214 protein-coding genes and 1 other RNA gene (1 of these 215 cut by a window edge) are annotated in these 230,686 nt (G+C 54.5%); 82 read left to right on the top strand and 133 right to left on the bottom strand.

All coding sequences use genetic code 11. From position 1 onward, the window contains the following. The first annotated feature begins 70 nt into the window (after window positions 1-70). The 4 genes from gshB to J0A66_RS02905 all read left to right on the top strand — a co-directional run bounded on the left by gshB (window position 71) and on the right by J0A66_RS02905 (window position 2,909). The gene (gene gshB, locus J0A66_RS02920) at window positions 71-1,027 is read left to right on the top strand and encodes a glutathione synthase (protein WP_206572257.1); all 957 of its coding nucleotides are present in this window, start codon (window positions 71-73) and stop codon (window positions 1,025-1,027) included. Window positions 1,028-1,057: 30 nt separating this feature from the next. After that, entirely contained in the window at window positions 1,058-1,615 is a 558-nt protein-coding gene (locus J0A66_RS02915) for a YqgE/AlgH family protein (RefSeq protein ID WP_206572256.1), read from the top strand. Window positions 1,616-1,696: 81 nt separating this feature from the next. Beyond that, entirely contained in the window at window positions 1,697-2,122 is a 426-nt protein-coding gene (gene ruvX / locus J0A66_RS02910) for a Holliday junction resolvase RuvX (RefSeq protein ID WP_206572255.1), read from the top strand. Between the two features lie 76 nt (window positions 2,123-2,198). Then, window positions 2,199-2,909: a transporter substrate-binding domain-containing protein gene (locus tag J0A66_RS02905; RefSeq protein ID WP_206572254.1), complete on the top strand. Its 711-nt coding sequence runs from the start codon at window positions 2,199-2,201 to the stop codon at window positions 2,907-2,909. A gap of 60 nt (window positions 2,910-2,969) precedes the next feature. Here the strand turns inward: J0A66_RS02905 and J0A66_RS02900 are convergent, their stop codons facing one another. The 4 genes from J0A66_RS02900 to J0A66_RS02885 all read right to left on the bottom strand — a co-directional run bounded on the left by J0A66_RS02900 (window position 2,970) and on the right by J0A66_RS02885 (window position 6,006). Continuing rightward, window positions 2,970-3,449 (bottom strand): aminoacyl-tRNA deacylase, encoded by a 480-nt coding sequence (locus J0A66_RS02900; protein ID WP_241263954.1) that lies wholly within the window; start codon window positions 3,447-3,449, stop codon window positions 2,970-2,972. A 74-nt stretch (window positions 3,450-3,523) separates the two neighbouring features. Next, a complete protein-coding gene (locus J0A66_RS02895; RefSeq protein WP_241263953.1) occupies window positions 3,524-3,838 on the bottom strand; it encodes a putative signal transducing protein in 315 nt (104 codons plus the stop codon). A gap of 5 nt (window positions 3,839-3,843) precedes the next feature. Beyond that, window positions 3,844-4,959, bottom strand: coding sequence for a PilT/PilU family type 4a pilus ATPase (locus J0A66_RS02890; RefSeq protein WP_206572253.1), 1,116 nt, complete (start codon window positions 4,957-4,959; stop codon window positions 3,844-3,846). A gap of 9 nt (window positions 4,960-4,968) precedes the next feature. Continuing rightward, complete coding sequence (locus tag J0A66_RS02885; protein WP_206572252.1) at window positions 4,969-6,006, bottom strand: PilT/PilU family type 4a pilus ATPase; 1,038 nt, start codon at window positions 6,004-6,006, stop codon at window positions 4,969-4,971. A gap of 116 nt (window positions 6,007-6,122) precedes the next feature. On the opposite strand from J0A66_RS02885, the gene J0A66_RS02880 reads away from it, so the two are divergent. From J0A66_RS02880 to J0A66_RS02860, 5 genes are all read left to right on the top strand, one after another. Next, window positions 6,123-6,827: a YggS family pyridoxal phosphate-dependent enzyme gene (locus J0A66_RS02880; protein ID WP_206572251.1), complete on the top strand. Its 705-nt coding sequence runs from the start codon at window positions 6,123-6,125 to the stop codon at window positions 6,825-6,827. A 150-nt stretch (window positions 6,828-6,977) separates the two neighbouring features. After that, a complete protein-coding gene (gene proC, locus J0A66_RS02875) occupies window positions 6,978-7,796 on the top strand; it encodes a pyrroline-5-carboxylate reductase (protein WP_206572250.1) in 819 nt (272 codons plus the stop codon). A gap of 30 nt (window positions 7,797-7,826) precedes the next feature. Then, window positions 7,827-8,369: a YggT family protein gene (locus J0A66_RS02870; RefSeq protein ID WP_206572249.1), complete on the top strand. Its 543-nt coding sequence runs from the start codon at window positions 7,827-7,829 to the stop codon at window positions 8,367-8,369. Window positions 8,370-8,485: 116 nt separating this feature from the next. Next, entirely contained in the window at window positions 8,486-8,911 is a 426-nt protein-coding gene (locus J0A66_RS02865) for a DUF4426 domain-containing protein (RefSeq protein ID WP_206572248.1), read from the top strand. Window positions 8,912-8,947: 36 nt separating this feature from the next. After that, window positions 8,948-11,635, top strand: a complete 2,688-nt coding sequence (locus J0A66_RS02860) for an ATP-binding protein (protein WP_206572247.1) — start codon at window positions 8,948-8,950, stop codon at window positions 11,633-11,635. Here J0A66_RS02860 and J0A66_RS02855 read toward each other — a convergent pair. The 4 genes from J0A66_RS02855 to J0A66_RS02840 all read right to left on the bottom strand — a co-directional run bounded on the left by J0A66_RS02855 (window position 11,623) and on the right by J0A66_RS02840 (window position 15,767). Continuing rightward, the gene (locus J0A66_RS02855) at window positions 11,623-12,360 is read right to left on the bottom strand and encodes a MipA/OmpV family protein (protein ID WP_206572246.1); all 738 of its coding nucleotides are present in this window, start codon (window positions 12,358-12,360) and stop codon (window positions 11,623-11,625) included. The genes J0A66_RS02860 and J0A66_RS02855 overlap by 13 nt on opposite strands. A 144-nt stretch (window positions 12,361-12,504) precedes the next feature. Further along, window positions 12,505-14,295, bottom strand: a complete 1,791-nt coding sequence (locus J0A66_RS02850; RefSeq protein WP_206572245.1) for a tetratricopeptide repeat-containing sulfotransferase family protein — start codon at window positions 14,293-14,295, stop codon at window positions 12,505-12,507. Window positions 14,296-14,303: 8 nt separating this feature from the next. Beyond that, on the bottom strand, window positions 14,304-15,080 hold the full coding sequence (gene yaaA, locus J0A66_RS02845; RefSeq protein WP_206572244.1) for a peroxide stress protein YaaA: 777 nt from the start codon (window positions 15,078-15,080) through the stop codon (window positions 14,304-14,306). Between the two features lie 168 nt (window positions 15,081-15,248). Continuing rightward, a complete protein-coding gene (locus J0A66_RS02840; RefSeq protein WP_206572243.1) occupies window positions 15,249-15,767 on the bottom strand; it encodes an O-acetyl-ADP-ribose deacetylase in 519 nt (172 codons plus the stop codon). A 215-nt stretch (window positions 15,768-15,982) separates the two neighbouring features. Between J0A66_RS02840 and tal the strand changes: the two genes are divergently transcribed. Beyond that, window positions 15,983-16,936, top strand: coding sequence for a transaldolase (gene tal / locus J0A66_RS02835; protein WP_206572242.1), 954 nt, complete (start codon window positions 15,983-15,985; stop codon window positions 16,934-16,936). 91 nt (window positions 16,937-17,027) lie between these two features. Then, on the top strand, window positions 17,028-18,677 hold the full coding sequence (gene pgi / locus J0A66_RS02830) for a glucose-6-phosphate isomerase (RefSeq protein WP_206572241.1): 1,650 nt from the start codon (window positions 17,028-17,030) through the stop codon (window positions 18,675-18,677). A 36-nt stretch (window positions 18,678-18,713) separates the two neighbouring features. On the opposite strand, the gene J0A66_RS02825 is transcribed toward pgi, so the two are convergent. Continuing rightward, the gene (locus tag J0A66_RS02825) at window positions 18,714-20,099 is read right to left on the bottom strand and encodes a sensor histidine kinase (protein ID WP_206572240.1); all 1,386 of its coding nucleotides are present in this window, start codon (window positions 20,097-20,099) and stop codon (window positions 18,714-18,716) included. A gap of 339 nt (window positions 20,100-20,438) precedes the next feature. Here J0A66_RS02825 and J0A66_RS02820 point away from each other — a divergent pair, with 339 nt between their 5' ends. Next, entirely contained in the window at window positions 20,439-20,615 is a 177-nt protein-coding gene (locus tag J0A66_RS02820) for a DUF3545 family protein (RefSeq protein WP_206572239.1), read from the top strand. A 150-nt stretch (window positions 20,616-20,765) separates the two neighbouring features. Here the strand turns inward: J0A66_RS02820 and ung are convergent, their stop codons facing one another. The 5 genes from ung to J0A66_RS02795 form a co-directional block, all read right to left on the bottom strand. Then, window positions 20,766-21,425: a uracil-DNA glycosylase gene (gene ung, locus J0A66_RS02815; RefSeq protein WP_206572238.1), complete on the bottom strand. Its 660-nt coding sequence runs from the start codon at window positions 21,423-21,425 to the stop codon at window positions 20,766-20,768. Then, window positions 21,422-22,702 (bottom strand): threonine synthase, encoded by a 1,281-nt coding sequence (gene thrC, locus J0A66_RS02810; protein ID WP_206572237.1) that lies wholly within the window; start codon window positions 22,700-22,702, stop codon window positions 21,422-21,424. Before thrC ends, ung begins: the two co-directional genes overlap by 4 nt. Window positions 22,703-22,705: 3 nt before the next feature. Continuing rightward, window positions 22,706-23,662, bottom strand: a complete 957-nt coding sequence (gene thrB / locus J0A66_RS02805) for a homoserine kinase (RefSeq protein ID WP_206572236.1) — start codon at window positions 23,660-23,662, stop codon at window positions 22,706-22,708. A gap of 6 nt (window positions 23,663-23,668) precedes the next feature. Next, window positions 23,669-26,128 (bottom strand): bifunctional aspartate kinase/homoserine dehydrogenase I, encoded by a 2,460-nt coding sequence (thrA, locus tag J0A66_RS02800; protein ID WP_206572235.1) that lies wholly within the window; start codon window positions 26,126-26,128, stop codon window positions 23,669-23,671. Between the two features lie 238 nt (window positions 26,129-26,366). Beyond that, on the bottom strand, window positions 26,367-26,753 hold the full coding sequence (locus J0A66_RS02795) for a response regulator (protein WP_338143855.1): 387 nt from the start codon (window positions 26,751-26,753) through the stop codon (window positions 26,367-26,369). 120 nt (window positions 26,754-26,873) lie between these two features. Between J0A66_RS02795 and aceK the strand changes: the two genes are divergently transcribed. Next, entirely contained in the window at window positions 26,874-28,580 is a 1,707-nt protein-coding gene (aceK, locus tag J0A66_RS02790; protein ID WP_206572340.1) for a bifunctional isocitrate dehydrogenase kinase/phosphatase, read from the top strand. Here aceK and J0A66_RS02785 read toward each other — a convergent pair. Further along, a complete protein-coding gene (locus tag J0A66_RS02785) occupies window positions 28,546-28,959 on the bottom strand; it encodes an MAPEG family protein (protein WP_206572234.1) in 414 nt (137 codons plus the stop codon). The genes aceK and J0A66_RS02785 overlap by 35 nt on opposite strands. A gap of 33 nt (window positions 28,960-28,992) precedes the next feature. On the opposite strand from J0A66_RS02785, the gene J0A66_RS02780 reads away from it, so the two are divergent. Both J0A66_RS02780 and J0A66_RS02775 read left to right on the top strand, forming a co-directional pair. Then, complete coding sequence (locus J0A66_RS02780) at window positions 28,993-29,916, top strand: 1-aminocyclopropane-1-carboxylate deaminase/D-cysteine desulfhydrase (protein ID WP_338143854.1); 924 nt, start codon at window positions 28,993-28,995, stop codon at window positions 29,914-29,916. An 83-nt stretch (window positions 29,917-29,999) separates the two neighbouring features. Further along, window positions 30,000-30,773 carry a DUF748 domain-containing protein gene (locus J0A66_RS02775; RefSeq protein WP_206572233.1) on the top strand — a complete coding sequence of 258 codons (774 nt, stop codon included), beginning with the start codon at window positions 30,000-30,002 and terminating at the stop codon, window positions 30,771-30,773. A gap of 262 nt (window positions 30,774-31,035) precedes the next feature. Here the strand turns inward: J0A66_RS02775 and J0A66_RS02770 are convergent, their stop codons facing one another. The 16 genes from J0A66_RS02770 to J0A66_RS02695 all read right to left on the bottom strand — a co-directional run bounded on the left by J0A66_RS02770 (window position 31,036) and on the right by J0A66_RS02695 (window position 50,515). After that, window positions 31,036-31,416, bottom strand: coding sequence for a hypothetical protein (locus J0A66_RS02770; RefSeq protein ID WP_206572232.1), 381 nt, complete (start codon window positions 31,414-31,416; stop codon window positions 31,036-31,038). A gap of 87 nt (window positions 31,417-31,503) precedes the next feature. Next, window positions 31,504-31,917, bottom strand: coding sequence for a DUF192 domain-containing protein (locus J0A66_RS02765; RefSeq protein ID WP_206572231.1), 414 nt, complete (start codon window positions 31,915-31,917; stop codon window positions 31,504-31,506). Window positions 31,918-32,001: 84 nt separating this feature from the next. Beyond that, window positions 32,002-33,171 carry a hydroxymethylglutaryl-CoA reductase gene (locus J0A66_RS02760; RefSeq protein ID WP_206572230.1) on the bottom strand — a complete coding sequence of 390 codons (1,170 nt, stop codon included), beginning with the start codon at window positions 33,169-33,171 and terminating at the stop codon, window positions 32,002-32,004. 232 nt (window positions 33,172-33,403) lie between these two features. Further along, window positions 33,404-34,114 (bottom strand): purine-nucleoside phosphorylase, encoded by a 711-nt coding sequence (gene deoD / locus J0A66_RS02755; RefSeq protein WP_206572229.1) that lies wholly within the window; start codon window positions 34,112-34,114, stop codon window positions 33,404-33,406. Next, a complete protein-coding gene (locus J0A66_RS02750) occupies window positions 34,111-35,352 on the bottom strand; it encodes a phosphopentomutase (protein ID WP_206572228.1) in 1,242 nt (413 codons plus the stop codon). Before J0A66_RS02750 ends, deoD begins: the two co-directional genes overlap by 4 nt. Then, complete coding sequence (locus tag J0A66_RS02745) at window positions 35,331-36,668, bottom strand: thymidine phosphorylase (RefSeq protein WP_206572227.1); 1,338 nt, start codon at window positions 36,666-36,668, stop codon at window positions 35,331-35,333. The genes J0A66_RS02750 and J0A66_RS02745 overlap by 22 nt, the downstream gene beginning before the upstream one ends. 2 nt (window positions 36,669-36,670) lie before the next feature. After that, window positions 36,671-37,444: a deoxyribose-phosphate aldolase gene (gene deoC, locus J0A66_RS02740; protein WP_206572226.1), complete on the bottom strand. Its 774-nt coding sequence runs from the start codon at window positions 37,442-37,444 to the stop codon at window positions 36,671-36,673. A gap of 205 nt (window positions 37,445-37,649) precedes the next feature. Then, window positions 37,650-40,262 (bottom strand): bifunctional aconitate hydratase 2/2-methylisocitrate dehydratase, encoded by a 2,613-nt coding sequence (gene acnB, locus J0A66_RS02735; RefSeq protein WP_206572225.1) that lies wholly within the window; start codon window positions 40,260-40,262, stop codon window positions 37,650-37,652. Between the two features lie 197 nt (window positions 40,263-40,459). Further along, on the bottom strand, window positions 40,460-41,668 hold the full coding sequence (locus tag J0A66_RS02730) for a tetratricopeptide repeat protein (protein WP_206572224.1): 1,209 nt from the start codon (window positions 41,666-41,668) through the stop codon (window positions 40,460-40,462). Between the two features lie 168 nt (window positions 41,669-41,836). Then, the gene (locus tag J0A66_RS02725; RefSeq protein ID WP_206572223.1) at window positions 41,837-42,670 is read right to left on the bottom strand and encodes an HDOD domain-containing protein; all 834 of its coding nucleotides are present in this window, start codon (window positions 42,668-42,670) and stop codon (window positions 41,837-41,839) included. A gap of 28 nt (window positions 42,671-42,698) precedes the next feature. Then, window positions 42,699-42,947, bottom strand: coding sequence for a DUF1289 domain-containing protein (locus J0A66_RS02720; RefSeq protein WP_206572222.1), 249 nt, complete (start codon window positions 42,945-42,947; stop codon window positions 42,699-42,701). A gap of 7 nt (window positions 42,948-42,954) precedes the next feature. Next, window positions 42,955-46,071, bottom strand: a complete 3,117-nt coding sequence (locus J0A66_RS02715; RefSeq protein ID WP_206572221.1) for an efflux RND transporter permease subunit — start codon at window positions 46,069-46,071, stop codon at window positions 42,955-42,957. Between the two features lie 13 nt (window positions 46,072-46,084). Next, the gene (locus J0A66_RS02710) at window positions 46,085-47,314 is read right to left on the bottom strand and encodes an efflux RND transporter periplasmic adaptor subunit (protein ID WP_206572220.1); all 1,230 of its coding nucleotides are present in this window, start codon (window positions 47,312-47,314) and stop codon (window positions 46,085-46,087) included. Window positions 47,315-47,355: 41 nt separating this feature from the next. Beyond that, window positions 47,356-47,676: a hypothetical protein gene (locus J0A66_RS02705; protein WP_206572219.1), complete on the bottom strand. Its 321-nt coding sequence runs from the start codon at window positions 47,674-47,676 to the stop codon at window positions 47,356-47,358. Further along, the gene (locus J0A66_RS02700) at window positions 47,673-48,374 is read right to left on the bottom strand and encodes a PepSY domain-containing protein (protein WP_206572218.1); all 702 of its coding nucleotides are present in this window, start codon (window positions 48,372-48,374) and stop codon (window positions 47,673-47,675) included. Before J0A66_RS02700 ends, J0A66_RS02705 begins: the two co-directional genes overlap by 4 nt. Before the next feature lie 71 nt (window positions 48,375-48,445). Next, window positions 48,446-50,515 carry a M13 family metallopeptidase gene (locus J0A66_RS02695; protein ID WP_206572217.1) on the bottom strand — a complete coding sequence of 690 codons (2,070 nt, stop codon included), beginning with the start codon at window positions 50,513-50,515 and terminating at the stop codon, window positions 48,446-48,448. A gap of 349 nt (window positions 50,516-50,864) precedes the next feature. On the opposite strand from J0A66_RS02695, the gene J0A66_RS02690 reads away from it, so the two are divergent. Continuing rightward, window positions 50,865-51,266: an ExbD/TolR family protein gene (locus J0A66_RS02690; RefSeq protein ID WP_206572216.1), complete on the top strand. Its 402-nt coding sequence runs from the start codon at window positions 50,865-50,867 to the stop codon at window positions 51,264-51,266. Between the two features lie 103 nt (window positions 51,267-51,369). Here the strand turns inward: J0A66_RS02690 and lpdA are convergent, their stop codons facing one another. The 6 genes from lpdA to ampD all read right to left on the bottom strand — a co-directional run bounded on the left by lpdA (window position 51,370) and on the right by ampD (window position 60,240). Beyond that, entirely contained in the window at window positions 51,370-52,791 is a 1,422-nt protein-coding gene (lpdA, locus tag J0A66_RS02685) for a dihydrolipoyl dehydrogenase (protein WP_206572215.1), read from the bottom strand. A gap of 164 nt (window positions 52,792-52,955) precedes the next feature. Then, the gene (gene aceF / locus J0A66_RS02680) at window positions 52,956-55,079 is read right to left on the bottom strand and encodes a dihydrolipoyllysine-residue acetyltransferase (protein WP_206572214.1); all 2,124 of its coding nucleotides are present in this window, start codon (window positions 55,077-55,079) and stop codon (window positions 52,956-52,958) included. A gap of 16 nt (window positions 55,080-55,095) precedes the next feature. Then, window positions 55,096-57,768, bottom strand: a complete 2,673-nt coding sequence (gene aceE, locus J0A66_RS02675) for a pyruvate dehydrogenase (acetyl-transferring), homodimeric type (protein WP_206572213.1) — start codon at window positions 57,766-57,768, stop codon at window positions 55,096-55,098. Between the two features lie 85 nt (window positions 57,769-57,853). After that, window positions 57,854-58,615, bottom strand: coding sequence for a GntR family transcriptional regulator (locus J0A66_RS02670; RefSeq protein WP_206572212.1), 762 nt, complete (start codon window positions 58,613-58,615; stop codon window positions 57,854-57,856). A gap of 252 nt (window positions 58,616-58,867) precedes the next feature. After that, complete coding sequence (gene ampE / locus J0A66_RS02665) at window positions 58,868-59,692, bottom strand: beta-lactamase regulator AmpE (protein ID WP_206572211.1); 825 nt, start codon at window positions 59,690-59,692, stop codon at window positions 58,868-58,870. Further along, window positions 59,689-60,240 carry a 1,6-anhydro-N-acetylmuramyl-L-alanine amidase AmpD gene (ampD, locus tag J0A66_RS02660; RefSeq protein WP_206572210.1) on the bottom strand — a complete coding sequence of 184 codons (552 nt, stop codon included), beginning with the start codon at window positions 60,238-60,240 and terminating at the stop codon, window positions 59,689-59,691. Before ampD ends, ampE begins: the two co-directional genes overlap by 4 nt. Window positions 60,241-60,346: 106 nt before the next feature. Between ampD and J0A66_RS02655 the strand changes: the two genes are divergently transcribed. The 8 genes from J0A66_RS02655 to yacG all read left to right on the top strand — a co-directional run bounded on the left by J0A66_RS02655 (window position 60,347) and on the right by yacG (window position 66,557). Next, entirely contained in the window at window positions 60,347-60,826 is a 480-nt protein-coding gene (locus J0A66_RS02655) for a retropepsin-like aspartic protease family protein (RefSeq protein WP_206572338.1), read from the top strand. A gap of 22 nt (window positions 60,827-60,848) precedes the next feature. Further along, window positions 60,849-61,709, top strand: coding sequence for a carboxylating nicotinate-nucleotide diphosphorylase (gene nadC / locus J0A66_RS02650; RefSeq protein ID WP_206572209.1), 861 nt, complete (start codon window positions 60,849-60,851; stop codon window positions 61,707-61,709). A 182-nt stretch (window positions 61,710-61,891) separates the two neighbouring features. Continuing rightward, a complete protein-coding gene (locus J0A66_RS02645) occupies window positions 61,892-62,320 on the top strand; it encodes a pilin (RefSeq protein WP_206572208.1) in 429 nt (142 codons plus the stop codon). Window positions 62,321-62,395: 75 nt separating this feature from the next. Further along, window positions 62,396-63,613 (top strand): type II secretion system F family protein, encoded by a 1,218-nt coding sequence (locus J0A66_RS02640; protein WP_206572207.1) that lies wholly within the window; start codon window positions 62,396-62,398, stop codon window positions 63,611-63,613. Between the two features lie 141 nt (window positions 63,614-63,754). After that, entirely contained in the window at window positions 63,755-64,636 is an 882-nt protein-coding gene (locus J0A66_RS02635) for a prepilin peptidase (RefSeq protein WP_206572206.1), read from the top strand. Beyond that, on the top strand, window positions 64,633-65,244 hold the full coding sequence (gene coaE / locus J0A66_RS02630; RefSeq protein WP_206572205.1) for a dephospho-CoA kinase: 612 nt from the start codon (window positions 64,633-64,635) through the stop codon (window positions 65,242-65,244). Before J0A66_RS02635 ends, coaE begins: the two co-directional genes overlap by 4 nt. Window positions 65,245-65,345: 101 nt before the next feature. Then, on the top strand, window positions 65,346-66,098 hold the full coding sequence (zapD, locus tag J0A66_RS02625) for a cell division protein ZapD (RefSeq protein WP_206572204.1): 753 nt from the start codon (window positions 65,346-65,348) through the stop codon (window positions 66,096-66,098). 228 nt (window positions 66,099-66,326) lie between these two features. Next, a complete protein-coding gene (gene yacG / locus J0A66_RS02620) occupies window positions 66,327-66,557 on the top strand; it encodes a DNA gyrase inhibitor YacG (RefSeq protein WP_206572203.1) in 231 nt (76 codons plus the stop codon). 29 nt (window positions 66,558-66,586) lie between these two features. Here the strand turns inward: yacG and J0A66_RS02615 are convergent, their stop codons facing one another. From J0A66_RS02615 to J0A66_RS02510, 22 genes are all read right to left on the bottom strand, one after another. After that, on the bottom strand, window positions 66,587-66,934 hold the full coding sequence (locus J0A66_RS02615) for a hypothetical protein (RefSeq protein ID WP_206572202.1): 348 nt from the start codon (window positions 66,932-66,934) through the stop codon (window positions 66,587-66,589). A 1-nt stretch (window position 66,935) separates the two neighbouring features. Continuing rightward, window positions 66,936-71,486, bottom strand: a complete 4,551-nt coding sequence (locus J0A66_RS02610) for an RHS repeat-associated core domain-containing protein (protein ID WP_206572201.1) — start codon at window positions 71,484-71,486, stop codon at window positions 66,936-66,938. 220 nt (window positions 71,487-71,706) lie between these two features. After that, on the bottom strand, window positions 71,707-72,096 hold the full coding sequence (gene mutT, locus J0A66_RS02605) for an 8-oxo-dGTP diphosphatase MutT (RefSeq protein ID WP_206572200.1): 390 nt from the start codon (window positions 72,094-72,096) through the stop codon (window positions 71,707-71,709). A 73-nt stretch (window positions 72,097-72,169) separates the two neighbouring features. Further along, window positions 72,170-74,869 carry a preprotein translocase subunit SecA gene (secA, locus tag J0A66_RS02600; protein WP_206572199.1) on the bottom strand — a complete coding sequence of 900 codons (2,700 nt, stop codon included), beginning with the start codon at window positions 74,867-74,869 and terminating at the stop codon, window positions 72,170-72,172. A gap of 219 nt (window positions 74,870-75,088) precedes the next feature. Then, complete coding sequence (locus J0A66_RS02595; RefSeq protein ID WP_206572198.1) at window positions 75,089-76,003, bottom strand: M23 family metallopeptidase; 915 nt, start codon at window positions 76,001-76,003, stop codon at window positions 75,089-75,091. 286 nt (window positions 76,004-76,289) lie between these two features. Further along, a complete protein-coding gene (gene lpxC / locus J0A66_RS02590) occupies window positions 76,290-77,204 on the bottom strand; it encodes a UDP-3-O-acyl-N-acetylglucosamine deacetylase (protein ID WP_206572197.1) in 915 nt (304 codons plus the stop codon). A gap of 148 nt (window positions 77,205-77,352) precedes the next feature. Continuing rightward, window positions 77,353-78,525, bottom strand: coding sequence for a cell division protein FtsZ (gene ftsZ / locus J0A66_RS02585; protein ID WP_206572196.1), 1,173 nt, complete (start codon window positions 78,523-78,525; stop codon window positions 77,353-77,355). Between the two features lie 81 nt (window positions 78,526-78,606). Beyond that, a complete protein-coding gene (ftsA, locus tag J0A66_RS02580; RefSeq protein WP_206572337.1) occupies window positions 78,607-79,836 on the bottom strand; it encodes a cell division protein FtsA in 1,230 nt (409 codons plus the stop codon). Window positions 79,837-80,135: 299 nt separating this feature from the next. Beyond that, entirely contained in the window at window positions 80,136-80,882 is a 747-nt protein-coding gene (locus J0A66_RS02575) for a cell division protein FtsQ/DivIB (protein WP_206572195.1), read from the bottom strand. Beyond that, complete coding sequence (locus tag J0A66_RS02570) at window positions 80,879-81,808, bottom strand: D-alanine--D-alanine ligase (RefSeq protein ID WP_206572194.1); 930 nt, start codon at window positions 81,806-81,808, stop codon at window positions 80,879-80,881. Before J0A66_RS02570 ends, J0A66_RS02575 begins: the two co-directional genes overlap by 4 nt. Continuing rightward, a complete protein-coding gene (gene murC, locus J0A66_RS02565) occupies window positions 81,808-83,253 on the bottom strand; it encodes a UDP-N-acetylmuramate--L-alanine ligase (RefSeq protein ID WP_206572193.1) in 1,446 nt (481 codons plus the stop codon). The genes J0A66_RS02570 and murC overlap by 1 nt, the downstream gene beginning before the upstream one ends. After that, window positions 83,250-84,329: an undecaprenyldiphospho-muramoylpentapeptide beta-N-acetylglucosaminyltransferase gene (murG, locus tag J0A66_RS02560; RefSeq protein WP_206572192.1), complete on the bottom strand. Its 1,080-nt coding sequence runs from the start codon at window positions 84,327-84,329 to the stop codon at window positions 83,250-83,252. Before murG ends, murC begins: the two co-directional genes overlap by 4 nt. After that, entirely contained in the window at window positions 84,322-85,512 is a 1,191-nt protein-coding gene (ftsW, locus tag J0A66_RS02555) for a cell division protein FtsW (RefSeq protein WP_241263992.1), read from the bottom strand. The genes murG and ftsW overlap by 8 nt, the downstream gene beginning before the upstream one ends. Before the next feature lie 17 nt (window positions 85,513-85,529). Further along, window positions 85,530-86,837, bottom strand: coding sequence for a UDP-N-acetylmuramoyl-L-alanine--D-glutamate ligase (gene murD / locus J0A66_RS02550; protein WP_206572190.1), 1,308 nt, complete (start codon window positions 86,835-86,837; stop codon window positions 85,530-85,532). 3 nt (window positions 86,838-86,840) lie between these two features. Beyond that, window positions 86,841-87,923 (bottom strand): phospho-N-acetylmuramoyl-pentapeptide-transferase, encoded by a 1,083-nt coding sequence (gene mraY / locus J0A66_RS02545; protein ID WP_206572189.1) that lies wholly within the window; start codon window positions 87,921-87,923, stop codon window positions 86,841-86,843. Continuing rightward, a complete protein-coding gene (murF, locus tag J0A66_RS02540; RefSeq protein WP_206572188.1) occupies window positions 87,917-89,311 on the bottom strand; it encodes a UDP-N-acetylmuramoyl-tripeptide--D-alanyl-D-alanine ligase in 1,395 nt (464 codons plus the stop codon). Before murF ends, mraY begins: the two co-directional genes overlap by 7 nt. Further along, the gene (gene murE, locus J0A66_RS02535; RefSeq protein ID WP_206572187.1) at window positions 89,308-90,810 is read right to left on the bottom strand and encodes a UDP-N-acetylmuramoyl-L-alanyl-D-glutamate--2,6-diaminopimelate ligase; all 1,503 of its coding nucleotides are present in this window, start codon (window positions 90,808-90,810) and stop codon (window positions 89,308-89,310) included. Before murE ends, murF begins: the two co-directional genes overlap by 4 nt. After that, complete coding sequence (locus J0A66_RS02530) at window positions 90,800-92,542, bottom strand: peptidoglycan D,D-transpeptidase FtsI family protein (RefSeq protein WP_206572186.1); 1,743 nt, start codon at window positions 92,540-92,542, stop codon at window positions 90,800-90,802. The genes murE and J0A66_RS02530 overlap by 11 nt, the downstream gene beginning before the upstream one ends. After that, on the bottom strand, window positions 92,539-92,859 hold the full coding sequence (gene ftsL / locus J0A66_RS02525; protein ID WP_206572185.1) for a cell division protein FtsL: 321 nt from the start codon (window positions 92,857-92,859) through the stop codon (window positions 92,539-92,541). The genes J0A66_RS02530 and ftsL overlap by 4 nt, the downstream gene beginning before the upstream one ends. Beyond that, the gene (gene rsmH / locus J0A66_RS02520; RefSeq protein WP_206572184.1) at window positions 92,856-93,791 is read right to left on the bottom strand and encodes a 16S rRNA (cytosine(1402)-N(4))-methyltransferase RsmH; all 936 of its coding nucleotides are present in this window, start codon (window positions 93,789-93,791) and stop codon (window positions 92,856-92,858) included. Before rsmH ends, ftsL begins: the two co-directional genes overlap by 4 nt. Then, complete coding sequence (gene mraZ / locus J0A66_RS02515; protein WP_206572183.1) at window positions 93,791-94,249, bottom strand: division/cell wall cluster transcriptional repressor MraZ; 459 nt, start codon at window positions 94,247-94,249, stop codon at window positions 93,791-93,793. Before mraZ ends, rsmH begins: the two co-directional genes overlap by 1 nt. A gap of 287 nt (window positions 94,250-94,536) precedes the next feature. Beyond that, a complete protein-coding gene (locus J0A66_RS02510) occupies window positions 94,537-95,316 on the bottom strand; it encodes a SapC family protein (protein ID WP_206572182.1) in 780 nt (259 codons plus the stop codon). Between the two features lie 241 nt (window positions 95,317-95,557). Between J0A66_RS02510 and J0A66_RS23535 the strand changes: the two genes are divergently transcribed. From J0A66_RS23535 to msrQ, 4 genes are all read left to right on the top strand, one after another. After that, a complete protein-coding gene (locus J0A66_RS23535) occupies window positions 95,558-95,689 on the top strand; it encodes a hypothetical protein (protein WP_277603504.1) in 132 nt (43 codons plus the stop codon). 77 nt (window positions 95,690-95,766) lie between these two features. Beyond that, window positions 95,767-96,813: a PLP-dependent cysteine synthase family protein gene (locus J0A66_RS02505; RefSeq protein ID WP_206572181.1), complete on the top strand. Its 1,047-nt coding sequence runs from the start codon at window positions 95,767-95,769 to the stop codon at window positions 96,811-96,813. Window positions 96,814-96,916: 103 nt separating this feature from the next. After that, window positions 96,917-97,912, top strand: a complete 996-nt coding sequence (msrP, locus tag J0A66_RS02500) for a protein-methionine-sulfoxide reductase catalytic subunit MsrP (RefSeq protein ID WP_206572180.1) — start codon at window positions 96,917-96,919, stop codon at window positions 97,910-97,912. Beyond that, on the top strand, window positions 97,912-98,550 hold the full coding sequence (msrQ, locus tag J0A66_RS02495) for a protein-methionine-sulfoxide reductase heme-binding subunit MsrQ (protein WP_241263950.1): 639 nt from the start codon (window positions 97,912-97,914) through the stop codon (window positions 98,548-98,550). The genes msrP and msrQ overlap by 1 nt, the downstream gene beginning before the upstream one ends. Before the next feature lie 45 nt (window positions 98,551-98,595). Here the strand turns inward: msrQ and J0A66_RS02490 are convergent, their stop codons facing one another. The 3 genes from J0A66_RS02490 to rnpB all read right to left on the bottom strand — a co-directional run bounded on the left by J0A66_RS02490 (window position 98,596) and on the right by rnpB (window position 102,317). Beyond that, window positions 98,596-101,076, bottom strand: coding sequence for a putative Ig domain-containing protein (locus J0A66_RS02490; RefSeq protein ID WP_206572179.1), 2,481 nt, complete (start codon window positions 101,074-101,076; stop codon window positions 98,596-98,598). Window positions 101,077-101,376: 300 nt separating this feature from the next. Then, window positions 101,377-101,772: a DUF3718 domain-containing protein gene (locus J0A66_RS02485; protein ID WP_206572178.1), complete on the bottom strand. Its 396-nt coding sequence runs from the start codon at window positions 101,770-101,772 to the stop codon at window positions 101,377-101,379. 186 nt (window positions 101,773-101,958) lie between these two features. Then, an RNA gene (gene rnpB / locus J0A66_RS02480) (RNase P RNA component class A) lies at window positions 101,959-102,317 on the bottom strand. 151 nt (window positions 102,318-102,468) lie between these two features. Here rnpB and J0A66_RS02475 point away from each other — a divergent pair. After that, window positions 102,469-103,923 carry a hypothetical protein gene (locus tag J0A66_RS02475; protein WP_206572177.1) on the top strand — a complete coding sequence of 485 codons (1,455 nt, stop codon included), beginning with the start codon at window positions 102,469-102,471 and terminating at the stop codon, window positions 103,921-103,923. An 8-nt stretch (window positions 103,924-103,931) separates the two neighbouring features. Here the strand turns inward: J0A66_RS02475 and rsmI are convergent, their stop codons facing one another. Further along, window positions 103,932-104,795, bottom strand: a complete 864-nt coding sequence (gene rsmI, locus J0A66_RS02470; protein ID WP_439098857.1) for a 16S rRNA (cytidine(1402)-2'-O)-methyltransferase — start codon at window positions 104,793-104,795, stop codon at window positions 103,932-103,934. 71 nt (window positions 104,796-104,866) lie between these two features. On the opposite strand from rsmI, the gene J0A66_RS02465 reads away from it, so the two are divergent. From J0A66_RS02465 to J0A66_RS02450, 4 genes are read left to right on the top strand one after another with little or no spacing between them, the layout of a single operon-like run. After that, window positions 104,867-106,663 carry a penicillin-binding protein activator gene (locus tag J0A66_RS02465; protein WP_206572175.1) on the top strand — a complete coding sequence of 599 codons (1,797 nt, stop codon included), beginning with the start codon at window positions 104,867-104,869 and terminating at the stop codon, window positions 106,661-106,663. Beyond that, window positions 106,650-107,009: a YraN family protein gene (locus J0A66_RS02460; protein WP_206572174.1), complete on the top strand. Its 360-nt coding sequence runs from the start codon at window positions 106,650-106,652 to the stop codon at window positions 107,007-107,009. Before J0A66_RS02465 ends, J0A66_RS02460 begins: the two co-directional genes overlap by 14 nt. Beyond that, entirely contained in the window at window positions 107,006-107,602 is a 597-nt protein-coding gene (locus J0A66_RS02455; RefSeq protein ID WP_206572335.1) for a phosphoheptose isomerase, read from the top strand. Before J0A66_RS02460 ends, J0A66_RS02455 begins: the two co-directional genes overlap by 4 nt. Before the next feature lies 1 nt (window position 107,603). Beyond that, a complete protein-coding gene (locus tag J0A66_RS02450) occupies window positions 107,604-108,188 on the top strand; it encodes a BON domain-containing protein (RefSeq protein WP_206572173.1) in 585 nt (194 codons plus the stop codon). A gap of 44 nt (window positions 108,189-108,232) precedes the next feature. On the opposite strand, the gene J0A66_RS02445 is transcribed toward J0A66_RS02450, so the two are convergent. From J0A66_RS02445 to zapE, 8 genes are all read right to left on the bottom strand, one after another. Continuing rightward, on the bottom strand, window positions 108,233-108,625 hold the full coding sequence (locus J0A66_RS02445) for a ClpXP protease specificity-enhancing factor (protein WP_206572172.1): 393 nt from the start codon (window positions 108,623-108,625) through the stop codon (window positions 108,233-108,235). Between the two features lie 8 nt (window positions 108,626-108,633). After that, window positions 108,634-109,266 (bottom strand): stringent starvation protein SspA, encoded by a 633-nt coding sequence (gene sspA / locus J0A66_RS02440; RefSeq protein ID WP_206572171.1) that lies wholly within the window; start codon window positions 109,264-109,266, stop codon window positions 108,634-108,636. 152 nt (window positions 109,267-109,418) lie between these two features. Continuing rightward, window positions 109,419-110,156 (bottom strand): cytochrome c1, encoded by a 738-nt coding sequence (locus J0A66_RS02435; RefSeq protein ID WP_206572170.1) that lies wholly within the window; start codon window positions 110,154-110,156, stop codon window positions 109,419-109,421. Further along, window positions 110,156-111,421: a cytochrome b gene (locus J0A66_RS02430; RefSeq protein WP_206572169.1), complete on the bottom strand. Its 1,266-nt coding sequence runs from the start codon at window positions 111,419-111,421 to the stop codon at window positions 110,156-110,158. Before J0A66_RS02430 ends, J0A66_RS02435 begins: the two co-directional genes overlap by 1 nt. A 1-nt stretch (window position 111,422) precedes the next feature. After that, on the bottom strand, window positions 111,423-112,016 hold the full coding sequence (gene petA / locus J0A66_RS02425; RefSeq protein WP_206572168.1) for a ubiquinol-cytochrome c reductase iron-sulfur subunit: 594 nt from the start codon (window positions 112,014-112,016) through the stop codon (window positions 111,423-111,425). A gap of 279 nt (window positions 112,017-112,295) precedes the next feature. Further along, on the bottom strand, window positions 112,296-112,688 hold the full coding sequence (rpsI, locus tag J0A66_RS02420; RefSeq protein ID WP_206572167.1) for a 30S ribosomal protein S9: 393 nt from the start codon (window positions 112,686-112,688) through the stop codon (window positions 112,296-112,298). A 13-nt stretch (window positions 112,689-112,701) separates the two neighbouring features. Continuing rightward, on the bottom strand, window positions 112,702-113,130 hold the full coding sequence (rplM, locus tag J0A66_RS02415; RefSeq protein WP_088330007.1) for a 50S ribosomal protein L13: 429 nt from the start codon (window positions 113,128-113,130) through the stop codon (window positions 112,702-112,704). Between the two features lie 290 nt (window positions 113,131-113,420). Then, entirely contained in the window at window positions 113,421-114,515 is a 1,095-nt protein-coding gene (zapE, locus tag J0A66_RS02410) for a cell division protein ZapE (protein ID WP_277603514.1), read from the bottom strand. Window positions 114,516-114,684: 169 nt separating this feature from the next. On the opposite strand from zapE, the gene J0A66_RS02405 reads away from it, so the two are divergent. The 3 genes from J0A66_RS02405 (at window position 114,685) to J0A66_RS02395 (ending at window position 117,836) form a co-directional block, all read left to right on the top strand. Continuing rightward, window positions 114,685-115,122: a ZapG family protein gene (locus tag J0A66_RS02405; protein ID WP_206572166.1), complete on the top strand. Its 438-nt coding sequence runs from the start codon at window positions 114,685-114,687 to the stop codon at window positions 115,120-115,122. A 100-nt stretch (window positions 115,123-115,222) separates the two neighbouring features. Further along, window positions 115,223-116,593, top strand: a complete 1,371-nt coding sequence (locus tag J0A66_RS02400) for a Do family serine endopeptidase (RefSeq protein WP_206572165.1) — start codon at window positions 115,223-115,225, stop codon at window positions 116,591-116,593. A 157-nt stretch (window positions 116,594-116,750) separates the two neighbouring features. Next, entirely contained in the window at window positions 116,751-117,836 is a 1,086-nt protein-coding gene (locus J0A66_RS02395) for a trypsin-like peptidase domain-containing protein (protein ID WP_206572164.1), read from the top strand. 46 nt (window positions 117,837-117,882) lie between these two features. On the opposite strand, the gene murA is transcribed toward J0A66_RS02395, so the two are convergent. Genes murA through mlaF form a run of 7 tightly spaced genes read right to left on the bottom strand, consistent with a single transcriptional unit; the run spans window position 117,883 to window position 122,469 of the window. Further along, the gene (gene murA, locus J0A66_RS02390; protein ID WP_206572163.1) at window positions 117,883-119,139 is read right to left on the bottom strand and encodes a UDP-N-acetylglucosamine 1-carboxyvinyltransferase; all 1,257 of its coding nucleotides are present in this window, start codon (window positions 119,137-119,139) and stop codon (window positions 117,883-117,885) included. A 3-nt stretch (window positions 119,140-119,142) separates the two neighbouring features. Then, on the bottom strand, window positions 119,143-119,400 hold the full coding sequence (locus J0A66_RS02385) for a BolA family protein (protein ID WP_206572162.1): 258 nt from the start codon (window positions 119,398-119,400) through the stop codon (window positions 119,143-119,145). Between the two features lie 31 nt (window positions 119,401-119,431). After that, entirely contained in the window at window positions 119,432-119,725 is a 294-nt protein-coding gene (locus J0A66_RS02380; RefSeq protein ID WP_206572161.1) for an STAS domain-containing protein, read from the bottom strand. Further along, the gene (locus J0A66_RS02375) at window positions 119,722-120,375 is read right to left on the bottom strand and encodes an MlaC/ttg2D family ABC transporter substrate-binding protein (RefSeq protein WP_206572160.1); all 654 of its coding nucleotides are present in this window, start codon (window positions 120,373-120,375) and stop codon (window positions 119,722-119,724) included. The genes J0A66_RS02380 and J0A66_RS02375 overlap by 4 nt, the downstream gene beginning before the upstream one ends. Window positions 120,376-120,415: 40 nt before the next feature. Beyond that, window positions 120,416-120,883: an outer membrane lipid asymmetry maintenance protein MlaD gene (mlaD, locus tag J0A66_RS02370; protein WP_206572159.1), complete on the bottom strand. Its 468-nt coding sequence runs from the start codon at window positions 120,881-120,883 to the stop codon at window positions 120,416-120,418. 9 nt (window positions 120,884-120,892) lie between these two features. Next, entirely contained in the window at window positions 120,893-121,672 is a 780-nt protein-coding gene (gene mlaE / locus J0A66_RS02365; RefSeq protein WP_206572158.1) for a lipid asymmetry maintenance ABC transporter permease subunit MlaE, read from the bottom strand. Beyond that, complete coding sequence (gene mlaF / locus J0A66_RS02360) at window positions 121,672-122,469, bottom strand: phospholipid ABC transporter ATP-binding protein MlaF (RefSeq protein WP_206572157.1); 798 nt, start codon at window positions 122,467-122,469, stop codon at window positions 121,672-121,674. Before mlaF ends, mlaE begins: the two co-directional genes overlap by 1 nt. Before the next feature lie 382 nt (window positions 122,470-122,851). Between mlaF and J0A66_RS02355 the strand changes: the two genes are divergently transcribed. The 10 genes from J0A66_RS02355 (at window position 122,852) to J0A66_RS02310 (ending at window position 129,794) form a co-directional block, all read left to right on the top strand. Further along, entirely contained in the window at window positions 122,852-123,817 is a 966-nt protein-coding gene (locus J0A66_RS02355; RefSeq protein WP_206572156.1) for a calcium/sodium antiporter, read from the top strand. Between the two features lie 20 nt (window positions 123,818-123,837). After that, complete coding sequence (kdsC, locus tag J0A66_RS02350) at window positions 123,838-124,392, top strand: 3-deoxy-manno-octulosonate-8-phosphatase KdsC (protein ID WP_206572155.1); 555 nt, start codon at window positions 123,838-123,840, stop codon at window positions 124,390-124,392. Continuing rightward, window positions 124,389-124,952, top strand: a complete 564-nt coding sequence (gene lptC / locus J0A66_RS02345) for an LPS export ABC transporter periplasmic protein LptC (RefSeq protein WP_206572154.1) — start codon at window positions 124,389-124,391, stop codon at window positions 124,950-124,952. Before kdsC ends, lptC begins: the two co-directional genes overlap by 4 nt. Continuing rightward, a complete protein-coding gene (lptA, locus tag J0A66_RS02340; protein ID WP_241263949.1) occupies window positions 124,936-125,472 on the top strand; it encodes a lipopolysaccharide transport periplasmic protein LptA in 537 nt (178 codons plus the stop codon). Before lptC ends, lptA begins: the two co-directional genes overlap by 17 nt. After that, a complete protein-coding gene (gene lptB, locus J0A66_RS02335; RefSeq protein ID WP_206572152.1) occupies window positions 125,472-126,197 on the top strand; it encodes an LPS export ABC transporter ATP-binding protein in 726 nt (241 codons plus the stop codon). The genes lptA and lptB overlap by 1 nt, the downstream gene beginning before the upstream one ends. Before the next feature lie 90 nt (window positions 126,198-126,287). After that, window positions 126,288-127,760 carry an RNA polymerase factor sigma-54 gene (locus tag J0A66_RS02330; protein ID WP_206572151.1) on the top strand — a complete coding sequence of 491 codons (1,473 nt, stop codon included), beginning with the start codon at window positions 126,288-126,290 and terminating at the stop codon, window positions 127,758-127,760. Between the two features lie 26 nt (window positions 127,761-127,786). After that, entirely contained in the window at window positions 127,787-128,074 is a 288-nt protein-coding gene (gene hpf / locus J0A66_RS02325) for a ribosome hibernation promoting factor (RefSeq protein WP_206572150.1), read from the top strand. Window positions 128,075-128,236: 162 nt separating this feature from the next. Further along, window positions 128,237-128,680 carry a PTS IIA-like nitrogen regulatory protein PtsN gene (gene ptsN / locus J0A66_RS02320; protein ID WP_206572149.1) on the top strand — a complete coding sequence of 148 codons (444 nt, stop codon included), beginning with the start codon at window positions 128,237-128,239 and terminating at the stop codon, window positions 128,678-128,680. Then, complete coding sequence (gene rapZ / locus J0A66_RS02315) at window positions 128,677-129,525, top strand: RNase adapter RapZ (RefSeq protein ID WP_206572148.1); 849 nt, start codon at window positions 128,677-128,679, stop codon at window positions 129,523-129,525. The genes ptsN and rapZ overlap by 4 nt, the downstream gene beginning before the upstream one ends. Beyond that, complete coding sequence (locus tag J0A66_RS02310; protein ID WP_206572147.1) at window positions 129,522-129,794, top strand: HPr family phosphocarrier protein; 273 nt, start codon at window positions 129,522-129,524, stop codon at window positions 129,792-129,794. Before rapZ ends, J0A66_RS02310 begins: the two co-directional genes overlap by 4 nt. Before the next feature lie 551 nt (window positions 129,795-130,345). On the opposite strand, the gene rluF is transcribed toward J0A66_RS02310, so the two are convergent. Then, window positions 130,346-131,083 (bottom strand): 23S rRNA pseudouridine(2604) synthase RluF, encoded by a 738-nt coding sequence (gene rluF / locus J0A66_RS02305; RefSeq protein ID WP_241263948.1) that lies wholly within the window; start codon window positions 131,081-131,083, stop codon window positions 130,346-130,348. Between the two features lie 202 nt (window positions 131,084-131,285). On the opposite strand from rluF, the gene J0A66_RS02300 reads away from it, so the two are divergent. Beyond that, window positions 131,286-132,053, top strand: a complete 768-nt coding sequence (locus J0A66_RS02300; protein WP_206572145.1) for a DNA/RNA non-specific endonuclease — start codon at window positions 131,286-131,288, stop codon at window positions 132,051-132,053. Window positions 132,054-132,067: 14 nt separating this feature from the next. Here J0A66_RS02300 and J0A66_RS02295 read toward each other — a convergent pair whose 3' ends face one another. The 5 genes from J0A66_RS02295 to J0A66_RS02275 form a co-directional block, all read right to left on the bottom strand. After that, window positions 132,068-132,376, bottom strand: a complete 309-nt coding sequence (locus tag J0A66_RS02295) for a DUF1272 domain-containing protein (RefSeq protein WP_206572144.1) — start codon at window positions 132,374-132,376, stop codon at window positions 132,068-132,070. Then, window positions 132,376-132,687, bottom strand: a complete 312-nt coding sequence (locus tag J0A66_RS02290) for a cupin domain-containing protein (protein ID WP_206572143.1) — start codon at window positions 132,685-132,687, stop codon at window positions 132,376-132,378. Before J0A66_RS02290 ends, J0A66_RS02295 begins: the two co-directional genes overlap by 1 nt. A gap of 12 nt (window positions 132,688-132,699) precedes the next feature. Continuing rightward, on the bottom strand, window positions 132,700-133,164 hold the full coding sequence (locus J0A66_RS02285; RefSeq protein ID WP_206572142.1) for a GNAT family N-acetyltransferase: 465 nt from the start codon (window positions 133,162-133,164) through the stop codon (window positions 132,700-132,702). Between the two features lies 1 nt (window position 133,165). Next, a complete protein-coding gene (locus J0A66_RS02280) occupies window positions 133,166-134,077 on the bottom strand; it encodes an AEC family transporter (protein WP_206572141.1) in 912 nt (303 codons plus the stop codon). A 183-nt stretch (window positions 134,078-134,260) separates the two neighbouring features. Beyond that, complete coding sequence (locus J0A66_RS02275) at window positions 134,261-134,779, bottom strand: PEP-CTERM sorting domain-containing protein (protein ID WP_206572140.1); 519 nt, start codon at window positions 134,777-134,779, stop codon at window positions 134,261-134,263. Between the two features lie 357 nt (window positions 134,780-135,136). On the opposite strand from J0A66_RS02275, the gene J0A66_RS02270 reads away from it, so the two are divergent. Further along, window positions 135,137-136,006, top strand: coding sequence for a carboxylate/amino acid/amine transporter (locus J0A66_RS02270; RefSeq protein ID WP_206572139.1), 870 nt, complete (start codon window positions 135,137-135,139; stop codon window positions 136,004-136,006). A gap of 111 nt (window positions 136,007-136,117) precedes the next feature. Next, window positions 136,118-137,479 (top strand): magnesium transporter, encoded by a 1,362-nt coding sequence (gene mgtE / locus J0A66_RS02265; RefSeq protein WP_206572138.1) that lies wholly within the window; start codon window positions 136,118-136,120, stop codon window positions 137,477-137,479. Window positions 137,480-137,833: 354 nt separating this feature from the next. On the opposite strand, the gene J0A66_RS02260 is transcribed toward mgtE, so the two are convergent. Continuing rightward, window positions 137,834-139,075, bottom strand: coding sequence for an MFS transporter (locus tag J0A66_RS02260; RefSeq protein WP_206572137.1), 1,242 nt, complete (start codon window positions 139,073-139,075; stop codon window positions 137,834-137,836). Between the two features lie 157 nt (window positions 139,076-139,232). Here J0A66_RS02260 and J0A66_RS02255 point away from each other — a divergent pair, with 157 nt between their 5' ends. From J0A66_RS02255 to J0A66_RS02245, 3 genes are all read left to right on the top strand, one after another. Then, window positions 139,233-141,572: a glycoside hydrolase family 65 protein gene (locus J0A66_RS02255; RefSeq protein WP_206572136.1), complete on the top strand. Its 2,340-nt coding sequence runs from the start codon at window positions 139,233-139,235 to the stop codon at window positions 141,570-141,572. Continuing rightward, window positions 141,569-142,231 (top strand): beta-phosphoglucomutase, encoded by a 663-nt coding sequence (gene pgmB / locus J0A66_RS02250; protein ID WP_206572135.1) that lies wholly within the window; start codon window positions 141,569-141,571, stop codon window positions 142,229-142,231. Before J0A66_RS02255 ends, pgmB begins: the two co-directional genes overlap by 4 nt. Before the next feature lie 123 nt (window positions 142,232-142,354). Beyond that, entirely contained in the window at window positions 142,355-143,215 is an 861-nt protein-coding gene (locus J0A66_RS02245) for a hypothetical protein (protein ID WP_206572134.1), read from the top strand. Window positions 143,216-143,248: 33 nt separating this feature from the next. Here J0A66_RS02245 and J0A66_RS02240 read toward each other — a convergent pair whose 3' ends face one another. From J0A66_RS02240 to arcB, 4 genes are all read right to left on the bottom strand, one after another. Further along, window positions 143,249-144,274: a LacI family DNA-binding transcriptional regulator gene (locus J0A66_RS02240; protein ID WP_206572133.1), complete on the bottom strand. Its 1,026-nt coding sequence runs from the start codon at window positions 144,272-144,274 to the stop codon at window positions 143,249-143,251. Window positions 144,275-144,404: 130 nt separating this feature from the next. Beyond that, window positions 144,405-146,666, bottom strand: a complete 2,262-nt coding sequence (locus tag J0A66_RS02235; protein WP_206572132.1) for a TonB-dependent receptor — start codon at window positions 146,664-146,666, stop codon at window positions 144,405-144,407. Between the two features lie 357 nt (window positions 146,667-147,023). Then, a complete protein-coding gene (locus J0A66_RS02230; protein WP_206572131.1) occupies window positions 147,024-149,051 on the bottom strand; it encodes a hypothetical protein in 2,028 nt (675 codons plus the stop codon). A 107-nt stretch (window positions 149,052-149,158) separates the two neighbouring features. Continuing rightward, entirely contained in the window at window positions 149,159-151,504 is a 2,346-nt protein-coding gene (gene arcB, locus J0A66_RS02225; RefSeq protein WP_206572130.1) for an aerobic respiration two-component sensor histidine kinase ArcB, read from the bottom strand. A 716-nt stretch (window positions 151,505-152,220) separates the two neighbouring features. Between arcB and gltB the strand changes: the two genes are divergently transcribed. Both gltB and J0A66_RS02215 read left to right on the top strand, forming a co-directional pair. Continuing rightward, window positions 152,221-156,687 (top strand): glutamate synthase large subunit, encoded by a 4,467-nt coding sequence (gene gltB, locus J0A66_RS02220; RefSeq protein ID WP_206572129.1) that lies wholly within the window; start codon window positions 152,221-152,223, stop codon window positions 156,685-156,687. A 14-nt stretch (window positions 156,688-156,701) separates the two neighbouring features. Continuing rightward, window positions 156,702-158,117, top strand: coding sequence for an FAD-dependent oxidoreductase (locus tag J0A66_RS02215; protein ID WP_206572128.1), 1,416 nt, complete (start codon window positions 156,702-156,704; stop codon window positions 158,115-158,117). Window positions 158,118-158,272: 155 nt separating this feature from the next. Here the strand turns inward: J0A66_RS02215 and J0A66_RS02210 are convergent, their stop codons facing one another. Beyond that, a complete protein-coding gene (locus J0A66_RS02210; protein ID WP_206572127.1) occupies window positions 158,273-158,710 on the bottom strand; it encodes a CBS domain-containing protein in 438 nt (145 codons plus the stop codon). Between the two features lie 94 nt (window positions 158,711-158,804). Between J0A66_RS02210 and J0A66_RS02205 the strand changes: the two genes are divergently transcribed. From J0A66_RS02205 to ahcY, 6 genes are all read left to right on the top strand, one after another. Further along, window positions 158,805-159,140, top strand: a complete 336-nt coding sequence (locus J0A66_RS02205; RefSeq protein WP_206572126.1) for a hypothetical protein — start codon at window positions 158,805-158,807, stop codon at window positions 159,138-159,140. A gap of 109 nt (window positions 159,141-159,249) precedes the next feature. Further along, window positions 159,250-159,819, top strand: coding sequence for a DUF2726 domain-containing protein (locus J0A66_RS02200; RefSeq protein ID WP_206572125.1), 570 nt, complete (start codon window positions 159,250-159,252; stop codon window positions 159,817-159,819). A gap of 156 nt (window positions 159,820-159,975) precedes the next feature. Continuing rightward, window positions 159,976-160,677 carry a 5'-methylthioadenosine/adenosylhomocysteine nucleosidase gene (locus tag J0A66_RS02195; protein ID WP_206572124.1) on the top strand — a complete coding sequence of 234 codons (702 nt, stop codon included), beginning with the start codon at window positions 159,976-159,978 and terminating at the stop codon, window positions 160,675-160,677. Between the two features lie 3 nt (window positions 160,678-160,680). Continuing rightward, complete coding sequence (locus tag J0A66_RS02190; RefSeq protein WP_206572123.1) at window positions 160,681-161,640, top strand: cobalamin biosynthesis protein CobD/CbiB; 960 nt, start codon at window positions 160,681-160,683, stop codon at window positions 161,638-161,640. Beyond that, on the top strand, window positions 161,637-162,446 hold the full coding sequence (locus J0A66_RS02185) for a cobalamin-binding protein (protein ID WP_206572122.1): 810 nt from the start codon (window positions 161,637-161,639) through the stop codon (window positions 162,444-162,446). The genes J0A66_RS02190 and J0A66_RS02185 overlap by 4 nt, the downstream gene beginning before the upstream one ends. 179 nt (window positions 162,447-162,625) lie before the next feature. Beyond that, the gene (gene ahcY, locus J0A66_RS02180; RefSeq protein WP_206572121.1) at window positions 162,626-164,017 is read left to right on the top strand and encodes an adenosylhomocysteinase; all 1,392 of its coding nucleotides are present in this window, start codon (window positions 162,626-162,628) and stop codon (window positions 164,015-164,017) included. A 65-nt stretch (window positions 164,018-164,082) separates the two neighbouring features. Here ahcY and J0A66_RS02175 read toward each other — a convergent pair whose 3' ends face one another. After that, the gene (locus J0A66_RS02175; RefSeq protein ID WP_206572120.1) at window positions 164,083-164,634 is read right to left on the bottom strand and encodes a YkvA family protein; all 552 of its coding nucleotides are present in this window, start codon (window positions 164,632-164,634) and stop codon (window positions 164,083-164,085) included. 179 nt (window positions 164,635-164,813) lie between these two features. On the opposite strand from J0A66_RS02175, the gene J0A66_RS02170 reads away from it, so the two are divergent. From J0A66_RS02170 to J0A66_RS02150, 5 genes are read left to right on the top strand one after another with little or no spacing between them, the layout of a single operon-like run. Then, the gene (locus J0A66_RS02170) at window positions 164,814-165,185 is read left to right on the top strand and encodes a rhodanese-like domain-containing protein (protein WP_206572119.1); all 372 of its coding nucleotides are present in this window, start codon (window positions 164,814-164,816) and stop codon (window positions 165,183-165,185) included. Beyond that, on the top strand, window positions 165,182-165,604 hold the full coding sequence (locus J0A66_RS02165; RefSeq protein WP_206572118.1) for a hypothetical protein: 423 nt from the start codon (window positions 165,182-165,184) through the stop codon (window positions 165,602-165,604). The genes J0A66_RS02170 and J0A66_RS02165 overlap by 4 nt, the downstream gene beginning before the upstream one ends. A 9-nt stretch (window positions 165,605-165,613) precedes the next feature. Beyond that, window positions 165,614-166,006 (top strand): DUF2721 domain-containing protein, encoded by a 393-nt coding sequence (locus J0A66_RS02160; protein WP_206572117.1) that lies wholly within the window; start codon window positions 165,614-165,616, stop codon window positions 166,004-166,006. After that, window positions 166,003-166,581 (top strand): GNAT family N-acetyltransferase, encoded by a 579-nt coding sequence (locus J0A66_RS02155; RefSeq protein WP_206572116.1) that lies wholly within the window; start codon window positions 166,003-166,005, stop codon window positions 166,579-166,581. The genes J0A66_RS02160 and J0A66_RS02155 overlap by 4 nt, the downstream gene beginning before the upstream one ends. Continuing rightward, window positions 166,574-167,926, top strand: a complete 1,353-nt coding sequence (locus J0A66_RS02150; protein WP_241263947.1) for an NAD(P)/FAD-dependent oxidoreductase — start codon at window positions 166,574-166,576, stop codon at window positions 167,924-167,926. Before J0A66_RS02155 ends, J0A66_RS02150 begins: the two co-directional genes overlap by 8 nt. 134 nt (window positions 167,927-168,060) lie before the next feature. Here J0A66_RS02150 and tyrS read toward each other — a convergent pair whose 3' ends face one another. After that, entirely contained in the window at window positions 168,061-169,260 is a 1,200-nt protein-coding gene (gene tyrS, locus J0A66_RS02145) for a tyrosine--tRNA ligase (protein WP_206572115.1), read from the bottom strand. A gap of 218 nt (window positions 169,261-169,478) precedes the next feature. Here tyrS and J0A66_RS02140 point away from each other — a divergent pair, with 218 nt between their 5' ends. Both J0A66_RS02140 and J0A66_RS02135 read left to right on the top strand, forming a co-directional pair. Continuing rightward, a complete protein-coding gene (locus J0A66_RS02140; protein ID WP_206572114.1) occupies window positions 169,479-170,768 on the top strand; it encodes a peptidoglycan DD-metalloendopeptidase family protein in 1,290 nt (429 codons plus the stop codon). Window positions 170,769-170,788: 20 nt separating this feature from the next. Continuing rightward, entirely contained in the window at window positions 170,789-171,250 is a 462-nt protein-coding gene (locus J0A66_RS02135) for an Lrp/AsnC family transcriptional regulator (RefSeq protein ID WP_206572113.1), read from the top strand. 98 nt (window positions 171,251-171,348) lie between these two features. Here J0A66_RS02135 and J0A66_RS02130 read toward each other — a convergent pair whose 3' ends face one another. Next, the gene (locus J0A66_RS02130; protein ID WP_206572112.1) at window positions 171,349-171,768 is read right to left on the bottom strand and encodes an SRPBCC family protein; all 420 of its coding nucleotides are present in this window, start codon (window positions 171,766-171,768) and stop codon (window positions 171,349-171,351) included. Window positions 171,769-171,826: 58 nt separating this feature from the next. Beyond that, window positions 171,827-173,617: a trans-sulfuration enzyme family protein gene (locus J0A66_RS02125; protein WP_206572111.1), complete on the bottom strand. Its 1,791-nt coding sequence runs from the start codon at window positions 173,615-173,617 to the stop codon at window positions 171,827-171,829. 107 nt (window positions 173,618-173,724) lie between these two features. On the opposite strand from J0A66_RS02125, the gene J0A66_RS02120 reads away from it, so the two are divergent. Next, complete coding sequence (locus J0A66_RS02120) at window positions 173,725-174,681, top strand: D-2-hydroxyacid dehydrogenase (protein WP_206572110.1); 957 nt, start codon at window positions 173,725-173,727, stop codon at window positions 174,679-174,681. 65 nt (window positions 174,682-174,746) lie between these two features. Here J0A66_RS02120 and J0A66_RS02115 read toward each other — a convergent pair whose 3' ends face one another. From J0A66_RS02115 to J0A66_RS02090, 6 genes are all read right to left on the bottom strand, one after another. After that, complete coding sequence (locus J0A66_RS02115; RefSeq protein WP_338143852.1) at window positions 174,747-176,603, bottom strand: S8 family serine peptidase; 1,857 nt, start codon at window positions 176,601-176,603, stop codon at window positions 174,747-174,749. A gap of 254 nt (window positions 176,604-176,857) precedes the next feature. After that, window positions 176,858-178,033 (bottom strand): aspartyl/asparaginyl beta-hydroxylase domain-containing protein, encoded by a 1,176-nt coding sequence (locus J0A66_RS02110; RefSeq protein WP_206572109.1) that lies wholly within the window; start codon window positions 178,031-178,033, stop codon window positions 176,858-176,860. A gap of 36 nt (window positions 178,034-178,069) precedes the next feature. Further along, window positions 178,070-178,645 (bottom strand): glutathione S-transferase family protein, encoded by a 576-nt coding sequence (locus J0A66_RS02105; RefSeq protein WP_206572108.1) that lies wholly within the window; start codon window positions 178,643-178,645, stop codon window positions 178,070-178,072. Between the two features lie 14 nt (window positions 178,646-178,659). Further along, window positions 178,660-180,051 carry a type 2 periplasmic-binding domain-containing protein gene (locus J0A66_RS02100; RefSeq protein WP_206572107.1) on the bottom strand — a complete coding sequence of 464 codons (1,392 nt, stop codon included), beginning with the start codon at window positions 180,049-180,051 and terminating at the stop codon, window positions 178,660-178,662. Between the two features lie 82 nt (window positions 180,052-180,133). Next, the gene (gene erpA, locus J0A66_RS02095) at window positions 180,134-180,478 is read right to left on the bottom strand and encodes an iron-sulfur cluster insertion protein ErpA (RefSeq protein ID WP_206572106.1); all 345 of its coding nucleotides are present in this window, start codon (window positions 180,476-180,478) and stop codon (window positions 180,134-180,136) included. Between the two features lie 60 nt (window positions 180,479-180,538). After that, a complete protein-coding gene (locus J0A66_RS02090) occupies window positions 180,539-181,258 on the bottom strand; it encodes a DUF6776 family protein (protein ID WP_206572105.1) in 720 nt (239 codons plus the stop codon). A 103-nt stretch (window positions 181,259-181,361) separates the two neighbouring features. Here J0A66_RS02090 and J0A66_RS02085 point away from each other — a divergent pair, with 103 nt between their 5' ends. Further along, complete coding sequence (locus J0A66_RS02085; protein ID WP_206572104.1) at window positions 181,362-183,044, top strand: chloride channel protein; 1,683 nt, start codon at window positions 181,362-181,364, stop codon at window positions 183,042-183,044. After that, window positions 183,041-183,472, top strand: a complete 432-nt coding sequence (locus J0A66_RS02080; RefSeq protein WP_206572331.1) for a CopD family protein — start codon at window positions 183,041-183,043, stop codon at window positions 183,470-183,472. The genes J0A66_RS02085 and J0A66_RS02080 overlap by 4 nt, the downstream gene beginning before the upstream one ends. Window positions 183,473-183,525: 53 nt before the next feature. Here the strand turns inward: J0A66_RS02080 and J0A66_RS02075 are convergent, their stop codons facing one another. The 3 genes from J0A66_RS02075 to J0A66_RS02065 all read right to left on the bottom strand — a co-directional run bounded on the left by J0A66_RS02075 (window position 183,526) and on the right by J0A66_RS02065 (window position 184,995). Continuing rightward, window positions 183,526-183,774 (bottom strand): hypothetical protein, encoded by a 249-nt coding sequence (locus tag J0A66_RS02075; protein ID WP_206572103.1) that lies wholly within the window; start codon window positions 183,772-183,774, stop codon window positions 183,526-183,528. Between the two features lie 248 nt (window positions 183,775-184,022). Further along, the gene (locus J0A66_RS02070) at window positions 184,023-184,337 is read right to left on the bottom strand and encodes a replication protein RepA (RefSeq protein ID WP_206572102.1); all 315 of its coding nucleotides are present in this window, start codon (window positions 184,335-184,337) and stop codon (window positions 184,023-184,025) included. Continuing rightward, window positions 184,291-184,995: an AAA family ATPase gene (locus J0A66_RS02065; protein ID WP_206572101.1), complete on the bottom strand. Its 705-nt coding sequence runs from the start codon at window positions 184,993-184,995 to the stop codon at window positions 184,291-184,293. Before J0A66_RS02065 ends, J0A66_RS02070 begins: the two co-directional genes overlap by 47 nt. 236 nt (window positions 184,996-185,231) lie before the next feature. Here J0A66_RS02065 and J0A66_RS02060 point away from each other — a divergent pair, with 236 nt between their 5' ends. The 3 genes from J0A66_RS02060 to J0A66_RS02050 all read left to right on the top strand — a co-directional run bounded on the left by J0A66_RS02060 (window position 185,232) and on the right by J0A66_RS02050 (window position 188,724). Beyond that, complete coding sequence (locus tag J0A66_RS02060; RefSeq protein ID WP_206572100.1) at window positions 185,232-186,248, top strand: aspartate carbamoyltransferase; 1,017 nt, start codon at window positions 185,232-185,234, stop codon at window positions 186,246-186,248. Between the two features lie 11 nt (window positions 186,249-186,259). Next, a complete protein-coding gene (gene hemL, locus J0A66_RS02055) occupies window positions 186,260-187,540 on the top strand; it encodes a glutamate-1-semialdehyde 2,1-aminomutase (protein ID WP_206572099.1) in 1,281 nt (426 codons plus the stop codon). A gap of 62 nt (window positions 187,541-187,602) precedes the next feature. Then, window positions 187,603-188,724 (top strand): adenylate/guanylate cyclase domain-containing protein, encoded by a 1,122-nt coding sequence (locus tag J0A66_RS02050; RefSeq protein ID WP_206572098.1) that lies wholly within the window; start codon window positions 187,603-187,605, stop codon window positions 188,722-188,724. Here J0A66_RS02050 and J0A66_RS02045 read toward each other — a convergent pair. Continuing rightward, window positions 188,711-189,631 carry a sensor domain-containing diguanylate cyclase gene (locus tag J0A66_RS02045; RefSeq protein ID WP_206572097.1) on the bottom strand — a complete coding sequence of 307 codons (921 nt, stop codon included), beginning with the start codon at window positions 189,629-189,631 and terminating at the stop codon, window positions 188,711-188,713. The genes J0A66_RS02050 and J0A66_RS02045 overlap by 14 nt on opposite strands. Window positions 189,632-189,818: 187 nt before the next feature. Between J0A66_RS02045 and J0A66_RS02040 the strand changes: the two genes are divergently transcribed. Beyond that, window positions 189,819-190,484 (top strand): rhamnogalacturonan acetylesterase, encoded by a 666-nt coding sequence (locus tag J0A66_RS02040; RefSeq protein ID WP_338143860.1) that lies wholly within the window; start codon window positions 189,819-189,821, stop codon window positions 190,482-190,484. Here the strand turns inward: J0A66_RS02040 and mrcB are convergent. Together mrcB and hrpB are read right to left on the bottom strand one after the other, a co-directional pair. Beyond that, a complete protein-coding gene (mrcB, locus tag J0A66_RS02035) occupies window positions 190,481-192,805 on the bottom strand; it encodes a penicillin-binding protein 1B (RefSeq protein ID WP_206572095.1) in 2,325 nt (774 codons plus the stop codon). The two genes, J0A66_RS02040 and mrcB, sit on opposite strands and share 4 nt — an antisense overlap. Further along, window positions 192,802-195,252: an ATP-dependent helicase HrpB gene (gene hrpB, locus J0A66_RS02030; RefSeq protein WP_206572094.1), complete on the bottom strand. Its 2,451-nt coding sequence runs from the start codon at window positions 195,250-195,252 to the stop codon at window positions 192,802-192,804. The genes mrcB and hrpB overlap by 4 nt, the downstream gene beginning before the upstream one ends. A 96-nt stretch (window positions 195,253-195,348) precedes the next feature. On the opposite strand from hrpB, the gene thpR reads away from it, so the two are divergent. From thpR to J0A66_RS02015, 3 genes are all read left to right on the top strand, one after another. Further along, window positions 195,349-195,903, top strand: coding sequence for an RNA 2',3'-cyclic phosphodiesterase (gene thpR, locus J0A66_RS02025; protein WP_206572093.1), 555 nt, complete (start codon window positions 195,349-195,351; stop codon window positions 195,901-195,903). A gap of 106 nt (window positions 195,904-196,009) precedes the next feature. Further along, window positions 196,010-196,864 carry a formyltetrahydrofolate deformylase gene (purU, locus tag J0A66_RS02020; protein WP_206572092.1) on the top strand — a complete coding sequence of 285 codons (855 nt, stop codon included), beginning with the start codon at window positions 196,010-196,012 and terminating at the stop codon, window positions 196,862-196,864. Window positions 196,865-197,001: 137 nt separating this feature from the next. Continuing rightward, the gene (locus tag J0A66_RS02015; RefSeq protein WP_206572091.1) at window positions 197,002-199,383 is read left to right on the top strand and encodes a TonB-dependent receptor; all 2,382 of its coding nucleotides are present in this window, start codon (window positions 197,002-197,004) and stop codon (window positions 199,381-199,383) included. Between the two features lie 351 nt (window positions 199,384-199,734). Here the strand turns inward: J0A66_RS02015 and J0A66_RS02010 are convergent, their stop codons facing one another. The 17 genes from J0A66_RS02010 to rpsJ form a co-directional block, all read right to left on the bottom strand. Next, a complete protein-coding gene (locus J0A66_RS02010; RefSeq protein ID WP_206572090.1) occupies window positions 199,735-200,049 on the bottom strand; it encodes a type II toxin-antitoxin system mRNA interferase toxin, RelE/StbE family in 315 nt (104 codons plus the stop codon). After that, complete coding sequence (locus J0A66_RS02005) at window positions 200,034-200,222, bottom strand: hypothetical protein (protein WP_206572089.1); 189 nt, start codon at window positions 200,220-200,222, stop codon at window positions 200,034-200,036. Before J0A66_RS02005 ends, J0A66_RS02010 begins: the two co-directional genes overlap by 16 nt. A gap of 314 nt (window positions 200,223-200,536) precedes the next feature. Beyond that, on the bottom strand, window positions 200,537-201,910 hold the full coding sequence (gene pntB, locus J0A66_RS02000) for a Re/Si-specific NAD(P)(+) transhydrogenase subunit beta (protein ID WP_206572088.1): 1,374 nt from the start codon (window positions 201,908-201,910) through the stop codon (window positions 200,537-200,539). Further along, a complete protein-coding gene (locus J0A66_RS01995) occupies window positions 201,910-203,463 on the bottom strand; it encodes a Re/Si-specific NAD(P)(+) transhydrogenase subunit alpha (protein WP_206572087.1) in 1,554 nt (517 codons plus the stop codon). The genes pntB and J0A66_RS01995 overlap by 1 nt, the downstream gene beginning before the upstream one ends. Window positions 203,464-203,618: 155 nt before the next feature. Then, the gene (locus tag J0A66_RS01990) at window positions 203,619-204,359 is read right to left on the bottom strand and encodes a hypothetical protein (RefSeq protein ID WP_206572086.1); all 741 of its coding nucleotides are present in this window, start codon (window positions 204,357-204,359) and stop codon (window positions 203,619-203,621) included. 122 nt (window positions 204,360-204,481) lie between these two features. Then, a complete protein-coding gene (locus J0A66_RS01985; RefSeq protein ID WP_206572085.1) occupies window positions 204,482-205,039 on the bottom strand; it encodes a hypothetical protein in 558 nt (185 codons plus the stop codon). 526 nt (window positions 205,040-205,565) lie between these two features. After that, entirely contained in the window at window positions 205,566-205,826 is a 261-nt protein-coding gene (rpsQ, locus tag J0A66_RS01980; protein ID WP_206572084.1) for a 30S ribosomal protein S17, read from the bottom strand. Further along, window positions 205,826-206,017, bottom strand: coding sequence for a 50S ribosomal protein L29 (gene rpmC / locus J0A66_RS01975; RefSeq protein WP_206572083.1), 192 nt, complete (start codon window positions 206,015-206,017; stop codon window positions 205,826-205,828). Before rpmC ends, rpsQ begins: the two co-directional genes overlap by 1 nt. Further along, a complete protein-coding gene (gene rplP, locus J0A66_RS01970) occupies window positions 206,017-206,430 on the bottom strand; it encodes a 50S ribosomal protein L16 (RefSeq protein ID WP_206572082.1) in 414 nt (137 codons plus the stop codon). Before rplP ends, rpmC begins: the two co-directional genes overlap by 1 nt. Window positions 206,431-206,433: 3 nt before the next feature. Next, complete coding sequence (rpsC, locus tag J0A66_RS01965) at window positions 206,434-207,144, bottom strand: 30S ribosomal protein S3 (protein WP_206572081.1); 711 nt, start codon at window positions 207,142-207,144, stop codon at window positions 206,434-206,436. A gap of 9 nt (window positions 207,145-207,153) precedes the next feature. After that, window positions 207,154-207,486, bottom strand: a complete 333-nt coding sequence (rplV, locus tag J0A66_RS01960; protein ID WP_206572080.1) for a 50S ribosomal protein L22 — start codon at window positions 207,484-207,486, stop codon at window positions 207,154-207,156. A gap of 11 nt (window positions 207,487-207,497) precedes the next feature. Then, window positions 207,498-207,773, bottom strand: a complete 276-nt coding sequence (gene rpsS / locus J0A66_RS01955; RefSeq protein ID WP_206572079.1) for a 30S ribosomal protein S19 — start codon at window positions 207,771-207,773, stop codon at window positions 207,498-207,500. A gap of 15 nt (window positions 207,774-207,788) precedes the next feature. Then, complete coding sequence (rplB, locus tag J0A66_RS01950) at window positions 207,789-208,613, bottom strand: 50S ribosomal protein L2 (protein ID WP_206572078.1); 825 nt, start codon at window positions 208,611-208,613, stop codon at window positions 207,789-207,791. 15 nt (window positions 208,614-208,628) lie between these two features. After that, window positions 208,629-208,931: a 50S ribosomal protein L23 gene (rplW, locus tag J0A66_RS01945; RefSeq protein WP_206572077.1), complete on the bottom strand. Its 303-nt coding sequence runs from the start codon at window positions 208,929-208,931 to the stop codon at window positions 208,629-208,631. Next, window positions 208,928-209,533 carry a 50S ribosomal protein L4 gene (rplD, locus tag J0A66_RS01940; RefSeq protein ID WP_206572076.1) on the bottom strand — a complete coding sequence of 202 codons (606 nt, stop codon included), beginning with the start codon at window positions 209,531-209,533 and terminating at the stop codon, window positions 208,928-208,930. Before rplD ends, rplW begins: the two co-directional genes overlap by 4 nt. Window positions 209,534-209,550: 17 nt before the next feature. Next, entirely contained in the window at window positions 209,551-210,189 is a 639-nt protein-coding gene (gene rplC, locus J0A66_RS01935) for a 50S ribosomal protein L3 (protein ID WP_206572075.1), read from the bottom strand. Between the two features lie 17 nt (window positions 210,190-210,206). Further along, window positions 210,207-210,518, bottom strand: coding sequence for a 30S ribosomal protein S10 (rpsJ, locus tag J0A66_RS01930; RefSeq protein ID WP_010179497.1), 312 nt, complete (start codon window positions 210,516-210,518; stop codon window positions 210,207-210,209). 376 nt (window positions 210,519-210,894) lie between these two features. Here rpsJ and J0A66_RS01925 point away from each other — a divergent pair, with 376 nt between their 5' ends. Both J0A66_RS01925 and J0A66_RS01920 read left to right on the top strand, forming a co-directional pair. Beyond that, a complete protein-coding gene (locus J0A66_RS01925; protein ID WP_206572074.1) occupies window positions 210,895-213,117 on the top strand; it encodes a GspE/PulE family protein in 2,223 nt (740 codons plus the stop codon). A gap of 14 nt (window positions 213,118-213,131) precedes the next feature. Then, window positions 213,132-215,117: a winged helix-turn-helix domain-containing protein gene (locus tag J0A66_RS01920; protein ID WP_206572073.1), complete on the top strand. Its 1,986-nt coding sequence runs from the start codon at window positions 213,132-213,134 to the stop codon at window positions 215,115-215,117. Window positions 215,118-215,149: 32 nt separating this feature from the next. Here J0A66_RS01920 and J0A66_RS01915 read toward each other — a convergent pair whose 3' ends face one another. Then, window positions 215,150-217,360 (bottom strand): DUF5916 domain-containing protein, encoded by a 2,211-nt coding sequence (locus J0A66_RS01915; RefSeq protein WP_206572072.1) that lies wholly within the window; start codon window positions 217,358-217,360, stop codon window positions 215,150-215,152. A 178-nt stretch (window positions 217,361-217,538) separates the two neighbouring features. Between J0A66_RS01915 and J0A66_RS01910 the strand changes: the two genes are divergently transcribed. The 3 genes from J0A66_RS01910 (at window position 217,539) to J0A66_RS01900 (ending at window position 221,871) form a co-directional block, all read left to right on the top strand. After that, on the top strand, window positions 217,539-218,555 hold the full coding sequence (locus J0A66_RS01910) for a GGDEF domain-containing protein (protein ID WP_206572071.1): 1,017 nt from the start codon (window positions 217,539-217,541) through the stop codon (window positions 218,553-218,555). Window positions 218,556-218,849: 294 nt separating this feature from the next. Then, complete coding sequence (gene fusA, locus J0A66_RS01905; protein WP_206572070.1) at window positions 218,850-220,943, top strand: elongation factor G; 2,094 nt, start codon at window positions 218,850-218,852, stop codon at window positions 220,941-220,943. A gap of 130 nt (window positions 220,944-221,073) precedes the next feature. Further along, a complete protein-coding gene (locus tag J0A66_RS01900; protein ID WP_206572069.1) occupies window positions 221,074-221,871 on the top strand; it encodes a hypothetical protein in 798 nt (265 codons plus the stop codon). On the opposite strand, the gene J0A66_RS01895 is transcribed toward J0A66_RS01900, so the two are convergent. From J0A66_RS01895 to nuoG, 9 genes are all read right to left on the bottom strand, one after another. Further along, complete coding sequence (locus J0A66_RS01895) at window positions 221,872-222,924, bottom strand: aldo/keto reductase (RefSeq protein WP_206572068.1); 1,053 nt, start codon at window positions 222,922-222,924, stop codon at window positions 221,872-221,874. It lies immediately after the preceding gene. 129 nt (window positions 222,925-223,053) lie between these two features. Further along, on the bottom strand, window positions 223,054-224,487 hold the full coding sequence (locus tag J0A66_RS01890) for an NADH-quinone oxidoreductase subunit N (protein ID WP_206572067.1): 1,434 nt from the start codon (window positions 224,485-224,487) through the stop codon (window positions 223,054-223,056). Next, window positions 224,484-225,941 (bottom strand): complex I subunit 4 family protein, encoded by a 1,458-nt coding sequence (locus tag J0A66_RS01885; RefSeq protein WP_206572066.1) that lies wholly within the window; start codon window positions 225,939-225,941, stop codon window positions 224,484-224,486. Before J0A66_RS01885 ends, J0A66_RS01890 begins: the two co-directional genes overlap by 4 nt. Then, window positions 225,929-227,743 carry an NADH-quinone oxidoreductase subunit L gene (gene nuoL, locus J0A66_RS01880; RefSeq protein WP_241263946.1) on the bottom strand — a complete coding sequence of 605 codons (1,815 nt, stop codon included), beginning with the start codon at window positions 227,741-227,743 and terminating at the stop codon, window positions 225,929-225,931. The genes J0A66_RS01885 and nuoL overlap by 13 nt, the downstream gene beginning before the upstream one ends. Window positions 227,744-227,746: 3 nt before the next feature. Continuing rightward, window positions 227,747-228,052, bottom strand: a complete 306-nt coding sequence (gene nuoK, locus J0A66_RS01875; RefSeq protein ID WP_206572065.1) for an NADH-quinone oxidoreductase subunit NuoK — start codon at window positions 228,050-228,052, stop codon at window positions 227,747-227,749. Further along, on the bottom strand, window positions 228,049-228,561 hold the full coding sequence (gene nuoJ, locus J0A66_RS01870; protein ID WP_206572064.1) for an NADH-quinone oxidoreductase subunit J: 513 nt from the start codon (window positions 228,559-228,561) through the stop codon (window positions 228,049-228,051). The genes nuoK and nuoJ overlap by 4 nt, the downstream gene beginning before the upstream one ends. After that, window positions 228,558-229,073, bottom strand: coding sequence for an NADH-quinone oxidoreductase subunit NuoI (gene nuoI, locus J0A66_RS01865; protein ID WP_206572063.1), 516 nt, complete (start codon window positions 229,071-229,073; stop codon window positions 228,558-228,560). Before nuoI ends, nuoJ begins: the two co-directional genes overlap by 4 nt. A 4-nt stretch (window positions 229,074-229,077) precedes the next feature. After that, window positions 229,078-230,031, bottom strand: coding sequence for an NADH-quinone oxidoreductase subunit NuoH (nuoH, locus tag J0A66_RS01860; RefSeq protein ID WP_206572062.1), 954 nt, complete (start codon window positions 230,029-230,031; stop codon window positions 229,078-229,080). Further along, on the bottom strand, window positions 230,031-230,686 hold the 3' end of the coding sequence (nuoG, locus tag J0A66_RS01855) for an NADH-quinone oxidoreductase subunit NuoG (protein ID WP_206572061.1). 2,107 nt of this gene lie beyond the right edge of the window; only the last 656 of its 2,763 coding nucleotides appear in the window; its start codon lies off the right edge, out of view; it ends in the stop codon at window positions 230,031-230,033. Before nuoG ends, nuoH begins: the two co-directional genes overlap by 1 nt.

The raw sequence follows: 230,686 nt of genomic DNA, 5'->3' as shown, positions 1-230,686 counted from the left end.
AAGGACCTATTGAAATGCGCCCACAGAATGACTATTAAGGGAGCTGCAACCCGATCAGCAAGGAACCACAGTGAGTCTGAAACTCGGCATCGTCATGGATCCCATTGGCTCCATCAAGATAAAAAAAGATACCAGCTTTGCCATGTTGCTGGAAGCCCAGCGGCGTGGCTATGAAATCTACTATATGGAGATGGCTGATCTGTATCTGGATAACGGCCAACCCATGGCCAGTATGCGCAGGCTGAGTGTTGAAGAAAACGAACAGGACTGGTTCAGTCTTGGGGCAACACAGAGGCAATCCCTGGATAGCCTGGATGTCCTGCTGATGCGCAAGGATCCGCCCTTTGACAGTGAATACCTGTATGCCACCCAATTGTTCGAACTGGCCGAGCAACAGGGTCTGCTGGTGGTCAATAAGCCCCAAAGCCTGCGCGATTGTAACGAAAAACTCTTTGCCGCCTGGTTTGCCGAGCACTGCCCGGCTACCCTGGTCACCCGCCAGTCGGTGCTGGTCAGGGAGTTTCATGCCAAGCATAAGGACATTATCTGCAAGCCCCTGGACGGAATGGGCGGCGCATCCATTTTCCGCATTAAAGAAGACGGTAACAACCTTGGGGTGGTCATTGAAACCCTGACCAACCACGGCAAGCGCCTGTGCATGGTACAGGAATACCTGCCGGCCATTGCCGAAGGCGACAAGCGGGTGCTGGTGGTGGACGGCGAAGTCGTCCCCTACTGCCTGGCCCGCCTGCCAAGCCAGGGTGAAACACGGGGCAACCTGGCAGCGGGCGGTAGCGGCCGGCCTCAGCCCCTGTCAGATTCGGACCGCGCCATCGCCGAGGCTATCGCCCCCAGCTTGGTGGAAAAAGGCCTGCTGTTTGTGGGACTGGATATCATCGGTGACAAGCTGACCGAGATAAACGTGACCAGCCCCACCTGCGTAAGGGAAATCGAAGCAGCCTATCCTGTCAATATCGCCGGACAATTATTCGATGCCATTGAAAAACGACGAAATAGTGCCATATAAGGGGTATCGAAACCGGATTGGATCACTAGCATGCAAAGCTTTGAAAATCATTTTCTGATAGCCATGCCCAGCCTGGAGGATCCCTATTTTTCCAGATCACTGACGTATATCTGTGAACACAATGAACATGGGGCCATGGGCATCATCATCAATCAGCCAACCGGCCTGCATCTGAAAGAAATGCTGATGCAGGTGGATGAGACCATTGAGGTCAACGAAGACAAGGCCGAGCAGATCGTCCTGGCCGGCGGACCGGTGAGCCCGGATCGCGGCTTTATCCTTCATACCAGCCAGCCCGGCTGGAGCTCCAGTATGAGCCTCACCTCCGAGATTATGGTCACCACCTCCAAGGACATCCTGAACGTGCTGGGTAACGACAAAGGACCGGATAAAACGTTGGTAGCCCTGGGCTATGCCGGCTGGAGCGCCGGTCAACTGGAAGAAGAGATCCAGAAGAATTCCTGGCTGTTGATAGAAGCCGATACCGAACTGTTGTTCGATGTGCCCGTGCACAGAAAATGGCAGGCCGCAGTACAGAAACTCGGCGTGGATATCTGGCAACTGGCTCCGGGCGCCGGTCATGCGTGATGGTCTGTGAAAAAACAACAGAGGGTTTAGGGGTGAAGCCTCTGTCCTTAGTTATTATTCCTTAACTCCTAACGATTAATCATGACCAACAAAAATCGTACCCTGCTGGGTTTCGACTTCGGAACCAAGAGTATCGGCGTGGCTGCCGGCCAGGAAGTGACCGGCACAGCTGCTCCGCTGGCCGCCCTCAGGGCTGTCGACGGCATCCCTGACTGGGATCAGGTCACGGCGTTGTTTGCACAATGGCAACCGCAGCAGGTAGTAGTGGGATTGCCTTTGAACATGGATGGCACTGAACAGCAGGTGACTCACGGGGCGCGCAAATTCGCCAACCGCCTGCATGCCCGCTTTAAGGTGCCGGTGGCCACCTGTGATGAACGTCTGACCACAGCTGACGCCCGGGCCCGTCTGTTTGAGCTGGGCGGCTTCAAAAAGCTGGACAAGCAAAAGGTAGACAGTGTGGCTGCCTGCCTGATCCTGGAAAGCTGGATGAGCAACCAGATCTGATAGCTGGCGGAATCACCGCCCCTCACCAATAATGGATATCTGACCACTGCACCGATCCTATCGCATGATGTTAAGAGTGCTGTTGATAGCCTTCTTCTGCCCTTTTGTTCTGGCAGTAGAGCCGCTGCGACTGGCTATTTACCTCCCCAGCTTTCCCCCCTACATGTTTTTTACCCCTGAGCGCGCAGAACCCCAGGGCATTGTGGTAGACCTGCTTACGCTGTTCAGCGCCGAAGAGTCCCTGCAACTGGAGTTTGTGGCAGATAATCGCAAAGGGGGAGAACAACGTCTGTACAACGGGGAAGTCAGCGCCATGATTCTCAGTCCTGACTGGGTCAGCCATCCGGATCGGCTGATCTTTTCCCAGCCCATCCTGCCATATAATGACTATCTGTTCAGACTGCAGCGTCCTGACAACACAGAGATCATGCAAGGAAGCACCATCTGCACACGGGAGTATTATGTGTACCCGAATCTCACCGACCTGTTCGACAGCCAATATCTGCTCAGAGTCGATGCCACTGGCGAAGCCAGCCTGCTGAAGATGTTGGAGAACGGCCGCTGCGATTATGCTTACATTCACGACCAGACGGCATACTGGCTGATTGGGCGCGAATTTCCTCAGCTCAAACTGCAGAAGCTGTCCAGCTACATGGCAGAAGATGCCATCCGGCTCGCCTTTCACCCCAGATGGCAACCGGTACTGCAACGGCTGGACAGTTTTATAGACAGGCTAAGGGAAGGGGGTGAGCTGGAAACGCTCAGGAAAAACTACGTTCAGGAATGACGCCAATTCAAGCACATCAGGACATTCAAATAACAAGTGGGGGCAAGCCCCCCACTTGGGTCAGTGGTATATCCGCCGGCTGATGCGGGCATGTCTGGTTTCTTCCATCAGGCGGTTGAACGCCTCCTGGGACAGGTGCACCAGATTGCGATGATCCCCTCCCTCGAAATAGACATCCGCCTGTTCCACCAGCGCGTCATCAACAATACAGTCCATATTGTAGGCGCTGGCCAACGGGGGCACGGCCCCATGTTCACAATCATCGAAACAATCGTACACCTGCCGCTCCTTCATCAGATGATAGCGACCACCCAAAGTGTCGTTGATCACACTCAGATCCAGCTTACTGTCAGCCGGGATCACGGCCATTAATCTGTGTCCCTGTTCGTTTTCCAGCATCACCGCCTTGGCCAGTTTACGGGTGGGCACCTGGGCAGCGATAGCCGAGCCCAGCGAACTGTGCGACGGATGATGGGGCAGGGTTTCATAGGAGACACCACGTTCATCCAGATAGGATGCGATACGACGAGACAGACTCATTACCTTTACCTTTGTTGGGAAAACCCAAGGACAAGTATAGAAGAGCCGGCCGTATCAGGCCCAATCAGCGTGCATTAATTATTTTCCCGTTCCTGAGCGCAATGCCAGCATAGGTCGAAGCTACCGGCGTTTTCTTCCCCACAACCGGGGCAATACCAGTCCTGTCCCACCCCGAGCTCTTTCTGCCAGCGGTGAATAATCTCCTTGGCCCTGGGCAGCCAGCCATCATCTGTAATCCAGACTTCCGGCCAGCAGTCAAAGGGGCTGAGATCCCCGGCCCCGCCAATGGCAAACTCATTCTTGATAAAGCAGGGAATGTTTCTGTCCTCCAGCAGTTGCCTGACCTGCCAGACCAGGAAGCGATCTTCGCTGGCAAATACTTTGATCAACTTAGCTAATCGTCCATATCGATGGACACATTGGACAGGGAGCCCAGGCCTGGCCCTTCGTCCTTGTCCAGTTTGATCATCAGACGCAGGTCATTGGGCGAGTCCGCATGGTGCAACGCCTGATCCAGGCTGACCTTGCCGGCCTTGTACATATCGAACAGCGCCATATCGAAGGTCTGCATACCCATCTCGCGGCCTTTTTGCATGGCCTCCTTCAATCCACCAATCTCATTGCGCTGAATAAGATCGCGCACAAAGGGAGAGTTGAGCAATACCTCGATAGCCGCCATCCTGCCCTTGCCGTCAATGGTGGGCACCAGTTGCTGGGCGACGATAGCGCGGATATTCAGGCTCAGATCGAAACGCAGCTTTTCATGCTGATCCGGCGGTGCCAGATGCATAATACGCTCGATGGCCTGGTTGGCATTGTTGGCGTGCAATGTGGCCACACATAAATGACCTGTATCGGCAAAAGACATGGCATATTCCATGGTTTCCATGGAACGGATCTCACCGATGAGGATCACATCCGGCGCCTGTCGCAGCGAGCTTTTCAGTGCATCGTCAAAAGATTTGGTATCGATACCCACTTCCCGCTGGGTGACCACACAGTTGGCGTGTTCATGGACGAATTCGATGGGATCTTCAATGGTCAGGATATGTCCGTGGGAATTCTGGTTGCGATGGCCAATAAGGGCCGCCAGGGAGGTGGACTTACCGGTGCCGGTGGCACCGACAAACAGCACCAGCCCACGTTTAGCCATGATGATGTCCTTGAGAACCGGCGGCAAACCCAGCTCATCCACCTTGGGGATCTGGGTGACAATGCGACGAATAACCATGCCGGCCAGATCCCGCTGCCAGAACGCGCTGACCCGGAAACGACCCACTCCGTCCATGGCTACGGCAAAATTACATTCTTTGGTTTCGTCGAATTCCCGCTTCTGCTTGTCACTCATCAGGCTCTGTACCAGTGTCAGTGAATCGTCTGCCGACAGCAAGTGCTCGTCAAGTGGGCTCATCCGGCCGTTGATCTTGACGCTGACCGGAAAACCCACGGTCACAAACAGGTCGGATGCGCCGGCATCGACCATCATCTCCAGATAAGGATGCATCTGCATGGGGCGCTCCTAGTATTTAGGTTGCTTGTCGATTGAACGTGCCGCCGCATCCTGTGCGCTGATCTGACCCAACGCCACCAGACGTTGCAGACACTGATCCATGGTCTGCATGCCATGGGCCTGTCCGGTCTGAATCACAGAGTACATCTGCGGTACCTTGTCTTCGCGGATCAGGTTACGTATAGCCGGGATACCAATCATGATCTCATGGGCGGCAATTCGTCCACCACCGACTTTTTTCAGCAGGTTCTGGGAGATAACCGCGCGCAGTGATTCTGACAGCATGGAGCGGACCATGGCTTTTTCCTCCGCGGGAAACACATCGATGATACGGTCGATGGTCTTGGGCGCCGAGTTAGTGTGCAGGGTACCGAAGACCAGATGACCGGTTTCCGCCGCCGATATGGCCAGGCGAATGGTTTCCAGGTCCCGCAGTTCCCCTACCAGAATCACATCGGGATCCTCACGCAGGGCGCTGCGCAGGGCATTGTTAAAACTGTGGGTGTCACGGTGCACTTCCCGCTGGTTTATGAGGCTCATCTTGTTTTCATGCACGAACTCTATGGGATCCTCAATGGTCAGGATGTGCTCGCGCTTGTTGCTGTTGATGTGGTCAATCATGGCGGCCAGGGTGGTACTCTTACCCGAACCCGTGGCCCCCGTTACCAGCACAATACCGGTTGGCTGGTTAATGATGTCTTTGAATATCTGTGGTGCGCCCAGATCATCCAGGGTCAGAACCTTACTGGGAATGGTCCGCAGTACCGCCGCTGCACCACGGTTCTGGATAAAGGCATTGACACGAAACCGCGACAGGCCTTTCACTTCGAAGGAGAAGTCCGTTTCCAGGTTTTCCTCGTATTCTTTACGCTGGTTGTCATTCATGATCTCATAGACCAGCGCGTGGACCTGCTTGTGATCCATGGCGGGAATGTTCAGGCGACGCATCTCACCGTCGACCCGGATGATAGGGGGAAGCCCTGCGGACAAATGCAAGTCCGAGGCATTGTTCTTGACACTAAAGGCTAAAAGTTCGGTGATATCCACAGCCTGCTCCGTCGGTTAACAAGTTGAAAACCTTACTGGTATACCATAGATTGTCGGCAAGTTGAGTATGCTGATACATAACTCATCAACACCTAGATGCATCGCCAGAGCCTTGAATGAATAACATAGCAGAACGCCTACAAAGCGCCCGACAACGCATACAGAACCTGTGTAAGCAGGCCGGCAAATCCGCCGGGCCGGTGAAATTGCTGGCAGTGAGCAAAACCAAGCCCGTCGACGATATCCGCGCCGCCTACCAGGCCGGCCAGCGCTTGTTTGGTGAAAATTATGTGCAGGAGGGAGTGGAGAAGATTCAGCAGTTGTCTGATCTTACCGATCTGGAGTGGCACTTTATCGGTCCCCTGCAATCCAACAAGACCCGCCAGGTTGCCGAACATTTTGCCTGGGTGCAGTCAGTGGACAGGCTGAAGATTGCCCGGCGCCTGAGTGAACAGCGTCCCGCCACAATGCCCCCTCTGAACCTGTTGCTGCAGATCAATATCAGTGCCGAACAGTCCAAGGCGGGGGTGGCCGACGAAACGGAGTTGATGGCCCTGGCCGCAGAGGTTAACGCTCTGCCTCACCTGACACTCAGAGGACTGATGGCGATACCGGCTGCCGACCTGGATCCAGCAGACCAAATCCGGGTTTTTGAGCAGATGCAGCGTCTTTTCGTCAAACTGAAACAGCAATACGTTCAGATAGATACCCTGTCCATGGGTATGTCGGGTGACATGCAGGCGGCCATTCAAGCCGGCTCGACTATGGTAAGATTGGGTACAGCCATCTTTGGCGAGCGGCACAAAGCCGCAGACGATTGATATTGGACCACCCATTCCCAAGGACAAACAGAAACCTGAGTGACCAGAGCCGCCAGCAGGCAGGTTATCTCCCCGGCATATTCTGTCGCATCTGCAGTTTCTCTATGCGGTGTCCTGGGAGTTTCAGGAGTGGCAAAAACAGGAAAGCAAATGCAACATAGAAAAATCGCCTTTATCGGTGCGGGCAACATGAGCCGCAGCATTATCAGTGGCATGGTTAAAAGTGGTTATCCGGCGACGCTGGTTACCGCCAGCAATCCCTCCCGGCCCAAATTGGAAGCCCTGCACACCGATTTCGGTATCCAGATTACCCAGGACAACCACCAGGCGGTCAATCAGTCCGAAGTCGTGGTACTGGCCGTGAAACCCCAACTGATGGAGGAAGTCTGCCAGGATCTGCAACAGGCTGAATTGTCCGGCAGGCTGTTTGTTTCCATTGCCGCCGGTATCCAGTCGGCCAGATTGCAGCAGATGCTGGGCGGTGACTATCCGGTGGTGCGCACTATGCCCAATACGCCAAGTGCACTGGGCAAAGGCATGACCGGCCTGTATGCGGACAGTCAGGTGAAGGAGGATGATCGCCGCTTTGCTGCCGCTCTGCTGGAGCAGGTGGGTGAAGTGGCCTGGGTAGAGAAAGAGTCCATGATCGATGGCGTTATAGCTGCCGCCGGCAGCAGTCCGGCTTATTTCTTCCTGTTTCTGGAAGCCATGCAGGAGGAAGCCATGCGTCTGGGCTTCGATCGCCAGACTTCCCGTTTGCTCGTTCAGCAGGCCATGCTGGGGGCGGCAGAAATGGTTTGTCACAATCCCAACCTTGAATTGGCTGAGCTGCGTGCCCAGGTTACTTCCAAAGGGGGGACCACCTATGCCGCAGTCAACCACTTTGAACAGAACGGACTGCGAGAACTGGTCTCCGGAGCCATGCAGGCGGCGGTGCAAAGAGCGGCCCAGATGAGTAATGAGTTTTAACAGCGTTTACGGCGAAGGAGCCACAAAGGTATGAATTCAGTGAATTTTCTGGTCAGCGTTCTGTTCGACCTTTATCTGATGGTAGTGATTCTCCGGCTCTGGCTGCAACTGGCCAGAGCCGATTTCTACAATCCGTTCAGCCAGTTTGTGGTCAAAGCCACCCATCCGCTGGTCGGTCCTATGCGGCGCCTGCTGCCGTCGGTGGGCAGATTGGATACTGCCACCCTGGTGCTGGCATTGCTGGTAGCCATGGCCAAGGTGTTTGTTTTGACCATGATGACCGGCACGGTAGGCCTGAATCCGCTTAACCTGTTGATAACTGCCAGCCTGATTGTGATCAAGGAGACCTTTTCCCTCATGTTCTGGGTCCTGATCATTCGAGCCATTCTGAGCTGGGTGAGCCAGGGCAGAAATCCCATTGAACTGGTGCTCCACCAGTTGACCGAGCCCATGCTGGCGCCCATCCGCCGTATCATCCCTCCGCTGGGGGGCCTGGATCTGTCCGTTTTGGTGGCCATCATCGCACTGCAGTTCCTGCAAATTCTGTTTCAGGATATGCTCGGCTATCTCTAGGGCGGGCCGAAGTGCCTGCCCGATTGCCAGCGGCTGCCTGCCAGTTAATATCCGCTCTCCTTCTTTTCCGCTCAGGCGCTATACTTGTCTGACCCGGTCTAGTTTTAGGAAACCTTATGAAATTACTGAAATTTTTACCCTTGCTGGCTTGGCTGTGGATGCCCTCGGTGGCACAGGCTGAACAGATGGTCAAACTGGGTGACTGGGACGTCCACTATATGGCGCTGACCAGCAGTTTTCTGACACCGGAGGTGGCCAGAACCTACGGTATCCAGCGCAGCAAGTACAATGCCCTGATCAACATTTCCGTGCTGGATGCCCAGAGCAAAAAGCCGCAGAATCTGGTTGTGGAGGGAGTCGCAAAAAATCTGCTTGGCACTACCAAGAAGTTGAATTTCAAGGAAATCATTGAAGGTGAGGCAATCTACTACATTGCCGTCCTACCTTTTCGTGATCAGGAACAATATAACTTCATTATCGAGCTGAGCGACGGCAACCAGCAAGAGGTGCTGAGCTTCAGGCAAAAATTCTACGCCGATTAACGCCCAATACTAACCAATGGCTGATATGGGTATGACGTGCTGAAGACCATTCGTTCACAGTTTATGCTGGCTCTTGGCCTGCTCATCACCCTGTTCCTGGCCAAGAGTCTTTTGTCTTTCAATATCCAGAGCTCCTTTATCGACACGCTCGACAATGCCAAGCAGTCCGTAACCGATTTAAGTCTGGTCCGTGAGCTGCAGCGGGATATTCTGGATCTTCAGCGGAATCTGTTGATCTTTAAGGAGAAACCTACTGATGCCAATGCGTTCCGCTTCGAGGCGGTGCTGGCCCGCCTGAAAGAAAATCTGCAAAAGCTGGCCTTGATGGACCTGCCGGAAGACTACCGGCAGTATCCACTCCGGCTGGAAGAATATCTGCTGCAATATGCAAAGAGTTTCGCCGAAGTCAGGCGGGACAGACACCAGCGTGATGATCTGTTGGAAAAACAGCTCAAAGAGGAATTTGTCACCGTCAGGGAGCTGCTGGTTGAGTTGCAAACCCGGCTGGATGGACCTCAACAGGTAATTCTCAGGCGCGCCAAAGAACAGACAGACAAGGCCGAGATGGCCTATCTGAATTATCTGCTCACTCCTGACTTCACCGATGTATCAGGCTTCAACAACGGATTGCTCAAGGGTATCCAGGGACTTCGGACCCTGCCGGAGTCCGAGCCCCGCGACAAACTGCTGGTGTTGCTGAACAGCCTGCTGGCGCAGTTTGAACACCTGACCCGACTCACCCGTAACTATGATTTCCTGGTCAATGTGACCATGGCCGGCTCGGCCAATGAATTCCTGTACCTGGTCAGGGATCTGAACAACATGCTGACCACCAGGCTGACCAGTATGGGCGACGAGGTACTGGCCGAGGTCAGACATAATCAATGGCAGAGCGACCTGTTTTCACTCGGCGGCATACTGATCGCCGTCCTGACCGCTTTATATTTTTCCAGACGCATTACCCATCCGGTCAACCACCTGACCCGTGTATTCAGGGCGCTGGCCCGGGACGAAGCAGTGGATCATATTCCACAACTCAGGCGCAAGGATGAAATCGGCATGCTGGCCCGGGCGGCCGATGTCTTCCGGGCCAGGAATGAGCAGACCAAACATCTGCTCGCACAGGCGCAGCAATTGATTGAACAACAGGAAAAACTCAACCAGGAGTTGGCAGACGAGAAACAGCGCGCCGAAGCGGCGACCTTATCCAAGAGTGTTTTTCTGGCCAATATGAGCCATGAGATCCGCACCCCCATGAACGGCATCATCGGGCTGGTGGAATTATGCCTGCAGACCCGCGTTACCAACAAACAACGGGAATACCTGCAAAAGGTCGCCCAGTCTTCCACTATCCTGATGAGCCTGATCAATGACATCCTGGATTTTTCCAAGATTGAAGCCGGCAAACTGAAGATTGAACAGATTGCTTTTCCCACCGAGTCCCTGCTCGAAAACGTGCTGTCCAATGCCGGTATGCGTGCGAGGGAAAAGAATCTGAATATTTTTTGTTATGCTTCGCCAGATTTGCCCGACACCCTGATCGGCGATCCATTGCGGTTAACCCAGATAATGCTCAATCTGACCAGCAATGCGATCAAGTTCACCGAGACCGGTCAGGTCAACCTGCGTCTGATGCATGAACCGACGGAGGAGAATGGGCTGAACCTGATACTGGAAGTTCAGGACACAGGCATTGGTATCAGCGAAAGCCAGCGAGGTGAAATTTTTACTGCCTTTACCCAGGCAGATGGGTCCACCAGTCGGCGCTTTGGCGGTACCGGCCTTGGATTGTCTATTGTCAGGCACTTGTGCGAGATGATGGAGGGCGACATCCAGGTGCAGTCCGAGCTGGGACAGGGGAGCTGTTTCCGTGTGCGATTACCACTGCAAGCAGGCGGGGCCCCCGGACCGCTGATCCCCTCCTATCCCCTGCCTGGCAGGCTGGCCTATCTCAACAAGGGGCAGACCGGTTATGTGGACTACCGCTACCTGCAGGCGCTGGCCGGAGACTACCAGCATTTTCCCTATGCGGATCTGGACAGCCTGAGACTGCTGATGGAAAGACAGGACTGTCTGTTGGTGGATATCGGCAGTAAAGAGCAGTTCAGTATCCTCGCTCCCCATCTGGAAACATTGGCCGACAAGGGAGTCAGGATAGGGATAGTGACGGCGACCCAACCACACCCCCTGCCGGATTTCATCCGGGAGACGTCCGGTTTTTCCTGCCTCTCCCATCCTTTTACCCCAAGCCAGTTTGGAAGGTTTATCACAGGGCTTCTCAACAAAGACAAGCGCAAAGGCCCCGTTAAAAACGCTTCCGGCCTGCCAAAGTTAAGCGGGCACTTGCTGTTGGTGGAGGATAATCCCATCAATCAACTGGTAGTGGGGGAAATGTTGAAGAGCATGGGGCTGACTTACGATTTGGCAGAAGATGGCCGGCAGGCGGTCAACAAAATAAACAACAGTCCTCATTATGATCTGGTGTTGATGGACATCCAGATGCCTGAGCTGGATGGCTACCGGGCCACACGGGAACTCAGGGAACAGGGCTTTGACAAACTGACCATCTGTGGCCTGTCTGCCAACGCCCTGCCCCAGGACAGGGAAAAGGCTGAACAGGCGGGTATGAATGATTATCTGACCAAACCTATCCGCCGGGACGAGCTGTTTGACTGCCTGGAAAAATACCTGTCTCCGTCCACAGCCGCCGATCAGAACTCATAACTGACGGCCGCCACCCATTGCAGATCGCGATCTGCATCGACGATGGGCGAGTCAGTAATCGTATTGTCATATTCGGACCATTTCAGCGAAGTAAATGCCTGCCAGCGTTTATCTATCTGATACATGAGGGTCACCGAAGCATAGGGATTCAGGGCACTGTCGGCCTGATAAGGCGCAAACTGGCTGCTCTCGCCGCTATCCACGCCGTAGTAGTAATCCACTGTATCGCTGTCAGCGAAAGTGACCCCCAGCTCAGGGCTGATAAATAGCTGCGGGCTGAGCTGATAGCGGCGTTGTAACGCCAACTCCAGTTGCCAGCCCCTGGCATTGCCGGTAATGTCATGACCGGCGGACAGCACTGCGGTGGCAAAATCCAGGTCGGCCTTTATTTCAAGGCCAAGTAAGGCACTGAACTTTCTGTCGTTCAAGGTACGCATGGCCGGGGTGTCTGCGTCATCGGCATCGAAAAAGTCGAAGCCCGGGCGCAGAAAAGTGCTCAGTTGGATGCTGTCAGTTTCATACAGATCATAGTTGAAAGAGACCCCGGTGAAGCGAAAGTCTTCGGACTCATAACTGATCAGGGGGAGCAGCAGAAAATCATCCGCTTCTCCCAGGTAAGGGGACTTGGCGCTGATCATCCCCAATCCAAGGCCCCAGGTACCTTCAGCGGTCGCCTGACCACTCATCGTCAGCGCCAGAACCGTTGCCAACAAGCTGCGTTTCATTTCTCTCTCCATTAGTTTGTTCGACCAACGCTATGCTAATGGGGACCAAAACGGTCCACTGTTAAACTTTGTGGAACAATTGTGTGGAGAGATTACTGAATGTGTCGCCCTTTTAGATCATTACCTTGAAGCTGACCAACAGGATTAACCCCCAAACCATCGTTTGAACCAGCTTTTCCCTGGCTCAGCGGACCTGGCTTTGGGGGCAAGTTTTAACAGAGGAGCGAGCTCAGTTTCCAGACCCTGGTAAGGTTTCAGGGAATCCTGGTAGATATCCTGGCGCACTTGCTCAAGACTGGAGGTGGTCACAGTGCGGTCTGATCCGGCCAGGTCAAGCAGATCCTCCTGCCAGGGCAGTCCGATACGCGCCAGGATGCGCTGTATCTGCGCGGCACTGTCCCTGACCAGATCCTCGTACCTCACTTCCAATATTCTGTCTTCACCCAGTTCCTGTTGCCAGAACGTCATCAAGTCCAGGTAGCCCTGATAATAACCGGCCAGGGTTTCCAGGCTGTTGCCATAGCGGTGGAAAGGACTGAAATTCTGTTCGAAGATGGACAGGCAGTTGGCTATGGGATCCCTGACACAATGGATGATGGTGGCCTCAGGGAATGCCTTGGTCAGTACACCAAGATGCATGAAATTGTGTGGCATCTTATCGGTAATATGCCTGTCCCCGGGGGCATAATCGCTCAGATACTGCAGGTAGTCCTGGCTGAATTGCTGCAGTTGCTGTTTGTTCAGCCCGCCGGGACGGTTGAGGTAATCGATCCGCAGAAAATGGGGATGCAAATCATCGGGCAGACCTGGATTAATCTCTGCCAGCAGACTCTGGACCAGGGTGGTTTCACCGGCTGCGAAGACCTGTTGATGATTACCCAGGATTGACTCAACCAGCGTCGTCCCGGAGCGGGGCATCCCCACAATAAAGATGGGCTTGTCGCTGGGCTGATCAATCGCTACTCCGGCATACTGTGGGTAAGACTGCCTGATGGTCTCAAAGGCTTTTAATTCTTTGCCGATTTGGACCTGTTCAGGCGGGCACTGCAGCCTGTTGGCCTGTTTAAGCAATACCAGCCAACGATGCTTGTCACGCTTTTTATAATGGCCAGCCAGTATGTAGGTAAAAGTGGCCTGCACTTGGGAGGACAGCGATTCCAGTCTGGGGTCCCGGGTCAGCGCCGCCAATTCTTCGTCGGACAGGTCAGTCTTCATTACCCGCGCAAGCATCTGCTGTTCCAGATTTCCCCCAGCAAAGCTTTCCACCACTTTCTGTTCGTTTTGCCTGTCCCCCAGAAAACGATAGATGTTGTGCAGGCGCTGTTGTTGCTGCGGATTAAATGGCGCCCCGGTTTGTGCGACGGCCAGGCAGTCCCTGGCCAGCTCCGGGCGATTGGTCTCAACGTAGATGGCGGCTTGTTCAACCAGGCGCTGCGGCACATCGACAATACGGTCGCACAGGGCCAGGGCTTCCCTGAAACGGCTCGCCTGCTTGAGGGTGTCTACCTGGCGCACCAGCATCATATCGCTGAGCAGACCAGAATCAATGGCCTGTTGGTACTGTTCCGCCGCACGGTTGAATAGACCCAGTTCGTAATAACAGGTGCCCAGATTCCTGTGCCACTCCGGGTTCTTGCCGGTGGCCAACGCCCGCTGGAAGTAGTCGGCCGCTTCCCGGTGTTGGTTCTGAAACAGGTAACAACTGCCCAGATTATTCAGGCAGTTGCCATCTTCGGGTTCAAGACTCAGGGCATGGCTGAATCGTTTAGCCGCATCAGAGAACTGGCCACGCTGGAACAGACAGATGCCGAGCATCTTGTTCAGCAAAGGTTGATCGGGCTCTGTCTGCAGCCCCTGTAAAGCCATTTTCTCCACCTCAATCAGATTGCCCTGGGAAAACGCCTGTTTGATCTGTTCCAGTGCCTGGGATTCCATCACCTTTCCTATTGTTGTTCTTCGCGTAAGAATACCGGCTGGGCTGCCGTGGACTGCTCCTGGCTATAGACGTAGCCCGCCGCGCTGAAAGACTGCAGGTCCCGCACTTCGCTGAGCCGGTTTTCGATAATGTATCTGGCCATCATACCGCGCGCCTTTTTGGCAAAGAAACTGATTACCTTGTACTGACCTTTCTTGCAGTCCTTGAATACAGGGGTGATGATGGTCCCATCCAGTTTGTCAGGTTTTACCGATTTGAAGTATTCATTGGACGCCAGATTGATCAATATGTTGTCACCCTGCTCCGCCATCGCCTGATTCAATTTGTCTGTAATCAGCTCACCCCAGAATTCATACAGATCCCTGCCTTGCGGATTAACCAGTTTGGTGCCCATTTCCAATCTGTAGGGCTGCACCAGGTCCAGGGGTCGGAGCAAACCATACAGGCCGGACAGGATCCTCAGATGAGACTGGGCATAGTGCAGATCCTGGCTGGACAGGCTGCTCGCCTGCAATCCCGCATAAACGTCTCCATTAAAGGCCAACACCGCCTGTTTGGCGTTCTCCCGGTTAAAGGGTTGCGACCAATTGTGATATCGCTCCACATTCAGATGTGCCAGTTTGTCACTGATATGCATCAGGCTGCCGACCTGGGCAGGTGACAGATCCCGGCACACCTTAATCAGTTGTTGGGCTTGGTCCAACAGGTCGGGCTGAGTGAACTCAGAAAGAGGCGGAGGGTTGTCATAATCCAGATTCTTGGCGGGCGAAAGCACGATCAGCATAAAACCTCCTGGCTGATAAAAGCCGCTACTATAGCCACTGCACCGGGCAGGCTCAAATGACTTAGACCAATGCTGTTCACCGGACTAGTGACAACGGTCCATCGCCAAGGCAAGAAGCCCCGCCGTGACAGCGGTCCGTAGTTACAGATTCCATGGTTTTTTATTCCCTTAATGCAGGGGATTATCCAGGGCATCCAGCAATGCCTGCTGGGTTTTATCGTCGAATGCACAGAAAATCACCTTGCGGATATCAGGATATTTACCGATTTCTGTGGTGACCGTCTGTACGGCTATTTGGCAAGCCTCCTGCAGAGGGTAGCCATAGGCACCACAACTGATGGCCGGAAAGGCAATGGATTTAAGATCATGCGCAGCCGCCAGAGCCAGGCTGTGGCGGTAGCAGTCGGCCAGCAAATCGGCTTCCTTGTGGCTGCCGCCCTGCCAGACAGGGCCCACAGTATGGATGACATGGGCCGAGGGCAGATTGAAGCCCGGTGTAAGCTTAGCCTGACCTATGTCGCATCCGCCCAGCTTGCGGCAATATGCCAGCAGTTTTGGACCGGCGGCCCGATGGATGGCTCCATCCACCCCGCCGCCGCCCTGCAGGCTCTGATTGGCGGCATTGACAATAGCGTCCACCGCCAACTCGGTGATATCGCCTTTTAATACGGTTATTTTGGCGTTCATCTGGGCCTGACTCCTGCTTCGGGTTAAACTTCTGCTACGGATATCATATCAATTCCATCCGACAATGGATTGCACAACACCAACGGCCGTGAGTGAACAACCCATGGCCAGCTTTTGTCTTACAACAAAACACAATATGCCAGAGACAATTCGTCATAGAGGACAGCGGCTTTTTGTTGTAAATTTACGTAATCAAATTACATAAAGAGGATGCCATGGCTAATCAACTGGAGTCTTTAAAGAAAATTACTACTGTGGTCGCCGACACGGGCGATATCGAAGCGATCCGGAAATACCATCCCGTTGATGCCACCACCAACCCTTCCCTGCTGCTCAAAGCCGCCCAGTTGCCCCAGTATCAGGCTCTGATCGAAAAATCCGTGGCCTGGGCCAAGAGTCAGTCCAATGATGAGCAGCAGCAGATTATCGATGCCGGCGACATGCTGGCGGTCAATATAGGTTGCGAAATTCTCAACCTGATTCCCGGTCGCATCTCCACCGAAGTGGATGCACGACTGTCATTTGATACACAGGGCAGTATTGAAAAAGCCCGCAAGCTGGTTGGCCTGTATAAACAGGCCGGTATAGGCAAAGAACGTATCCTGATTAAGCTGGCTTCCACCTGGGAAGGTATTCGTGCCGCGGAGAAACTGGAGCAGGAAGGTATCAACTGTAACCTTACCCTTTTATTCAGCTTTGTCCAGGCCAGGGCCTGCGCCGAAGCCGGCGTGTTTCTGATTTCCCCGTTTGTCGGCCGCATCCTGGACTGGTACAAAGCCAATACGGACAAGAAGGACTATGCGCCTGCAGAGGATCCGGGCGTACAGTCTGTGACGCAGATTTATCAGTATTATAAGGACCATGGCTACAAAACGGTGGTGATGGGCGCCAGCTTCCGCAACGTTGGTGAAATCACTGAACTGGCAGGCTGTGACCGACTGACGATCAGCCCGGACCTGCTTGAGCAACTGGCACAGACCGACACACCGCTGGAGACCAGGCTCAAAGACCAGGGCAAGACCAAACAGCCGGGTGAGCGCATCGATGAGCAGAACTTCCGCTGGCAGATGAATGAAGACGCCATGGCCACCGAGAAACTGGCCCAGGGCATTCGCAACTTTGCCGCCGACCAGGTCAAACTGGAAACCATGCTCAAGGGCTTTTTCTGATTCCTGTGCCCTTTGAATCGAGCCCGCTGTGCGGGCTTGTTATTTTAAGCATTCTGGCCGGTGCTAGCGGCCACCCTGACGTGGAGAGAATATGACGAGCCTGACCCAATTGCCTGCCTGGCAACAGCTGCAATCCCTGAGCAGAAACCTGGCCGGCGAGCATATGCGTGACTGGTTTAATCAGGATCCGGGGAGAGCAGACCGTTACAGCCTGGAAGCCTGCGGCATCCGACTGGATTACTCAAAGAATCTGATTAATGACCAAATCCTCGCAGGCTTGTTTGACCTGGCCAACGAGCGGCAGGTGGGCAATAAGCGTGACGCCATGTTTGCCGGCGAGATAGTCAACCATACTGAGGGTCGGGCCGTTTTACATACGGCTCTGCGTAATTTTTCCGGTAAACCGGTAATGGTGAACGGTGAAGATGTCATGCCAGAAGTGCTGGCCACCCAGGACAAGATCAGAAACTTTGTCGAGCGCATTCATTCAGGACAACACAAAGGCTATACGGGCAAGCCTATAAAACAGGTGGTCAGCATAGGCATTGGTGGCTCTTTTCTGGGCCCCAAGATTATGTTCGAAGCCCTTAAACCCTATTGGCACCAGGCCATCACATTACATTTCGTGGCTAACGTGGACGGCTGCCATATTCAGGACGTGCTGTCTGGCCTCGACCATGAAGAAACCCTGCTGGTCATGTCCTCCAAATCCTTTACCACACAGGAAACCCTGCAGAATACCCTGACGGCCAGAGACTGGTTCCTGAAATCCGGCGGTGGCCGGCAGGATATCGCCAGGCACTTTATCTGCGTGTCCTCCAATATCCAGGCGGCTACCGAATTTGGCATCGACGAGGAGAATATTTTTCCCATGTGGGACTGGGTCGGCGGACGCTACTCCCTCTGGTCGGCCATCGGCCTGCCCATTGCACTGGGGCTTGGCTATAAACATTATCGCGAGCTGCTCGAAGGCGCCTATGCCATGGATCGCCACTTTGCCGAAGCTCCCATGCAGCAGAACCTGCCGGTTCTGATGGCGCTGCTGGGAATCTGGTATGTGAATTTCTTCGGAGCCCAGAGCCATGTGCTGTTGCCCTATTATCACTACCTGCGTGGTTTCCCCGCTTATGTTCAGCAGCTTGACATGGAAAGCAACGGCAAGTCCGTCGCCGGCAATGCAGAACAGGTTGATTACTCTACCGGACCGGTTATCTGGGGCAGTGAAGGCACCAACGGGCAACACTCATTTCATCAGTTGATTCATCAGGGACAAGTGCTGATCCCGGCGGATTTCATGCTGCCGCTGAATGTCCACAACCAGAACGAGGCTCACCATGCCATGCTGGCGTCCAACTGCTTTGGCCAGAGCCAGGCGCTGATGCAGGGCAAGAGCTATGATGAAGCCTATGCGGAACTGGCTGGAAAAGGGCTCAGCGAAGATAAACGCGTTTCCCTGGCCACCCATAAGACCATGCCGGGGAACAAGCCGAGCAACACGTTACTGTTCGGACAGCTGGATGCCAGGACGCTGGGGGCACTCGTGGCGCTGTATGAGCATAAAGTCTTTGTGCAGGGTGCTATCTGGGGGGTGAATTCCTTCGATCAGTGGGGGGTGGAGCTGGGTAAAGTGCTGGGTAACAATATCCTCGCCAAACTGCAGAAGGCCGATGCCGATCTGGACTTCGACGCCTCCACCAATGCCCTGATCAGTCATTTCAGACAAGCCAACCCGGGGGCTTAAGTTGCCCGGCAAGACGTCCCGGTGACTGTCACTGTGTCACTTGCCGGCCTCAGCATCGACCCGGGTCGGCAGGGTGAGTCTGAAGCAGCTCCCCTGCCCCGGGTGTGACTCGGCCTTGATGCTGCCCTTAAGTTTGGCGGTGGCCAGGTTATAACAGATGGACAATCCCAGGCCCGAGCCGCCCTGACCTCTTTTAGTGGTAAAAAACGGTAGGAATATCTGTTTCAGGACGCCCTCTTCCATACCCTTGCCATTGTCCACGAACAGGATTTCCACCTGTTGGCCATTATGTGGCCTGATGCGGACCTGAATCTGGTTGTCCTGACCATTATCAAAGGCGTGGGTACAGGCATTGTTGGCCAGATTGGTCAGGATCTGTGCCAGAGCTCCCGGATAGCTATGCATGGCGAAAGACCCGGGGGCCTGCAAATCCAGTTTCACCTGACGGGTCTTGAGCAGCGGCATCAGGCTGGACATCACTATGTGAACATAGTCGCTCAGCTCAAAATCTGTCAGGGCCAGATTATGCTGATCCACAGCGGTTTTCTTAAAGTTCTGGATCAGCTCTGCCGCCCGCTGCAGATTGTCATTCACCAGTTTGAGACTCTGACCCATATTGCTTAGCTTGGACTGCATGGCCTTTTTCGAGAGGGTATTGCTCAGCACAGCTTCGTTCAGGGTGGTGAGCAGATACTGGCAGTGGCTGGCGCCGGTGACCGCGATACCCAGAGGAGTATTGACCTCATGGGCTACTCCGGAGACCAGACTGCCCAGGCTGGCCATCTTTTCATTCTCAATCAGCTGTTGCTGGGCCATTTTCAGGGTTTCCAGAGTCTGTTCCAGGCTGGCCGTTCGTTTATTTACCAGTTGTTCCAATGACTGATTGGTCTGTTCCAGTTGTCTGGCGTAGTCGTCGCGCTCTTTGGCGCTGATGGCCCGGCCTACCAGATCGGCCAGGGCAGCGGAGAAAGTCAGTTCATCTTCGGTCCATACTCTGGGCTTACCTATATGCTCGCAGCAGACTATGCCGACCATGTTACCGCGGTGACGAATGGGCAAATCCAGCAGGGAAGTAATTCCCAGAGGCTCAAGATAACCTTCGGTGAATTCACGGGTTGCCGAGTGGCTGCGGGCATCGTGGGCGGCAATAGCCCGTTCGCTGTCCAGTGCCTGGAAGTACCTGGGATATTGGTCCCGGGTCAGGACCATGTCTTCCCCATGAGTCTGGTGATGCAAATCGATCTGCAAGGAGCAGCGAATGCTGCTGGATGCTTCATCCAGCATCCAGATTCCGGCCCGTTTGATGGAGAGTCCCTTGAGCAGACTGTGCAGAATGAGTTCTTCCGCCTCATTCATATCTCCTTTATCGATCAGAGACGACTTGGAGACTTCGAGCAGCAGGTTTTCCAGAGTGGGCAACATAGCAATCCTTCTGTCGACCTCTGGGGCCGTTTACCGGAATGATACCAACCGGATTAATCCCCGTTCTTACACATCAAGGTAATCCTAGCGCAGATCCATACAAAGGGCTTACGGCTGACCTGCACAACCGGACAGAGGGAAACCCACTCCTTCGCTTTTTGGTATAAGACTTGCGTAGGTCTGCTTGATCATTACAGGGAATTTGCTCCTCAGGATCAATAACCTGCCCTGATGTCACAAAAGCGTCACGATTTGTTAATAAAAAGTAAAAAAAGCTGTTCTACTTTAGTTTCAGCTGTGGTACACAATAGATGCGGTAAACAAACAAGGAGATCTCACGTGGATCAGTCAGATTTGATGTCTATGCTCGACTTAGAGTCCCGTCCCGCCAAGAACAAAAGCAAAAAACGTAAGTGGAGAGAGATCGAAGCCATACACGACCAGTACCGGCTTCGCCGCGAACTGGCCGATATGGACATGCTACTGGATTACGAACTGAGCGAATCCGAAATGTAACCCGAAAAAGCCCTGCCCTGCAGGGCTTTTTGCATTTCAGTTCAGGTAACCCTGGAGCACCGAATGATTAGATTATGATCAGCAGCGGAGGCTGAAATCCGCTCATCCGGCGTTACGGCTGCTTGAAAGATTGACGGGTGCTCAATCAGGCTAAATCTGCCAGTCGATGGGGTATTTTCCCTGTTCTTGCAGATAGACGTTGGTGCGGGAAAAGTGTTTGCAGCCGAAAAAACCCCTGTGCGCAGACAACGGGCTGGGGTGCGGAGCAGTCATGACACAATGGCGGCTCCTGTCCACTATGCTGCCCTTTTTCTGGGCATGGCTGCCCCATAACAGGAAGACCAGCCCTTCACAGTGCTGATTCAGTTGCTCAATTACTTTGTCTGTAAATTCCTCCCAACCTATCTTGGCATGGGAGTGAGCCTGGCCCTGCTGTACCGTCAGCACTGTATTAAGCAGTAACACACCCTGTTCTGCCCAATGGGTCAGACAACCATGGTCCGGATAGTGAAAGCCGGCAATGTCCTGCTGTAATTCCTTGAATATGTTCACCAGTGAAGGGGGCGGGGCGACACCTGGCTGCACGGAAAAACACAGGCCATGAGCCTGATTGGGACCATGGTAGGGATCCTGCCCCAGGATAACTACCCTGACTTTCTCCAGCGGCGTCATCTTGAATGCGTTGAAGACATCCTCCCTGGGGGGGTAGATGACCTTATTGGCCTCACGCTCCTCCTGCACGAATTGCATGATTTTCCTGAAATAGGGCTTTTCCTTCTCAGCGCCCAGAATATCCTGCCAGCTCGTCACTCGCCCACCAGTTCAAACAGGGTCTTCTTCAAGGCCGGATAATCGGCTCCCTGGCAAAGAGACAGTCCTTCCTTACCCGCCACTTCCGCCAGGGCAGGCGGCAGACTGATGGGTTGCCCCAGCACGTTCTCCACTGTGTCACGGAACTTGGCCGGATGGGCGGTGCCCAGGAATATTCCTGTCTGGCCTTGCTCAAGGGCACGGGTAAGTGCCTTATAGGCCACCGCCGCATGAGGCTCACTGATATAACCCAGGGCAGCCAGCTGACGCATGGATAATTGGGTATATTCCTCGTCGATGGCGTCGGTTCTCAACAGGGCTTTGTCCAGATAACCTTGCTCAAACAGGGCTTCGATCCTCGGCCAATTGTTGGGCTGACTGACATCCATAGCATTGGACAAGGTTGCCTTCGTGGCCCTGGGTTGCCACTGGCCACTGCGCCAGTAGCGTGGCACCGTGTCGTTCAGGTTGGTCGACGCCACAAAGCGCTGAACGGGCAGGCCCAGTACGCGGGCGAACATGCCGGCGGTCAGGTTGCCAAAGTTGCCTGACGGTACCGATATCAGCAGGTTGTCTCGCTGTTCCAGTTGGGCCACGGCTTCAAAGTAGTAACAGATTTGCGCCAGCAGGCGACTGATATTAATGGAATTGGCCGAATTGAGGTGCAGGCCCTGACGGGTTTCTTCGTCATCGAAACTGCTTTTTACCAGTTGCTGGCACTGGTCGAAATCCCCTTCGATGGCAATGGTGTGAATATTGTCACCCAGGGTTGTGAAAAGCTTTTCCTGCAACAGGCTGATCTTGTCCTTAGGATAGAGGATCACCACCTGGATATTGTCCAGACCGTGAAAGGCATGGGCAACCGCGGCTCCAGTATCTCCCGAGGTTGCAGTCAGAATGGTAATCTTCTCACCTTTGGCCAGCTCGGCCAGGCACTGGGCCATAAACCTGGCGCCAAAATCCTTGAAGGCCAGGGTGGGCCCGTGGAACAGCTCCAGGCAATAAACATTGTCTTCTACTTTGGCCAGGGGCGCCGGGAAATTGAACGCCGTGGCAACCATGTCGTCCAGCCTGTTCCTCGGTATTTCACTGCCGATAAGACGCGACAATATCTCGCTGCTCCTTTCTGCCAACGGCAGTTTCAGCAAGGCGTCTATGTCTTCAAAACGGGGCAGGTGGGCGGGAAAGAACAGCCCCTGTTTGCTGCCCAGGCCTTGCTTGACGGCCTGGGCAAAGCTGACCCGCTCGCCGGGTTCCTTTAAGTTAAACAGTTCCAATCTCTATACCTTTTTTACGCTGGACCCATGCAGGTCCAATTGACAAACATGGCTGAAGCCATCGGCATTTTGCACATAATGCTGTGCCAGCCAGTCGCGGATACGATTGGCCCGGTCCAACTGCTCACTGACAGCAAACACTGTGGGCCCTGAGCCGGAGATACCGAAAGCCAGCGCGCCCTGCCCCGTGGCATAATCACGGGCGGCATCGAAACCGGGTAACAGCCGTTTGCGATGGGGCTCGGCGATGACATCCTGCATGACCGACGCTGCCAGCTTGCGATTTCCGCTATGCAGGGCATGCACAAAGACGCCCAACTGGCGACCGAAAGTCAGGGTATCGGTCATAGTAATCATTTTGGGCAAAATCGCCCGGGCCTCGGCAGTGGACACCTTGATGCCCGAGTAACAGATCACCCAGTACCAGTCGTCAAACACCGGCAGGGACAGGGCGATATTGCCGACCTGCCCCGCCATCAACACCAACCCACCCAAATAACAGGGAGCCACATTATCGTAGTGGACGCTGCCGCTGATTTGCCCTTCCAGTTCTCCCATCATCAGCAGCATTTCATCGGCATTGAAGGGCTCACCGTAATAGGCGTTCAGGCCATGCAAAGCCGCCACCACCGAACTGGCGCTTGAGCCAAGGCCGCTGCCAATAGGCAGATTTTTATACAATACCATGGCACAGGGAGCAACCTTACCACCCCGTTCAGCCAGCCGGTTGATAAAGTGATGGTAACAATGGGTCAGAATGTTCTCGTCGGGATTGTCGGGCAGCTTGTGGGCAAAGGGCCCCTGGATTTGCAGTGAATAACTGTCTGCCGGCAACACTTCGACTTCATCGCCCAGTGGACTGCCGTCAACCGGACGCAACGCAGCACCCAGTAAATCAAAGCCCAGACTGACATTTCCTATGGAGGCGGGCGCATAGGCCCGATACCGCTCATACGCCATGTTGGCTTACTCCTGCTTCCAGGGCATAGTGCGCAATACATCGGCAAAGACGCCGGCCGCGGTCACTGCCGCACCAGCCCCATAACCGCGGATCACAAAGGGAATGGGCTGATAATAATGACTGTGGATAGCCAGGGCATTTTCCCCATCCTTGACTACGTACAGGGGATGTTTGCTGTCCACTGCCTGGATGCCCACTTTGCACTGGCCTTGTTCGATGGTTCCTACATAGCGCAATACCTTACCCTCTTGTTGCGCCCTTTGCAGCAATTCCTGATAGACAGGATCCAGGGTGACCAGATTGTCGAGAAACGTCTGAACTGAACCTGAGTCATCAAAATCGTCGGGCAGAATGGATTCGATCTCGATATCTTGAAGCTCCCGCTGCAGACCCGATTCGCGGGCCATGATCAGCAGTTTTCGGGCTACATCCATGCCACTCAGATCGTCCCTGGGATCCGGCTCGGTATAACCTTTTTCACGGGCGATGCGGGTCGCTTCGGACAGGCTCAACCCCTCTTCGAGCTTACCGAAAATAAAGGACAGGGAGCCTGACAGTATGCCCTCAAAACGCACCAGTTCATCCCCCGCATAGATCAGTTTCTGCAGGTTGTCGATGACAGGCAGGCCGGCACCTACTGTGGTTTCATACAGAAACTGGCGGCGGGTCTTCTGGGCCGTTTCACGCAGGGCAGCATAAAAATCCATTCCCTTGGTATTGGCCTTTTTGTTGGGCGTGACCACATGAAAGCCCGCCTGCATCATGTCCAGATACTGATCGGCCACCTGGGTACTGGTGGTGCAATCGATAATCACCGGATTGACCAAGCTGTTTTCCTGCACGAACTCTTCGAGTACCGGTAATGACAGGGTTTGTTTGCTCTGACCGAGCTGGTCACGCCAGCCGTTTTCCAGCTCGATGCCGCCGGGCCGCAGCAACAGGGCCCGGCTGTTGGCTATGCCATATACTTTAAGGCTGATATTGCGGTTCAGCAGTTGTTTCTGCTGGCGACTTATCTGACTGAGCAATTCACTGCCCACCGTGCCGCAACCGACCAGAAAGGCATCGATTGTGTGGAGATTGGAGAAGAAATTCTGGTGCACGACCTTCACGGCCTCCCTGGCTTTGTGAGATTCGATAACGGCGGAAATGGATCGCTCAGAGGACCCCTGGGCAATGGCGACGATATTTACCCGCGCCTGGGCCAGGGAACTGAAGAACTTGGCCGCCAGCCCCTTGACCTTGCGCATGCCGTCCCCCACCAGGGTGACAATGGCCAGTTCCTGGCGCATTTCAATAGGCTCCAACAACTGATTGGCCAATTCCAGCTTGAATGCCTCCTCCAGCAGGGCCAGGGCACGATTGGCGTCCTTACTGTGGATACAGAAGCTGATGCTGTATTCGCTGGAGGACTGGGTAATCAGGCTGATAGAGATATTCCCATTGGAAATCACCTCAAACACCCGGCTGGCCATGCCCACCATGCCCTTCATGCCGGGACCGGCCACGTTGAACATGGTGATGTCAGACAAGTGAGAAATGCCCTTGACGCTGGTCCAGACTTCGCTGGGTTCATTGCTGATCAGGGTACCCGGAGCGCTGGGATTAAGGGTATTGCGGATCAGACAGGGGATATGATGCTGGGCAATGGGGCCGATGGTTTTGGGGTGCAGCACCTTGGCGCCGAAATACGACAGCTCCATGGCTTCCTGGTAGGTCAGCTTATCCAGCAGCACCGCTCCTTCCACCTGATTGGGGTCGGCATTGTAAACCCCGTCCACATCGGTCCAGATTTCACAGCAGTCAGAGTCGATACAGGCGGCCAGGATGGCAGCGGAATAGTCTGAACCATTGCGGCCCAGCGTGACTTTTTCACCCTTATCGTTAGCCGCCACGAAGCCGGGCATGATCAGCATGGTCCCCTTGCCTGTGGGCACATCGTCAAATCTGGCTTTGCTGACCGCCACATCGGCAATACTGTCAAGATAATCGCCCTCGGCCAGCACATATCGGACCGGGTCGATAATCAGGTTGTCATGGCCCAGGGCGCTGATAACGCCGCTGAAAATATTGACGCTGACATATTCACCCAGGCTGAGAATCTTGGCTGTAACCGCATCGGGGCTGCAATGAATCAGCCTGATACCCTCGAGGTTATGGTGAAGTTCAGTCAGCAGCTCGTCGATATACGCCAGCAAACGTTGATCGTCGAAACCGGGGAGTTTAATGGCCAGCTCATTGACGATGCCGTTAAGGGTCATGGAAAGTTTTTCGAACAATTCCTGGTAATCTTTCCCGGCAATGGCCAGATCCACCAGCAGCGAGAGGGCATTCGTGACGCCCTTGGGTGCGGACAATACCACCGCAGCGCCGGTTTGCAGATGGGTTTGCAGGGTAATGTCCTTGACCATCAAGTATCGTTCGGCATCGGCCAGGGAAGACCCCCCAAATTTCATTACCTTCATCTGCTGCTCCTGTTGTTTAACTCAAATCTTCCGGGTGTTGCTTTTCCCCGGCCCGGAAATTAAAAAAGCCCGCTTCCTTTTGGGTCGCGGGCTTGTTGGTATTTCTTTTGCGCACTAGCCAGCGACCACATCCCTTGGGGTGGTAATCGTCATCATGCTGGTGGTGTGGCGGATGGTTTTCATGCGTTTCAATTTGCCATATAGACGTCTATACGTCAACAATCCATTTGGCTATAAGTTATTCGACCAGACTGGCCTGAAAGAGTCCGTACATTTCCAGTATGGCCCCCAAGCGTTCTGCTTTAACCGGTTTGTTGATGAAATCCAGGGCCCCGAGACTCATGACCCTGTCCTTCATTTGCGGCTGGATATCACCCGAGATCACGATCACAAAAGTTTCCCATTTATGCTCGCGTATGGCTTCCAGTATCTGCACCCCGTCCATCTCCGGCATGGTCAGGTCCAGCAGCACCAGACCAAAATGTTGGTTCTGCAGCGCCTGGACGGCTTCCCGGCCATTGGCCGCATAGGTGACATCCACCAGCCAGTCCCTGGGCAGGGCTTTTCTGGCCGACTTTCTGGCCAGCATAGAGTCGTCACAAATCAAGATGGGAAATCCGTTCACTGGTATTGCCTTCTCTTTTATCGTTATTATGTCGGTTAGTCCGGCCGCCACGGTGGCAGCCCTTACTCCATACCGTCCCTGTCCGGAGGTGGTTTGCTGCAAACTTCTAACCCACAGGCTATGGCCTATCAAATCCTCAAGGGTTTTGAACAAAGCTTTCGCTGGTACAGCCGCATCACCGGTGCCGCGCAGCAACGCTTTGAACAGGCCAGGTGGGCCGATGCCCAGGCCGCCTCCAGGGAACGTATTGCCATTTATGACCAGAGTCTGGCGGCCGTTGTCAGCGACATTTACCAGAGCCTCCATCCCCACCTGCAGGATAAGACCTTCTGGCTGGACCTGAAGCACCAATACCTTAAACAATTGGCCGATCACCCGCAATTCGAATTGGCCGAGACCTTTTACAATTCGGTCATCGGACGGCTCTTCAAACACCGGCGTATCGACGACGACATCATGTTTGTGCTGCCCAGTCGCTGCTATCTGGCCGGACAGGTGCGACAATCCCTGGTTAACCAATTTGATGCCAGCGGCACTATCAACCAGACCCTGCTTGCCATAATGGGCAGATATCGTTTCAAGCTTGAGTTTGAAGATATGCCCCGGGACTTGGGGTATGTGGAACGCTATTTACGTGACACCTTCAGCACCCGGGAGCTTGCACGGATTCGGTCGGTGGAAATTCTCCAGCCGGTGTTCTTCCGCAATAAGGCGGCCTATCTGATTGGCCGCATGTGGGCAGATGACCGGCAGATCCCCTTTATTCTGCCCATCCTCCACAACCGCCAGGGCCAGCTCTTTATCGACACCCTGCTGACCGCCAAACGGGATCTAAGCGTGCTGTTCGGCTTTGCCCGTTCCTATTTTATGGTGGATACCCAACATCCGGCCGAAGTGGTGGCTTTTCTGCAGGAACTGTTACCCAACAAGAAGCATTTTGAACTCTATATATCCCTCGGTTACTACAAACATGGCAAAACGGTCTTTTACCGCAATTTTCTCCAGCATCTGCAACAAAGTCAGGATCTGTTCGAAGCGGCGCCGGGGATCCGCGGCCTGGTGATGGCGGTCTTTCACCTGCCCTCCTATGGGGTGGTGTTCAAGGTGATCAAGGACGAATTTGCCGAGAGCAAGAAAATCACCCGGCAGCATGTCAAAGACTGCTACCGGCTGGTCAAGATGCATGACAGGGTCGGACGCATGGCCGACACCCATGAATATGTGAACTTCCGTCTGCCCAGACACAGGATCAGCCAGGCCCTGCTCGACGAGCTTCTCGATGTGGCCCGCAGTAGTATTGAACTGACTGACACTGAAATCATCATCACCCATTTGTATATTGAGCGTAAAATGACGCCGCTGAATATCTTTCTGGAGCAGGAAACGGACGAGCAGAAAATTCATCATGCCATCGACGATCTGGGTCTTTGCATCAAGCAGATTGCCGCTGCCAACATTTTCCCCGGTGACATGCTGCATAAAAACTTCGGCATTACCCGCCACGGCCGGGTTATCTTCTATGACTATGATGAGATCTGTTATATGGCCGAGCGAAATTTCCGGGAACTGCCCAGATCAGACGATCCCTATGCGCTGGATACCCTGTCTGTGGCACCGGATGATGTGTTCCCTGAGCAATTCGAACACTTTATTGTCGGAAAACGCCATCTCAAGGCGCTGTTGAAACAGCTACACCCGGAACTGATGGATCCCCGCTGGTGGCGACAGGTCCAACAGGAAGTGGCCAGGGGCAAACTGAAAGATGTGCTGCCTTACCCGGAATCGCAACGTTTTATCCGCCGCTATCCGGCAGGGCCACCAGGCTGACCGCTTCCCACATCAACAGCAACGAGCAGATAAAGCCTGTCGCCCAGACCAGGCTGCGTAGCTTGTCCCAGTCCAGCAGATAACAGATATGATAAGCCACCCTGGCCAGCACAAAGCCCACCGCCAGGGTCTCGGTAAACATACTGACGGCGTCGGTGGCAATCACCCCAAGGGCTCCGGGGGTGAACAGTACCAGGGCTTCGAAGGCGTTTTCGTGACCAGCCTTGGCCCTGGCGCCAAATCCGGTCAGTCGGGCCTGCTGGGAGCGGGGATGATGATTGTCGTAACCACCATCGCGCACCTGGGCCAAAGCCAGAGGTGCCTTGGCCAGAATCGGCAGCAGGGTGGCGATAAACAGACAAAGCAGAATCATGTACATTAGTCGTTCTCCAGTTCAGGACATATCAGCATAGTGCCAACCGACCCGCAAGCTGAAGCAAAATTAATCTCCCGCCTGGGCATCAGTCTGCCCTCGCCAGTACAGAAGCTCGATCCGGGCTGGCCGGGCTGCGAATCACTGCAACTCTGGATTAAGCGGGACGATCTAATCCATCCGGTTATCTCAGGCAACAAATGGCGGAAGCTTAAATATGCCCTGCTTGATGGTCTGTGCGCTCAGGTGGGAGAAATAGTCAGCTTTGGCGGCGGTCACTCCAACCACCTGCATGCTCTGGGTTATTGTTGCTGGAAACTGGGCATTCAGTTGACGGCCCTGATCAGGGGCGACTATCGGCATCAACCCACCCCCATGCTGCAGGATCTGAAAGCCTGGGGCGCGCAGGTCCGCTATCTGGATAAACAACACTATCGCCGGCGAACTGAGCCGGATTTCCTGCAACAACTGCAACATGTTCATCCTCACGCCTTGATTATTCCAGAAGGCGGAAGCCAACCCCAGGCACTGCCGGGCGTAGGGGAGCTGTTAAATGAGCTGGAACAGGATGTTACCCATATCCTTCTTCCTGTGGGCAGTGGCGGTACCCTGGCCGGACTGATCAGGGCACGTTGCCGCGCCCAATTGATAGGCATTGCCGTACTCAGGGGGCGGGGCTATCTGGAACAGGAGGTGATGGATCTGGTCAGCGATCCCGGCGCCTGTGACTGGCAGATATGCCATGACTTTCATTTTGGCGGTTATGCCAAAGCTCCCGCCCCCTTGCGGGATTTCTGCCGGCATTTCAGCCTGCAGACAGGTCTGCCCGTAGAGCCTGTCTACAGCGGAAAGCTGTTTTTTGCCCTTAAATCCCTGTGCCAAAGCGGCTTTTTCCCTGCTGGCAGCAAGGTGCTGGCCCTCCATACCGGAGGCCTGCAGGGTAAGCGCATCGGGAGTGAATGATTTGGTAACCCGGTGAGTTTGCTCTAGGATAAGGACCAGCAATTGATTCAATTTGCCTGACAACCACCGCAAAGGAAGCCCCGATGAAAAAACTCCTGTTAATCCTGCTTGTTCTCTTGCTCGCTCTTGCCGGAGCCTTTATTTATCTGGCCTCCGGCGCCGATGAACTGATCCGTACCCAGTTGGAAAAGCAGGGCAGCAAGGTGCTGGGTACACCGGTGACGGTCAGCAGCGTTGAGCTGGTCTGGACCGAGACACGTCTGACCATATCCGGCCTGGATATCGACAATCCCAAAGGTTACTCGGATAACCAGGCTTTTCATCTTGGCCAGGTGCGCTTGGATCTGGGTACGGCCACCAGCGAACCCTACCAGGTTGAGGAAGTGTTGATCGAGGCCCCCGAGGTTCTTTACGAAGTAAATGCACAGGGGCAGGCCAACCTGATGATACTGAAAGACAACCTGCAAAGCGCGCTACCAGCTAACCGGGACCAGGCGAAAGATCCTGCGCAGGGACCAGCTCCTTTACTGGCGGTGCAGCAAGTCACCGTCAGCAATGCGCGCCTGAGGCTGGATATCAGCGCACTGGAAACAGGCGACTTGCAGCTTGAACAGAAGGTCTTCGATATCACCTTGCCCACCTTTTCGGCCGACCCGGTTGGGGTGCCGGATGGCTTGCCTGCCGACCAGGTGGGAAGCGCCATTATGAACAGCATGCTGGCCAATCTGATTGATCAGGCCAAAGACCAAATCCGTGAAAAAGTGAAGGACAAAGCCAGGGAAAAACTGGATGAGAAAAAGGATGAACTGATGGACAAAGCCAAAGATAAATTGAAAGGCCTGCTGGACAAAAAATAGGATACCAGTCGGAGTAATCTTTAGTGCAATCAGAGCTGCCCACAAAGGATTAGTCCAAGGGGCGGCTTCGAAGGCATAGTGGTGCGATGTCGAGAAGCTGGAACGCAGAAATAATCCTTTCTGGGCGCTCTCGACAACTGCTCCTGCGTTGTTCTACTTCACGCCATCCATGGCGCTCCTTGCGGGCGAAGACAAAATGCCCGCTACCTGTGTTGCACGCATTCGATTTAGCGCCACCAGACCTTCATGCGACCCCTTGGTATCAGAAAGAAGCGCTGAGCAACTGGCTGACAAAGTCCCGCAGTTGCTCCTCATCCTGTGAGAAACACACCGGCATCTCGATGCTGTCGTCCAGTCTGGCACTGATGATACTGTCAAACGGCGCGCCCACCTCGCAGGCCACCCCCAGGCACCCCTTAAACTGGGCTTGCCGGTAGGTATCGATGAGTTCTGTCAGGGCATCGTTAGTGACCGCCGCAATATTTCTGGGGTGTTCAAACAAAACCCATCCTGAAAGACCTGCAACTTCATCCAGCACGGCCTGACGATATTTCACCAGACCTGGCTGGTTGAAACTGCCTTCGGGGAAAGTGTGCAGTACCCTGCCTTCCACTTTGAGCTTGAAAGCGCCGTGTTCAAACAATGCCTGACATTCCGCCTGTACGATAAAGGAAATAGTATAGAAGAATTGTATTAGGGACTGTCACTTTCGACATTGCTTTCCCTTTGACTAATGGCCTATCTGCACCCTGTCGCCCGGCTTGATTCCCTGGGTAGCAAACCAGCCCTGATTCATCTCCCAGGCATAACTGGCCGGTTGGTCCGAGCTGACAGGTGTCAAATCATGAGGCTGCATGGATTTGATGGACAGGACTCTCCCCTCCCCGTCCAGGTACGCCACATCCAGCGGAATCAGGGTGTTTTTCATCCACATGCTGATTTCCCTGGGCTGTGCATACTCGAACAGCATGCCGCAATCCTCACACAGAGTTTCTCTGTGCATCAGTCCCATGGCTCGCTGCTCATAGCTCTTGGCCAGCTCCAGGGTGAGGGAGCGGTCATTGAAAGCGACCTTCACAGAGCCAAAGCCGACGGCCGACACCGTTACAGACACAACGATCAGAAGCAAGCTCAACAGGCGCATGGAAAGTCCTCGTGGGGTCGTTATCAACGCCCTACAAGGTATCCCTGCCGACAACTTTTTTCAATCAAACCGCAAGGGTAATTATCAGGGGCGGTTACGCCCCAGCCTGTCATGGCTGCTGACCCAGTGTCCTGCGATGACCGCGCAGGCCAGGGAAATGTCGCCCGCCAGGACGGTGGCGGCGACGATTTCAGCCAGCTTGTTGGCCTTGCCTTTGCCGTAACACCCCAGCAGATTAAGACATTCTTTTTGCGTGGGCAGGCCGGTGCCGCCGCCATAGGTGGCCACAATCAAGGACGGCAGGGTCACCGACAGATAGAGATCGTCATTGTCCAGTAACTCGTGGGACATATGACCGGCATGGGATTCCACCACATTGGCCTCATCCTGGCCCGTAGCAATAAACAATGAGGCGATACCGTTGGCCGAATGGGGGCCATTGTAGGCAGCGCCGGCTATCCTGGCGCCAATATTGGACATGACTGCCGCCTTAGCCATCATCCGGGTATCGGTGTGCAGCATACGGCGCACCACGTCCTTTTTCAGAACTATCTCGGCTATGACCCTTCTGCCCCGGCTGTGGATCATATTCAACTGGGAGTGTTTCTTGTCCGTATCCATATTACCGGACAGCAGGTAGTCACAGGGAATGGGTGAATTGGCCTTGATCCACTCACTGGCCGCCAGCGTGGCTTTACTGACCATGTTTTGCCCCGCCGCATCGCCGGTGGTGTAGTTAAAGCGCAAGTAACGACTGCGGGCCACCGACCATTGCTCGATATGTTGCAGCTTGGCGATACTGCTGGTGCTCTGAGCCACTTCAGCTATCTCTCCGAAGTGCTCATTGACCCACTGGCCAAAATCCCTGGCCTGGCGGGCGTTTTCAAATAAAAAGGCCGGTGCCCGCTGCATGAATTGCTCTACTACGGTGGTCATTACCCCGCCACATTCATTGATCACCCGCATACCGCGGCTGTAACTGGCTACAAGTGTGCCTTCGGTGGTGGCAAGGGGCACATAAAACAATCCGTTGGCATGTTCGCCATTAACCTGTACCGGACCGGCAATCCCCACCGGCATTTGCACTATGCCGATAAAATTTTCGATATTGCCCGGCAAGACGGCAGGATCGATACTGTACTGGCCGGTGAGCTCCAGGCTTTCGCCTGTCTTATCAGATAGAAATTCCCGGCGCTGGCTGGCCATTTCCTGGGTGTAATCATTTTTTCTGTCTCTGGGCAGACGATCTGTCATTTCATGTCCTTTTGTCATCAGTGAGCCACAGGCGTTGGAGACTGATATCGCTTTGTTAATTCAACACGCCGTACAAAGGTAGCAATCCCAAGCATTATTCACACCAGCATATAGCATGTTTGCTGCAGCTGATATGACAACCCGGTTTAGTGACAATGAAATGAAGCCAAAGGGAACAGCTTGGCTAAAAAGGCCCAGAGTTGCACCAGAAAGGCGCAGCTCTGCCCCTCTTTCACAGCAATAGCGCAGTCTGCAGACCCACTTCAATCATATTATCCAAGCCCGTCTGGCGCTGCTTCGGCGATAAGGCCTGACCGCTACGCAGATGATCCGATACGGTGGCCATGCACAAAGCTTTGCCGCCGAACCTGTGAGCCACCCCATACAAGCCGGCGGCTTCCATTTCCACGCCCAGCACCCCCATCTTTTCCATCAATTCCAGGATGTCCGAACCTTCCCCATAAAAGAGATCTGTGGAAAAAATATTCCCCACCTTGACGGGAACCCCCCTGGTCTGGGCCGCCTGTACGGCGCTCTGCAATAGCTGGTAGTCGGCAATGGCAGCAAAGTCATGACCGCCGAAGCGCTGGCGGTTAATGGACGAATCCGTGCAAGCCCCCATGGCGAGCAAGACATCCCCCAGCTCGACCTTATCGCTGACGGCTCCACAACTACCAACCCGGATCAGGTGCTTCACGGAGAAGTTGCGCAGCAGCTCTGTGGCATAAAGTACGCAGGAGGGTATCCCCATCCCCGATCCCATCACAGACACCTGTCTGTCACGGAAGTAGCCTGTATAGCCGAGCATATTGCGCACATCGGTCACCAATCTGCTCCGGTGTAAGAAACGTTCGGCAATATACCTGGCTCGCAGGGGATCCCCGGGCAACAAAACGGTCTCGGCAAAGTCTCCCGGCTGAGCATTGATATGTAAAGTACTCACAGATTGACTCCTGATCCTGTTGGTTCCAAAAAGGAACACCCGTATGCCAGGGGCGGGAGTCCGAAGTAGCTGGCCAGAGACTGACCAATATCGGCAAAGCTAGATCGCCGTCCGACAGAGCGCCTTCCAACCGACCGCCCTAGCGCCAGTACAGGTACATTCTCCCGGGTATGATCGCTGCCCGGCCAACTGGGATCGCACCCATGGTCAGCGGTGATCACCAGCAAGTCATCTGGCCGCAGACGAGCCAGCAGCTGTGGCAGACGTTGGTCGAAATATTCCAGCGCCCTGGCATAACCCGCCAGATCGCGTCTGTGTCCGTATTCAGTGTCAAAATCGACAAAATTGGTAAATACCAGCCCCGACTCCTGCAAGGTGTCCCAGGCTTCAAGGGTTTTATCAAACAGTTGCGCCAGCCCGCTGGCTTTAAGGCTGGTGCCGATTCCACGGTGGCAATAGATATCGGCTATTTTTCCCACACCGGACACTTGATGTCCGGCTTCGGTCAGTTTGTCCAGTAAGGTGGCAGACGGCGGCGCCATGCTGTAATCCCGACGATTGCGGGTGCGCTGGAAGGCTCCAGCTGCATGGCCGCTGAAAGGCCGGGCAATGACCCGGGCTATCCGGTATGCATCCAGCTCCTGACGGGCAATTTCACACAGCTTGTACAAGGCCTCCAGGCCGAAATATTCTTCATGGCATGCCACCTGAAACACCGAATCACCGGAGGTATAAAAAATGGGTAAGCCACAGCGAATATGCTGCTCGCCCAGCTGTTGTATGATCTGGGTGCCGGAAGCGTGACAGTGCCCAAGACTGCCCGACAGCCCGCATCTAATCAGGATTTTTTCCAGCAGCGTTGCTGGAAAGCAATCAGCCTTATCGGGAAAATAGCCCCATTTGGATAACACCGGCACCCCTGCCATTTCCCAGTGTCCGCTGGTGGTGTCCTTGCCGGTACTGATGGATGCTGCATAGCCGTATGCGGCCACGACCGGTGTCAGCATGGATAAACCCGCCGGCCAACTGCCGGTACTGAGGTATGCCGCATGGGCCAGACCCAGACGCACCAAATTGGGGATATGCAAAGGACCCTGACGGCCTTGATCGGCCTCGCCCCTGGCGCAGGCTTGGGCAATATGACCCAGGGTATCGGCACCTGCATCACCAAACACCTCAGCATCATGACTGGCGCCTATGCCAAAGGAGTCGAGCATCAGAATGATGGCCCGTGGCATTGTCCCACCTCCCCGAGAATAATGGGGTGGGGTGCAGGCTTCTGGGGTCCTGTCTTGATGGCTTCAAGCAGCAGGGCCCGGCATTTCTCCGCCTGATGATGATGGCGGGCGTGAATCACTGCAAGAGGGCGTCCGCTGTCTACAAATGTCCCCACTTGGCACAGCTCACTCAGACCGACGCTATGATCTATGCAATCGGTTGCCTGGACTCGGCCTCCACCCAGACCAATCAGGCTTATACCGAGTTTCCTGCAGTCCATCTGCTGCACATAGCCGCTATCGCCGGCATAAACCGGCAGCTGTATCGGTGCCTGCGGCAAATAAGTTGCCGCCCGTTCAACAAAGTCCGCCGGGCCGCCGGCGGCATGGATCATGGCGGCAAAGCGCTCAAGAGCTTTCTGGCTGTCAAGAGCCTTCATCAGAGCCACCCTGGCCTGTTCAGGAGTTGGCTGCAAGCCGGACAAGCACAGGAGTCTTTCCCCCAGTGCCAGGCAAAGCTCCAGTAACCTTGACGCTCGTCGCTGGCCTGTCAGAGAATCCAGGGCTTCCTGCACTTCCAGGCTATGACCCACGCTGGCAGAAAACACCTGATTCATATCAGTCACCAGCGCCGCACAAGACAGCCCCAGTTGCTGCGCGATCTGGGTGATGAGTGAGGCCAGTTGTGCTGCGTTATCGGTATCTGGCATAAAAGCGCCGTTGCCTTGCTTGACATCCAGCAACAGATACTGGATACCGGCGGCCAGCTTCTTGCTCAGAATTGATGCCTGTATAAGGGCAGCCGACTCGACACAGGCGGCATTATCCCGAATGGCGTACAGGCGCTTGTCAGCTGGGGCCAGTTGGGAGCTTTGTTCGACAATCGCCAGGCCGGTCTGTTTCACCTGGGTTTTGAATTCCCCGGTACTGCGACAAGTACGGAAACCGGGGATCGCCTCCAGCTTGTCCAGTGTGCCACCCGTATGGCCCAGACCCCGGCCTGAAATCATCGGTACATAGGCGCCACAGGCTGCCAGCATGGGAGCCAGCACCAAACTGGTCAAATCGCCCACTCCGCCGGTGCTGTGTTTGTCCAGCAAAGGGCCGTCCAGGTGCATATCCCGCCAGTCCAGTACGCTGCCTGAATCACGCATGGCCCGCGTCAACGCGACTTGTTCAGCGACAGCCATGCCTTGACAGCAAACAGCCATGGCAAAGGCGGCCACTTGCGCATCGCTAAGCTGACCCTGGGTAATCCCCTTGACCAGAAACTCAATTTCCTGGGCGCTAAGAAGCTGGCCACGACGCTTTTTGTCGATCAGCTCTTTCATCCACATACTCAGTAGCCCTGATCTTGGGTAGCTGTGCTGTTGGTACCTGACAGCTCAGCCATCAGGCTGTCCAGCAGTCCTGAAGCGCCAAAGCGAAAATGCGAAGGCGATATCCAGCATGCTCCCATCAGCTCGTCGGCCAGGGACAAATACCCGGCGGCCTGTTCCAGCGTACGTATCCCGCCTGCCGCCTTAAAACCTACCGCCGGATTAAGCCGGTGGATCTGTTCCAGCATCAGCCTGGCCGCATCCAGCGTGGCATTAACCGGCGCCTTGCCGGTGGAGGTTTTGATAAAATCCGCGCCACAGTCAATGGCCAGGGCAGCGGCCTGGCTAATCAGCCCGCTGTGCTCCAGCTCGCCGGTTTCAAGAATCACTTTCAGGACCGCTTTGTGGCACCAGCGCCTGCAGCTTTTCAGCAACCTTGCGACTGACCCAACCTCGCCCCCCTGCAGTTGCCGGTAGGGCATGACCAGATCTATCTCATCGGCGCCCGCCGCCAATGACTGGCCGATCTGTATCTCAATCTGATGGAGCGAAAGATCACCGTGCGGAAAATTAACCACAGTGGCCAGTCGCACTTGGTTGCCCGGCACGGCGTCCAGCCGGGTCCGGGCGTGCTTAAGCCACAGGGGATAGATGCAGATTGCCGCTACCGGTCCCCAGGGGGTCTGGGCCTTGTCACATAAAGCGGAAATGGTCTGCTGGGAGTCTGTTTCATTCAAACAGGTCAGATCCACCAGCGGCAGGGTGCGTCTGGCGACCGAGTGCAGGTTATTCATCGAAGTTCCACCCAAGTTCTGTTAATTAGTGCTAACCACGACTTGGTTCCATGAAGAGCCCGCACAAGGTGCGGGACAAAAAATCCGTTTTAACGTACCGGTTAGTTCTAACGCCTGGCGGCGCTGTATACAAGGGGGGCAAAAGAGGTACCCCAAAAGGGCAAAAAGCCGGGACAAGCCCGGCTTTCAGAGGATTGAACTGACCTTAGGCCACGTTCAGGGTAGGGATGATATTGGCTTTGGCCTTCTCTTCCGCTTTTGTGAACACATCCATACGATCGAAGTTCAGGTAGCGATACACATCGGCCGCCATGGAATCGATCTTACTGGCATACTGCAGGTACTCTTCGGTGGTGGGAATCCGTCCCAGGATAGCACCCACTGCCGCCAGCTCGGCCGATGTCAGGTACACATTGGCGCCATCCCCCAGACGGTTGGGGAAGTTACGGGTGGACGTGGACAGAACCGTGCTGCCGGCCTTGACCCGCGCCTGGTTACCCATACACAAGGAACATCCGGGCATTTCCGTGCGTACCCCGGCACGTCCGTAGATGTTGTAATAGCCCTCTTCCATCAACTGGGCCTGGTCCATCTTGGTTGGCGGCGACATCCACAGACGGGTGTTCAGGGCGTCTTTGTTCTGCTCCAGCAGCTTACCGGCGGCGCGGAAGTGACCGATATTGGTCATACAGGAACCGATAAAGACTTCGTCCACCTTGTCACCGGCCACGTCAGACAGGGTCTTGGCATCATCCGGATCATTGGGACAGCAGACGATGGGCTCTTTGATATCGGCCAGATCGATTTCGATCACTTCAGCGTATTCGGCATCCTTGTCGGCGCGCATCAGGGACGGATTGGCCAGCCACTCTTCCATCTTACGGGCACGACGCTCCAGGGTACGGGGATCGCCGTAGCCTTCATTGATCATCCAGCGCAGCATGGTGATATTGGAGCGCAGGTACTCGGCCACGGACTCTTCAGACAGGTTGATGGTGCAACCGGCAGCAGAACGCTCGGCAGAGGCGTCGGACAGTTCGAAAGCCTGTTCGACGGTCAGGTGTTCCAGACCTTCGATTTCCAGGATACGACCGGAGAAAGCGTTAATCTTGCCTTTCTTGGCCACCGTCAGCAGGCCCTGCTTGATACCATAAAGCGGAATCGCATGGACCAGGTCGCGCAGTGTGATCCCTGGCTGCATCTTGCCTTTGAAACGCACCAATACTGACTCTGGCATGTCCAGCGGCATGACACCGGTGGCGGCGGCGAAAGCCACCAGGCCGGAACCTGCCGGGAAGGAAATACCCAGCGGGAAACGGGTATGGGAGTCGCCACCTGTGCCCACAGTGTCGGGCAGCAGCATACGGTTCAGCCAGCTGTGGATGATACCGTCGCCGGGACGCAGTGATACACCGCCACGGTTCATAATGAAATCCGGCAGCGTATGCTGGGTATCGATATCCACCGGCTTGGGATAGGCGGCCGTGTGACAGAAAGACTGCATGGTCAGATCGGCAGAAAAGCCCAGACAGGCCAGGTCTTTAAGCTCATCACGGGTCATGGGACCAGTGGTGTCCTGGGAGCCGACTGTGGTCATCTTAGGTTCGCAGTATGTACCGGGGCGGATACCGTCCACGCCGCAGGCGCGGCCGACCATTTTCTGCGCCAGGGTAAAGCCTTTATCGGATTCGGCTGGCTGCTCCGGGGTACGGAAAAAGTCCGCTGGTGGCAGGCCCAGAGACTCGCGGGCTTTCTCAGTCAGGCCGCGGCCGATAATCATATTGATACGACCACCGACTCTTACTTCATCCAGGATCACCTTGGAGTTGTAATTGTACTCGGCCAGCAGCTCGCCGGTTTCGTGGTTGGTGATCTTGCCCTCAAAGGGATAGATGTCAATGACATCGCCCATTTCCATCTTGTCCACATCGGCTTCAAAAACAAGAGCGCCGGCATCTTCCATGGTGTTGAAGAAGATGGGTGCCACTTTGGAGCCAAAGCAGATCCCCCCGCTGCGCTTGTTAGGCACGCCCGGCATATCCTCACCAAAGTACCAGAGCACCGAGTTGGTGGCGGATTTGCGTGAAGAACCGGTACCGACCACATCGCCGATAAAGGCAACAGGGTGGCCTTTGGCCTTTATCTCTTCGATTTGTTTAAGTGGTCCCACTTCACCTGGCTGGTCGGGCGTAATACCTTCACGGGCCATCTTGTACATGGCGCGGGCATGCAGCGGGATATCTGGACGGGACCAGGCATCAGGCGCCGGCGACAGGTCGTCAGTATTGGTTTCTCCTGTGACCTTGAAAACAGTAACGGTGATTTTCTCTTCCAGCTCGGGGCGACTGGTAAACCACTCGGCATCGGCCCAGGACTGCAGAACTTCCTTAGCGAATGCATTGCCCGCTCTGGCTTTTTCTTCCACATCATGGAAGGCGTCAAACATCAGCAGGGTATGCTTGAGCTCTTCAGCGGCCAATTCGGCCAACTCTTTATCGTCCAGCAGCTCCAACAGGGTTTCGATGTTGTAGCCGCCGTGCATATTGCCAAGCAATTGCACTGCTGCATCCTTGGAGATCAAAGGACTATTGGCTTCACCTTTAACGATGGCTGACAGAAAACCAGCCTTGACATAAGCGGCTTCATCCACGCCTGGAGGGACCCGCTCGGAGAGCAGTTCCACCAGAAACGCTTCTTCCCCGGCCGGCGGGTTTTTCAACAGTTCAACCAGTTCGGCTACCTGCTCGGCGCTCAGAGGTTTGGGGGGGACACCTTCGGCGGCACGCTCGGCCACGTGTTGACGATATGCTTCTAACACAAGTTTTGTCCTCTTGGATGATTAGTTGCCCGCAACATCGGCTGGCGATGCGTGGCAAGGGTATTGAAACCCGACAAGTATAAGGCTTTACAGGGAAAATTTAAATTTGCCGGACCTTTGTTTCACTTATAGCCAATATAAATGCCAGTGATGTTGTACAAAATTTAATAAACCTTATGAATAGATAGGAATCGTTCTCAATTGTCCCCGCTGCCATTTTCAATGGCCTGCAAAGTCTGCAATTTGGCAAAGTATAATTGCCGGGTTTCCTGCTGATAACTTTTGGCCATGGCCTGTTCCAAAGCCCTGGCCGAGCGAATCGTATCGCCCCTCTGATAATAGGTTTTGGCCAGGCCGAAGTAGCCCTGATCCAGATAGGGTGCCAACTCTATGGCCTGATTGTAGAACTGGATGGCATGACCAAAGTGACCTTGCCGGTATGCCTCATTGGCCATCTTCATCCAACTGTACGGATTGGTATCCTCAGAGTTGGTCAACTGGTTGGCCAGCGCTTCTGCCTCGTCAACTCTGCCTTGCCGCAGCAGCAGGTGGCGATAGTTGTCTAACACATTCAAGGATTTTCCGGACTCTTCGAGGGCATAGCGATAAACCCGTTCAGCCCTGTCATCCTGACCTGCCTGTCGATAAATGACCGCCAGAGTATTAAGGCTCTCACTGTTCTTCGGTGAATATATGAGCGCCTCCCTGATGAGCCAGTACGCTTTGGGCAGGTCGCCTTCCACCATCGCCCTGGCCGCCATATTCTGATAATACATGGCAAAAAAGTCGGCTTCTGACACCCGCTCGCCAAGATGATTCCCAGAGTTGGGGAAGTAGTCCACTATGATGCCGGGGCGACGTAAAACCAGCATATCTTCGCCCGGCAGATAACCTGGGTCATATAAGTAGGTACGCACGTGACGCGATAACAACAACAGTTTGTCTTCCATCTGATAGATTGGGATGGAGTTGACCATCTGATAGTCCAGTTCAAGGTCCACCAGCCTGGCCAATGCTGTGGTGAGTATCGCCAGCGACATGCAGTTGCCGGCATTTTGGGTCAAGGCCTCGCTGGCCGTCAGGGTATCGCCACGAAAATTAAACCCCCACAATACGGTCTCCAGATAGCGATAGAGTCTTCGGTGGGGTGCCAGTGGTTGCTGTTCAGGGGCATGAAAGTAATTCAGGAAGTGTGCACTTTGCTCCCTGCTCAGGGAAAATAATTCCTCGGTTGACTGGATATGGCCAGGATGCGGAAATCCGTCCGATTCCAGCGGCAGAGCCAGTGATGCCTGAGTCCTGCTCGGTTGGTCAGGGGTGGAGAGGCAAGCCGTCAGGCAGAACAAAAAACCAAGGGCCAACAATACCCGCCATGTTTGTAATCCCTCTTTGCTGACGATTGTCATACTGCTCCCTGCCTGATACTTAATGACCTGCTTAATCCTATCAGGGGGGCGGCGGACAACCAACTATTCGTCCCCCTGGAAAGCTTACGCATGACGCTTTCCTGATATGTGAACCCAGGGTAGAAAAAGTAGGAAAAAGGTGGGAATTGTTATTGCCAGGCAGCAATATCAAAACAACTCAGGGTTCATCAAAGCCAACAGCTTGTGGGCGTCCATACGGGTGAACTTCATCAAGTCCTGGATATCGTCGGCTTCCAGTTTGAGCTTTTTCAGTCCTGCTGGCGACAGCAGGGCGCTCAGGCTGTATCGGCTGTCCACCATATGCAAAGCCAGGCGGACAGCAAAATGACCGATGAGAATATCCTTACCCGTGCGGGCATTGATGTCCTGATGCACATTGGCAATCACATGGGCGAATTGTTCTGGCAACTGCCATTTTTTCAAGATCAACGCGGAGCATTCGGCATAGGTAAACCCGAGTTCTTCTCGCTGAGTCTGCCAGGGTAAAGCATCCTCGTGATAAGCCTCACATTTACTGGCCAGTTCCGGCGCCCTGGTGGCCACCACCAGTTCGCTGAACTGATGCAGCAGGCCGGTAACAAAGTATTCATCACTGCCACGCACCTTGACAATTTTGCTCATATGCTTGGCGAGCAGGCCTCCGAATACGCTTTGCTGCCAGAAGCGTTTAAGGTTGATGGCTTCATTGGAAAAGTGTTTAAAGGCAGTGGTGGCCGTTTCTGCCAACGCCAGGTTATACAGGGCTTCCCCACCGATGACATTAACCGCCTTGCTGATGGAGTTGATTTGAGCAGGAAAGCGAAACAGGGCGCTGTTGGCCAGGCGCAGCAATTTGGAGCTAAGTGAGGGATCCAGGGCGATGACCTCGGCAATATCGGCCGAATCGGCGGCAGGATCATCCAGCAACGCTCGGATACGCGAACAGGTGTCCGGCAAAGCGAAGGACTGGCTGGCAAATTTGGCCACTTCACTGGCTTTCATCAAGGTTTCTCCACTGGGTCAACATGCCCTATATTTCAAGTTCCCGCTGCTCTGGCTCAGGGCCCTTGTCCCCCTCCTTTTGTCGGGCGAGTTCGGCTCGCCGCTTGCGTAACTGGCAGGCCCTGACAATCTTGCGCTTCACGTCCGGCTCCAGTTGCAGCCAGTACAATCGTTCATCCCGGGACCGGTAGCAGCCCAGACAATATCCCCTGGGCCCTGTCTGGCAAACGCCGATACAGGGGCTGGGGATATCGAAAAACTCTAGCTGCTGTGCCATCTGCGCCCTAAGTGACCCGTCTCTTTTCCAGCATATAGAAAAATACCGGTATCACAAACAGAGACACCAACGGGGCCAGTATCATACCACCCAGCATGGGGGCTGCAATACGCTGCATCACCTCATGCCCCGTCCCCTGTGTCAACATGATCGGCAGGAGACTTGCCAGGATGGTAATAACGGTCATGGCCTTGGGACGAATACGCTGCACCGCCCCTTCCATGGTCGCCTGCAGCAACCCTGATCTGTCCTTTTGCCCAGACTCCTGCCAGGCATGGTTCAGATACAGGTACATGACCACGCCAAACTCAGCTGCGACTCCGGCCAGGGCAATCATACCAACGACAACGGCAATGGACAGGTTGAAACCCAGCAGCCAGAGTAACCAGAGACTCCCTGTTAACGCGATGGGCAGGCTCCCCATGACAACCAGGCTTTGTGACCAGCTTTTCAGGGTCAGGAACAGCAGGATCAGGCATATCACCAGGGTCATTGGGATAAGCTGCCACAACTTTTCCTCCACCCGTTTGAGGGACTCATACTGACCAGACCATTGCACCGAATATCTGGCTGGCAGACTCAACTCTTTGTCCAGCAATACCCTGGCTTGTTGCAGATACTCGCCAATGGATAGTCCCTGGATATCGATAAAGGTCCAGCCCACCTGACGGGCATTCTCACTCTTGATCATTCCAGGCCCCTCCAGGATGCTTAACTCGGCCAGTGCCGACAAAGGTACAAATACCCCTGCCGAGGTGCTGATGGGCAGGTTATTCAGTGCGTCAAGATCCTCGCGGAATCTTGCTTCAAACCTGACATTAATGGGATAGCGTTCGTTGCCTGATACTATCTGGTCGATGGGGGCCCCGCCGATGGCATAACGGACCAGTTCCTGAAGCTGCATCAGACTGATACCGTATTCCCCCAAAGCCTGCAGATTGGGCTGAATATCCAGGTAACGCCCCCCGGCTACCCGCTCAGAGTAAACAGAAAGGGTTGACGGTAACTGGCTGAGAATGCTTTCCACTTGCTGACCGATACGTTGGATCTCGTTCAGATCGGGCCCCGATATTTTCAGCCCCAACGGTGTTTTGATGCCGGTAGAGAGCATATCGATGCGGGTCTTGATAGGCTGTACCCAGGCGTTGGTGACGCCGGGGATTTGCACTTTTTGATTGAGCTCATCGATTAGCTTCTCCATCGTCATACCGTCTCGCCAGGCTTCTCTGGGATACAATTGTATGGTGGTCTCCAGCATCGTCAGCGGGGCTGGATCGGTGGCAGTTTCGGCCCGGCCTATTTTACCGAAGACCCGTTTGACCTCAGGAATCTGCTTAATCAATCGGTCTGTTTGTTGCAGCAACTGTGCCGCCTTGCCCGCACTGATGCCCGGCAACGTGGTAGGCATATAGAGCAAGTCCCCTTCCTCTATTTGTGGCATAAACTCCTTGCCCAGATGCAGCAGGGGATAGGCCCCGGAGGCCAGCACTATGGCTGCCAGCAACAGGCTGATCTTGGGAAAAGCCAGGGTTGCCCTCAGTAATGGTCGGTATATGGCGATCAGTCCTCGGGACAACAGGTTCTTCTGCTCCGGCAGGATATTGCCCCGCACCCAATAACCCATCAGCACCGGCACCAGCGTCACGGCCAGCAATGCCGCACCTGCCATGGCAAAGGACTTGGTCAGGGCCAGAGGGGCAAACAGGCGCCCTTCCTGACCTTCGAGCACAAAGACCGGAAAGAAGCTGGCGGTAATGATCAAAAGGGTCAGGAACAGGGCCGGGCCCACCTGCTGGGAAGCCTGGATCACTAACTGCCAGTGTTCCTCTTTACCGGGTCGCCTGCCATGACGATGCTGGAACTGCTCCAGGATCTTATGCTGATTCTCAATCATCACAATGGCCGCATCCACCAAAGCACCGATGGCAATGGCAATACCGCCCAGGCTCATGATATTGGCACTAATGTCTAATGTGCGCATCAGCAGGAAGGAAAACAGCAAGGCCAGGGGTAACACGATGATGGCCACCAGGGTCGAGCCCAGATGCCAGAGAAATACCAGCAGGACCAGCGAGACAATCGCCATTTCCAGCAGCAGCTTTTCGGTAAGGTTATCCACTGATCGATCGATAAAATCGGATCTGTCATAAGTGGGAACCACCTCGACCCCTTGCGGCAGACTGGCTTTTAGTTCATCTAGCCTGTTCTTGACCCCCTGGATTACCTCCCGGGCATTCTCGCCGCTGCGCATCACCACGATGCCGCCCACTACCTCACCCTGACCATTCAGTTCAGCAATCCCCCTTCTGAGCTCGGGGCCCAACTGAACTCGCGCCACCTCCCCCAGGGTCAGGGGAATATTGGTCGCACTGCGGACTCCGACGGGTATGGCAGAAAAATCATCCAAGCTCTGCAGATAACCTTTAACCCTCAGCATATACTCGGCTTCCCCCATCTCGACACTGGCGCCGCCAGTTTCTCCATTATGGGTGCGGATAGCCTCAATAATCTGCGCTGCGCTCAACTGGTAACGAGCCAACGTAAGCGGATTCAGAACCACCTGATAGGTACGGGTCATACCTCCTACTGTAGCGACCTCGGCCACGCCCGGCACGGACTGCAGTTCCTGCTTTAAGAACCAGTCCTGCAGACTCTTCAGATCGGCCAGATTCCAGTTTCCGCTGGTATCTTTAAGGGCATACTGATAAACCCAGCCAACCCCAGAAGCATCAGGTCCCAACTCAGGCTGAGCCTGGGGTGGAAGCTGACTTCTGGCCTGGTTCAGGTATTCGAGCACCCGGGAACGGGCCCAGTAAATGTCGGTGCCGTCCTCAAACAGCACGTAGAGGTAGGAATCCCCATAGAAGGAAAAGCCGCGCACCACCCTGGCCCCGGGCACCGCCATCATGATGTTGGCCAGGGGATAGGTCACCTGCTGCTCGACCAACTGCGGACTTTGTCCGGCAAAGGGGGTCTTGATGATGACCTGGACGTCTGACAGGTCCGGGATGGCATCCACATTCAGCTCACGCATGGCCTGCCAACCAAAACCGGCAAGCAACATCACCAATAACAACACCAGGCCCCGCTGACGCACTGACAGGGCAATTAGCTTGTGCAACATATTGCCTCCGTTTTTAATGGGCGTGGGACTGGCTGTCCAGCCTCTGCAGACCGGCCGCCAGATTGGCCTCGGAATCGAGCAGGAACTGGCCAGAGGTGACGACCTGCTCTCCTTCTGTCAATCCGGCCAGAATCTCCACCTTACCCTGGGCCTGCATGCCAGTCTGCACGGGTCGTACTGTAAATTCTGTCGGCGAGGAGCGAATCACTACTCTAGCCTCTTCACCAGTGCGAATCAGCGCCTGTTTGTTAACCACCAGCACATCTCGCAAGGGCCCGCCGTAGATGATCACATCGGCGGTCATGCCCGGCTTGACCCGCTCCAGGGTATTGTCCAGGCTAAGGCGCACCTTGAGACTGCGGGTAACAGGATCCAGTTGCGGATAAATGTAGTCGATTCTCGCCTCAACCCGATGCACACCGATGCTGTCCAGATGAATTTCGGCCGGTTTGCCCAGTTTCAGCCAGTCAAACTGGTTTTCAAATACATCGGCAATCACCCAGAGCCTTTTCAGATCGGCAATGGCCAGCATTTCCATTTCCGGCTCCACATACATACCGTGGCGGACATTCAGCGCCGTCACCACACCGGATTGCTGAGCGTAAAAGGGTACCGTATACAGAGACTGGCGGGTCTGCTCCAGTTGCTGGATGACCTTCTCGTCTATGCCCAGTAGCGTCAGGCGCAATCTGGCCTGCTTCAGCAATCTGTCCCTGGAAGGTCCACCGGCATTGTCAAGCACCTGAAGAAAATCGTCCTGGGCGACTATCAGTTGCGGTGAGTACAGGGTGAACAACAACTGTCCCTTTTCAACCCTTTCCCCGACCGCGTGCACTGTCAATGACTCCAGCCAGCCGTTGACCCGGGAGTGGATATGGCTGATATCCGATTCATTGAAAGTCACCGTACCCAGGGTTTCGATATATTTCCATAAATCGTCCCGGCGCACCGGTTCGGTCACAATGGACATGGCCTGTTGGATATCGCCGTCCACCTCCACCCTGACTTGTTGGTCGCTACCTGTGGCCTGAATCCTGACCGGTTCCAGATCCATGCCGCAGATGGGGCAGGTCCCCGGATGATCGCGGACGATATGACTGTGCATGGGACAAACGTAACGGATTTCGCCGGTAATCGGATCCTGCGCCGCGCCAGTCGTTGCGTGCTGATGAGACTGCTGGGCCAACGAGGAATAGGGCTGAAGCAGCGAGATTGCGGCCAGTAAAACAAATAAAAATTTCATTTCGGACTCCTGAATAAGTTAATTGTGAAACACAGACTTATTCAGGCTCTAGGGGGACGAAAGAGATCCGCAGGTAAATTGGCTAGTGGATGGAATGCTCCAGAGAGATAGCTTCCCTGTCCGGAGGTGGCGGGGGGACGGTCTGATGCACCAGTCAATGCCACCGACGAAATGCTGAAGGAACAATGAAACTGGTCACAGCCCTCACAGCAGGCCTCTTCCATTGACTCTGGCTCATCACAGCAGCCATGATCCATCTGCATCATTTGAGCATCCTGCTCCACAGACGGCATGGTCTGACCGACAGGTTGCATCCCCGTCAGCAGTATCAACATCATCAGTATGTGGACCAGGATTCTCAAGACTTTGCCGCTCTTTGGTATTGCCACTTTCGCCATTTTGGCTTGACCAGGCTGTGATACAACATCACAAACCCGCTTAGAGTAAACAACCAGGCAACAAATGCCAAGCTGATCAGTAACGGGTTGTTAAAATCCTCCCGCGCTTCGAAGTCCAGGATATGCAACATCCAGAAAAAATCAAAGAGTCGCCACAGATCCGAGCGGACGGAGAGTATCTGTCCGGATACGGGATGCAGATAAAAACTGGTGTGAATCCAGTCGTCAAAATCCACACGGTAAACCGGGGCGGACAGGTTTCTTACTTCACCTGGCATGCTGTTGAGCAGGCTGACCTGCCGGGCTTGTCCCTTGCCAAGATATTGACTGGCCGCATACTCCGCCGCCTGTCGTTCAGTTAACTGATTCAGCGGGCTTGCAGTAGCAGGGTCCAGCCAGGTGCGTTCTCCGTCCAGCTTCGTCGCCTCAACAGCCACGCCCTGCGGATGGGGTACCCATCTCAGGGACAAATACTGACTGACAGGCAAGTTCAGCTGTTCAGGGACAAATTCTTTGTCCAACTGATGTTTATCTAAAAGATGGGCACCACGGACCATATCAATGGGGATAGAGGTCATTACCACACCGCCGCTGATCCAAAACAACAATTGGATGCCCAGCAACAACCCCAGCCATTTGTGCCAGTTACGCCAGAATTTCATGTTCTTCTCCAAAGAAGAAAAACGAAAGGTGAGGCGTTGTGCCACCTCTCCCTTCGTCCCTTAGGGAAGCCTTACCAGATGCTGACCCTGTCTTCAGGTTTCAGGTACATGGCATCCCCTTCTTTGACATCAAAGGCCTGATAGAAGGCATCCACGTTAGGTACGATACCATTGACGCGGAATTCGCCCGGCGAGTGGGGGTCGCTGAGCAGCCGTGCACGCAGGGCATCGTCTCGCATCTTGGAGCGCCAGACCTGGGCATAGCCCATAAAGAAGCGCTGTTGGCCGGTCAGACCGTCGATCACCGGCGCTTCCTGACCTTCAAGAGACATCATGTAAGCCTTGTAGCCTATGGTCACCCCAGCCAGATCCCCGATGTTTTCACCCAGGGTCAGTTCACCGTTCACATGCTGGCCTTCGATGGGCTCAAAGGCGTTGAACTGGGCGACCAGCTTTTTACCCAGGGCATCGAATGCCGCCCGGTCGGCTTCAGTCCACCAGCTACGCAGATTACCGTCACCGTCATACTTGGAACCCTGGTCATCGAAACCATGGCCGATTTCATGGCCAATCACCGCCCCGATGGCCCCGTAGTTGACGGCATCGTCCGCTTCCATATTGAAGAACGGCGGCTGCAGGATGCCCGCGGGGAAGACGATCTCGTTACGGGTCGGGCTGTAATAAGCGTTGATGGTCTGAGGGGTCATTCCCCAGTCCGTCGGATCCACGGCCTGACCGATGCGTTTCACGTAATAGTCCTGCTCAAAGGCGTTGTAACGCTTGTAGTTGCCGACCAAATCTGCGGGATCGATCTGCAGGCTGGCGTAATCCCGCCATTTATCCGGGTAGCCTATCTTGGGGTTGAATTTGGACAGTTTTTCCAGTGCAGCCTGTTTAGTCTCGTCGGTCATCCAGTCCAGTCCCTTGATGCTCTCGCCATAGGCCCTGATCAGGTTCTTCACCAGTTCATCCATCTTAGCCTTGGCCTGTGGGGTGAAATGACGTTCCACATACTGCTGACCCAGTACCTCCCCCAGCACGTTGCTGGTGGCATTAACCGCCCGTTTCCAGCGTGGCTGCTGCTCAGGGATGCCGTTCAGGGTCCTGGAATGGAAATCGAAATGCAGGTCGACCATTTGCTGATCGAGCTGCGGTGCATAACTGTCCACCAGATGGTAGGTCAGATAGTCTTTCCAGGTTTGTACGTCCGTGCTGCTGAATATCTCCCCCATGGCTTCGAAGTATGGCAACTGACGCACAATCATCTTGTCGACATTCTCCAGGCCCCCTGCACTGGCATAGGCCTGCCAGTCAAATCCGTCTAGCAGGCTCTGCACTTCTTCAGTCTGGCGCAGGTTGTAATTCTTCTCGGCATCGCGGCTTTCCACCCTGGACAGGTGTTTCTCAGCAATACGGGTTTCCAGAGCCAGAATACGCGCGGCAGCCGCCTCTGCATCCTCATGGCCGACTTTGCCCAGCACATCGGCAATATATTGCTTAAGGGATGCGCGGAAGTTCTGGAATTTTTCCTCTTCCTTGAAGTAGTAATCGCGGTCCGGCAGACTCAGTCCGCTCTGGTACAGCCACATACCGTAGGTATTGGGGTCTTTGGCATCGGGGTATACATAAAAACCAAAGGGGGATTGCACACCCTGGGCAAACAGCTCACCCATCTTACCTGCCACTTCGGAATGGCTGCTGACGGCGGCAATGGACTGGAGGTCAGGCTGCAGGGGGCTCAGGCCCAGCTCATTGATGCGTTCCATGTCCGTGAAGCTGTTGTACATGTCGCCCAGTTTCTGGTTATTGCTGTCTTCAGAGGCTGTCTGCCCGGCGGCTTCCTGGATCAGCGTCTTGAGCTGTTCCTGGGTGTTATCATGGAGAATATTGAAAACACCGTACCGGGACTTGTCACCCGGTATTTCGGTAGTGGACAACCACTGGCCATTCACGTGGCGGAACAAATCATCCTGGGGACGCGTCTGCATATGGATGGCCGAGACATCGATACCGGATACTTTGTGTTCCGAGAGTTGTGCGGTCTTTTGTTCTGTTTGTGTGTCTGTCGTCGGGGCAGGTTTGCAGGCCACCAGGCCCAGTGCGGCGGCGACGCCAAGGGCTATGAGGTTAGACTTCATCATTATAATAGTTTTCCTGTTAATGGGATTACAGCGGGTATCCTGGCGCAAAAAAGCACTCCATCCGAGCAAACACATGCAGGTATTTGATGGGATGGACTGCCTGTCAAACAACCCGGCAGCGACGCCGAAGGTTGCGGATACCAAAGCGCAACCAGTCTACTGCCAGAGTGTCAAAACGGCAAAAGGCGGATAGAGGAAATTGTCACACTTTGTAAACTTTTATGTTTTCGGATCTGATTGTGCGTTTTTTACCCAGACCCGGCAATTCTTTGTCTATACTGACTTTTATTCCTTCTCAGGAATAAATTACCTATCTGGAGCAGTGATATGACGTTCAGGAACCCCTGTCATGAAGAAAAAACATAAGTTTGAAACCCAAGATGCCGATATCGATATGACGCCCATGTTGGACATTGTCTTTATCATGCTGATTTTCTTTATTGTGACGACCTCTTTCGTAAAGGAAAAAGGCCTGATCGTCAACCGACCGGATGATGCACAGAAAAGCAATAAACCCAGTAAGAATGTGTCTATCAGGATAGATGCCAACGGCATGATCTTTATGAACGGCCGGCAGATAGATCTGCAACGGGTCGAGGCGAATATTCAAAGTTTCCTGGCCGAAAACAACACAGATTCTGCAGTGATTCAGGCTGATGAGGAGACGAAGCACGGGATAGTGGTCGCGGTACTCGACCAGGCAACCAAGGCCGGCCTACCGAAACTGTCGGTACTGGTGGAAAAGAAATAACCCTGTACAGGACAGAGGCGATATGTTCCCGGCCACGCCTGCATACCGTCCATCCCTGGACATAAAAGGCGCCATCAGGCGCCTTTTTTATCAATAGGCATCGTTATTTCTTCTTTGCCTTGGGGTTGGGCAAATCGGTAATGCTGCCTTCAAAAATTTCTGACGCCAGCCCGATGGACTCGTTCAGCGTCGGGTGGGCATGGATAGTCAGTGCCACATCTTCGGCGTCAGCGCCCATTTCGATGGCCAGTCCGATCTCACCCAGCATTTCACCGGCATTGATACCCACGATAGCACCGCCGACAACACGACCACTGTCTTTATCAAAGATCATCTTGGTCATACCTTCGGTACGGGCAGAGGCAATGGCACGTCCTGAAGCCGCCCAGGGGAAGGTAGCTGTCTCAACATTGACCCCTTTCTCCTTGGCTTCCTTCTCAGTCAGGCCGACCCAGGCGATTTCCGGATCCGTGTAAGCCACGGACGGGATGCAGCGGGGGTCGAAATAATGCTTCTTGCCGGCGATCACTTCGGCCGCAACATGACCCTCATGCACCGCTTTGTGGGCCAGCATGGGCTGGCCAACCAGATCGCCGATGGCGTAGATGTGATCCACATTGGTCTTCATCTGTTTGTCGACGCTGATAAAACCCTTGTCATCGACCTTGACGCCGGCCTTGTCGGCATCCACACGTCCACCATTGGGGCGACGGCCGACGGCGACCAGTACCTTGTCATAACGAACCGGGTCGGACGGCGCCTGTTTGCCTTCGAACGAGACATACAGACCATCGTCCTTGGCTTCCACGTTGGTGACCTTGGTTTCCAGCATCACGTTGAATTTGTCCTTGATGTACTTCTGGTACACCTTGATGATGTCCTTGTCGGCAGCCGGTACCAGCTGGTCGAGGAATTCCACCACGTCGATCTGTGAACCCAGAGCCTTATAGACAGTGCCCATTTCCAGACCTATGATACCGCCACCCAGTACCAGCATCTTCTCTGGAATATCTTTCATTTCCAGGGCGCCGCTGGAATCTATTACCCGCTCATCATCTTTGGGAATAAAGGGCAGGGTCACCGGCTCGGAGCCTGCGGCAATAATGGCGTTGTCAAACTTGATGGTGGTCTTGCCATCCGGCCCGTCCACTTCAAGGCTGTTCTTGCCGGTGAACTTGCCATAACCCTGAACGTGCTTGACCTTACGCATCTTGGACATGCCGGCCAGACCTTTGGTCAATTGTCCCACCACTGAGTCTTTCCAGGAACGAACCTTGTCCAAATCGATTTTCGGCTCACCAAAACTGATGCCGTGATCGGCCATATCTCTGGCTTCATCGATCACTTTCGCCACGTGCAGGAGTGCCTTGGAAGGAATACAGCCCACGTTCAGGCAGACTCCACCCAGCGTTTCGCGGGCGTCAACAATAACTGTTTCAATGCCCAGGTCCGCCGCCCTAAAAGCGGCGGAGTAACCACCCGGTCCTGCTCCCAGCACAACCAGTTGCGTTTTAATCTCGCTCATTAGTGACCTCAATCGTTCAGGGTAAAATTTTAATCAGTTCTATTTCTATCAGACCGGCGGATTTTACCTAGCCGGTTGCCGAGAAGCAAAATGTAGGGCCGAATTAATTCGGTCGCCGGGGCCGATATCATCGACCCCGGAAAGCCGTCTTATTGCGTCCTTTGCTACAGCAGCATCTGGCGGATATCACCCAGCACATCGCTTAAATGCACAGCGAATCTGGCTGCCACCGCCCCGTCGATAACACGGTGATCATAGGACAGTGACAACGGCAGCATCAGTCTGGGTTCAAACTCCTTGCCGTTCCACTTAGGCTTCATCTCGCTTCTGGACACGCCCAGAATGGCCACATCCGGCGCATTCACAATAGGCGTAAAGGCCGTACCGCCAATTCCACCAAGACTTGAAATGGTAAAGCATGAGCCCTGCATGTCAGCGGCCTTGAGCTTACCGTCACGAGCCTTTTTACTGATCTCGCCCAGTTCTTCGGACAGTTCATGGATGCCTTTTTTATCCACATCACGAACCACGGGCACCACCAAGCCTCCCGGTGTGTCCACCGCAATGCCGATATGATAGTACTTCTTCTGGATCAGGGTCTCGCCCGACTCAGATAGCGAGGTGTTAAACACCGGATGCGCTTTGAGCGCGTCCGCCACCGCCTTGATAATAAAGACCAGCGGGGTGATCTTGACTCCCAGCTTTTTCTTCTCGGCAATCTGGTTTTGCTGTTTGCGGAAAGCTTCCAGCTCAGTGATGTCCGCTTCTTCAAACTGGGTCACATGGGGAATGGTCACCCAGTTGCGATGCAGATTGGGGCCGGAAATCTTCTGAATGCGGGTCAGCGGCAGCTCTTCTACTTCACCAAATTTGGAGAAATCCACTTTTGGCGGTGCCAGGACCTGCAGGCCACCTGAACCGGACGCCACCGTTGCACCGGCTGTCATCTTGGGCCGGGACAACTCATACTTCACGTACGACTGCACATCTTCCTTAAGGATCCTGTCCTTACGGCCACTGCCCTTGACCTGCCCCAGGTCCACACCAAACTCACGGGCCAGTCTGCGCACAGCAGGGGAGGCATGCACTTTGCCGCTGCTGGGTTTTTCCCCTGCGGAAGGATGATGAGGCACCGGCGGCGGCTTGGAGCCACTGGCGGCTGTACCGCTGTCGGACTTGCCGGTTTGCTCCTTGTTCTGGCTGTCGCCGCTGTCTTTCTGGGCCTTGTCGTCTGACTCTGCCGCATCCGACTCTTCGGCCTCGGAGCTGTCTCCTTCAACCTCCAGCATCAGGATCAATGAGCCTTCAGATACTTTGTCGCCCGTGCTGACTTTAATCCCTTTTACCTTACCGGCTTTGGGCGAAGGCACATCCATGGTGGCCTTGTCTGTTTCCAGGGTGATCAGGCCGGTTTCCTCCTCGATCTCATCCCCTTCCGAGACCAGGATCTCAATCACCTCGACTTCGGACGCGTCGCCAATATCCGGCACCTTGACTTCAATCACACCGGACTGGCTGGAAGACTTGCTCTTGGCAGTCTTTTCCCCGGCGTCTTTGTCCTGCTTTTCCTTGTCAGCTGACTGGCTGCCATTTTCTGAAGTCTTCTTGTCGTTCTCAGCCTTATCCTCTGATTCCTTCTTATCAGCGCTTTCGCCTTCCACCTCAAGCATCAGGATCAAAGAGCCCTCGGAGACTTTGTCGCCGGTGCTGACTTTGATCGCTTTGACCTTGCCGGCCTTGGGCGAAGGCACATCCATGGTGGCTTTGTCGGTTTCCAGGGTGATCAGACCGGTTTCTTCCTCGATCTCATCCCCTTCCGATACCAGGATCTCAATTACCTCGACCTCAGATGCGTCGCCGATATCCGGTACCTTGACTTCTATGATCCCGGTTTTACCGGATGACTTGCTCTTAGCTTCTTTGTCTTCTTCCTGCTTATCAGACCCTTGGGCTTTGCCCCCGGACTCGGCTTTCTGCCCGTCGTCGGACTTTTCCTGCTGTTTATCCCCTTTATCCTGCTCTGAATCGGAAGGCTCAGCGTCAGCGTTATCCGATGTCTCGAACTTCATAATCAGTTTGCCTTCGCCGACCTTATCTCCGGTTTCCACCAGGATCTCGGCCACCTTGCCGGCAAAAGGCGCGGGGATATCCATACTGGCCTTATCGCTTTCCACTGTGATCAGAGAGTCTTCGGCCTGGACTTCGTCTCCGACTGACACACAGATATCGATGATTTCGACTTCTTCCCCACCTACGTCGGGAACCAGTACATCTTTTGTATTTGACATGCTTGGACTCTCCTTATCAGGCGTAAAGCGGGTTGATCTTATCGACATCGATACCAAATTTGCTGATGGCTTCCGTCACCAGCTTCTTGTCGATGGCGCCGGATTTGGCCAGCTCGTGGAGACTGGCTACCACTATATAGGCCGCATCCACCTCGAAATGGCGACGCAGATTGGCGCGGCTGTCGGAACGGCCAAAACCATCCGTTCCCAGTACTTTATATGGGCCGGGGACAAAGGCGCGTACCTGATCAACATAGGCCTTGATATAGTCTGTGGCTGCGATGGTTGGCCCCTCAGCGCCGGCTGACAACACCTGGGTGATATAAGGCACTTTTTCCTTGTCGCTTGGATGCAGCATATTGTAACGCTCGCAATCCAGACCTTCGCGCGCCAGCTCATTGAAAGAGGTCACGCTGTATACCTCAGAGCTGATGCCATACATATCCTTGAGCAACTTGGCGGCTTCGCGCACCTGCAGCAGGATAGTACCTGAGCCCAGCAGTTTGACCTTATGTTTGGCCTTGTCTGCTTTCACTTCATCCAGCTTGTAAATGCCCTTGATAATGCCTTCCTCGCAATCCTTGGGCATCTGTGGCTGGACATAGTTTTCATTCATCACGGTCAGGTAATAAAAGACGTTCTCCTGCTCTTCGAACATGCGGCGCAGGCCGTCCTGCACTATCACCGCAACTTCATAACCATAGGTCGGATCGTAGCTGATACAGTTGGGGATCAGCGCAGCCTGGGTATGGCTGTGACCGTCCTGATGCTGCAAACCTTCACCGTTGAGAGTAGTCCGACCGGCTGTACCGCCGACCAGGAAGCCACGGCACTGGCTGTCGCCGGCGGCCCAGGCCAGATCGCCTACCCGCTGGAAGCCGAACATGGAATAGTAGATATACACCGGGATCATCGGCAGGTCATTGATGGAGTAAGACGTACCGGCCGCCAGCCAGGAAGCCATGGCGCCCAGCTCGTTAATCCCTTCCTGCAGCACCTGGCCTTTCTTGTCTTCACGGTAATAGGCCACCTGATCCGCATCCTGAGGCTCGTACTTCTGTCCGTGGTGGGAATAAATGCCTACCTGACGGAACAAACCTTCCATACCGAAGGTCCGGGCCTCATCGGGAATAATGGGTACGACCCGTTTGCCGATCTCCTTGTCCTTCAGCATGGCGGTCAACACGCGCACAAAGGCCATGGTGGTGGAGATCTCGCGATCCCCGGAGCCCTTGGTAATGGACTCGAAGGCCTTCAGTGAAGGAGCCGGCAGACTCTCGGAGCTGCTTGGCTTGCGCACCGGCATAAAGCCTTTGAGGGCTTCACGACGCTCACGCAGGTACTTCATTTCTGCGCTGTCGTCTTCGAAGCGGAAATAGGGCAGGTCGGCCAGCTTGTCGTCGGACACAGGAATATTGAAACGATCCCGGAAATGCCTGATGGCATCCATGTCCATTTTCTTTACCTGGTGGGCGATGTTCTTACCTTCCCCTGCTGCACCCATGCCGTAACCCTTGACGGTCTTGGCCAGGATCACCTGGGGACGTCCCTTGGTTTCCGTGGCGCGTTTGTAGGCCGCATAAACCTTGACCGGGTCGTGACCACCACGGTTCAGGCGCCAGATGTCTTCATCAGACATATTGGCCACCATCTCCTTCAGCTCAGGATACTTGCCAAAAAAGTTCTCACGGGTGTAATTGCCGCCCTTGGCTTTGTAATTCTGATATTCGCCATCCACGGTCTCGTTCATCAGGTCAATTAGCTTGCCCTTGGTGTCACGGGCCAGCAGAGGATCCCAGTAGCGACCCCATATCACCTTGAAGACTTCCCAGCCGGCGCCGCGGAACGTGCCTTCCAGTTCCTGGATAATCTTGCCGTTGCCCCGCACCGGACCATCCAGACGCTGCAGGTTACAATTCACCACAAAGGTCAGGTTATCCAGCCCTTCGCGCGCGGCCAGGCCAATGGCGCCGAGGCTTTCGGGCTCATCACACTCGCCGTCGCCGAGGAAACACCATACCCTTTGGTTGGAGCAGTCTTTCAATCCACGATCCGTCAGGTATTTGAGGAATCGGGCCAGATAGATGGCCTGCATGGGCCCCAGGCCCATGGAAACCGTCGGGAACTGCCAGAAATCAGGCATCAGCTTGGGATGCGGGTAGGAAGAGAGGCCCCTGCCATCCACTTCCTGACGGAACATATCCAGTTGTTCCTGGCTCAGGCGTCCTTCAATAAAGGCTCGGGAATAAATACCGGGAGACACATGGCCCTGGATAAACAGGAAATCCCCGCCATCTTGATCATTGGGGGCGCGGAAGAAATGGTTGAACCCCACATCATAGAGCATGGCAGAGGACGCAAAGCTTGAAATATGGCCACCCAGCTCCAGGTCTTTCTTGGAAGCGCGCACGACCATCATCAGGGCATTCCAGCGAATCGCGCTGCGAATCCTCGCCTCAATACTCTGGTCGCCCGGCATGGTGGGCTCCTGGCCTGCGGGAATGGTATTCACATAGGCTGTGGTGGCCGTGTAGGGCAGATGGGCCCCATTGCGGCGGGCCTTTTCAATCAGAGATTCAAGCAGGAAGTGGGCCCGCTCTGTGCCTTCATTTTCCAGTACCGCCTCGAGGGATTCGAGCCATTCTTGTGTTTCCCGTGGATCCACGTCTGGCTTCATCTGTTCTGCCATAGCGCTTTCCTTTCATTGCTGAATTCGGCCATCGGATAAAGATAGTGCATATGACTGCTTTATCCGCCGAGATTCGAGTTTTAGGTTATTCTGGCATCTCAATGCGACGCAAGGAGCGTTGCATATTGGTGTTCTGCCGGTTGATGTTGAGCAAAGTCTCTTCGATAAAGGCTAAATGCTCATTGCTGGCCAGCCTGGCCTGTTCAGGATCACTGGCGACAATGGCATCCAGTATTTTCACCCTTTGTCTGTCTATCTGCTCACTTACCTCGGGGTAAGTCGACAGCACCTCCAGGTTACGCCTGATGTTGTCCTGTAGCAGGGGCTTTAATCCCCGGAAAATATGTTGCATTACCATATTGTGAGAGGCCTGCATCATCTGCAGGTAAAACTCTGCCAGCGTTGCTGCTTCCAGAAGAATGTCCCGCGGCTCCTGACGCTGCGCCGCCCTCACCTCGGCAAAGGCCTCTTGAATGGCCTGAATCTGATCCTCTGTACCACGCAGGGCCGCGTAATAGGCCGCCATGCCTTCCAGGGCCAAACGGAATTCCAGCAAGTCAAACTGGGATTCGGGCCTTGAGGCAATAAGATCCAGCAGCGGTGCGTTCTCCAGTAGCGCCAATTTGGTCTGCACAAAGGTGCCGCCGCCTTGTTTGCGCTGAACCAGCCCTTTGGCCTCCAGCTTTTGAATCGCCTCACGCAGGGACGGCCTGGACACGGCAAACTGCTCCGCCAAATCCCGCTCGGAAGGCAACTTCTGTCCCGCTGCCAGATTACCGTCCAGGATCATGGACTCAAGCTGTTCCAGGATCACATCGGACAATTTCTTGGCGCGAATTCGTTGCATAGGACCGTCAGACAAAAATGGTAATACCAATTAACCTATTAGCATAGTGCAAAAGTCAGTTAAGGTAAAATAAAGATTATTATCTTAAGAAAGGCTGGAATATGTGCATAAAACCTAGCGGGTTATAGCATCTTTATGCGAATAAATTGGTAAGACCAATTTTATTCAGCCGGCTGCCACGACGTTGGAGCCTGTTAGTGACAAAACATGGCCGGCCACCCGGCATCAGTCGCAGAGTGTCATTGGTCCCTTTTAGCGCAGCATTCCACCGAGCGTCAGCACAGCCACTGCGACCAGGATAAACATCATATTGCGCTTCATCAGACGCACCATAGTGCAGGGCTCGTCTGTGCAGCCGATATCTCCAGGCTCCACGTATTCGGCAGCCCGTGCCACCTCTGTGACCAGTTGACGGGAGGAAACCTCCGTGTCACCCAGATATCCCAGCCAGATAGGTGTCGCCTTTGAGAAATGGCCGACCACCAGCAGGCCCAGCGTACTCACCCTGGCAGGGATCCAGTCTATCAATGTCATGACTTGCTGCCATTTATCGGTCAAGGGATGCCGCTGTTGGGCCAGATAGTGCAAAAACTGCCTGGCCAGCACGTACAGCAGGGCTCCCGCCCCGCCAAAAGCAATAAACCAGATGACGGGTGCCGCATAGTGGCGATAGTTTATCCAGGCAAGGCATTGCCCCAGGCTGTTGCCTGTCTGACAGGGATAACCTAATTGCTCCGCGTAAATATTGGCCGCTTCCGTGTCCCCCCGGTTGGCGGCGTCCAGATAACCCCTGTACTGCTCCCGGCGCTGTGGACAGCCGATACAAACCATCAGAATCAGGCTGTTGATCACCAGGCTGATAAAAGGGGCATGCCACTGGTATAGAAGAAGCCAGATAACTAAAGGAGGCAGTATGACCATGGCCAGCAGGTTAACCAGCGGACTGTCGTGGGTGAGCAGGTGTTTTTTCTCCAACAGACCAAGATACTTCTGGAAATAGAAGTCGGCTTGCCAGTGTCGGGTTTTATGGGTTGCCCTTTCAATGGCCAGCACCAGTAACAAACTTATCAGCGTCATGCCTCTGTCCTTATTCTTTGCCGGAAACCCGCCCAATCAAAAGCCACCCCCGGATCTGTCTTTCTGCCCGGTGCAATATCAGTATGGCCCACAATTCGACCCAATGTGACTGCGGGATAAGTGTGCATGATTGCCCGGCTCAATGTCACCAGGCTATGGTACTGGTCGGTGCTGTAAGGAAGCCGGTCGGTGCCTTCCAGTTCTATGCCGATACTGAAGTCATTGCAATCGGTGCGTCCCTGAAAAACCGACTGACCCGCGTGCCAGGCCCGGCTCAGAGTGGAGACATACTGTACAACCTGTCCATCCCGCCTGATCAGAAAATGGCTGGATACCCGCAGCCCCTGTAAATCGCGGAAGAAGGGATGGGCCTGGCAATCCAGGGTGCCCATAAATAACTCATCTATATATGGGTGACCAAACTCCCCCGGCGGCAAGGAAATATTGTGTACCACCAGCAAACTGATGCTGGCGTTTGCCGGCCTGGCGTTGAAATGGGGCGATACTCGTTGCAACGCAAATGAATAAAAGCCCAGCTCGTCAAACATACGTTAACCTTAACCACAGTTTTAGGTACTATATCAGCCCTTTGGCAATGCAGAACAGGGGCGGGAAGGTTTGGCGGACAATGGCAACAACAGCATGGGTCGCTGGATGTGGGTGCTGGCCTGGATTAGTGGGCTGGGCCTGCTGACCCTGATGTTTGACCGGCAGCTTGCCGAGCAGTTTAACCCCAACCCTGACCCCCACAGCGTCAGACAAGATCAATCGGTGGAAGTTAAACTTAAACGCAACCGCCAGGGACATTATGTCACCAGCGGCTTTATAAACGACGAACCGGTCATCTTCTTACTGGACACAGGTGCCACCCATGTATCTGTGCCCATGCATCTTGCCCGGCAACTGGGACTGGAACCCGGCGCGGTGCAGACGGTATCCACAGCCAACGGGCTGGTCCAGGTTGCCAGAACAGAGATTAAACAACTGGAAATTGGCGATATTCAGTTGCATGACATACGCGCCAACCTGAATCCGGGTATGCAATCAGACGAGATATTGCTGGGGATGAGCGCCCTGCAACAGGTTGATTTCAGGCAGTCAGGCGAGTGGTTGTATCTGACCAGTGACAGGTGAAAAACAGAATTGGACAGGCGGAATGCTGGATTTAACAAGTGAAATAGTCAGAAATGTACAGGCGGCGTTAGACGAGGACCTGAATTACCTGGGTGCACAGGGCGACATCACCGCCAGCCTGATCCCGGCCGGTCAACAGGTCGTGGCAGACGTTATCAGTCGCGAGGACTGTGTACTGGCCGGTCAGGCCTGGGTAGAGGAAGTGTTCAGGCAACTGGGCGCCCAGGTCAGCGTCCACTGGTTTGCCAATGATGGCGACCGCATCCCTGCCAACGGCAAGTTGTTCCGTTTGACCGGGCCTGCCCGCATTATCCTCACGGGTGAGCGCACCGCCTTGAATTTTCTGCAGACATTAAGTGGCACCGCTACCCTGGCGGCCACCTATGCGCAAGCGCTGAGTGGCACCTCTACCCGTATCCTGGATACCCGCAAGACCCTGCCCGGCCTGCGTGCGGCGCAAAAATACGCCGTCACCTGTGGTGGCGGCAGGAATCACCGCATTGGCCTGTTCGATGCGTTTCTGATCAAGGAAAATCATATTCTGGCCTGTGGCTCAATCGACGCCGCCGTACAGAGCGCCAGGCACCAGCATCCGGACAAGCCGGTCGAAGTGGAAGTGGAGAATCTGCAGGAGTTGGACCAGGCTCTGGCTGCCGGTGTCGATATCGTAATGCTGGATAATTTTAGTCTCGAGGATATCCGCACTGCGGTGACCCGCAATGCCGGCCAGGCAAAGCTGGAGGTGTCGGGCAATGTGACCCTGGACAGGTTGAAAGAACTGGCAGACACCGGGGTGGACTATATCTCTTCCGGGGCTCTGACCAAACATGTACAGGCCGTCGATCTATCCTTACGTATTCACCAGAGCCTGCCCGCAGCCTGAGCAGGCCCTGTTCTGGGCCATTCAAGTTACAGACTCAGGTATTGATCCCAATACTTGTCGAGATTTTATTCGAGCCTATACTGGAACTGGAAACAAAAACCAGACAGCAAAAAACGCTGCTGGTCAGCTTGTTAACCTCTGTCAGCAACGTTAAGCATTCCGGGAATGCATTGGAGATAACCATGAAAGTACAACAGACAAACCAGAAAGGTTTTACCTTGATCGAACTGATGATCGTAGTGGCCATTATCGGTATTCTTGCCGCCATCGCCCTGCCTGCTTATCAGACTTATACAGCCAAATCTGCATACACTGAAGTTGTTTCAGCTGCTACACCAGCTAAGACCGCCATCGAAGTGTGTGCGCAAACAGGCGTACCAGCCGACTGCTCCACCATTCCAGTTCAGGCTGGTTGGACTTCCGGCCCGCTGGTTAATACAGTAGCACTCGGTGGAGCCGCCGGTGGTCCATACACTATAACTGTAACTCCTAATGCAGGTGTTAAATCCGGGGTTACTGCTGCAGAAACCTATGTTCTGACAGGTACTGTTGCTAATGGTGCAGTAACCTGGGTCGTGTCTGGTGGTTGTCAGGCAGCGTCACTGTGTTAATAGCTTGGTAGAAGCTAGAGAAAGCCCAGTGAACACTGGGCTTTTTTGTCTGAGTAACGGCTAGAGACATTAAAGATGGCAAAAGAAAAGACGTTAGATACTTTTACTTGGCAGGGTAAAAACCGCAAAGGCCAGGCTATCAAAGGAGAGATTACAGCAAAATCACTAGCGGAAGCCCGCAATCTGCTGCGCCGCCAAGGAGTTTCCGCTACCAGAGTCAAGAAATTTTCCAAGCCCCTGTTTGGTAAAGGCTCTGAGAAGATTAACGCCGCCGATATCTGCGTCTTATCCCGACAAATAGCCACCATGCTGGGGGCGGGGGTGACCCTGATCCAAACCATAGATATGATTGCCCAGGGCCATAGCAAAGCCAGAATGCGTAAGCTTTTGACGGATATCGGCAATGAGGTCAAGGCAGGCAACCCCCTATCCAGTGCCCTGCGCAAACATCCCGACCATTTCGAGGATCTCTATTGTGATTTGGTGGAGACCGGTGAGCAGTCCGGCGCTTTGGAAACCATCTATGATCGTATCGCCACCTATAAGGAAAAGGCCGAGGCCCTGAAGTCCAAGATTAAAAAGGCCATGTTCTATCCCATTGCAGTGGTGGTGGTGGCCTTTATCGTCACTACCATATTGCTGATATTTGTGGTGCCCCAGTTTGAGGAGATTTTTTCCAGTTTTGGCGCCGAACTGCCGGCCTTTACCCAGTTGGTGTTGGGCATTTCCCGCTTTGTCCAGGACTACGGTTTATATATTGCTGCGGCCGCCTTTGTGGGTGCGATACTCTTCCAGCGCAGCTACAAAAAATCCAGACAATTGCGGGACTCCCTGGACAAGAAAATTCTTAAGATCCCGGTCATTGGCGAGATCCTGAAAAAAGCCTCCATCGCCCGTTTTACCCGTACTTTGTCCACCACCTTTGCCGCCGGGGTGCCCCTGATTGGCGCCCTGGAGTCGGCAGCCGGCGCCGCTGGTAACGCCGTATTCCGTGATGCGATTTTGTTTATCCGCAAGGAAGTGGCCGGCGGTATGCCCATGCATACGGCCATGCGCGCCACCGCAGTGTTTCCGGATATGGTCACCCAGATGATCGCCATCGGCGAAGAGTCCGGCGCGGTGGACGAGATGCTCAGCAAAATAGCCACTATCTATGAGAGTGAAGTGGATGATATGGTCGATGGCCTGACCAGCCTGCTGGAGCCTATGATTATGGCGGTACTGGGGGTGGTAATAGGCGGTCTTATTATTGCTATGTACCTGCCAATCTTCCAGATGGGTAATGTGGTGTGATGTCGCGGAGTGGGGTAGTGAGAAAACTATCCTAACTCTTGCGCTTCTATGTAAAATAGCGTTACGACTCATATAGTTATTCTCATCAGCAGTCTGCCAGAACAGATTCAGCAGGCTGCCTGATACGAATCGGAACCCACCATGCCTGAAATCGTCCTGTTGCTTGAAAGCTCTCCCACGACTCTGATCCTCTTTACCCTGCTTATTGGCCTAATGGTCGGCAGCTTTCTCAATGTGGTGATCCACCGCTTGCCCATTATGATGGAGCGCGACTGGCAGCAGGAATATCAGAACTACTTCCACCCCACAGAAGTCCCGGACCAGCCAGACAGTCACCCCCCCTACAATCTGGTCAAGCCAGATTCACACTGCCCCAAATGCCAGCACAAGATCCGTGCCTGGGAAAATATCCCGGTGCTGAGCTGGCTGTGGCTCAGGAGCAAGTGCAGCAACTGCAAAACAGCTATTTCTGCCCGTTATCCCTCAATCGAACTCCTGACCGGCTTGCTGTCCGCCTGGATGGCCTGGCATTTTGGTTTTGGCATTGAACTGGCCGGCGCTCTGCTGTTCACCTGGTTATTGATCGCAATGACCTTTATCGATCTGGATAAGATGCTATTGCCCGACCAGTTAACCCTGCCCCTGCTGTGGCTGGGATTGCTGCTGAACAGCCAGCATATTTTTGTCATACCACAGGATGCAATTATCGGGGCAACAGCCGGCTATCTCAGCCTCTGGTCAGTGTACTGGGGCTTCAAATTGCTCACCGGCAAGGAAGGCATGGGTTACGGCGACTTTAAGTTGCTGGCCGCCCTTGGGGCCTGGATGGGCTGGCAGTATCTGCCGATGATTATCCTTATGTCCTCCTTTGTCGGGGCCCTGGCCGGACTCGCTATTTTATCCATTCAAGGAAAAGACAGGGCGCAGCCCATTCCCTTCGGTCCTTACCTGGCAGTAGCCGGCTGGATCACCTTTTTGTATGGTGAACGCCTTGCCGACCTCTACTGGTCCTGGCTGTTATGAGCCAACTGGTTATCGGACTGACCGGCGGCATCGGCAGCGGTAAAACCAGGGTATCAAATCTCTTTGCGGGCAAAGGGATAGACATTATCGACGCAGATGTTATCGCACGGCAGGTGGTGGAGCCCGGCAGCCCGGCCCTGCAAAAAATCACCGAACATTTCGGACAGGCCGTATTGAATACCGATGGCAGCCTGAACAGAGCCAGGCTGCGCGAGCGAATCTTCACACACCCTGAGGAAAAAGCCTGGCTCAATGCCCTGCTGCACCCCCTGATCCGCCAACAAATGCAGCAACAAGCCAAATCAGCCCAGTCACCCTACTGTATTCTGGCTGTTCCGCTACTGGTGGAGAATCAGTTAATGGCACTGGTAGACCGGGTTCTGGTAGTGGATGTGGATGAACAAATACAGCACCAGCGGGTCGTACAAAGAGACAGGGTCGCTGACGAACAGGTCCGTTCCATTATGGCTGCCCAGGCCAGCAGAGAGGCCAGACTGGCGGTTGCGGACGATATTATCGACAACAGCGGTCCGCCGGAAGCATTAGACACACAGGTAGAGACCCTTCATCAAGCCTATCTTTCCCTGGTAAATGGCCTAAAGGGTTGAAATAAACCGACTTTTGCGCTGTAGTGCTAGTATTAACCTGTCAGTTCCTCGACTGTGACCCGGACGATAGGCTGAACATCGCCAATTCACGAGGTAAATTAATGAATCATGCTGTTTACGAATTTCCGCTCAACGAGAAGGTTCGCACCTATTTGCGCCTGGAGCAGTTATTCAAACAGCTCAGCCAGTGTCAGCAGGCAGTCGAGGACTGGCAGTATGTGAATTTCATCGAAGGTCTGTTCACCCTGCTGGATCTGGCCGAACGGGTGGATATCCGCAATGATCTGCTTAAAGACATCGACCTGCACGAGAAAAACCTCAACCTGTGGGCCCAGCACCCCAACATCGATCTGGATGCCCTGGAACAGGCCAGGCACAAAGTGGTGCAATTGCGTGACGAACTGAAGAACGCCAAAAAATTTGGCTCTGCCCTTAAAGATGAGAAGTTCCTCATGTCTATCCGCCAGCGTTTCTTTATTCCCGGGGGCACCTGTAGTTTCGATCTGCCCAACCTGCACTTTTGGCTGCGCCAGCCCCAGGCGCATAAACAGAAGCAATTCGGCCAATGGCTGAGTGAATTCTCATTGATGCAAAGCGCCATTGAAATAACCCTGTCGTTCCTACGCGAGCGCGGCCGTTTCGAAGCCATAGAGGCAGAAAAAGGCTTCTACCAGGGGGTGGCCGACGACAAAAACGAAGTGATCCGGGTATACTGCCAGACCGATCAGGGTTACTTCCCGACATTAAGCGGCAACAAGTACCGTTTCGCCATCCGCTTTATGCTGTTTAATCCCGAGGAAGCCGGCCAGGTAGCCATGGAAACCCTGGTCAGCTTTAAGCTGGCTTGTTGTTAGCAGGGTCGTCAGGGAACTTATAAGGTCATTTTTTACCACAGAGATGTATGGACTCCCTCCCTCAAGAAGGATACACGTAATAAGCGAGCAAGCTTTTACCAAAGGAGTCCATACCATTGCCTTCAGGCGACCAGTGACGGGTACAAGGACCTGTGAGGAGTTGCTTTCTTACTGGCCTCAGGTACTATGCCCCCTGGTTACAAGTTACTCGTTACCCGTCACTAAAAAATGAAAGTCAACTGCCCAACCTGCCAGACCGAACTCGAATGGGGCCCACAAAGCCCCTACCGCCCGTTTTGCAGCAAGCGCTGCCAGTTAATCGATTTGGGTGAGTGGGCCAATGAAGAAAAGGCCATCCCGGTTATTCCCAGCGAAAATAGCGATGCCACAGAGTTACCGGATATTGAAGAGATAGAAGCCCTGCTGGCACAGCAGGGGGATATGTTTTTTAAGCAGTAATTTGACCTCAGCTTTCTCTTTAAAGAGACTTACCGCTTTTTAGCAAAATAACCAAGCTCTCTAAGCTCATTTAAAAAGCGCTTTTTAAAATAAAGTCCGCCCGGCGTGGCCGAAAGCAGAAACAGTAGCAAAAAATAAACCATGTAGAGAGGGTTTGAAGTGAACTCCCATCGCAAGTTCTCCACGAAACTAAACGCTACAAACAAAGGCGAAACCAAAAAGCATGCAAAGAGCAAATAGACAACAAAGCCTCCCAAGTTCTTAGCTATGCTTCCAGCCCTTCCAAGATGTTGGAGGGCTTTGCCATAAATCCAAAACCCAAGCCATAACACCACCGAACATACAAAAAAGTAGATAGCTGTCAGAATCCATATCATGCTAAGGCTGCTGCCCTCCTAACTCTCCAATACCCACAGATATCCCCTCCACAGCAGAGCCAACAGTATTTCCTGGCATTTTACTGATTCCTGCAGAATTTATTGGACGTCCGACAATTGGATAACGATAGGGGCGAATATAACGCCCCGCAACATTACCGAGCGGCCCACCTAAAGCTCCACCCAAAGCAGCACCAGCGGCGGCTGAAAAGTCATAATTACATGAGTTGGTAATATCCTTACCTGACACTAGATTACCAGCACTTTGCCCCAACAGACTCGCAATCCCAGCTCCAGCTGCTGCTCCAGCAGAGCTAGCTCCAAAGGGATTAACAGCACCAACCAAAGCTCCTGCACCAGCGCCTACTATTGCCCCTCGCCATCCACCAGAAATATAGCCACCAATACCTCCAGAGACCGCACCATAAATTCCTCCTGCAATTCCCCACTTTCCAGTTGGATCGATATAGTTGACAGGATTGTTATAAACGTAGACATAAGTGTTAGGCCCGTCGTACAGACCCAACGGATCAGACTGAATATAGCGCCCAATCTCAGGATCATAGTCCCTAAAGTAGTTGTAATAAAAACCCGTTTCGATATCTGCATACTGGCCCGGGAATCTGGGTTTAACCTCTTTGGTCAGCAGATCCAACTCTATCTGAATCCGCCCGAAGGGGCTGTAAGTGGCCTGCCAGACGGTATTGCCACTTGCGTCGGTCAGTGCCAGTGGCGCATCCAGATGATTGGTATGCACATAATAAAGCTGGTCATCAATACGCATGGCCAGCCGCTGACCATTCAGGTAGATATACTCGACCAGCGTGTCACCGCTCTGATCCGTCTCTGCCAATAACAGCCCGCTTTGATCATAATGATAGAGTCGCACCTGACCATTGTTGTCATTAATTACTCGTTGACCTTGATGATCATAGCGATAATTATCAGTGCCTGTGGATACCATTGCCTGTTCCAGTCGATTGGCATCGTTATAACTAAAGCTGTCAGCCTCACGGGTAATCAGGTTGCCTGCGGCATCATAGGTCAATGCTGTGCTACCCACACTTAGCAAATGGTTACCGTTGTACTGATAAGTCTCTGTGACATTATCCAGAGTTTTACTCAGGCGGTTGCCAATAGCGTCATAACTGAACTCCAGGTCGCCGTAGTTTCCAGTGGCATCGGTCAAACGGGATACCGCGTCATACGTCAGCGACTGATTTCTGGTCGGGGTAATGGTATCGGCTATATCGGTTATATTGCCGACCTCATTCAGCGTATAAGATTTTTCAACAACACCACTGATGTTCTTTGATACCAGTTTATAGTCCAGACTGTATTGCTGGGTCAGGACCTTGCCGTTGCCATATGTCAGCTCGGTCAGAGGTCCAAAAGGAAGAAAGGCAATTCGGTCCGCCAGTGTGCTGACCACAGGCTGCCCTTCATTATCCAGGGTCGTTAGGGTCACCGTGGTTACTTTACCCTGTGCATAGGTGTAACCCACCATGGCGCCGCTGGGATAGGTTATGTCAGTCAACAGACCATTACTGTATTGATATTCCGTCTGACTACTGCTCAGCGTGCCGCGATAGGTAACCTGAGTTTCTACCTTGGTTATCTGGCCGTTGCTATCGTAGTAGTACTGGTAGTCGATACCGTTAGCTGAGGCGGAAGTGAGCCTGCCAATGCCGTTTCTCCCCGCAGTCGGGGCGTCATAACCGAGGGTAATATTTTCACTGGAGTCAGGGTAACTGACAGCCGTCAGTCGGTTCAGGGCATCGTACTGGTAAGTCGCAGTAATCCCCCGGGCATCAGTCTTAGTCAGTAAATTACCAGCCAGGTCGTAGGTATAATCGGTCACCCCGGTATCGGGACTTGTCAGCTTAATGACTTCTCCAAAGCCATTATAGAGATAGCTGGTTGTTTGATCGTTTTGGTTCTTTACACTGGTCAGATTGTCTAAGTGGTCGTAAGTGAAAAACTGTTCTCCTTGTAAGGCATCTAGGACCTTAGTGACGCGATGTACACCGTCCATGACTTGTTCAGTTGTATGCATGAGTGGATCAATGGTTTTTACCAAGTTGCTAACGATGTCATATTCGTAGCTCGTTTCATGGCTTCCAGCACTGATACTCTTGGTTAGACGATTCAGCGAATCAAAAGTCTGAGTCAGAGAATACAGTAACTCTTGTTGCTGCCCAATTACTTGGGTCTCGGTTGTATTCCCGTAAGAATCCAGGGTGTAGACCAGCTTGTTGCCATCCTCATCTTCAATAGCTGTCAATCGGTTGTCGTTATCATAATGGAACTCAAGTGATTGATTTCCATCGTATGTTCCCACAAGGCTACCATTGTTGTCATAAGTGAAAGTTGTCGCAAGGCTTCCCTCTGTCATTGCCAGTAACCGTCCTCTGGGATCATACGTAAAACTTAGTACAAGTCCGTTATGGTCCGTTATCTCAGTGGCACGTCCATTGGCATCATAGCTGTTAACGGTAAGAATCTGTCCCAGAGCGTTAGTTATGCTTTTCAAATCTCCATTGGGGTAATAGGTAAAATTAGTAACATCTGATAAATCAACTCTTGGTCCGTCAACTGATGACAGTAAACCCTGACTGTTGTAAGAATATAATGTTTCTCGAACGGCACCATTTGCTGTTACTTTAATCGACGTCAACCGGCCGAGTTCGTCATAGGAGAAGTCCTTAGTTTTGAGGTTTGCTTCCTTAATTTGTGTGGGCATGCTGAAATCCGGATGCCAAGAATAGGTAGTCATTCTCTTATAGTTGTAGCTGCTTACATACCCCTCGTAAACGGTACCAGGAAGCCCTCTCACTGTTGGACTGTAAGAGGTTTTCGTCCCATCAGCATCGGTTTTTAAATTCAGATGCCCATAGGCATGATAACCGTAGTTCACGACCCCCTGAGTACCGTCAGTTGCACAGGTTGCGCCAACTGTTGACATCAATCTTCCATCAACATAGTTGAGCGTTTTCTCGTATCCGTTGTCCTGAGTAACGACTGTTACGCCCTCCTGGTATTCGAAGTAAGTGGGCTCATTGTCGTTGATATGCCGACTCTCTATTACTCGTCCTTCATTATCATAAACCCATGAGGCAATCCTGTTTCCAGCAGCATCAACTTTGCTGGTCAATGCAAGTGGGTGACTTGGATCATCATAGATATATCGTATCGAAGGATTGTTCGATGGATCAGAGTCACTGTCAGGAAAAGTTACTTTGACTAAATTCCCAACATTGTCATAGGAATAGGTGACTTTATATCCATCGGGTTGAGTCAGGGATTCAAGTCTATTCGAATCATCATAGTTAAGTGTCAGAGTCCGACCTCTAGGATCGAGAATACTGATAAGCAGTCCTTCCTCGTAATTCAAAACTTGCATATGACCTTGAGTGTTATAAATCTTTCGTAATCGGCCAGATTGATCGTAAACCTCCTTGGTACCCTCAGGTGTGTAGTAATACCAATAAGCATCTTGAGTAGCTGGAGAAACTTTAACCAACTTGTCCTTTCCCTCGTTCAGGGCTTGGTAATTACCCCAACTCATTGAAAACCCTCTTTCAGAGCCATCGGATCTTTTAACCATCACCTGTGAGTCGGAACTAGTTCTCAAATAAACATGTGAGTTGTAGGAGTGCGCCCACTGCTTAGATCCGGATGCGGGTTGGAGTCCCTGAGTTGGCATATTCCATCCATAGTTTTTACGGATCTCTTTGTAGTTGGCAGGTTGAACATAAGATCTGTACGAAGTTATCCCTATTTCCATTGAATTGTGTTTGGGGGCGTTCGGGGCCCGGTAACTTCTATATGTTCTGCTGAAAATAATAGGGAATTCGCCACCGCCTATATAGTCAGGCTCCTCCGACTGACGCTTTTCACCGTTCTTGGCATAAACTGGATTTCCTGCACTTTCTTCACAGTGCTCAATCTCACTTTTGTTTTTAGTTTCAACACACTTCCCTAAGTAATTATTGAACTCCTGATTTGATGGGCATTTCGTAACGCATGATTTAGCTCCTTCATCCCAAACAAAGGGATCTAAACACCTTTCGCAAGTGGCTCCAGCGAAGTTACGATCATGGGTAAATGAAGGACCGCTATTATTCTCGGTCTTGAAAGGAAGTTCGGTATACGCGTATACAGTTTTAGAAGGGTTAACGAACCTGTAATCTTGAGGGCAGCGTGCGTAGATTCTTGGATATGAAAACACAATTGAGCCAGCCAATGGTCTAAAGCAACTACCGTTCGACTCGTCATAACTGAGTGATGAACAAGACCAATCCTTATCAGATTGGTTCGGATTAATAATAGTGGGACAGTCTCCACTTCTGCTGTTTACATTTCTTCGGAGCCGGATACCCTCGCAAAAAGCTTCAGGATAGGTAGCCCCTACTTCAAATAAGTTAGCGGGGTCATTTGGAAAATCAGCAATTCCAAACTGCGGAGGAACAACTTCGTCGGCTAATACCGGTATTGATAAGATAAATAGCCAAACTATAAAGTTTATTTGTAGAGAGCACAGCCTGATCATGCAGAGCCTTCCTTGGTAGATAGATTCCTAAACAGTGAAAATATCACAAAGCTTATGAAAGCCCAGGCTCAATAGTTATTTAAGCTTATACTTTTCTATCAAACTGACTATGTTTCCTTTAGAAACACTTCTGTCTGTATAAGTAAAGATGTTCTACATCTGATTTAATGCCATCTTTATCATCGACGATGATAAGTTTTCATTTAGGCAGCTTGGACCTTTAAATTGACATAAGGTGGTCGATAATAGGCAGGTTAGCTTTAGGAAATTCGTAATTTCCTAGCTCAGCCACAACCACCCAGCGCCCTTCCTGGCCTTCCCGGCCATGAGGTTCTCCGTTAAAGTCTCTGACGAGGTGAATATCCAGTCTGACGTGTTTATCACCATAGTCATGCTCGATCAGCATAAAGGACTCGCTGGCGCGTATCTGGATATCCACTTCTTCCTTTAACTCCCTGGCCAGGGCCTGCTGAACGCTTTCACCGTCCTCCACCTTGCCGCCGGGGAATTCCCATTTCCCCCCCTGGTGGAGTCTCTCGGCCCGTTTGCTGATAAACACCTGCTTGTCACGCAGTATCACTCCCACCGCCACATGTACAATCTTTTGCATTGCCGTTCCTTAAAAGCAAAAGGCCGGGAAATCCCGACCTCGTCACTCGTCACTCGTCACTCGTCACCAGATTCTAAGCCAATTTACCGTGACACTGTTTGTACTTCTTGCCCGAGCCACAGGGACAGGGATCATTGCGGCCGACTTTGGGCCCATCCCTCAACTGGGTCTGGACACCGCCGGTATTGTCGGTTGACGATTCGTGCTGCTCGACTTTGCGGGTATTCTGATCGGCCTCACGGCGACGCTGTTCCACCGCTTCCACATCCGATTCAGCACGCACCTGCACCTTGCTGAGCACACTGACCACTTCTATCTTGAGGTTTTCCAGCATCTCGGCAAAGAGTTCGAAAGACTCCCGCTTATATTCCTGCTTGGGGTTTTTCTGCGCATAACCGCGCAGGTGAATTCCCTGGCGCAGGTGATCCATGGCCGCCAGATGCTCTTTCCAGTGAGTGTCCAGACTCTGCAGCATGATGGCCTTCTCAAACTGACGCAATACCGGTTCGCCCACCATCTGTTCCTTGGCCTTGTAGGCCTGGTTCACCGCATCGTGAATACGCTCACGGAGTTTTTCCTCAAACAGCTTATCGTCCTCGTCCAGCCATTTCTGTACCGGCAGGTCCAGCAGGAAGTCGGACTTGAGTCTGTCTTCCAGACCGGATACATCCCACATTTCCTCCACCGACTGGGGGGGAATGTACTGGCTGATGACATTGTCCACCACATCGGCACGGATCGCTTCGATTGTGGCGCTGATATCCCCTTCATCAAGCAGCTCGTTGCGTTGTTCGTAGATCACCTTACGCTGATCATTGGCTACATCGTCGAATTCAAGCAACTGCTTACGGATATCGAAGTTGCGCGCTTCCACCTTGCGCTGGGCGTTTTCTATGGCCTTGGTGACCCAAGGGTGTTCGATAGCCTCGCCCCGCTCCATACCCAGACGCTTCATCATGTTGGCCATTCGCTCTGAAGCGAAAATGCGCATCAGGGAATCTTCCAGCGACAGGTAGAAACGAGAGGAACCGGGATCCCCCTGCCGGCCTGCCCGGCCACGCAACTGGTTGTCTATCCGGCGGGACTCATGGCGCTCCGTGCCGATAATATGCAAACCACCGGCCGCGATGACCGCATCGTGGCTTTCCTGCCACTCCTGCTTGATACGCTCCACTGTGCCCGGCTTGGGATCGTTAACCTTGTCCAGTTCGGCCTGCCAGTTACCACCCAGAACAATATCGGTGCCCCGCCCGGCCATGTTGGTGGCGATGGTCACGGCACCCGCGCGGCCAGCCTGAGCAATGATATCCGCTTCCTGGGCGTGGAACTTGGCATTGAGCACCTGATGGGGAATCTTGTTCTTTTTCAACACCCGGGAGAGCAGTTCGGAGTTCTCAATGGAAATGGTACCCACCAGCACTGGGCGGCCTTTTTCCACACATTCTTTGATGTCGGCCACAATGGCTTCATATTTTTCTTCAGCGGTCAGGTAGATCAGATCGGCCCTGTCGTCCCGGACCATTGGACGGTTGGTTGGGATTACCACTGTCTCCAGCCCATAGATATGCTGGAATTCAAAGGCTTCCGTATCCGCCGTACCGGTCATGCCGGCCAGCTTGTCATACAAGCGGAAGTAGTTCTGAAAGGTAATGGAAGCCAGGGTCTGGTTCTCATTCTGGATCTTGACCCCTTCTTTGGCTTCAACGGCCTGATGCAGGCCCTCTGACCAGCGACGGCCTTCCATGGTGCGCCCCGTGTGTTCGTCTACGATGACAATCTCATCTTCCTTGACGATATAGTCCACATCGCGATGGAACAGCTTGTGCGCCCGCAGCGCCGCATTAATATGGTGCATCAGCGAGATGTTGGACGCGGCATACAATGACTCGCCCTCTGGTAGCAGGCCATTCTGATGCATGATCTCCTCGACCCGCACCTGGCCCCGTTCCGTCAGCAGAATCTGTTTGGCCTTCTCGTCGATAGTAAAATCGCCATCTCCTTCTTTACCTTCCTCGTCCTCATGCTCCTGCAGTTTCAGCTCGGGAATAATGGCATTGATGCGACGATAAAGCTCGGAGCTGTCTTCGGCCTGACCTGAGATGATCAATGGTGTCCTGGCCTCGTCGATCAGGATCGAGTCCACCTCATCCACTACGGCGTAGTGAAGAGGACGCTGTACCCTGTCCTTGGGACTGAAGGCCATATTGTCGCGCAGGTAATCGAAGCCGAATTCGTTGTTGGTGCCGTACGTGATATCCGCTGCGTAGGCGGCCTTTTTCTGCTCGTGGGACATGCCAGGCACGTTACAACCTACCGTCAGGCCGAGGAATTCAAACAAAGGACGGTTCCAGTCGGCGTCACGGCGGGCCAGGTAATCGTTGACCGTAATCACATGCACGCCGTTGCCGGTCACGGCATTGAGATAGCAAGGCAGTGTGGCGGTCAGGGTTTTACCCTCACCGGTGCGCATCTCGGCGATCTTGCCTTCATTGAGTACCATGCCGCCAATCAACTGGACATCGAAATGGCGCATCTTGAAGACCCTTTTACTGGCTTCCCGCACCACAGCAAAGGCTTCTGGCAGAATATCCTGGCTGCTCTCACCTTTGACCAGCCGCTCCTTAAACTCGTCAGTTTTCTGTTTCAGCTGCTCGTCGGACAGCTTCTCATAGTCTGTCTCCAACTGATTGATCTGCTCGACAACCTTGCCCAGCTTCTTCAGGGTTCTGTCGTTGCGGCTACCAAATATCTTTTTGAAAATGCTAGAAAACATGGATTTACGGCTTCCAATTCTTATTCAATTTCCGTCCTGCGCCCGGACCTTCCTGCCCGGCTCTTACAGAACCCTGTTGTATTCAATCAATTGCAGACACCAGGCCTGCGATGTTGCTCAATCCCATCGGATGCAGAAAAGAAACAATCGCCCTAGGGCGATTGTCGCAACAAACATTCAGGAGAAAGCATGTGATCCTTGCGGATCCCTGCCACGCTGTTATCCCTGTGACTTGCGATAGACGAATGGCAGCGGATCGATCTGTTTGCCATGACGCATGACTTCATAATGCACATGCGCACCGGTTGAGCGTCCCGTACTGCCCATCACGGCGATAACCTGTCCTTTGGTCACCACATCTCCCACTTTTACTTCCAGTTCCTGGTTGTGACCGTAGCGGGTTACCAGACCGTTACCATGTTCGATCTCGACCAGATTACCATAGCCATAACGCTCACCCGCCCAGGTGACCAGTCCGGCGCCCGTGGCCACTACGTCATCCCCTTCCTGACCGGCAAAATCCAGTCCTTTATGCATGGCCGGCATACCGGAAAAAGGATCTTTACGTACGCCATAATAGGATGACAACCAGCCACTGTTAACAGGACGTCCCGCGAGGTAACTCTGGGCTTCGATATGGTGATTCAGCAGCACGGATTCAAGGGCATCCAGTTGTTTGGTTTTGCTATCCAGCTGCACCAGCATTTGTTCGATGCGGCCCAGCACATCCTGCCCGTCCTGCAGGTCCAGATCGACCAGTTCCTGCGCCGGACCGCCGATGGCTGGCAATTCGGAAAAATTAAACTCTTCGCTGTTCAGATCTGCTTCCCTGGCCAGTCTTTCACCCAGGGCGTTGAGGCGGTGCAGTTGCCCCTGCATTTCACCCAACTTTACCATCATGCCGGTCAGTTGCTGCTGGGTGGTTTCCTTGAGTTGTTCGACTTCCTGCTTTTGCTTGATCAGACCCGTCTGGGTATAGGCTATGCGCTCACGGGCTTCGGCGGGATCCTGAGTGGAGCGACCGGCTACCAGCAATAAACCCAGGGTCAGCACCAGGGCCGCCACAAGCTGCCGTTTGGACAAGCTGTATCGCAAACGGACTTTCTGACTTCTTATGACCAGAGTTAAACTCATTGAATCTCTTTTTCTACTGGCTGGAATCGGGATCTCGGCCGATTCTAAACCCGATTAGCGTTAAAAAAAAGCGCTGTGACCAATTGACCGGTCGCCAAACCGCCCCCCGCCCCAAATAAGTGTCAATAAATTGTTTACAGGGGAAGGTTTGCATAAGTCGCACCAGCTCGTTATCGTTTTGGTAACAATGGCTGCAGCACCGTTGTTGCCGCTGGCGGGATGTGCAAACAAAAATGCCGCTTAACGCGGCATTTTTACAATTTTCTAAAACCTGTACTGCCTTCAATCAACCCGCCATCGCCGGCAAGCCGAACCGAATCGGCAGGCTGTCCTGCAAATCGTAGCTGACAAACTCCCAGCAATCCTGCTGGGCCAGCAGACTGTTAAGCAATTTGTTGTTCAGGCCATGGCCTGTCTTATAGGCGCACAGCTCGCCAATAATGCTGTGACCGCCCAGGTACAGATCGCCGATGGCATCCAGGATCTTGTGCTTGAGGAACTCGTCCTCATAGCGCAACCCTTCCTGGTTCAGCACCCGGTATTCGTCCAGGGCCACGGCGTTTTCCATGCTGCCGCCCAGCGCCAAGTTGTGGGCGTGCATGTATTCCAGATCCTTCATAAAGCCAAAGGTACGGGCCCGGCTGACTTCATCGATATAAGAGCTGGTGTCGAAATCCATTACCAGATGCTGACGGGTCTGACTGATGACCGGATGTTCGAAGTCAATCTTGAAATCGACCCTGAAGCCATCATAAGGGCGCAGCTCAGCCCACTTATCCCCATCCTCAACCCGCACGGGCTTGGTGATGCGGATAAACTTCTTGGCCGCGCGCTGCTCTTCGATGCCCGCAGACTGCAACAGGAAGATAAACGGACTGGCGCTGCCATCCATAATCGGCAGCTCGTTGGCATCCACCTCGACGATGATATTGTCGATTCCCATGCCAGCCAGTGCCGAAGCCAGATGCTCCACGGTAGAGATGCTGGTGCCGTCCTGGTTGCTAAGGCAAGTACACAACATGGTATCCCCCACCGCATTGGCGCGGGCAGGTATGTCCACATAAGGCTCAAGGTCAACGCGACGGAACAGGATCCCTGTGTTCACGGGCGCGGGCCGGAGAGTCATGGTGACCTTGTCACCTTTGTGCAGACCGATACCTGTCACTTGCACTGACTGCTTAAGGGTACGTTGTTTGATCATCTCGCTTTAGCTCAAAAATTAACCAAAACTAAAAAGGGCTGGCATTTTAGTGGTTTGACCATTGCTTGTCAAAACATCCTTATGTCGCAAGTGGCAGAAATGCAACGATTTCTTACCAAATATGACACTTCAGTGACGGTCAGCCACCTCAGTCAGCCTGTTTACGCAGGAACGCCGGGATATCCAGATACTCCAGATCATTACCCTGCTCCTGCTTTTCTTCGTTTCCGGGGCGCTCCCGGTGGTTCTCACTGAGTGACGAAACCCGCTCGGTAGAGCCTGCCGGCTGCAACCTGAAATCGTTGGACTCCGTGGTGAAACGCGGCGCCTGGCGGTTGCTGACCAGGGAAATCTCGGGCCTGCGCTCTGCCCCTATGCCGGTGGCCACCACAGTGACACGTAACTCGTCTGACATATCCATATCGATAACAGTTCCCACCACCACAGTGGCATTTTCAGAAGCAAAGGCCTTGACCGCGTTACCCACTGTCTCAAACTCATCGATGGCAAAGTCGGGACCGGCAGTGATATTAACCAGAATACCGCGCGCACCGGACAGGTCGATGTCTTCCAGCAGCGGACAGGCAATGGCCGCCTCGGCCGCTTCCTCGGCCCTGTCTTCGCCGCTGGCCGCACCGCTGCCCATCATGGCCATGCCCATTTCGGACATCACGGTCCTCACGTCGGCAAAGTCCACGTTGATCAGGCCAGGACGGGTGATCAGTTCGGCAATCCCCTGTACCGCGCCGCGCAATACATCATTGGCTGCGCTGAACGCCTTCAGCAGCGGGGTGCCCCGACCCATGACCTTGAGCAGCTTTTCGTTGGGGATGGTGATCAGGGAGTCCACATACTTGGACAGTTCATCAATTCCCTGTTCAGCAAACTCGATACGTTTGCGTCCTTCGAACGGGAAGGGCTTGGTGACCACGGCCACCGTCAATATACCCATCTCCCTGGCGATGCGCGCCACTTCCGGGGCGGCACCTGTGCCGGTGCCGCCGCCCATGCCGGCTGTGATAAAGACCATATCGGCCCCTTCCAGGCTCTGGCGTATGGTCTCGGCATCTTCTTCGGCGGCCTGACGACCAATATTGGGGTTGGCCCCGGCGCCCAGACCTTTAGTCACCCCTGATCCTATCTGCAGGGTGATATTGGCCTTGGAGCTGCGCAGTACCTGGGCATCTGTATTGACGGCGATAAACTCCACGCCTTCAATATTGTGCGAAACCATATGGTCGACGGCATTACCGCCACCGCCGCCAACGCCTATCACTTTGATTACAGCTTCTTCGCTGTGACTATCCATTAACTCAAACATACTCTCTCTCCGGTTTTAGACTTAACAACATATGACCCTTGGCGCTGGCCATATCCCGTTACCTCATTCTTCACTTGGCGATTAAAACTCGCCCTTAAACCAACTCTGGATCCTGTGCCAGATTCCCTCAGTGGCTTTCTGCCTGGATTGCTGCCTGGCGCGCAGATGATCCTTGCCGTACTGCAGCAAGCCCACCACAGTGGCAAAGGTTGAATCTTCCACATATTCGGACAGACCTTTCACATTCAGGGGCTCTCCTACCCTTACCGGCATCTGGAACAGCTCTTCAGCGAATTCCACCGCGCCCTCCATCTTGGCAGTGCCGCCGGTCAGCACTATGCCGGCCGCAATCTGCTCTTCCAGACCGCTGCTGCGGATATGTTCATGCACCAGTTCAAACAACTCCTGGTAGCGGGGCTCGATGACCTCCGCCAGGGTATGCCTGGACATAGCCCTGGAAGGGCGTCCACCGACACTGGGCACTTCGATGCTTTCTTCCATGCTGACCATGTCTTTTAGGGCACAGGCGTAATTAATCTTGATTTCTTCGGCATGGCTGATAGGGGTTCGGAAGATCTTGGCAATATCACTGGTGATCTGGTTACCCGCTACCGGGATCACCGCCGTATGGCGAATGGCTCCGTCGGTGTAAATCACTATATCTATGGTGCCACCGCCGATATCCACCACACAGACACCCAGCTCCTTCTCGTCATCGGTCAGGACCGCGTAGCTGGATGCCAGAGCGGAAAAAATCAACTGGTCCGCATGCAACCCGCAACGCTCCACACACTTGACCAGGTTTTTTGCCATGTCGTCGGCACAGGTAATGATGTGGGCTTCGGCTTCCATCCTGACCCCGGACATGCCAACAGGGTTCTTGATCCCTTCCTGCACATCGATAGTGAACTCCTGCGGCAGCACATGCAGCAGGCGGCGTTCGGCCGCAATGGGCACGGAACGGGCGGCATGGATCACATTGTCCACATCCTCCTGAGTCACTTCCTTATTGTTGATTGGCACCATGCCGTTTTCGTTCTGACACTGCACGTGACGACCCGAGATGGACATAAATACCGACGAGACCCGGCAGTCTGCCATCAGTTCCATTTCATTAACCGCACTTTGCACCGACTGTACCACCAGGTTCAGATCGTTGACGCCGCCCTTGTCCATGCCACGGGCGGCATGGGTACCCACCCCCACCACGCTGATGGCGCCGTTGTCCAGCACTTCGCCGACCACGGCCTTGACATTGCTGGTGCCAATATCCAGTCCAACGATTAAATTGCGATCCGCCCCTTTAGACACCGGCATGCTCCGTTCTCACTGCTTGGTTGTTTGCATTTGTTAATTGCATCGTTTGTTAATCAATTCTTCTTTTGGGTCAGCCTGGCTGACCGGTAAATCTATTTTTAACTTGTTCAGTCATGCTGAACTTGTTTCAGCATTTATCGGCCTGGTCTAATACAGGTCCATGATGATACTTCGTGCTTTCCCTGCACTTCGCCCTTCGGGCCATCGTCTTTCTGACGATGTTCAACTGCTTTCCAGAAGCACTTGTCGGCACCCAGCCCAAACATCCATGTTTGGTCGTTCCGAGCGCTGCGTTATGCCTCAGGCATAACGGTCGCTCTCCACCCAACGGCCAGGCCGGTGTCATAGCGCAGGTCCACATACTCGGCCTGCTTCGGTGCCTTTTGCAGCAGCGGATAAATATCCACAAACCGCTGCAACCTGTCGATAAACTCACTACGGCCAAGGCTCATGGCCAACCCGTTGCTCAACTTAAGGTTCCAGGCGAACCGCTCGCTGAGGAACAGTTCTTCTATGTTCAGCCCCGCATGCTGCAACAGCGCCTCCATGGCATGATATCCCTGCAATGCGGCTTTCTCACTGCCCTGCGGCCCGTAGAGCCTGGGCAGTGAAAGGTCCTCAGGGCTTTGTGCCTCAAAGGTCTCCCCCTGCACGTTCAGTAACATGTCTTCATTCCATCTGGCCAGGGCCTGCTGCTCCACCAGATGGACATGCAGATTGTTGGGCCACTCCTTGCGAATCGACGCCCGGTAGACCCAGGGTAGGGCTTCGATATCCTTCAGTGCCTTAGCCACATCCAGTTCAAAAAAACTACCCGGCTGATTTTCCCTAATCGCCTTTTCAATCTGTACCGGATCCACATACTGGTACGATCCTGTGATCTTGATCTCCCGTACCGGCATCTGCTGCTCATCTTCCAACCAGGCATTCAGATGGTAGGCACCCAGCCCGAGTCCTATCAGTACCAGTACGAAAAATCCCATGCCCCACCAACGCTGTGGCCCTCTGACCGGCGCCGGCAGAGCCTGTAGTTCATTCATTTTTCCCTATCCGTGGTGGACAGAATCTCCAACGCCAACTGTTCAAAACTCAGACCCGCCACTCTGGCCGCCATCGGCACCAGGCTTTTCTTGGTCATACCGGGCACGGTATTGACTTCCAGCAGGTAGAACCTGCCGTGCTGGTCACGCATAAAATCCACCCTGCCCCAGCCGCAGCCATTGACTGCCGCGAAAGCCTGAACGGCCAGATCGGCCAGTTGCTGTTCTGTCTCAGGCGTCAGACCTGAAGGACAGTGGTACTGGGTCGTGGACGCCTGATACTTGGCCTCGTAATCATAAAATGTACGGGGAGTATGCATACGAATAGAAGGCAGAACCCGTTCGCCAAGCAGGCTGACGGTATATTCCTCGCCCTGGATGTACTGTTCTAGCAGGACCTGATTGTCATATTTGAAGGCTTCCTGGACGGCGACCGACAGCTCGTCCGCGGTGGTTACTTTGGCCATGCCGATGCTCGACCCCTCCCGGGCCGGCTTGACCATGACAGTCCCCCCCAACGCGGCAATTATATCTGCACCGGATCCTGCATCAAAACTGGATTTGTCCACCACCTGATACTCGGCGGTCGGTAATCCCAGCGCCTGCCATATCCACTTGGTGCGGATCTTGTCCATGGACAACGCCGACCCCAGCACCCCGGATCCGGAATAGGCGATACCCAGTTGCTGGAGGGCGCCCTGCAGACTGCCATCTTCCCCGCCGCGGCCATGCAGCATAATCAGTACACGTTCAAACCCCTGCTCCACCAACTGGGTCAGAGGCCGGTCGGCAGGGTCGAATCCGTGGGCATCCACACCGGCAGTTTTCAGCGCATCCAGTACCGCCTGGCCGGATTTAAGTGAGACTTCCCGTTCGGCCGAACTACCGCCGAACATCACCGCGACCTTACCGAATACCCTGTTCATCAGCACTTCTCCCCGGCCATCTCACTGATGCGCAGCTGCACTTTCTGCAGTTCTTTGGCCAGTTTACCGATATTACCCGCCCCCTGAGTCATCAGCAGATCGCCCCCTTCCAGCACCTGGGCGAGAACTCTAGGCAACTCTTCGGGAGAGCCCACATAGACCGGCTCTATCTGGCCACGCTGACGGATAGAGCGGCACAATGCCTTACTGTCGACTCCCTCAATAGGCGCCTCACCGGCTGAATAGACTTCCAGCAGCAGCAATATATCCACCTGGGATAATACCCGGACAAAATCTTCATAGAGATCACGGGTACGGGAATAACGATGGGGCTGATAAGCCATCACCAGGCGTTTGTCAGGCCAGTTGGTGCGAGCCGTGGCAATAGTGGCCTCCACTTCAGTGGGGTGGTGTCCATAGTCATCCACCAGCACCACTTCCCCCTTGCCCGTGTCGAATTTACCCAGATACTCAAAACGACGGCCGATGCCTTCAAAATTCGCCAGGGCCTCGACCACCTCTTTCTCGGGCAGCCCTTCCTCCAACGCGACTGTGATGGCCGCCAGGGCGTTAAGAACGTTGTGCCGCCCTGGCAGCCCCAGTTTAACCCTGAGGGGCCCGGCCGATTTGCGCTTCAGGGTAAAGCAACTGTGGTTAAAGCCGTGGGTGACCTCCACGGCCCGATAATCCACCTCTTCACCAAATCCGTAGGTGAGGTATTGGCGACCGGCCCTTGGCAACAAGCTCCTGACGACGGCATCGTCGCCACAGACCACTGCCAGTCCGTAGAAAGGCAGATTACGCAGGAAGTCCACATAGGTATCTTCCATACGTTTGAAATCTCCCTGATAGGTGTCCATATGGTCGGCTTCAATATTGGTCACCACCGACACCATTGGCTGTAAGTGCAGGAAGGACGCATCACTCTCGTCGGCTTCGGCGATCAGATACCGGCTGCTGCCAAGTCGCGCGTTAGTGCCGGCACTGTTAAGTAATCCGCCGATAACAAAAGTCGGATCCTTACCTGCATGGGCAAATATTGTTGCGATCAGACTGGTGGTGGTGGTTTTTCCATGGGTGCCGGCCACTGCGATGCCATGACGAAAACGCATCAGCTCAGCCAGCATCTCGGCCCGGCGAATAACAGGAATTCTGTGCTCACGGGCAGCCTGGATCTCTGGGTTCTGGTGATCGATGGCACTGGATACCACCACCACATCAACATTTTCGACATTACCCTTCCGGTGGCCAATATCAATCCTGGCCCCCAAACCCTCCAGCCTGGCGGTCATGCTGCTGGGCTGCAGATCTGAACCGGAAATCCGATAGCCCTCGTTCAGCAACACTTCGGCAATGCCGCCCATACCGGCGCCGCCTATGCCGATAAAGTGAATATTCCTGATCCGGCGCATTTCTGGAACCATGTAGGGGGTCACACTGGTCATGCCTGAAGCTCCGTCATTTGCTTACAGCACTCGGCCACCTGGGCCGTGGCATCCGGCCTGGCCATCTCTCTGGCCGCCGCACCCATTTTAAGCAAGTCGTCTGGCCGCTCCAGAAGCTGTTGTATTCTCAATTTGAACTCCTCCGTCGCCAGGCTGGACTGGGGGGCCATGATCGCAGCACCGCCGTCCACAAGAATCTGAGCATTCCTGCTCTGATGATCATCAACTGCATGCGGCAGCGGCACAAACACCGCAGCCAGGCCGGACGCCGCCACCTCGGCCACCGTCAGGGCACCCGCCCGGCAAATAATCAGGTCTGCCCAGGCGTAAGCCGAGGTCATATCCTGGATAAATTCTTCCACCTGCCAGACGACTCCCGCTGACATCCGGCGCTGGTATTCGGCGCTGACCTGTGCCTTGCGGCCGCCTCCACATTGATGACGCACTTCGATGCCGGAAAAGCTGGCCAGAGCGACAGGCAGTTTCTCGTTCAATGCCTGGGCGCCAAGGCTGCCGCCTATGATCAACAGACGGATTGGCCGGTCGCCGATGGGCTGTCTTTGTATCTCAAAGATGGTCTGTCTCACCGGATTGCCCACCCACTGAAACTTTTCGTCCGCGGGGCCGCTGAAGGTCTGGTCAAAGCCCGTCAGCACCTTTTTAGCCAGCCGGCTGAGCAGTTTATTGGTCATACCCGGCACAGCGTTTTGTTCATGAATCACTAATGGTGTACCTCTGAGCCAGGCCGCTATCCCGCCCGGACCGCTGGCGAAGCCGCCCATGCCCAGCACCACGTCTGGCTTAAAGGTCCGCTGCGCCCTGGCTGCCTGCCAGATTGCCCGCAGAATGGCAAACGGCGCGCCCAGCTTGCGCAACAGGCCATGGCCCCTGACACCACTGATAGTCAGATAACTGATGGGATAGCCAGCCTGCGGAACCAATCTGGCCTCCATCCTGTCCCGGGTACCGAGCCAATGAATCTGCCAGCCCCTGATGGCCAGATAATCGGCCACGGCCAGCCCCGGAAAGACGTGTCCCCCTGTGCCGCCAGCCATGATCATCAGCCGCTTACTCATTGGCCTTGCTCCGCTTCTTGTCACTCAGTGCCTGCACCCCATCCATGCGCAACTCAAAATCTATTCGCAGCAGGATAGCCACCGCCATGGCCATCAGAATCAGACTGTTCCCTCCGTAGCTGACCAACGGTAATGTCAGCCCTTTGGTGGGCAGAATACCGGCGCTGGCGCCTACGTTAACTGCGGTCTGGAAGCTGAACCAGATCCCGATGGAGTGCGCCAGATAGCCCTCAAAAGGCCGTTCCTGTTGCAACGCCAGATTACCCAGCCGCAACGCCTTCAACACCAGCATCATCAGGAGCACCAGGACAGCGCAGACCCCCGCAAAGCCCAGCTCTTCTGCCAGAATGGCAGCAATGAAATCCGTATGGGCCTCAGGGAGGTATTCCAACTTTTGCAGACTGTTGCCCAGCCCCTGTCCAAAAATATCCCCGCGTCCATAGGCCATCAGTGACTGGGTCAACTGATAACCACTGCCAAACGGATCGGCCCAGGGGTCCAGAAATGCCGTGATCCGCTTAATGCGATATTCCTCAAACATGATCAACGCCACGACGGCACACAGACCACTGATGAGGAGACCAAAGAATTGCCAGAGCTTGGCCCCGGCCAGGAACAACAGTCCGACAGTGGTGGCAAACATCACTACCACAGTCCCCAGATCCGGTTGCATCAGCAGCAGGAAAGCCAACAGGAACAGCACCGCCAGGGGTTTGATAAATCCTTTGAGGTTTTCCGTCACCTCTTCATAACGCCGTACCAGATAGCCCGCCAGATAACAGAAGAAAAACAACTTGGCCGGTTCGGCAGCCTGAATGGTAATAGGTCCGATAGCCAGCCAACGGGTACTGCCGTTAACATTTCGCCCTACCAGCAGGACGGCAACAAGCAGGGCGATGGCCACCAGCAACAGCCAGGCATTGGATAGCCGCCACCAGCGCATGGGGATCTGCAGGGTCACCAGTGCCGCCACCAGTGCGATCACCATATAGATGCCGTGACGAATGGCAAAATGGAAGGGATTGTCAAACAGACGTGCCGCCGCTGGCATGGAGGCCGACGTAACGATAATGAGTCCCACGGACATCAGGCTCAGTGCGATCAGCAGCAGTCCCAGATCGTAGGGACGCATCCCACGCACATCATGACGCAACTGAAACAAACGTTGCAGATTCTGGCCCATGGCGTTGTCAGCAATACTCATGACAATGCCTCCACGGCCCTGGCAAAGACCTGGCCCCGGTGATGATAATTCTGAAACATATCCAGGCTGGCACAGGCCGGGGACAATAACACCATGTCTCCGGCTCCGGCTTCTGAGGCGGCCAGGTTAACGGCTTCTTCCAGGGTGCTGACCAAAACAGCCCCCGGTTTGCGCTTTGCAATAGCCGGACCGTCCTTACCCAGACAGATCAGACGGTCAACCTTATTCAGGGCTGACTGTAACTGACTGAAGTCAGCGCCCTTACCATCACCACCGGCGATCAGGAAGAGCCTGCCGGCAAAAGTGGGACGCAGTCCCTCAATGGCAGCTTGGGTCGCACCGATATTGGTGCCCTTGGAATCATCAATCCAGCGAACGCCGCGCACTTCGCGCACCAGTTCACAACGGTGAGGCAGGCTCTTGAAATCCCGACAGGCTGCTTTTATCCCCGCCATTGTCGCTCCCGCCGCCAGGGCCAATGCTACGGCAGCCTGAATATTAAGCAGATTATGTTGTCCCACCAGACTGCAGTGTTTGAAATCCAGCAACGGCAGGCCGTCCAGTGTGATAAAACCGGTTTTGCTGTCGAAGCCCATGCCCGTCTTCGACTCCGACAAACCGAAACTGAGCTGACGGCCCCCTTCTTCTGGCAGGGTCAGCGGATCTTCCCGGTTGACCACGCACAATTCAGCGTTCTGGTAGATGCGCAGCTTGGCCTGCCGGTAACCCTGCAGATCTGCATAGCGATCCAGATGGTCCTCGCTGATATTCAAAATACTGCCGGCCACCAGGGGCAGATGGTGGGTGGTTTCCAGTTGGAAGCTGGACAACTCCAGCACCGCCACCTGATAGTCGTCATTCAGAAGGTCCAGCGCCGGGGTGCCGATATTGCCGCCCATGGCCACTTTCAGGCCACTGGATTTAAGCATCTCGCTGACCAGCGAAGTTACCGTGCTTTTACCGTTTGAGCCGCTAATGGCCACCACCGGCCTGGTGTTGAACCGGGCGAACAGTTCGATATCGCCGATAACTTCCACCCCGGCCTGTTGAGCCTGCTGCACGGCAGGCAGCGACAGGGATAAACCGGGACTGAGCAGGATCAGATCCATTGCCGACAACCGGCTGGCATCAAATGCCCCCAGGGTCACCGATACCGTCTCAGGTAACGCCACAGGCAAGTCAGCCCGATTGTCAAAAGCACTGACCCTGGCACCCTGAGACAGCAGAAAGCGCACACAGGACTGGCCGGTCAGACCTAATCCAACGACTGCAACCTGCTTATCCTTCAGGGTATATGCCGACATCTGTTACCTCAGTTTCAAGGTGGCCAGGCCCACCAGCACCAAAATCAGGGAAATAATCCAGAAACGCACGATCACGCGCGGTTCAGGCCAACCTTTAAGCTCATAGTGGTGATGGATAGGCGCCATACGGAAAATGCGTTGTCCGCGTAGTTTGTAAGAGCCCACCTGCAGAATCACAGACAGGGCCTCCATCACGAACACCCCCCCCATAATCAGCAAGACCAATTCCTGACGTACCAGTACCGCCAGGATCCCCAGGGCGCCGCCCAGAGCCAGGGATCCCACATCCCCCATAAATACCATGGCGGGATAGGTGTTGAACCACAAAAAGCCCAGTCCGGCACCGACGATGGCGGTGCAGACAATCACCAGCTCGCTGGTCAGCGGGATATAGGGAATGTTCAGGTAAGCGGAGAAGTTCACGTTACCCGTCACATAGGCAAAGACGGCAAATGCGCCCGCTACCAGTATGGTAGGGACGATAGCCAGTCCATCCAGGCCATCAGTAAGGTTCACCGCATTACTGGTACCCACCAGTACAAAATAGGTCAGCACCAGATACAACAGGCCAAGTTGCGGCATCACTTCCTTGAAAAACGGCACCAGCAGGGCGGTTTCCGCTGCCTGCTCCGTGTTACTGTAGAGATAGAAGGCCACCAGTATTGCCACCACCGATAACCAGAAATATTTCCATCTGGCAATCAGACCCTTGGAATCCTTGCGGATGACTTTTCGATAGTCGTCAACAAAACCGACAATGCCATAGCTGATAACAACAAACAGGGTCACCAAGACATACCGATTGGACAGATCAGCCCATAACAGGGTGCTGCTGACGATAGCCGCCAGAATCAGCACGCCCCCCATGGTCGGCGTACCGGACTTGGATAAATGGGATTCCGGACCATCGGTACGCACCGTCTGGCCTATTTGCATCCGCTGCAGCCAACGAATCAGGCGCGGCCCCAGAAATACTGAGGTGATCAGGGCTGTCAGCGTGGCCAGGATGGCCCGCATGGTCAGATAAGAAAAAACATTAAAGCCCGGATCAAATTGCCGCAGCCACTCGGCCAGCCATATCAGCATGCAATTCGCTCCCGGTAACGTTCAAGCTTTCCCACGGGGGATACCTCAATTGCCTGAACCACGCGCTCCATCCTGGCGCTGCGTGATCCTTTTATCAATATGCTGATATCCCGTTGCTCCTTCGCCACCAGCGACAGCAACCAGGCATTCAAAGTCTCCACGTCACTAAAATGACGTCCCTGCTCGGCAAACTGGTCACTGGCTTGCTGGCTGAGTACGCCCAGGCTCAGCAGGTTATCCACGCCTTTGGATCTGGCATATTGACCAATTTCTTCATGATAGAAACGCGCTTTTTCGCCTAACTCTGCCATATCACCCAGTACCAGAATGCGACGGCCTGAAAAGCTGGCCAACAGATCGATGGCAGCCTGGGTGGAGGCCACATTGGCGTTGTAACTGTCGTCTATCAGACGGACCTGATTGGTCAGTTGTTTGATATTCAGCCGTCCTTTAACCTGGGCCATATGCTGCAGGCCCAGTTTCACATCTTCCAGGCTGGCGCCCACTTCCATGGCCAGGGCTCCGGCACACAGGGCATTGGTGACATTATGCATACCCGGCACTGCCAGGGTCAGATCGAGATTGCCGGTAGGCGTATGCATCTGGAACTGGGCACAACCGTCAAGGCCAACCACCACGTCTGAGGCATAAAAGTCACCCGAATCCTGGCCGAATGTCTGCACCCGCACATGGTCCAGCTTGCCCTGCCAGAAGTTAAGGAACTGGCTGTCGCCGTTCAGTATTGCCAGCCCTTTTTCCGGCAGGCCTTTGAATATCTCGCTCTTGGCTCTGGCTACGCCGAACAGACTGCCAAAACCTTCCAGATGCGCGGCAGCGGCATTGACGATAGTGGCGGCATCGGGGCGGGTCAGGGAAGTGGTATAAGCGATCTCCCCCAGGTGGTTGGCACCCAGTTCGATGACAGCAAAATCATGATCTTTTTCCAGCCGCAGCAATGTCAGCGGCACGCCGATATCGTTGTTAAAATTCCCCTGGGTGGCCAGCACCTTGCCACGGCGGGACAAAATTGCGGCGACCATCTCCTTGACTGTGGTCTTACCGCTGCTGCCGGTAATGGCCACCGTCTTGACCCTGGCCAGGCTGCGGATGGCCGAGGCCAACTGGCCAAGGGCAAGTTTGGTATCGTCCACCAGCAGGTAAGGCAGAGACGTTTCCACCGGTCTGGACAGGATCAGCGCGGCTGCGCCTTTCTGCTCTGCGGTATGCACAAAGGTATGACCATCAAAGTTTGGCCCGCTCAAGGCCACGAACAAATCGCCCGGTTGCAGGGTGCGCGTATCGGTACTCACCCCGGTAACCGTCTTATCGCTACCGGCCAATGATGTGTGCAGTTGCTGTGCAATCCATTCGAGAGTTACAGAGATCACCTTATTGTCCCCTTTATCAATTCGTTGGCGTATTCACGCTCGTCATAGTTGATTTTGTTGTCACCGATAATCTGGTAGTTTTCATGGCCCTTGCCGGCCAGCAGCAGGATATCGCCGGGTTTTGCGTGCCCCATGGCCTGTTTGATGGCGACTCTGCGATCCAGTTCTACCTGGGCTTTTTCCGGTTTTTCCAGGCCGGTCAGGATATCCCTGGCAATCTGCTGTGGATCTTCCGAGCGGCTGTTGTCATTGGTGATCACCACCACATCGGCTTGCTGCTCGGCAATTCGTCCCATCAAAGGGCGCTTCCCCTTATCCCTGTCGCCACCGCAACCAAAGATCACAAACACCCTGCCCCTTGCATGGTCACGCAAGGCTTTAAGCGCCTGTTCGAGGGCGTCTGGGGTGTGGGCATAATCCACCACCAGGGTCGGCAGTCCCTCGCTGTGAAAGACCTCCAACCGTCCGGGGACGGGCTTAACCAGTTGAGCCGCTCTGGTGATCCTTTCAAACCCATGTCCCAGGCAAAGCTGCACGGCCATGGCGCCAAGCAGGTTCAATACATTGAACTGGCCTAACAGGGATGAATGCAGCTCGGCTTCACCCAGGTGGCTGGAGAGGTGGATGCGGGTTCCCTCAGGCAGGTATTCGACCCTGTCGGCAACCAGATAAGGCAACGTGTTAAAGCGCGGCGTCTCCAGGCCGTAAAAGATCAGCTCTTTGCGCTCTTTGGCCAGGGCCAGCCAGTTCAGGCTCTCCTCGTCCTGCTGATTGAGCACCACTGACTTCAGGCCCGGCTGATTGAGCAACAGACGCTTGGCCGCCGCATAGCGGTTCATATCGCCATGGTAGTCCAGATGATCCCGGGTCAGGTTGGTAAAGAGCGCCACATCCGTTTTCAAGCTGGCGATTCGGTGTTGCACCAGCGCATGGGAAGAGGCTTCCAGCGCCACCACCTGGCCGCCCTGATGACTCATTTCCCGCAGCAGCCTGTGCATGCTGATGGCGTCAGGCGTGGTATTGCCCACTTCCTGCATATTGCCGAGTAAACCCGCCCCCAGCGTTCCTATGGATCCGGCTCTGTGACCAAGCAGTTCACTCATCTGGGCGATAAGCTGCACTGTACTGGTCTTGCCGTTGGTGCCGGTGACTGCGGCCACCTGCAGTCCGCTGGCCGGATGCTGAAAAAATTCCGCAGCCAGCGCACTGAGTCGTTCTGAGAGTCGGTAGAACTGTACAATCAGGGACTGCTCACGCATTTCCATCTGACCATGGGCCGCTTCGTCCGCCGTTTCGGCCAGAATGGCCTTGGCACCCAGACTGATGGCCTGGGGAATAAAATTCCGGCCGTCCAACTTGTGGCCGGCTACGGCCACGAAGAGTTTGTGAATGGCGACCTCACGGCTATCCAGCACCATGTCCTGCAACTCAATGGCTGGGGCCTCGATACCAAAAGGCAATAGCAGGCTGCGCAGATTCATCGGCTTGTCAGGAGTCATGTCGCCGTCCTCCTTTAACTGCAGCCAGGGATGACACGGCCTTGTCGTCGGGGGGAATATTCAATAACTGCAGAGTGCCGCCCATGACGCGGGCAAACACCGGTGCCGCCGTATCTCCGGCATAATAGAGGTCCCCACCGGGTTCGTTGATCAGTATCACTACTACCACCTGTGGATCGGACACCGGTGCCAGGCCGGCAAAGATATTGACATATTCCTCACCATAACCGCCTGCCACGGCTTTACGGCTGGTGCCCGTCTTGCCGGCCACCCGGTAGCCGGGCACGCGGGCTTTGGGCGCCGTGCCGCCGTCAAGGACCACCGTTTCCAGCATCTCCACCATGGCCTTGGCATAATCCTTACTCAGGACCTGCTCGGCGGGAGGCAACTGCCCGGCCCTGACGATACTTAACGGACGCTTTTTACCGCCATTGCCCAGAATGCTGTACATCCGCGCCAGTTGCAGGGTGGTGACAGACAATCCGTAACCAAAGGAGAGGGTCGCCAGCTCAAAATCAGACCAGCGGTTGCGCTCGTGAAAGATGCCACCGCTTTCTCCCACCAGATTGGTACCGGTGTCGCCCACCATCCCGACCTGGTAGAAAAGGTCGATAAAGTGTTCCTTGGGCACAGACAGCGCCAGCTTGGACGTACCCATGTTGCTGGACTTGCGGATAATGCCGGTAAGATCCAACTGTCCGTAGTTTTTACCGTCCTGAACCAGACTGCCTCCCACCCGCATCCAACCGGGGGAAGTATCCAGCACATCATTCAGATCAGCCGAGCCGAACTCCAGGGCCGCCAGCACGGCCAGGGGCTTGGCTGTGGAGCCCGGTTCAAACGTGTCTGTAATGGCGCGATTACGGATCCGGTGCGCAGAGACATTACTGCGGTTATTAGGATTAAAGGAAGGGCTGTTGACCATTGCCAGGATCTCGCTGGTCTTGATGTCCAGCACCACCGCCGAACCGGAAGCCGCCTTGTAGGTGCCGACCGCCAGTTTTAGCTCCTTATAGGCCAGGGCCTGGATGCGCTGATCGATAGTCAGTTGCAGATCTTTACCCGCCTCCCCCTGGGTTTCATCGAGAATTTCCACCTGACGGCCTTTGGCGTCCCGGCGGATATTCCTGGACCCCGGAGTGCCGGTCAGCCAGTCATTGTAGAGGCGTTCAATACCCTCGATACCCCTGTCGTCCACGTCCGTAAAGCCGATAAGCTGGGCGGATACTTCACCGGCCGGATAGTAACGGCGGGACTCGTTGCGCAGGTAGATGCCCGGCAGATCCAACTGCTCCACATACTCAGCCATGGCAGGCGATACCTGGCGCTCGATATAAACGAAGCGACGGCGCGGATCGGAGGTGCGCTGCTGTATCGCGGTCAGGTCCTGACCCAACACATCAGCCAGGGCCTGCCAACGACGCATATCATTGAAACCGCCGTGATCGTGAATAATCTTGGGATCGGCATAGATTGCGCGGACCGGCACGCTGACGGCCAGTTCCTCGCCATTTCTGTCAGTGATGATTCCTCTGTGAACCTGAGTATAACGGGTCCGTTTGGTGCGATTGTCACCCTGCTGAATCAGTGAATCGGGCTCGATCACCTGAATATAGGCAGCCCTGGCCACCAGGGTGGCAAAAACGCAGATGACCAGAAAGGCCACCAGCATGAAACGCCACTCCACCAGCCTGGGCTTGAGGTTCTTCTTGGCTTGTCTGGTGCTGCTCATCGTATCCTCACCACTACTTCATCTTCGGCGGTAGGACGGCGCATGTTCAATTGCTTGCGCACCAGGCTTTCCAGACGATTATGTTCTGTCAGGGCACTTTGCTCCAGCAACAGATGACGCCACTCCACATCCAGTTGGTCGCGCTGTTGCATCAGTTGTTCATGGGCGATGGCCAGTTGTCTGTTGTGATGAGAGCTGAGGATAACCGCAGCGGCACTAATCAGGACCATTAAATACAACAAAACTCGCCCGGGGTGGCGAGTCAGATCCGTCCATATCAGACTGACGAGGCTGAACTGGGTCTGGCCGTCTTTCATAGCTTTTCCGCCACCCTGAGCACTGAACTCCGTGCCCGGTTGTTCCTCGCCAGCTCTTGCTCGGAAGGCATGATAGCTTTGCCGATCAATCGCATGGATTTGCTGGCGTTAAGCTCAGCTTCCATTATTGGCAATCCCATGGGGACCTGCCTTCCCCGGCTCTTTTCCCTCATGAAGCGCTTGACCAGGCGATCTTCCAGGGAGTGAAAACTGATGACGGCCAGGCGGCCGCCGGCTTGCAGTGCTGTGAGGGCCCCTTCCAGAGTCAGGGTCACTTCGTCCAGTTCGCTGTTGATAAAAATACGGATGGCCTGAAAGCTTCGGGTAGCAGGATGCTTGTGTTTTTCCTTCACCGGCACGGCATCGTCGATCAGTTTGGCCAGTTGACCGGTGCGGGTCAGGGGGTGTTCATCGCGGGTCTCGACAATGGCATGGGCAATCCGACGGGCAAAGCGTTCTTCGCCGTACTCCTTGAGCACCTGGACTATGTCTTCCAGTTCGGCCACAGCCAGCCAGTTGGCGGCACTGATGCCCCGGGTGGTGTCCATACGCATATCGAGGGGCCCGTCACGCATAAAACTGAAACCGCGCTGGGGGTCGTCCAACTGCGGCGAGGAAACGCCCAGATCCATCAGGATACCGTCCAGCTTGCCGGTCAGGCCAAGCTTGTCAGTCAGGGATAACAGTTTGGAGAAAGAGGTATGATGGATTTCAAATCTGGGATCCTCAGCGAACGTTTTGGCTGCCTCAATAGCCTGGAGGTCCCGATCCAGGGCAATCAGACGACCCTGGGCGGATAATTGCGCGAGGATGGCGCGGGAATGCCCGCCGCGACCAAAGGTGGCGTCGAGGTAGATTCCGTCGGGTTTGACTGCCAGGCCCTCGATGGATTCCTGGAGCAACACCGACTGATGCGCATAATCGGTGGACATTATAGTGAGAAGTCCTGCAATCTCTCTGTTAACTCGAAGCCGCCCTGTTGCTCGGTCTCAATATCGTCATGTATCTGCTGTTGCCAGATACTGGTGTCCCAGAGCTCGAACTTATTCAGTTGCCCCACCAGCATTAATTGCTTGTCCAGCTTGGCATGCTGGCGCAAAGGACCGGACAACAGGAAACGACCATTGCCGTCCATGCTGCCCTCCAGCGCATAGCCCAACAGCAGACGCTGTAAGCGCCGCTCATGGGGATTCATACTGGATAGCCTGCTGAGCTTGAGCTCGATCTCTTCCCATTCGGAGAGTGGGTAAAGTAGCAAACAGGGTTGCTGTATATCGATGGTACAAACCAGCTGTCCCTGACAATCATCCAGCAACGCCTGGCGGTAACGGGTTGGAATCGTTACACGTCCTTTATTGTCCAGATTGATTGCGTTAGCGCCGCGGAACATTCCCCTAGCCTTATTAAAATTATTTTTTCCACTTTTTGCCACTTTTACCCACGTTTGACAGTTTAGGTACCACTACTGGCCAGTGTCAAGGAATAAAAGGCCGCGCTATTTGGGCCTGCAAGCCAGAAATATCAGGGCCTTTGTCGAAGTTATTGATAAGGTGGAAAAAAGTGGTAAGCCTGGATCACTGTGGCCATTTTTAAGCTGGGAAAGCTTTGTCGTAGTAGCGAGGAAAAAGAGAGGAGACGGGGAAATACCCCGCAATCTGACGTTGCGGGGCCGGTAAATCAGTTGGCTTTGGCGGCTTCCTTTGCAGCGTCAGCCTGTGGCTGTTCTTTAGGCAGGATCTGAATCCCCACAATGGGCTGGGCAGATTTCTGCGACAGTTGTACCAGGCGGTTCAACTGGCCCATAGAGCTCAACATGGCATACATGGCGCCCAGATAACCGTTGCGGTGCAGTTTAACCACCTCTTCGTCTTCCAGCTTGAGCAGTTTTTCCTCGCTGATGCCATACAGGCCAACGAGTTGACGCTGTTCACCGCTGGCATAGCGCACGCCTAGTTTGATCTCTTCGATCAGATCCAGCTCGGTGGCTTTTTTGATGAAATCCTGGGTGATGTTCTCGCTGTTGACCAGATCGGCCAGCATTTTCTGGCGACTGTCCATGTATTGGGAGACCGACCCATCTTCATTAAACAAGGCGACGCCTTCCTCTTCATTAACCCTGTCACTGTCCTGATCGATAAAAATAGACAGTTGCTCGCCGTTGGGGCGTACATCAAATGGGTAGCGCTGCAGATTAAGCGGGGCAAAATGGCTCTGCCAACCCTCGTCTGAATAATAGAGGTTTACCCCTTCGGTCAGACCATAGACACCTGCACAATGGTAGCGATTGGCGGAGTCATCCTTGATAAACACCAGGGGAACTGCGCTGGATGCACGGGCAAATTCGCGAATGGAAACCCCCACCAGATGCGAGCCTTTTGCATGGGCCAGATTGGGATCCTGCTTGATCTTGACCTTCTTGTGAGCTTCCTTGTCCAGTAACACATAGTTGCGAGCCATAATTTCAATCTCTTATTGTAATAATCCAGGGACATTAGTGGCGGCAAGTTTGCTGGATTTCAAGGCAAAAGTCACGGTTGACAATCGACTGTTCAAAGATCAACCACCGCCCTTTACCTGGCCTTGCCATCCTCAGCAAACATTCATATTTCAGATCAGATATTTACAGTTTTTTCTACTATTGGTGAGAGAATAGACGAACTGGTGACACTGCATTAAAAACCACTAATTGACATTGAAGATGTTGTCACGACTTTACAAACTGCTTCTGCTCTTGGCTTTGCTGCTGCTGGTTATAGCCGGCCTGGCCTATCATTCCGATCAGCCCGTCACCACGGCAAAACCGGCTCCACGCATCAGCCTGGGTAGATAGACGGCTTGCTGAACTTGCAATTCCGGGCCCGGAGCGATAGCTTCTCAGCCCATAGTAGCGGCAATAAGAGCAGCGAGATGTGCAGAGATTGGGCCCACCGGGCCATAGAAAGTATTCAGGCTGATTTCCAGCGTTCCTCCGATACCCATCTGATTAAACTGGACGTGCCAGGTTTTGAGGGGATCGATTTTTATCTTAAGGACGAGAGTACGCACCCCACCGGCAGTCTTAAGCATCGTCTGGCCCGCTCTTTGTACCTGTATGGGTTGACCAACGGCTGGATAAGCCAGCATACGGCGATAATCGAATCTTCATCCGGCAGCACGGCCGTGTCAGAAGCTTACTTCGCCCGCCTGCTCGGTCTGCCTTTTATTGCCGTAATGCCCCGCAATACGGCCCAGCGTAAGATCCAGCAGATCGAGTTCTACGGCGGCAAGTGCCATTTCGTGGACAAGAGTGATCAGATTTATGCCGAATCCGAACGACTGGCCAGGGAGCTCAACGGCCATTATATGGATCAATTTACCTATGCAGAGCGGGCCACCGACTGGCGTGGTAACAACAATATCGCCTGCAGCATCTTCGAACAGATGCAGTTCGAGCGCCATCCCATTCCTTCCTGGATTGTCATGAGCGCCGGCACTGGCGGTACCAGCGCCACCATCGGCCGTTATATCCGTTACAAATGCTTCGACACCCGCCTGCTGGTGGTGGACCCGGACAACTCGGTATTTTATCCCTACTTCAAAAGCGGCGATCCGGCTTTGACCTCATGCGGCAGCAGAATTGAAGGCATTGGCCGCCCCAGGGTGGAGCCTTCTTTTGTGCCCAGCGTGGTCGATGACATGCTGCAGGTGCCGGATGGGGCCAGTATTGCCACCATGCTGTGGCTGGAATCCCTGCTCGGCAGAAAAGTCGGCCCCTCTACCGGCACTAATATGTGGGGCGCCCTGCAGCAGGCTGAGATCCTGCGCAGCCAGGGCAAGTCCGGCTCTATCGTGACCCTGCTATGTGACAGCGGCGAGCGCTATCTGGAGACTTACTATAACCCCGACTGGGTGGACAGGCAGATAGGTCCCATCGCCGACTACCAGCAGCAACTGGAAAAGCTGTTGCACAATTAGAATCATTGTTGGCGGGGAAATATTGCAACTATTTGGTCATAAATCCTGTCCTGATGCGTATGGAGTGATAAAAGCCTGATTAATCCACCGGCAGAGGGGCAGCATGCGAATCAAACTGACACAACCCAGTGAGTTAAAAGAAAGCCAGGTCACTGACGAGGCCATCTACCGGGACAGACGCAGGCTGTTAAAACAGATGGGCTTTATGGGTGCCGGCGCTTTGCTGGCCTCCGCCCAAGCCAGAGCCATTAATCTGTTTGGCGAAGATAAGCCAGATTTTCAGACCCGGTCCCTGGAATACCAGGCGGCAAACCAGACTGAGCAGGTACTGACGCCGGAAACCAAGGTCATCAGTCACAACAACTTTTACGAATTCGGTACCGATAAAACCGACCCCAGGGACAATGCCCAGGATTTTCAGGTACAGCCCTGGAAGTTGCGTATCGATGGATTGGTGGAACAGCCGATCAATCTGGACTACGACGATCTGTTTAAAGCGGCGCCACTGGAGGAACGTATTTACCGCCTGCGTTGCGTGGAGGCCTGGTCCATGGTGATCCCCTGGGTAGGTTTTGAGCTGGCCACCCTGCTGAAAAAGGCTAAACCGCTTAGCAGTGCCAGGTATGTTGCCTTCGAAACCCTCTATGATCCCAAGCAGATGCCCGGCCAGAATAACCCCTTTATGGGCGGCGGCATAGACTACCCCTACGTAGAGGGCCTGCGGTTGGATGAGGCCATGCACCCTCTGACGATTTTATCCGTCGGTCTGTACGGCAAGACCCTGCCCCCGCAAAACGGCGCGCCGATTCGCCTGGTGGTGCCCTGGAAGTATGGCTTTAAGAGCATCAAGTCCATCGTGCGTATCCGTCTTACCGATAAACAGCCGCCCACCACCTGGAACCAGTTGGCAGCCAATGAATACGGCTTTTATGCCAATGTGAATCCGAATGTCGATCATCCACGCTGGAGCCAGGCCAGGGAACGACGCATCACCAAGGGTGGCCTGTTTGCGGATAACCGTATCGATACACAACTGTTCAATGGTTACGATGAAGTCGCTCCCCTATATAGCGGCATGGATCTGAAGCGGCACTATTAATGAGCTTGCGGATCCGTTTTAGCCACTGGCAGATTGTTCTGCTCAAGGGTTTGATTCACTTATTGTGCCTGGGTTGGGCCACGCTGGTTTACTGGCGGGCGGCAAGCGATCAGTTGGGCGGTGACCCGGTGGAGGCCGTGCTGCACTTTACCGGCATCAGTGCCTTTAACCTGTTGTTGTTGTCGCTGACCATGTCACCTTTGGCCAAGATGTTTAAACAGGGACAGTTTATCCGCTTTCGCCGTCTGCTCGGCTTGTACGCTTTCTTCTATGCCTTTTTGCATCTGGCCAGTTTTATCCTGTTCGAATTGCAACTGGAGTGGCGCATGCTGCTGGCAGAAATCATCGAGCGGCCCTATATCACAGTGGGGATGGCCGCCTGGTTGATCCTGTTGGCGTTAACACTGACCTCTACCCAGGCGGCGCAGCGTAAAATGGTCCGCAGATGGCAAAGCCTGCATAACTGGATCTACCCGGCCGCCGCCCTGGTGGCCCTGCACTATATCTGGTCGGTCAAATCCGATATTGTCCAGCCGCTGATTTATATCGCCATGCTGGCAATACTGCTGGGCTTTAGAAAAGATAAACTGCTGCGACCGGTTAAGCGTCGCTATCGCGCTCTGACCTCTTCCGATTGAGAATCTATAAAAAAGCCCCGCATTGGCAGGGCTCATAATGGGATATTAGTCCAGATTGGTATTAGCCCAGGCTTCCTGCCATTGGCTGAGGTCGGTCTTTTTCAGCCACTTTAAATGGGGAAACACCAGGTACCCGTCTTCCAGCGGGTCTATTTCACCATTTTCGTTCCAATCATCAAACCATTTTACTTCTTCTATAACGAGATAATCTTGCTCATTTCCACCCAGTAAAGTCCAATATCTGAATCTGTAACCCTTTAATAGACCTGTAGTACTATCATAAAAGTCTTTCCCCAAGACCAACTTCCCATCTGTGTTCACTTCCCAAGACCCGTCTCCATAAATCTCAGAAACTCGGAACCTAGGCGCGCTAATGTCTGCATAAGGATCTCTGTCAATTACTTTAAGGCCATTATTTTCTTCTAATTGATAGACATATAAATGATCGTATATCAATAAACCGTCGCCATTATATTCAGATGACTTCCAATAACCGAAATGTGACTGAGATACTGCTCTCCAACCTAGAGGAAGTTCCGTGATCATTTCAGATGTGATTTGGGATAAGGCATCATCTGGCTTATTCACTTTTGACATCCAGCGAACTACCCGCTTATCCAATTCCCCTCCAACAGAGTAATTTACCAGCACTGCATAGAGCAGATCATTGCTGGCAAAAGGGATATATTGATACTGATCATTGCCTACAGTCAGTTTTATCTGATGAGACAGCGCTTCCGCTATGACTTGCTGTTGACTAAGTTCCGCGGTGGTCGGTAACCCATTGACTTCAACAATATCCTGATGAAAGTTTTCATTTTCTGTCACCTGCGTCGCAAATGAAGTCCCCTCGTACCAAGGCAGACGATAAAGCACTGGTAATGCCCATTGTCCATTAGCAAGGCTACCCTCAAATTCTGATAGCCCTTCTTGCACTTTGACATAAAGCTGTTTATCAATCCCAAGGGTCTTTACTGAAACTGGGCTTTCTTCTGGAAGATAGCCCGCCACAAACCCGGTAGGTATATCGAGCCGATAACTAACCTGATGTTCACCAGCAAGCCAAATATAGCCATTTGTGTTTGGCATCAGTTGGAATGTTTGTGTATGAGTCTGCCTGCGAAGGTATGGTCTCCAGATGATTTTGTCATCATTAGCCGTAACATTATTCACCACTTCCTGCCCAAACCCATATTCATCAGCCAGTATTTGATAACTGTAACTTCCCGTCTCACGGTTAAGGGATCTTGAAAATGACTCTTTCTCGACCCGCTCCGGAAAGGTTAAGCTCACAGAGTTCCCATCTCGAATCCAGGAAAACTCAAACTGGTGTGCATCCAGATCACCACCTTTGTCTGCCTCAATATACGCAGTGCCGGACCCATCAGCCCTTAACTCCAGCACTTCGCCGCTTGAGGGTACATAACCCTGCTGAGGCGCGTCAGCAATAATATGAACACCGATTAAATCCTCATCTGTGATCGCAGGCACAACATCCGAATCGTTAAGGGTGGTTGTAATGGCCTCCTGTAAATCTAATGCAAAGGTTGGGGCATAATTGCCGTCTGTATCCCTCAAGCCCTGCTCATTCAACCAAAGTATGGCGGCCTCCCAGGTCGAATTTTCGTCGTTCTGCCAGAGGGATAAGGTGGTCTTGTTTTCAGGAACTGGGTAGGCAGTATGGTCTGCCAGCAGCTTGATCAGGCCGCTCAGGGTCTGTATACATTCAGCATCCACTGCCTCTTCCAGATCTTCCAACAGACTGTAGGTGGTAGCCGCAGAGCCATTGTTCTTATCTGAAGCCAGCAGGTACTTGGCAGTGGACAGTTGAGTCAGGTTCAGTCGGTGCCATTGGCCAGCTGCCAGTTGCTCCTCACTGCTGGCCATTTCAATCAGGGATTCGAAAGAGGCAACCTGGCTGATCAGTTCGATATGGGTCTGCTCACCTGTCCCTCTGGCTTTAAGCGTCAAGAGGTCCTCAGGCTGGTATTCTGTATCGCGAAGCACAATGGGCAGGCTGTAGTTGCCCTGGGCATCTGTACTGGCAGAAAACTCACGCTGTCCAACAGTGGTTGTCACCTGGGCATTTACCAGAGGCGCATCGGTTGCCTTGCCCGCAAGGGTAATGTTCCTCACCGCCAGCACTTGCACGGTAAAGCCAGGCAGGGCACGGCTCAGACTGCCATCCGAAACACTAATGCTGATATCCGGATAACTGCCTGCATGTTCTCTGGACGGTGTGCCGCTGATTTCACCTGTCTCTGCATTAAAGCTGGCCCATGCTGGCAGATTGGTCACGCTGAAGGTCAGGCTGTCGCCATCGGCGTCGGCAGCCGAAGGAGCAAAGCTGTAGCCCGAACCTTCATCCACCGAGGTGGCAGGTGTGCCGCTGATACTGGGCGCATTATTGACCGGGGCCGGAGGAGTGGTTGGCGCAGGGCTGTCTGAGCCGCCTCCGCCACCACAGCCAGCTAAAAGCAGAACAGAAAGTACATATAGAAAAGAGGAAAAACGTGATCGGGTCACGGTACAACTCCTTTTGAGGCTGAAGTCCCTGAGCAGAGGCTGGTTACAAATTGTTACCGGATTCTACCTTTCCTCTTCTTCCTGTCCAGCAAAAAAGAAAAGCCCCGCATTGGCGGGGCTTTATTGTATGTTGGGCAAGAGCACTCTCTCAAATTAAGAGGCGTCAAGACCTTCGAGAGAGTGATGCCCAATCAGGTTGCAGTGGATGGGTTCTCCCACCTGTTACCGGCTTCCGGCACTGCCAATTCTGTTGTCTCGAAGGCACCTCTGGAATCCAGAGTACGCCAATGATGTGACGAGTTAATTAATCCTCGCCAGTAATTCCTGGCCGATAGGACTGGCAATATGGCCATTGGCTTCGGCCCATTCCTGCAACAACTTGCCGTCGGCTTCTGCCTGAGTCAGATCCGTCTTACTCATTTTTTTAATCATAAAGGTGCCCACTTCGTTGGCGCCATTTTCCATGGCGTAACGGATCAGACTGCTGCCGCCACAACTGATACCTGTGTAGTAGTCGCCCAGGCGCAGGTTGTAGTCGTCCTGGACCTTTTTAACTTTCTTACGCAGTTCAGACTTGTCGTCATTCTTGACGATGGTGCAGATGTTTTGCAGATCTTCATTGATATCTGCCTGACTGACCGGAGAGAAACCGATAGCCAACAAGCTGGCCAGCAAAGCGAGTGATGATTTTTTCATGGGTGTTGCCTCTTAACTCAGTTGGAACTTAGGGTCTTGACGTGATGAAGCTTATAAGACCCATGGTCGCTGTAATAGCGCCGCTTCCGTACCTGTGTATAAGAAAAAATACCCTACATCGCCAGCAGGTCGGCGGGCACTATATAACCCACTGATTAAGTTGAAAAACTCTGCTGGTTTGTGAAAGGAGGGAGTTGGCCGATAAGCCGGGTTCTGTCTTGGACAATCATTCATCTAGGTCAGCAATCACTCACTGACTCAAGCAACCTACCCGGTTCCGGCGTGGGCCACGCCTGGAAGCATGCTTCCTGGAACCCTATTTGGTCTTGCTCCGGATGGAGTTTACCTTGCCACAAACTGTTACCAGTTGCGCGGTGCGCTCTTACCGCACCCTTTCACCCTTACCTCCCGGAAAACCGGGTTGGCGGTCTACTCTCTGCTGCACTTGTCGTCGGCTTGCGCCGCCCAGGCGTTACCTGGCACCCTGCCCTGTGGAGCCCGGACTTTCCTCCCCCCTTGCGGACGGCGATTGTCTGGCCAACTCCGGCGCGAAGTGTACTCGTTTGCCGATGCAAACACCAGTCATAACCCGCTGAAGCAGCGGGAAGCGAAGAGTTGAAATCTGTGCTTGCGCAAGCACTGACAAATTTTGCTAACATCCAAACCACTATCCTTTCGTGTATAACAGCAGGGACAATGACCAAGGCCACAGTCGGGGAAACCAAATACACCAAGGGCATCCGCACCCTGATCAAAAAGATTCACGATGTCTCACCCATTCAGGACTCCCTGTATGAGCAGGCCATGGCTTATTTCGCCGAACAGTCCTCAGTGCAGGACCGGACAACACAGCTAAAGGAAAAGCTATCCCAGGCCAGGGAGGCATCAGGCAGCAAAGCTGAACATAAAAAGAAAGAGGCGGAAACCCACCTCAAGTCCTTTCAGCAAAAGGTGGAAGAGCAGCGGCTGGAGCGATATAAAAAACTCTATGAGGTTTGTGAAGAGATTCTTGAGCTGACCTCAGGCGAGAGTGCTGAAGACAGCCGGCGCAATTTCGCCAGACTGCTTGGCACTATCCTGCTGACCACCCAGACAGACGGCAGGAAACTTCCCCAGGCCAATCAGAAGAGCAAGCATCTGTATAAAGCCGTGTTGTGTCTGTTGCTGCTGGAACGCATGCTGGAAGACGAGCAGATCACTAACCAGTACGTGCTGGGTCACTACAACAGCAGGATCAAACAGCCGGAAGATGCGGAAGAAGCTTCCCGTTGTCCTTTCAGGAAATATGTACAGATTCCCTTGCTGATGACCAGCCTGTTGCAGGACGTTGGTCAATATCATCCGGACCCACAGAAGGTGTTGCGGGGCCCGGATGGAAACCTGGATGAATTCCGTACCCTGGAAAAGCAGGAACGCCAGCAGATGCTCAAACTGAGCTACCAGTACACGGTCAACTACCTTAAGGACGGTATAGGTTGTGGCCGCTATGTGGGCAATTCAAAAGCCGAACGGGAAGAATACAACGAAGCGGAGAAAGACAAGCTCAAGTTTGTCATGACCCTGATCAAGTCTTCACTGGATGCCCAGCAGTCCATCGGTAACCTGCTGAAAATCCCCCAGGTCTATGCCTCAGTGGTGCTTTCAACCAAACCTGGACAATCCTATGAAACACTGCCAAAGGCGACACTGGTGCTGGAAAAAGCCGCCGAACAGGGCGCCTTGAACAGCATGGCCGTGAAAAGCTTTATCAGAATCGTAGGGCATTTTCCACAGGGGTTTGGCGTGACCTATATCCCCAAAGACTCCGATCGACGTGATCTGGACAGATACGAATATGCCATAGTCAATGACCTCTACCCTGCCAATCCCCAGATCCCCATCTGTCGCAATGCCACCAAGAATCTGACTTTTTCCCAGTTTGGCCAGGATCTGTTGATCGGCCCCGACAATAATCTCTACTATCCCCAGGCAAGAAAAAAGCTGGAACGCATCAGCAAAGACCGCCTGTTGGAGATTTTGAGCCAACTGGTGTCAAACTTCGAGGAGCGCAAGGAGCTGGATTTGATTCCCAAATGCTGGCACCCCTACACCTTTTTTTCCTATGCCAAGCACCAGAACCTCTGGAACAAGGTGGTCAGGGTTTCAAACTGAATACAGGGTCAGCGACCCTGTCTTTGCAAGCCCAGTTGATAGAGTTCGTTCTTTTTCAACCCATAGTGACTGGCGGTGATAGCCGCCGCCTTTTTCAACGGTAGTACTTCGAGCAGTGAATCGAGCAAATCCAAGGCCTGCTGTGGAAGGCTCTCATTGACATTTAAGTCCGGCCCCACCATCAGTACAAACTCGCCTTTTTGGTGCAACGGATCTTCGAGTAGCCAGGCCAGCACCTGCTCTGCATCCCCGCTTTTGAAGGTCTCAAACGTCTTGGTCAGTTCCTTGGCCAGCACTAACTGCCGGTGCGGGCCCAGTTCCTCCACCAGCATTTTCACCGTATCGGCTATCCGCCGGGGTGCCTCGTAAAAGATACAGGTGCCGGAGTCTCCCTTAAGTGCACCCAGCGCTTCGCGCCTGGCCATCTCCTTAACCGGCAGGAAGCCCTTGAAACTGAACTTATCGGTGGGAAGCCCCGCCGCACACAAGGCCGTAATAGCTGCACAGGGGCCGGGAATGGGGATCACGTCGATACCGGCTTCCCGGCAAAGATTGACCAGCGCATAGCCCGGATCACTGATAAGGGGGGTGCCGGCGTCACTGATCAAGGCCAGATCCATACCATTACCCAACTTGGACAACAATTGATCGGCCCGTTGCCGCTCATTGTGTTCATGCAATGACAGCAGGCGAGTGCCTATCTGGTAGTGGGACAATAACTTCTGGCTATGTCGGGTGTCTTCCGCTGCAATCAGTGCCACTTCATTCAGTATGCGAATCGCCCGCTGACTGATGTCTTCCAGATTGCCAATGGGCGTCGCAACTATATAGAGCTTGCCACGGCTTGTCGGTCCGCTATTTGTCACTAAGATATCCCATTGATTGTATTAGCCTGATGGGCATTTTAAACTAGAGCTCTGATGATCGCCGGAACTTTTTCCCAATGCTGACCTACCGCTCCCTGACGCTGCCCATGCTGACCATTCTGCTCTGTGCCTGCGCCAGTGCTCCCAGAGTCAGTCAGCCTGTTCCTGACCAACCGAGAACATCGGGACCCACAGAGATCCTGCCGCTGGACGGCGACCAGTATCTGGCCCGGGCCAGACAAGCCGAACCAGCCCGGCAACTTCCCTGGTTGCTGAACGCGGCCCAGGCCTGGCAAAACGAACAGCGGTGCACTGACAGTCTGAAACTGTTACAAGTATTAAGTGAAGAGCGCCTGGAACAGAGTCAGTCGGACAGGCTCTGGCTGATTCATGCCGAGTGTCTGCTGCAGTTAGACAAGACAGAGCTGGCTGCCAAGAGTCTGGCCCAGGTCAGCATGGGTGCCCACCATCTACCCCGGCGCCTGGCGCTTTCCAGTCGGCTCGCTGAACTGCAACAAAGACCACTGGACGCGGCCAGGGACCTCGCCGAATGGATCAGTCTGGAGCCTGCCCTGGCCACTGAACTGCAAAGCCGTGTCTGGGCGTTATTGCAGCAGGTGCCCTCCAGGGAGCTTGAACGGGTCCGGGACAGTAACCCCTACCTGGCCCCCTGGCTTTACCTTGCCAGAATCAGCCGGCTGCCGGCTGGCCCTGAACTGACCCGTCAATTGGCTGACTGGCAGCAAAGATACGACCTGCCCTTACCCGATGCGCTGGAGCAATTAAAGCAGTTAGACAGACACCAACCCAGGAAGGTGGCGGTCATATTGCCCCTCTCGGGACGATTGGCCGGCCAGGGTGAAGCCCTGAAAGAAGGCATTCTGGCAGCCTATTTTTCCCGCCTGGACGGATCCGGTCAGACACAGCCCTCGCTGACATTTCTGGATTCAAACCTGGTTGGCAGGGAAGAACTGCAAGGGCTGGAGTTGGCCTATGATTTTGTGATCGGTCCCCTGTTGAAGGAAAATATCGACGCCCTGCTCAGTGCCATCCCTGAGCGTATTCCCACCCTGGTACTGAACAGGCTAGACGAACCCAGAAAGAGCGCCGGGAGATACTTCTATTCCCTGGCACCGGAAGACGAAGCGGTTCAACTGGCCGAATATCTGGCCGGCAAAGGCTATGACCGGACACTGGTGGTCAGTTCGGACAGACAGGTCTTCCAGCGGATGGCGAGCAGTTTTGCCAACCAGTGGATGAAGACCCATGACAGCGCTCCCAGACAAGTCAGCTTTACTGACAACAAATCCATGCGTTCAGCCATGGAGACGCTGCTGGAGGTCAGTGCCAGCAATCAACGCATCAATCAGGTGGAAAGGCTGGCCAAAGAAGAAGTCCATGCCTTTGCCCGTAACCGCCGTGATGTGGATGCCATCGTCGTCTTCGCCAATGCAGCCCAGACCGAGTTGCTCAACCCCATTATTGAGTCCAGTATCAGTCCCTTCGCCAAGATCGTCCCTGTGTATGCCTCTTCCAGAAGCTTCAGTCAGGAAATGGGAAACAACAGTCTGCGCGATCTGCGCCATCTGACATTTATGGACATGCCCTGGTTGCTTCCGGGCCAGGAGAGCGAACTGAAGCAACTCAGCCAACAACTCTGGCCTCAGCGCAATGATGGCCAGGCCAGGCTCTTCGCCATGGGATATGACGCTTACCAGTTGCTCCCTGTCCTGCACCAGATGGCCCTGGTTCCCATGCTTGAGAAACAGGGGCTGACCGGTAGTGTGCGGATGGACAGCCACCATCAGCTTGTCCGCCAGCTGCCCATGGCGCGTATCGAGCAGGAAAGAGTTATCCGCCTTGCCCAGGATTAGACAACTGCTGTCCGGCCTCCTCGGACGTCAGGCCGAGGATCTGGCCTGCAGGTATCTCTGCGCACAAGGCCTTGAGCTGATAGAGAGAAATTACCGTTGCAAAATGGGTGAGATCGATCTCGTCATGCGTCACAGACAGGAACTGGTCTTTGTGGAGGTTAAATACCGCAGTTCAACCCGTCACGGCCAGGCTGCGGAATATTTCGATGACAGAAAGCGCAGAAAGTTTGAGGCAGCCTTGTCTCACTATCTGAGCAGCAAAGGTCATAACCCCGCTCAGATCCCTCACCGAATCGATCTGGTCGCCATCAACGGCCAGGATATCCAGTGGATTACACATCTATGATAGAGAAAATCAAAGCGAACTTTACCGAAAGCATTCAGACCAAGATTGCAGCCATTGAGATCCTGCCTGAATTAGTCGAACGGGGCATCTACATGATGGTGCAGGCGCTCATCGCCGGTAACAAAATTCTCTGCTGCGGCAATGGAGGCTCGGCAGGGGACGCTCAGCATTTTTCCTCACAGCTGCTCAACCGCTATGACCGGGACAGACCCAGCCTGCCGGCCCTTGCCCTGAGTTGCGATACGGCCACTATCACCTCGGTAGCCAATGATTGCGGCTATGAAGAAATCTTCTCCAGACAGGTACGGGCTCTGGGCCAAAGCGGTGATATACTGCTGGCAATTTCTACCAGCGGCAACTCCAGGAATGTCATCATGGCCATGGAGGCGGCGTTGAGTCGTGATATGACCATTATTGCCCTGACCGGTAAAGACGGCGGCGAAATGGCTGGTTTACTGGGGCCCAATGATGTGGAGATCCGTGTACCATCCAATAAGACACCCAGGATCCAGGAAGTCCACAAGCTGGTGATACATTCCCTGTGCGGCGGTATAGATGATTGTCTGTTTCCCGATCATAGTGACGAGGTTTGAAATGAAAGGATTAGTTAGAAATACAACCCTGCTGGTGACAGTCTCACTGGCCCTTAGTCAGTTGCAAGGCTGTGCAGCCCTGGTGGTGGGGGCAGGAGTGGGGGCGGCAAAGGTCGCCCATGATCGCCGCACTGTGGGTACGCAGTTGGATGATACGACCGTCGAATCGCGGGTCACCAGTGCTCTTTCCAGCAATGATACGATTAAACTGCAAGCCCATATCAATGCCCATGTCTTTAATGGCGTGGCACTATTGGTCGGCCAAGCTCCCAACGAACATACTAAGCGTGAAGCCCAACGCCTGGCAGAAGGGGTGCCCCATGTCACCCGCCTTCACAATCAGATTAGGATTGGCAGCCCCACCCAGCCCTCCACCCGGGCTAACGACGTCTGGTTAGGCACCAAGGTTAAGACGGCGCTGGTGACGGACAAGCGTGTCGATGGCTTGCACATAGAAGTCATCGTTGAGGATTCGGAAGTCTTCCTGATGGGCCTGGTCACAGAGCAGGAAGCCAATGTGGCGGTGGATATCGTCAGGAATGTGAACGGTGTGGCCAGGGTGGTCAAGGCGTTCGAGATCCTCTAATACCCCTTTTGGGCAGGCAAAAAAATAAGGCGCTGTACAGCGCCTTATTTAATGACTTTGAGTTGCGGCCTGCCTTTTTTAGGCGGGGTAGGCTCAGGCGGTAAATCTTCCGGCCCTTCCTCTTCCGGCGTAAAGATAGTACCGGCGCCATTTTCCCTGGCATAAATAGCCAGTACTGCCGGCATCGGCACAATCAGTTGCCTGGCGACACCGCCGAATCTGGCATCGAAAGTCACATCCAGATTACTCATCTGCAGTTTGCCGCAGGCACTGGGTGAAATATTCAGGACAATCTGTCCATCCTTCACATGTTCCTGCGGCACCCGGGTCCCTTCGAGCGTTGCATCCACCACCAGATGAGGCGTCAACTGGTTATCCACTATCCATTCGTAAAAAGCCCTGAGAAGATAAGGCTTATTGGAGGTCATGGGCTGCATGCTGTCCATCAAAGCGGATTATGGATCTCGCGTTCCTGATCGGTCAGCGAAGCTTTAAAGGATGGACGGTCGAATATCCGGTTCATGTAGGCCTTCACTTCCTTGGCGCCGGCACCATTCAACTCAATGCCCAGGGCGGGCAAACGCCACAGCAAGGGGGCCAGATAACAGTCAGTCAGGCTGAACTCTTCACTCATGAAATAAGGATTGTCGGCAAACAATGGGGCCAGGCTGAGGATGGCTTCACGCAACTCATTTCGCGCATTGGCCACATCACCCTGCTTTTTCAGCACCTTTTCAGCCAGGCTGTACCAGTCGTTTTCGATCCGGTGCATCATCAGACGGCTCTGCCCCCGGGAAACCGGATAAACAGGCATCAGCGGCGGATGAGGGAAGCGTTCGTCCAGATACTCCATGATGATATGAGAACGGTACAGGACCAGTTCACGATCCACCAGGGTGGGCAGGGTGCCGTAAGGGTTGAGGTCTATCAAATCCTCCGGCAGGTTACTGGGATCCACGTAGCAAATCTCAACTCCCACACCTTTTTCGGCCAACACGATACGCACCTGATGGCTGTATATATCCAGCGTATCCGAAAATAACGTCATGATCGAACGCTTGTTCGCGGCTAAGGCCATTCACACTCCTCCAAAATAATATCTACTCAGGCTAACTTTATTAGCCAACTCTTTGAGTTAACTAATAAAAATAACCTGACACCACAAGTTAAAAAAGGGCAGTGCGAAATAACACACTGCCCTTTTGCGATTATATCAAATCCCGTGCCTAATTAGTGCACATCACGCCAATATTCTTTCTTCAGCAAGTACACGAAGACAAACAATACCAGCACGAACACCAATACCCAGCGGCCCATGCTCTCGGCCTGCAATCGGGACGGTTCGCCCAGATAGACCAGATAGTTGACCAGGTCCAGTACCGCCTTGTCATATTCTTCCGGACTCAGGGTGCCGCTGCCATCAGACTTGATGCCCACATACTGCGACTTCATTTCGCCGTCGATCATACGCTCTTCATGGGTCTCACGTGGGATGCCCTGCAGTTCCTGCAGGACATGGGGCATGCCCACGTCGGGAAAGACTTTGTTGTTCACACCGAAGGGGCGGCTCTCATCCACATAAAAGGTCCGCAGGTAAGTGTACAGCCAGTCCGCACCGCGAACCCTGGCCACCAGAGTCAAATCCGGTGGCGCCGCACCAAACCATTTGGCGGCAGATTCCTTGGGCATGGCGTTTTTCATATAGTCGCCGACTTTCTCGCCGGTAAACTGCAGGTTAGCCTGACCCATTTCCAGCGGGATACCCAGATCTTCAAAGGTGCGCTGGTAACGCTGATACTGGGTCTGGTGGCAACCCATGCAATAGTTCATAAACACCTTGGCACCACTTTGTAATGACGCCTGGTCGGTACGATCAATATCTGCGTGGTCCAGCGGGAACTTGCTGCCACCGGCTGCCATCACTAGTGACGGCAATAAAAAGCTCAGAAGTACGACGAGTTTTTTCATTAGCCAATCCTCTCTGGCAGGGGCTTGGTCTTCTCATTCTTGCTGTAAAGCCACAGTAAGCCGAAGAAAGCGAAATACAGGAAAGTACCGATTTGCGATGCTATTACTTTCCAGGGTTCCTGCGGCGTTCCGCCCAGGTAGCCGAGGAAGACAAACACCACGGCGAACATCAGCAGGTTGTACTTATGGATGCCGCTTCTGTAGCGCCAGGATTTCACTTTGCCACGGTCAACCCAGGGCAGCAGCGCCAGCATGATGATAGCGGCAAACATAGCGATAACACCAAACAGCTTGTCAGGCACAGCCTTCAAAATGGCGTAGAAAGGGGTGAAATACCAAACCGGGAAGATATGCTCTGGCGTCTTCAACGGGTTGGCAATCTCGAAGTTTGGCGCTTCGAGGAAATACCCCCCCATTTCCGGCTTGAAGAACAGGATGTAACAGAAGGCCAACAGGAATACGCAGAACGCCACCAGGTCCTTAAGCACTATGTGCGGGAAGAAGGGTACGACATCGTCGATGATGTCGTACTTACTGGTGTAGTATTCGTGCATCTTGAACTTGGACTTTTCCTCTTCCTTCAGGGAACCCTTCTTACGTTTCACTTCCACGCCGTCCGGGTTATTGGAACCGACTTCGTGCAGGGCAACGATATGCAGGAAGACCAGAATCACGATAACCAACGGCAGGGCAATCACGTGCAGGGCAAAGAACCGGTTCAGGGTGGCTCCTGAAATCACGTAGTCCCCCTGGATCCATACTGTCAGATCTTCACCGATCACAGGGATGGCACCGAACAGCGAGACGATAACCTGCGCTCCCCAGTAGGACATCTGGCCCCAGGGCAACACGTACCCCATAAAGGCTTCAGCCATCAGGGCCAGGTAGATAAACATGCCGAACAGCCACAGTAGCTCCCGGGGCTTCTGGTATGAACCATAAATCATGCCGCGGAACATGTGCAGATAAACAACGATAAAGAAGGCCGAGGCACCGGTACTGTGCATATACCTCAGCACCCAGCCATAGTCCACTTCGCGCATGATATATTCTACGGAAGCGAAGGCCCGCTCTGCAGATGGCTCGAAGCTCATGGTCAGCCAGATACCGGTCACTATCTGATTGACCAGTACGATGGTGGCGAGGAAACCGAACACATACCAGAAGTTCATGTTTTTCGGTGCGGGATATTCAATGGCGTGCATTTTGGCCACACGCATCATGGGAATACGGTATTCAATCCAGTCGAGTAGATTTTTCCACATGTTATGCCGCCCCTTCTGCTGAACCTATCAGTAAGGTATTGTCGTCAATGTAGTAATAGGGCGGAACCACCAGGTTAAGGGGTGCCGGCACCCCTTCAAACACCCGTCCGGCCATATCGAATTTGGAACCGTGGCAGGGACAGAAGAAACCCTCAGGCACCCCTTCAACCTGCTCTTCGAAAGCTCCGTCCTTCAGATGTTGGGGAGAACACCCCAGATGAGTACAAATACCCACCAGCACCAGATACTCTTCTTTGAGGGAGCGGTAACGGTTCTGGGCAAATTCGGGCTGCTGGGGTTCTTCGGAGTTGGGATCTTTCAACTGTTCTTCATGTCCGGCCAGCGCTTCCAGGGTCTCGGGGGTACGACGGACCACCCAAACCGGCTTACTACGCCATTCAACGCGTAACATCTGGCCTGGCTCCACTTTGCTGATATCTACTTCCACATCAGCTCCGGCAGCCTTGGCTTTGGCACTGGGGTTCCACGAAGCGATAAATGGCACAGCGACACCCACTACACCGACGCCGCCCACTACTGAAGTGGCGATCGTCAGGAAGCGGCGCCGACTGTTATCTACTGGCGCATTACTCATCCACTTTTCTCCAAAGGTTGGATTTAGTGCATTTCCTGCCCATCCGTCTTCTTTGCGTGCGAATGTAACAGAAAACTTTTGGGGGTTATGATTTTAGCGGGAAATGATAAAAGAAAACCCCTTCAAAACACAAGGAAATGATGGGTAAAACAATGCATTAGTTCTAAGGCCGGGGTGCCGCGTACTGCGGACGAAGGGGCAAAGGCCAGGCCAGCATGGGGCCCTGTACAGAAAAGAAAAACCCGGCCATGGCCGGGTTTTGTCGTAGTTGGCGTGTGATTAACGCTTGGAGAACTGAGGACGTCTGCGGGCTTTGTGCAAACCGACCTTTTTACGTTCAACTTCACGGGCATCACGCGTTACAAAGCCTGCTTTACGCAGTGCCGGACGCAATGCTTCATCGTACTCCATCAGCGCACGGGTGATACCGTGACGAATGGCGCCAGCCTGACCGCTGATACCACCACCGGAAACAGTGATGTAGAGGTCAAACTTGTCTGTCATCTCCAGCAATTCCAGAGGCTGACGTACAACCATGCGCGCCGTTTCACGACCGAAGAATTCCTCGATAGTACGCTGGTTGATGGTGATGTTACCACTGCCTGGACGAATGAATACGCGAGCAGTGGAGCTTTTGCGACGGCCAGTACCGTAATATTGATTATCTGCCATAACTCAATGCTCCTTAAATATCCAGAACCTGTGGCTGCTGAGCGGCATGTACATGCTCAGAACCAGCGTAGACCTTCATTTTGCGGAACATCGCACGGCCCAGAGGACCTTTTGGCAACATACCTTTAACCGCTCTTTCGATGATCAGCTCAGGCTTGTGGGCCTGCAGCTTTTCGAAAGTGGTTTCCTTCAGTCCACCTACGTAGCCCGAATAGGAGTAGTACATCTTGTCCTGGGTTTTGTTACCCGTTACACGTACTTTCTCAGCATTGATAACCACAATGTAGTCACCTGTGTCCACGTGTGGTGTGTACTCAGGCTTGTGCTTACCGCGCAGACGGCGGGCAATTTCAGTCGCCAGACGTCCAAGAGTCTTGTCTGTGGCGTCAACCACGAACCAGTCACGTTTTACCGTCTCTGGCTTTGCAACAAAAGTTTTCATTTTGACTTACCCAAAAATCAGTTAGTTACTTGCTCTGACCAGCAGGCAGGCTGCCAGTGAGCTTCTTAACCGGTGGATTTGCCCCTTCGAGCAAGCCGGTTGTCCCGCCTTCCCAAGGCGGCAGTTGTAACTGGGCAGGGCGCGCATTATACAGAAGGCTGAAGAAAAGGCGAGGATAAATTTTGGACAAAATACTGAGACAACCGTCATGCTGAGTTCGTCTCAGCATCTCTTTCGTTTGGAGGTCCTGAAATAAATTCAGGATGACGTCTGATTGCTTTACCAAACCATCAAGGCAAATGCTCCAGCGCAAGATAATCGTGAGACTGCATTTCCTTCAGCCTGCTCAGACAACGTTTGAACTCGAAATTCAGTCGTCCTTCCGTATAGAGCTGTTCCAAGGGCACAGCGGCAGAGATAATGAGTTTCACATTCCGTTCGTAGAACTCATCCACCATGGCAATAAAACGCCGGGCAATGTCATCACTCTGCTGCCCCATCTGCTCAACATTGGCCACCAGAACAGACTGGTAGCAACGGCTGATTTCCATGTAGTCGGTTTGGCTGCGGGGTCCGTCGCAAAGCGCCCGGAATTCCAGCATTACCACCCCGTCAGCTTCCCGCAGGGTCTGAATTTTTCTGCCTTCTATCTCGATGGTCTGGTTTTCGCACCCTTCTTCAGGCGCCAGTTGCCGGAAATAACGATACAGGTTGGCAGTAGCGGTCTCGTCCAGCGGGTAATGGTAGATCTCGGCCTGTTCAAGGGTGCGCAGCCGATAATCGGTGCCGCTGTCGACATTGACCACCTTAGTGTGCTTCTTGATCAGTTCAATGGCCGGCATAAAGCGGGCTCTTTGCAGTCCGTTACGATACAAGTCGTCCGGGACAATATTGGACGTTGCCACCAGCACAATACCATGGCTGAACAACTCCTGCATCAGGGTACCGAGGATCATGGCGTCGGTAATATCAGAGACGAAGAACTCGTCGAAACAGACGACCTTCGCTTCCCTGGCAAACCGCTTTGCCACGATTTTCAGTGGGTCCTGCTGCCCGGCGAGCGTCTTCAATTCCTGATGCACCCTGTGCATAAAGCGGTGAAAATGAATACGCATCTTCTGTTCGAACGGCAGGCATTCATAGAAGGTATCGACCAGGTAGGTTTTACCCCGACCCACACCACCCCAGAAATACAAACCTGTGATGGGCTCACTGGCGGATTTCCTGAACAGCCCTGTTATTTTTGCCTGCCAACCTTGTCTGACTGACTGATGAAGCAAAGCGTCATAGAGATCCTGCAAATGGGTGACCGCGTTCTCCTGCGCCTTATCATGGAGAAAATCCGGATCCCGCAAGTCCTGCTGGTATTTCTGCCAGGGCGTCATCGAAAGCAAAGTCAACCTCTCCTGTTTGCCTTCGCCGCCTTTTGCTGACGACGAAAGCGTTTGTCTGCTTGAATAAAAATAAACTGGCCGCATAGTTTGCGTAGCGGGTATTATTAAGTAAAGGCCTGATACGAGTTTCAGGCGTAATTTGATCGTATATGAGGGCTCTATGGACTGGATTATTGGATTGTTGTTATTGCTGTGCGGCGCTGTCATAGGCTTTTTTGTCGCCCGGTTCGGCTTAGGTCAGAAGAGTGATTCCACCTCCGGTATCAATATAGAACAGGATCTTAAGCGCATGCTGGCCGAGCAGGGCGCGATACATGTCGAAGAGTGCAGACAGATCCTGGCCGGCATAGAACAACAAAGTGCCTTATTAAAAACCCAGCTGGAGCACTATGAGTCCTTACTTGAACCACAACAGACTGACGAGGATGCGCCACAGTTGAGCTATTTTGGTGAACATACGGCGGCCTACCTGCGCAACCAGGCCAAGAAGACCAGCCCGGTAAAACAGACCACAGATTACCAGCCACGCGACTATGCCAACACCGGCACCGGTTTGTTTACCGGCCAGCGCGGCAAGGATGCAGCCTCCGGTGATTAGTCGTGAATTGTTGATCCTCTAAGCGATTGCATTGAACTTTATTCCCACCCCCCGAGTCTGTTGAGTACTTTTGTCCCTTGATTCAGAAACGGAGTAATCGATGAAAATTACCTTTGGACGTTTTTTAGTCATTAGTTTACTTGCCGTGACCGGGGCCGTTTCGACGGCCAATGCCGGCCTGCCCTTTTTCGGTAAAGACGAAGAAGTGCCCTCTCTGGCCCCTATGCTTGAGGAAGTGACCCCTGCGGTGGTCAGTATTTCTGTCGCCGGCACACAGGTTTCCCGCCAGCGGGTACCGGAGATGTTTCGCTTCTTCTTCGGCCCCAACATGCCAGACGAACAGGTACAGGAACGGCCCTTCCGGGGTCTGGGTTCAGGGGTGGTGATCGATGCCGAGCGGGGCTATGTGGTCACCAATAACCACGTGGTGGACCAGGCCGACAAGATTACAATCAAACTGGTGGATGGCCGCGAGCTGGAAGCCAAGAAAATCGGCTCGGACGAGCAAAGCGATATAGCCCTGTTACAGGTCGAACCGACCAATCTGACCGCGGTTAAGTTGGCCGATTCGGACAAGCTGCGAGTGGGTGATTATGTGGTGGCCATCGGTAACCCTTTTGGTCTGACCCAGACCGTCACCTCAGGCATCGTCAGTGCCATGGGACGCAGTGATCTGAACATTGTCGGCAACGGGGGCTATGAAGACTTTATCCAGACCGATGCAGCCATCAACAGGGGTAACTCAGGCGGAGCCCTGGTCAATCTCAAGGGTGAGCTGGTAGGCATCAATACCGCAATCTACGGCCCCAACGGTGGCAACGTCGGTATAGGTTTTGCCATTCCCGCCAATATGATGAAAAACCTGACCAACCAGTTGATAGAGTTTGGCGAAATCCGTCGCGGTTTGCTGGGCATCCTGGGCGGAGACCTGGACTCAGAGCTGGCCAGAGCCATGGGACTGGATGTCAACCAGGGTGCATTTGTCCGGGAAGTCAATGCCGGCTCAGCGGCAGAGAAAGGTGGCATCCAGCCGGGTGATATCATTGTATCCATCGACGGTAAGGACATTCACAGCTTTACCGAATTGCGTGCCAAAGTAGGTACTCTGGGAGCCGGTACAGAGGTTTCCCTCGGTCTGATTCGCGAAGGCAGTCGTAAAACCGTGAAAGTCACCCTGGACGACTATGTTGCAGAGACGGTCACCGCCAGTCAGATGAACCCCTACCTGGAAGGCGCCAACTTCTCTGATGGCAAAACCCAGGACGGCATGCCCGGCGTACTGGTGTCAGAAGTGCAGCCCCGCTCACCTGCAGCCAGACTGGGCCTGCAGGATGGCGATGTGATCGTGGGCATCAACCGTCAGCGTATCAGCAATGTCGCCGAGTTACGGAGTTACCTGAGCGAGAATGAAGGCGTCATTGCGCTGAATGTTAAGCGGGGTCAGAGCTCACTCTATCTGGTGATCCGCTGAGCCGGCTGATCGCCCTCCCCTCTAAGCCCGTGCGCCTTCTGCGTACGGGCTTTTCTCTCCCCGGCAGTATTGTTACCCTGTTTTTATCCTGAGCTGTCATATCCACTGTTAGGATGCTATTCTCTGAGCAATTTTCCCGGAACCCAAGTCGTCACCAGTGAACACAAGAAGTTGGCTATTTTTCCTTGTTAAATCAGTAATATTAGGGGTGGTGGTGGCATCCGTCCTGTTGGTTCTGATCCCCGATTTGCGCAATAACCAGCCATTGTCCCTGAGCTGGTTTAACCAGACTCCCAGACTCTCCGCCCCGATGAGCTTTAGTGCGGCCATCAATCGCGCTGCGCCGGCAGTGGTGAACATCTACAGCACCAGTTATGACACCCGTCCCCTGCTTTATCGTCGCCAGCCTGTGGAACGGACCAGCCTGGGTTCAGGGGTAATCATGACACGCAGTGGACATATTCTTACTTGCTATCACGTTATCCAGAATGCCGAGCGCATCAGTGTGATCCTGCAAGACGGTCGGGTCATGGAGGCGCAACTGGTGGGCCAGGATCCTTACACGGATCTTGCTGTGTTGAAAGTCAGCGACGAAAACCTGCCCGTGATGCCCCAGAGCGAGGATCCTGACACCCGGGTGGGCGATCTGGTGTTGGCCATCGGCAATCCGTACAACCTTGGCCAAACCATCACACAGGGTATCGTCAGTGCCACTGGCCGGGCAGGCCTCAGCAATTATGTCAGCAGTGCCAACTATGCGGATTTTATCCAGATGGACGCGGTATTGAATGAGGGGAATTCAGGTGGCGCACTGGTGGACAGCAACGGCACCCTGATCGGTATCAACAATGCCAATTTCAAGACCCTGGACAGCCAGCGGCGGATCAAGGACGTAGCCGGAATCTTTTTTGCTGTGCCTTATGCTCTGGCCAAACGGGTCATGGACGACATTATTGCCCATGGCAGGGTGATTCGCGGCTATCTGGGGATCAGCGGCAACGAAATAATCGACCAGCCCGGTATTCTGGTGACCGGGGTTGATCCCCTGGGGCCCGCCGCTCAAGCCGGCATCAGGGTCAATGATGTGATCCTTAAAATCGAAGGCAAACCCATAGAAAGCGCCTTCAAAACACTGGATCTGGTAGCCGAAACCCAACCCGGAGAGGAACTGAGCTTTGAATTGGTCAGAGACAATCAGAAGTTGCAGGTGGCGGTGCGAATCACCGAATTGGCCAGTAGCTGATTAAAACTAAGGAGTGAGAGAAATGGCTCCCTCACTCCCTGCTTAACTATTTAATCCTTTCGATCTTGGCACCCAGGCCCCTTAACTTGACTTCAATCTTTTCGTAGCCACGATCCAGATGATAGATGCGATCCACTATGGTATCGCCCTTTGCCACCAGGCCGGCTATCACCAGACTGGCGGAAGCACGGAGATCGGTGGCCATCACCTGTGCGCCTTTCAGTTGGTTATCACCACGGCAAACCGCACTGTTGGCTTCCAGATCGATTCTGGCGCCCATGCGCTGAAGTTCTGGCACGTGCATAAAACGATTTTCGAAAATGGTTTCTGTTACGACCCCCGTTCCCTGTGCCACTGAGTTCAGCGCCACAAACTGAGCCTGCATATCGGTAGGAAAGCCGGGATGGGGTGCTGTCTTGATGTTGACACTCCTGGGCTTTTTGCCCTGCATGTCCAGTTCAATCCAGTCCTCGCCGCACTCCACCCTGGCGCCTGCTTCGCGCAATTTGCTCAATACCGCATCCAGGGTCTCGGGAGCGGCTTTTTCACAGCGAATCCGACCGCCTGTTGCAGCAGCGGCAACCAGGAAGGTCCCCGTTTCAATACGGTCAGGTAATACGCTGTGATCACAGCCTTTAAGGGCGGTAACGCCGCTGATCTGGATCCTGTCGGTTCCTGCCCCTGAAACTTTGGCACCCATACCGTTGAGGCAAAGGGCCAAATCGACGATTTCCGGTTCGCGGGCGGCATTTTCCAGTATGGTGGTGCCGTCCGCCAATACAGCCGCCATCATCAGGTTTTCGGTCGCCCCGACACTGACCATATCCATAAAGATATTGGCCCCCTTGAGGCGCCCTTCTACTTTGGCAGTGATGTAGCCCCCGTCCACCTCAATATGGGCACCCATCTGCTCCAGGCCCGCAAGATGCAGGTTGACCGGACGCGCTCCAATGGCACAACCTCCGGGCAGAGACACCTGGGCACGGCCGAATTTCGCCAGCAGGGGGCCCAGCACCAGAATGGAAGCACGCATGGTCTTAACCAGTTCATAAGGAGCAATGAGGTTGGTAATTTCGCTGGTGTTAATAGTGACCTTGTCGCCGTCTGTCTCAGTACGGGCACCCAGTTGTTCGAGCAGGGACAAGGTGGTGCGGACATCCCTCAGGGCCGGTACATTGTAAAATCGGCTGGTCTCGTCTGTCAGCAGGCTGGCCATCAACAAGGGCAGGGCGGCGTTCTTCGCCCCGGATATGGTCACCGATCCATTCAGAGGACCATTTCCCTGTATCTTCAACTTATCCATGAGTTACTCCGGCAGAATGAATTTTCGTTCACGCTGCCATTCAGTCGGCGTAAAAGCCTTGATGGTCAGAGCATGAATAGTGCCATCGGCAATCTGGGCCGATAAGGGACCGTAGATAAGTTGCTGTTTTTTGACCCGGCTGGCATTGGCGAAGACCTCACCCACCGCAATGACCTGGTAGTGGGACCCCTCTCCCTTGACGTAAAGTTCACTGAGGTCCAGGGCGTCTCTTAGTATTGTTTCGATTTCTTCTACTTGCATAGTCCCATCTGGCCGGCTTAAATCTGGCTGACTATTGTAGCGGCAAAAGCTCGTCCACGTCGCTGATTTTTGCCAATTTACGTATGGTTTCCGGTACGCTGATCAGCTTCAGATCCACCTTTTCACGCCTGGCCTTTGTTGCCAGCTTGACGAGCCACGCCAGACCGGTCATGTCAGAGTTGTCTGTTTGCTGCAAATCCAGTTGCAGGCTTTTCTGTTGCCAGAGCTGAGCTTCCTCTTTCTCCAGATAAGGGACATTGTCCCGGGTCAGATCTCCGGCAAGAGTGAACTTGCCGTTCTCTCCGCTGAGCGTCAGCCGGCTCACGCTGTTTCCTTGTCATTTTTTTCCAGGCTGATGGGCTGTTGATTCTTCTCCTTCAACAGCTTAATCACCGCTTCTATACCTTCCTGACGGATAATGGCTTCCAGTTCACTCTGCTTGCTTGACAGCATGCTGATGCCCTCTGCCACCATGTCGTAGGCTTTCCATTGCTCGGTATTGCTGCTCTTGCGTACCTTGAATGCCAGCTTGATATCCGGACGCCCGGGCTCCTTGACCAGGGCGCGGACCGTGACGGCACGGTCATCTTCATATTCACGCCCCGGTTCGAACACGACTTCCTGATTATCATACTGGGCCATGGCCAGCGCATAGGTGGTAATCAGATACTCACGAAAAACCTGAATAAACTCCGGAATTTTGTCCCTTGGCACGGACTTGAAGTGCTTACCCAGTACTTTCAGGGCGGCAAATTTGTAGTCCACATAAGGCAGCAATTCTTCCTGTACTATGGTACGCAGCAGTTCAGGGTTTTTATTTATCTGCTCACGCTGCTCTTTAATCCGGTTGAATGTTTTGGTCGCTACATCGGACAGCAACTCATAAGGATCTTCCGTCTGCTCAATTGCGCCTGCCTGGGCCGACAGCGCCAGCATCATGGCCGCCAGCCATGCAAATACTCTGTTCACTTTCATATATTCCGTCTCCAATCTCTGATTCGTTTGCGGTCCGGGCTTAATCATTGTTCCTGCTGAACAGGAACTGGCCAATCAGGTCTTCCAGCACCAGTGCGGACTTGGTATCTTCAATAAACTGACCGGGTTTGAGGATATCGTTCTCATCCAGCAAAAATCCGGGTTGCAGCCCTACATATTGCTCGCCCAGCAGACCGGATGTCAGGATCGACACTGAACTGGTGGTGGGAAACTGATCATACTCCTCAGAGATAACCAGGGTCACCACAGGGGTGAAATCATCTTCATCCAGTTTGATGCTGCCAACCCGGCCAACCACCACACCGCCAACCTTCACCGGCGAGCGTTCTTTTAGCCCACCCACATTGTCAAATTTGGCCTTGAGTTCATAGGTCTCGCCATTGCCGCTGAAGCCCTTGTCGGCCACCTTCAATGCCAGCATCAACAGCGCCGCCACCGCTAAGGCGACGAACAATCCGACCAGAATCTCAATTTTCCTTGAATTCATTACCTATCCTCAATGGGTACCAAACATCAATGCAGTTAAAACAAAATCCAGACCCAGTACCGCCAGCGATGAGTAAACCACTGTCTGGGTCGTAGCCTGGCCTATGCCCTCCGACGTGGGCACGGCGTCATAGCCCTTGAACACGGCAATCCATGTCACCACAAACGCAAACACCACACTCTTGATGACACCGTTCATTACATCATCATTAAAATCGACAGCGGCCTGCATGACGGACCAGTAACTGCCGGAATCCACACCCAGCCAGTCCACTCCGACCGCATGGCCGCCAAGAATACCCACAGTGCTGAAAATCAGCGCCAGCAGGGGCATGGAGATAATACCTGCCCAGAGTCTCGGTGCGATGACCCGACGCAACGGATCCACTGCCATCATCTCCAGACTGCTGAGCTGTTCAGTGGCCTTCATCAGGCCGATTTCCGCCGTCAGAGCTGAGCCAGCCCGACCGGCAAACAGCAGAGCTGTCACCACCGGGCCAAGCTCCCGAAGCAAAGACAGGGCGACCATGGGACCCAGGCTCTGCTCAGCGCCGTAATCCACCAACACCGTGTAGGCCTGCAAAGCCAGAACCATGCCGATAAAAGCACCTGAAACGATGATGATAAGAAGCGACTGCACCCCCACCACGTAGATCTGCCGGATGGTCAGGGGAAAATTCTTCAACGGTTGGGGCCGGGCCACCAAGGAGCCAAACAACAGATAGGCTGCCCTGCCCAGTCCAGCGGCCATTCCCATGGTGGAGCGGCCAATACCTGCAAACCATTCCATCAGTTTGCCTCCAGTAACTGTTCTTGCATGCTTCTGCTCGGGTAGTGAAAACGGACAGGTCCATCCGCCTTGCCCTGTAAAAACTGCTGGACCAGTTCTGACTCATGCTCCTTGATCTGCTCAGGGGTCCCTTCCCCCACCACGCGCTTGTCTGCCAGAACATACACATAGTCGGCGATAGACAACACCTCACCCACATCATGACTCACCACTATGCTGGTCAGATTCAGGGCATCATTAAGCTCTTTAATCAGCTTCACCACCACCCCCATGGAGATGGGATCCTGACCGGCAAAAGGTTCGTCATACATGATAAGTTCCGGATCCAGGGCAATGGCCCTGGCCAGCGCTGCCCGCCGCGCCATCCCGCCGGACAGTTCGCTGGGCATCATTTGTGCGGCCCCGCGCAGGCCAACCGCCTGCAATTTCATCAACACCAGAATACGGATCAACTCTTCAGAGAGAGTCGTGTGCTCACGAATGGGAAATGCCACATTGTCAAACACGGTCATTTCGGTAAACAGCGCACCGCTTTGAAACAACATGCTCATTTCCCGGCGCACTTCGAACAGACGCTTACGTGTCATACCGGGAATGGACTCCCCTTTGAACCTGATATCCCCTTCGTCCGGCCTGAGCTGGCCACCGATAAGCCGCAGTAAAGTCGTTTTGCCGATACCACTGGGCCCCATAATGGCCGTGGTCTTGCCTTTGGGAATGCGCAGGGAAATATCCTCATATATCTTCCGCTCGCCGCGGGAGAACGTCATATTGTGGATACTGACCAGATCTTCCATTCAACCATCCATTTGTTAATGCGCATTTTGCCACTCGAATCCCGAAGGCGGGGAAATTGGGGCTGTAGCGGATTTTTCAAGCCAAAGCCCGGATGACGCCTATTATCTGATGAATCGCCCCGGAGTAACAAAGTAAAAAAGTAATAAGTTGTGTTCTAAATGTTCGACAATTGTTCGCTTGACAGGATTTTGTCTTGCCCGACACAAGACCCAATGAGTGGGATAACGCTTTCCTGCAGGACACCGCAGGCAAATAGTAAACGACTGTGTTTACTTTTTCAATCGTTCAGACGGTCATCTTGTCTCCGGATACGTAGGCAAACGCCACGGTTTTTGCGACAATCCGGGCAAACCAATCCAACTGTCGTCCGATGGTACCCTTTTGCTGACAGAGATTTTCATTTTCATCGCCGGGTTGGCGATACTGAGTTGGAGCGCTGACAGATTCATTCTGGGTGCCTCGGCGCTGGCCCGCAATCTGGGTATCGCTCCTTTAGTCATAGGAATGACCATTGTCGCCATGGGTTCCTCTGCCCCTGAGATCATGGTGGCTTTCAACGCATCGTTAGCCGGCAGCGCCGATACGGCTATCGGGAATGCTATCGGCTCCAATATCGCTAACATTGGACTGGTGCTGGGGCTCACGGCTCTGCTTCGCCCCCTGGTGGTGTCCTCAGTTACGCTGAAGCGGGAAATGCCGGTGGTAATGCTGGTGTCTTTGCTTGCCGCCTGGTTGCTGGCCGACCTCAGCTTAAGCCGGTATGAAGGGGGGGCGCTGTTGGTACTGTTCTTTTTCAGTATTGGCGCCCTGGTGTGGTTATCACTGCGCATGGACGCAAAGGATCCGCTGGTCAGGGAAATGACCGGAGAAATTCCACAGGGGCTGCCTACCCCGTCGGCTGTGTTCTGGCTGTTACTGGGCCTGGTGTTGTTGCCTTTAAGCGCTCACTTCATGGTGGAATCGGCAACCTCTCTGGCCCGATACTTTGGTGTCAGTGATCTGGTCATCGGACTGACCATTATCGCGGTGGGAACCAGTCTGCCCGAACTGGCCGCCTGTATTGCCGGGGTAATGAAAGGGGAGGACGACCTGGCACTGGGCAATATTCTGGGCTCGAACATATTCAACATCCTGGCCGTGCTTTCCATGCCAGGATTGCTGGCCCCCGGTGCAATAGACCCCCAGGCGACTTACCGTGACATGCCTGTCATGCTGGCGATGACCTTACTGCTCATTCTGTTCAGTTTTGCTATCCGCGGCAGACAACGGCTGGAAAGATGGCAGGGGGGATTGCTGCTTACCAGTTTTATTGCCTATCAGACAACTTTGTTCCAACATCAGGTCTGACGGTATCAGGTGTAGATAAAATGAACTCAATACAGACCCTATACGGGCAGTTGACCCCGGCCTTGTTTCAGATGTTCAAGCAGATAAGACTGCTGGTTTGTGATGTGGACGGTATATTCTCCGACGGCCGCATTTATCTGGGCAATGGGGGAGAGGAATACAAAGCCTTTCATACCCGCGACGGCTACGGTGTCAAAGCCCTGTTGAAGAATCATATCCAGGTGGCTGTTATTACAGGCCGAAAGTCCCGCATCGTCGAGGATCGCATGCGCGCACTGGGCCTGACCCATATCGTGCAGGGGACCGAACACAAGCGCGACGCAATGCAGTGCCTGATGGACGAACTGAATCTGGCCAGCCACCAGGTCGCAGCCATGGGTGATGATATGCCTGATAAGGGCATGTTTGAATTGGCAGCCCTGAAGATTTGTGTCCCGGACGGCCATCCTTATATGCAGCAGAAGGCTGACTATATCACCCAGTGTCCTGGAGGCTTCGGCGCCGTCAGGGAGGTGTGTGACCAGATATTGCATGCCCATCATCTACTGGAGGCCGTGCACGGCAGCAGCGTATGAACAGGATCCGTATCAGCATAGCTATCCTGTTCCTGTTGATTCTGGCCACCAACTATCAATGGTGGACAACCCCTGAAGCTCCTCTGCCGGAAAAACAGGGAGAAGAAGTCTGGCAACCTAATTACCAGGCTACCAACATGCAAACCAGTCTGTACAATGAACAGGGCATTCTCTCCCACCGTATCCGCGCCAGCAGCATGGAACATTACGACATGCTGGGCTTCACCCTGTTCCAGCAGCCACAGTATCGTATTTTCGTGCGTGAAGACGAGCCACCCTGGGATGTGACAGCGGCAGAGGGGACTTTGTATGAAGACAACCGCATACAATTGGAAACCAATGTTCAGATCAAGAGTCTGAATGCCGAAGGTCTGGTACAGACCATTGAAACCAGTTTTATCGAGATCGACCTGAACAACAAGACCATGACCTCGGACCAGCCCGTGACTATCCTGGGCAATAACTACGTCATCCGCGGCAATGGATTTTCGGTGGATCTGACCACTAAGCAATTCACCTTACTGGACCATGTTGAGACACTCTATGGCAAGAATATTTAATCCGGCGACGTTATTGGCGGGACTGCTGCTGAGCACCAGTGCAGTAGCCATCAACAAGGACTTCGAGCAGCCCATCAAGATCGCTTCCAAATACCAGTCTGCCGATGGCATCAACAAATTGTCTATCTTCCGGGAAAACGTGCGTATCAGTCAGGGAAGCATGAGTATTAATGCCGATGAATTGCAGGTGGATGCCGGCCAGGGGGAAGGCAGGGAAGTGTTTATCGCCATGGGCCAGCCGGCCAGTTACGAACAAACCATGGAAGACGGCAGTCGCATTCGCGCCGAAGCCAATCATATAGAGTACCGGGTCAATGAGCGCACCCTGACCCTGAGCGGGGACGCCCAGTTGCAACAGAACAACAGCAAGGTCAGTGGCGAGTCCATCCTGTTTAACATGGAAAAGGAACAGTTGATCGCCCAGGGATCAGACGACGGGGAGGGCCGGGTGGTCACCATCTTCCAGCCAGAGCCAAAGAAAGGCCCCAGCGAAGACAAGAAGCAGGAGAAAAAACCCTGATGCCGACCCTGAAAGCCATCCATCTGGCCAAGTCATACAAGCACCGCCAGGTAGTACGGGATGTGAGCCTGGAGGTGTCCACCGGTCAGATAGTCGGATTGCTTGGTCCAAACGGGGCCGGCAAGACCACTTCTTTTTATATGATTGTCGGTCTGGTACCCATGGACAAGGGGCAAATCTTCATCGATGAGGACGAGCTCAGCCTCGAACCCATGCATGTGCGAGCCAGACGTGGCATAGGTTACCTGCCGCAGGAATCGTCCATCTTCCGTAAACTGACGGTCTATCAGAACCTGATGGCCATTCTGGAGACCCGTAAGGATCTGACTCAGGATCAGCGAGAACAGGAAGCGGACGCCCTGCTGGACGAATTTAATATCAATCATATCCGCTCAAGCCTGGGTATGAGCCTGTCCGGGGGTGAACGCCGCCGGGTGGAAATCGCCAGAGCCCTGTCCGCCAACCCCAGGTTTATCCTGCTGGATGAACCCTTTGCCGGCGTGGACCCCATCAGTGTCAGCGACATCAAAAAGATCATTCACCACCTCAAAGACAGGGGCATCGGGGTGCTGATTACCGACCACAATGTACGGGAAACCCTGGATGTCTGCGAAAAGGCTTATATCGTCAGCCACGGGGAACTCATCGCCCAGGGTACAGCCGAACAGGTGTTGAACGACAAGCAAGTCAGAGATGTATACCTGGGGGAGCAATTCAAGCTATAGTTAGGTCATAGTCAAAAGGAGCACTTGTACTCTGGGATGAGCGCCCATAGAACAAAGCAATGAAGGCCATTGGAACTTAATAAGAAGTAGATGAAGCCCGCTTTACAGTTAAAATTCAGTCAACAACTCACCATGACGCCCCAGTTGCAGCAGGCCATCAGGCTATTGCAACTGTCGACGCTGGATCTGCAACAGGAAATTCAGGAAGCGCTGGAGTCCAATCCCCTGCTCGAAGCGGAAGATGGGCAGGACAATAGCCCTGATGACCAGGATCAACAGCAAAATAGCGACAGCGAGAGTGCCGCCAGTCAGGACAGTGACAGCCTGGAAACCAGCGATGCGCTGGAAAAACAGGAACTGCCTGAGGACCTGCCCATGGACACCACCTGGGACGAGTATTACAGCGCCTCATCCGGCACGGGCAGCGCCCCCGTCAGCGCCGACGATGACAGTCTCTACCAGGGCGAAACCTCAGACAGTATTCAGGATCATTTGCTTTGGCAGATGCGCCTGACTCACTTCAGCGAAACCGATGTCGCCATTGCCGTGGCCATTATCGACTCAATTGACGACGCAGGTTATCTGACCATCAGTACCGAAGAAGTGCTGCAAAGCCTGGACATTGAGAACGAGGAAGTGGAACTGGATGAAGTGGAATGCGTACTCAAGCGTATTCAGATGTTCGATCCGGTGGGCGTCGGCTCCCGTTCAGTGCAGGAATGCCTGCTTGTGCAATTACGCCAGTTTGCGCCCGACACGCCCTGGCTGGAAGAAGCCAAGTCGCTGATTCTGGAGTACAGCGACCTGCTTGCCAGCAAGGACTACCGCACCCTGATGCGCAAAGCCAGGCTCAAGGAGGACGAGCTCAGAGAGGTTCTGCGGCTGCTGCAGACCCTTAATCCCAGACCCGGCAGTGCCATTGTCACGGACGATGCCGAATACGTGATTCCTGATGTGTCTGTGGCGAAGAAAAATGGCCGCTGGATGGTTGAACTCAATCCGGACAGCCTGCCCAAACTCAGTATCAACCAGCAGTATGCGGCCATGAGCCGAAACGCCAGAAATGCCAGCGACAGTCAGTTTATCCGCTCGCACATGCAGGAAGCCAAGTGGTTTATCAAGAGCCTGGAAAGCCGTAACGAGACCCTGCTCAAAGTGGCCAACTGCATCGTCCAGCAGCAACAGGGCTTTTTCGAGTACGGCCCGGAGGCCATGAAACCCATGGTGCTCAATGACGTGGCCGAGATGGTCGACATGCACGAGTCCACTATCTCCCGGGTAACCACGCAGAAATATATGCACACTCCCCGTGGGATTTTCGAGCTTAAGTACTTCTTCTCCAGCCATGTGGCGACCGAGAGCGGTGGTGAATGCTCCTCCACCGCGATTCGCGCCCTGATCAAGAAGCTGGTGGCGGCAGAGAAGCCCGCCAAACCCCTGAGCGACAGCAAGATTGCGCAGTTGTTGGCCGAGCAAGGCATCATGGTTGCCCGGCGGACAATAGCCAAATACCGGGAATCCTTGTCGATTCCACCGTCCAACCAACGCAAGAGTCTGCTTTAAGACTCACCAACAAAAGGAAGAGGCATATGCAAATCAACCTTACTGGTCATCACGTTGAAATTACCGACTCTCTTCGCGATTACGTAGATTCAAAGTTCACCAAGTTGGAGCGACACTTCGACCACATTACCAATGTCCACGTTATTCTGAATGTGGAAAAACTGAACCAGAAAGCCGAAGCGACCCTGCACCTGAGCGGCGCAGAAGTTTTTGCCACTTCCGAGCATACGGATATGTACGCGGCTATCGACAGCCTGATTGACAAGCTGGACCGACAAGTCATCAAGCACAAGGAAAAAATGAAACGCCACTAGCTCCCGGGCCCGTCGGGCCCTGAGGCTAGGGGGACAGTTCGCGCCGGTTTCCCATCGGGCTGAACCCGGGAAGCGGCAATCTGAAACCTCGCTTTGCTGAAGCGAATCCAGAACCAGGCTCTGCCTGATTCTGGATTTTTAACAAAAAAGACAGCAATTTACATGGAAATCAAAGATATCCTTAGCCCCGATTGCACAGTCTGTGCCGTGCCGGGTACCAGCAAGAAACGCATACTCGAGACCATCAGTGAAATCGCCAGCCGTTATCTCAGCGAAATCAGCCTGGATGCCATTCTCACCAGCCTTTTAAGCCGCGAAAAAATGGGTAGCACGGGTATCGGCTCCGGTATTGCCATTCCCCATGGTCGCCTCGCCGGTCTGGACAGAGTGGTCGCGGTGCTGATTACCAGTGGCGATGCGGTGGCCTACGATGCCATCGACAACCAGCCGGTGGATATCTTCTTTGCCATCCTGGTGCCTGAGGATCAGGCCCAGGGCCATTTGCAGACCCTGGCCACCATTGCCGCCAAGCTGAACGACAAGGACACGGTGAGGAAGCTTCGCCACGCCCAATCGGATCAGGAACTGTACGAGGCCATCGCTTGAAACTCATTATTATCAGCGGCCGTTCTGGTTCGGGAAAATCCATCGTACTCAGGGCCCTGGAGGATTTGGGTTACTACTGTGTGGATAATATCCCGGTTAACCTGCTGCCGACCCTGACCCATACGGTAGTGGACGAATATGATCAGGTGGCGGTGAGTATAGACGTACGTAACCTGCCCAAGGACCCGGACGAGCTGGTGGAAATCCTCGATTACCTTCCCTCCACCTGGCAGCTGACCATCGTCTACCTGGATGCCAGTGACGATGTGTTGATTAAACGCTTCAGCGAAACCCGCCGCCTGCACCCTTTGTCCAAGCATAACAAGTCCCTGTCCGATGCAATCCAGTCGGAGTCTGTGCTACTCGGACCCATCGTCGAGCGGGCGGACCTTTATATCGATACCGGTGAGTTGTCCATCCACCAGTTGGCCGAGCTGGTGCGGGAGCGTATCCTGGGTAAGAAGAGTTCCCGCCTGGTGCTGGTGTTCGAATCCTTTGGCTTTAAGCACGGCATCCCCAAGGACGCCGATTATGTGTTCGATTCCCGTTTTTTGCCCAACCCCCACTGGGAGCCTGAGCTGAAGAACCTGACCGGGCTGGATCCCCAGGTGGAGGCCTTTCTGGGCTCCCAGGCCATCGTCACCAAGTTTATCTGGCAGATCCAGAATCTGATTTCCACCTGGCTGCCCCATCTGGAGCGTAACAACCGCAGTTATGTGACCATTGCCATCGGCTGCACAGGCGGCCATCACCGCAGCGTTTACGTGGCCGAGAGCCTGGCCCGGACTTTCAGGGCAGTGCATCCGGATGTGCAGATCCGCCACCGGGAGCTGCAGAAGAAATGAGGCTGGAAAAGACCCTGCTGATCCAGAACAAACTGGGCCTGCACGCCAGAGCAGCCACTCAGTTGGCACAACTGGCCAATCAGTTTGATGCCAAGGTGACCCTGATCCAAGGCGAAAAATCCGCCCTGGCCACCAGCGTGCTGGGCCTGATGATGCTGGAAAGCAGTATGGGCAAGGAAGTACTGGTGGTCAGCGAAGGCCAGGATGCCGAAGCCGCCTTGGCGGCGGTAGAGCAATTGATTCAGAAGAAGTTTAACGAAGCGGAATAGGGTCAGAGACCGGATTAGGGAGTAACCATAGAGACACGAAGAGCACTGAGATTTGACTACTTGTCAGTTTGTGCCTCTCTCTGTTTCACTCGGCGACGCTTTAGTGCCAGAGAGGCACCTGACTAATCTATAACAGGTCTCTTCGGATTGACCTTTGTAGACAGGTTATGAATACTTCCCTGTATGCTCCGCTTCGAAATCCCTTTCTCAGAGGGTCAGCAAACGCCAATCCAACGATGCCTATATACCTATTCCTAGGATCTTAAGCTGCCAGCATTGCAGGCAGACCACCAGCTAAAACGCTGGCTGCTGAAAGCCCCCTCTTCACCTAAAGTCAGGAGAGAGAAATGGAAGCCGGCTGTCTTGGGATCAATAGGGTCAGAAGGGTCAGGGTCATTGAAAAAACCACAGGGGTTTATTTTCGCGCAAAGAACGCCAAGCCGCTAAGGCAATTAGTTGAACTGGCTTTCTTAGCGTCCCTGCGTCCTCTGTGCGAGTATAATAGAAGACAGATCCAAGCCCCAGCCGCGTCAGCCATCAGGAACTAATCACTAAGCCGTTTTCTTCGAATGCTTCACCGACTGGTTAATCTGCTCCATTTCCTCATCGGTAAGATTGCGCCATTTGCCCACCGCCAAATTACCAAGCTTGACGTTCATAATGCGCAGGCGCTTAAGCTTCACCACCTCGTAGCCGAGAAATTCACACATACGGCGGATTTGCCGGTTTAACCCCTGTGTCAGCACTATCTTGAACACAAACTTGCTCTGCAAAGTAACCTTGCAGGGTTGGGTACGGGTACCCAGGATCGGTACCCCCTGGGCCATCTGACGCACAAAGCGCTCACTGATGGGCTGATTGACGGTGACGATGTATTCTTTCTCGTGCTCATTACCGGCGCGCAGGATCTTATTGACGATATCCCCATCTGTGGTCAGAAAAATCAGCCCTTCGGAGTCCTTATCCAGTCGGCCAATGGGAAAGATGCGTTCGGGATGGCCGATGGCATCGACAATATTGCCTCTGACCTGGCGCTCGGTGGTGCAGATCACCCCTACTGGCTTGTTATAAGCAATATAGGTGCGATCCGACTTGTCTTTGGCACTGTGGCCGATGGGCTTGCCATCCACAGCCACCTTGTCGCCGGGCATCACTTTGGTACCCAGCTCAGGCACTTTGCCATTGATGCTGACCCTTTTCTGTTCGATGAGCTTGTCCGCCTCACGGCGGGAGCAGAACCCTGAATCACTGATAAATTTATTAAGCCGGATCGCGTTATCTTCAGCCAAAATCTGTCCTCCCATTGGCGCCGGGGGAGTGTAGTGCAAGGTAGCCGGAATAAAAAGCCTGCTCCACAGGTATGCCCCGACACACCCTGGCATTCATCGGCATGATTGTCACCAAAGCCGTTACCCGGCACAATATTGCTAAGATCCTGCCCTGGCCCGCTCCATGGGCTTTTCCATCTGAAGTACGGATAAGCGTTGTTCCATGAAGTTGCCCATTAAGCTGTTTGCACTGTTCGGTCTGTTTGCCAGCTCGTCTCTGCTGGCAGAGCACTGCCTCTACCAGTGTCCTGCAGGTAAAGCGGGCCAGGTCCTGCAGCGCAGTATCTATACTCTGCATAATAACCCACAAACCAAACTTGCCGATTGGGTGGCCTATAAAGTCACGGCTTCCACCATCGATGGTCCCAGCCGCCGGCGATACTGGAAAGCCGATCCTGACCTTGCCCCTGAGCACACTCTGGAAACCGGTGACTATAAAGATGCGCATGCGGTATTGGGAACCGACCGGGGTCATCAGGTGCCGCTGGCCAGTTTCAGCAATACGCCAGACTGGGCGCAGACCAATTATCTTTCCAATATCACCCCGCAGTCATCCGCTCTTAATCAGGGACCCTGGGTCAGGCTGGAATCGGCGGTCAGGGATCTCGCCCGCACCGGTCAGGACGTTTATGTGGTCAGCGGCCCCTTATACGAAAGCTTTTTTGGCGAGCTACCCGGCGCCGATGAGGAGCACAGTGTCCCCAGCGGCTACTTTAAAGTCGTGATGACAAACCCTGTGCAGGGACTGCAAGCGTCAGCGTTTGTCCTGCACCAAAATGCCAGCCGCCAGGACAGCTTCTGCTATGCACAAGTCACAGTGGATGAAGTGGAAACCCGCAGCGGCCTGAACCTGTTGCCCACTTTGCCTCCCGAACTGGAGGCAGCTGTTGAAGGACAACTGGGCAGTCTTAGCCGGTTATTGGGCTGTTAGTTTACCAATCGCTCTTATCTTTGCTGTGGCGGAATACGTTTAAGGCTTTGGGCAAATTCCTGCATTTCCGCTTTACTGTAGCGGCTTAGCACCCTTGTTTCTGAGGCAGGCTGATGGCCAAGACTCACGCCGGGCCGGTACGCCTTGGTTGGCCGGATGGGCCGTGGACAAAAGCCGCCCCCGCAGTTGGGGCAGACGTTTGCCAATATCTTGTCCACACAGGAGCGACAGTAGGTACATTCATAGCTGCAAATCATCGCCTCTGTGCCATCAGGCGGCAGATCCCTGTCACAGCCTTCACAATTGGGACGAAGGGCCAGCATCAGATACTGCCCATATACTCAATCACCAGAATCCTGGCTTCGCCAAGGGGAATGGCCCTGTGCTCCAGTCCCGATGAAGCATGGAAAATATCGCCCGGCCTGAGCACAGTGGAGGTCTCCTGTCCTTGTTGACGGGTCTGCATCTCCACGTCCCCGTCCAGCACCACAAACACCTCTTCCCCTTCATTCACATGCCACTGATAGGCTTTGTCAGTCCAGTGCAAACGGGTAGTAATGCCGTTCATACTGGCAATATCCAGCGCTCCCCATGCCCTATGGGCGGTAAACTCCTGACTGCGAATCACCTGCATGACCTCTCCCCTTTAACTGACTGTTAATTCGAACAGCGGCAAAACACGCCCCTTGATACTGGCCGATTCACGCTGGCCTATCTGCCGGGCGCCTGCGGCCAGATAAAAAGCATCGGCATTCGGGTCGCCCTGGATAACCAGCCGGGTGACACCGGTCTGGCGCATCAGTTCTTTCACTGCGTCCATCAGTCGCCGACCAATGCCCTTGCCAATCCAGTCCGGCTCCACAAACAGCGCCTCCAGCTCCCAGTTCTGGGACAGCCGCCCATCAAGCAACGCATAGCCAAGTAACTCAGAATCGAGCTCGGCGACCAGGCAATGCCAGTGTGAATCGGACAACTGGGCAGAGCTTACCCGCAATTCTTCCTCGCAGGCGGCCAGAAAATCTGCGGAATAGGACCAATACCCCTTCGAGCGGAGCGCCAGCTTACTTAATTCCTCTGCCTCTTCAGGCCGGGCGGATCTAATCTTGATCATCTCAGGCAAGCCTCTCAAGCAACCATACCCACAGGGGCAGGGTCACAAAGCTCAGCACCAGTCCCAGGCCAATCAGAGTGGCTACCATTCTCGGTGCCAGAGCTGCACCTATGGCCAGGGCCCCTGCCGAGACCATAGGAGGCATACCCGCCTGCAACACACTGACCTGCATCAGCAGCGGCTCGGGGCTAAAGCCCGCCAACAAGAGCAGGGCCAGGGCGGGCATCAGCAGCAACTTGACCGACAGGGCAAAGACCAGCGGCCGGCTTTCGCCCTTTTCCAGGCGCAGGCGAAACTGAAACCCTACGGCGACCATGATCACGGGCACCAGTGTCACCGCCAGGCTGTCGATAAACAGCTGCAAAAATGCCGGGTAAGGCCAGCCTTTGACGGCCAGTCCCAGCAGCATGGCGATAAAGGAGGGAAACGCCAGCACTTTGAAGGTGATCTGTCCGACGGTGGGACGCCTGGCATGGGGATTGTACCAGGTGGCCAGGATAGTGGAATAAGTTGCCAGGGCGATAAAGGAGCCAATCTGGTCGTAGATGATGGCATAAGGAAGCGCCCGCTCACCGTAAAACGCCTCAATCAGGGGATAGCCAAGAAAAGAGGTATTACCCAGTGGCAACACCACCAGCAACGCCGCCACCAGGTTTCTGTCCCATTGCCAGATTCTGCCGGCCAGTAACACCAGCCCCATCACGATCAACAACAATACCCAGGGCAGCACTGCAGGCAGCCAAAGCTGGGAGGAGAATTCCAGTAAGGGCATTTTCTGCAGGATCAACGCCGGCAGCGCCACATACAGCACATACTGATTCAACACCTGACCCGTTTCGGCCGGAAACTGAGGCAGTCTGCGCAGTTGGGTGCCAATCAGGATATAGATCAGCACCAGGATAAAGTTTTCCATGAGGATTTAGGTTATCAGTTGGGTTCATCCAACGCTGGACTGTATCCGGTCTTATCTCAGATCGCTAATAGACAATGGTAGATGAGCTCAGGCAGTGAGCCTGCGGATCAGTTTCAGGCTATCAGCCAGGCATGAAAAAGCCCGTAAGAACGGGCTTTGCAGAGATCTTCAGAAACGATAAGGCTACTTCTGGCGGCGACGGGCAGCGATGCCCAGCAAGCCCAAAGCAAATAACGTCAGGGCGGCCGGCTCACTGACCTGAGCGCTGACCAGGTTGGTGCTTCTCACCAGCAGCAACTCATTAACGCCACCAGTGGGAACGTTAGAAATATATCCGCCGGTCAGGTCACCGAAGTCACAATGGTTATAAGTGTTGTCAAAATAGCTGGAAGCACATTTATTCTGGAATGCATATACATCGGGGAGACCGGCAAACTCCAAATCGGTGGCAAACCGCCACACACCCACGGCCAGTTGCGTGTTCAGAGCATCGTCATAAAGGCCACCGGCATACTGCCAGTCTGTAACCAACTGACTGCACCCGCCATCACAGGGGGAGGCCCAAATCCAGTCCAGATCGCCCTGACTTACGATCAGATCTTCCAGAGGATCGGTGATGATTGTGGCATTGGCTTGTTGGGAAAAACCAAGGAAGGAACACAGCAGCGTGGTCACTGCCAGCAAACTTCTTAACTTAGACATACTTCACTACTCCAAACAGGGGATTATTGTCGCACACCTGGTTATGGCAATTATCGGGCCAGAACAAAAATAAACTCTATCCTATTGTTTTATATAACTTTCACTTGAATTTAACAGAGAGAGCAGGCGGAGTATGTAAAAATAGCTGACAATCAAGTTCTTGTTATTAGCGGGTACAAATGTCGACAAAGTGTCATGTCAATCCAGATGACGATGGTTCACTCTCTGCCGGGTGGCCAACCGGCCCGGATCCAGAACCATCCTGCCAAGGATTAAGTAGCGAGCCCATCTGTTACTGGAGGGGGGCAAAAGAGTAAGATGCTCGCCCGGCGCTAACCAATAAACGAGGTAGTAACTTTGGCATTTCTTCTGGCAGTCACCCTGTTATGGGCTTTTTCCTTCAGCCTGATTGGCGTCTACCTGGCCGGACAGGTGGATCCCTGGTTTTCGGTGCTGACCCGGGTCCTGCTGGCGATGCTGGTGTTTCTGCCGTTTCTCAAAGTGGTGGGTCTTGGCCGGGCCCTGATTCTCAAACTGATGCTGATCGGCGCTATCCAGCTCGGTGTGATGTACGGCTTTTATTACCATGCTTTTTTATATCTCAGCGTGCCCGAAGTGCTGCTGTTTACCGTGATGACACCTTTGTATGTGACTCTGGTAAACGACCTTATGGACAGGCACCTTCGCTTCAACTTCCTGTTATCCGCCGCCATCGCCACCGCAGGGGCAGCTGCCATTCGTTATGACGGTATCACAGGTGATTTTATCGCCGGCTTTTTCATCGTTCAGGGCGCCAACCTGTGCTTTGCCACCGGCCAGGTACTGTATAAACGCACGGCCTCGTCGCTGGCCCTGCCCCAGCACCAGGTGTTCGGCTGGTTCTTTGTCGGTGCTGCCCTGGTGGCTTGCGTCAGCTTTGCCCTGTTCGGGGACGGCGGCAAACTGCCCGCTACGGCGGAGCAATGGGGGATTCTGATTTATCTGGGTCTGATAGCCTCGGGGCTGGGGTATTTCGGCTGGAACAAGGGTGCCACTCAGGTGGATGTGGGTACCCTGGCAATCATGAATAACCTGCTGATCCCGGCCGGGATCCTGGTGAACCTGCTGATCTGGAACCGTGATGCCGACCTGCTGCGCCTGAGTATTGGCGGCGGCATTATCCTGCTGGCATTACCGGTAAACCGTTGGCTGCTTAAAGACAGACACCCCACTTCCCCGCCCGGCTAGCAAAACGGTCATGCTCTGCATGCTAAAGTTGTCGGACCAAGATTCCTGCTGACCTTGGTGCTGTCTTCCACTAGACTAACAGCAGAAAATCAATAAGTTGCATACCCACCCATGGCAGAGACCTTCGAATCGCAATCCTCATACCAGCAGTTGCAGGCCATCAATGATGCCCTGTCCAGCGGCATGTATGTGCATGTGCGTAAGATGCTCCACCATATGCCGGCGCCGGATGTGGCCTTTATGCTGGAGTCCACTCCGGCCAAGACCCGGGCGGTGTTGTGGCAACTGATTGATCCTGAATTCCACGGCGATGTGCTGGAGGAACTGTCTGAGGATGTGCGCAACGGCATTATCCGCCAGATGATGCCGGAAAAGCTCGCCGGCGCCCTGGAAGACATGGATACGGACGACCTGGCCGAGTTGTTGCGCGGGCTGCCCGATGCCATCTTCCAGCAGGTGCTGCAGTCCATGGACGAGCAGGACAGAGTGCGCGCCGAGCAGGCCCTGTCATTCGGCGAGGGCACCGCCGGTTTTATCATGAATACCGACACCATCACCCTGCGCCCCGAGGTGACGGTGGATGTGATCCTGCGTTATCTGCGCCTTAAGGGTGAAATACCCGAGGACACCGATGCCTTCTATGTGGTCAACCGCCATGACAAGCTCATAGGCATAGTGCCGGTGATTCGCCTGTTGACCGCCACCTCGGATATGACAGTGGAAGAGCTGATGGACGAGGATGCCGAAACCATCCCGGTGGATATGCCCGAAGGCGAAGTGGCCAAACTGTTCGAACGCTATAACTGGATTTCCGCGCCGGTGGTGGACGCCGAGGACCATCTGCTTGGCCGGATCACCATCGATGACGTGGTGGACATTATCCGCGAAGAAGCCGAGCACAGTATGATGAGCATGGCCGGTCTGGATGATGAGGAAGATACCTTTGCGCCGGTGATGAAAAGTACCGGGAGGCGTTCCATCTGGCTGGGGGTCAACCTGGTCACCGCCCTGCTGGCCGCCATGGTCAGTGATATGTTCGAGGAAACCTTAAGTCAGTTGGCGGTGCTGGCCATCCTTAACACCATCGTCCCCAGCATGGGCGGGGTAGCCGGCAATCAGACCCTGACCCTGGTGATCCGCGGTATGGCCCTGGGTCATGTGAGCCCCAGTAACCGGCGCTGGCTGATCAGCAAGGAATTGGCGGTGGGGGCCCTTAACGGCATTATCTGGGCGGTACTGATCGCCGGGGTCGTGGCGCTGTGGAAACAGGATCTGGCCTTAGGCGGTATTATCGCCTTCGCCATGATGATCAATATGCTGGCCGCCGGTCTCTCCGGTGCCACCCTGCCGCTTTTGATGAAAAAGATGAAAATCGATCCGGCCCTGGCCGGGTCGGTGATCCTCACCACCATCACCGATGTGGTGGGGATCTTCGCCTTCCTGGGTACCGCTACCCTGCTGCTGATGCCTTAGGGTGTGCTTATCCTTCATATTGGCGCTCTGCTGGAGGCCATTTCTTTGCCCAGCAAGGAAGAAGGAGTGCGGTTTAGCGGGCCTAAATAAGCAACTGATGACGCCGCCGGACGGAAAAAATGCCTGGAGCATTTTTTAACAGCTTGGCTGGCCCCTTGTCGGCGAGTATCAGGGATGATACGAGTAAAAATGACCCCAGCCCGAAGGGTTGAGGCTAAAAATCCCTCACGCAGTGTTGCTCCCAACTTGTTCAGATGGCTAAACGGCGTTACTCGCGCCTTGATTGAGGAGTTTTTTGCTCTCAACACAGACCAATATGAAGGATAAACACACCCTACTGCTTGCGTTGCCGGTTCACTCCTGTGGCGCAACCATCTTCTGCGTGCCTCGCTTAAAGAAAAACAAGGTCACAAAAATCGCCATGATTGGCAGCAGCGAGAAGTAAAAAGCGGTTTGCCCATCGAAGCTGCCAAATACCAATCCGGTAATGATGGATCCTGTGGTGCCTCCCAGGGCGGAGAAGATCACGATCAACCCGGTCATGGCCGAATGTTGCACCTTGGGTAGCGAAGACAACATAATGGAGTTGATAGCCGGGTAGATTGGCGCCATAAACAAGCCGATCAATGGGAATAGAAACGCCGCCACCGGGGCGGTGGCCCAATTGATACCCGGGTTCACCTCAGCCAGACTGGCCAGTGGCATGGATACCAGGATCAGGGTGGCCATGGCCAGCAGACAGATATTCAACAGTGGGTACCAACTGATAAAGCGGATCAGCTGCCCTGCCCCCAGCCTGCCAATGGCCAGGCAGGCGGCGAAGATACTGGTGGCCTGTACGCTCATATCGGCAGGCAGATGCAAGACTTCGTTATTGAAGGTGGGCAGCCAGGTACCGATGCCCTGTTCGATCAGCACATACAAAAAAGCCGACAGGATAAACACCAGCACCAGCGGCTTCAGGGCCAGCTTAAGCATATCGACAAACTCCTGCCAGGGCTTAGGCTGGCCTTCCGGTACCGGGTTGGAAAAAGGGGTGAGCATCAGCAGCAGCAGGTTCACACCGGTCAGCAGGGCGAGGATCCAGTAGACATTCAGCCAGGCCAAAGAGCCAGGGTTATCGCCGTCGATAAAGGCACTGAACAACCAGTAACCGGTCAGGACCCCCACCATAAAAATCCCCTCAATGGTATTCATGATGGAGGCATGCTGCTGTTTGTCGTCGCTGATCAGGCCCACGGTGGAGTAAAGGGAGACTTTCACCAGGCCAAAGGCCGACCCGACAGTAAAGAACAACAGCTTGCTCATCCAGAAGGTTGGGATCAGCGGCATCAGTAGACAGGCGCCGGTGACCAGGGCGGTGCCCAGCATCATGGCCCGTCGGTAGCCCAGCCTTGGCAGGTAGGCCGCAAAGATAAAGGAAACAATTGCAATGGGCAGGTCCTTGAACCCTTCCAGGATGCTGGCAGCCTCCTTACTGACCCCATAGCTGTGGATGACCTGCAAAATCACCGTGCCCACACTGTTAAGCAGGATGGCGAAGACGAAGTAGGTCAGCATCAGTGAATATTTGACCCGGATCCGGTTATTTATCATGACATTCTCACGGCTATTGGGTGATTCTCAGCTTGCAAAGTTGATCTTCGGCGCGCTGACTTTTTTGCAGTTTACTTAAATTTAACAGGATTGCAATCGATTGCAAAAACCGCTACGCTTTGCAGACATCTCCTTTAGCCTGAGGAACATTGCCGCCATGAAAGTTTCTTCCAAAGACCTGTTGTTTGCCCCTGAACCCTGGAGCCTGTCCACCGACAGCATCCAAAGCCAACAGGCGATGCTGGAAGAAACCCTGTTTGCCCTGGCCAATGGCTATCTGGGCAGCCGCGGCACGCTGGAAGAAGGCCGTGTCACTGACGGATTGAGCTGCGAAGGGACGTACCTGAACGGCGTTTATCACAGCGAAAAAATCACTTATGGCGAAGTGGCATACGGCTATGCCAGCCACAACCAGAAAATGCAGCAGGTCCCCAACGGCAAATGGATGCAGTGGCAGTTGGACGGTGAGTTGGTCAGTCTGGCCACCGCCCAAAGCGGAAGACGCTGGCTGGATATGCAGACCGCCACCTTACACAGGCAGATGCAATGGCAGAGTCAAACCGGCAAGCAACTGAGTCTGCACAGCCGCCGTATTGCCTCGTTGAGCCATCCCAACCTGCTCTGTCTGCAGGTGGAGATCTGCGCCGAAAACTTCAGCGGGCCGGTGCAGCTCAGATCCCTGCTGGATGCCGGCTACAGTTTCTCACCCAACCAGAATGACCCCAGGGTCGGCAAGCTCAGCATGGCTGACAGCCTGCATCTGGAAAAGGCCCGGGTCAGTGAAGATGCGGCTTCGATGCTGCACGAGGTCAAGCACAGCCCCTTCAGGGTCGCGTCCCTGATCACCCACAGTTATTCGGACCAGCCAGCGTCCTGTCATCCTGTGCAGGATAACAGCCAGCTTGGCTGGGACTTCACCTTCGAGCTGAAACAAGGGCAGCCTCTGGTGGTGGAAAAATACGTGCTGTATCAGCACAGTCGCAGCCTGGACTTTAACGCCCTTGAGACGAGCGCGGCGGGACTGCTCAACGACGCCCGAAATCTCGGCTGGGATCGCCTGTACCAGGCTCATAAGGCCAGGGCAGATGAATTCTGGCAATGCAGCGACGTACAGATAGACGGCGATCCGGCTCTGCAACAGGGCATTCGCTTTAACCTGCTGCATCTGTTTATGTCGGTGGGCAAGGACGGACAGAGTAATATGGGCGCCAAGGGGCTGACCGGACATGGCTACGACGGCCATTATTTCTGGGATACGGAAATCTATATCCTGTCCTTTATGACCGCCACCAACCCAGAGCTGGCGCGTAAGTGCCTGGAATTTCGCTACCATACCCTGGATGGAGCCAGGAACCGCGCCCGGCAGATGTCGCACAGTTCCGGCGCTTTGTATCCCTGGCGCACCATAGGCGGCGATGAATGCTCGGCCTTCTTCCCCGCCGGCACCGCCCAATATCATATCAATGCCGCCGTGGCTCATGCCATCCGTCATTATTACCAGGCCACCGATGACTGGCCGTTTATGCTGGAGATGGGCGCCGAAATGCTGTTCGAAACTGCCAGGTTGTGGTTGGATCTGGGCCATTTCAATCCTCACAAAGGCGGCCTGTTCTGCATAGATGGGGTTACCGGGCCGGATGAATATACTGCCATTGTTAACAATAATGTTTATACCAACGCCATGGCACGGGCCCATCTGCAATTTGCCGCCCGCATGGCCGGTGAGATTCAGCAAAGTGAACCCCAGGTCTTCGAGGCTCTTGCCAAACGCCTGGGCCTTAGCGAGTTTGAGGTCATCCAGTGGCAGGAAGCCGCGGACAAGATGTACCTGCCCTTTGATGAAACCCTGCAGATTCATGCCCAGGACGATACCTTCCTCGACAAAAAGCCCTGGGATTTTGCCAGTACCCCGGCACAAAACTACCCGCTGTTGCTGCATTACCACCCACTGGTCATTTATCGCCATCAGGTACTCAAGCAGGCCGATGTGGTGCTGGCCATGTACCTGCTGGACGATGCCTTCAGCAAGGCGCAGAAGAAACGCAACCTGGATTACTATGAGCCTCTGACCACCCATGACTCCACCCTTTCCAGTTGCATTCACAGCATCGAATTTGCCGAGACCGGAAACTTCCAGCGTGCCTATGAGTTCTTCCATGACACGGTGCGCATGGACATCGACAACCGCCATGGCAATACCGAGTACGGCATTCATACGGCGTGCATGGCAGGCTCCTGGATGAGCATAGTGCATGGCTTTGCCGGCTTGCGGATCCGCGCCGATGAAGTGGTCTTTAACCCCGTACTGCCGGGACATTGGCAGGGTTATGTGTTTAACCTCACCTGCCATGGCCGGCAGTTAAAAGTGGAAGTGGGCAAGAACGACACCACCTATCTGTTGCGTGAAGGCGATCCCATGGTGATCAAACACGCCGGTCACGCCGTCAGCCTGCAGCAGGACAAGCCGCAGACGCTGAGAAATCAGGAGAGCTTATGAGCATCCAGGCATTTATCTTCGATCTGGACGGAGTGCTGACCGACACGGCCGAATACCATTTCCTGGCCTGGAAAGCCCTGGCCGATGAGCTGGGCATTCCCTTTGATCGGCATGACAACGAGGCGTTAAAAGGGGTGGATCGGATGGGCTCACTGAGCTTTATCCTGAGTAAAGGCGAACTGGAGCTACCCGAAGAACAAGTGCTGGTATTGGCAGACAAGAAAAATCGTCATTATCAGCAGCTGATTGAACATATGAGCCCCGCAGATCTGTTCGCCGGCGCACATCAGTTGTTTGCCGATCTGAAATCCAGAAGGATTGCCATCGGGCTGGCTTCAGCCAGTAAAAACGCTCCCATGGTGCTGGACAGACTGGGCATCGCCGACCAGTTCGATTACGTCGCCGATGCGGCCAAAGTCAAGCAGGGCAAGCCCCATCCGGAGATTTTCCTGACCGTGGCCGACGCGCTGACGATTGCGCCGCAAGACTGCGTGGGTATAGAAGATTCCCTGGCCGGGTTGCAGAGTATCCAGGATGCAGGCATGCATTCGGTGGGTATTGGTGACAAGCAGGTGCTCAACGGAGCAGAGCAGGTCTATGCCCAGTTGCATGAGGTCGATCTGGCAGAAGTACTGGCGCTTGGAAAACCCCAACGTTAGTCCCATCTGCGACCATTTTCACTCACTGTAAAGCTGGCTTGGCAGGGGCATGAGGCAGGCCTGCTGTCTCTTTGCCCTTTTATCACTTAGAATTCGCGGCCAATTTTAGTCAGGCTGATTGGTTTGCCAGCAATTCTGTTCTTCCTTTTTCTCCTTGTGCTTCCCGCAGCGGCGGAGCCGGTGCTATGGCTGGCCGACTCCGGCCCGGCGGCAGAAAGATCCATCACCCTGGATGAACAAACCCGCCATCTGATCCTGCAGGAAATACAGGACCTTCAGGTCAAGGTAGAAAAAACCAATCCCCAACGCGGACTCAAACGGCTACAGCAGCGGGCCGATGTCTGTGTGGATGATAAGCTCTACACAGACGAGCGACAGGCATTCAGTCTGGCCAGTCGCCTGCCGCAGGTGGTGCTTCCGGATTTGCGCCTTTATGTGTCCCGGGACGCTCTGCTGAGCAAACAAATCGACGCTTTGGTGCAGGGCACCTCGCTGGAGCTGGCCAATCTTTTTACTGCGTTGCCCAAATTCAGACTGGGACTAATGGAGGGACGAGCTTACGGCGACAAACTGGATGCCGTCCTTGGCCTCCAAGAATTCCAACGGCAGATTTGGCGACGCCCCGGGGCAGATATGGGTGAGGGCCTGGTGCAAATGCTGCTCAACCAGCGGGTGGAGGGCATTATAGAGTATCCGGTAGTCGTCCAGCGTTTCAGCCAGCCCCAGGAAAACGGCATCCAACTTCAAAGCTACCCTCTGACCGGCACCAGTCATTTTACCCAGGGCTATGTGCTATGTGCCCGTTCGGCACAGGGACAACAAGCCGTTGACGCCATCTCCGCCGCCATTGGCAGAGCAGCCAGAAAGCGCCTCTATCTGGAGGCCCATCTGTACTGGTTTGACCCTTCTGTGCATCAGGAACTGGTGGAATACTACAATCAGGTGTATGGGACTGATTTTTCGGTGACAAGAGACGAGGGATAACTCGGCCTGTGACCGGTTACTTATCACTCACTTTCAGTCCGCCCGCCGGCTGGACTCCCGCACTATCAGTTGCACGTCCATAATCTGGGACTTCACCTTTTTGCCTGCCAGCTTGTCGAGCAGTTTCTTGACCAGCAGTTTCCCCCCTTCCATGGTCTGCTGGCGGATGGTGGTGAGCGAGGGGTGGCAGAACATGGACATGGCCACATCGTCAAAACCAACCACGGCGATATCTTCCGGGACCCGCACATCGGATTCGATCAATTTTTTCATCGCCCCCAAAGCAATGACATCGCTGACGGCGAAGATGGCATCCACCTTCAAATCCGGTTGGCGCAGCAGGCGGTTGGCGCTGTCATAGCCCGATTCACTGGTAAAGTCGGTAACAAAACTGAGCTTGTCGTCCACCGGCAGACCCGCCTGCTGCAGCGCCAGGCAGTAGCCCTGCCAGCGCTGTTCCATTTCGCTGTGGCTGATATCGCCGAAAAAGGCAATCTGTCGGCACCCCTGGTTGAGCAGATGGTTCACCGCAAGATAGGCGCCCATCTTGTTGTCACTGCCCACAGTGCAGTACTGGCTGTCTTGTAATGTGGCCCCCCAAACAACAAAGGGGATGTCCTGTGACGCCAGGCGGTCGATGCGCGCATCGTGCTCGCCCTGCCCTATGACGATCAGGCCGTCGGCGCGCTTGGAGGAGAAGTAATACTCCCGCCAGTCATCGGAGGCAGTGCGGGTATTGGACAGCAGCATGTCGTAGCCGTGCAGGGTCAGTTCATCGGCGATGGCGCCGAGAATATCCAGCAGGAAGGGATCGGAAATGCCCCGCTCGGTGCGCTCCTTGAACAACACCACCACGGCAATCACATTGGTTTTCTGGGTGCGAAGGGCGCGGGCCTTGGCATTGATTTTAAAGTTGTGTTCGCGGGCTACCTGCTGGATCTTGTGCCGGGTTTTTTCGGCGATCAGCGGATTGTCGTTGAGGGCGCGGGAGACGGTTGACTCAGAGACACCGACAATTCTGGCGATATCTGCGATATTTTTGGCACTCTTTTGAGTCATGGGCCTTCTTCAGTCAGGGTCGTACAGCAAATTCGCCTCAGGTTAGCAAAAACATCCACTGTAACAAAACAAAAAGCAGCGGCCGGACAGGCGTCCGACCGCTGACTCGGGAAGAGCTGCTGAAAACAACTCAGAAGTTATAGCCGACGCTTAACTTGATGGAACGCGGCATAATGTAGCGGCCGTTTGGCGCCTGCGGATTGCGCGGATCGCCCTCGGTCAGACCGTCTTTGTCGGTCAGGTTGTCCACCGACAGACGCACATTCAACTGGTCAGAGACTTCCCAGTAAGCGCCCAGGTCGATCTTACTGTACCCGTCCAGCACTACCGTGTTGCCGTTATCGGACCAGCGATCATCCACCATGCTCAGGGTGCCGTACAGAGTCAGGAAGTTACCGCCGTCCAATTCGACGTCATAGCTGGGGGTCAGGCGCACCTGCCAGCCTGGCTGGCGCTGACCTTCATTGCCGATATTGTCAGCGTTGCCGCTTTCTTTGATTTCGGTGTCCTGCACCGTGCCGTTCAGGTTCAGGTTAAGCCCAAAATCGAAGGTATAGTTGGCATCCAGTTCGATACCCATAGCTTCAGTCACGGACAGCACAGCCGGAGCGCCTGGTATGGTCGTTGAGCTGCTCTCCACCTCATTGAAAAAGCCGGTGGCGTACAGGCTGAAATTATCGCCTGCTGTCTTATAGCCCAGTTCGTACTGGGTCACGTCGAAGATCAGATCGTCACCGTTACTGAATGAGCCGTAGTTATCACGGAAGTCATCGAAATAGGGCATCTTGCTGCCGTCGTTGGCCCGGAAAAACACGCCAGAGTTATCAGTCAGCATGTAGTTGGCGCCCACTGTCCAGGAAGTGGTGTCCTCATCGTATGTCACCGGCTTATCGACTACGCCATCCAGACCTTCATCCACCGTATAGTCGATCTGGTGGTTTTCACGGCGCACCCCCACATCCAGGGTCAGCTCATCCATCGGTTTGTATTCCAGCGCCGTATAGAAAGCCCGGGTGCTGCCGTCGCCTGTTGAACTGATATCATAATTCCAACCACAGCTGTCGGCATTATCATTACAGTCGATGCCGGTCAGGCTCTCTCCACCTGAGGCAACCACGTGATAGGACTGATTTCCCAGAGACCACCAGTCCTTGGCCGAGAAGGTGGAGGTATAGAGTCCGAAGGTCCACTTCATCGCGTCAAACTGCTTGGTCAGGGCCAGATCGTTGGTAAAGGACTCAATCTCCTTTAATACCACCCAGCGGCCAATCTGCTGCACCAGGGTATCGCCGTCATACTGGTCGCCCGTCACGGCGCCAGTGGCGCTGCTTCCATTATCCGCCACCTCAGACAATTGCACCGGGGCCCCGTCGGGTACCAGGCCAAAAGTGTTGGCATCGCCCTTGGTAAAGTTAAAGCGGTCGCTGAACTGCCAGCCATCACCGAACTCCAGTTGGATCTTACCGCCGGAGACTGAACCGTCCCAGCCCCGTCCTTCTCCAAAGTCAAAACTCTCTGTGGTGCCGTCCGGCCCATACTGGATGCTGCCCTGACGGGTCAGCGTGCCCATCTGGGTGTACTCATTATCCACCCCTTCCACCAGTGGTGTCGGCAGATACCAGACCCCGTGGTCGTCGGTGACCCGGGTGTAAAAATTCATCTCGCCGTTATCCAGTTCCTTGGTGATATTGACGGTAAACTGGTGACCTTTTTCAGAGTTGAAACCCGCATCCCGGATACCCGGCGAGCTTTGTACATAACCGCCAATCATGTAGTACAAGCCGTCGCCCAGCGGACCAGAAACTACGGCGTCGACCCGCTGCAGATCATAGTCAGAGGTGGTGTACTTAAAGGTCCCTTCGGTTATCTCCGAGCCTTCCTTGAGTATAAAGTTAGTGGTCAGGCCTGGTTGGCCATTCGAGATGACCGGGTTAGGACCACCCCGTAATCCCTCCATAAAGGCCACGGTTTCATCGATACGAAACAAGGTGGAGTTTTCCAGGAATGACAAAGTCGGCGGTTGATACAGGGGCGCACCTTCCAATTGCACAGTCAGGAAGGGTGCATCACCGCCACCCGGAAACCCCCGCACAAAGACGTTGGCGCCAGCCACCCCACCTGAGCTCTCCGCCCACACACCAGGTACCGCCTTAAACAGATCCGCCGTACTCTTGGGTGCCAGTTTCTTGATGGCCTCTGCTGACAGGTTGGTGATGGCGAAGCTCGCATCCACCTTGCGCACCGCCGCACCTGAAGCCGTACCCGTCACGATGATCTGTTCAAAGTCTTTGGCTTGTTGATCCGGCGTGGCGGCTTCCTCCTGAGCCTGGGCATAAGCTCCGCTCAAGATCGAAGAAATGGCCAGAGCAAGGGTGAGTTTATTCGTTTTCATGTGTGGTCCCCGGTTTATCTATCTGATTTAAACAACTTTATCTGGGTTATTGCGGTACTGCGCCAAACTGCAGCAGCAGTGCTCACAGACAGTGCAAAGCGTGTAAGAGTAAAAGTAGATCGCTTTGCAATCGATTGCAACAGGTTTTAGAGGGAAATATGTAAAATTTGTTAACAGCGGTTAACAAGCGGCAAATGACGGCGGATTTTTTAACAAATCACCTGAAATCCTGTGTCATGTCACTGTTCACAGCGGCTGGACAGCGAGCAGAATGAGGTGGCCGGGCCAAAAACATGATAACGATTGCAAAGGGTGTCAGGACTCCTCTGGCCTGACGAGATGCCAGGCCAGGGGAATTCAGGGCTGAATAGCCAGAAACACGGTACTCCAAAGTTGTACCGGATTAGATTCGGTTATATCCCCATGGCGTTGACCGAAGGGTTGCATATGAAAACGGTCGCTGTCATAGGACCAGGACCAGAGTTCAGAGGTTTTCAAGGATTGAGTGGCGCTGACTGCCTGCCACAACTTGTCTTTTGCCTGCTCCAGCAGGACAAGGGTCGATGCGGACAGGTCCGTTCTTTGCAGCTGGCGGTCAATGCCGCTGATCACCATGGCCTGTTGCCAGTTCCAAACCACAGTGCCATGGTAGTTGCCGGGGCCAAAACGATGCCGGGTGGCCTCTGAGGCGAACACCGGATTAGCCACCAGCATGCCCACAGGCGTATACAACCCCAACGGAAAATCAGCCTTCAGGTTGCCGAGGATCTGGCGCAGTCGCTGTTCGTCGGGGTGGCCGAACAATAGGTCGAAGCCTGTATCCGAGTGGACCACCGGAACAGGTATACCTTTCTTATCAAGGGCCAGGGCGGAAAACTCCACCGGCGAATCTGTTGTCCTGCCCGGCACCCCCATTTTGGCACTGTAGCTGCGGATAGCTTCATTGGCCTGCTCCGGCTCTATCTGCACGGCAAACAGCGGAGCGACATGTCGCTGCCAGTGTCTGGCCATGTCGGCCAGTTCCGCTATCTGCTGTGATGACTGCCGGGGCTCCTGCAACAAGCCGCTCTGGTACAGTTTCTCTGCCGCGCGTAACGCCGCAGGTGCCAGCACCATGTTTACATCATAAGGAAAACGGGCGCCATCCAGCCCTTCCTCGCTATCCCGCCAGTTACCGGCATAGTGGTCCTCCCCAACCCCAATCAGGTTGGCAAAACGGGGTTCCTCATAAAAGGGCCGGGTGACAGAAAGTAAATAGTCGATATTGGCGGCCAGCATCTGCCCGTAACGCTTGCCATCGCTTCTTTGCCGCTGCAAAAAGGCCTGGCGCCGCTGCCGGTCAACACGCTCATCCAGAAGGTATTCGGCCAGTACAGGCAGCAACAGCAGGTCATCGTCGCGCATGGCATAGTCATACAACGGGCTGTCGTTCTGCACCTGACCTTGCTGGAGACGGCGCAGCAGGGCAAACTCGCCAATATCCTCTTCGTGGGCCACCCGTCCCTGGGCGGACATGCGTTCAAACACCGAGCCCAGTGCCGATTCGATAGCCTCATCCGTCAGCACCGGCATCAGCAGTCGCAACGACAGCAGGCTGTCGCGGCCAAAATAGGTCAGAAAACGCCAGGATCCGGCCAGCCATTTTTCTTCATAGGTCAAAAATGCCAGTGATTGCTCCAACCTGGTATCCGGAACAGGCAGGCCGGCGTTGAGCGGGTTATCCAGTGGGGTCAGCGGAGGTTCCGAGTTCAGGACGCGGATGGTCATGACCAGGCTCTGATCAACGGGCCGCAGGCGTACCGCCCCTGACTGTGGATCCTGTACTATACTTCCGCTGTCCAATTCCAGAGTCAGCCGATAACCGGCCTGGCCGTCCAGGCGCTTGCGGGACCAACTGAGGCTGTCCGGCCCGCGACTGAGTGTGGCGTCATCCACCTGGGGGGGAACCCTGCCGGTCTGCTGGTAGTCCCGTAAGATCCTGATACTGCCCAGTAACACCTTATTGAGGATGAGCTCTCCTCCTGTGACAATTACCTTGCCTTGAACACCGTAATAACGCTGCCCCGGTTCCTCCACAGCCAGTGGCTCAAGGTCGCCCTGCCACTGCCAGTTGACCGTCGTGGGAGTATCGAACCACAATCCCATGCCCGAATTCCCCGCCGGAAAGGCTGCTATAAACCGGGGTTGACTGCCTTCAGTGAGCAACAGGTGCGCCGCTACCGGGCCACGGCGATAAAAATTGCTGTGAATCCGTCCTTCCTGCATCTGAAACGCCAACGCCGGCCCGGCAGGCTGGGCGACGGCAGTGGATGACGCGGGGGAAGGCCCCTGCTGACAGCCGGTTAACACCCAACTAAGCAGCAACAGCCACAGAAAATTTCGCATATCCTGTTCCTCAACTATTAATTTGAGCGGATAATGGCAACACCTGCAATCGATTGCAAATTCTTTAACACTTTCTTAACCTGTCACACTTGCACACCCGGGCAGGGTCAGTCATCAATGGTCTGATCAGACAGCCAGTTGAGCAGTGACTGCATATCCAGCTTCAGGGCTTCCTGCAGCTCTTCCACCCAGTCATAGACATTCTGCCACCAGGCAGGGTGATCCCCCTGCTGGATCTGGTTGGCTATCTTCTGCACCCGCGACAGTCCCACCGAGCCCGCCGCGCCTTTGATCTTGTGAGCCTGGGAGCAGACTTCGTCCTTGTCCTTGGCGCTGAGGTTGGTCAGCAGTATTTCCATATACTGGGGGATGCTCTGGTTGAATACATTGACACTGGTGCTGAGCATTTCGGCGCCGATGGTATCCACCAGCATTTGTAGCATGTCCAGATCCAACACCGATTCACTCCTGGCCCGGCTGCCTGACTCCGGCAGGGTCGGCAGCTCAGAGGCATCGCAAAACAGCTGATTGAATACTTCCACCACCCGGCTTTTCTTAATGGGCTTTGAGATCACATCATCCATGCCCTGATCCAGATATTCCTGGCGGGTCTTAATCACATTGGCGGTCAGGGCGACGATGGGCGTGCCGGTAACCAGTTCCTCCTCATGCATCTGACTGGCCACCTCAAAACCGTTCATATCCGGTAGCTGGATATCCAGCAGCACCAGATCGTAATGATTGTTGCGTGCCATCTCCAGGGCCTGGCGGCCAGTCATGGCCACTTCCACCGTCTGGCCAAGCTTTTCCAGCAGGGCCTTGGCCACCATGACATTCAGTTCTATATCCTCCACCAGCAGGATCTTGAGTCCGGCGACCCGGATCTCCGCCAGTTGCGCCGGCCGGGTGCTGATGGCCAGCGGCAACTCCACGGTAAAGCAGGTGCCCTTGCCCACCCTTGAGCTGACGCTGATCTCCCCATGCATCAGCTCCACCATCTGCTTACAGATGGCCAGGCCGATGCCGGTACCGGTGGCGCTCTGGTGGTCCGGATGCTTAACCTGGTAATACATGGCAAAAATCTTGTCCAGTTCCTCGGCAGGAATGCCCACCCCGGTATCGGCCACCTTGAATACCACATGGCAAATGCCGTTTTTGGTCTCGGAAGCGGTCAGACTGAAGCTGATGGAACCCTGCTGGGTAAACTTGACTGCATTGAACAGCAGATTCCACAGCACCTGGCGCAGCCTGGTGCCGTCTGCCTCGACAAAATCTGGTAACGGCTCCTGCATGCTGGTCTGAAAGTTGAGATTCTTATCGGCCACCAGCAACTGGATGATGCTCGACAGCTCGGCAAAAAAGTCCTTCAGGTTGACGGTCTTCAGGGCCAGTTCCAGCTTGTCCCGTCCAAGCTTGTCCAGGTCGATAATGTCGTTGAAGATATTACCCAGGGTGATGGCGCTGGCGTAGATGGTGCTGACCCAGCTGTATTGCTCATCGGTGAGCTTGGTGTCCCGCAGCATGCGGCTCAAACCCACTATGCCGTTCAGGGGCGTACGCAGCTCATGGCTGATGGTGGCGATAAAAGCCGTCTTGTCACGACTGGCTTTTTCCAGCGCCACCTGCGAATGCTTGCGTTCGGTAATGTCACGACCAAATGCCAGCAAGCCCAGGCGATTGCCTTCCCTGTCGAAAAACGGCACTTTTCGCATCTCATAATAGCGTTTACTGCCATCGGCAAAGCGCAGCCATAGCTCTTCGGTAATACCGGCATTGCTTTCCAGCACCTCCTGGTCGCTGGCCACCACCTGGCTGGCCAGATCCTCGTCGTAGACTTCGTGGGGGGTCAGGCCGATCAGCTCCTCCTCTGTCTTGCCGGTCATCTGCTCGGCAACCCGGTTACAACCGGCGAAGCGGCCTTCTTCGTTGCGGTAGTAAATCAAATCGGGGCTTGCATCGATAATGGAACGCAGCAGGGTCGACAGGCGCAGGGCATGTTGTTCTTTTTCAGATTTCTCGGCTATTTCCTGCTCCAGCTCGGTAAACACCTTCTCCCTGTCTTCCTGAGCCTTACGGCGCTCCTCAATTTCCACATTAAGCTGACGAATATTGTGCTGCAGCTCCCGATTCAGCAACACATCCTCTTCCCGCAGGCTTTCCAGTTGTGCCACTACCTCCTTGAGGCTGTTGCGACTGACTTCCAACTGGCGCACCAACTCGCTGAAAAAATACAGTACCCATGGGGCGCTCAGCAGGGTGAGCATCACCGCCGAGACGAAATCCTCCAGGTGCACTTCCCCTGTCATATACAGACGGATGAAATAAGATCCGGCCAGGGTAAATATCAGGGTCAGCAGCACAAAGAGTATGCTGATACGCAACGTGCCGAAACGGCTGATAAACTGGGCGAAACGGATGGCCCAGGGGTCATCGGCAGAATAGGGAGACAGCATGGACAAATTCCTCGTATGGATCTCCACGCATCCTACCAAGACAGTCGCTCAATCCCAAAGGCCTTTATCCTCAGGATGACGGAGCAGACCGGCCATAGCACCCTTAACATTTATGCAACATTTTCAGATAGTTATTCTTCCAGTTTCGCTCTCCGGCCCTCTTCTGGGACGCGCTGTCCGGCTGCCGCCAGCCGCTCCAACCTCAAGTCTTTTTGGTTATAAATTACAATCCAATCCTATTAATCGAGCTTTTTACCAGCAAAACGAAATAAAAATCCTAAAAATAACAACAAACAACCCATTCCATCCCATTCCCATTGAAAGTGGGCGATTGATTTTACCCGGTAAACTGGGTATGTTCATTAGCCGCTCCATAAGAGTGCATAACGATTCGTTAATGGTGCATGGGAAAACCGTCACCGATAACCAAAACAACCATAACAAAAGGACAAGCGGCTTCAGGCCGAAGGCGCCAGTGGATATCCGCTGGCATGACCGTGGCGGACACAGGCGAGTGGCCCGCGGTCAAACAAGAAAGACTGGTAATTCCAAAATAAATCGAACCTGTCAAAGGCGCATGAAAAAACGGACCACCAAGAGTCCAGTGCATGCCATCCCTGATAATAACATTACCCTACCCAGTCGACAGGACGTGGAACCTCTCCACCGGACAGAAATGAGAGGTCAACGCGCCCTCACTGAAGGAGTCATGAGTAATGAGACTATATAATCCGAACGATTCTCGGGATAACTGCGGTTTCGGTTTAATCGCCCATACACAGGGACAGCCAAGCCACAGTCTGGTAAAAACCGCCATCCACGCGTTGCACAGAATGGAGCATCGGGGCGGCATTGCCGCCGACGGTAAGACCGGCGACGGCTGTGGCCTGCTTCTGCAAAAGCCGGACGCCTTCTTTCGCGCCATCGCCGAGGAGAATGGCTGGAAGCTGGGCAAGAAATACGGTGTGGGCATGGTCTTCCTCAGCCGCGATCCGGTATTGGCCCAGCAGGCCCGGGAAGTTCTGAATGAAGAGCTGCAAAAAGAAACCCTGGCCGTTGAAGGCTGGCGGGTGGTTCCCACCGATCCCTCCATTCTGGGCGAACTGGCCCTGACCGGGCTGCCGCAGATTGAGCAGGTCTTTGTCAACGCCCCTCCCGGCTGGCGTAAAAAAGACGTGGAACGTCGCCTGTTTATGGCCCGTCGCCGGACTGAAAAGCGCCTGGCCAAAGATCCGGACTTTTATATCGCCTGTCTGTCCAACCTGGTGACCATTTACAAGGGCCTGGTGATGCCCAAGGATTTACCCAATTTCTACCAGGATCTGGCAGACGAGCGCATGCAGTCGGCCATTTGCGTATTCCACCAGCGCTTTTCCACCAATACTTTACCTAAGTGGCCGCTGGCCCAGCCGTTCCGTTTTCTGGCCCATAACGGCGAGATCAATACTATCCGCGGTAACCGGGAATGGGCGGAGGCCCGTACTTATAAATTCCGCACCCCCTTGCTGCCGGATCTGCACGACGCTGCGCCCTTTGTGAACTTTGAAGGCTCGGATTCTTCGTCGCTGGACAATATGCTCGAACTGTTTCTGGCCGGCGGCATGGATCTGTTCCGCGCCATGCGATTGCTGGTACCGCCCGCCTACCAGAATAACGAGACTATGGACGGCGATCTCAAGGCCTTTTATGAATTCAACTCCATGCATATGGAGCCCTGGGATGGGCCAGCCGGTATCGTGATGACCAATGGCCGCCATGTGGCCTGTAACCTGGATCGCAACGGCCTGCGTCCGGCCCGTTACGTACTGACCAAAGACGGCCTGATCACCCTGGCCTCGGAAATCGGCATCTGGGACTACCAGAGTGAAGATGTGCTGGAAAAGGGCCGGGTGGGTCCCGGCGAGATGCTGGCGGTGGACACTTATACGGGCAAGATCTGGCGCTCCACCGAAATTGACGAGGATCTCAAGGGCCGCCATCCCTACCGGGAATGGCTGGACAAGCATATCCGCCGGCTCAAGCCCATCCAGCAGTGTGATGCGAGTCTTATCGGTGTGCGCCTGTTCGACGATGACATGATGGCCACCTACCATAAGCAGTTCAATTACAGCTATGAGGAGATCCAGCAGATCATCAAGGTGCTGGCCAAAGACGGCCAGGAGGCAGTGGGCTCCATGGGCGACGATACGCCCATGGCCGTGCTGTCCAGCAAGCCCCGCACCCTGTATGACTATTTCCGCCAGCAGTTTGCCCAGGTCACCAACCCGCCCATCGATCCCCTGCGGGAAAACCATGTGATGTCGCTGGCCACCTGTATTGGTCGTGAGCAGAATGTGTTTTCGGAAACGTCCGGCTATGCCAACCGGGTACTGTTCGAATCCCCCATTCTGGTCTACACGGATCTCAAGCAATTGCGTGAGTTCGACCCCGAGCATTACTACTCGGAGATTATCGACCTCAATTACCAGCCGGAAGAGGGTCTTAAGGCTGCCATTAAGCGTATCTGCGACGAGGCAGAATACCTGGTCAAAACCAAGAAGGCGTCTTTTGTGGTGCTGTCGGATCGCAAGATTAAAGCCGACCGCCTGCCCATTCCAGCCCCCATGGCGGTGGGCGCAGTGCAGCGCAGATTGGTGGAAAAAGCCCTGCGTTGTGACGCCAATATCGTCATAGAAACCGCCTCTGCCCGGGACCCACATCATTTCGCCGTGCTGATTGGCCTGGGTGCCACCGCCGTTTATCCTTTCCTCGCCTATGAAACCATCGAGCAAATGGCCGACAAGGGCGAGTTGGAGATGCCGGTGATGGATGCGGTGCTTAACTATCGCAAGGGCATCAATAAAGGCCTGTATAAAATCATGTCGAAGATGGGCATCAGCACCGTGGCCAGTTATCGCTGCGCCAAGCTGTTTGAGGCCATCGGTATCCATCAGGATGTCATGAAGGTTTGTTTCCAGGGGGTGCCCAGCCGTATCCAGGGTGCCAGTTTCGATGATTTCGAACAGGATGTGCTCAACCTGAACCGTATCGCCTGGGTTAAGCGTAAGAAGATGTCCCACGGCGGCCTGCTCAAGTATGTGCATGACGGTGAATACCATGCCTATAACCCGGATGTGGTCACCAGTTTGCAAAAGGCCGTGGTCAGCGGTAACTATGCGGACTATCAGGTGTTTGCCAATCTGGTCAACGACAGGCCGGTGGCACATATCCGTGATCTGCTCAAACTCAAGCTAAACGGCAATGGCATAGACATCGACCAGGTGGAGCCGGCGGAAAACCTCTATCCGCGCTTCGACACGGCCGCCATGAGCATCGGGGCCCTGAGCCCGGAAGCTCACGAGGCGCTGGCCATCGCCATGAATCGCTTAGGTGGCCAGTCCAACTCAGGGGAGGGAGGAGAGGATCCCAAGCGTTTCGGCACCGAGAAGAATTCGCGCATCAAGCAGGTGGCCTCGGGGCGTTTCGGCGTCACCCCCCACTACCTGGTCAACGCCGATGTGCTGCAGATTAAGGTGGCCCAGGGAGCCAAGCCCGGCGAAGGGGGCCAGTTGCCCGGCGACAAGGTCAACAAGTACATTGCCGAGCTGCGTTATTCGGTTCCCGGCGTGACACTGATTTCGCCGCCCCCACACCATGATATTTATTCCATTGAGGATCTGGCCCAACTGATTTTTGATCTCAAGCAGGTCAACCCCAAGGCCCTGATCTCGGTAAAACTGGTGTCCGAGCCCGGCGTGGGCACGGTGGCCACCGGGGTGGCCAAGGCCTATGCGGATCTGATTACCATTTCCGGCTATGACGGCGGCACCGGCGCCAGCCCCCTCACCTCAGTGAAATATGCCGGCAGTCCCTGGGAGCTGGGCCTGGCGGAAAGCCAGCAGGCCCTGGTGGAAAACGGCCTGCGTCATAAGGTGCGGGTACAGACAGACGGGGGGTTGAAAACCGGTCTGGATGTAATCAAGGCGGCGATATTGGGTGCCGAGAGCTTTGGCTTCGGCACTGGCCCCATGGTGGCCCTGGGTTGCAAATACCTGCGTATCTGCCATCTCAACAACTGTGCCACCGGCGTGGCTACCCAGGACAAAAATCTGCGCGACAACTATTTTATCGGCCTGCCCGAAATGGTGATGAACTACTTCAAGTTTATCGCTCAGGAAGTGCGTGAGCTGATGGCCGCCATCGGCGTGCAGAAACTGGACGATCTGATTGGCCGCACTGAATTGCTGCAGGTCATCGACGGCATCAGCGCCCGGCAGAATCGGCTGGATTTGTCCCCGGTACTGGCCAAGCCCAAAGCCGGCGAGCACACCAAGCTGTTCTGCTCTGAGGTCACCAATGCCCCCATGGACAAGGGCGAACTGAACCTGCGGATTCTGGAAGATGTGCAGACCGCAGTCGAGAAAAAAACCGGCGGCAACTGGCGCTATCCCATCCGCAATACGGATCGCTCAGTGGGTGCACTGGTATCAGGCTTTATCGCCCGGCACCATGGCAACCAGGGCATGGCCGACCATCCGCTTCGTCTGACCCTTACCGGCACCGCCGGACAGAGCTTCGGCGTGTGGAACGCCGGCGGTCTGGAGCTGCGCCTGATCGGCGATGCCAACGATTATGTGGGCAAGGGTATGACAGGCGGCAAGCTGACCATCCATCCCCCCGGCGGCGTGCACTATGCCACCCGTGACAGTGCCATTATGGGCAATACCTGTTTGTACGGGGCCACAGGCGGGAAGCTCTTTGCAGCGGGTCGCGCCGGTGAGCGCTTCGCGGTGCGTAACTCAGGGGCCATCGCCGTGGTGGAAGGCACCGGCGACAACGCCTGTGAGTATATGACCGGTGGTATCGTGGCCATCCTGGGGCAGACCGGCGTCAACTTCGGCGCCGGCATGACCGGGGGCTTTGCCTATGTGCTGGATTCGGCCGGTGACTTTAGCCGCCGGGTCAACGGCGATCTGGTGGAAGCGCTGGGCATCGAAGATAAGCCTATTCTGGCCGAGCACCTGCGTGGCCTTATAAACCAGCATTACGAAGAAACCGGTAGTGAGCACTCACTGGAGATCCTCAGTCAGTTCAGCCATTACCTGAAGCAGTTCCGTCTGGTCAAACCCAAGACCAGCGATGTGAAGAATCTGCTGGGTCATATCAGCCGTTCCAGCGCCGAGTTGCGCATCCAGGCCCAGTAAGGAGGAGAAGCCCGATGGCAAAGAATGTGTATCAGTTTGTCGATGTTGAGCGTATCGATCCTCCGAAGAAACCGGCGATTTTACGTCGCAGCGAGTTTGCCGAGATCTATCAACCCATGAGTGAGTCCCAGGCAGCCGGTCAGGCCGACCGTTGCCTGGATTGCGGCAATCCCTATTGCGAGTGGAAATGCCCGGTGCACAACTACATTCCCCAATGGCTGAAACTGGCCAATGAGGGAAGGATCCTGGAAGCGGCGGAGTTGTCCCACAAGACCAACAGCCTGCCGGAGGTCTGTGGCCGGGTCTGCCCCCAGGACAGATTGTGTGAAGGAGCTTGTACCCTGAACGACGATTTCGGCGCCGTGACTATCGGCTCCATCGAGAAATTTATAACCGACACGGCGTTTAAAATGGGCTGGCGTCCAGACATGTCCGGGGTGGTAAAAACCAACAAGCGGGTGGCTGTTATCGGCGCCGGTCCGGCGGGGTTGGCCTGTGCCGATATTCTGGTACGTAACGGCGTCACGCCTGTGGTATTCGACAAGTACCCGGAGATTGGCGGCCTGCTGACCTTTGGTATCCCCTCTTTTAAGCTGGAAAAAGAAGTGGTGCAGTTGCGCCGGGAAATCTTCACCGAAATGGGCGTGGAGTTTGTGCTCAACACCGAAATCGGCAAGGACATTCCCTTTGAACAACTGCTGGAGGAATACGACTCGGTATTTCTGGGTATGGGCACCTACAAGTATATGCGCGGCGGCTTCGACCATGAATCGGCCCCCGGGGTCTATGAAGCCCTGCCCTACCTGATTGCCAATACCAACCGCCTGATGGGCCTGGAGCAGGCCAAAGCTGATTATATCGATATGCAGGGCAAGAAGGTGGTGGTGCTGGGCGGCGGCGATACGGCCATGGACTGCGTGCGCACGGCCATCCGCCAGGGCGCTGAATCGGTGATCTGCGCCTATCGCCGTGACGAGGAAAACATGCCAGGATCCCGTCGCGAGGTGCAAAATGCCCGGGAGGAAGGGGTGGATTTCCAGTTCAATCTGCAGCCGTTGGATATTGCCGTGGATGAAGCGGGCCAGGCCTGCGGGGTTAAACTGGTCAACACCCAACTGGGGGCCCCGGATGCCGCCGGCCGTCGAAGCCCGGAAATCGTGCCGGGTTCAGAGCATGTGCTGGAGGCCGATGCGGTGATTATCGCCTTTGGCTTTCAGCCAAGCCCGGCCAACTGGTTTGCCGACTATGGCATTATCCTGGATGAGAAGGGCCGGGTTCGCGCACCCGCCAATGGCAAGTACCCCTTCCAGACCAGCAACCCGAAGATCTTCTCCGGCGGCGATATGGTGCGTGGCTCGGATCTGGTGGTTACCGCTATCTTCGAAGGCCGCAAAGCCGCCGAGGGCATTCTGGATTATCTGAACGTCTGAGGCGGAAAGAGAAAACCACAGAGAACACCGAGATTTAAAGGGATGTGATTGCACATCCCTTTTTCTTTTTAAGCCAAACCTCTAGCACAGCAACGCGAAGAATGGACAAGGATTGCCCTATTACCTCTGTGAGCCCTCTGTGGTTAATCCTCCGGCTACATTGCCTGCTTGTTGCGAATAGCCTTACCCACCGCCAGCAGTTTGATAATATCGCGCCAACTGATAATCCCCATCGGGGTGCGGTTTTCATCCACTACCGGGATGCAGGAGATTTTCTGGCTGTGGAACAGGTTAATGGCGTCATAGATGTCATTCTGCGGATACAGCACCCAGAGTTGCCGACTCATGATCTGATGAACTTTTTTGTTCAGGGTGGCAGTGTCGCGACGAGTCTCGGCAGCCGTGCCGAGGTTGGGGCTCAAGGCTCTGAACAAGTCCCGGTCAGAAAGGATGCCCACAAGCTGCTTGTTTTCCACCACCAGCAGGTGGTGGAAACGTGCAGCGTCAAAAAGTCGCTTGACCTCGGCAAGCCCTGTGTCGGGCGCTACCGAGACCACCCGCTTGGTCATGATTTTGTCCACCCCTGTCTTCATGCGTCTGTCCCATACCTTTGTATCAGATTGGCTATTTGTGGCGAACCACCCAAGCCTCTATATTATCTACACATTCAATCGCATAGGATGACCCATGCGCAACCCGCTTGTCATCATACCTGCCCTGCTCGCTATTGTAGCCGCTTCCCAGCCTCTGGCTCAGCAATCTGAGTGCCCGGCCGGATTTCATGATATGCCCATGATGCCAGAGGCGAGATTCTGTCAGTTGTTTGACGGTGGCGTACCGGCCAGTCTCAGTTACTTTGTCGCCCTGGCTCCCGCCCAGGCCCTGAGTTTCTACCAGCAGGAGTTGGGTGAACAGGATGCCAGGGTAGAGAGCCATCGCTATGTGATGGAAAAGGCCAACTGGGTGGTGGTTATCTCTCCTGATGGCACCGGCAGCCAGATCGACATTCTGATCAAACACTGACCCCCGACGGGAAAGCTGTCACTTCCCTAACTATGGCACTTTTCTTGCTGGATTCCTGTATCTGAAACAAGCGTCAAAAACTTGTACTCAACCTTTACTGGAGTCTGGTATGGAACTGACCATTATTTTACTGATGATCCTGATTGTGGTGGCCGTGGGGGCCATCAAACTGAACGGCGACAGTCTGGCGTTTCCCTTCAAGAAGCGCAGCAATCTGTTTACCCCTGTGGAACGCAGTTTTCTGGAACTGCTGGAGTCGGCGGTGGGCAGTCAGTATCGCATCATCTGCCGTGTCAAACTGAGCGATATCGTCAGCCTGCGCCAGGGCACGGACAAGAAGGTCGGCCGCAACTCCATGCTTCGGGCCAGCAGCCGGCATCTGGATTTCGTACTGTGCGACAAACAGGACATGAGCCCGGTCGTGGCGGTGGATCTGGTCCACCAGCAAGGCAAGGAGGGTTATAAGAGCCAGCGGGACTGGTTTGTCAGCAGCAGCCTGGACGCGGCAAGGATTCCTCACTTGCGCATTAAGGTCAAATCCGGTTATTCGGCGCAAGAAATCCGCGAATGCATCGACGCCAAACTCGCCCCCATGCGTTACAAGGAGCCTAAGAAGCCTCTGGTACAGGGCACCCAGAAAGACGACAAGGCGACGCTGGGCCGTCCCATCACCGCCTGATTGCAGCGCAGTTGCCACAAAGATCGACCCGGTTGTTTGCTCTGGGAAGATGTTTCTGACAACTGCCAACTGACCACCCTATATTCAGAATCTGTTGGACTCGCAAGTCTGAGCCATTACACTAGCGGCCATTTCCCGTCTCAGTGATCTATTTCAATGAAAATTGCAATCCTGGGGGCGATGGATCAGGAAGTCGCCCTGCTCAAGGAAACCCTGAACAACGTTACCCGCACTCAGTATGCCCATCTGGATTTCTATGACGGCACCCTGCACGGTGTCGAAGTCACAGTAGTAAAATGCGGTATCGGCAAGGTCGCTGCCTCGGTGGCTACCACAGTGTTGATTGACCGGTTTGCCCCGGACTTTGTCGTCAACACCGGTTCGGCCGGCGGTTTCGATGCCAGCCTGAATATTGGCGATGTGGTCATCGGCACCCATGTGATGCACCATGATGTGGATGTGACCCACTTTGGCTACGAACTGGGCCAGGTGTATGGCATGCCCTCCCGTTATGAATGCGACGCGCGTCTGATTGCCGCTGCCGAACATGCGGCCCAGGATGTGTTACATATCAACTGCAAGAAGGGCCTGATCTGCACCGGCGACTCCTTTATCGGCTGTGACGAGGCGGCCAGCCGCCTGCGTAATCTGGTGCCGGATATGATGGCGGTGGAGATGGAAGGCGCCGCCATCGGCCAGACCGCCTATATGATGGACACGCCGTTTTTGGTGATCCGATCCTTGTCGGATATCGCCGGCAAGAGTTCCAAGATGTCCTTCAGCCAGTATCTGGACCAGGCCGCCAAGAATTCGGCCAATCTGGCGATGGACATGATCAAGACCCTGTCGAAAAGCTAGCCCATGCCGGAGAAGCTCTTCCTCCACCCTGCACTACAGCCCGCCTTAATTATTCTGGCGGTATGGGTGGTGGAGAAGCTTTGGGTGTGGCCGGATAAATATCATCCTCTAAGTTTTTTCCGCCTGCTGGCCCTGCGTATGGCTGAAAAGGTCAATCCGCTAGATCATTCGCCCGGACAGCAGAAGCTGTCAGGTACCCTGGCCCCCCTGGTACTGCTGACTCCCATCCTGATCTGTATCGGCCTGTTTATCGGTCTGGCTGAATACCCGGTGTTTTTCGACACCTTACTGCTCTATATGGCCATACGCTTTCAGCCGGTGCTGCGTAATATGAAGCGCTGCGAACAGGCCCTGATGGCCAGCAAGAAATCCCTGGCCCGGGACAAAGCCAAGACCCTGTTGCTCAGGGAAACAGACAAACTGACTGTGATGGGTCTGAGCAAAGCGGTGATTGAGGCAGGTCTGCTAAGGTTTTTTTATCAGGTCTGCACGCCTATTTTCTGGTTTTTGTTGCTGGGCGGCCTGGGTGCCCTGACCTATAGGTTGCTGTATGAGTTCCGCCAGGTCTGGAGCACCAAGCTTCCCACTTACAGACACTTCGGCCGCCCGGTGGCCTGGATCACCGGCGTAATGCAGTATATCCCCGTGCGTATCGGACTGTGGATCCTGGCCATCACAGAGAACATCACCTGTGCCTGGCGCGCCAGGCGCCGATTGGCAAAAAGCTGTAACAGCCATAGCCTGCTACTGGCAACAGTGGGGGGAGCTCTGGGCATTGAGCTTGGCGGTCCCGCCTTCTACGCCGGTGTCAAAGTCCGCCTGCCCCGGGGCGGCGGCGCCAGGGAAGCTTCTGTAACGGATATTCGCCGGGCCCGCCACGCCGTCAATAAAACCACCGCCACCATGCTGGTTTTGATTCTGCTGGGGGCCGCATTGTTGTTTGCCTTTGGGCCAAAGATATGAAGCCCCGGATACTGGCAGCTCTGCTATGGGTAATTTACGCTGGCGCAACGGCCGCCCCTGAACGTCTGGTCAGTCTGGCTCCCCATACCACCGAACTGGTCTATTCGCTCGAAGCAGGGCACAAGTTGCTGGCGGTGAGTGACTACAGCGATTATCCGGAGCCGGCCAAATCCCTGCCAAGGGTGGCCAGCTCTCAGGGGGTGGATTTCGAGGCCCTGATGCGCCTGCAACCGGACCTGATCCTGGCCTGGCAGGGCGGCAATAAACCCCAGGATCTGCAACGGCTGCAATCCCTGGGTTTTAAGCTGTTTTTGTCTCATCCTGACCATCCGGCTGATATCGCCGAGGAAGTTCTGGAACTGGGACGACTGCTGGACAAGCAGGAACTGGCTGCCCGGCTGGCAAATGATTATCTGGGCAGGCTGTCACAGTTGGAACAGAAATATCAGGGTAAAGATCCCGTCCGGGTACTTTATTATATGTGGCCCAGTCCGATGATGAGTATCGGGCCGGGAGCCTGGGCCAGCAAACTACTGAACTTGTGCCACGCGGAAAATGTCTTTTCTGACTCGCCCAGCGATTATCCCGAAGTAACCCTTGAGGGGGTCGTTCAGCGCCGCCCACAGGTCATTGTCGGCGCCATCAAACAGCCTCTGACCAGCCTGCAGGACTTCTGGCAACCCTGGTTGTCGCTGCTTGAACTTTATCCTTCCAGTGTTCGCCAGGTCAATCCCGACCCCCTGCACCGTTTTTCCCTGCGCCAGGTGGATGGCATCGAGTCTCTCTGCAGGCAGATCCATCTATAGTACACATCACTATTCAGTCAAGATGAATCCAATTGCCCTGTTGTCGTACAGGGTATTGGACAGCCAGATTTCAGATCAGTAGTCTGTTGATCAATCTGCTACAAGGCACCGGCCTTCAGTCTGGATAACTGATTGCCGAAAGCTATCGATATGTGAACTTCCAACTAACAGGATCCACTATGCAACATGACAATATGACGGTGAAAACCGGGGACTACAAGGTCGCCGACCTGTCCCTGGCGGACTGGGGACGCAAGGAACTGACCATCGCCGAGAGCGAAATGCCGGCCCTGATGGCCATTCGTGAGAAATACCGCCAGCAGAAGCCGCTCTCAGGAGCGCGTATCCTTGGCTGCATCCATATGACCATTCAAACGGGCGTGTTGATCGAAACGTTGATAGAACTGGGCGCAGAGGTACGCTGGTCCTCCTGCAATATTTTCTCCACCCAGGATCATGCGGCTGCGGCCATGGTGGCAGCCGGGGTCCCGGTTTATGCCTGGAAGGGGGAAACAGAAGAAGAATACGATTGGTGCCTGGAGCAAACCATCCTCAAGGATGGGCAGCCCTGGGACGCCAATATGGTGCTCGACGACGGTGGCGATTTGACCGCCATGCTGCATCTCAAGTACCCCAAGGTGCTGGACAGAGTGCACGGCATCACCGAGGAAACCACCACAGGCGTGCATCGTTTGCTGGAAATGCTCAAAGCCGGATCCCTGAAAGTCCCTGCCATCAATGTCAACGATGCGGTAACCAAGTCCAAGAACGACAATAAATACGGCTGTCGCCACAGCCTCAATGACGCTATCAAACGTGCCACCGACCACCTGCTGGCAGGTAAGAAAGCCCTGGTGATCGGCTATGGGGATGTGGGCAAAGGTTCCGCCCAGTCCCTGCGCCAGGAGGGCATGATCGTCAAGATCAGTGAAATCGATCCCATTTGCGCCATGCAAGCCTGCATGGATGGCTATGAAGTGGTGTCCCCCTATGTGGATGGCAATAACACCGGCAAGCAGGAAGATATCAATCTGCCCTTGCTGCAAAACACGGATTTGGTGGTCACCACCACGGGCAATGTCAACGTCTGTGACGCCAATGTGCTGAAAAGCCTGAAGGCTGGCGCGGTGGTGTGCAACATTGGTCACTTCGACAACGAGATTGACACTGCATTTATGCGCAAAAACTGGCGCTGGGATCAGATTAAGCCCCAGGTTCACAAAATTTTCCGCAGCGAGGACCCGCTGGATAACCTGTTATTGTTATCTGAAGGCCGCCTGGTAAACCTGGGCAATGCCACCGGCCATCCGTCCCGTATTATGGACGGTTCTTTCTCCAACCAGGTACTGGCACAGATGCACCTGTTCCAGCAGGGTTATGCGGATATGAGTCCTGAGCAGAAGCAACAGGCATTGCGGGTGGAAGTGCTGCCCAAACAGCTGGACGAGGAAGTCGCCCGTTATATGGTACAGGGCTTTGGCGGGGTGATTACCCGGCTGACCCGGCAGCAGGCGGAATACATCCATGTGCCGGTGGAAGGACCGTTCAAGGAAGACAGTTACCGCTACTGATCTGTTTTCACAAACGTAAAGCCCTGCGATTGCAGGGCTTTTCTGACTGATGTGTGAACAGAAGGCTAAAAGAAACGGCTGAACACCCGACCAGGCCTGCGGGCGGCCCGGTTATCACGCAGCTTGCGATGCAGCTCACGGCGTTTGGTCGCCAGCCAGTCTTCCTGAGATACGGTAGCCTCTGCGCCCCGGCGATGGAGTTCCGCTGTCCTGAAGGTGCAGAATTCCTCATAAGTGCTGAAATTCTCGGCCAGATCCCTGACCAGCAACTCGATCATGATGGCATCATCCATATAGCCCAGCACAGGAATATGATCCGGCACCAGATCGGCCGGTTCACAGAAATACGCCAGGGAAGACAGCACGGCCTTGCGTTCCTCTGCGGGCAGTTGCCAGTCCTTATCATCCAGCATCTGCACCAGTTCACGCAGCTTGGCGACCCTTACGGCAACAAACTCTGGAAGGGTTTTATTTTCCAGCTCTTCTATGGCTAGCGCTGTATTGCGCTTTATGTCCGCTTCGGCAACAGACTCGGCCCGGGCTACGGCCCGCTGCATCAACTCACGAAAATGTTCAAGATCTGAATCATTCAGGGTGAAGGTAATATCCAGTGACATGGTGGTCTCCTATTTTTATGCCCGTTTAGCTTATTTCTATTCGCTCCGACCTTCCACCACTAAGCCTAACTTTTCTTCTCATTCCTGAGGGTAAAAAGTCACAACGGAAACCATACGCTGGTTTACTCCTATCAGGCGAGGCCTTAAACTGGTGGTAACATAGGTGTTTCGAGACTGTTATGCGAATTATCACCCTGCTCTTCTCGCTGCTGAGTTTTGCCATTCTGGCTGGAGGGACTCAAATTGGTACTCTTGATCCCCGGGCTTTACAGGCCGAGCGTGAAAACTGGCTGGTGCTGGATGTGCGCAGCCAGCAGGAGTTTGAGGCCGGTCGCGTTCCCGGCGCATTGAATACCCCCCATGACAAGATAGAACAATATCTGCCACAGCTTGCGGATGACAAAGATCAGAAAATCGTCCTGTATTGCCGTTCCGGCCGAAGGGCGGCCATGGCCGCCGAAGCGCTCAGTGAACAAGGCTTCACACAGCTGCACCTGCTGGAAGGCGATATGCCAGGATGGCAGGACGCCGGCTACGCGGTAGAAAAATGAAGGTACCTTTTGCCAAGTCTGATAAATACGGCAGCTATCAACTGGAGCAGCAGGGTTCTTTCCTGCTTGCCATATTCCAGGGGGTGATTGGCCTAGGACTTAGCAAAGCCTACCTGCGCGATCTCAAAGAACTGGCCGGCACCATGCCCACTCCATGGATATACATTGCAGACTGTCTTCGTTACCAGGCAGCTATTCCTGACGCCGCCCTGATCCTGCAACAAGCGTACGAGGAATGCCTGAAGCTGGGCTGCATGGGGGACGCCTATTGTATCGACTCGGCCGTCGGTATCGCCCAGTTGGCGGAGATCCGTAAGAGGAGCAATATCTGCAGTCCCATTGAAGACAAAATTTTTGCCGACATGGAATCTGCCAAGCAGGCCATGCACAAATACCTGCAAGCCCTGCCCCACTGCTGAAGAACCAACATGAACATTACCCTGACGACTCCGGCCATGCTGTTTCCGGCCATTTCCCTGCTGTTACTGGCCTACACCAACCGCTTTGTCACGCTGGCCGGTATCATCCGCAACTTCGAGGACAACAGCGACAGTACCCATAAGCAAATCGCCAACCTGAGAAAGCGCATCCAGTTAATCAAGCGCATGCAGGAGGCCGGTGCCGCCAGCTTCTTTCTCTGTGTGTTGTCCATGCTGGCTATCTATCTGCAATACCAGACGGCGGGAAGCTGGATCTTCGGAGCCAGCCTGATCCTGCTGCTCTGGTCACTCTGGTTGTCCGTTTGGGAAATCCGTATCTCAGTGGAAGCCCTGGACCTGTATCTGCAAAGCCTTAACATTCAGTACAAGAAACCTAAATGAGCGACATTCAATATCAACAACTGACTCCAGATCATTTCGACCGCCTGCTGGCCCTGGCCAATCATGTGCATGGAGACAATTATCTGGACATGCCGTCCCTGCAAAAACTCTACAATGCCGGTCTTAAAAATGACCTCAATGCCAGTTGGGTGGCATTGGACGACGACCGGCTGGTGGGATTTCGTCTGACCCTGGCGGCAGGAAACTGGCAGCCGGACAAATGGTGCTCCCCCTCCTTGTGGCCGGTTCCCAGACAGGAAGTCTGCTACTTCAAATGCAACACTGTGGATGCCAGTTATCGTGCCGCCGGTATCGGCTCTAAAATGCTCAAACTCTCCGTTGGGGAAGCCGCCAAGCAGGGGGCAAAAGCTGGCCTGGCACATATCTGGATGGCCAGTCCAGGCAACAGCGCTTTTAAATACTTTTCCAAGTGCGGCGGCAAGCTGGTGAAAGAGCACCCCGGCAAATGGCAGGAAAATTGTATCAATGACGGCTACGTCTGTCCGGTTTGCGGCACCGAATGTGATTGTGTCGCCGCCGAGATGATCCTGCAGTTTGAACAAGCCAATGGCTGAACTGCCCGGCATGTACGATCCGCTTACTCACAGCCATCCGGGCCGGGGTAGCGCCTATCCTGATTCTTACTGGGCCAGTGGTGTCACGCCGATGCCCGTTCCTGCCTTACAGGGCGACCGGCAAACTGAGGTGGCTGTCATTGGCGGCGGCTATACGGGTCTTTCCTGCGCCTACGAGCTGGCCGCTAAGCATGCCATCCAACCAATAGTGCTGGAAGCCAACCGGCTGGGTTGGGGGTGCAGCGGCCGCAACGCAGGATTTGTCCTCAACGGCAGCGGCCGGCTGTCCTTCAGCCAGATGGAACAGAAATGGGGCTCCGCTACAAGCCAGGGCATCTATCAGGAATACAGGGCGGGCATAGACAGGGTCAGTGAGCTGATCCATACCGGTCAGATCACCTGTGACAAAACGCCAGGTGGTTATCTGAAAGTGGCGCACCAGCCCAGGCTGGTGCGCCAACTCAAGGCACAGGCCGACCTGATGCAGCGCCGGTATCAGGATCCGGTGCGCTTTATCGACACCCTTGAATTACAGCGTGACTACATAAAAGGCGCTGAGGCTTACGGAGCGTTGCTGTTTCCTTACTGTTTTGGCATCCATCCGCTTAAGTTAGCGCTGGGCTATGCAGACCTGGCAAGACAGGCTGGCGCCGGCCTGTATGAAAGTTCACCGGTACTGGACTGGCAGAAGGAAGGCCAACGCCACCGCCTGACAACGCCAACCGGCTCTGTGCTGGCGGACAAGGTGGTGATTGCCTCCAACGGCTATACCCTGAATCGCTTCCACCCAACGGTAGACCATCGACATTTTCCGGTGCTGTCCAGCGTGATTGTGACCGAGCCCCTGAACGAACAGCAACTGCTGGCCTGCGGCATCAAACCCGGGCTGATGGTGATGGATACAAGGGCCCTCAAGTATTATTACCGGCTGTTGCCCGACAACCGCATTCTGTTTGGCGGCCGGGGCGCCATAGCGGGTAAGGAGGCCAACCACCCCACATACAGGCAACGTTTGCTTAAGGCCCTGTGTAATGGTTTGCCGCAACTTGATGGTATAGGGGTAGACTATTTCTGGAGCGGCTGGGTCAGCGTTTCCCTGGATGATTACCCCCGCATCTGCCAGGCAGATGAACAGGGCTCTATATTCTACAGCATGGGGTATTGCGGCTCAGGGGTATCCTTTGCCAGCCAGGCCGGCAAACGCCTGGCCGAACGGGTGGCCGGGATGAACAGTCCGGCGCTGCCGTTCTTTCAGTCTCCCCTACCCAAATTCCCCCTGGCCAGATGGAGACGCATGGGCCTTTGGGGCTTCTACCATTGGGGGCGGTTCAGGGACTGGTTGTGACGGCCAAGCCATCATGATCAGATTCAACCGGCCCTGACAGGAGCTTCGGCTGTCAGGGTGACGCCAGGCAATGGACCTGCAGTTCGAAAACCTGTTGTTATCCGGGGTCGACTGACCCCGCTAGCCCTGAGCGATCAACCCAGGGTGATACGGGCAAATTTTCGCTTGCCGACCTGATAGACCGCCGTACCGGCCTTATCGAGTAGCAGTCTGCTGTCTTCGACCTTCTGTCCGTCTATCTTAACCGCCCCCTGCTTAATCATACGCAGGGCTTCAGAGGTCGAAGCCACCAGATCGGCTTCTTTTAGCAGATTGGCAATGGGCAGACCTTCACCAGCCAGACTCAGGGTCAGCTCCGGCATTTCATCCGGCTGGGCGTTTTTCTGGAAGCGCTGAATGAAATCCTGATGCGCCGCTTCGGCAGCGGCATCGTCATGAAAGCGCTCAATGATCTCCTTGGCCAACAGGATCTTAGTATCCCTGGGATTGGCACCGTCCCTGATCTGCGCTTTTAAAGCCTCGATTTCCTCCACGGGGCGGAAACTGAGCAGCTCATAGTAGCGCCACATCAACTCGTCTGAGATGGACATTATCTTTCCGAACATCTCATTAGGGCTGTCGGTAATACCGATATAGTTACCCAGGGATTTAGACATCTTCTGCACACCGTCCAGCCCTTCGAGCAGGGGCATCATCAATACGGTTTGCGGGCGCTGCCCTTCATCTTTTTGCAGCTCGCGGCCCATCAGCAGGTTAAAACGCTGATCGGTTCCGCCAAGCTCCACATCGGATTCCAGGGCCACGGAATCCCAGCCCTGAACCAACGGGTAGAGAAACTCATGAATGGCAATGGGCTGACCTCCGGCGTAACGCTTCTTAAAATCGTCCCGTTCCAGCATGCGGGCAACCGTCTGGCGGGCGGCCAGCCTGATCATGCCATCCGCGCCCAGAGTGTTCATCCACTCAGAGTTGAAGCGAATCTGGGTCCTGGCCGGATCCAGGATCTTGAACACCTGTTCCTTGTAGGTTTGGGCATTGGCCAGTACATCTTCTCTGGACAGGGGTTTACGGGTCACATTTTTCCCTGTGGGATCGCCGATCATGCCGGTGAAATCACCAATCAGAAAGACCACTTCATGGCCCAGTTGCTGGAAGGTGCGCAACTTGTTGATCAATACCGTATGGCCAAGATGCAAGTCCGGCGCAGTAGGATCGAAGCCGGCTTTTATTTTCAGCGGCTTACCTGATTTGAGTTTCTCAATCAGTTCCTCTTCCAGCAGAATCTCTTCTGCTCCCCGCTGGATTTCGGCAAATGCATGCTGCCAGTCTGTCATCTACTTCACTCTCTTTGGCCGGTCAAAAACAGGCGGAAGTGTATACCAATTCCCTGCAGTTTCGAAGGAAATGGTATGTGATACAGTAACAAGGCATGGCTGCAGAGTAGCAATTGCAATGAGATGGGGATATTCTGTGGTAAGTTTACGGAACTTGCCGACACATTGTACGGTCACAAAGCGGTTCCCCGAAAGTTTGTCACAAGAGGTTGTAGTAGGTGGTAAAACAAACCATAAAACAACTGCCAAAACCGCACAAAGTCATGCTGTTAAGCCTGTCTCTGCTTGCTTTACTGATGCTGTTCCTGCCCTCGGAACCAGCCACGGCGTCCCGTCAGACAGAAGAACTGGAACTGGGTAAACGCTATCCCCTGCCCCTTGAAGTTGGGGAAATGGCGGTCCAGTCGAATCAGGTGCAAGGGCCTGAGTGGCAGAAATACCAGGTCAGACGCGGTGACAATCTGGCCAAGATTTTTGATCGCGCTGGTCTCAGCCCGCAGGAAACCTACAAGGTCAGTCGTGCCGGTGAGGATGCCAAAAAACTGTTAAAGATGATGCCAGGCGACGAACTCCGCCTGATCAAGGACGAGCAGGGTGATTTCGTTGCCCTTAGCTATAGCTTCTCTCCCACCGAAAGCCTGTCCATCCGGCGGGACGAACAAGGTGAGTATCAATCGGAAGTACAATCCAAGGAAGTCGATGTGCGCCTGGGCTACGCCAGCGGCACTATCAGCTCCAGTTTCTGGCACGCCGGCGTCAATGCCGGCCTGTCTGAGGCGCAGATTATGAGCCTGGCGGGTATTTTTGGCTGGGATATCGACTTTGCTCTGGAACTTCGCCAGGGCGATCATTTCAATCTGGTATTTGAGGAAGAATACATAGACGGCGATTTTGTCGGCCACGGCAGGATACTGGCCGCAGAATTCAGCAACCAAGGGCAGGTGTTCCAGGCCATTCGTTACGATGACGGTAACTACTACACGCCGGAAGGACGCAGTATGCGCAAGAGCTTTTTGCGTGCCCCGGTCAGCTTCAAGTACATCAGCTCCAGCTTCAATCCCAAGCGCCTGCACCCGGTGCTCAAAAGTGTCCGGCCGCACAACGGCATAGACTATGCAGCGAATGTGGGTACGCCGGTTATGGCAGCAGGTGACGGCAAAGTTATCGCCGCCAGCTACAACAAGTACAACGGTAACTATGTGTTTATCCAGCACGGCGAGAAGTATGTGACCAAGTACCTGCATTTCACAAAACGGGCGGTCAAAAAGGGTCAGAGCGTCAGGCAGGGACAGACCATTGGCTATGTAGGCGCCACCGGCCTGGCATCTGGTCCGCATCTGCATTACGAGTTCCTGGTCGACGGGGTGCACAGAAACCCCCGTACTGTCAGCCTGCCCAAGGCGGAGCCCATTGCAGAGAAAGATCGCAGTAAGTTTGCCACCCTGGCCGAGGAGTACCTGGCCCACCTGGACAACAACCGCCGTATCATGCTGGCCATGCACCGCTGAACGATTAACAGGGGACTGCCATGCGAGCGCTGGACACCACCGACCTGGAGATACTGGCCATCCTGTTTCAGGATGCGCGACTGACCAATAAAGAGCTGGCCAGCCGGGTCGGACTGGCACCTTCTTCGTGCCTGGAGCGGGTCAGGCGCCTGCAGCATGACGGGGTAATACGTGGCAGCAGCCTGCGCCTTAACGTCAACGCTCTGGGTGGTCATATCCAGGCCATGATCGCCGCCCGTCTCTCCAACCATAACCGTGAGACAGTGGAAGCCTTTATGCAGGCTTTGCTGCCCATGCCGGAGGTGCTGAGTCTTTACCATATGGGGGGGGAAAACGACTTCCTCATCCATGTGACGGTAGCCGATACGGAGCACTTACGGGATTTCGTCTTCAATGCCGTCACCGCCAGGCCGGAAGTCAATCATGTGGAAACGGCGCTGGTCTATGACTACCGCTTCAGCGAGTCCCTGCCCCGTTTTTAAAGTTGGCAGTTGGCAACAAAACGAACTTATTTCTCTACCCTGTCAAAGCATTTCTGAAAACTGACCACTGCAAACTGATAACTTTTCTCTGATAACGTCTAAAGCGTCAGCAAAGACAGCTTTTCCAAACAGGCTATCCAGCCATCCTGATGGTCATCGGCCATTTCCTGATCGGGAAAGCCGCTGTGGGTAAGGGTCAGCTCTGAGGTGCTGTCGTTGACCCTGGCAAAATCCAGGCTGACATGGGTCATCAGATCGCTGTCCTGCCACTGCCAGGTAAACGCCAGCCTTTGATTGGGCACTATAGTCTGGTACTGCCCCATCAGGATATGCTGGCTGAAGTCAGTATCCTGCATCACGATACGGAACTTACCCCCCTCCTGGAAACTCGACATGGCCTGGGCCACCAGCATGTCGCCGGGTGCAAACCACTGCTGAAGCAGCTCCGGCTTATGCCAGGCCTCATACAGGCGCTCCAACGGCGCATCGAACTTTACATTCAAACTGAACTGGTGCATGGAGAATCCTTAAAACTGCCGATGCCACTACATCGGCAGTTTGCACTGTTACTGAAGCCTAAGCCAACATCTCCGCCATGCTGGCCCCGGAGCCGTAGTGCTGAGTACAGACTTCCATGGCCAGGTCCATATACAGCTTGTCGATCTGCTCCGGCTCCATAAACTTGTCGCTGAAGCCGGGGACCACAGGATCGATATGTAGTTTGGCGCAGTGGATAAACTGGGCGATCAGTTCCTTGACGTTGTCTGTGCCCATGGCGATACGCATGGTTGTCATGTAGATACCTGCCGCTTCCTGATCTTTTTTCGCCAGCTCAGAGTGTGAGGTCAGTGCAGGACACAGGATAATGGTATTGTGCTGGCCGATGGATACCTGGTGGCTGAAGGCCGGCTCCAGGGCGTCGAAGAAGCGTACAAAAGTGTCGCGACTGAGGCTGGCCCCTTCCATATCCACGGTAAACAGGGCGCAGGGCCAGCCGTGACGCATCTGACTGTTCCGCAGAGCAGCATTGGGGTGATCCACCAGCGCGTGGCAATTGACATGAAAGTCCGGGTGGGAGGCCAGAAAACGGCTGAACACCAGGGTGTTGATGACCTTGTTCATAATCCGTTGTTCCAGGGTTTTCATGCCATTAAGGACGTCGAAGGCCTTCTCCGAGTCAAGGAACGCCCCCTTGATATAGAACACATCCCAGAACATAGTGCGTGACCAGTCCAGACCGTTAACCTTGTCCCCCTTTGACTGGAACATGCGGTAGGTCTCGCCTATGACCACACCGGCGGTAGTGGCGCCGCTGCCGCAGATATCCTTGGTGTAGCTGTGAATCACATAGTCGGGGCGCTCGGCCTTGTCCTTGCGCTGCAGCGGCTGGGACAGGATGGGGGTGGCCAGGGTGGCGTCCAGCATGACCAGATGATTGCCGCTATGGGCCACCTTACAGAGGCCGGATACATCAAGCACATACCCATGGGGGTTACAGGGTGATTCCAGATAGACATGGAGCTGTTTGCCATCTGCCAGCCTGGCGGAATGGCGTGATTTAACTTCGTCCATAAACTCGCTGAACGCCGCTTCGGTATAGCCGTCGAACCATTCGAGCTGGATATCCATACGATTGGCACGGGCGAAGTAGTCATGCAGCAACTGGAACACGCCGCCATAAATATTGCGTGACACAATCAGCACATCGCCGTGGGTCAGCACATTGGACAGTACCCCGTCGATGGCTGCCATGCCGGAGTTGAAGTTCCAGGCCAGATAATCTGCCGCATAGGGCCCGGCTTCCAGATCGACAATGGCATTGGCCAGCGAGATGGCGGTAGGATTGAGCAGTCTGGAGTAGATCTGGTGAGTGAATTCCTTGCCCTGGAAGGCATCATCCACCCACTCGGTGCAGGCATAGACATAAGTGGCGGTGCGCACCACAACCGGCGTGGCGGAAAACAAGGCCGTGACGTTGTCGAACAGCGGATAGTGGCTCTTGACCAGATGAGAGCCCTGTTGCTTGTGCAGGCTCTGATGCACAGCCCTGAACGGGTTTTGTAAGGTGTCCAGCACCTTGGCGAGCTGGAAGGACAGGAATTTCTTGGCATTGAAGCGCGCGATTTTGTCTTCGTGGCTTAAATTAGCCAGGGTATCCCGGGTAATCTGCCAGAGCTGGCTGACATCCACCTGGGTCTGGTAAAGGTGCAGTGCCGCCTGATAGAGTGCCTGGCCGTATTCACTGCTGCCGTCGATACCAAAATGCTGCAATTGTTCCCTGGCCAGGGACTCCAGATCCTGAGCATGGGAGCTGTTTCGCTTGGGAGAAAGTACTTTGGCCTGAGCCAGTGAAGTCTGTGACGACATGGGATTATCCTGAGTTTATTTAAACAGCCCCATTAAACCGAATATTATTTTCAAATAAAACAGAAAATACGAACTTAATTAACGAAACAGCAAAGATTAGTTTACTTATGTCAGATTCCCTGCCGAATAACTTTAACCTGGCGATTGCCAGCCGCGATGCCCCGATCTATGCAAAGCTGCTTGGGCAAGCCGGTCTACCGGGGCTGAGGATTAAGCTCATCAGCCAAAGCCAGCCGGACGCCATTGCCCTGCAGGAATGTGAACTGCTACTGGCCGACCCGGATCTGGCCCTGGGCTGCCTGCCGGCCATGCCCCGACTGCAGTGGCTGCAGTCCACCTGGGCGGGCAATGCCCCCCTTCTCAGTCACAGCAAAAGAGACTATCAACTGACCGGCATCAAGGGCATATTCGGTGTACAAATGACCGAGTATGCCCTGGCATACATGCTTTACTTCGCCCGGGATATCCCGGGTTATCAGGCAAGGCAGCAGCAAAAACACTGGGCAGGACCGACCCACTCAACCCTGCGGGGCAGGCATTTGGGTATTCTGGGTGTGGGCTCCATCGGACGGGAGGTGGCATCCGTCTGCAGGGCACTGGGCATGGAAATACATGGTGTCAGCCTGCGCAGCCGGGATTGTGAGGCTGTTGGTCGGTATTATGACTTGTCACAATTGCAGGAGTTTGCCGGCAGCCTGGACTATCTGCTTTGCCTGCTACCCCATACAAAGCAGACGGCCAATCTGGTGGATCAGACATTCCTGAACTGGTTGCCCAGCCACTGTGTATTGATCAATGCCGGCCGCGGCAGCCTTATAGACGACGAGGCCCTTTGCGAGGCACTGTGTGCGGGACACCTGAAAGCCGCAGTGCTGGATGTCTTCAGGGAAGAACCCCTGCCGGACACACATCCGTTCTGGCACACTCCGAACCTGTTGATTACCCAGCATACGGCAGCCCTTTCCAGACCCGAGCTGATTGCGCCGGTGTTTATTGACAACTATCGCCTTTGGCTGTCAGGTGAACCGATGGACCATAAACTGGACTTTGCCAGAGGTTACTGATCAAGCTAAAAGAAAAAAAGCGGGCCAGGGCCCGCTTTTGAGGTTTCAAGACAGATTGACCGGGTTTAGAAAACCACTGTCTTGGTTGCGGAACAAGTTGAGGTACCGGCCTCACAGATTTGATAGCTGTATGTGGCGCTGCCTTTCTGGTTCAGAGCATCCGTATAGGCGCCGTCATTGGCCGTGGTGGTTACCAGCGCACCATTACGATAGACATCCACACTGCCTGCACTGCTGCCTGACCAGGACAAATCTGCATACTGCAGACCTTTAACCTTGTAGCCACTGGCACTCAGGCTCAGATCACCCGGCTCAGGATCGGTGCCGCCACCGTTGTCTCCCCCCGCACAACCATTGGCTGACAGGTAAGCAGAGGCATCGGCTGCCTGCACGATTCCGTAACCGAAGTACACATCTTTACCTGCGGTGCCGGCATCCATGGCAGTAGCCTTCAGGGCACTACGGATTTCGGTACCGGTGCAAGTGGGATGATTTGACCAGACCAGCGCGGCAACACCGGATACCGCAGGAGTCGCCATGGAGGTACCGCTCATATAGCCATAGTCACTGGCATCGATACTGATGCTGACGCTGCTGGCTGCAAGTAGCGCTGTGCGATCCTCAAGGGCTGCCCCCAGTGCGGGAATGGACGTGTCGTTTGTCTCACCCAAGGTGCCATAGAGCACACCGGATTCGTTGTTGATGATTACGGCGCCGACGCCACCGGAATCCTCACAGTTCTTGACCTTGTCATAGAAACTGATCACGCCACGGTCGATCATGCAGACTTTGCCTGCCGCATTGCCATCGGTAGATTCAGCCGTCCCCATAAAATAGGTGGCTGCTTCTGCACTACCGGTATTTTCCATGGGAGCGGAAACATAACCGGCACTGTCAGCGGACAGGTTGGAGAGGGTTGCTCCGGCGCCCGGGTAAGTGGACAGGGTGTTCACGCCGCCTGCTGTGGCTTCAACGCAGAGCGTTTCATCAGTCGTCGCATTTTTTCCCCGGCCAGAGGTACAGCTTGGGTACTGGGAAAAATCGGCGATATTGTTATCGGCGTCGTTGGCGCCGATCATCATTACCGATGAATAGCCTGCGGGATAGGAACGCACGGAGTTGCCGTCGTTTCCTGCTGCCGCCACGACCAGGCCACCTGCATCAGTAAAGGAGTTAAAAGCATTCTCTTCGGTACTGTTGGCACCACCGCCACCCAGGCTCATGCTGATGATATCGGCACCTGCCTGGCCACATAGATTGGCGGCGTGGGCAAGATCTGACGAATAACCCCAGCCCGCATCATTGAATACCTTGATGATATGCAAAGGGTTACCCGGCGCCATGCCAATCACGCCGTAGGTATTGTCGGCGGCTGCGATGGTACCTGCCACGTGCGTACCATGGGGGCCGCCGTCGCGGAACCAGTCACCTGTACCGGCATCGCTGTCACCGGAAATTGAAGCCCAGTCGAAGTCCGGGTTGTGGCCACCGGTTTCACCCGTTTCACGGGCGATACCCGAGTCGATCACGCAAACCTTTTTGGCACTGCTCATCTGCAGGGTCAGTTGGTCGGCCTGGGATTGGTAGACTGCATAAGGGGTGATTTGCTGTATGTCGGGATTACCCACATCGTCACTAAACGACATCAGGCGGCGCATCTGATCTTCTTCAACCAGCCTTACATGCGGGTTGTTCATCACGCCTTTGGCCTCATCCAGATTCATGCCCGGCAGGGTCACTGCCACAAAACCGTTGGAATCGACATGGATTTCGCCGCCCAGCTGCTTGGTCAGGGCTTTAACAATGCCCTTACCCGGGTTATCTACCTGGATAACGAAGCGATCATTGGCGGCATGAGCGGCGGAACTTGCCAGGGCCAGCAACAACGCTGCGGCCAGAGGATTCAGGGGGTTGGATTTCACTTGGACTCCTTACAACTACTTGCTGCTATAACTTATTTTTATTCTGATATTTATTATTTTTTTGAATAATATTCGTATAAACAGGCATTCAACGAATAATCAATGAATGACCACGGACCAAAGTTAAATGTTACAAATTGTAATTGCAATGTTACTGAGGAATTATTAGCAGTACGCACGTACCAAGTAGAAGGGAGTTATTGAAATACAACTGATTATTTATTGCCTCATCGGACCAGACAGGGCTTCCGGGATCAGTCACCCTCTTCATACTCCTTGGTCACCTGCAACAGGGCGCTGACCAGTTGACGCTCTTCTTCGGTCAGCTCCGGTCGCCAGATATCAAACAGCAGCACCACGCGCTCCTGGTCCGAGCGATTCCAGGCTTCATGCTCGATACTGTCATCGAAGATCAACGTCTTGCCTTCCTGCCAGGGGCGCTCCTCACTGCCGCAACGCAGCGCACCGCAGTTATTGGGAACGATAATGGGCAAATGACAGATAAGTCGGGTATTAAGCATGCCGTGGTGTGGGGGAATATGAGTATGGGCAGCCAGGCGGGAGAACAGGGCTATCGGCATTTGTCCGGGAATATGGGCCATGGGCACTTTTTCCAGCGCAGCCACGGTGCCGGGGCAGCGCCGGGCATTCTCTTCGTGCAGCTTCCCGTATTCCCACAGGTAGCAGGCACCCCAGTCGGTGTTATTGACTATTTTGCTGCCAGCCTGATTGATTTCAGGAATATCCTGATCTGAGCTCAGATAAGGGGCAAAGGCCTTGTCAGCCTTCAGGAGTGCCTCGAGTTCACTCCGGATAGTTTCAGTGGCTGCTTCGAGCTCTTCGATCCAGAAAAACTCTTCCCTCTCGTAAAATTGCCGTTGCGGCAGTCCGGGGAAGTAATAGCGATTGGGCTGCTGGTGATAGATCTGCTTGCGGCCCATGCTGATATCCAGCGAATGGTTGAACCGAGTGCTGGACTGAGACGGCTGATAACCTTTTTCCTTCAGCTTGCCCAGCAGAAAATCCGCATACTCTAGGTTGAACCTTTCCGCCATGGACTGGGCCCGTTCCAGGCCCTGCCGGATATCGCCGGGGATCTCGCTGTTAAGGTTGACCGCCAGCTTTAAAGCGGCTTCGTAGAAGGGTAGTGACCGTCTTGGTTGACCCAGCCGGCTCAGGTGATCGGCTTTGAAGAGCAGTGCCCTGAGATTGCGGGGTTCGAGTGCCAGACAACGTTCGATGGCTTCCAACGCCTGAGCGTCCTGTTGCAGGTTGGCCCGTGCAAAGGCCAACCCCAGCCAGGCCTGCCCCAGCTCTGGAGCCTGGATTGTCACCGATTCGAATAGTTGCAGAGCCTGCTGGGGTTGTCCCTGCTGCAAAGCCTTGATGGCCTGTTGAAGCAGCAGGCCGGTCTGTGGCACTTGTGTCATCGCTTTTCTCTGTTGTTTGCCAGTGTCCTTGTCCCCTTATCCACGAGGATTAGTGGCGGTCACTTCAATCTTGTTCTGATGCCTGGCCTGGAAGGCTAACAGGGATTGCATCTGGGATAAATCATGCAACTCGCGAAACTCGACCCAGTCGATCAGGCAATATAGGCAGACTTCCGGGTAGCCCCAACCGCCGAATTCACCTTGCTCAACCTTCTCATTCAGATGGTTCAGAATGGTTTCAATTCTGTCATTCTGCAGTTTGAATATCAGCTTGTCCGGATCCGCCTCAATACCGGAACGTTTCATGATCAGCGCCTGAACCAGTGTATCGTTAACCGAGTCAATCAGGGTCAGCAGGTTTTCCTGGCGCCAGTCCGGGACGGAATAGCCCAGTTTGCCGGTCAGGTAACGGAAGATCACCCTGGAGTCATAAATAATCTGTCCCTCATCGTCGATCATGGGGATTTTCAGGGTCGGATTCAGTGAAGCGAGAAATTCCCGGTCGGGGCCGGAGAAGATCTGCAGGTTGATAAACTCATGCTCGACATTAGCCAGCCAGATCCGCAACCGTCTGACAAAAGGTGATGTGGTGGAACCATAGATCTTCAACATGCCGTTCTCCTTGATTATTGTACCGCCAGCCTTGCCGTCGAGTAACTCTCGGCATCGGGAAAAAAACCGGCAACCCGGCCAGATACCACCTGTTCACGAAAGGCCTGTTCAAACAGTCTTTTCAGATGCCGTCCCCTGACCGTATCCTGGAATACCAGGAAGAGAGGTTGCTCGTCACTGATTTCCAGCACAGACAGGCTTTGTCGTTCTTCCTCGGTCAGATTGTAAAGGTAGTCAAAAACCATGTCCAAGCGGCCGTTGCTCAGCATTTTCATGCAGTCATCCAGTTGGCTCACTTCGTACATCTCGATGTTCTCACCCAGCAATCTGGAAAAATCGTACCCCAGTACATGACACCCCCTGGCTACGTCCTGTCCCTTGATCTGCCTTTGCATCCTCTGCCTGTCATGGCCAATGGCCAATACCGGCAACTCGTAGTCGATATGGACATCCGAGCGCAGCCCACCGACCGGCACCTCGTAATCATAGGCTCCCACCAGGATATCGTAGCGGCCTTCGGCAAACTCTGCCTTGGCCCGCTTCCAGTTGGACAGATCGCTTGTCACCTGCAGTCCTGAGGAGGCAAAGGCAGAACGCAGGATTTTCCAGTAGACCCCCTGCTCAGTATCCGTATAGCCTTGCCAGTCGGAGGATACCGCGCTGACCGGCCCCACCTGGACTGACGCTGGCTGAGTGCTTACCGAAGCGGGTATGCCATGTTTGGTTCGCAACAGGGCAATTTCGCCACTGCTTTCCATGGCGTGAAATTCGGCGCCGATCTGCTCAGCCAGGGCGGCATGGGATTGGTGCAGATAATGATAGTCGGGCAGGATGGCCAGAGTGTGACGGATCCAATGGACAGAGCCTTGGAGAAAGCCCTTTGGCAACATACCGCCGGAGAGCACGACCGCCGGCACACGCCTTGCTGAGAGCATATCCAGCGCTTGCTGTGAGTCAGACACAGCACGGACAGCCATATCCAGACCCAGGCTGGCAAATAAACGCTGTTGCGCTTCAAAGCCCCTTAAGGTGACCAGATTATCCAGTTGGGACAGGTCGCAAAGCCCGCATTGTCGCCGGTCACCAATCAATTCGACAGTAAAATCAAACAGGGGATAATCCACTTTGACAAGGTAGGGGTATTCGGACTCTATCCCTTCTATTCTGGCCCTGAGGCCATCGAGACGACCTTCGTTAGCCTCACGGAAACTGCGCGCCAGGGGCAACGGCAGGTACTCAATCCTGTAGCCCTGTCGATCGTATGCCCGGTTCAGTAGCTCCTCGACAAATAAGCCATAGGGACTGCCGGCAATATTCTGGCCGTCAAACCTGAGCAAAGGCTTCTGACTGGCCGTGGCCATCACTGAGAGCAGCCACAACAACACAGTGAAAAATAGTTTCATCATGGCGCTGTGATCCCAGCCAATGGCGCATTGGAAAGATCTTTGGCGGTACTGGGCGGCATCCGCACAGCCTATTGAAGAATAATCAGATGCTGAAGCTGGAGCCACAGCCACAGGTGGTGGTGGCATTGGGATTGTTTACCATAAAACGGCTGCCCTCCAGGCTGTCCTGATAGTCCACCACCCCGCCCACCAGGTATTGCAGGCTCATGGGATCCACGACCAGGGTCACATCCTGCTTGCTGATGGTCATATCACCTTCATTGACCTTTTCGTCGAACGTAAAGCCGTACTGGAACCCTGAACACCCCCCACCGGTCACAAACACCCTGAGCTTAAGGGACGGATTTTCTTCCTCGGCGATCAATTCCCGGACCTTATGCGCGGCGGCATCAGAAAATTCTATCGGATAAGCGGCTTCTACTGACATAAAGGACCTCTGCACTGGTGCTGACTGGGCCGGCTATTATCTTATACCCGACCAATTCAATCAACTATTCACTTGTTCGCCTTCGGCTACACTGAGCAGCCAGTCGAAGGCCTGATTCAGCCGGCCTTTCCTGGGTTTTTCCAGTTGGCAGTCCACTTCCAGGCGCCTGGGTATAAAATCCTCCGGCAGTTTGAATACTCCCTCCAACACTTCAAAATAGCGGAAACGGAAATCCAGGTTGTCTTTGGGTTCCTGCAGCAGGCTGGTCAGTGACAGGGTATCGGGCCGGCCGTTTCTGCTGCCGTGGATGACAATCCTCGCATCTCCCTGCACCAGTTCCTTGCGGGCGTCCCGTTGCATCATCACCAGGGCAAAGCGGAAATACCCGGGGCTGTTGGTGGCTTCAATATCCAGCGAGTCCACCACCACGCCCTGCTCCTGCATTTCCGGCGCCATAATCTTCTGGTAAAAAGACAGCTCCTTTTTCAGCTCTGCCTGGCGTTGCATGGCTTGTTGCAGACTGTTCTGTATCTGTTGGTTGGCCAGGCGCTCCACTTCCAGTTCCACGCCCAGAATATTCAGGGCCTTGGTCAGTTTGTGGTTCTCTTCGGTAATCCTTGCCACACTTTGCTCCAGACCGGAAATCTTGTATGCCTGGCTGTCGAGCAGATGATTGCCGTACCTCACACCCAGATAACCCACCAGACCGAGTAACGCCAACAGTATTAGGTAGAAGCGCATGGCGCCGATTTTTTGTTTCAGTTCTCTTGCAGATAACACCCGATTCTCTCACTTCACCGCCATCGCCGGACGGACTTCAGATTTGCTTAGATTACAAGTACTTGTGTTAGACTTGAAGTAGACTTCATCAGCACAGCACAAGATGTCAATTCAGGGACTCAGACAGGAACTTGCCCATCCCCGTACTTCGGTGCAACTCTGCCTGCTCGGCATCCTCGGCGGCACCTGTGCAGCCCTGCTCATCATTCTGTTCCGTCTCTGTATCGAATCCCTGCAACACCTCTACGTACAACAGGTGGACAACTTTACCACTATGCCGGCCGTGGACAGATTTATTCTTCCCATTGTCGGCGCCCTGCTGATTCTGCTGTTCGCTTTTATCACCGGTTTCAAACACTACCGGATGGGTATTCCCTACGTGATCCACCGGGTTAAACACCGGTATGGCCATATCCCCCTGCGCACCAGTATCAATCAGTTCTTCGGTGGTGTGATTGCCCTGGCCGCGGGATTTTCCGTGGGCCGGGAAGGTCCCTCCGTGCATCTGGGCGCAGCCGGGAGCACTTTTTTCGGTCAGTGGCTGAAACTGCCCTATAACAGCATCCGAATTCTGGCCGGATGCGGTATTGCAGCAGGTATTTCCGCGTCCTTCAATACGCCGTTTGCCGCAGTGATTTTCGTTATGGAGGTCGTGCTCAGGGAATACAAGATCCATATCTTTATTCCGGTCATGCTGGCAGCAGCCTGTGGATCTGTGCTTACCCGCCTGGTATTTGGCGAAGGCAGTGAGCTGGCATTACTGACATTCAACCAGTTCAACAACTGGTTTTATCTGTACCTGATCCCTTTTGGCATGGCATTAGGGGCGCTGGCCACCCTGTTCAACAATCAACTGATGAACATTATCCGCTGGTTCAGGCCACTGACCATGGCCAGCCGCCTGTTGCTGGCCGGTCTGCTAACCGGCCTGGTGGGTTACCTGTTGCCCGAAGCCATGGGGTCGGGCATGAGTTCCATCCAGTTTGTGGTCAACTCACCGGATAATCTGATGCTACTGTTTGCCATCCTGGCGGCCAAGTTCCTGCTCACCCTGATTGCCCTGGGGCTGGGTATTCCGGGCGGGGTTATCGGTCCCGTTATCGGCATGGGCGTGCTGACCGGCGCCATTTTGTTGCTGCCTTTGGGGCTGTTTATGGATGACACCAGCCAGTATACCGGGGCCTTCGCCCTGCTGGGCCTGGCAGGACTGTTAAGCGCGGTTCTCCATGCGCCACTGGCTGCTCTTTCAGCGGTGATGGAGCTGTCATTCTCGCCGCAGGTGATACTGCCGGCCATGCTGGTAATTGTCCCTGCCTATGTCACCTCCACTCAGTTGCTGGGCAACCGCTCCATCTTTATCCGCCAACTGGACTACCAGAAGCTGTCCTACACCAGTTCTTCCATTCGTGAACATTTGCAGAAGACCGGCGTGATGGCCGAAGCCCAGCGTGACTTCAAATTGTTTCAGGATGCCCAGGAACACCAGTTGCTGCGGCATCTGGAGCAGTCCCCGACGGACTTGGTGGTGCAGGCGCAGGATTTTGAAATTGGCATACAGTACTCACTGGTTCAGTATGATATCAGCCTGAGCCCGGATCAGAGCCATCCGCTGAAATTCCTGAGCATGGAAGGCGTGCCGGCACAGGCCACTCTGGCAGAAGTGTACGAGATCCTCCAAGCTGCGCGGGATGGGGCCGTGTATATCTATGAAGACAATCCGGCCGATATAGTCGGTGTGATTACCTGGAACCGGTTACGGGCGCAACTGATGAAGGAGCAATACTGATGATCTTATGGCTAAAAGCCCTGCACCTGTTTTTTATGATCGCCTGGATGGCCGGCATTTTTTATCTGCCCAGGTTGTTTGTCTACCATGCCCAGAGTGAACACCAGGCAACCAAAGACCAGTTTAAAGTGATGGAACGCCGACTCTGGTGGTTTGTCACTCCCTTTGCCGTATTGACCCTGGTGTTCGGTCTGGCGCTGATTTTCAGCTACGGGCGCGACTGGTTCAGAGTATCGATGTGGCTGCACATCAAGTTGGTTCTGGTGATCGCCATCTATGGCTATCACTTATATCTGTATCGGCTGTTGAAGCAATTCGCCCGCGATGAAAACCGCCGTAGCCCGCGCTTTTATCGCTTCCTCAACGAAGCCCCGGTGCTGGTATTGCTGGGGATTATCTGTCTGGCGGTGGTAAAACCGATGTTTTAGCCAGTCAAAGCTTGAGCCTATGCGGACACTTAACTTTGTGCCGATATAGTGTTTCAGCGGGGTTCGTGGATGTCGGCATCGCGCATTTCCGGAGTATCTTTGCACAGGGCGCAATGTTGTCCCCGGCGCGCTTGAACAAAGCGACTCAGGGTAAACACGGCGGCCGTAAGCGGGGCCCAAATGGCGGCTTGTGTGATGGCGTAGTCGAAATCATGATTTTTCAGCATCTGCACGCCGCCTATGACCACAAAGGCGCCAAACAGAACAACGAAAAAACGTTTTATCCAAAATGCAATTCCCACGGATTTTCCCCTTCCTGGCGTGGCGAAACCATATAACCAGGCTCCACTCTCGCCAGCTTTGTTACGGATGCCAACACACTGTACCCAGCAAGACTGTGCGAATTCAAGTCATTGACGAGGGAGTGCAGCGGGCATAAAGGAAGCTGGTGAGGTTGCGCAAATCAGCGGTGGAATGACCAGGCTGTCTACGACTCCCCGAAAAGAACGAGGTAAAAGACAGCCCTGATGGCCAAGGGCGACGATGGTTCCTACCTCACCTGACTGGCCAGAAAGCGAGGCAGGTCCGTCTCAGGTTGCAGGTCATTTAGCAGAATTCGCAACAACCTTGAGCGGGAAATACCGGATAATTCAGACAAGCGATCCAGTTTGCCCCAGACCTCTTCGCTCAGAGTAAAACAGTGACTGCGCAATGGCTCACCGCTGTAGCCGGGGGGCTCTGGATGCAGCGTCACTACTTTGGATATGCCCCTGGCGTAATTTTCCGCGTCATCGATAAAATCATCAACAGAGAGAGATTCAGGACTGGCCGACGGCGATTTTTTCTTCAAACTGGCGAATGTCATAGGTCTCTCCTCGGCCGCGGGCAAACAATTCATCGACAATACTGCGGATTTCCCATGCCGCCTTGCCGTCCGGCTCGTTCTCCATCACCGACAGGCCCAGCTCTTCGCTGTCATCGTACATGTTGCGACTGAAAGTCACCGAGTTAAGCACCGGTATCTCGAACGAACGGCACACCTCCTTGGCCTCAATGATCCGGCTGGCAAGGGAGGGCAGCGAGGGACACTGGGTGATCACGAACGCCACGTTCATCTTTGGATTGACCATCTTGCAGGTGGAAACCAGGTCTTCCATATGCGGTACGGTTTTCAGGTCTCGGCGCTTGGGGCGAAGAGGAATCAGAATATTGTCCGCCACCGCCATGGAGGAGCGCAGGGCCAGGTTGTCCTGTCCACCACAGTCGATAACCACAAAGTCATAATGGTTGCGCAGGCTGAGCAATTCATTGCGTATCTTTCCATATAACTGCACGCAATTAATGTTAGGTAAGTCCCTTTTGTTATTGTTGCGTTCCTGAATCCAATCGGAAGTGGTGCGCTGCGGATCGCAGTCCACCATCAGAACGGTCGCATCACGCTCAGCTCGCAGATAAACAGCGATATTCTGTGCCAGGCAGCTTTTTCCGCTACCGCCTTTTTCACCACCAACCAGAATAATCATGATCAAATCCCCTTATCGATCAGTGAACCGGAATTGAACACGGGAGGTTTTTCCGGCTTGCTGATTAAACTTAAACCAACCAGAGAACCGTCTCCAGCCTGGGCTGGCATGGCAATTCAGTGCATGTGATGAACTTTCATACCTTTATTCAATGATTAGTCCGGGCCAATCCCGGGGATAGTCCTTAAGGGCAGGCCCTGTTAAAATCGGCCCATTGCCAACCAAGCCCTCTCCCTATGAGCCAGTTTAAAGGTCAACATATTCTTTCGGTCAACCAGTTCGATCGTGACGGCATCCGGCAAATATTCCAGGTGGCCGACCGCATGCGCCCCTACGCACACAGGCAAAAACGCACCAAAGTGCTGGATGGGGCCATCCTCGGCAACCTGTTTTTCGAAGCCAGCACCCGGACCCGGGTCAGCTTTGGTACTGCCTTCAACTTGCTAGGCGGCGAGGTCAGGGAAACGGCCGGCATGGCCACCTCGGCCCTGTCCAAAGGTGAATCCCTGTATGACACTGCCCGGGTGTTGTCCAGCTACTCGGATATTGTCGCCATGCGTCATCCCATGGCCGGCTCTGTGGCCGAGTTTGCCGAGGGCAGCCGGGTGCCTGTGATCAACGGCGGCGACGGGCCCAATGAACATCCAACCCAGGCGTTGCTGGATCTCTATACGATTTCCAAGGAACTGCAGTTTCATGGGGACAGTATCGAAGGGATGCATATCGCCATGATCGGCGATCTTAAGCATGGCCGCACCGTACATTCCCTGTCCAAGCTGCTGTGCCTTTACAGGAATATCCGCTTTACCCTGATTGCCCCTCATGAACTGTCGATGCCCGCCTCTGTGCTGGACAGCATAGAAAACGCAGGCCACAGCTTCAGGGTCACGGACCAGTTGGAAGGCAGCATGGATGCGGATATCGTTTACCAGACCCGGGTCCAGGAAGAACGCTTCCCCACCCAGGATGAAGCCAACCGCTACCGGGGCAAGTTCCGTCTCAACCAGGACATCTATACCCGCCACTTCCAGTCAAAAACGGTGATTATGCACCCTCTGCCCAGGGATTCCCGCGCCGATGCCAATGAGCTGGACAACGACCTTAACCTCAATCCCAACCTGGCCATCTTCCGGCAGGTCGACAACGGTGTGTTGATCCGTATGGCGCTGTTTGCCCTCACCCTGGGAGTGGAAGACAAGGTGGAAGACTATGACTGCGAAGTACAGTGGTACAGCAGCAAACAAAATATTTAAGTGAAGGAAAGATGCAAAAATCCATTCAGTTGTTTGAACGGGCCCAGGTCCATATCCCCGGCGGGGTAAACTCACCGGTACGCGCCTTCAAAGCCGTAGGTGGCACGCCCCTGTTTATCGAACGGGCCGACGGACCCTATATTTTCGATGCCGATGGCAAACGCTATATCGACTATGTCCAGTCCTGGGGTCCCATGGTGCTTGGTCACAACCATCCGGCCATCAGGTCGGCTGTGCTCAAAGCGGTGGAAAAAGGCCTCAGCTTCGGGGCCCCTACCGAGGCCGAAGTGGAAATGGCCGAATTGGTCAGTACGCTGGTACCCTCCATGGAAATGGTGCGTATGGTCAACTCAGGCACAGAGGCCACCATGAGCGCCATCCGTCTGGCAAGGGGCTACACGGGGCGGGACAAGATCCTCAAGTTTGAGGGCTGCTATCACGGCCATGCCGACGCCCTGTTGGTCAAGGCCGGGTCCGGGGCCCTGACCTTCGGTGTGCCCAGCTCTCCGGGGATCCCGGCGGATTTTGCCCAGCATACCCTGACCGTGGAATACAACAACCTGGACAGTGTGCGCCAGGCGTTTAGCGAGGTGGGCGAACAGATTGCCTGTATTATCGTCGAGCCGGTAGCCGGCAATATGAACTGTATCCCGCCTGTGGAAGGTTTCCTTGCAGGTCTGCGTGATATCTGTGATCAGTATGGTGCATTGCTGATACTGGATGAGGTTATGACAGGATTCCGGGTGGCCCTCGGCGGTGCCCAGGCTCATTACGGCATCCAACCGGATCTGACCTGCCTGGGCAAGGTCATCGGCGGTGGCATGCCAGTCGGCGCCTTTGGCGGTAAGGCCGATATTATGCGCCATATCGCACCCACTGGCCCGGTCTACCAGGCCGGCACCCTGTCCGGCAACCCGGTGGCCATGGCTGCGGGTCTGGCCTCACTGACCGCCATCCAGCAACCCGGGCTGTATGAACAGCTGACACAGCGCACACAAACCCTGGCAGAGGGTTTCAAAGCGCTGGCCGACAGGCATGGCGTGCCCATGAGCATCAACTACGCCGGCAGTATGTTCGGCCTGTTCTTTACCGATGTGGAGCGGGTCACCCATTACCAGCAGGCCATCAACTGCAATATCCAGCAGTTCAACCGCTTCTATCATGCCATGCTGGCCGAAGGGGTGTATCTGGCACCTGCATCCTATGAAGCCGGCTTTGTTTCAGCCGCTCACGACAGCGCCATAGTCCAGCAGACTCTGGATGCGGCCGACAGGGTGCTGGCAACATTGTGACAACCCCAATGCCAGACCTGTCACAAGTATGACGCCAGCCCAGGATACCGGATGCCGCTGCCATGAGTGAATGGTTCGCTCAGCCCCTGAGCATGCTGTTACTCGGCACCTGCGTATTATTTGCCTTTATAATCCTGATGCTGGCCGGCCTGCTGCGCCAGGCCCGGGTTCGATACCACCGTCCCATCGTGCGACTGGAAGGCCATACCATTCAGCCACCGCCTGATTATGCTGCGGCATACAAGGATGAAGGTGAATCCGCTGCCAGTATCAGCAGAACCTTCGAGAAGTTTGTGCCGCGCCAGTTTGCCGAGCACTTTGCCAAACATGGCCAGGGCACACTGGAGCTGGGACGTGCCGACGAAGACGAAGTGGCTATCCTGTTTTGCGATATCCGTGGCTTTACCGGTCTGTCGGAGCGGATGTCGCCCCAGGAACTGATGAACTTCCTCAATTCCTACTTTATGCGGATGAACGAACCTATCCATGCTAACCGGGGTTTTATCGACAAGTTTATCGGTGACGCCATTATGGCCCTGTTTGACCATCCGGGCGGTAATAACCAGGACAAGGCCAGAGACTGTCTGCAGGCAGCTGCAGCCTTGCGTAAGGCGGTTGTCCAGTACAACCAGCACAGAAAGAACTCCGGCTATCCGCCCATCAATATCGGTATAGGCGCACATTTCGGGCCGGTCATTCTGGGCACAGTGGGTTCGGAAGACAGAATGGACACCACGGTAATAGGCGACAGTGTCAATATCGCCTATCGACTGGAGTCACTGGCGCCCAGATATGATGCGGATGTTCTGGTCAGCGCCCAGTTGCTCGATACGGCCGGGTTGAAAGGCGGGATTCCCCACCGGCTGCTGGACTGGGTCCGGGTTAAGGGCAAGAAAAATCCGGTTGAAATCCATGAGGTATTTGCCCATCAGGACGAGGCTGTCCAGCAGCAGAAGCTGGCGTCCGCATCCTGGCTCAAGCGGGGCATTGCACTGCGTAAAGACAGACGATGGCAGGAGGCGGCAGACTGTTTTACCAAAGGGCTGGAGGTCTGTCCCGGGGACCGGGTGCTGAATCATCATATCGCCCAATGCCACCTGCTCAGCCAACTGGCGTTACCCCAGGACTGGGATGGCGCCCTCGACCTGGATCCAGCCGATCCCTATCGGACTATTCCTCAATAACCACACGGTTTCTGCCTTTTTCCTTGGCCTTATACAGGGCGTTGTCGGAACGACTGATCAATTGTTCGATGTCGCTGTCGCTCACCCTGATGGTACTGACCCCGGCACTGAGAGTGACGCAGGCGTTTTCCCCCAACAAGCCCTGCAGGTCATGCTCACCTATGCACCGCCGTAGCCGTTCGGCCAGCCTGCCAGCATCTTTCAGGGAAGTATTGGGCAACAGCACGGCAAACTCTTCGCCGCCGTAACGACAGAACAAATCCTGTTCACGCAGTTGAGCGGCGCAGAGCCGGGTCACAATACGCAATACCTTGTCGCCGGCGATATGGCCGAACCTGTCATTAATGGATTTGAAATGATCCAGATCGAAAATCATCAGTGAGGTGGCGTGATGATAACGCTTGAATTCGGCGAATTTTTCCTCCAGCTCCTCCATCAGCTTGCGTCTGTTGTAGATGCCGGTCAGTTCATCCTGTTCGCTCAGTCGCCTCAGCTCAGCCTGCATCTGATGCCTTTCGGTGATATTGCGCGCCACCCAGACCACCGCCCGTTCACCTTTGACCAGGGACGAAATGGGCTGAATGCGCCCTTCAAACCAGAGCTCCTCTGCCGGACCACTGATATCTTCAGAACCTTTAAGATCCTTTGAGCCGAGGGCATATTCCACCGTATGCAAGCCTTCTGTCTCTATGGCCCGGCGGATCTCATGCAAAAACCAGTCGGCCTTTTCTTTGGGCATGACATCATGCAGGGTAAAGTCCACCAGATGTGAACCATCATGGTAATAGCGGGCGTCATGACCACCTATCAGCGCCACATAGCGGCCGCTCTCGGTCAGGACAAAGACAGGATCGGGCAGGGCTGCCAGCATCTCCATCAACAAATTCAAATCCTGTTTGACGCTCATTCACTCCCCGATCACAAAATCCCATTCACATACCAGGCTGACAGCTCCAATAGGTATAGCCTGTTCATAGTCCATGATATCGGTACTAACCGAAGATGCCAGTTAAAACTTGGGCTGAAAAGTGCAAAAAGAAAGGAATTAAAGTGAAAAATGGCGGGAAGTCTTTGTTAGTGATCCCTTGCACCTGGTGGGGGATTCCACCATGTCGGACAAGCCCAATCTGGCTTACCCCGAGCGGGGCTGGGGACAGTTGTTGCCGCAGTTTGCCTCCCCGACCCTCAACATCGTCAACCATGCGGCCAATGGCCGCAGCACCCGGCGTTTCAAAGACGAAGGCCGCTGGCAGATGCTGCTATCGGAGCTGAAGGAAGGGGACTACGTGCTGATTCAGTTTGGCCATAATGATCAGAAGAAGGAGGATCCAGCCCGTTATGCATCAGTGGAAAGGGATTACCCGCAGTTCCTGGGTGATTTTATCGCCGACATCAGAAAGAAAAACGCCATCCCCATCCTGGCCAGCTCCATCTGCAGGCGGCACTTCAAAGACGGTAAGCTGGACAGGAATCTGAAGGACTATGCCGAAGCTGCCAGGAAGGTGGCGCAGCGGGAGAAGGTGGACTTCGTCGATCTGCAAAGCCTGACCTGTGATTTTCTGGCCGAAACCGGCGAAGCCGACAGCCAGCAATATTTTATCCAGGTGCCGGCAGACTTGTATGCCCGTTATCCGGAGGGCAAGTCCGACAATACCCATCTGAATGTGCAGGGTGCAGCCAAGGTCGCCCAGTTTTTTGTCCGGGATCTGCTTCGCCAGCAGCATCCGCTGGCGAAGCATTTTTATCGGCAGCGGCTCTAGCTGCCAAACAGCCGCTCCCAGAAGGATTTTTTGTTTTCATTCACCGGCTGCTTTGCCTGGGCACAGGGTTTGGGCGCGGTCAGGGCGCTCAGAACGGCGGGTACACTGACGCTGCCCGGGCAGCCCGGCTCCAGGTGCTGGCCTGAGAGCGTATCGAAATGGGCAATGCCCAAGCCAGCCGGAAATGGCCTGACCAGGGATTTGGGGTGTTGCCGCTTCTGATAGTCCATATACAGGGGCAGTGCGCCGGTGGCGCCGGCCAGACCTGTACTGTCGTTGTTGTCCTTACCCAGCCAGATGGTCACCAGGTTGTGCCGGTCAAACCCGGCATACCAACTGTCCCGGTAATCATCCGTTGTGCCCGTCTTACCGGCCAGGTGCAGCCGTGGGAAGGCGTCTTTAAGCACCTTGGCCGTGCCTTCACGTGTCACTTTATTCAGGGCGTAGTTGATCAGGTAGACGGCTTGCGGGTCGGCCCGACGCTGGGCGATGGGCGGTTGCCGCCAGATCAGATTGCCACCGGCGTCCGTCACCGCATCGATGCTGTGCAGGGGCACATACAGGCCTTCATTGGCCAGGGTCTGATACATCTGGTTGACCTCCAGCGGTGTCAGTGCCGCCGCTCCCAGTGTGAGGGCCGGGTATTGGCTGACCGGCGACTCGACGCCAAGACGTTTGAGCGTATAGGCGATTTCATCCAGGCCCACCTCCATGCCCAGGGTCACCGTCGGCACATTCAAGGATCGGCTCAATGCCGTCAGCAGCGACACCTGTCCGCGGAACTGCTTGTCGGAGTTTTGCGGTGACCAGAGCTGGCCATGGTTGCTCTTCAGATGGATAGGTTCATCTTTGAGCTGGCTGGCCAGGTTGTAATAGGCCGGCTGTTCCAGGGCCGTCAGATAGACCACCGGCTTGATGATAGAGCCGATGGAACGCCTGGCGTCCAGGGCCCGATTAAATCCCTCGAAATCCGTCTGCCGGCTGCCAATCATGGCACGTATCTCGCCACTGGCGATATCCGTCACCACCATGGCTGCCTCAAGATCCTGTAACTTGCGATGCCGTTCCAGTTCGTCCAGACCGTTGCGCACCGCAAGTTCAGCCTTACGCTGCGCCAGGGGATCCAAGGTGGTGAAAATCTTGATACCGGCCTGGTGCATATCCGGGTTGGGAAGAATATCGTGCAGTTCCCGGCGCACCCTGTCCATAAAGGCCGGATGTTTGCCCCGGGCCAGCGCCGACTTGCCGCTGAGGCCGAGGGGCGATTTCAGCCAACTGGCGTAGGTGGGTGCGGCAACGCCCCGCTCTTCAAACAACAATCTCAGCACCAGGTTGCGCCTTTCCAGCACCCGTTCAGGTGCCCGTCTGGGATTGTAATAGGAGGGGCCTTTGATAATTCCCACCAGCATGGCCATCTCAGGCACGCTGAGTTCGTTGAGGGGCCGGTCGAAATAGAAGTAGCTGGCCAGGCCAAAGCCGTGCACCCCGTTGCTGCCGTTCTGGCCAAGGAAGACTTCGTTCAGATAAGCCTGCAGAATTTCCTCTTTGCTGTACCTGAGCTCGATAAGCAGCGCCATCAGGGCTTCGTTAGCCTTGCGGGTCAGGGACTTTTCCTGGGTCAGGAACAGGTTTTTAATCAGTTGCTGGGTCAGGGTACTGCCCCCCTGCACGGCGCGTCCGGCGCTGATATTGGCAATCAGGGCTCTGGCAATGGACAAGGGAGCGATGCCATGGTGCTGATAAAAATCCCGGTCTTCCACCAGCATCAGCATGTCGGTGAGCTCCCTGGGCACGTCTTCCAGCTGCACCAGCATGCGATCCTCACGACTACTGTTGGTAAAGCGGGTGACCAGCCAGGGCTCAAGACGAATCTGTCGCTGTGCACCCTGCCTGCTGTCGCGTATCTCCGTCAGCTCGCCGCCGGAAAAACTTAACCGGAGTTTCCGCTCGGGCTCCTCGCCATCGGCAAACTCAAAGGCGCGGCGATAGATGGCCAACTGATTGCCCCTGATACTGTACTCACCGCTGCTGTCTGCATCCACTACCCGCCGGTAAGCCAGCCACTCCAGCTCTTCCACCACCTCCTCGATACTCAGCTCCTCTCCTACCTGCAAGGTCAGCGGCCTGGCATAAATTTGCGCCGGCACCTGCCAGGTATTGCCATTCATGCGTTGCTTGATTCTGGCATCCAGATACAGGCCATAGGCGCCAATGGCCAGCAGCAGGATCAGCGACAGTTTGAACTTATGCCGCCACAGCCACTTAACCGGATTCAGCGAACGGGAGGGAGTGGAGCGCTTTTTGCTCAACTTTTTACTCAATGTGACATTGCCTTCTTGGTTTTGGTGGTAGCCTGGGCGGTGGCGGGATCATCCGGCCAGAAATGCTTTGGATAGCGACCTTTCATTTCGTTTTGTACCTCTTTGTAGCTGCCGGCCCAGAAGCCGGCCAGATCACGGGTCTTCTGCAATGGACGCCTGGCGGGGGACAAGAGTTCAATTGACAGGACGATCTTACCGCGGCACAGGACCGGCGTCTCGGCCAGACCATAGATTTCCTGCATCCGCACTGACAGAGTGACTGTGCCGTCCTGCTCATATCGAAGTGCACAGCGACTGCCGCTGGGTACTGTGATATGGCCGGGCAGTTCCCTATCCAGCAGGCTTAGCGCCTGCCAGTCCAGCCGGTTCTTTAGCAGGCTGAGAAAGTCCAGGGCTGCCAGTTGCTTAAAACTGCGGCTCTTGCCCAGATAAGGCAACAGCCAGTTCTCCAGGTCCTTCAGCAGCGCCTGCTCTGTCCATTGCTGTGAATCGAACTCCGGCAACTGCTCAGCCGCCAGGCGGACCCTGGCCAGCCACTGGCTGGCATTTTCAGGCATCGGCAGCCAGTCCAGCCCTTTGTCCCGGACCAACTGTGCCCACAGCGTCTGTAGTTGCGGCTCGTCCAATTGTGCCTGGTTTTCGCTGCTAAGCACTATCTTACCCAGCCTTAACTGACTGATTGCACGAATCTGCCGCTGATCCTCATCCCACTGGGCATTGAAATGCTGCGAGATGAGATGGGAATAATCTGTTTTCAGCCTGGCCAGGGGAACCGGCGCCGCCAGTCCTGCTTTTGCGTCACCACTGCGGCTTTGCAGCAGGTTGGTCACCACCAGATACTCGTGACGGCATAAACTGTCGGACTCGTCCAGTTGCACCCCCAGGCCGCTGGCCAGCAGGTAACGGCCATTGCCACGAGACTTGGCGATATGATCCGGGTAGGCCCGCGCCAACAACACGCCGGCCTGGTCACTATCAAAACGGGTTAACCGGATTCCCAGGCGACTGGCCCAGTTTGCAGCCAGCCTGCTAAGGGGATCGCCGCCGCGTCTGAGCAGATAATCCAGACGAAGTTCCACAGAAACCGTATCCGCCCTCCCCAGCGGATCCTTACTTTCCACCAGCACGGCCAGATAGCAGGCCAGTGACAGAGACGCATCATCCATTGCTTTGGCGGCCAGCAGCATATTGGCCAGTCTGGGATGGCAACCCAGTTGACAGAGTTGCCGGCCGTGGGGGGTGATTTTTCCGTTTTTGTCCAGTGCGCCCAGTTTCCTCAGCAGTTCACTACTCTGGGCAAGCTGGGCGTCTGTGGGCTTATCCAGCAGCGGCAGGTCTGTCAGTTCGGCTCCCCAGGCAGCGGCCTCGAGCTGTAACGGCGCCATGTCGGCCAACAGTATCTGGGGGACCGTCTGCCGGGCCAGCCGGCTGTGCTGCTCTTCGCCCCATAGCCTGTAGCAGATACCCGGTCCCAGCCTGCCTGCACGTCCGGCCCGCTGAGTGGCAGAGGCCTGGGAAACCTTCTGCAAGGTCAGGTGCGTAATGCCTTGATTCAAATCGAAGCGGGCCACTTTTTCCAGACCGCTGTCCACCACCACCCTGATGCCTTCTATAGTCAGGCTGGTTTCGGCGATATTGGTGGCCAGCACCAGCTTGCGCTCCCCGGAACTGAGCGGTGCAATAGCGGCCATTTGCGCCTCTTTGCCCAAGTCTCCGTAAAGGCAATACAACCGCACATTATCAGGCAACTCCGATTCCAGTTGTTCGACCAGGCGGCGTATTTCACCGGCGCCGGGCAGAAAAGCCAGCAGACTGCCTGACTCTTCGGCCAGGGTTTTTCTGATTACCGAGGCCATGGTCGCCAGCCAGGGCTGGTGAGGGTTGATGGTCTGATAGCGTATGTCCACCGGGAAGCTGCGTCCTTCAGTGCGCAGATGTGCTGCATCGGGCAGGATCCGCTCCAACGGCATATTCTCCAGCGTGGCGGACATGACCAGCAGGCGCAAGTCCTCACGCAGTGCCGCCTGGCTCTCCAGAGACAACGCCAGGGAAAAATCACCGTGCAGGTTGCGCTCGTGGAACTCGTCAAAGATGATCAGTCCCACCCCGCCCAGCTCCGGGTCCTGTTGGATAAGACGGGTCAGCAACCCTTCGGTGAGAATTTCCAGGCGGGTGCCGGCGCTGACCCTGGCCTCACCACGGATCCGGTAGCCGATGGTGTGCCCCACCGGCTCGCCCAACTGTTCGGCCAGATAGCCGGCGATGGCCCTTACTGCTACCCGCCGTGGCTGCAGCATCAGAATCTTCCTGCCCGCCAGCCACTCCTGTTCGAGCAATCTCAAAGGCAGGTAAGTGGACTTGCCCGCCCCGGGGGGGGCGCTCAGAATCACATTCTGGTCTTGAAGGGTGCGGCAAAGGGTTTCTGAAAGAGAAGCAACGGGAAGCAAGGAAACTCCGATGAAGACGACGGCCAATGAAGTAGCGAACTCAAGTCGATAGTGTACCCTTGTAGAAACACGAAGACACCCCTGGATAGTTTTTCCATGCGCTGCTTTTTCGGCCTTGAGCTGGAACCCAACGACAAGCTGGCTATCGACAGATGGCGCTCGGTCAGTCTGCCGCCATTGGACAACCCGGTCAGCGCCGACAATCTGCACATTACCCTCGCCTTTCTGGGCCAGGTGGAAGTAGCCCGGATTGAAGCACTGGCAGAGGCGGCATCCAAAGTCAGGGCCAGCGAATTCTCCCTCCTGGTGGATCAACTGGGTTACTGGTCAAAGCCCAAAACACTCTGGATTGGACCCACTTTGGTGGCGCCTGCGCTTGAGGATCTGGCGGGCAAACTGGGGCAACTGGCCAGTCGCTTCGGCCTGCCCAGGGACAGCCGCCCTTATATTCCCCATATCAGCCTGTTTCGCAAGCAGAGTGATAATCCTCCGGCGGCTTTAATGCCGCCTGCCTTTGAGCTGGAATTCAGGCGTTTCTGCCTGTTTGAATCGCTATCAACCAAGACCGGCGTACGGTACCGGGTGCTGGAATGCTGGCCCCTTGTCAGCGAAATGAGTATCCGTGACCGACTCAGGAAAGGTCGAATCTAGGCTCTGGGCTATTTGATATTCTAAACTGAGGCTTTACCTTCATTCTGTACAGGGGTAGAACTAAGCATCTGGTCCGAATAACCCCAGCAGTAAGCACAGGAATGCCATGCAACAAACCTTTCGATTAACCATAGACTGTCCCGATCAGGTGGGCCTGGTCGCGGCCGTCAGCCAGTTTCTGGCGGGCCACAGTGCCACCATCGTGGAGGCCAACCATCATACCGATCAACAAACCGGACGCTTTTTCATGCGCCACGAGATCCGGGCCGATTCGCTGCCACTGAGTCTGGAAGCCTTTCGTGATGCGTTTCGACCTATCGCCGAGCAGTATCAGATGAACTGGCGGCTGACCGACTCGCACCAGAAACAGAAAGTAGCGCTGCTGGCCAGCCATGAATCCCACTGCCTCATCGATCTGTTGCATCGCTGGCATACCAACGAACTGCATTGCGATATACCCTGCATCATTGCCAACCATCCGCATATGCAGCAGTTTGCCGACTGGTACAATATTCCTTTTCACTGGGTGGATTTCCAGGGACTGGGCCGGGACAAGGCCTTTGAGGAAATCCAAACCCTGCTGGCACACTACCGGGCGGATCTGACGGTGCTTGCCCGCTTTATGCAGATTCTGCCTGACAGCCTGTGCCGTGAGCTGGCTGGCAAAGCCATCAACATTCACCACAGCTTCCTGCCCTCCTTTGCCGGGGCCAGGCCTTATCAGCAGGCTTACGAACGGGGGGTCAAGCTGATCGGCGCCACCTGTCACTATGTGACCTCAGATCTCGACGAGGGCCCCATTATCGAACAGGAAGTCATACGTATCAGCCACAGCGACACCGCCGCCGACATGGTGCGCAAGGGCAAAAACTGTGAAAAGCAGGCCCTGGCCAACGGCGTACGCTATCACTTGGAGGACAGGGTAATTATCCATCATCACAAGACCGTCGTATTTGCATAACAACAAACTGTTTTTAAAGAGAATATTTCGTTAGGAGAGTTTGCACTCCGGTCCCTATACTGGTTTTGTCTGATTCTGCACAACCTATGGGGCAGATAAGACTAAGGACCAATACTAAAAATAAATCGGAGTGCAAAATGAACTCACTCAGCAACAAGTACATAGTTAAGAGCCCCGTCTGCCTGGCGGTAATGCTGGCCCTGACCAGCAGTCCCAACCTGTATGCCCAGACTACAGACTCCCAGGACGGTGCCGACAAGCCCCTCGAGAAAATCATCGTCACCTCCCGTCGTAAGGAAGAGACGCTGGTGGAAATCCCCATGGCCGTGTCCAGCGTATCTGCCATGGAAATCGAAGATCGCAACTATACCAGCACCACAGATATCTACCGGACCCTGGCCGGAGCGGCCATGCCAAGGGGCGAGCTGATTCTCCGTGGCCTGAGTGGCGGCAATACCACCACCCCAGACACCACCACGACTTTTGTCGATGATATTCCGTTCGATTTTACCAACCTGGCTGACATTGAGCGGGTGGAAGTGCTCCGGGGCCCCCAGGGCACCCTGTACGGCTCCAATGCCATCGGCGGCACCGTGCGTATTATCACCAAAAAGCCGGTCCTGGATGAATTTGAGCTGTTCGGCTCGGTACAGGCCGGCGGTGAAAAGGATGTGGACGGTTACGACAGCAATATCTCCCTGGGTGTGAATGTGCCGCTGATAGAAGGCAAGCTGGCCCTGCGCGTCAACGGCAATATGGAGCATGACCAGTTGCCCTTCGTCAATATTAACACCGGTCTTCAGTCGGATGTGGATCGCGGCTTTCTGCGCAGTCAGTTGCTATGGCAGGTGACCGATGAGGTGGATGTGACCTTTGGCTTTTCAAGGATAGAATACCAGGATCGGGGTTATGATCTGGGCGACCGTTCCAAGCCCGGCTATTACTATGACTTTGTCGCCGATGCCAATCCCGACGCGCCCTATGGTTATGATGTGGAAGAAATAGTCATTGACTGTGATCCCGCTCTTGAGCGGCCAGCCTGCAAGGGTGGCAGTGCGCCGATTGCAGACAAAGGCGTGCCGCAGAAGTATCAGATTTGGGAACGGCTGGATCCCTGGTACGAGAGCAGCTCCAACCTGTACACATTGAATATTAACGACGACAACTTTTTCGATTTCGCCACTCTGACCTATGCCGGCTCCTACCGCAAGTTCAAGACCGACTCCCTGGACAGCTGGACCCGCCTGGATGCCGACGATCTGTTCCTGACCTGGATCATTAACGATGATTATTATGAAAAGACAACCAGCGAGCTGCGCTTTCAGAACCTGAATCCAGGTCCCCTGTCCTGGACGGTTGGCATGTTCTACGACAAGCAGGAAACCAAGAATTCCTTAAACAACCAGAACCAGTATCACGAGCAGGGCGATCTTGCCTCAGCCCTGGCCCTGTACTGGTGGGGAGTCGATGTGACCGAGCTTGGCCAGGAGACCTTCGGTAATCCACAGAACAACTGGCGCTATTCGCTGATCAAAGACTACTACCGGGAGTTTGCCCTGTTTGCCGATGTGGCCTACACCTTCGATCTGGGCGACATGGGGGAATTCGAGCTTAACGGCGGTGTCCGTCGCTTCGATCTGGAAGACGAGTTCCAGGACGACGCCAGCGGAATCTGGTCGGACGCCGACACTTATGCCAAAGGCAGCGAGTCGGGCAACCGCTACAAGCTCAGCGCTTCCTGGCGTCCGAACCGTGATATGTCGGTCTATGCCCTTTACTCCGAAGGCTACCGCCCCGGCGGCAACAATGGGCCGCTGGCCGGTTCCTGTGTTGACGATCCCAAGGCCGGTGAACGTCAGGACCGCTATACCTCGGATTCCATTGAGAACTACGAGCTCGGACTCAAAGCCAGTACCTGGGGAGGAAAGTTCGACTTTGCCACTGCCATCTACCAGATCGACTGGACGGATATTAAGACCGATATCTATATGGATACCTGCGGGTTTACTTATGTGGCCAACGCCGGTGAGGCCCGCTCCCGTGGGGTGGAATTTGAATCCACCGCTTATCTGAGGGAAAACCTCAAAGCTACCTTTAATACCTCCTATACCAGCTCTGAGGTGACCAAGGACAATGAGGCCATCGGCGCCAAGGCCGGGGATGATATGACCATGGTGCCCGAATGGAACGCTTACCTGGCCCTGGACCAGGGATTCGATCTGTTCGGCAAGCAGGCCTATGTGCGCGGGGACTTTACCTACTACGGCGAGTACAAGACCCACTTCAATACCAGGGATGAGGATGTGGTGCCGTCTTACAGTTACTTTAACCTGTCAGGCCGGATTGAGGTCACCGATGATGTGAAACTCAGTGTGCATATCAATAACCTGTTCGACAAGGAGGCCGTCAAATACAAGGCCGCCCGCAGCCGAAGCGTGGACAACACCACCGCACAGCAATATATAGACTATCTGGAAGGCCGCAGCCTGACGATTCGAGTGGATTACACTTTCTATTGATAGGCTGATAATTCAAATATAAAGCCCTGCTTTTGCAGGGCTTATTTGTATCAACCACAAAAACACGAAGGGCACAGAGAGTTAGAAGTATTCAAAAATAAACTTGTGGTTCTAGTCGACTCTTACAACCGAGTTCCCCAACGCATTGCCAAAGGCATCGTACCCATAGTGCAACTGGAAGGATAAGCACATGCTTTGCTGAGCAGCGTGAGAGTAATGCGTGGTTCTCACTACTCCAGGACCTTCGTCATAACCATATAATCATCCCGTCCATGCTTCATCTGTGTCCACTGTAGATATGCGGTCTTTTGTTTTAATTAAATAAAAAGTACAGGCCTGCTTGGGAGGGACTTATTCCGGTCCCCCGGATAAAAGGTTGGCCATATCACGACGGCCATGGAGCACCGCCAATACCAACAGTGTTTGGTCATCTTCCAGAACTTCATAGATAAGCCGGTAGTCGTAAATAAACACTTCCCGAAATGCTTCGCTTCCCGCTTCTGGTACTCTGCGCCCAAGCAGAGGATGCTTGGGTAAGTTACTAGTGCTTAATAGGATTTTCTCAACCACTACGCTGGCATAGAAAGGACTGTCCTTGTGGATATATTCGGCAATTTCATCCATGTCATCCAATGCAGCCTGCGACCAGACTATCCGGTAATCCACTTATTGAGCCTTTTCTCGGCATCAGCCTGGCTGATGCCGCCGTGCTGCTGAAAACTGGCCTGGCCACGTTTAACTTTTTCAAGGACATAAAGGCGGTATTGCAGTTCTTCCAGTTCACACTGTTCCGGCATCTGATCTAACAGCTCCTGTACTTCTGATTTGGCTACTTGCATGCTCAACTCTGATGTCTGATTGACCTATATTCATCATACACGCTGTGTATTTTTTCATACACACTTCGTGAACCCTGCGAATCATTGAACAGCAACATTGTTTGCTTAAAGGAAAACCAAAAAAGAAGCAGAGGACACAGAAATTTAAGCAAAGAGTCGGGGCCTACCCGCTGAATTCTCTGCGTCTTGGCGTCCTCAGCGCGATATCACCGGATGACAATTTCACTACACAAAGAGGTCCAAAGCAGGCACAAAGGCAAAACCGCTTCCAACTTCTGTGTGCCCTCCGTGGCTCTGAGGTTATCCTTACCTGTCTAAAGGGCCTTAAAGATCCCTTCCACCGAGGCCTTGGCATCGCCAAAGAGCATGGCGGTATTGTCCTTGAAGAACAGCGGGTTCTGCACCCCGGCATAGCCGGTATTCATGGAGCGCTTGAAGACGATAACGTTCTTGGCTTTCCACACCTCCAGCACCGGCATACCGGCGATGGGGCTGCCTGGATCTTCGGCGGCAGCGGGATTCACCGTATCGTTGGCGCCAATGACCAGCACCACATCGGTGCTGCCAAAGTCTTCGTTGATCTCATCCATCTCCAGCACTATGTCGTAAGGGACCTTGGCTTCGGCCAGCAGCACGTTCATGTGCCCTGGCAGACGACCAGCCACCGGATGAATACCGAAGCGTACCTCCACGCCCAAAGAGCGCAGCTTTTCCGTCATCTCGTAGACAGGGTACTGGGCCTGGGCCACCGCCATGCCGTAACCGGGCGTGATAATCACCGAATTGGCTTCCCTGAGCAGTTCAGCCACCTCCTCGGCTTTGGTTTCCCTGTACTCGCCCATCTCCTCATCGCCCGTGCTGCTGCCATCTGTACCGAAGCCGCCGGCAATCACGCTGATAAAGGAGCGGTTCATGGCCTTACACATGATATAGGAAAGGATGGCGCCGGAGCTGCCCACCAAAGCGCCGGTCACGATCAGGAGGTCGTTGGACAGCATAAAGCCGGCAGCCGCTGCCGCCCAACCCGAGTAAGAGTTGAGCATGGACACCACCACCGGCATATCCGCCCCACCGATGGATGCCACCAGGTGCCAGCCAAAGGCAAAGGCGATCAGAGTGACAATAATCAGGGTATTGGTGGAGCCGCCTGTATCCACATAGTGAAGCAATAACAGGAAGGAGACAATCACCGCCGCCAGATTCAGCTTGTGGCGGTGTGGCAACATCAGGGGCTTGGATGAGAATAAGCCACGAAGTTTACCAAATGCTACCACCGACCCGGTAAAGGTCACCGCCCCAATAAACACTCCCAGGAATACCTCTACTGAATGGATGGTTTGCATGGCGCCAATCAGCGGCGGATGTTCGATATGGGTATTAAAGCCCACCAGTACCGCCGCCAGACCCACGAAGCTGTGCAGTATCGCCACCAGTTCCGGCATTTCGGTCATTTCGACTTTTCTGGCCAGGTGCAGGCCGATAGCGGCGCCTATGACCATGGCCAGCAGGATCCAGCCCAGCCCATCAGACGCCGGGCTGAAAACAGTCGCCACCAAAGCGATGGCCATACCGATAATGCCGTAGACATTGCCGGCTTTGGCCGATTCCTGCTTGGACAGGCCGGCCAGGCTCATAATAAACAGCAGTGCCGCGACGATATAGGCCGCTTGTACAATTCCTGCAGACATCATTTTCCTCCCTTGCGGAACATCTCAAGCATGCGCCGGGTCACGGTAAAACCACCAAAAATGTTGATACTGGCAATCAGCACGGCAATAAAGGCCAGCAGGGTCACCAGTCCGTCACCCTTACCGATTTGCAGCAATGCCCCCACCACGATAATGCCGGAAATGGCATTGGTTACGGACATGAGCGGGGTATGCAGGGCATGTTTAACGTTCCACACCACGTAGTAGCCCACCACACAGGCCAGCACAAAGACGGTGAAATGAGACAGGAACTCGGGCGGAGCCGAATTGGCGACCCAGGCAAAGGCCGCGATCCCCGCTGCCAGCAAGCCGTATTTCTTTCTTGGATCGACCGGTTTTTCCGGCTCCTTTTCCTTAGGTGGTGCCACTTTGGGCTTGGACTGGGCCGAGACTTTTATCGGCGGTGCCGGCCAGGTGACCTCCCCTCTCTTAACCACAGTTACGCCGCGAATGACCAGATCTTCGAAATCCAGGTCTATCTGGCCGTCCTTGTTCTTGCACAACAGCTTGGCCAGGTTAACCAGGTTGGTGCCGTAGAGCTGCGACGCCTGAGCGGGCAGACGGCCCGGCATGTCCGTATAGCCGATGACTTTCACCCCACCGGGGGTAGTGACTATTTTATTGGCTTTGGTATAGGCACAATTGCCGCCGTTCGCCGCCGCCAGATCGACGATCACGCTGCCCGGCTTCATGGAGTCGATCATCTCCTTACTGATAAGCTTTGGTGCGGGCTTGCCGGGGATCAGGGCGGTGGTGATGATAATATCCACCTCCTTGGCCTGCTCGGCGTACAGCCGCTCTGCCGCCTTGTTGAATTCTTCGCTGGCTTCCTTGGCATAGCCGTCCGAGCTTTGCTCCATGCCCTGCACATCCACCTCAAGGAAATCGGCGCCCATGCTCTGCACCTGCTCCTTCACTTCCGGGCGGACATCGAAGGCCCGCACTATGGCACCCAGACTGCCCGCCGCGCCAATGGCGGCAAGCCCGGCAACGCCGGCACCGGCCACCAGAACTTTGGCCGGGGGTACTTTTCCGGCAGCCGTGATCTGACCGGTAAAGAAGCGGCCGAATTCGTGGGCCGCTTCCACCACCGCCCGGTAACCGGCGATATTGGCCATGGAGCTTAAGGCGTCGAGAGATTGTGCACGGGAGATACGCGGTACCGAATCCATAGCGAGGATGTTGGCCTGCTTATCGGCCAGGGCTTTGAGCAAGTCGGGATTCTGAGCCGGCCAGATAAAACTGACGATGGTGCTGTCTTGTCTTATCAGCTCAAATTCATCAATTTTCCTGCGGCCGTTTTTCATCGGCGCATTGACTTTGAAGATGATATCCGATTGCCAGACCTCGTCGCGCTGCCTGATGGTTGCTCCAGCCTCCTCATAAGCCTGATCGCTGAAACTGGCCAGTTCACCTGCCCCTGATTCCACCACTACCGCAAAACCCAGTTTGAGCAGTTGCTCCACCGTTTTGGGTGTGGCAGCGACCCGGGTCTCGTTGGTCAGTATTTCCTTGGGTACACCGATCTGCATGAGCAATGTCCTGTTAGTGTTTAATTTATAAACATTTTGTACAGAACATGGGCCGGATGATCAATGCACAAAATGAATAAGCTAGGGGATTTAACCATTTGCGTTCATTCCTGAACAAAATTTTCCCGGAGAATCTTTGCAACGGTGGTTCGGTCCTAAGGGGAACCACCGGAAGGGCCCCCTGCAAAATGCAGCAGGATTTCGGTGCCCTGGTACAGATAGCGCAGATGTAGAACTTCTCCGTTTTCCAGCAGCAATTCCAGCGGAACGTTGGACTGGGAAACAAAGTTGGGATCATTACTGCTGGTCAGACTCATCAGGTAGCTGCCATTGTCGGCATTGATGACACCCTGATACCGGTAATTGCTGGTATTGCCCCAGATATCCATAAAGATCAGGTTGGCTGCCCATTGCACGGCCGCATCAGACTGTCGGGAAAACCGGATATCCCCCCCTACGCCGGGCACATCGATGCCGGCTTCCTGATAACCGCTCAGTTGCCAGTAACCCCTTGGCAGGTAGAGCGCCGGATTATCGGGCACGGCTGTGTTCCCAACTGACGGTGCTGAGGCTTCACCGGACTGCTGATCCTGAAGGCTTCGCTCATTGGCCGGGGACTGTGCAGGAGTCGTTGCGTTAACCTGAGGATCAAGGGGTTGGCTGGTCTCTGCTCCGGTGCCCATGCCGGGCTTGTTGGCCGGCAACAATCTTGGCACCAGTAATAAGCCGACGCCGACCACGATCAGCAAAATCGAGGGATTGCTGACATCCAGCTTAATACCAAACCCTTCCAGATAATTCTTATTGCCATCCCGGCGACCAAAAATAAACAGCAGCAAGCCGACCCCAATCAATATTCCCCCGGTCAGCATCACAATCAGGTCGAAATGATCCATATACCCAACTCATGGCCATAAATTCCAACAAGTTTGGCACAAAATCCTTTTGTCGGCGTGGTTGGCTTTATCCGCAGTAGGTAAGCTCCAACAGCCAAGCAGCAACAGGGTTGATCAGATACTCAGAAGCTTATCTGGTAGGACAGGTGTAAAGAGGTGTCGATAAAAGCCTTCTCCTGGGGCGCGATCAGGCTTTGGTGCGCTGAATAGCTGGTCTGGGCCAGGCGCAGCTCCAAACTACCAGACTCCTTTTGATCGCCAAATCTGCTACTGAACATCCAGCTTTCACCTGTCTCCAGCTTGAGGCTGTCCCCGGCAGCAAAGGCGATTTCGCCAGCCTGGCTCTGGGCAAACCCCAACCCCCATGACAGGCTTGGGCTAACCTGATAGCGCGGCATAATCTCAAATCTGTAGGCTCTTTGACGGTGACCATTGGGGCAAATTTCCAGGCCCTGGTCACGCATCGACAGGGTAAAACCCAGGGAGATTTTATCGTCGAGCTCTTCCACATAACTCAGACTGCGAACCTTGTGTCGCAACCCGGACAGCCCCACCTTTAGTTCCGTCATTTGCCATTGAGCCTGATCATTCCACCCCCCTTGCAGTTCATAGAGGGGCTTTGCATTAACCGACAGCAGACTGGGAGCAAAGATCAGTATTGTAAGGGCTCTGAGTTTCATAATATGGCCTCCAGCGCAGGGACATTCCCAAGGACCACATTCCGAGCATAGAGGTTTTTGCCTGCCAGTTAAGTAAGTGATTCGATACCTTATTATGAATAGATTTTAAGCAATTGAATCTACTGGATATTGCATGTAAGCGGCAGCAAAGAAAATAATCTCTGAATCTGCCCAGAGCCGTTTTGAACGTCAGAAGCACGAGGATGGCCCGAAGGGGGTCGGACAGGGACGGCCCGATATACCAACTCGCCGGGAGCGAGTTGGAACGTCGGAGGTACGACGACCGCCCGAAGGGGGTCGGGCAGGGACGGCCCGATATACCAACTCGCCGGGAGCGAGTTGGAACGTCGGAGGTACGACGACCGCCCGAAGGGGGTCGGGCAAGGACGGCCCGACATACCAACTCGCCGGGAGCGAGTTGGAACGTCGGAGGTACGACGACCGCCCGAAGGGGGTCGGGCAGGGACGGCCCGACATAAAAAAGGCGCCAACCAAAAGGGGCGCCTTTTTTCAATCCAGATAAAGCTTAGACTTCAGTGGATTTCTCAACAACGTTGACCAGAGTAAAGTTCTTGGTCTTGGACAATGGACGACATTCACGGATAGTGACGATATCGCCAATGTTGCACTCGTTGTTTTCATCGTGAGCATGCAGTTTGGTGGTGCGCTTGATGAACTTCCCGTAGATAGGGTGCTTCACCCGACGCTCGATAGCGACAACAATGGACTTGTCCATTTTGTTGCTAACGACACGGCCCTGCAGCGTACGTGTATTTTTCTCAGTCATTACGCACCTGCCTTCTGAGTCAGAATGGTTTTAACACGCGCAATACTGCGACGCACTGACTTCAACTGGTGAGTCTTTTCCAGCTGACCTGTGCTGTGTTGCATGCGCAGGTTGAACTGTTCGCGCAGCAGATTCAGCAGCTCTGCGTTCAGCTCTTCCACGCTTTTGTCTTTCAGTTCAGTAGCTTTCATTACATCACCGTCCGAGTTACAAAGGTTGTTTTGAAAGGCAGTTTCGCAGCAGCCAGAGCGAAGGCTTCACGAGCCAGCTCTTCAGGAACACCTTCCATTTCGTACAGCACGCGACCTGGCTGGATCTGACATACCCAGTATTCCACGTTACCCTTACCTTTACCCTGACGAACCTCAAGAGGTTTCTCAGTGATAGGCTTGTCGGGGAATACCCGGATCCAGATCTTACCTTGACGCTTAACGTGACGAGTCAGAGCACGACGAGCCGCTTCAATCTGGCGGGCTGTCATACGACCACGACCCACGGCCTTCAGGCCGAAAGTACCGAAGCTGACCTTACCGCCGGCAATCGCCATGCCGCGGTTACGACCTTTGTGCTGCTTACGGAATTTCGTACGTTTTGGTTGTAACATCTCTTAGCCCCCTTGCTTAGCGCTGCGGCCTTTCTTCTTAGGTGCTGGAGCAGGTTGCTGTTCAGCTGCGTTGGCAGTCTGCAGGCCACCCAGAACTTCACCTTTGAAGATCCACACTTTAACGCCAATGATACCGTAGGTAGTGCCGGCTTCAGAGGTTGCGTAATCGATGTCGGCACGGAACGTATGCAGGGGCACACGGCCTTCACGATACCATTCAGTACGGGCGATCTCGGCGCCGCCAAGACGACCGCTGACTTCAACCTTGATACCCTTGGCACCAATACGCATGGCATTCTGAACCGCACGCTTCATGGCGCGACGGAACATCACACGGCGCTCCAGCTGGCTGGAGATGCTGTCGGCGACCAGTTGCGCATCCAGCTCAGGCTTACGAACCTCAGCGATGTTGATCTGCGCAGGAACGCCAGCCAGGCTTGAAACGCGCTTACGCAGTTTTTCTACGTCTTCACCTTTCTTACCGATGACCACGCCAGGACGAGCAGTGTGAATAGTCACACGGATGCTCTTGGCGGGGCGCTCGATGACGATCTTGGACACTGACGCATTTTTCAGTTCCTTGGTCAGGAACTGACGTACCTGATGGTCATTGAAAAGATTATCAGCATACTCTTTAGTATTAGCGTACCAGGTAGAAGTCCATGGTTTACTGATACCCAGGCGTATACCTGTAGGATGTACCTTCTGTCCCATTATCTACTCCTAGTTATCAGCCACAACAACAGTGATGTGACTGCTACGCTTGAAAATACGGTCCGCACGGCCTTTGGCACGAGGCTTGATACGCTTCATGGTCGGGCCTTCGTCGACGAAAATCTTCGCAACTTTCAGCTCGTCGATATCTGCACCTTCGTTATGCTCGGCATTGGCGATGGCAGACTCCAGAACCTTCTTGACCAGGTCAGCCGCTTTCTTGGGGCTGTAAGTCAAAAGCTCCAGAGCTTTCTCAACGTGCATTCCGCGAATTTGATCCGCTACCAGGCGCGCTTTCTGGGCCGAGGTGCGGGCAAAACGATGTTTAGCTAATGCTTCCATTATCCTATCCCTTATCTCTTGGCCTTCTTATCAGCGATATGACCGCGATAAGTACGCGTTGGCGCAAATTCGCCCAACTTGTGGCCGACCATTTCGTCAGTAACCAGTACTGGAACATGTTGGCGACCGTTATGGACTGCAATGGTCAACCCAATCATATTTGGGATGATCATGGAACGACGTGACCAGGTTTTAATTGGACGACGATCATTCTTTTCCACCGCAGTCTCTACCTTCTTCAACAAGTGCAGGTCGATAAATGGACCTTTCTTGAGAGAACGTGGCATGGTGAATCCTCGCTATTACTTATTACGACGACGTACGATGAGTTTATCGGTACGCTTGTTATTACGGGTCTTCTTACCCTTGGTGGGTTTACCCCAAGGAGAGACTGGGTGACGGCCACCAGAGGTACGACCTTCACCACCACCGTGTGGGTGATCTACCGGGTTCATGGCAACACCACGAACGGTCGGACGAACACCACGCCAGCGCTGCGCACCCGCTTTACCCAACTGACGCAGCATGTGCTCGGCGTTGCCCACTTCACCAATGGTGGCGCGACAATCTGCCAGTACCTTGCGAACTTCGCCGGAGCGCAGACGCAGAGTCACATAACCGCTTTCACGGGCCAGAATCTGAGCGTAGGCACCTGCGGAACGGGCCATCTGGGCACCTTTGCCAGGCTTCATTTCGATAGCGTGGACAGTGGTACCGATTGGCATGTTGCGCATGGGCATGCTGTTACCAGACTTGATCGCCGCAGAAGAACCAGACTGAATCTGATCTCCGGCTTTCATGCCTTTGGGCGCCAGGATGTAACGGCGCTCACCGTCTGCGTACAGCACCAGAGCGATGTTGGCAGAACGGTTTGGATCGTATTCCAGGCGCTCTACAGTGGCGGGAATGCCATCTTTGTTGCGCTTGAAGTCAACGATACGGTAATGCTGCTTATGACCGCCACCAATGTGACGAACAGTGATGCTACCGCCGTTGTTACGACCACCTGATTTGCTTTTCTTTTCCAACAAAGGTGCATAAGGTGCGCCCTTGTGCAGATCGGGATTAACGACCTGGACAACGTGGCGACGACCGGCAGAAGTTGGATTAGCTTTCAATAATGGCATGTCTAAATCCCCCTATTACTCAGCGCCACCGACGAAGTCGATGTCCTGACCTTCTTTCAGCTGAACGTAGGCCTTTTTCCAGTCGCTACGCTTGCCGATACGCATACCGTGACGCTTGGACTTACCCTTGACATTCACGGTGCGAACTGTGTTGACTTCAACTTCAAACAGTTTCTCAACTGCCTGCTTGATTTCAGCCTTGGTCGCGTCCTTCACGACTTTGAAAACCACTGTGTTACCGTTTTCGGCAGCCATGGTGGACTTCTCAGATACGTGTGGCGCCAGCACCACTTTCAGTAGACGTTCTTCGTTCATCATGCCAACGCCTCCTCAAGTTGTTTCACTGCGTCGGCAGTGATCAACACTTTTTCAAATGCGATCAGGCTGACAGGATCGATACCGGCTACGTCACGCACGTCAACCTTGTACAGGTTGCGGGCAGACAGGAACAGGTTCTCGTCTACTTCTGCAGTCACGATCAGTACATCATTCAAGTCCAGGGCTTTGAGCTTGGCCAAAAGTTCCTTGGTCTTGGGTGCTTCCACACCGAATTTCTCAACAACAATCAGACGATCCTGGCGAACCAGTTCAGACAGGATGCTTTTGATGGCACCACGGTACATCTTCTTGTTGACTTTCTGATCAAAGTCACGGGGCTTGGCTGCGAAAGCCTGACCACCACCAACCCAGATTGGGCTGCGGATGGTACCGGCACGGGCACGGCCAGTCCCTTTTTGACGCCATGGCTTTTTACCACCACCGCGGACTTCAGAACGCGTCTTTTGTGCTTTAGTCCCCTGACGGGCACCTGCACCGTATGCGACCACTACCTGGTGTACCAGAGCTTCGTTAAACTCACGTCCAAAGGTAGCTTCGGATACTTCAAGAGCGCTGTTCGCGTCTTTCAATACTAATTCCATCACTAATCTCCCAGACGTTACGCTTTAACCGCAGGTTTAACGATCACATCGCCACCTGTTGCACCGGGTACTGCACCGCGAACCAGAATCAGGTTGTTGGCAGCATCGACACGTACAACTTCCAAAGACTGAACTGTGACGCGCTCATCACCGAGCTGACCCGCCATCTTCTTGCCTTTGAAAACCTTACCAGGTGACTGGTTCTGACCGATTGAACCAGGGGCACGGTGAGACAAAGAGTTACCGTGTGAATTACGCTGGTGACGGAAGTTCCAACGTTTAATCGCACCGGCAAAACCTTTACCTTTGGAGGTACCTGTTACGTCAACAATGGCTTTCTCAGCAAAAATTTCGACAGTAATTTCACTGCCTACCTCAATGCCTTCACCTTCATTGCCATTCAGGCGGAATTCCCACAGACCGCGACCTGCATCGACCCCGGCTTTAGCAAACAAACCTGCTTCAGCCTTGGTGACACGGTTAGCTTTCTTGGTACCTGCAGTGACTTGCAGCGCACGATAACCGTCAGTCTCCTCAGTACGCAACTGAGTGACGCGGTTAGGCGTTGCTTCGATAACAGTCACAGGAATGGACACGCCATCTTCAGTGAAGATGCGGGTCATACCTACTTTACGACCGACTATACCAATCGCCATGTTAAAACCCTCTCTTGTTAGCCCAGGCTGATTTGAACATCAACGCCGGCAGCCAAGTCCAACCTCATCAGCGCGTCTACTGTTTTATCAGTAGGCTCGATGATGTCCACCAAGCGCTTGTGGGTACGGATTTCATATTGGTCACGTGCATCTTTGTTTACGTGAGGAGAAATCAGAACCGTGTAGCGTTCTTTGCGGGTAGGCAGTGGGATAGGACCGCTAACCTGAGCACCAGTGCGTTTGGCAGTCTCAACGATTTCCGCTGTGGACTGATCGATCAACTTGTGATCAAACGCTTTCAAACGAATACGAATTCTTTGATTTGGCATCGACCAAGCTCCAATCAAAAGAACAAAAAAATTCACCCTCACCAACCTGATAATCCAGGGGGAGGATGGGTGTAAACCGCCGACCCACAATTGGGGTCTTGTCAGTCACTTGTTGCCCTGTAAAGCGGAAACAAATGCATGCCATTGAGGCAAGTGGCCGCGAATTATACCTATGTCGCTTTTTTATGCAACCAGATAAGCAGAAAAAACTTTATCTTTAGTCACTTGTCTCAGGGCAGGGCTCCTTAGAACGGGCCAGCGGACCCACTCAGGCAGCAGATATTTGGATTTAGCTGTATTCAGCCAACCCGGCCTCGTCTATAGTAGAAAACAGATGATGGAAGCACTTACTAAGTTCATGATTAGTTTATAAAACATGATAACCAATAAAGCGGATCGACAATTCGAACAGATAAAGCAGTTACTCTCCGATCATAAAGAGCTGATTGACGCCTACGACAAGCTCGAGCCCATCGTATTGCAGATGCTGGGTGCCGAACGCATGAGTATCTTCCAGCGCCGTCGCCAGCACCAGGATCTGGTGGCCCGCTTCAAGACCGGTAAGGAAGTCCGGGAAATCAAGGTGCCCATCACCCCCCAGTCCATCGCCGGCTATGTGGCGCTGAGCCAACTGCCGCTGCTGATAGCAGACCCCTATAACGCAGAAGAGTTGGCCGGCATCCATCCTCGCCTGCGTTTTGCCGACAAGTTCGACAAGTCCAGTTCCTTTACCACCCGCAATATTATCTGTGTTCCGATCATGAATGCCGGTGTCTTGCTGGGCGTCCTGCAGATCATCAACAAGCGCCAGGGCGACTTCAACACTGACGATCTGGAAATTGCCAACGAGCTGGCCACCATGATCGGCAGGCAATTCCGATTTGAGCTTGGCGGCACCAGCAAGCCATTTCAGTATCTGGTGCACAAGGAGTTGATATCGGAACGCAGTCTGGATGAGTTACTAGCCAACAGTAAGGATCCACGTCAGTTGGTACAGAGGCTGGCCACCGAACATCGTATCGCCGAAGATGAACTCGGCCATGCCTTATCGGTGCATTACCAGGTACCCTTCCTGGGCTATAACCCGGACAAGTACCATCTGCACCAGGGGAACAGCAAGCTCAACCTGTCTTATCTGAAACGTAATTATGTGGCCGTTATCGCCGACGCCGCAGAAAACCCCATTATATTGATGGCCGAACCCAATAACGCGGCCCTGCTGATGGAAATAGAAAGCGCCCTGGGCATCGACAGTTATGAAATTAATGTGGGCCTGCCCAACAGCATACTGCAATATCTGGGTGAAAATACCGGCAGCGGCGGCACCCCAGGTGAGATGGACGAGATCCTGGATGAAATAGGCGGCGGCGCGGAAGACCTTGAAGAGCAGGCCGAAGACCTCTCAGACGATGCTCCGGCGGTGGTGCGTCTGGTCAGCCGGATTCTGCATGACGCCAAACGCCTGAATGCATCGGATATCCATGTGGACGCCGAAAAGAATGGCCCAACCCGTGTCAGGATGCGTGTGGATGGGGTCTGTCGTGACATTACCCAGGTGCCCGCCTCCCACCATAACGCCGTGGTGGCACGTATAAAAATCCTGGCCAACCTTAACATCGCCGAAAAGCGCGTCCCCCAGGATGGCAAGCTGGCGGTGAAAATGTCCGGCCAACTGGTGGAAGTGCGGGTGGCCACCATCCCCACTGTCGCCGGAGAAGGCGTAGTGATGCGGATTCTGGCCTCAGGGGGGGCCATGCCGATGGAAAAGCTCAATCTTGCCCCACGCAACGAAGCCGTAATGCGCGAGATGATCAAGAAGCCCCATGGCATTATCCTGGTAGTGGGTCCCACGGGATCGGGTAAGACCACGACCTTGCACGCAGTACTCGGCGAGCTGAATACCCCGGAGAAGAAGATCTGGACGGCAGAAGATCCGGTGGAAATTACCCAGGCAGGTCTGCAGCAGGTTCAGGTCAGCCCCAAAATCGGCTTTACCTTCGCCAACGCCCTGCGCGCCTTTTTGCGGGCCGACCCGGATATCATCCTCATTGGTGAGATGCGGGACAAGGAAACCGCCCATGCGGGTATTGAGGCCTCACTCACCGGCCACCTGGTGCTCTCCACCCTGCATACCAACTCGGCCCCTGAAACCATTACCCGACTTCTGGATCTGGGGCTGGATCCGGTCAACTTCTCAGATGCCTGTGTGGGGATCCTGGCCCAGCGTCTGATCCGTACCCTGTGCAGCAACTGCAAGGAGGCCTATCAGGCCAGCGAAGCCGACTTGGGCTTCATTAAGCGCCAATATGGTGAAGAATATCTGGATGAAATCGGCTACAAGGAGCCCCTGACCCTGTATCGGGCCAAGGGCTGCGACAATTGCGGCGACACCGGCTACAAAGGGCGTACCGGGGTACACGAGCTGCTGTCCATGACACCAGAACTGCGTGCGCTGGTTTATAAGGAATCTGCTGTGGCGGCCATGAAGGAACAAGCCATGAAAGACGGCATGCGCACACTGACCCAGGACGGTATCTATAAGGTTCTAAAAGGTGATACGGATATTGCCCAGGTGCAAATCATCAGCGGCACTGAGTAATCAGGGCCAGCGGCGTGAGTCAGGCATATAGACTTAATGACTGGTACGTGTTTCCGTTGCAGTCTGAACTCGCTCTGGCGCCGGACGGACAGAAGATACAGCTGGAAGCACAATTGATGGCCCTGTTGAGCTATCTGGTCGCCCACCCGGATCAGATTATCACCCGGGATCAACTCGCCGAGGCGCTCTGGTCCGGCATGGTTGTCGAAGACAACACCATCAGTAAGGCGATCACCAGATTACGCCAGGTCTTGGGGGATGATTCCCGTTCCCCCACCTTTATCAAAACCATTCCTAAGCGCGGGTACAGACTGATTGCACAGGTAACACCTGTTCGCCAAACTGACGCCAGCAGGCCGGGTTCACCGCCAGCGGTTCGTCTATCAGTCATTTTGATTTGCGCCGCTGGTTTATTGTTACTGGCCTGGTTCTTCGTAAAACCTTCCCCTCCACTTCTTTACCAGTCAAAGCTGCTTACGAGCCTGCAAGGCCTGGAAATTAATCCGTCTTTTTCGATGAATGGTCATGAGTTTGCCTTTGTTCATAGGACTGCACAAACCAACCAGTTGATGGTGAACCGGGACAGTGGTCCCATTGCGGTAAGGGAACTTGCCGCGGATGCGTCCTTTCCGCAATGGTCACCCAAGGCGGACAGTCTGTTGATTGCCGCGCCCCAGAGTTGCGAAATTCTGCTACTGGAACGTCCCGGTTCGCCACAAATGGCCCAAAGAACCTGGCCCCAGTGCACGGCACCAATGCTGCCCGTTCTCTGGCAAACGAAGGGAGAGGGATTTTACTTTGTTCACGACAATCAGTTGTTTCGGCAGTCCCTGGCGACGCTTATTCCCGATCCCATGCCCCAGGTTGGCATAGAGAACTCCCTGAACTGGTTTGATATCAGCGCACAGGGCGATCGCATCGCCTTGTTGTATGTCGATAGCAGGGGACATTCTCAGATCAAAATTAAGAGCCTGGGCAGTGGACAACTGATAAAGGAGATATCCCTTACCTACCCTCTTTCTGCGTTTCGCTGGCATGTGCAAGGGGATTCACTCTTACATGTCAGTGAGCACCCGTCTCAGCATGTTATCCGACAGTTCCTGGAAGGCAGACAGACTGTGGTCAGCTCGGCAGAGTTCGGCTACCTGGAGCAAGTGGTCCCTATAGGTAACAGCCAGGCGTTGGCCGTAACCAGTCACTATGTAAACCGCAACCTGGCACTTTGGGATAAGGCCATCTCCCCTATGGCGGTTAACTCATCGACACCGGATTATCTGGGTATGCTCTCACACCAGTCAAACCAATTGGCCTTTGCCTCGAAACGTTCAGGGACGGCGCAAATCTGGCTGAGCGATGGCAATGGCAACCCGCGCCAACTGAGTCAGTTTGAACCGGGACAGTTCATTTACGACCTGGTCTGGTCACCGGATGACGCATTCGTACTTGTCAATGCCAGCCAGTCATTGTTTGTCATTGACGTAATAAAGGGGCAGACATTGCACCTGTTCAGCAGTGACAGACAACTCAGTTCCCTGGGGTGGCTGGATACGGATCAGATATTCTATATCGCTGCAGATAAGGACAGCGCTGAACTGCTGCAACGCTCTCTGCTTGGCGGCAGACCCAGCATGCTGGCCGCAGGCATTGCGCAAGCCGCCTTTATACGCGAAACCAACCAGTGGTTTGTCCGGCCGACCGGCCAGGACAGGATTTATACAGGTGACTCACCAGAGCTTGCCGACCGGCTCGTCTATCAGTCTGATGCCGGGAAGCTGAGGACCTGGCAGGTCCATGGGCAACAGCTTTACACCGCAGAGCTGGATAAAAATAACCGACAGTTGGTTTTCTACCGGATAGAGGATGGACTTGCCCAACAGCTTTATCAGCAGGCCGCAGACAGAGTTTACGCGCAATTCAAAGTGACGGGAAAAGACCAACTGGTGTTGACCACTGTTACCACAAATGAAGCCAACATCGTGGGGCTGTACCCCGCGCATTAAACGCGGGACAGAGGGCGCGTTTACCACAAGAATTAGAACCTGTAATTCAACTTGAGCAACAGATAGTTCTCCTGGGGCTCCCGCCAGGTCCGTTCAATCAGTTCGGTACGGCCGACATTTAAGTCCTCCCCCTCTTCAGCACCGCTTCTGGCATAGACCACATACAGGTCCGACAAGGGTGCCAGTCGGTATCGATATCTGATCTGCATGGACAAGGCCGAGCGAACGATGTCCTCTGGGCGAGCAGCCTGTGGAATCAGCTCAACGTCTGACACCTGATAGCCTTCCCGGGCCGCCGCCTTTAGTCCGTACCATTCCATCTTCCAACTGATATCCGAGTTTGTGGACAAACGGCTATTCAGGTTCAGCCCCCACTTCTGCAGCGTCCGACTGTAACGGTTGACGGCTCCTGCCCCCCGCCCTATCAGCCAGTCATCGCTGTGAATGTGCTGGAAATTTAGCTCCACCCTGACATTGTCGGTGACAAACCACTTAGTATTGATATCTGCTCTTCGCGCCCAGTCATCCAGCCCCTCCTGATAAAAGATGCCGGCAAGATCGTAGGAAAATGCGCCGGAGGTCGGTGACAGCACTTGCACTTTAAACCAATGCTGGGCAGGTATCCCTACCTTGCCATATCCCCGGGCAATCAAGTCGTCGATACCCGAGCTGCGGCGTTCGGCAATACCTACCCAGGCATAGCGACTCTTTAAATCCATTCTTACCACCGCGCTGTGTACAGAAGGAAGCTTATCCCCGTCGGTATTCTGTGAGTGCTCCGCGATACCTTGCAGATAGATGCGGCGAAAAGTCGAGTCAGAAGGAAAGTCCACCAGGCTATGTTCCCCGGTATATCTGGCCCGCAGAAGATTGTTTCGCGGTAAATACCCCAGATCCTTTAACTCCAGCTTGTCGGAAAAATAGCTGAATTCGAACAGGTTATTCCAATTCCTGGCAGGCCTGAAGGCCGCACTCAGGGTGGCGGCAGTGCCTGTGGTGTCTTCACTTTGTTCTTCGACCCGGGAGGCCAGAATGTTACCAAAAAGGCTTGTCTGTTCCGATATACGGTAGTTGAAATCCAGGTTGCTCATTGCCGCTTTGCGTGAGGTTTGTGGGCTGTCCACAAAGGTGGTGAGCTGCCCCAGAGACCAGTCCTGAGCGCTGTGCAACCAGCGTCCGGCCAGAAATGTTGCCCCGGCAGATTGCGGCATGTGTTTTTCACGCGCATAAAACAAACCCACATCCGCAAATGACAGAGAGTGAATGCTTTTGGCGGCCACGGAGATTTCCTGTACCCCCACTCCATCTGATGAAGTTCCGCCAATGCGACGAGTATGAAACAGCTTCAGATTGTCCGGCCCACGGACATCAAACAAGCTTTGGTTCTCGGCAAAAAATGGCCGTTTGTCACTGCGCAGGGTTTCAATGCTGGTGTAGTTCACCACCAGCTCATCTGACTCCACCTGGCCAAAATCAGGGTTTAAGGTCGCCAGGAACTGATGGGCTGAATTAGGTTTATAAACCAGGTCAAGACCAAGCTGATGGTCCGTCACCCCATCCTCCACCTGCCACTTTCCGGAGAAGTAAGGGGTGGCCGACCAGTTGCCAGGTTGGCTGACCTGCGCATCGAAGGGCTGAAAATCATAGGTAAAAGTGTTCAATACTCGACTGGTATCGGGGAAGAAGTAAATCTCCTGGGCAGCGATGTTATAACGCATGAACGACACCGCCATATTGTTTGTTTCGGCAACGCCAGAGGACCGAAAGGTCGCCACCGACCAGGGAATAAAATACTCACTGTACCAGGCTTTCTCGTCTTCACTGACGGCGACAGTCCATAAGCCATCCCAGTCCCGGTTCGACTCATTGCCCCTGGTGTAGGTACCGTCCATGGTGCCGCCACCCAGGGTGGCAACAAACTCGTAGGCGGTGTTACCGCTGCCGTCGAAATCCAGGTAGACAATATTGAAGTCAGCGCTGGTGTACTGATCATGACTGCTGTAACGCCGCGAACGTTCCTCTTGCTGATTGATGATACCGACGTAGATCCCCTCTTCGTCGGTCAGTAACATTGCCCGGGTCCGCACCGCCGGCGGCTTGCCGGTATTGGGCATGGTCTGGACAAAGTCCTTATACACTGTGGCATGCTGCCAGGCTGTTTCATCCAGCTTGCCATCGATTTGTATGGCACAGGCTGAAGGAAGCAAAAAAAAGTACGTAACGAGAGATAAACCGCTTTTCACTGACACTTCCTCTTATTGGTAAGAGCAGGCAAGCTATGTAAACGGAGAATGAAAGAGGTGACCGAAAGGTGACGGAGTCGGGATAAAGTTCGGAATCAACCCCTAACGGCTAAAGACAAGGCGACACATAGAGGCCATAATTGCCCAACGGTTGATCGAGTCCCATGCAGGTCACAAGATGTCAGATGAATTGGAAAGATCATTTCAAGTTCTTAAGCAGACCATTCCCCTGCTGATCAAGCATCATATTTCGGCTATCCCCACCAACTATGCGCTCTGGTATACCTATGCCAGTAACCAGTCTGAGCAATTGAACCAGCAACTGGATCGACTGGTGGCGGACGACCAACCCATTTCCCCCGCCAGAGCCAAGGAGCTTTATCGCCTGCATCTGGCCGACGATCAGGAAGTGGATGCCTGGCAACTCAGGCAGTCACTGGAAGCCATGCTGGTAGACCTATCCCAGTCTCTTAAGGACACCCGGGACGATACACAAAGTTTCAAACAGGCCATCGACAGCCGCCTGTCTGACCTGGACAAGGTAGAAAGAGAAGGCTGGTCTGTGGAGGAAGTGATGGAGCTGGTTCGCTCATTGGTGCGCGAAACCCAGCATATCCGCACCAGCACCCTGGACTTCAGTGCCGCCTTGGTCACGGCCGAGAAGGAAATAGCCGAATTACGCGCCCAGCTAAAAGCCAGCCAGCAGGACGCCTTATACGATGCCCTGACGGGTCTGCATAATCGCCGCTATCTGGAAGATGAATTCAGGGTGATGCAAGCCGACAAAGGAACTTGTCTGATCATGGTAGATATCGATCATTTCAAATCCATCAATGATGAGTACGGCCATCAGATGGGCGACCGGGTGCTCAAGTCTGTGGCCAAAAAGCTGCAGGACAGCTGTCGTGACAACGCAATGGCCTTTCGTTTCGGCGGTGAGGAATTTGCCGTGTTGATGCAGGGAAGTCAGCTTGGTCAAGCCATCCATAAGGCCGATGTGATGCGTCGAACCATTGAAAAGATGACGGTGTCTGACCGGCGTACCGGCAAGATTCTCAAGGGCATTACCGCTTCGTTTGGCGTGGCTGAATTCAAAAATGGCATGCGTCAGAGCGATCTGCTGGAACAGGCCGACAAACAGCTTTACCAGGCCAAGACGCTGGGCAGAAACCGGGTGATGCCAATCAAAGCCTGAGTCCTTCCATATATTTGGAAGAGCATTTGTTGTTTTAACGGGGATCGACAAAGATTCACATGCGTTTCCCGTTCACTTACTATACTCTCTGCACACAAAGACAGGGAGGCTGCAGCATCGATACCCTCGGTGGGGCCGAATAGCCTTCCAGCCAGTCACTGTATCCAGCGCCAATACAGCCCAGACCACCCAATAAGACAAAATTTGCACAATATTTTTGTTTGGGGCGGTATTTAATGGTGAATTCCTGTATACTTGCGCGCGATTTTTTTTCCCAAACTTGTGAAGGAAACCATGGCAGATTTATCCCATTATCGAAATATCGGTATTTTCGCCCACGTTGACGCGGGTAAAACTACCACTACTGAACGTATTCTGAAACTCACCGGCAAGATCCATAAACTGGGTGAAGTGCATGACGGTGAGTCCACCATGGACTTCATGGAACAGGAAGCCGAGCGCGGTATTACTATCCAGTCAGCAGCAACCACTTGCTTCTGGAAAGATCACCGTTTCAACATCATCGACACCCCCGGACACGTTGACTTCACCGTTGAAGTATATCGTTCACTGAAAGTGCTGGACGGCGGTATCGGTGTATTCTGCGGTTCGGGCGGTGTAGAGCCCCAGTCAGAAACCAACTGGCGCTATGCCAACGATTCCGAAGTATCCCGTCTGATCTTCGTGAACAAGCTGGACCGTATGGGTGCCGATTTCTATCGCGTCGTCGAGCAGGTCAAGCGCGTACTGGGCGCCACCCCGCTGGTGATGACCCTGCCTATCGGTATCGAGGACCAATTCGTCGGTGTGGTCGACGTACTGACCAAGAAAGCCTATGTATGGGACGACTCCGGCCTGCCGGAAAACTATGAAGTGAAAGACGTGCCTGCCGAGATGGTGGACAAGGTCAACTCATACTATGAGAAGCTGGTTGAAACCGCTGTAGAGCAGGATGACGACCTGATGATGGCTTACATGGACGGCGAAGAGCCTTCCATCGAAGATCTGAAGCGTTGTATCCGTAAGGGTACCCGTGATCTGGCCTTCTTCCCCACTTACTGTGGTTCTGCTTTCAAGAACAAGGGTATGCAACTGATCCTGGACGCGGTAATTGATTACCTGCCGAATCCAACCGAAGTGCTGCCTCAGGACATGACAGATCCGGAAACGGGCGAGCCTACCGGCGAAACGGCCAAGGTCTCTACCGATGAGCCTTTCCGCGCCCTGGCGTTTAAGATCATGGACGACCGTTTCGGCGCCCTGACCTTCGTCCGTGTCTACTCCGGCAAGCTGAACAAGGGTGATACCATCCTTAACTCGGCCACAGGCAAGACTGAACGTATCGGTCGTATGGTGGAAATGCACGCCAATGATCGTAACGAACTGACCGGCTGTCAGGCGGGCGATATCCTGGCCTTCGTCGGTATGAAAAATGTCAAGACCGGTCACACCCTGTGTGATCCGAACCATCCTTGTACGCTGGAACCCATGATCTTCCCTCAGCCGGTGATCTCCATCGCCGTTGCGCCTAAAGATAAAGGTGCCTCTGAGAAGCTGGGTAACGCCTTGTCCAAGATGATCGCAGAAGATCCGACCTTTATCGTTGAAACAGACGAAGACTCCGGTGAAACCATCCTCAAAGGCATGGGCGAACTGCACCTGGATATCAAGGTCGATATCCTCAAGCGTACCTTCGGTGTGGAACTCATTGTCGGTAAGCCCCAGGTGGCCTACCGTGAAACCATCACCAAGGCCGTTGAAGATTCTTACACGCACAAGAAGCAGTCTGGTGGTTCCGGTCAGTTTGGTAAGATTGACTACCGCATCCGCCCAGGCGAGCCAGGCACGGGTTACAAGTTTACCTCCACCGTTGTGGGCGGTAACGTACCCAAGGAATTCTGGCCCGCTATCGACAAGGGCTTCAAGAGCATGCTGGACGAAGGCACCCTGGCCGGTTATCCGGTACTGGATCTGGAAGTGGAACTGTTTGACGGTTCATTCCACGCCGTTGACTCCTCGGCCATTGCGTTTGAAATCGCCGCAAAAGGCGCTTTCCGTCAGTCCATTCCTAAGGCTGCCCCGCAACTGCTTGAGCCAATCATGAAAGTGGACGTATTCACCCCAGATGATCACGTTGGTGACGTCATCGGTGACCTGAACCGTCGCCGCGGCATGATCAAAGATCAGGAAGCCGGTGTGACTGGTGTACGGGTTAAAGCCGATGTTCCCCTGGCCGAGATGTTCGGTTATATCGGAACCCTGCGTACTATGACATCCGGCCGTGGCCAGTTCTCCATGGAGTTCTCACACTATCTGCCATGTCCGCAGAACGTGTCAGAGAAAGTCATTGAAGAAGCCAAGGCAAGAAAGGCCGCTGCCAAGAAATAATTCTTGCTGAAGCTTTGTGCCTGAATAAAACCCCGTTGCCGAAAGGCGCGGGGTTTTTTATTGGGGGCGAGTTGTGTGAAACTTGGTATTATGTGAAGTTAACAGACAGACTGACCGCCAGAGAGGATCCATGTCCAAACCAGACGATATGCCAACCATCCAGTTGGACCAGGAAGATCGTGAAGCCTATCTGCATAAACGCAGCAAACAGCCTAAGCAGACCGTCACAGATAAAGAACCGGCACCCAAGCAGACGAGTGCCAAAGGCGGCAATAAGGGCCTGGTCATCTTTACCCTGTTGCTGGCTCTGGGTGCACTGGCGGCCAGCGGTTGGTTGTTCCAGCAGACCCGTTTGCAGCAGAGTTCACTGGTCGAGGCACAGGATCGTATCCAGGAGCTGGAAAACAAGCTCTCCGCAACGGGTGAGGAGATGGGCGAGTCAACCGTCGCCCTGCAGGCCAAACTCAAGGCTGTAACGGAAAAAACCGACGAGTTGTGGGAACAGATGGACAAGCTGTGGGCCTCGGCCTGGCGCAAGAATCAGTCGGAAATCCAGAGCCTTGCCACCACGGTAGATAAACTGAGCAAGGGCCAGCAGGACACCAGTCAGAAGGCCCGGTTACTGGAGTCAGATATCAGCCTGGCGGCGACCCGCCTGACGGCCATCGAAGAACAGTTCAGTAAACTGCAAGCCGGCCAGGACAGGATGCAAAGCAGTCTGCAAGCCCTGTCGGCCGAGCAACCCAAACTCAGCAGCCAACTGGATGAGATCCGGGCAGGCCTGAGGGAGAGCCGCCAGAGTCTGCAGGAACTGGGCCTGCGTCTGACCGATCTGGAAGATATTGTTAAACGTCCCACCGCCATGGTCCAGCCCCTGCCCCCCGGACCCGGAGCCGAAGATCCCACGACGGTGGGACAGCCGGAATAATCAGAAGGGCATGGGGTAGCGATGCATGATCTGCCCCACCGCGTCCAGCTGTTCGCCCGTCAGGGGGCGCTTAAAAGCCGCGATATCCTCTTCCAGCTGACCCATACTGGTGGCGCCGATAATAGTGGAGGTCACCCCGTCCACCTGATCACACCAGGCCAGCGCCAGTTGTGCCGCGGTCAGACCAAAGTCACCGGCCAGCGACATATACTCCCTGACCGCAGCCTGAGCCGCTTGTGTATCACGGAACAGGCCATTTCGCTGGAGTAAGGTCCAGCGCGAGCCTTGCGGACGCTGGCCTTCCAGATATTTACCGGACAGCATGCCTCCCCCCAGCGGCGACCAGGGCAGGTAGGCCATATCGGAACGCACACAGTGTTCAATCAGATAAGGCCAGTCCTTAGTGTGCAGCAGGCTGAATTCGTTCTGGATAGAGACCATTTCCGGCAGACCGTGTTTTTCACTCAGGCGCAGATACTCAGCCATACCCCAGGTGGTGTCATCCGACAAACCGCAATACCGAATCTTGCCGGCTTTAACGCAATCATCCAGGGCCTGGAGGATTTCCAGCATCTGGTTTGAGTGGGCCTGAGTATCCACGTCTGTGAACCGGATTCTGTTCGGCCATTGTTTGCCAAAATGGGGGCTGGTGCGTTGGGGCCAGTGCAACTGATAGAGATCGATATAGTCCGTCTGCAGACGTTTTAAGGAGGCATCCACCGCCTGGAGAACAGTCTCACCCGAAATCTCCGCCCCGTTCCGGATATGCGCCAGGCCGCCGCCGGCGATCTTGGTGGCCAGCACTATCTGCTGCCGTTTTTCTGAATGACGTGACAACCAGTTGCCGATAATGCGCTCAGTGGTGCCGTAAGTGTCCTTGTCCGGCGGCACCGCATACATTTCTGCCGTGTCGATAAAATTGATGCCCTGCGACAAGGCATAGTCCAGTTGCTGATCGGCATCCTGCTGATTGTTCTGTCTTCCCCAGGTCATGGTGCCCAGACAAACCCTGGAAACATTCAGACCACTGCGGCCCAGTTTGGAATATTGCATGTATGACTCCCTTGGCAATGATCATTGCAGATACGGCCGATGAAAACATATGGATTAGCAGAAGCAAAGGGTAACCGGGTAAAGCGCACAGAAAAGGTCAAATTCGCCGGCTTTTCCCACAGGGATGGTTCAACCCAATAACAAAAGTCTGCCGAGATGGTCACCCAGCAGACCGGGTAGCAGACCCAATACCAGCAGACTGCCGGCAATCAGCCCCAGCCATAGCTTACTAAGATAGAAGGCCGGCGTGCTGTGACGCTGTTGATCCGGTTCGGCGAAAAGGGAGAAGATTACCCGCAGGTAGTAATAGAGTCCCACCGCACTGCCTATCAGCATGGCCGACAACAGCCACCAGGCTGACAGCTTCACTGCCAGGGTCAGCAGATAGAACTTGCCGATAAAGCCCACAGTAACGGGCATACCGGCCAGTGACAGAAACGCCAGGGCCAGGATCACCGCCAGCCAGGGATGTTGCCAGAACAGGCCGCGGATTTGCTCTATCCGGTCCACATCCTGATCGGCATCCAGCCTGGACAGGTTGGCCAGCACACTGAAGATCAGGATGGACGCGATCAGGTACGCCAGCAGGTAATACGCAGCGGCTTCAAGCACCAGACGATGGTCCAGATCCATGGCAATGACCGCCGCCACCAGCACGTAACCCATATGGGCTATGGCAGAATAGGCCATCAGCCGCTTCAGATTGCTTTGTTGCAGTGCCAGCCAGTTCCCCAGCAACATGCTGGCGATGGCCATCCAGCTCAGCATGCGGATCAGATCCTGCGCAAAACCTTCAGGGATCATCAGCATCAGTTTGATCAGCAGGGCAAACACAGCCGCCTTGGACAGGGTGGTCAGCAGGAGGGTGGAGTTCAGCGGCGCCCCCTGATAGACATCCGGCGTCCAGAAATGCAGGGGCACCAGCGAGAGCTTAAAGGCCAGCGCCGCCACCACCAGCACCATCCCCGCCTTACCCAGCAAGCCTGGACTCACTGCCAGCATTTCTGTCAGCAACAGTTTGCCCGTCACAGCATACAGGATGCCAAAACCCAGCAACATCAGACTGGTCGCGGCGCCGGAGAGCAGCAGATACTTGATGGCCCCTTCCAGGGAATCACGCCGTTGGCGGTTGTAAGCCAGCATCGCCAGCATTGACAGGCTCATCAGTTCAATGGATATCAACACCCCAGCCACATGGCGGGCCATCACCAGCAGCATGGCGCCCAGGGTGGATAACAGCAGCAGCAAATAGAATTCTTCGCTGACCTCCCGGCTCTGTCCGCCGCTGTAGGGTCCCTGCAAAAAGGCCACCGACAAACCGGCCAGCAACAACATCAGGGTGAAAAATGCACCCACTGGCTCATGTTCAAACAGCAGGGTCAGGGTCTGAGCCTGACTGGGATACCAGTATAGATGGGCTGCCAGTGTGAGCAGCAGGATCAGCAGAGTCAGGCCCCTGGCCAGTGCAGCATGGCGCTGCCAGGACGTTTGCAGCATCAGTACCAGGATCCCGGCGCTCAGCAGCAGAACGGGGGATAGCAGCCAGAGTTCATTCAGGCTCATGGACGCACCTCACTGAAACTGGCCAGCGCAACCAGCTTGTCGAGACTGGCCGCACTGACTTCCAGCAGAAGATGGGGCTGCAACCCGAAATACACCAGCGCCAGCACCATCACGGCGCAGAACCCCAACTCCCGTCCCTGCAGATCCTGTACTTCTTTGCCGGGTGGCCCCTGGAAGGCCCGCTGAAACAGCTGCAGTCCGTAAAGTGCTGAGCCTATGATACCCAGAGCCGCTACCATGGCATGGGCCGGATAAACGGCGAAACTGCCCAGCAGCGACAACAACTCACCGTTGAAGTTGGCCAGTCCAGGCAGACCGATACCGGCCATGACAAACACCAGGGTCATGGTCGCCATGCGTGGCGCACTGGTCCAGAGCCCGCCCATATTGCCCAGTTCACGACTATGCAGCCGGTGCTGCAACATGCCTGCCATGCAGAAGAGCGCCGCGCTGCTGATGCCATGGGCGACTATGGTCAGGATTGCTCCTTGGAGCGCAATAGCCTGCCAACTGAACAGGGCAAGGAGGATAAAACCCATATGGCTGATACTGGAGTAGGCCACCAGGCGCTTGAAATCCGTCTGGCTGAAGGCCATCAGCGCCCCGTAAAGAATACTGATCACTCCCAGTGTCACCGCCACAGGTGCAAAGTTCATGGCGGCTTCAGGAAAGAGCGGCAGCAGGATACGGATAAGCCCATAAGCGCCGGTCTTCAAAAGGATGCCTGCCAACAGCACGCTGCCGGCAGTGGGCGCCTGGGTGTGGGCGTCCGGAAGCCAGGTATGCAAAGGCACCGTGGGCAGTTTGACCGCAAAAGCGACGAAAAAGCCCAGCATCAGCCAGAACTGACTCTCACCCGGCAGGTCCAGATGCTGCAATTCGGCAAGGCTGAAACTCAGGGTGCCCTCAATCTGCTGGTGGAACAGGGCCAGGGCGATAATGGCAATCAGCATCAGCAGACCACTGACCTGGGTGAAGATAAAAAACTTGATGGCCGCATAGCGCCGGTTTTCATGGCCCCAGATCAGGATCAGCGCCGTCATGGGCAGCAGCATCACCTCCCAGCACAGGAAAAACAGAAACAAATCGGCGGCCAGGAAGACCCCGTTGATGCCCGCCACACTGAACATCAAACTGAAGTGGAAAAAACCCTGACGCCTATCGATCTCCTGCCAGGAAACCGCCAACGCCAGTATTGCCAGCAAGATGGTCATCACCACCATCAGTTGTGCCAATCCATCGTATAACAGCGCAAAATGGATGTTGAAGCGGGCAAACCAGCTCAGGCTCAGTGCACTTTCACCCATTGCGGCAAGATAGAGGCTAAGCAGCAACAGCAACAGCAAACCGGCCAGACTCACCCAGTTGCCGGCGCCACGCTGGCGGTGCTCCGCAAGCCAGCTTAACAGCCCCAGCAACAGCGGCGCCCAGATCAAACCACTCAGCGCCACCATAACAATCCTCCCAGCATCAGGAAGCTGCCGGCAAGCGTTCCATAAAGATACCAGCGCACACGCCCGCTTTGGGTCAATGTCAGCAACTGATTGATGGACAGATTCAACCAGGCAATAAAGCGATAAGGACTATCCAGCATGTCGGCCTTGTTCAATCCGACGAGACAACCCAGGGGTTTTACCAGCGCCTTGTCGTACAACCAGTCAAACCCCAGGCCGCCCTGCAGCCATTGGGATAAGGCGCTCTGTCTGGCTTTCTCGGAAGTTCCTGGAAAATACCACCACCAGGCCAGCAGCAGTCCCAGCAGGGCAACGCCTACGGGCAGCCACTCCAGATACCAGGCCAGGTGTTGCGCCGGGCCTGAGGCAAACACGCCGCCAAAGTCCAGCGCTATCCAGCCTCCGGCCAGCGACAGTAAAACCAGCGGCCACAGCGGCAACACAAAAACGCTGGTCGCCGGGAATTCGTCAGGCCTGTGGGTATGCCCCGGCTTGCCAAAACAGACCATAAAGAACAGGCGAAAACTGTACAGGCTGGTCAGCAACACCCCGAACAGAGCCACCGCCCACAGAGTGGGGCCTGCGGTCTGGGCCTCCCAGGTGGCGGCCAGGATGGCTTCCTTGGAGAAGAAGCCGGCACTACCCGGTACACCAACTAATGCCAGCAGCCCAATCAGCAGGAAGCTGCTGGTCAGCGGCAGACTCCTGAACAATCCGCCCATTCTGCGAATGTCCTGCTCATGGTGCAGTTTGAGGATAATGCTACCGGCAGTCAGGAATAGCAGGGCTTTGAAGAAGGCATGGGTCATCAGGTGGAAAATAGCGCTGTCATAGGCCATGGCTCCCAGTCCCAGGAACATGTATCCGATCTGGCTCATGGTGGAATAGGCCAGCACCCGCTTGATATCGGTCTGGGCCAGAGCCGCCAGTCCGGCCAGCACCAGGGTCAGGGCACCTGTCCAGGCAACAAGGGACAGGATCTGGGGCTCAAACAGCGGGTGCAGCCGGGCAATCAGGTAGACGCCGGCAGTGACCATGGTAGCTGCGTGGATCAGTGCGCTGACCGGTGTGGGACCGGCCATAGCATCCGGCAGCCAGGTCTGCAGCGGTAGTTGGGCCGACTTACCCACCGCGCCGCCGAGCAGCAACAAACCTATCCACCAGAGGCTGTCGCTGGCGTCTGCAATCTGTCCCTGCAGGATAGCCTGGATGGATAGACTGCCAAACTCGGCAAACAGCATCAGCAGCCCGATCATCAAAGCGGTGTCGCCCACTCTGGTAACGACAAAGGCTTTTTTAGCCGCCTTCACATTGTCAGGCTCCTGCTGCCAGAAGCCAATCAACAGGAAACTGCACAGACCAACCCCTTCCCAGCCCAGATACAGCAGCACCAGGTTGTCTCCCAGCACCAGCATCAGCATGGCAAACACAAACAGGTTCATATACACGAAAAAGCGTTGCACATCCTTGTCCCTGGCCATATAGGCGGCAGCATACCAGTGAATCAACCAACCCACGCCGGTGACCACGGCCATCATCAGCATGGACAATCTGTCCAGGTACAGGCTGATATTGACCGGGGCCTGATCTAGCGGCAGCCAGTTAAACAGGTCCTGCTGGACAGGTGCTCCGCCCAGTTGATAGAACTGCCAGCCCACCAAGGCGGTCAACAGGGCAGCCAGGGTCATGGAGCCCACGCCCATCAGCACGACGCCCATCAGAGGCAGGCGCCCATGCAGCAGTATCAGCAGCAGGGCGGAAAGCAGCGGCAGCAGGGGGATAAAATAAAGCCAGTCCAGCATAGTCTACCCTTTGAGCTCACTGAGGCGATCGATGTCCAGATCACGACTATGCTGGCGCAACCTGATCAGCAATGCCAGGCCGATACCCACTTCCGCTGCGGCGATGGCCAGGATCAGGATATAGATGACCTGACCGTCGGCCTGCTGCCAGATGCTGCCGGCCAGGATAAAAGCCAAAGCCCCGGCATTGAGCATGATCTCCAGCGACATCAGCATAAACAGGGTGTTCCTGCGGGTCAGCAGCCCCAGCAGTCCGATGCACCAGAGCAGCACCACGAGCAGCAATCCGTGTTCGAGTGGTACCGTCATTGGCTCTCCTCCGGCAGTTTCTTGGCCAGGTGGTAGCCGCCCACCAAGCCGGCCAGCAGCAGGAAAGACGCAATTTCCACCGCCAGTAGGTAGGGTCCGAACAGCCTGGCGCCCACGGCCCTGGCGTCTACCAGCACCACCTCTGAACCTGAGGGATTAGCCGCCAGCTCAATAAAAAGGACCCATTCCGCCAGTAATAACAGCACCAGGAGGGTGGGCCCCACCCAGGCTTTCCAATCCAGCCACTGGTCTTCCCGCCTGACGTCCTCCTGGCTGATGTTGAACAGCATCACGGCAAAGACGAACAGCACCAGGATGGCGCCGGCGTAGACGATAATCTGCAGGGCCGCAGCAAAGGGCGCCCCCAGCAGGTAGAAGCACAGGGACAGGGCCAGCAGGCTGACCACCAGATACAAAATAGCGTGCACCGCATGTTTGCTGGTCACCACCAGCAAGCTGGCCAGCAGTGCCACCAGGGCGGCGGTGTAAAACAGGCCCTGGACTATCATGGCAACAGGCTCCTCACATCCACCGGTGGCTTTTCCTGGTCGGCTTCGCCTTTGGCCTTGCCCTTGATAGCGATGCCCGCCTTGCGATAAAAGCTGTAACCCGGATATTTACCCTGCCCGTCGATGGTCAAGTGTTCTTTTTCATACACCAGGTTCTTACGCTCGTACTCACACATTTCCACGTCCGGCGTTAGTTGTATGGCGTAGGTGGGACAGGCCTCTTCGCACAGGCCGCACATGATGCAGCGGGAGAAGTTGATGCGGAAAAAGGCCGGCCGCCAGCGACCATCCTCGTCTTCGGTCTTTTGCAGGGCGATGCAATCTACCGGGCAGGCCACAGCGCACAGATTGCAGGCCACGCAGCGCTCATCTCCGTCCGGATCCCGGGTCAGTACGATGCGCCCACGATAACGCGGCGCCAGATAGGGCTTTTGTTCCGGATACTGGACCGTGTCTTTCTTGTCAAACAGGTGCACAAAGACCCGCCAGATCGTTACCAGTTGGCTCCACATAATGTCAGGTACCTCCCGATAATTTGAGTGCGGCTGTAACCAGCAGGTTAACCAGCGCCAGCGGCAGCATCCACTTCCAGCCAAAGGCCAGAAGCTGGTCATACCTGGGTCTTGGCAGTGAGGCCCGCAGCAGGATAAAGAAACAAATCAATACGAAGGTCTTGAGCAGGAACCACACCAAGGGTGGCAGCCAGGGCCCCAGCCAGCCGCCGAGGAACAAAGTGGTGGTCATCATGGATATCAGCATGATGCCCAGATACTCACCCAGAAAAAACAACGCAAACTTGATGCCCGAATACTCTGTGTGAAAGCCACCGGTCAGTTCGGTTTCGGCTTCTGGCAGATCGAATGGCAGTCGATGGCTTTCGGCGATGCCGGCGATCATGAAAATCGCGAAGCCGACAAACTGGGGAATTACAAACCACCATTCCTGCTGGGCCTCGACAATGTCACTGAGCCTGAAGCTGCCGGCCAGGATCACCACTCCGAGCAGTGCAATGCCCATAAAAACTTCATAACAGATGGTCTGAGCCGCCGCCCGCATACCGCCGAGGAGGGCGTATTTGTTGTTGGATGACCAGCCCGCCAGCAGCACCGCATAGACCGCCAGCGAGGTCATGGCCAGAAAGAACAACAGACCAATGTGGCTGTCCGAAATCATCCAGCCGGGGGAAAGAGGCACCACCACAAAACTCATCATCACCGCCAGCGCGCCGATAAGGGGCGCCAGCACGAACAGGGGTTTGTCGGCAAAAGGCGGGATCCAGTCATGCTTGAACAGGATCTTGATGAGGTCTGCCAGCGATTGGAGAATACCAAAGGGTCCCACCCGGTTAGGCCCATAGCGCTCCTGCCAGAACCCCAGCAGACGCCGCTCAAGCCAGACCAGCAGCGCGGCAGTCGGCAACAGAGTCAGTACCAGCACCGATATCTTAAACAGCAGTTCCATCTCTACCATCAGTTCAGCCCCTCCACGAAGCGGATGGGAATAAACTCATCCTGGTGAAGCAACCAGCTTTGCCTGGTCTGCCTCCGTTCCCTGACACCTTCCATGCGTCCCTGATGCTGCTGTTCTATTGCCTCGGCCTGCTGCAAATCGGCTACGGCAAATCGCTCGCAGCTTGTCACAGGCAAGGCTTCATCTGCCGGCACATAGGCAAGCAGGCAACCTTCGGGCACCTGCTCACTGAGGCCCGCCTGCATCCACAGGGGCTGATCGTCACATTGCACCCACTGACCGGCCTGCATACCCAGCTTATCCGCCAGTTGCGGTGTCATCCAAAGTTGGGCCCGCTCGTGCAGTTCCTCTATGGCCGGGGCTTTCAGGCTTAATCCGTCACTGCCGAAAATCTGCTTCAGGGGCAGTATCCGGTAGCCGACCTGTTCTCTGTCTGACCATTGAGGACGCCATTTGAACCAGCAGGAGCTTTCAAAGTGGGCGAAAGCCACAGACCTGGTCTGGCCGGGCAACGCCGGTCCCCGGTATTCATCCTGGAATTTATGGACGGACTGATTGGAATTCCAACCCGGCCACCAGCTATAGGGCATGGGCCTGGTCGGGCACTTACGCGTGTCGACGCCTTCCATGCTCTGACGGTAGGGAGCCTGCGGCT

Origin of the sequence: Bowmanella dokdonensis (genome assembly GCF_017254865.1) — a bacterium.
Taxonomy (GTDB): Bacteria; Pseudomonadota; Gammaproteobacteria; order Enterobacterales; family Alteromonadaceae; genus Bowmanella; species Bowmanella dokdonensis.
The sequence above is the reverse complement of the archived record's forward strand: the minus strand, read 5'-3'. Positions and strand labels throughout refer to the sequence as shown.

Coding starts and splice junctions, on each gene's coding strand:
- J0A66_RS01925 (WP_206572074.1), top strand. CDS start 210,895: ATGATAACCAATAAAGCGGATCGACAATTCGAACAGATAAAGCAGTTA.
- rpsJ (WP_010179497.1), bottom strand. CDS start 210,518: ATGCCAAATCAAAGAATTCGTATTCGTTTGAAAGCGTTTGATCACAAG.
- J0A66_RS02170 (WP_206572119.1), top strand. CDS start 164,814: ATGCGAATTATCACCCTGCTCTTCTCGCTGCTGAGTTTTGCCATTCTG.
- rplW (WP_206572077.1), bottom strand. CDS start 208,931: ATGATGAACGAAGAACGTCTACTGAAAGTGGTGCTGGCGCCACACGTA.
- mraZ (WP_206572183.1), bottom strand. CDS start 94,249: ATGTTCCGCGGCGCTAACGCAATCAATCTGGACAATAAAGGACGTGTA.
- J0A66_RS02765 (WP_206572231.1), bottom strand. CDS start 31,917: ATGCGCCTGTTGAGCTTGCTTCTGATCGTTGTGTCTGTAACGGTGTCG.
- J0A66_RS02575 (WP_206572195.1), bottom strand. CDS start 80,882: ATGAATGAACTACAGGCTCTGCCGGCGCCGGTCAGAGGGCCACAGCGT.
- nadC (WP_206572209.1), top strand. CDS start 60,849: ATGCTGGATTTAACAAGTGAAATAGTCAGAAATGTACAGGCGGCGTTA.
- rsmH (WP_206572184.1), bottom strand. CDS start 93,791: ATGTCCACCGATTATGCGCATCAGTCGGTGTTGCTCCAGGAATCCATC.
- rplM (WP_088330007.1), bottom strand. CDS start 113,130: ATGAAAACTTTTGTTGCAAAGCCAGAGACGGTAAAACGTGACTGGTTC.
- J0A66_RS02730 (WP_206572224.1), bottom strand. CDS start 41,668: ATGACAATCGTCAGCAAAGAGGGATTACAAACATGGCGGGTATTGTTG.
- mlaD (WP_206572159.1), bottom strand. CDS start 120,883: ATGAATTCAAGGAAAATTGAGATTCTGGTCGGATTGTTCGTCGCCTTA.
- J0A66_RS02900 (WP_241263954.1), bottom strand. CDS start 3,449: ATGAGTCTGTCTCGTCGTATCGCATCCTATCTGGATGAACGTGGTGTC.
- J0A66_RS02050 (WP_206572098.1), top strand. CDS start 187,603: ATGAGTGAATGGTTCGCTCAGCCCCTGAGCATGCTGTTACTCGGCACC.
- J0A66_RS02215 (WP_206572128.1), top strand. CDS start 156,702: ATGGCAAAGAATGTGTATCAGTTTGTCGATGTTGAGCGTATCGATCCT.
- J0A66_RS02670 (WP_206572212.1), bottom strand. CDS start 58,615: ATGCAACGAATTCGCGCCAAGAAATTGTCCGATGTGATCCTGGAACAG.
- J0A66_RS02190 (WP_206572123.1), top strand. CDS start 160,681: ATGCCGGAGAAGCTCTTCCTCCACCCTGCACTACAGCCCGCCTTAATT.
- tal (WP_206572242.1), top strand. CDS start 15,983: ATGGCTAATCAACTGGAGTCTTTAAAGAAAATTACTACTGTGGTCGCC.
- J0A66_RS02645 (WP_206572208.1), top strand. CDS start 61,892: ATGAAAGTACAACAGACAAACCAGAAAGGTTTTACCTTGATCGAACTG.
- J0A66_RS02775 (WP_206572233.1), top strand. CDS start 30,000: ATGAAAAAACTCCTGTTAATCCTGCTTGTTCTCTTGCTCGCTCTTGCC.
- mutT (WP_206572200.1), bottom strand. CDS start 72,096: ATGCAAAAGATTGTACATGTGGCGGTGGGAGTGATACTGCGTGACAAG.
- J0A66_RS02255 (WP_206572136.1), top strand. CDS start 139,233: ATGAAAGTTTCTTCCAAAGACCTGTTGTTTGCCCCTGAACCCTGGAGC.
- nuoK (WP_206572065.1), bottom strand. CDS start 228,052: ATGACGGTACCACTCGAACACGGATTGCTGCTCGTGGTGCTGCTCTGG.
- J0A66_RS02330 (WP_206572151.1), top strand. CDS start 126,288: ATGAAGCCCGCTTTACAGTTAAAATTCAGTCAACAACTCACCATGACG.
- J0A66_RS02045 (WP_206572097.1), bottom strand. CDS start 189,631: ATGAGCGTCAAACAGGATTTGAATTTGTTGATGGAGATGCTGGCAGCC.
- thrA (WP_206572235.1), bottom strand. CDS start 26,128: ATGAAGGTAATGAAATTTGGGGGGTCTTCCCTGGCCGATGCCGAACGA.
- J0A66_RS02530 (WP_206572186.1), bottom strand. CDS start 92,542: ATGAGCAGCACCAGACAAGCCAAGAAGAACCTCAAGCCCAGGCTGGTG.
- J0A66_RS02085 (WP_206572104.1), top strand. CDS start 181,362: ATGTCAATTCAGGGACTCAGACAGGAACTTGCCCATCCCCGTACTTCG.
- nuoJ (WP_206572064.1), bottom strand. CDS start 228,561: ATGATAGTCCAGGGCCTGTTTTACACCGCCGCCCTGGTGGCACTGCTG.
- J0A66_RS02700 (WP_206572218.1), bottom strand. CDS start 48,374: ATGAAATTCTGGCGTAACTGGCACAAATGGCTGGGGTTGTTGCTGGGC.
- J0A66_RS02750 (WP_206572228.1), bottom strand. CDS start 35,352: ATGCCACGGGCCATCATTCTGATGCTCGACTCCTTTGGCATAGGCGCC.
- rplP (WP_206572082.1), bottom strand. CDS start 206,430: ATGTTACAACCAAAACGTACGAAATTCCGTAAGCAGCACAAAGGTCGT.
- lptB (WP_206572152.1), top strand. CDS start 125,472: ATGCCGACCCTGAAAGCCATCCATCTGGCCAAGTCATACAAGCACCGC.
- murE (WP_206572187.1), bottom strand. CDS start 90,810: ATGACTCCTGACAAGCCGATGAATCTGCGCAGCCTGCTATTGCCTTTT.
- J0A66_RS02890 (WP_206572253.1), bottom strand. CDS start 4,959: ATGCAGATGCATCCTTATCTGGAGATGATGGTCGATGCCGGCGCATCC.
- kdsC (WP_206572155.1), top strand. CDS start 123,838: ATGAACTCAATACAGACCCTATACGGGCAGTTGACCCCGGCCTTGTTT.
- sspA (WP_206572171.1), bottom strand. CDS start 109,266: ATGGCCTTAGCCGCGAACAAGCGTTCGATCATGACGTTATTTTCGGAT.
- J0A66_RS02505 (WP_206572181.1), top strand. CDS start 95,767: ATGTGCAGAGATTGGGCCCACCGGGCCATAGAAAGTATTCAGGCTGAT.
- J0A66_RS02175 (WP_206572120.1), bottom strand. CDS start 164,634: ATGTCACTGGATATTACCTTCACCCTGAATGATTCAGATCTTGAACAT.
- J0A66_RS02060 (WP_206572100.1), top strand. CDS start 185,232: ATGAGCCAGTTTAAAGGTCAACATATTCTTTCGGTCAACCAGTTCGAT.
- J0A66_RS02715 (WP_206572221.1), bottom strand. CDS start 46,071: ATGTTGCACAAGCTAATTGCCCTGTCAGTGCGTCAGCGGGGCCTGGTG.
- purU (WP_206572092.1), top strand. CDS start 196,010: ATGCAACAAACCTTTCGATTAACCATAGACTGTCCCGATCAGGTGGGC.
- J0A66_RS02695 (WP_206572217.1), bottom strand. CDS start 50,515: ATGATGAAGTCTAACCTCATAGCCCTTGGCGTCGCCGCCGCACTGGGC.
- J0A66_RS02125 (WP_206572111.1), bottom strand. CDS start 173,617: ATGTCGTCACAGACTTCACTGGCTCAGGCCAAAGTACTTTCTCCCAAG.
- rplV (WP_206572080.1), bottom strand. CDS start 207,486: ATGGAAGCATTAGCTAAACATCGTTTTGCCCGCACCTCGGCCCAGAAA.
- murD (WP_206572190.1), bottom strand. CDS start 86,837: ATGTCGGCATATACCCTGAAGGATAAGCAGGTTGCAGTCGTTGGATTA.
- J0A66_RS02865 (WP_206572248.1), top strand. CDS start 8,486: ATGAAATTACTGAAATTTTTACCCTTGCTGGCTTGGCTGTGGATGCCC.
- zapE (WP_277603514.1), bottom strand. CDS start 114,515: ATGACGCCCTGGCAGAAATACCAGCAGGACTTGCGGGATCCGGATTTT.
- J0A66_RS02510 (WP_206572182.1), bottom strand. CDS start 95,316: ATGGCTCGCAACTATGTGTTACTGGACAAGGAAGCTCACAAGAAGGTC.
- msrP (WP_206572180.1), top strand. CDS start 96,917: ATGCGAATCAAACTGACACAACCCAGTGAGTTAAAAGAAAGCCAGGTC.
- J0A66_RS02065 (WP_206572101.1), bottom strand. CDS start 184,995: ATGATTATTCTGGTTGGTGGTGAAAAAGGCGGTAGCGGAAAAAGCTGC.
- J0A66_RS02745 (WP_206572227.1), bottom strand. CDS start 36,668: ATGTGGATGAAAGAGCTGATCGACAAAAAGCGTCGTGGCCAGCTTCTT.
- J0A66_RS02840 (WP_206572243.1), bottom strand. CDS start 15,767: ATGAACGCCAAAATAACCGTATTAAAAGGCGATATCACCGAGTTGGCG.
- rpsI (WP_206572167.1), bottom strand. CDS start 112,688: ATGGCAGATAATCAATATTACGGTACTGGCCGTCGCAAAAGCTCCACT.
- rplB (WP_206572078.1), bottom strand. CDS start 208,613: ATGCCATTATTGAAAGCTAATCCAACTTCTGCCGGTCGTCGCCACGTT.
- J0A66_RS02295 (WP_206572144.1), bottom strand. CDS start 132,376: ATGCTGGCCCTTCGTCCCAATTGTGAAGGCTGTGACAGGGATCTGCCG.
- J0A66_RS02445 (WP_206572172.1), bottom strand. CDS start 108,625: ATGCAGCCCATGACCTCCAATAAGCCTTATCTTCTCAGGGCTTTTTAC.
- rpsS (WP_206572079.1), bottom strand. CDS start 207,773: ATGCCACGTTCTCTCAAGAAAGGTCCATTTATCGACCTGCACTTGTTG.
- rplD (WP_206572076.1), bottom strand. CDS start 209,533: ATGGAATTAGTATTGAAAGACGCGAACAGCGCTCTTGAAGTATCCGAA.
- J0A66_RS02165 (WP_206572118.1), top strand. CDS start 165,182: ATGAAGGTACCTTTTGCCAAGTCTGATAAATACGGCAGCTATCAACTG.
- nuoI (WP_206572063.1), bottom strand. CDS start 229,073: ATGTGGAGCCAACTGGTAACGATCTGGCGGGTCTTTGTGCACCTGTTT.
- J0A66_RS02880 (WP_206572251.1), top strand. CDS start 6,123: ATGAATAACATAGCAGAACGCCTACAAAGCGCCCGACAACGCATACAG.
- zapD (WP_206572204.1), top strand. CDS start 65,346: ATGAATCATGCTGTTTACGAATTTCCGCTCAACGAGAAGGTTCGCACC.
- J0A66_RS02640 (WP_206572207.1), top strand. CDS start 62,396: ATGGCAAAAGAAAAGACGTTAGATACTTTTACTTGGCAGGGTAAAAAC.
- J0A66_RS02120 (WP_206572110.1), top strand. CDS start 173,725: ATGTCAGATTCCCTGCCGAATAACTTTAACCTGGCGATTGCCAGCCGC.
- ampD (WP_206572210.1), bottom strand. CDS start 60,240: ATGTTTGACGAGCTGGGCTTTTATTCATTTGCGTTGCAACGAGTATCG.
- rpsQ (WP_206572084.1), bottom strand. CDS start 205,826: ATGACTGAGAAAAATACACGTACGCTGCAGGGCCGTGTCGTTAGCAAC.
- J0A66_RS02465 (WP_206572175.1), top strand. CDS start 104,867: ATGCTGACCTACCGCTCCCTGACGCTGCCCATGCTGACCATTCTGCTC.
- J0A66_RS01885 (WP_206572066.1), bottom strand. CDS start 225,941: ATGGTGGCGCTGAGTGGTTTGATCTGGGCGCCGCTGTTGCTGGGGCTG.
- rplC (WP_206572075.1), bottom strand. CDS start 210,189: ATGGCGATTGGTATAGTCGGTCGTAAAGTAGGTATGACCCGCATCTTC.
- J0A66_RS02400 (WP_206572165.1), top strand. CDS start 115,223: ATGAAAATTACCTTTGGACGTTTTTTAGTCATTAGTTTACTTGCCGTG.
- mlaF (WP_206572157.1), bottom strand. CDS start 122,469: ATGGAAGATCTGGTCAGTATCCACAATATGACGTTCTCCCGCGGCGAG.
- ftsL (WP_206572185.1), bottom strand. CDS start 92,859: ATGAAAGACGGCCAGACCCAGTTCAGCCTCGTCAGTCTGATATGGACG.
- ftsZ (WP_206572196.1), bottom strand. CDS start 78,525: ATGTTTGAGTTAATGGATAGTCACAGCGAAGAAGCTGTAATCAAAGTG.
- ampE (WP_206572211.1), bottom strand. CDS start 59,692: ATGACGCTGATAAGTTTGTTACTGGTGCTGGCCATTGAAAGGGCAACC.
- erpA (WP_206572106.1), bottom strand. CDS start 180,478: ATGTCAGTAGAAGCCGCTTATCCGATAGAATTTTCTGATGCCGCCGCG.
- J0A66_RS02130 (WP_206572112.1), bottom strand. CDS start 171,768: ATGCACCAGTTCAGTTTGAATGTAAAGTTCGATGCGCCGTTGGAGCGC.
- J0A66_RS02260 (WP_206572137.1), bottom strand. CDS start 139,075: ATGATAAATAACCGGATCCGGGTCAAATATTCACTGATGCTGACCTAC.
- J0A66_RS01895 (WP_206572068.1), bottom strand. CDS start 222,924: ATGCAATATTCCAAACTGGGCCGCAGTGGTCTGAATGTTTCCAGGGTT.
- J0A66_RS02290 (WP_206572143.1), bottom strand. CDS start 132,687: ATGCAGGTGATTCGCAGTCAGGAGTTTACCGCCCATAGGGCATGGGGA.
- mgtE (WP_206572138.1), top strand. CDS start 136,118: ATGGCAGAGACCTTCGAATCGCAATCCTCATACCAGCAGTTGCAGGCC.
- yaaA (WP_206572244.1), bottom strand. CDS start 15,080: ATGCTGATCGTGCTTTCGCCCGCCAAGAATCTGGATTATGACAACCCT.
- J0A66_RS02595 (WP_206572198.1), bottom strand. CDS start 76,003: ATGAGTTTAACTCTGGTCATAAGAAGTCAGAAAGTCCGTTTGCGATAC.
- ruvX (WP_206572255.1), top strand. CDS start 1,697: ATGACCAACAAAAATCGTACCCTGCTGGGTTTCGACTTCGGAACCAAG.
- ftsW (WP_241263992.1), bottom strand. CDS start 85,512: ATGGGCCAGAATCTGCAACGTTTGTTTCAGTTGCGTCATGATGTGCGT.
- J0A66_RS01890 (WP_206572067.1), bottom strand. CDS start 224,487: ATGAGCCTGAATGAACTCTGGCTGCTATCCCCCGTTCTGCTGCTGAGC.
- petA (WP_206572168.1), bottom strand. CDS start 112,016: ATGAGTAATGCGCCAGTAGATAACAGTCGGCGCCGCTTCCTGACGATC.
- lptC (WP_206572154.1), top strand. CDS start 124,389: ATGAACAGGATCCGTATCAGCATAGCTATCCTGTTCCTGTTGATTCTG.
- secA (WP_206572199.1), bottom strand. CDS start 74,869: ATGTTTTCTAGCATTTTCAAAAAGATATTTGGTAGCCGCAACGACAGA.
- J0A66_RS02285 (WP_206572142.1), bottom strand. CDS start 133,164: ATGATCAAGATTAGATCCGCCCGGCCTGAAGAGGCAGAGGAATTAAGT.
- yacG (WP_206572203.1), top strand. CDS start 66,327: ATGAAAGTCAACTGCCCAACCTGCCAGACCGAACTCGAATGGGGCCCA.
- nuoH (WP_206572062.1), bottom strand. CDS start 230,031: ATGGTAGAGATGGAACTGCTGTTTAAGATATCGGTGCTGGTACTGACT.
- aceF (WP_206572214.1), bottom strand. CDS start 55,079: ATGTCAAATACAAAAGATGTACTGGTTCCCGACGTAGGTGGGGAAGAA.
- proC (WP_206572250.1), top strand. CDS start 6,978: ATGCAACATAGAAAAATCGCCTTTATCGGTGCGGGCAACATGAGCCGC.
- J0A66_RS02615 (WP_206572202.1), bottom strand. CDS start 66,934: ATGATATGGATTCTGACAGCTATCTACTTTTTTGTATGTTCGGTGGTG.
- J0A66_RS02485 (WP_206572178.1), bottom strand. CDS start 101,772: ATGAAAAAATCATCACTCGCTTTGCTGGCCAGCTTGTTGGCTATCGGT.
- deoC (WP_206572226.1), bottom strand. CDS start 37,444: ATGAATAACCTGCACTCGGTCGCCAGACGCACCCTGCCGCTGGTGGAT.
- J0A66_RS02385 (WP_206572162.1), bottom strand. CDS start 119,400: ATGCAAGTAGAAGAAATCGAAACAATACTAAGAGACGCCCTGGACCTC.
- J0A66_RS02230 (WP_206572131.1), bottom strand. CDS start 149,051: ATGCGAAATTTTCTGTGGCTGTTGCTGCTTAGTTGGGTGTTAACCGGC.
- ahcY (WP_206572121.1), top strand. CDS start 162,626: ATGCAACATGACAATATGACGGTGAAAACCGGGGACTACAAGGTCGCC.
- thrB (WP_206572236.1), bottom strand. CDS start 23,662: ATGGCGTATGAGCGGTATCGGGCCTATGCGCCCGCCTCCATAGGAAAT.
- J0A66_RS02280 (WP_206572141.1), bottom strand. CDS start 134,077: ATGGAAAACTTTATCCTGGTGCTGATCTATATCCTGATTGGCACCCAA.
- J0A66_RS02825 (WP_206572240.1), bottom strand. CDS start 20,099: ATGTTGCCCACTCTGGAAAACCTGCTGCTCGAAGTCTCCAAGTCGTCT.
- J0A66_RS02760 (WP_206572230.1), bottom strand. CDS start 33,171: ATGACAGATCGTCTGCCCAGAGACAGAAAAAATGATTACACCCAGGAA.
- pgmB (WP_206572135.1), top strand. CDS start 141,569: ATGAGCATCCAGGCATTTATCTTCGATCTGGACGGAGTGCTGACCGAC.
- J0A66_RS02205 (WP_206572126.1), top strand. CDS start 158,805: ATGCGCAACCCGCTTGTCATCATACCTGCCCTGCTCGCTATTGTAGCC.
- J0A66_RS01990 (WP_206572086.1), bottom strand. CDS start 204,359: ATGGATCATTTCGACCTGATTGTGATGCTGACCGGGGGAATATTGATT.
- J0A66_RS02160 (WP_206572117.1), top strand. CDS start 165,614: ATGAACATTACCCTGACGACTCCGGCCATGCTGTTTCCGGCCATTTCC.
- mlaE (WP_206572158.1), bottom strand. CDS start 121,672: ATGGAATGGTTTGCAGGTATTGGCCGCTCCACCATGGGAATGGCCGCT.
- hemL (WP_206572099.1), top strand. CDS start 186,260: ATGCAAAAATCCATTCAGTTGTTTGAACGGGCCCAGGTCCATATCCCC.
- coaE (WP_206572205.1), top strand. CDS start 64,633: ATGAGCCAACTGGTTATCGGACTGACCGGCGGCATCGGCAGCGGTAAA.
- J0A66_RS01910 (WP_206572071.1), top strand. CDS start 217,539: ATGTCAGATGAATTGGAAAGATCATTTCAAGTTCTTAAGCAGACCATT.
- lptA (WP_241263949.1), top strand. CDS start 124,936: ATGGCAAGAATATTTAATCCGGCGACGTTATTGGCGGGACTGCTGCTG.
- mraY (WP_206572189.1), bottom strand. CDS start 87,923: ATGCTGATATGGCTGGCCGAGTGGCTGCGGCAATTTGATCCGGGCTTT.
- J0A66_RS02155 (WP_206572116.1), top strand. CDS start 166,003: ATGAGCGACATTCAATATCAACAACTGACTCCAGATCATTTCGACCGC.
- J0A66_RS01900 (WP_206572069.1), top strand. CDS start 221,074: ATGTCCAAACCAGACGATATGCCAACCATCCAGTTGGACCAGGAAGAT.
- J0A66_RS02070 (WP_206572102.1), bottom strand. CDS start 184,337: ATGACATTCGCCAGTTTGAAGAAAAAATCGCCGTCGGCCAGTCCTGAA.
- J0A66_RS02015 (WP_206572091.1), top strand. CDS start 197,002: ATGAACTCACTCAGCAACAAGTACATAGTTAAGAGCCCCGTCTGCCTG.
- J0A66_RS02405 (WP_206572166.1), top strand. CDS start 114,685: ATGGACTGGATTATTGGATTGTTGTTATTGCTGTGCGGCGCTGTCATA.
- J0A66_RS02310 (WP_206572147.1), top strand. CDS start 129,522: ATGAGGCTGGAAAAGACCCTGCTGATCCAGAACAAACTGGGCCTGCAC.
- J0A66_RS02005 (WP_206572089.1), bottom strand. CDS start 200,222: ATGCAAGTAGCCAAATCAGAAGTACAGGAGCTGTTAGATCAGATGCCG.
- aceK (WP_206572340.1), top strand. CDS start 26,874: ATGGCCTATCAAATCCTCAAGGGTTTTGAACAAAGCTTTCGCTGGTAC.
- J0A66_RS01995 (WP_206572087.1), bottom strand. CDS start 203,463: ATGCAGATCGGTGTACCCAAGGAAATACTGACCAACGAGACCCGGGTC.
- J0A66_RS02475 (WP_206572177.1), top strand. CDS start 102,469: ATGACCAAGGCCACAGTCGGGGAAACCAAATACACCAAGGGCATCCGC.
- pntB (WP_206572088.1), bottom strand. CDS start 201,910: ATGTCTGCAGGAATTGTACAAGCGGCCTATATCGTCGCGGCACTGCTG.
- J0A66_RS23535 (WP_277603504.1), top strand. CDS start 95,558: ATGTTGTCACGACTTTACAAACTGCTTCTGCTCTTGGCTTTGCTGCTG.
- thpR (WP_206572093.1), top strand. CDS start 195,349: ATGCGCTGCTTTTTCGGCCTTGAGCTGGAACCCAACGACAAGCTGGCT.
- lpxC (WP_206572197.1), bottom strand. CDS start 77,204: ATGATCAAACAACGTACCCTTAAGCAGTCAGTGCAAGTGACAGGTATC.
- J0A66_RS02870 (WP_206572249.1), top strand. CDS start 7,827: ATGAATTCAGTGAATTTTCTGGTCAGCGTTCTGTTCGACCTTTATCTG.
- J0A66_RS02105 (WP_206572108.1), bottom strand. CDS start 178,645: ATGTTGAAGATCTATGGTTCCACCACATCACCTTTTGTCAGACGGTTG.
- J0A66_RS02850 (WP_206572245.1), bottom strand. CDS start 14,295: ATGGAATCCCAGGCACTGGAACAGATCAAACAGGCGTTTTCCCAGGGC.
- J0A66_RS02275 (WP_206572140.1), bottom strand. CDS start 134,779: ATGTCTAAGTTAAGAAGTTTGCTGGCAGTGACCACGCTGCTGTGTTCC.
- nuoL (WP_241263946.1), bottom strand. CDS start 227,743: ATGCTGGACTGGCTTTATTTTATCCCCCTGCTGCCGCTGCTTTCCGCC.
- tyrS (WP_206572115.1), bottom strand. CDS start 169,260: ATGACAGACTGGCAGCATGCATTTGCCGAAATCCAGCGGGGAGCAGAA.
- J0A66_RS02100 (WP_206572107.1), bottom strand. CDS start 180,051: ATGATGAAACTATTTTTCACTGTGTTGTTGTGGCTGCTCTCAGTGATG.
- J0A66_RS02570 (WP_206572194.1), bottom strand. CDS start 81,808: ATGAACAGGGTATTCGGTAAGGTCGCGGTGATGTTCGGCGGTAGTTCG.
- J0A66_RS02450 (WP_206572173.1), top strand. CDS start 107,604: ATGAAAGGATTAGTTAGAAATACAACCCTGCTGGTGACAGTCTCACTG.
- J0A66_RS02210 (WP_206572127.1), bottom strand. CDS start 158,710: ATGAAGACAGGGGTGGACAAAATCATGACCAAGCGGGTGGTCTCGGTA.
- J0A66_RS02300 (WP_206572145.1), top strand. CDS start 131,286: ATGAAGTTGCCCATTAAGCTGTTTGCACTGTTCGGTCTGTTTGCCAGC.
- murA (WP_206572163.1), bottom strand. CDS start 119,139: ATGGATAAGTTGAAGATACAGGGAAATGGTCCTCTGAATGGATCGGTG.
- J0A66_RS02690 (WP_206572216.1), top strand. CDS start 50,865: ATGAAGAAAAAACATAAGTTTGAAACCCAAGATGCCGATATCGATATG.
- J0A66_RS02235 (WP_206572132.1), bottom strand. CDS start 146,666: ATGAAAACGAATAAACTCACCCTTGCTCTGGCCATTTCTTCGATCTTG.
- J0A66_RS02655 (WP_206572338.1), top strand. CDS start 60,347: ATGTGGGTGCTGGCCTGGATTAGTGGGCTGGGCCTGCTGACCCTGATG.
- J0A66_RS02430 (WP_206572169.1), bottom strand. CDS start 111,421: ATGTGGAAAAATCTACTCGACTGGATTGAATACCGTATTCCCATGATG.
- J0A66_RS02915 (WP_206572256.1), top strand. CDS start 1,058: ATGCAAAGCTTTGAAAATCATTTTCTGATAGCCATGCCCAGCCTGGAG.
- J0A66_RS02785 (WP_206572234.1), bottom strand. CDS start 28,959: ATGTACATGATTCTGCTTTGTCTGTTTATCGCCACCCTGCTGCCGATT.
- J0A66_RS02435 (WP_206572170.1), bottom strand. CDS start 110,156: ATGAAAAAACTCGTCGTACTTCTGAGCTTTTTATTGCCGTCACTAGTG.
- rpsC (WP_206572081.1), bottom strand. CDS start 207,144: ATGGGACAGAAGGTACATCCTACAGGTATACGCCTGGGTATCAGTAAA.
- J0A66_RS02200 (WP_206572125.1), top strand. CDS start 159,250: ATGGAACTGACCATTATTTTACTGATGATCCTGATTGTGGTGGCCGTG.
- murG (WP_206572192.1), bottom strand. CDS start 84,329: ATGAGTAAGCGGCTGATGATCATGGCTGGCGGCACAGGGGGACACGTC.
- msrQ (WP_241263950.1), top strand. CDS start 97,912: ATGAGCTTGCGGATCCGTTTTAGCCACTGGCAGATTGTTCTGCTCAAG.
- murC (WP_206572193.1), bottom strand. CDS start 83,253: ATGACCAGTGTGACCCCCTACATGGTTCCAGAAATGCGCCGGATCAGG.
- J0A66_RS02725 (WP_206572223.1), bottom strand. CDS start 42,670: ATGAAAGCCAGTGAAGTGGCCAAATTTGCCAGCCAGTCCTTCGCTTTG.
- J0A66_RS02375 (WP_206572160.1), bottom strand. CDS start 120,375: ATGAAAGTGAACAGAGTATTTGCATGGCTGGCGGCCATGATGCTGGCG.
- J0A66_RS02855 (WP_206572246.1), bottom strand. CDS start 12,360: ATGAAACGCAGCTTGTTGGCAACGGTTCTGGCGCTGACGATGAGTGGT.
- lpdA (WP_206572215.1), bottom strand. CDS start 52,791: ATGAGCGAGATTAAAACGCAACTGGTTGTGCTGGGAGCAGGACCGGGT.
- J0A66_RS01985 (WP_206572085.1), bottom strand. CDS start 205,039: ATGAAACTCAGAGCCCTTACAATACTGATCTTTGCTCCCAGTCTGCTG.
- J0A66_RS02135 (WP_206572113.1), top strand. CDS start 170,789: ATGCGAGCGCTGGACACCACCGACCTGGAGATACTGGCCATCCTGTTT.
- J0A66_RS02720 (WP_206572222.1), bottom strand. CDS start 42,947: ATGGCACAGCAGCTAGAGTTTTTCGATATCCCCAGCCCCTGTATCGGC.
- fusA (WP_206572070.1), top strand. CDS start 218,850: ATGGCAGATTTATCCCATTATCGAAATATCGGTATTTTCGCCCACGTT.
- hpf (WP_206572150.1), top strand. CDS start 127,787: ATGCAAATCAACCTTACTGGTCATCACGTTGAAATTACCGACTCTCTT.
- arcB (WP_206572130.1), bottom strand. CDS start 151,504: ATGCTGTCTCCCTATTCTGCCGATGACCCCTGGGCCATCCGTTTCGCC.
- ptsN (WP_206572149.1), top strand. CDS start 128,237: ATGGAAATCAAAGATATCCTTAGCCCCGATTGCACAGTCTGTGCCGTG.
- J0A66_RS02710 (WP_206572220.1), bottom strand. CDS start 47,314: ATGAAATTTTTATTTGTTTTACTGGCCGCAATCTCGCTGCTTCAGCCC.
- J0A66_RS02635 (WP_206572206.1), top strand. CDS start 63,755: ATGCCTGAAATCGTCCTGTTGCTTGAAAGCTCTCCCACGACTCTGATC.
- rpmC (WP_206572083.1), bottom strand. CDS start 206,017: ATGAAAGCTACTGAACTGAAAGACAAAAGCGTGGAAGAGCTGAACGCA.
- gltB (WP_206572129.1), top strand. CDS start 152,221: ATGAGACTATATAATCCGAACGATTCTCGGGATAACTGCGGTTTCGGT.
- J0A66_RS02610 (WP_206572201.1), bottom strand. CDS start 71,486: ATGATCAGGCTGTGCTCTCTACAAATAAACTTTATAGTTTGGCTATTT.
- J0A66_RS02195 (WP_206572124.1), top strand. CDS start 159,976: ATGAAAATTGCAATCCTGGGGGCGATGGATCAGGAAGTCGCCCTGCTC.
- J0A66_RS02455 (WP_206572335.1), top strand. CDS start 107,006: ATGATAGAGAAAATCAAAGCGAACTTTACCGAAAGCATTCAGACCAAG.
- J0A66_RS02110 (WP_206572109.1), bottom strand. CDS start 178,033: ATGACACAAGTGCCACAGACCGGCCTGCTGCTTCAACAGGCCATCAAG.
- J0A66_RS02150 (WP_241263947.1), top strand. CDS start 166,574: ATGGCTGAACTGCCCGGCATGTACGATCCGCTTACTCACAGCCATCCG.
- pgi (WP_206572241.1), top strand. CDS start 17,028: ATGACGAGCCTGACCCAATTGCCTGCCTGGCAACAGCTGCAATCCCTG.
- aceE (WP_206572213.1), bottom strand. CDS start 57,768: ATGGCAGAACAGATGAAGCCAGACGTGGATCCACGGGAAACACAAGAA.
- J0A66_RS02185 (WP_206572122.1), top strand. CDS start 161,637: ATGAAGCCCCGGATACTGGCAGCTCTGCTATGGGTAATTTACGCTGGC.
- J0A66_RS02240 (WP_206572133.1), bottom strand. CDS start 144,274: ATGACTCAAAAGAGTGCCAAAAATATCGCAGATATCGCCAGAATTGTC.